At 61.4% G+C, this 226,150-nt stretch carries 219 protein-coding genes, 3 tRNA genes and 1 riboswitch; of the genes, 90 read left to right on the top strand and 132 right to left on the bottom strand.

Annotation, left to right across the window (positions count from 1 at the left end; translation table 11 throughout):
* Positions 1–75: 75 nt before the first annotated feature.
* From ACSQ8R_RS01110 to ACSQ8R_RS00975, 28 genes are all read right to left on the bottom strand, one after another.
* On the bottom strand, positions 76–1,437 hold the full coding sequence (locus tag ACSQ8R_RS01110; RefSeq protein ID WP_436251685.1) for an ABC transporter substrate-binding protein: 1,362 nt from the start codon (positions 1,435–1,437) through the stop codon (positions 76–78).
* 138 nt (positions 1,438–1,575) lie between these two features.
* Entirely contained in the window at positions 1,576–2,475 is a 900-nt protein-coding gene (gene folD / locus ACSQ8R_RS01105) for a bifunctional methylenetetrahydrofolate dehydrogenase/methenyltetrahydrofolate cyclohydrolase FolD (protein WP_436251684.1), read from the bottom strand.
* 120 nt (positions 2,476–2,595) lie between these two features.
* Positions 2,596–4,335: a hypothetical protein gene (locus ACSQ8R_RS01100; protein WP_436251683.1), complete on the bottom strand. Its 1,740-nt coding sequence runs from the start codon at positions 4,333–4,335 to the stop codon at positions 2,596–2,598.
* A 107-nt stretch (positions 4,336–4,442) separates the two neighbouring features.
* A complete protein-coding gene (locus ACSQ8R_RS01095; protein WP_436251682.1) occupies positions 4,443–5,087 on the bottom strand; it encodes a hypothetical protein in 645 nt (214 codons plus the stop codon).
* A 174-nt stretch (positions 5,088–5,261) separates the two neighbouring features.
* On the bottom strand, positions 5,262–5,810 hold the full coding sequence (locus ACSQ8R_RS01090) for a hypothetical protein (protein WP_436251681.1): 549 nt from the start codon (positions 5,808–5,810) through the stop codon (positions 5,262–5,264).
* Positions 5,810–6,175 (bottom strand): hypothetical protein, encoded by a 366-nt coding sequence (locus ACSQ8R_RS01085; protein WP_113129854.1) that lies wholly within the window; start codon positions 6,173–6,175, stop codon positions 5,810–5,812. The genes ACSQ8R_RS01090 and ACSQ8R_RS01085 overlap by 1 nt, the downstream gene beginning before the upstream one ends.
* 25 nt (positions 6,176–6,200) lie before the next feature.
* Complete coding sequence (locus ACSQ8R_RS01080; RefSeq protein WP_436251680.1) at positions 6,201–6,752, bottom strand: rod-binding protein; 552 nt, start codon at positions 6,750–6,752, stop codon at positions 6,201–6,203.
* Positions 6,753–6,910: 158 nt separating this feature from the next.
* A complete protein-coding gene (locus ACSQ8R_RS01075) occupies positions 6,911–7,312 on the bottom strand; it encodes a hypothetical protein (protein WP_436251679.1) in 402 nt (133 codons plus the stop codon).
* A 9-nt stretch (positions 7,313–7,321) separates the two neighbouring features.
* On the bottom strand, positions 7,322–8,074 hold the full coding sequence (fliR, locus tag ACSQ8R_RS01070) for a flagellar biosynthetic protein FliR (RefSeq protein ID WP_436251678.1): 753 nt from the start codon (positions 8,072–8,074) through the stop codon (positions 7,322–7,324).
* A 28-nt stretch (positions 8,075–8,102) separates the two neighbouring features.
* Positions 8,103–10,190: a flagellar biosynthesis protein FlhA gene (gene flhA / locus ACSQ8R_RS01065; protein WP_210010661.1), complete on the bottom strand. Its 2,088-nt coding sequence runs from the start codon at positions 10,188–10,190 to the stop codon at positions 8,103–8,105.
* 121 nt (positions 10,191–10,311) lie between these two features.
* Entirely contained in the window at positions 10,312–10,578 is a 267-nt protein-coding gene (gene fliQ, locus ACSQ8R_RS01060) for a flagellar biosynthesis protein FliQ (RefSeq protein WP_037085216.1), read from the bottom strand.
* A 33-nt stretch (positions 10,579–10,611) separates the two neighbouring features.
* Positions 10,612–11,064 carry a flagellar hook assembly protein FlgD gene (gene flgD / locus ACSQ8R_RS01055; protein ID WP_436251677.1) on the bottom strand — a complete coding sequence of 151 codons (453 nt, stop codon included), beginning with the start codon at positions 11,062–11,064 and terminating at the stop codon, positions 10,612–10,614.
* Positions 11,055–11,504 carry a flagellar biosynthesis repressor FlbT gene (gene flbT, locus ACSQ8R_RS01050; protein ID WP_436251676.1) on the bottom strand — a complete coding sequence of 150 codons (450 nt, stop codon included), beginning with the start codon at positions 11,502–11,504 and terminating at the stop codon, positions 11,055–11,057. Before flbT ends, flgD begins: the two co-directional genes overlap by 10 nt.
* Complete coding sequence (gene flaF / locus ACSQ8R_RS01045) at positions 11,501–11,848, bottom strand: flagellar biosynthesis regulator FlaF (protein ID WP_037085209.1); 348 nt, start codon at positions 11,846–11,848, stop codon at positions 11,501–11,503. Before flaF ends, flbT begins: the two co-directional genes overlap by 4 nt.
* A 35-nt stretch (positions 11,849–11,883) precedes the next feature.
* Entirely contained in the window at positions 11,884–12,987 is a 1,104-nt protein-coding gene (locus ACSQ8R_RS01040; protein ID WP_436251675.1) for a flagellar hook-associated family protein, read from the bottom strand.
* Between the two features lie 2 nt (positions 12,988–12,989).
* Entirely contained in the window at positions 12,990–14,459 is a 1,470-nt protein-coding gene (gene flgK, locus ACSQ8R_RS01035; protein WP_436251674.1) for a flagellar hook-associated protein FlgK, read from the bottom strand.
* A gap of 45 nt (positions 14,460–14,504) precedes the next feature.
* The gene (locus tag ACSQ8R_RS01030; protein WP_436251673.1) at positions 14,505–15,791 is read right to left on the bottom strand and encodes a flagellar hook protein FlgE; all 1,287 of its coding nucleotides are present in this window, start codon (positions 15,789–15,791) and stop codon (positions 14,505–14,507) included.
* Between the two features lie 106 nt (positions 15,792–15,897).
* Positions 15,898–16,569, bottom strand: a complete 672-nt coding sequence (gene rem, locus ACSQ8R_RS01025) for a transcriptional activator Rem (RefSeq protein WP_037085198.1) — start codon at positions 16,567–16,569, stop codon at positions 15,898–15,900.
* Between the two features lie 280 nt (positions 16,570–16,849).
* Positions 16,850–17,347: a transglycosylase SLT domain-containing protein gene (locus ACSQ8R_RS01020; RefSeq protein ID WP_436251672.1), complete on the bottom strand. Its 498-nt coding sequence runs from the start codon at positions 17,345–17,347 to the stop codon at positions 16,850–16,852.
* Between the two features lie 148 nt (positions 17,348–17,495).
* Complete coding sequence (fliK, locus tag ACSQ8R_RS01015; protein ID WP_436251671.1) at positions 17,496–18,959, bottom strand: flagellar hook-length control protein FliK; 1,464 nt, start codon at positions 18,957–18,959, stop codon at positions 17,496–17,498.
* The gene (motC, locus tag ACSQ8R_RS01010; protein ID WP_436251670.1) at positions 18,956–20,227 is read right to left on the bottom strand and encodes a chemotaxis protein MotC; all 1,272 of its coding nucleotides are present in this window, start codon (positions 20,225–20,227) and stop codon (positions 18,956–18,958) included. Before motC ends, fliK begins: the two co-directional genes overlap by 4 nt.
* Before the next feature lie 2 nt (positions 20,228–20,229).
* Entirely contained in the window at positions 20,230–21,552 is a 1,323-nt protein-coding gene (locus tag ACSQ8R_RS01005) for a MotB family protein (protein WP_436251669.1), read from the bottom strand.
* Entirely contained in the window at positions 21,549–22,190 is a 642-nt protein-coding gene (locus ACSQ8R_RS01000; protein WP_436251668.1) for a hypothetical protein, read from the bottom strand. Before ACSQ8R_RS01000 ends, ACSQ8R_RS01005 begins: the two co-directional genes overlap by 4 nt.
* 268 nt (positions 22,191–22,458) lie before the next feature.
* Complete coding sequence (locus tag ACSQ8R_RS00995; protein ID WP_436251667.1) at positions 22,459–23,748, bottom strand: flagellin; 1,290 nt, start codon at positions 23,746–23,748, stop codon at positions 22,459–22,461.
* 328 nt (positions 23,749–24,076) lie between these two features.
* Complete coding sequence (locus ACSQ8R_RS00990; protein WP_436251666.1) at positions 24,077–25,345, bottom strand: flagellin; 1,269 nt, start codon at positions 25,343–25,345, stop codon at positions 24,077–24,079.
* Between the two features lie 251 nt (positions 25,346–25,596).
* Positions 25,597–26,862 carry a flagellin gene (locus ACSQ8R_RS00985; RefSeq protein WP_436251665.1) on the bottom strand — a complete coding sequence of 422 codons (1,266 nt, stop codon included), beginning with the start codon at positions 26,860–26,862 and terminating at the stop codon, positions 25,597–25,599.
* A 278-nt stretch (positions 26,863–27,140) separates the two neighbouring features.
* Positions 27,141–28,406 carry a flagellin gene (locus tag ACSQ8R_RS00980; protein WP_436251664.1) on the bottom strand — a complete coding sequence of 422 codons (1,266 nt, stop codon included), beginning with the start codon at positions 28,404–28,406 and terminating at the stop codon, positions 27,141–27,143.
* A gap of 255 nt (positions 28,407–28,661) precedes the next feature.
* Positions 28,662–29,927 carry a flagellin gene (locus tag ACSQ8R_RS00975; protein ID WP_436251663.1) on the bottom strand — a complete coding sequence of 422 codons (1,266 nt, stop codon included), beginning with the start codon at positions 29,925–29,927 and terminating at the stop codon, positions 28,662–28,664.
* A gap of 405 nt (positions 29,928–30,332) precedes the next feature.
* On the opposite strand from ACSQ8R_RS00975, the gene ACSQ8R_RS00970 reads away from it, so the two are divergent.
* Positions 30,333–32,198, top strand: a complete 1,866-nt coding sequence (locus tag ACSQ8R_RS00970; RefSeq protein ID WP_436251662.1) for an O-linked N-acetylglucosamine transferase family protein — start codon at positions 30,333–30,335, stop codon at positions 32,196–32,198.
* A gap of 57 nt (positions 32,199–32,255) precedes the next feature.
* Here the strand turns inward: ACSQ8R_RS00970 and fliP are convergent, their stop codons facing one another.
* Positions 32,256–32,993 (bottom strand): flagellar type III secretion system pore protein FliP, encoded by a 738-nt coding sequence (gene fliP, locus ACSQ8R_RS00965; protein ID WP_046603247.1) that lies wholly within the window; start codon positions 32,991–32,993, stop codon positions 32,256–32,258.
* A 334-nt stretch (positions 32,994–33,327) separates the two neighbouring features.
* On the opposite strand from fliP, the gene ACSQ8R_RS00960 reads away from it, so the two are divergent.
* The 8 genes from ACSQ8R_RS00960 to ACSQ8R_RS00925 all read left to right on the top strand — a co-directional run bounded on the left by ACSQ8R_RS00960 (position 33,328) and on the right by ACSQ8R_RS00925 (position 40,947).
* Positions 33,328–34,575: a glycosyltransferase family 2 protein gene (locus ACSQ8R_RS00960; RefSeq protein ID WP_436251661.1), complete on the top strand. Its 1,248-nt coding sequence runs from the start codon at positions 33,328–33,330 to the stop codon at positions 34,573–34,575.
* A 98-nt stretch (positions 34,576–34,673) separates the two neighbouring features.
* Positions 34,674–35,447, top strand: coding sequence for a glucose-1-phosphate cytidylyltransferase (gene rfbF / locus ACSQ8R_RS00955; protein ID WP_037087070.1), 774 nt, complete (start codon positions 34,674–34,676; stop codon positions 35,445–35,447).
* Positions 35,429–36,511 (top strand): CDP-glucose 4,6-dehydratase, encoded by a 1,083-nt coding sequence (gene rfbG, locus ACSQ8R_RS00950; protein ID WP_436251660.1) that lies wholly within the window; start codon positions 35,429–35,431, stop codon positions 36,509–36,511. The genes rfbF and rfbG overlap by 19 nt, the downstream gene beginning before the upstream one ends.
* On the top strand, positions 36,508–37,068 hold the full coding sequence (locus ACSQ8R_RS00945) for a dTDP-4-dehydrorhamnose 3,5-epimerase family protein (protein WP_436251659.1): 561 nt from the start codon (positions 36,508–36,510) through the stop codon (positions 37,066–37,068). Before rfbG ends, ACSQ8R_RS00945 begins: the two co-directional genes overlap by 4 nt.
* Positions 37,065–38,288 carry a class I SAM-dependent methyltransferase gene (locus ACSQ8R_RS00940; RefSeq protein WP_436251658.1) on the top strand — a complete coding sequence of 408 codons (1,224 nt, stop codon included), beginning with the start codon at positions 37,065–37,067 and terminating at the stop codon, positions 38,286–38,288. The genes ACSQ8R_RS00945 and ACSQ8R_RS00940 overlap by 4 nt, the downstream gene beginning before the upstream one ends.
* On the top strand, positions 38,285–39,118 hold the full coding sequence (locus tag ACSQ8R_RS00935; RefSeq protein WP_436251657.1) for an NAD-dependent epimerase/dehydratase family protein: 834 nt from the start codon (positions 38,285–38,287) through the stop codon (positions 39,116–39,118). Before ACSQ8R_RS00940 ends, ACSQ8R_RS00935 begins: the two co-directional genes overlap by 4 nt.
* A 4-nt stretch (positions 39,119–39,122) precedes the next feature.
* The gene (locus tag ACSQ8R_RS00930) at positions 39,123–40,184 is read left to right on the top strand and encodes a methyltransferase domain-containing protein (RefSeq protein WP_436251656.1); all 1,062 of its coding nucleotides are present in this window, start codon (positions 39,123–39,125) and stop codon (positions 40,182–40,184) included.
* Positions 40,177–40,947 carry a cephalosporin hydroxylase family protein gene (locus ACSQ8R_RS00925; RefSeq protein ID WP_436251655.1) on the top strand — a complete coding sequence of 257 codons (771 nt, stop codon included), beginning with the start codon at positions 40,177–40,179 and terminating at the stop codon, positions 40,945–40,947. The genes ACSQ8R_RS00930 and ACSQ8R_RS00925 overlap by 8 nt, the downstream gene beginning before the upstream one ends.
* Positions 40,948–41,068: 121 nt before the next feature.
* Here the strand turns inward: ACSQ8R_RS00925 and ACSQ8R_RS00920 are convergent, their stop codons facing one another.
* The 13 genes from ACSQ8R_RS00920 to ACSQ8R_RS00860 are packed head-to-tail and all read right to left on the bottom strand — an operon-like array spanning position 41,069 to position 50,059.
* The gene (locus tag ACSQ8R_RS00920) at positions 41,069–41,590 is read right to left on the bottom strand and encodes a flagellar basal body-associated FliL family protein (protein ID WP_436251654.1); all 522 of its coding nucleotides are present in this window, start codon (positions 41,588–41,590) and stop codon (positions 41,069–41,071) included.
* A gap of 42 nt (positions 41,591–41,632) precedes the next feature.
* Positions 41,633–42,352 carry a flagellar basal body L-ring protein FlgH gene (flgH, locus tag ACSQ8R_RS00915; protein ID WP_436251653.1) on the bottom strand — a complete coding sequence of 240 codons (720 nt, stop codon included), beginning with the start codon at positions 42,350–42,352 and terminating at the stop codon, positions 41,633–41,635.
* Positions 42,349–42,909 (bottom strand): MotE family protein, encoded by a 561-nt coding sequence (locus ACSQ8R_RS00910; RefSeq protein ID WP_436251652.1) that lies wholly within the window; start codon positions 42,907–42,909, stop codon positions 42,349–42,351. Before ACSQ8R_RS00910 ends, flgH begins: the two co-directional genes overlap by 4 nt.
* Complete coding sequence (locus ACSQ8R_RS00905; protein WP_436251651.1) at positions 42,906–44,036, bottom strand: flagellar basal body P-ring protein FlgI; 1,131 nt, start codon at positions 44,034–44,036, stop codon at positions 42,906–42,908. The genes ACSQ8R_RS00910 and ACSQ8R_RS00905 overlap by 4 nt, the downstream gene beginning before the upstream one ends.
* Complete coding sequence (flgA, locus tag ACSQ8R_RS00900; protein ID WP_436251650.1) at positions 44,033–44,515, bottom strand: flagellar basal body P-ring formation chaperone FlgA; 483 nt, start codon at positions 44,513–44,515, stop codon at positions 44,033–44,035. Before flgA ends, ACSQ8R_RS00905 begins: the two co-directional genes overlap by 4 nt.
* A gap of 20 nt (positions 44,516–44,535) precedes the next feature.
* A complete protein-coding gene (gene flgG, locus ACSQ8R_RS00895) occupies positions 44,536–45,324 on the bottom strand; it encodes a flagellar basal-body rod protein FlgG (protein ID WP_037087082.1) in 789 nt (262 codons plus the stop codon).
* 17 nt (positions 45,325–45,341) lie between these two features.
* On the bottom strand, positions 45,342–45,680 hold the full coding sequence (locus tag ACSQ8R_RS00890; RefSeq protein ID WP_037087084.1) for a flagellar hook-basal body complex protein FliE: 339 nt from the start codon (positions 45,678–45,680) through the stop codon (positions 45,342–45,344).
* Entirely contained in the window at positions 45,677–46,096 is a 420-nt protein-coding gene (gene flgC / locus ACSQ8R_RS00885; protein ID WP_436251649.1) for a flagellar basal body rod protein FlgC, read from the bottom strand. The genes ACSQ8R_RS00890 and flgC overlap by 4 nt, the downstream gene beginning before the upstream one ends.
* Before the next feature lie 4 nt (positions 46,097–46,100).
* The gene (gene flgB / locus ACSQ8R_RS00880) at positions 46,101–46,487 is read right to left on the bottom strand and encodes a flagellar basal body rod protein FlgB (RefSeq protein WP_105404079.1); all 387 of its coding nucleotides are present in this window, start codon (positions 46,485–46,487) and stop codon (positions 46,101–46,103) included.
* A 53-nt stretch (positions 46,488–46,540) separates the two neighbouring features.
* On the bottom strand, positions 46,541–47,113 hold the full coding sequence (locus ACSQ8R_RS00875) for a flagellar protein (protein WP_436251648.1): 573 nt from the start codon (positions 47,111–47,113) through the stop codon (positions 46,541–46,543).
* A gap of 7 nt (positions 47,114–47,120) precedes the next feature.
* On the bottom strand, positions 47,121–48,518 hold the full coding sequence (fliI, locus tag ACSQ8R_RS00870; protein ID WP_436251647.1) for a flagellar protein export ATPase FliI: 1,398 nt from the start codon (positions 48,516–48,518) through the stop codon (positions 47,121–47,123).
* 22 nt (positions 48,519–48,540) lie between these two features.
* Positions 48,541–49,278 (bottom strand): flagellar basal-body rod protein FlgF, encoded by a 738-nt coding sequence (gene flgF / locus ACSQ8R_RS00865; protein WP_046628180.1) that lies wholly within the window; start codon positions 49,276–49,278, stop codon positions 48,541–48,543.
* A 1-nt stretch (position 49,279) separates the two neighbouring features.
* A complete protein-coding gene (locus tag ACSQ8R_RS00860; RefSeq protein WP_436251646.1) occupies positions 49,280–50,059 on the bottom strand; it encodes a DUF1217 domain-containing protein in 780 nt (259 codons plus the stop codon).
* Between the two features lie 201 nt (positions 50,060–50,260).
* On the opposite strand from ACSQ8R_RS00860, the gene motA reads away from it, so the two are divergent.
* The 6 genes from motA to ACSQ8R_RS00830 all read left to right on the top strand — a co-directional run bounded on the left by motA (position 50,261) and on the right by ACSQ8R_RS00830 (position 55,564).
* Positions 50,261–51,130, top strand: a complete 870-nt coding sequence (gene motA, locus ACSQ8R_RS00855) for a flagellar motor stator protein MotA (RefSeq protein WP_436251645.1) — start codon at positions 50,261–50,263, stop codon at positions 51,128–51,130.
* A complete protein-coding gene (locus ACSQ8R_RS00850) occupies positions 51,130–52,083 on the top strand; it encodes a FliM/FliN family flagellar motor switch protein (RefSeq protein ID WP_436255341.1) in 954 nt (317 codons plus the stop codon). The genes motA and ACSQ8R_RS00850 overlap by 1 nt, the downstream gene beginning before the upstream one ends.
* 74 nt (positions 52,084–52,157) lie before the next feature.
* Positions 52,158–52,754, top strand: coding sequence for a flagellar motor switch protein FliN (fliN, locus tag ACSQ8R_RS00845; RefSeq protein ID WP_436251644.1), 597 nt, complete (start codon positions 52,158–52,160; stop codon positions 52,752–52,754).
* A gap of 28 nt (positions 52,755–52,782) precedes the next feature.
* The gene (gene fliG, locus ACSQ8R_RS00840) at positions 52,783–53,835 is read left to right on the top strand and encodes a flagellar motor switch protein FliG (RefSeq protein ID WP_436251643.1); all 1,053 of its coding nucleotides are present in this window, start codon (positions 52,783–52,785) and stop codon (positions 53,833–53,835) included.
* A 209-nt stretch (positions 53,836–54,044) separates the two neighbouring features.
* Entirely contained in the window at positions 54,045–55,124 is a 1,080-nt protein-coding gene (gene flhB / locus ACSQ8R_RS00835) for a flagellar biosynthesis protein FlhB (protein WP_436251642.1), read from the top strand.
* A 5-nt stretch (positions 55,125–55,129) separates the two neighbouring features.
* Entirely contained in the window at positions 55,130–55,564 is a 435-nt protein-coding gene (locus tag ACSQ8R_RS00830) for a hypothetical protein (RefSeq protein WP_436251641.1), read from the top strand.
* Between the two features lie 49 nt (positions 55,565–55,613).
* Here ACSQ8R_RS00830 and visR read toward each other — a convergent pair whose 3' ends face one another.
* The 14 genes from visR to ACSQ8R_RS00760 form a co-directional block, all read right to left on the bottom strand.
* Positions 55,614–56,360, bottom strand: coding sequence for a transcriptional regulator VisR (gene visR / locus ACSQ8R_RS00825; RefSeq protein WP_436251640.1), 747 nt, complete (start codon positions 56,358–56,360; stop codon positions 55,614–55,616).
* Positions 56,361–56,373: 13 nt separating this feature from the next.
* Complete coding sequence (gene visN / locus ACSQ8R_RS00820) at positions 56,374–57,090, bottom strand: transcriptional regulator VisN (RefSeq protein ID WP_436255340.1); 717 nt, start codon at positions 57,088–57,090, stop codon at positions 56,374–56,376.
* A 411-nt stretch (positions 57,091–57,501) separates the two neighbouring features.
* Positions 57,502–59,172: a flagellar basal-body MS-ring/collar protein FliF gene (fliF, locus tag ACSQ8R_RS00815; protein WP_436251639.1), complete on the bottom strand. Its 1,671-nt coding sequence runs from the start codon at positions 59,170–59,172 to the stop codon at positions 57,502–57,504.
* 157 nt (positions 59,173–59,329) lie between these two features.
* Positions 59,330–59,719, bottom strand: a complete 390-nt coding sequence (gene cheT, locus ACSQ8R_RS00810; protein ID WP_046628163.1) for a chemotaxis protein CheT — start codon at positions 59,717–59,719, stop codon at positions 59,330–59,332.
* Between the two features lie 29 nt (positions 59,720–59,748).
* Complete coding sequence (gene cheD / locus ACSQ8R_RS00805) at positions 59,749–60,306, bottom strand: chemoreceptor glutamine deamidase CheD (protein WP_046603224.1); 558 nt, start codon at positions 60,304–60,306, stop codon at positions 59,749–59,751.
* Complete coding sequence (locus ACSQ8R_RS00800; protein ID WP_037087108.1) at positions 60,303–60,692, bottom strand: response regulator; 390 nt, start codon at positions 60,690–60,692, stop codon at positions 60,303–60,305. The genes cheD and ACSQ8R_RS00800 overlap by 4 nt, the downstream gene beginning before the upstream one ends.
* On the bottom strand, positions 60,693–61,733 hold the full coding sequence (cheB, locus tag ACSQ8R_RS00795; protein ID WP_436251638.1) for a protein-glutamate O-methylesterase CheB: 1,041 nt from the start codon (positions 61,731–61,733) through the stop codon (positions 60,693–60,695). It lies immediately after the preceding gene.
* On the bottom strand, positions 61,730–62,638 hold the full coding sequence (gene cheR / locus ACSQ8R_RS00790; RefSeq protein WP_436251637.1) for a protein-glutamate O-methyltransferase CheR: 909 nt from the start codon (positions 62,636–62,638) through the stop codon (positions 61,730–61,732). Before cheR ends, cheB begins: the two co-directional genes overlap by 4 nt.
* Entirely contained in the window at positions 62,635–63,102 is a 468-nt protein-coding gene (locus ACSQ8R_RS00785) for a chemotaxis protein CheW (RefSeq protein ID WP_210010618.1), read from the bottom strand. Before ACSQ8R_RS00785 ends, cheR begins: the two co-directional genes overlap by 4 nt.
* Before the next feature lie 6 nt (positions 63,103–63,108).
* Positions 63,109–65,385, bottom strand: coding sequence for a chemotaxis protein CheA (locus ACSQ8R_RS00780; RefSeq protein WP_436251636.1), 2,277 nt, complete (start codon positions 65,383–65,385; stop codon positions 63,109–63,111).
* Positions 65,386–65,401: 16 nt separating this feature from the next.
* The gene (cheY1, locus tag ACSQ8R_RS00775; RefSeq protein WP_037087114.1) at positions 65,402–65,767 is read right to left on the bottom strand and encodes a chemotaxis response regulator CheY1; all 366 of its coding nucleotides are present in this window, start codon (positions 65,765–65,767) and stop codon (positions 65,402–65,404) included.
* A 2-nt stretch (positions 65,768–65,769) separates the two neighbouring features.
* Positions 65,770–66,063 (bottom strand): STAS domain-containing protein, encoded by a 294-nt coding sequence (locus tag ACSQ8R_RS00770; RefSeq protein WP_436251635.1) that lies wholly within the window; start codon positions 66,061–66,063, stop codon positions 65,770–65,772.
* Complete coding sequence (locus tag ACSQ8R_RS00765; protein WP_436251634.1) at positions 66,063–67,670, bottom strand: globin-coupled sensor protein; 1,608 nt, start codon at positions 67,668–67,670, stop codon at positions 66,063–66,065. Before ACSQ8R_RS00765 ends, ACSQ8R_RS00770 begins: the two co-directional genes overlap by 1 nt.
* A 389-nt stretch (positions 67,671–68,059) precedes the next feature.
* A complete protein-coding gene (locus tag ACSQ8R_RS00760) occupies positions 68,060–70,255 on the bottom strand; it encodes a cellulose synthase (RefSeq protein WP_436251633.1) in 2,196 nt (731 codons plus the stop codon).
* A gap of 331 nt (positions 70,256–70,586) precedes the next feature.
* Here ACSQ8R_RS00760 and bcsN point away from each other — a divergent pair, with 331 nt between their 5' ends.
* Genes bcsN through ACSQ8R_RS00745 form a run of 3 tightly spaced genes read left to right on the top strand, consistent with a single transcriptional unit; the run spans position 70,587 to position 76,362 of the window.
* Entirely contained in the window at positions 70,587–71,645 is a 1,059-nt protein-coding gene (gene bcsN / locus ACSQ8R_RS00755) for a cellulose biosynthesis protein BcsN (RefSeq protein ID WP_436251632.1), read from the top strand.
* A 55-nt stretch (positions 71,646–71,700) separates the two neighbouring features.
* A complete protein-coding gene (gene bcsA, locus ACSQ8R_RS00750; RefSeq protein ID WP_436251631.1) occupies positions 71,701–73,875 on the top strand; it encodes a UDP-forming cellulose synthase catalytic subunit in 2,175 nt (724 codons plus the stop codon).
* 6 nt (positions 73,876–73,881) lie between these two features.
* Positions 73,882–76,362, top strand: a complete 2,481-nt coding sequence (locus ACSQ8R_RS00745; protein WP_436251630.1) for a cellulose biosynthesis cyclic di-GMP-binding regulatory protein BcsB — start codon at positions 73,882–73,884, stop codon at positions 76,360–76,362.
* 24 nt (positions 76,363–76,386) lie between these two features.
* Here the strand turns inward: ACSQ8R_RS00745 and ACSQ8R_RS00740 are convergent, their stop codons facing one another.
* Positions 76,387–76,953: a DNA-3-methyladenine glycosylase gene (locus ACSQ8R_RS00740; RefSeq protein WP_436251629.1), complete on the bottom strand. Its 567-nt coding sequence runs from the start codon at positions 76,951–76,953 to the stop codon at positions 76,387–76,389.
* A gap of 312 nt (positions 76,954–77,265) precedes the next feature.
* Between ACSQ8R_RS00740 and ACSQ8R_RS00735 the strand changes: the two genes are divergently transcribed.
* From ACSQ8R_RS00735 to ACSQ8R_RS00710, 6 genes are all read left to right on the top strand, one after another.
* Positions 77,266–79,209: a PrkA family serine protein kinase gene (locus ACSQ8R_RS00735; protein ID WP_436251628.1), complete on the top strand. Its 1,944-nt coding sequence runs from the start codon at positions 77,266–77,268 to the stop codon at positions 79,207–79,209.
* 186 nt (positions 79,210–79,395) lie between these two features.
* Positions 79,396–80,673: a YeaH/YhbH family protein gene (locus ACSQ8R_RS00730; RefSeq protein WP_436251627.1), complete on the top strand. Its 1,278-nt coding sequence runs from the start codon at positions 79,396–79,398 to the stop codon at positions 80,671–80,673.
* Positions 80,670–82,238 (top strand): SpoVR family protein, encoded by a 1,569-nt coding sequence (locus tag ACSQ8R_RS00725; RefSeq protein ID WP_436251626.1) that lies wholly within the window; start codon positions 80,670–80,672, stop codon positions 82,236–82,238. The genes ACSQ8R_RS00730 and ACSQ8R_RS00725 overlap by 4 nt, the downstream gene beginning before the upstream one ends.
* Before the next feature lie 170 nt (positions 82,239–82,408).
* On the top strand, positions 82,409–82,846 hold the full coding sequence (locus tag ACSQ8R_RS00720) for a hypothetical protein (RefSeq protein WP_436251625.1): 438 nt from the start codon (positions 82,409–82,411) through the stop codon (positions 82,844–82,846).
* 302 nt (positions 82,847–83,148) lie between these two features.
* Positions 83,149–83,889 carry a hypothetical protein gene (locus tag ACSQ8R_RS00715; protein WP_436251624.1) on the top strand — a complete coding sequence of 247 codons (741 nt, stop codon included), beginning with the start codon at positions 83,149–83,151 and terminating at the stop codon, positions 83,887–83,889.
* 225 nt (positions 83,890–84,114) lie between these two features.
* Entirely contained in the window at positions 84,115–85,737 is a 1,623-nt protein-coding gene (locus ACSQ8R_RS00710; protein WP_436251623.1) for a PAS domain-containing sensor histidine kinase, read from the top strand.
* 24 nt (positions 85,738–85,761) lie between these two features.
* Here ACSQ8R_RS00710 and ACSQ8R_RS00705 read toward each other — a convergent pair whose 3' ends face one another.
* On the bottom strand, positions 85,762–87,885 hold the full coding sequence (locus ACSQ8R_RS00705) for a bifunctional diguanylate cyclase/phosphodiesterase (RefSeq protein WP_436251622.1): 2,124 nt from the start codon (positions 87,883–87,885) through the stop codon (positions 85,762–85,764).
* Positions 87,886–88,200: 315 nt separating this feature from the next.
* Complete coding sequence (locus ACSQ8R_RS00700) at positions 88,201–89,106, bottom strand: LysR substrate-binding domain-containing protein (RefSeq protein ID WP_436251621.1); 906 nt, start codon at positions 89,104–89,106, stop codon at positions 88,201–88,203.
* A gap of 95 nt (positions 89,107–89,201) precedes the next feature.
* Between ACSQ8R_RS00700 and ACSQ8R_RS00695 the strand changes: the two genes are divergently transcribed.
* From ACSQ8R_RS00695 to ACSQ8R_RS00655, 9 genes are all read left to right on the top strand, one after another.
* Positions 89,202–90,077, top strand: a complete 876-nt coding sequence (locus ACSQ8R_RS00695; protein WP_436251620.1) for an aldo/keto reductase family oxidoreductase — start codon at positions 89,202–89,204, stop codon at positions 90,075–90,077.
* A 105-nt stretch (positions 90,078–90,182) separates the two neighbouring features.
* Positions 90,183–90,965: a DeoR/GlpR family DNA-binding transcription regulator gene (locus ACSQ8R_RS00690; RefSeq protein ID WP_436251619.1), complete on the top strand. Its 783-nt coding sequence runs from the start codon at positions 90,183–90,185 to the stop codon at positions 90,963–90,965.
* A gap of 101 nt (positions 90,966–91,066) precedes the next feature.
* Entirely contained in the window at positions 91,067–92,581 is a 1,515-nt protein-coding gene (gene glpD / locus ACSQ8R_RS00685) for a glycerol-3-phosphate dehydrogenase (protein WP_436255339.1), read from the top strand.
* Positions 92,582–92,621: 40 nt separating this feature from the next.
* Entirely contained in the window at positions 92,622–93,692 is a 1,071-nt protein-coding gene (locus ACSQ8R_RS00680) for an ABC transporter ATP-binding protein (RefSeq protein WP_436251618.1), read from the top strand.
* A 10-nt stretch (positions 93,693–93,702) separates the two neighbouring features.
* The gene (locus tag ACSQ8R_RS00675; protein ID WP_436251617.1) at positions 93,703–94,773 is read left to right on the top strand and encodes an ABC transporter ATP-binding protein; all 1,071 of its coding nucleotides are present in this window, start codon (positions 93,703–93,705) and stop codon (positions 94,771–94,773) included.
* Positions 94,774–94,776: 3 nt separating this feature from the next.
* Positions 94,777–95,643 carry a carbohydrate ABC transporter permease gene (locus tag ACSQ8R_RS00670; RefSeq protein WP_436251616.1) on the top strand — a complete coding sequence of 289 codons (867 nt, stop codon included), beginning with the start codon at positions 94,777–94,779 and terminating at the stop codon, positions 95,641–95,643.
* A gap of 16 nt (positions 95,644–95,659) precedes the next feature.
* Positions 95,660–96,487: a carbohydrate ABC transporter permease gene (locus tag ACSQ8R_RS00665; RefSeq protein WP_436251615.1), complete on the top strand. Its 828-nt coding sequence runs from the start codon at positions 95,660–95,662 to the stop codon at positions 96,485–96,487.
* Between the two features lie 16 nt (positions 96,488–96,503).
* Positions 96,504–96,785 carry a DUF2160 domain-containing protein gene (locus ACSQ8R_RS00660; protein WP_436251614.1) on the top strand — a complete coding sequence of 94 codons (282 nt, stop codon included), beginning with the start codon at positions 96,504–96,506 and terminating at the stop codon, positions 96,783–96,785.
* Between the two features lie 76 nt (positions 96,786–96,861).
* Entirely contained in the window at positions 96,862–98,592 is a 1,731-nt protein-coding gene (locus ACSQ8R_RS00655; protein ID WP_436251613.1) for an ABC transporter substrate-binding protein, read from the top strand.
* 97 nt (positions 98,593–98,689) lie between these two features.
* Here ACSQ8R_RS00655 and ACSQ8R_RS00650 read toward each other — a convergent pair whose 3' ends face one another.
* The 3 genes from ACSQ8R_RS00650 to ACSQ8R_RS00640 form a co-directional block, all read right to left on the bottom strand.
* Positions 98,690–100,099 carry a pyridoxal phosphate-dependent decarboxylase family protein gene (locus ACSQ8R_RS00650; RefSeq protein WP_436251612.1) on the bottom strand — a complete coding sequence of 470 codons (1,410 nt, stop codon included), beginning with the start codon at positions 100,097–100,099 and terminating at the stop codon, positions 98,690–98,692.
* 183 nt (positions 100,100–100,282) lie between these two features.
* Positions 100,283–100,358 (bottom strand) — tRNA-Thr (locus tag ACSQ8R_RS00645).
* A gap of 130 nt (positions 100,359–100,488) precedes the next feature.
* Positions 100,489–101,445, bottom strand: coding sequence for an NAD(P)H-dependent flavin oxidoreductase (locus tag ACSQ8R_RS00640; RefSeq protein ID WP_436251611.1), 957 nt, complete (start codon positions 101,443–101,445; stop codon positions 100,489–100,491).
* Positions 101,446–101,694: 249 nt separating this feature from the next.
* Here ACSQ8R_RS00640 and ACSQ8R_RS00635 point away from each other — a divergent pair, with 249 nt between their 5' ends.
* Positions 101,695–102,921 carry a hypothetical protein gene (locus tag ACSQ8R_RS00635; RefSeq protein ID WP_436251610.1) on the top strand — a complete coding sequence of 409 codons (1,227 nt, stop codon included), beginning with the start codon at positions 101,695–101,697 and terminating at the stop codon, positions 102,919–102,921.
* 3 nt (positions 102,922–102,924) lie between these two features.
* On the opposite strand, the gene ppk2 is transcribed toward ACSQ8R_RS00635, so the two are convergent.
* A complete protein-coding gene (gene ppk2 / locus ACSQ8R_RS00630; protein WP_436251609.1) occupies positions 102,925–103,806 on the bottom strand; it encodes a polyphosphate kinase 2 in 882 nt (293 codons plus the stop codon).
* Positions 103,807–104,025: 219 nt separating this feature from the next.
* Between ppk2 and phoR the strand changes: the two genes are divergently transcribed.
* The 7 genes from phoR (at position 104,026) to phoB (ending at position 111,789) form a co-directional block, all read left to right on the top strand.
* A complete protein-coding gene (phoR, locus tag ACSQ8R_RS00625) occupies positions 104,026–105,270 on the top strand; it encodes a phosphate regulon sensor histidine kinase PhoR (protein WP_436255338.1) in 1,245 nt (414 codons plus the stop codon).
* A 194-nt stretch (positions 105,271–105,464) separates the two neighbouring features.
* Positions 105,465–106,499 carry a substrate-binding domain-containing protein gene (locus ACSQ8R_RS00620; RefSeq protein WP_436251608.1) on the top strand — a complete coding sequence of 345 codons (1,035 nt, stop codon included), beginning with the start codon at positions 105,465–105,467 and terminating at the stop codon, positions 106,497–106,499.
* 187 nt (positions 106,500–106,686) lie between these two features.
* Positions 106,687–108,171 (top strand): phosphate ABC transporter permease subunit PstC, encoded by a 1,485-nt coding sequence (gene pstC, locus ACSQ8R_RS00615; protein WP_436251607.1) that lies wholly within the window; start codon positions 106,687–106,689, stop codon positions 108,169–108,171.
* Positions 108,168–109,487, top strand: a complete 1,320-nt coding sequence (gene pstA / locus ACSQ8R_RS00610) for a phosphate ABC transporter permease PstA (RefSeq protein WP_436251606.1) — start codon at positions 108,168–108,170, stop codon at positions 109,485–109,487. The genes pstC and pstA overlap by 4 nt, the downstream gene beginning before the upstream one ends.
* Before the next feature lie 13 nt (positions 109,488–109,500).
* Complete coding sequence (pstB, locus tag ACSQ8R_RS00605; protein WP_436251605.1) at positions 109,501–110,316, top strand: phosphate ABC transporter ATP-binding protein PstB; 816 nt, start codon at positions 109,501–109,503, stop codon at positions 110,314–110,316.
* 45 nt (positions 110,317–110,361) lie between these two features.
* Positions 110,362–111,075, top strand: coding sequence for a phosphate signaling complex protein PhoU (phoU, locus tag ACSQ8R_RS00600; protein WP_113125637.1), 714 nt, complete (start codon positions 110,362–110,364; stop codon positions 111,073–111,075).
* 30 nt (positions 111,076–111,105) lie between these two features.
* Positions 111,106–111,789, top strand: a complete 684-nt coding sequence (gene phoB, locus ACSQ8R_RS00595; RefSeq protein WP_024163495.1) for a phosphate regulon transcriptional regulator PhoB — start codon at positions 111,106–111,108, stop codon at positions 111,787–111,789.
* Between the two features lie 10 nt (positions 111,790–111,799).
* Here phoB and ACSQ8R_RS00590 read toward each other — a convergent pair whose 3' ends face one another.
* Both ACSQ8R_RS00590 and ACSQ8R_RS00585 read right to left on the bottom strand, forming a co-directional pair.
* Positions 111,800–112,237, bottom strand: coding sequence for a PACE efflux transporter (locus ACSQ8R_RS00590; protein ID WP_436251604.1), 438 nt, complete (start codon positions 112,235–112,237; stop codon positions 111,800–111,802).
* Positions 112,238–112,425: 188 nt separating this feature from the next.
* Positions 112,426–112,962 (bottom strand): GcrA family cell cycle regulator, encoded by a 537-nt coding sequence (locus ACSQ8R_RS00585; protein WP_436251603.1) that lies wholly within the window; start codon positions 112,960–112,962, stop codon positions 112,426–112,428.
* Positions 112,963–113,370: 408 nt separating this feature from the next.
* On the opposite strand from ACSQ8R_RS00585, the gene ACSQ8R_RS00580 reads away from it, so the two are divergent.
* The 3 genes from ACSQ8R_RS00580 (at position 113,371) to ACSQ8R_RS00570 (ending at position 116,741) form a co-directional block, all read left to right on the top strand.
* Positions 113,371–114,567: an aspartate aminotransferase family protein gene (locus ACSQ8R_RS00580; RefSeq protein ID WP_436251602.1), complete on the top strand. Its 1,197-nt coding sequence runs from the start codon at positions 113,371–113,373 to the stop codon at positions 114,565–114,567.
* Positions 114,568–114,619: 52 nt separating this feature from the next.
* Positions 114,620–115,537, top strand: a complete 918-nt coding sequence (gene argF, locus ACSQ8R_RS00575; protein WP_436251601.1) for an ornithine carbamoyltransferase — start codon at positions 114,620–114,622, stop codon at positions 115,535–115,537.
* Positions 115,538–115,751: 214 nt separating this feature from the next.
* On the top strand, positions 115,752–116,741 hold the full coding sequence (locus ACSQ8R_RS00570; RefSeq protein ID WP_436251600.1) for an Hsp33 family molecular chaperone: 990 nt from the start codon (positions 115,752–115,754) through the stop codon (positions 116,739–116,741).
* Between the two features lie 38 nt (positions 116,742–116,779).
* Here the strand turns inward: ACSQ8R_RS00570 and ACSQ8R_RS00565 are convergent, their stop codons facing one another.
* The 3 genes from ACSQ8R_RS00565 to ACSQ8R_RS00555 all read right to left on the bottom strand — a co-directional run bounded on the left by ACSQ8R_RS00565 (position 116,780) and on the right by ACSQ8R_RS00555 (position 120,207).
* On the bottom strand, positions 116,780–118,354 hold the full coding sequence (locus ACSQ8R_RS00565) for a tannase/feruloyl esterase family alpha/beta hydrolase (protein WP_436251599.1): 1,575 nt from the start codon (positions 118,352–118,354) through the stop codon (positions 116,780–116,782).
* A gap of 114 nt (positions 118,355–118,468) precedes the next feature.
* On the bottom strand, positions 118,469–118,861 hold the full coding sequence (apaG, locus tag ACSQ8R_RS00560) for a Co2+/Mg2+ efflux protein ApaG (RefSeq protein WP_310213825.1): 393 nt from the start codon (positions 118,859–118,861) through the stop codon (positions 118,469–118,471).
* Between the two features lie 161 nt (positions 118,862–119,022).
* Positions 119,023–120,207 carry an O-succinylhomoserine sulfhydrylase gene (locus ACSQ8R_RS00555; RefSeq protein WP_436251598.1) on the bottom strand — a complete coding sequence of 395 codons (1,185 nt, stop codon included), beginning with the start codon at positions 120,205–120,207 and terminating at the stop codon, positions 119,023–119,025.
* A gap of 43 nt (positions 120,208–120,250) precedes the next feature.
* Positions 120,251–120,329: riboswitch (SAM riboswitch) on the bottom strand.
* Between the two features lie 74 nt (positions 120,330–120,403).
* Between ACSQ8R_RS00555 and ACSQ8R_RS00550 the strand changes: the two genes are divergently transcribed.
* Positions 120,404–121,498: a 2'-deoxycytidine 5'-triphosphate deaminase gene (locus tag ACSQ8R_RS00550; RefSeq protein ID WP_436251597.1), complete on the top strand. Its 1,095-nt coding sequence runs from the start codon at positions 120,404–120,406 to the stop codon at positions 121,496–121,498.
* Between the two features lie 53 nt (positions 121,499–121,551).
* Positions 121,552–121,625: transfer RNA gene (locus ACSQ8R_RS00545), tRNA-Gly, on the top strand.
* A gap of 64 nt (positions 121,626–121,689) precedes the next feature.
* Here the strand turns inward: ACSQ8R_RS00545 and ACSQ8R_RS00540 are convergent.
* From ACSQ8R_RS00540 to ACSQ8R_RS00510, 7 genes are all read right to left on the bottom strand, one after another.
* The gene (locus tag ACSQ8R_RS00540) at positions 121,690–121,944 is read right to left on the bottom strand and encodes a DUF6074 family protein (RefSeq protein WP_436251596.1); all 255 of its coding nucleotides are present in this window, start codon (positions 121,942–121,944) and stop codon (positions 121,690–121,692) included.
* Positions 121,941–122,105: a hypothetical protein gene (locus ACSQ8R_RS00535; RefSeq protein ID WP_436251595.1), complete on the bottom strand. Its 165-nt coding sequence runs from the start codon at positions 122,103–122,105 to the stop codon at positions 121,941–121,943. Before ACSQ8R_RS00535 ends, ACSQ8R_RS00540 begins: the two co-directional genes overlap by 4 nt.
* Positions 122,106–122,129: 24 nt before the next feature.
* On the bottom strand, positions 122,130–122,471 hold the full coding sequence (locus ACSQ8R_RS00530; protein WP_436251594.1) for a YciI family protein: 342 nt from the start codon (positions 122,469–122,471) through the stop codon (positions 122,130–122,132).
* Positions 122,461–123,303 carry a class III extradiol dioxygenase family protein gene (locus ACSQ8R_RS00525; protein ID WP_436251593.1) on the bottom strand — a complete coding sequence of 281 codons (843 nt, stop codon included), beginning with the start codon at positions 123,301–123,303 and terminating at the stop codon, positions 122,461–122,463. Before ACSQ8R_RS00525 ends, ACSQ8R_RS00530 begins: the two co-directional genes overlap by 11 nt.
* Positions 123,296–123,649, bottom strand: coding sequence for an extradiol ring-cleavage dioxygenase (locus ACSQ8R_RS00520; protein ID WP_436251592.1), 354 nt, complete (start codon positions 123,647–123,649; stop codon positions 123,296–123,298). The genes ACSQ8R_RS00525 and ACSQ8R_RS00520 overlap by 8 nt, the downstream gene beginning before the upstream one ends.
* Positions 123,646–124,353, bottom strand: coding sequence for an alpha/beta fold hydrolase (locus ACSQ8R_RS00515; RefSeq protein WP_436251591.1), 708 nt, complete (start codon positions 124,351–124,353; stop codon positions 123,646–123,648). Before ACSQ8R_RS00515 ends, ACSQ8R_RS00520 begins: the two co-directional genes overlap by 4 nt.
* Before the next feature lie 306 nt (positions 124,354–124,659).
* Positions 124,660–125,691, bottom strand: a complete 1,032-nt coding sequence (locus tag ACSQ8R_RS00510; protein WP_436251590.1) for a uroporphyrinogen decarboxylase family protein — start codon at positions 125,689–125,691, stop codon at positions 124,660–124,662.
* Between the two features lie 162 nt (positions 125,692–125,853).
* Between ACSQ8R_RS00510 and ACSQ8R_RS00505 the strand changes: the two genes are divergently transcribed.
* Together ACSQ8R_RS00505 and ACSQ8R_RS00500 are read left to right on the top strand one after the other, a co-directional pair.
* On the top strand, positions 125,854–126,558 hold the full coding sequence (locus tag ACSQ8R_RS00505; RefSeq protein ID WP_436251589.1) for a ribonuclease activity regulator RraA: 705 nt from the start codon (positions 125,854–125,856) through the stop codon (positions 126,556–126,558).
* A complete protein-coding gene (locus ACSQ8R_RS00500; RefSeq protein WP_436251588.1) occupies positions 126,558–127,484 on the top strand; it encodes a dihydrodipicolinate synthase family protein in 927 nt (308 codons plus the stop codon). The genes ACSQ8R_RS00505 and ACSQ8R_RS00500 overlap by 1 nt, the downstream gene beginning before the upstream one ends.
* Positions 127,485–127,497: 13 nt before the next feature.
* Here the strand turns inward: ACSQ8R_RS00500 and ACSQ8R_RS00495 are convergent, their stop codons facing one another.
* A complete protein-coding gene (locus ACSQ8R_RS00495; protein WP_436251587.1) occupies positions 127,498–128,610 on the bottom strand; it encodes an NAD(P)/FAD-dependent oxidoreductase in 1,113 nt (370 codons plus the stop codon).
* Between the two features lie 126 nt (positions 128,611–128,736).
* Here ACSQ8R_RS00495 and ACSQ8R_RS00490 point away from each other — a divergent pair, with 126 nt between their 5' ends.
* Entirely contained in the window at positions 128,737–129,687 is a 951-nt protein-coding gene (locus ACSQ8R_RS00490) for a D-2-hydroxyacid dehydrogenase (protein WP_436251586.1), read from the top strand.
* Between the two features lie 24 nt (positions 129,688–129,711).
* Positions 129,712–130,551, top strand: coding sequence for a GNAT family N-acetyltransferase (locus ACSQ8R_RS00485; protein ID WP_436251585.1), 840 nt, complete (start codon positions 129,712–129,714; stop codon positions 130,549–130,551).
* On the opposite strand, the gene xth is transcribed toward ACSQ8R_RS00485, so the two are convergent.
* A complete protein-coding gene (gene xth / locus ACSQ8R_RS00480) occupies positions 130,548–131,321 on the bottom strand; it encodes an exodeoxyribonuclease III (protein WP_436251584.1) in 774 nt (257 codons plus the stop codon). The two genes, ACSQ8R_RS00485 and xth, sit on opposite strands and share 4 nt — an antisense overlap.
* A 159-nt stretch (positions 131,322–131,480) precedes the next feature.
* Here xth and ACSQ8R_RS00475 point away from each other — a divergent pair, with 159 nt between their 5' ends.
* The 3 genes from ACSQ8R_RS00475 to nadE are packed head-to-tail and all read left to right on the top strand — an operon-like array spanning position 131,481 to position 134,294.
* Positions 131,481–131,735 carry an acyl carrier protein gene (locus ACSQ8R_RS00475; RefSeq protein WP_210010572.1) on the top strand — a complete coding sequence of 85 codons (255 nt, stop codon included), beginning with the start codon at positions 131,481–131,483 and terminating at the stop codon, positions 131,733–131,735.
* A 10-nt stretch (positions 131,736–131,745) separates the two neighbouring features.
* Entirely contained in the window at positions 131,746–133,299 is a 1,554-nt protein-coding gene (locus ACSQ8R_RS00470) for a class I adenylate-forming enzyme family protein (RefSeq protein ID WP_436251583.1), read from the top strand.
* Entirely contained in the window at positions 133,296–134,294 is a 999-nt protein-coding gene (gene nadE, locus ACSQ8R_RS00465; RefSeq protein ID WP_436251582.1) for an NAD(+) synthase, read from the top strand. Before ACSQ8R_RS00470 ends, nadE begins: the two co-directional genes overlap by 4 nt.
* 35 nt (positions 134,295–134,329) lie before the next feature.
* Here nadE and ACSQ8R_RS00460 read toward each other — a convergent pair whose 3' ends face one another.
* On the bottom strand, positions 134,330–135,442 hold the full coding sequence (locus ACSQ8R_RS00460; protein ID WP_436251581.1) for a hypothetical protein: 1,113 nt from the start codon (positions 135,440–135,442) through the stop codon (positions 134,330–134,332).
* 97 nt (positions 135,443–135,539) lie between these two features.
* Positions 135,540–135,932: a PRC-barrel domain-containing protein gene (locus tag ACSQ8R_RS00455; RefSeq protein WP_436251580.1), complete on the bottom strand. Its 393-nt coding sequence runs from the start codon at positions 135,930–135,932 to the stop codon at positions 135,540–135,542.
* Between the two features lie 275 nt (positions 135,933–136,207).
* Between ACSQ8R_RS00455 and ACSQ8R_RS00450 the strand changes: the two genes are divergently transcribed.
* From ACSQ8R_RS00450 to pgi, 3 genes are all read left to right on the top strand, one after another.
* A complete protein-coding gene (locus ACSQ8R_RS00450; RefSeq protein ID WP_436251579.1) occupies positions 136,208–137,905 on the top strand; it encodes a long-chain fatty acid--CoA ligase in 1,698 nt (565 codons plus the stop codon).
* 137 nt (positions 137,906–138,042) lie between these two features.
* Positions 138,043–139,287 carry an alpha/beta hydrolase gene (locus ACSQ8R_RS00445; RefSeq protein WP_436251578.1) on the top strand — a complete coding sequence of 415 codons (1,245 nt, stop codon included), beginning with the start codon at positions 138,043–138,045 and terminating at the stop codon, positions 139,285–139,287.
* A gap of 87 nt (positions 139,288–139,374) precedes the next feature.
* Positions 139,375–141,000 carry a glucose-6-phosphate isomerase gene (pgi, locus tag ACSQ8R_RS00440; protein WP_436251577.1) on the top strand — a complete coding sequence of 542 codons (1,626 nt, stop codon included), beginning with the start codon at positions 139,375–139,377 and terminating at the stop codon, positions 140,998–141,000.
* 58 nt (positions 141,001–141,058) lie between these two features.
* On the opposite strand, the gene ACSQ8R_RS00435 is transcribed toward pgi, so the two are convergent.
* From ACSQ8R_RS00435 to pyrC, 4 genes are all read right to left on the bottom strand, one after another.
* Positions 141,059–141,985: a carbohydrate kinase family protein gene (locus tag ACSQ8R_RS00435; RefSeq protein WP_436251576.1), complete on the bottom strand. Its 927-nt coding sequence runs from the start codon at positions 141,983–141,985 to the stop codon at positions 141,059–141,061.
* Between the two features lie 74 nt (positions 141,986–142,059).
* The gene (locus ACSQ8R_RS00430) at positions 142,060–142,755 is read right to left on the bottom strand and encodes an orotate phosphoribosyltransferase (protein ID WP_436251575.1); all 696 of its coding nucleotides are present in this window, start codon (positions 142,753–142,755) and stop codon (positions 142,060–142,062) included.
* A gap of 85 nt (positions 142,756–142,840) precedes the next feature.
* On the bottom strand, positions 142,841–144,019 hold the full coding sequence (locus ACSQ8R_RS00425; protein WP_436251574.1) for a diguanylate cyclase: 1,179 nt from the start codon (positions 144,017–144,019) through the stop codon (positions 142,841–142,843).
* Positions 144,020–144,140: 121 nt separating this feature from the next.
* Complete coding sequence (gene pyrC / locus ACSQ8R_RS00420; RefSeq protein WP_436251573.1) at positions 144,141–145,184, bottom strand: dihydroorotase; 1,044 nt, start codon at positions 145,182–145,184, stop codon at positions 144,141–144,143.
* 232 nt (positions 145,185–145,416) lie between these two features.
* On the opposite strand from pyrC, the gene ACSQ8R_RS00415 reads away from it, so the two are divergent.
* A complete protein-coding gene (locus ACSQ8R_RS00415; protein ID WP_436251572.1) occupies positions 145,417–146,343 on the top strand; it encodes a tetratricopeptide repeat protein in 927 nt (308 codons plus the stop codon).
* Position 146,344: 1 nt separating this feature from the next.
* Here ACSQ8R_RS00415 and ACSQ8R_RS00410 read toward each other — a convergent pair whose 3' ends face one another.
* The 4 genes from ACSQ8R_RS00410 to ACSQ8R_RS00395 all read right to left on the bottom strand — a co-directional run bounded on the left by ACSQ8R_RS00410 (position 146,345) and on the right by ACSQ8R_RS00395 (position 150,599).
* Positions 146,345–147,382: a 4-hydroxyproline epimerase gene (locus ACSQ8R_RS00410; protein ID WP_436251571.1), complete on the bottom strand. Its 1,038-nt coding sequence runs from the start codon at positions 147,380–147,382 to the stop codon at positions 146,345–146,347.
* Positions 147,383–147,396: 14 nt separating this feature from the next.
* The gene (locus ACSQ8R_RS00405) at positions 147,397–148,104 is read right to left on the bottom strand and encodes an SDR family oxidoreductase (protein ID WP_436251570.1); all 708 of its coding nucleotides are present in this window, start codon (positions 148,102–148,104) and stop codon (positions 147,397–147,399) included.
* An 82-nt stretch (positions 148,105–148,186) separates the two neighbouring features.
* Positions 148,187–149,599 carry a glycosyltransferase family 39 protein gene (locus tag ACSQ8R_RS00400; protein ID WP_436251569.1) on the bottom strand — a complete coding sequence of 471 codons (1,413 nt, stop codon included), beginning with the start codon at positions 149,597–149,599 and terminating at the stop codon, positions 148,187–148,189.
* Positions 149,600–149,966: 367 nt separating this feature from the next.
* Positions 149,967–150,599, bottom strand: a complete 633-nt coding sequence (locus ACSQ8R_RS00395) for a pyridoxamine 5'-phosphate oxidase family protein (protein WP_436251568.1) — start codon at positions 150,597–150,599, stop codon at positions 149,967–149,969.
* Between the two features lie 121 nt (positions 150,600–150,720).
* Between ACSQ8R_RS00395 and ACSQ8R_RS00390 the strand changes: the two genes are divergently transcribed.
* Both ACSQ8R_RS00390 and ACSQ8R_RS00385 read left to right on the top strand, forming a co-directional pair.
* Positions 150,721–151,638, top strand: coding sequence for a LysR family transcriptional regulator (locus tag ACSQ8R_RS00390; protein ID WP_436251567.1), 918 nt, complete (start codon positions 150,721–150,723; stop codon positions 151,636–151,638).
* 136 nt (positions 151,639–151,774) lie between these two features.
* Complete coding sequence (locus ACSQ8R_RS00385; protein ID WP_436251566.1) at positions 151,775–151,987, top strand: hypothetical protein; 213 nt, start codon at positions 151,775–151,777, stop codon at positions 151,985–151,987.
* A gap of 65 nt (positions 151,988–152,052) precedes the next feature.
* Here ACSQ8R_RS00385 and ACSQ8R_RS00380 read toward each other — a convergent pair.
* The 3 genes from ACSQ8R_RS00380 to ACSQ8R_RS00370 form a co-directional block, all read right to left on the bottom strand.
* Positions 152,053–152,129: transfer RNA gene (locus tag ACSQ8R_RS00380), tRNA-Arg, on the bottom strand.
* A gap of 138 nt (positions 152,130–152,267) precedes the next feature.
* The gene (locus ACSQ8R_RS00375) at positions 152,268–153,698 is read right to left on the bottom strand and encodes a sensor histidine kinase (RefSeq protein ID WP_436255337.1); all 1,431 of its coding nucleotides are present in this window, start codon (positions 153,696–153,698) and stop codon (positions 152,268–152,270) included.
* A gap of 239 nt (positions 153,699–153,937) precedes the next feature.
* Positions 153,938–155,977 carry a methyl-accepting chemotaxis protein gene (locus ACSQ8R_RS00370; protein WP_436251565.1) on the bottom strand — a complete coding sequence of 680 codons (2,040 nt, stop codon included), beginning with the start codon at positions 155,975–155,977 and terminating at the stop codon, positions 153,938–153,940.
* A gap of 491 nt (positions 155,978–156,468) precedes the next feature.
* Here ACSQ8R_RS00370 and rpmH point away from each other — a divergent pair, with 491 nt between their 5' ends.
* From rpmH to yihA, 4 genes are all read left to right on the top strand, one after another.
* Positions 156,469–156,603 carry a 50S ribosomal protein L34 gene (gene rpmH, locus ACSQ8R_RS00365; RefSeq protein ID WP_080719113.1) on the top strand — a complete coding sequence of 45 codons (135 nt, stop codon included), beginning with the start codon at positions 156,469–156,471 and terminating at the stop codon, positions 156,601–156,603.
* A 28-nt stretch (positions 156,604–156,631) separates the two neighbouring features.
* Positions 156,632–157,024, top strand: coding sequence for a ribonuclease P protein component (gene rnpA / locus ACSQ8R_RS00360; RefSeq protein ID WP_210010551.1), 393 nt, complete (start codon positions 156,632–156,634; stop codon positions 157,022–157,024).
* Positions 157,024–158,829, top strand: a complete 1,806-nt coding sequence (yidC, locus tag ACSQ8R_RS00355) for a membrane protein insertase YidC (protein ID WP_436255336.1) — start codon at positions 157,024–157,026, stop codon at positions 158,827–158,829. Before rnpA ends, yidC begins: the two co-directional genes overlap by 1 nt.
* Before the next feature lie 152 nt (positions 158,830–158,981).
* Positions 158,982–159,629: a ribosome biogenesis GTP-binding protein YihA/YsxC gene (gene yihA / locus ACSQ8R_RS00350; protein ID WP_436251564.1), complete on the top strand. Its 648-nt coding sequence runs from the start codon at positions 158,982–158,984 to the stop codon at positions 159,627–159,629.
* An 81-nt stretch (positions 159,630–159,710) separates the two neighbouring features.
* Here the strand turns inward: yihA and ACSQ8R_RS00345 are convergent, their stop codons facing one another.
* A complete protein-coding gene (locus ACSQ8R_RS00345) occupies positions 159,711–160,268 on the bottom strand; it encodes a fasciclin domain-containing protein (protein ID WP_436251563.1) in 558 nt (185 codons plus the stop codon).
* 352 nt (positions 160,269–160,620) lie between these two features.
* Between ACSQ8R_RS00345 and argB the strand changes: the two genes are divergently transcribed.
* Positions 160,621–161,508, top strand: a complete 888-nt coding sequence (gene argB / locus ACSQ8R_RS00340) for an acetylglutamate kinase (protein ID WP_436251562.1) — start codon at positions 160,621–160,623, stop codon at positions 161,506–161,508.
* 19 nt (positions 161,509–161,527) lie between these two features.
* Here argB and ACSQ8R_RS00335 read toward each other — a convergent pair whose 3' ends face one another.
* Both ACSQ8R_RS00335 and ACSQ8R_RS00330 read right to left on the bottom strand, forming a co-directional pair.
* The gene (locus ACSQ8R_RS00335) at positions 161,528–162,301 is read right to left on the bottom strand and encodes an isocitrate lyase/PEP mutase family protein (RefSeq protein ID WP_436251561.1); all 774 of its coding nucleotides are present in this window, start codon (positions 162,299–162,301) and stop codon (positions 161,528–161,530) included.
* A gap of 71 nt (positions 162,302–162,372) precedes the next feature.
* Positions 162,373–163,275: a DMT family transporter gene (locus tag ACSQ8R_RS00330; protein WP_436251560.1), complete on the bottom strand. Its 903-nt coding sequence runs from the start codon at positions 163,273–163,275 to the stop codon at positions 162,373–162,375.
* 105 nt (positions 163,276–163,380) lie between these two features.
* Between ACSQ8R_RS00330 and ACSQ8R_RS00325 the strand changes: the two genes are divergently transcribed.
* The gene (locus tag ACSQ8R_RS00325) at positions 163,381–164,094 is read left to right on the top strand and encodes a pyrimidine 5'-nucleotidase (protein ID WP_436251559.1); all 714 of its coding nucleotides are present in this window, start codon (positions 163,381–163,383) and stop codon (positions 164,092–164,094) included.
* Between the two features lie 110 nt (positions 164,095–164,204).
* Positions 164,205–164,861, top strand: coding sequence for an EF-hand domain-containing protein (locus ACSQ8R_RS00320; protein ID WP_436251558.1), 657 nt, complete (start codon positions 164,205–164,207; stop codon positions 164,859–164,861).
* 90 nt (positions 164,862–164,951) lie between these two features.
* Here the strand turns inward: ACSQ8R_RS00320 and ACSQ8R_RS00315 are convergent, their stop codons facing one another.
* Together ACSQ8R_RS00315 and ACSQ8R_RS00310 are read right to left on the bottom strand one after the other, a co-directional pair.
* Positions 164,952–165,179, bottom strand: a complete 228-nt coding sequence (locus ACSQ8R_RS00315) for a hypothetical protein (RefSeq protein WP_436251557.1) — start codon at positions 165,177–165,179, stop codon at positions 164,952–164,954.
* An 8-nt stretch (positions 165,180–165,187) separates the two neighbouring features.
* Positions 165,188–166,048, bottom strand: a complete 861-nt coding sequence (locus ACSQ8R_RS00310) for an LOG family protein (RefSeq protein WP_436251556.1) — start codon at positions 166,046–166,048, stop codon at positions 165,188–165,190.
* A 136-nt stretch (positions 166,049–166,184) separates the two neighbouring features.
* Here ACSQ8R_RS00310 and dapD point away from each other — a divergent pair, with 136 nt between their 5' ends.
* From dapD to ACSQ8R_RS00290, 4 genes are read left to right on the top strand one after another with little or no spacing between them, the layout of a single operon-like run.
* Positions 166,185–167,039, top strand: coding sequence for a 2,3,4,5-tetrahydropyridine-2,6-dicarboxylate N-succinyltransferase (dapD, locus tag ACSQ8R_RS00305; protein ID WP_436251555.1), 855 nt, complete (start codon positions 166,185–166,187; stop codon positions 167,037–167,039).
* Positions 167,040–167,048: 9 nt separating this feature from the next.
* Positions 167,049–168,245, top strand: a complete 1,197-nt coding sequence (gene dapE / locus ACSQ8R_RS00300; RefSeq protein WP_436251554.1) for a succinyl-diaminopimelate desuccinylase — start codon at positions 167,049–167,051, stop codon at positions 168,243–168,245.
* A complete protein-coding gene (locus ACSQ8R_RS00295; protein ID WP_436251553.1) occupies positions 168,229–168,840 on the top strand; it encodes a hypothetical protein in 612 nt (203 codons plus the stop codon). Before dapE ends, ACSQ8R_RS00295 begins: the two co-directional genes overlap by 17 nt.
* Before the next feature lie 33 nt (positions 168,841–168,873).
* The gene (locus ACSQ8R_RS00290) at positions 168,874–169,470 is read left to right on the top strand and encodes a hypothetical protein (RefSeq protein ID WP_436251552.1); all 597 of its coding nucleotides are present in this window, start codon (positions 168,874–168,876) and stop codon (positions 169,468–169,470) included.
* Between the two features lie 25 nt (positions 169,471–169,495).
* Here the strand turns inward: ACSQ8R_RS00290 and truA are convergent, their stop codons facing one another.
* Genes truA through def form a run of 3 tightly spaced genes read right to left on the bottom strand, consistent with a single transcriptional unit; the run spans position 169,496 to position 171,760 of the window.
* Positions 169,496–170,251 carry a tRNA pseudouridine(38-40) synthase TruA gene (gene truA, locus ACSQ8R_RS00285; protein ID WP_436251551.1) on the bottom strand — a complete coding sequence of 252 codons (756 nt, stop codon included), beginning with the start codon at positions 170,249–170,251 and terminating at the stop codon, positions 169,496–169,498.
* Positions 170,251–171,186 carry a methionyl-tRNA formyltransferase gene (gene fmt, locus ACSQ8R_RS00280; protein WP_436251550.1) on the bottom strand — a complete coding sequence of 312 codons (936 nt, stop codon included), beginning with the start codon at positions 171,184–171,186 and terminating at the stop codon, positions 170,251–170,253. The genes truA and fmt overlap by 1 nt, the downstream gene beginning before the upstream one ends.
* Positions 171,187–171,244: 58 nt before the next feature.
* Positions 171,245–171,760, bottom strand: a complete 516-nt coding sequence (gene def / locus ACSQ8R_RS00275; protein WP_345923210.1) for a peptide deformylase — start codon at positions 171,758–171,760, stop codon at positions 171,245–171,247.
* Positions 171,761–171,871: 111 nt separating this feature from the next.
* Here def and ACSQ8R_RS00270 point away from each other — a divergent pair, with 111 nt between their 5' ends.
* The 3 genes from ACSQ8R_RS00270 (at position 171,872) to ACSQ8R_RS00260 (ending at position 176,577) form a co-directional block, all read left to right on the top strand.
* A complete protein-coding gene (locus tag ACSQ8R_RS00270; RefSeq protein WP_436251549.1) occupies positions 171,872–173,077 on the top strand; it encodes a DNA recombination protein RmuC in 1,206 nt (401 codons plus the stop codon).
* A gap of 49 nt (positions 173,078–173,126) precedes the next feature.
* On the top strand, positions 173,127–174,026 hold the full coding sequence (locus ACSQ8R_RS00265; protein WP_436251548.1) for a ribokinase: 900 nt from the start codon (positions 173,127–173,129) through the stop codon (positions 174,024–174,026).
* 190 nt (positions 174,027–174,216) lie between these two features.
* Positions 174,217–176,577: a methyl-accepting chemotaxis protein gene (locus ACSQ8R_RS00260; protein WP_436251547.1), complete on the top strand. Its 2,361-nt coding sequence runs from the start codon at positions 174,217–174,219 to the stop codon at positions 176,575–176,577.
* A gap of 67 nt (positions 176,578–176,644) precedes the next feature.
* Here the strand turns inward: ACSQ8R_RS00260 and ACSQ8R_RS00255 are convergent, their stop codons facing one another.
* Entirely contained in the window at positions 176,645–177,586 is a 942-nt protein-coding gene (locus ACSQ8R_RS00255; RefSeq protein WP_436251546.1) for a nucleoside hydrolase, read from the bottom strand.
* A gap of 194 nt (positions 177,587–177,780) precedes the next feature.
* Here ACSQ8R_RS00255 and ACSQ8R_RS00250 point away from each other — a divergent pair, with 194 nt between their 5' ends.
* The gene (locus ACSQ8R_RS00250) at positions 177,781–178,209 is read left to right on the top strand and encodes an Hsp20 family protein (protein WP_436255335.1); all 429 of its coding nucleotides are present in this window, start codon (positions 177,781–177,783) and stop codon (positions 178,207–178,209) included.
* 44 nt (positions 178,210–178,253) lie between these two features.
* On the top strand, positions 178,254–178,511 hold the full coding sequence (locus tag ACSQ8R_RS00245) for a DUF1150 family protein (RefSeq protein ID WP_037079396.1): 258 nt from the start codon (positions 178,254–178,256) through the stop codon (positions 178,509–178,511).
* A gap of 4 nt (positions 178,512–178,515) precedes the next feature.
* On the opposite strand, the gene trmB is transcribed toward ACSQ8R_RS00245, so the two are convergent.
* The 16 genes from trmB to ACSQ8R_RS00165 all read right to left on the bottom strand — a co-directional run bounded on the left by trmB (position 178,516) and on the right by ACSQ8R_RS00165 (position 192,592).
* Complete coding sequence (gene trmB, locus ACSQ8R_RS00240; protein WP_436251545.1) at positions 178,516–179,217, bottom strand: tRNA (guanosine(46)-N7)-methyltransferase TrmB; 702 nt, start codon at positions 179,215–179,217, stop codon at positions 178,516–178,518.
* A gap of 83 nt (positions 179,218–179,300) precedes the next feature.
* Positions 179,301–180,560, bottom strand: a complete 1,260-nt coding sequence (metK, locus tag ACSQ8R_RS00235) for a methionine adenosyltransferase (protein ID WP_436251544.1) — start codon at positions 180,558–180,560, stop codon at positions 179,301–179,303.
* Positions 180,561–180,745: 185 nt separating this feature from the next.
* A complete protein-coding gene (locus ACSQ8R_RS00230) occupies positions 180,746–181,162 on the bottom strand; it encodes a helix-turn-helix domain-containing protein (RefSeq protein ID WP_037079404.1) in 417 nt (138 codons plus the stop codon).
* Positions 181,163–181,313: 151 nt separating this feature from the next.
* Positions 181,314–182,915 carry an apolipoprotein N-acyltransferase gene (gene lnt / locus ACSQ8R_RS00225; protein ID WP_436251543.1) on the bottom strand — a complete coding sequence of 534 codons (1,602 nt, stop codon included), beginning with the start codon at positions 182,913–182,915 and terminating at the stop codon, positions 181,314–181,316.
* Positions 182,916–183,011: 96 nt separating this feature from the next.
* Entirely contained in the window at positions 183,012–184,196 is a 1,185-nt protein-coding gene (locus ACSQ8R_RS00220; RefSeq protein ID WP_436251542.1) for a hemolysin family protein, read from the bottom strand.
* Positions 184,197–184,205: 9 nt separating this feature from the next.
* Positions 184,206–184,715, bottom strand: a complete 510-nt coding sequence (gene ybeY / locus ACSQ8R_RS00215; RefSeq protein WP_436251541.1) for an rRNA maturation RNase YbeY — start codon at positions 184,713–184,715, stop codon at positions 184,206–184,208.
* An 18-nt stretch (positions 184,716–184,733) separates the two neighbouring features.
* Entirely contained in the window at positions 184,734–185,789 is a 1,056-nt protein-coding gene (locus ACSQ8R_RS00210) for a PhoH family protein (protein WP_038539202.1), read from the bottom strand.
* A 23-nt stretch (positions 185,790–185,812) separates the two neighbouring features.
* The gene (miaB, locus tag ACSQ8R_RS00205; protein WP_436251540.1) at positions 185,813–187,225 is read right to left on the bottom strand and encodes a tRNA (N6-isopentenyl adenosine(37)-C2)-methylthiotransferase MiaB; all 1,413 of its coding nucleotides are present in this window, start codon (positions 187,223–187,225) and stop codon (positions 185,813–185,815) included.
* Positions 187,226–187,268: 43 nt separating this feature from the next.
* The gene (locus ACSQ8R_RS00200; RefSeq protein WP_436251539.1) at positions 187,269–188,072 is read right to left on the bottom strand and encodes a lysophospholipid acyltransferase family protein; all 804 of its coding nucleotides are present in this window, start codon (positions 188,070–188,072) and stop codon (positions 187,269–187,271) included.
* Positions 188,069–188,497, bottom strand: coding sequence for a Fur family transcriptional regulator (locus tag ACSQ8R_RS00195; protein WP_436251538.1), 429 nt, complete (start codon positions 188,495–188,497; stop codon positions 188,069–188,071). The genes ACSQ8R_RS00200 and ACSQ8R_RS00195 overlap by 4 nt, the downstream gene beginning before the upstream one ends.
* A 41-nt stretch (positions 188,498–188,538) precedes the next feature.
* Positions 188,539–189,033, bottom strand: coding sequence for a GNAT family N-acetyltransferase (locus ACSQ8R_RS00190; protein ID WP_436255334.1), 495 nt, complete (start codon positions 189,031–189,033; stop codon positions 188,539–188,541).
* A 17-nt stretch (positions 189,034–189,050) separates the two neighbouring features.
* The gene (gene tsaB, locus ACSQ8R_RS00185; RefSeq protein ID WP_436251537.1) at positions 189,051–189,716 is read right to left on the bottom strand and encodes a tRNA (adenosine(37)-N6)-threonylcarbamoyltransferase complex dimerization subunit type 1 TsaB; all 666 of its coding nucleotides are present in this window, start codon (positions 189,714–189,716) and stop codon (positions 189,051–189,053) included.
* 18 nt (positions 189,717–189,734) lie between these two features.
* A complete protein-coding gene (locus ACSQ8R_RS00180; protein WP_436251536.1) occupies positions 189,735–190,301 on the bottom strand; it encodes a NifU family protein in 567 nt (188 codons plus the stop codon).
* A gap of 115 nt (positions 190,302–190,416) precedes the next feature.
* Positions 190,417–190,896 carry a universal stress protein gene (locus ACSQ8R_RS00175; protein WP_436251535.1) on the bottom strand — a complete coding sequence of 160 codons (480 nt, stop codon included), beginning with the start codon at positions 190,894–190,896 and terminating at the stop codon, positions 190,417–190,419.
* A 135-nt stretch (positions 190,897–191,031) separates the two neighbouring features.
* Positions 191,032–192,096 carry a tryptophan--tRNA ligase gene (trpS, locus tag ACSQ8R_RS00170; RefSeq protein ID WP_436251534.1) on the bottom strand — a complete coding sequence of 355 codons (1,065 nt, stop codon included), beginning with the start codon at positions 192,094–192,096 and terminating at the stop codon, positions 191,032–191,034.
* A gap of 88 nt (positions 192,097–192,184) precedes the next feature.
* A complete protein-coding gene (locus tag ACSQ8R_RS00165) occupies positions 192,185–192,592 on the bottom strand; it encodes a VOC family protein (protein WP_436251533.1) in 408 nt (135 codons plus the stop codon).
* Positions 192,593–192,965: 373 nt separating this feature from the next.
* On the opposite strand from ACSQ8R_RS00165, the gene ACSQ8R_RS00160 reads away from it, so the two are divergent.
* Positions 192,966–193,406, top strand: coding sequence for a DUF882 domain-containing protein (locus ACSQ8R_RS00160; protein WP_345923252.1), 441 nt, complete (start codon positions 192,966–192,968; stop codon positions 193,404–193,406).
* Here the strand turns inward: ACSQ8R_RS00160 and murJ are convergent.
* The 4 genes from murJ to mutS form a co-directional block, all read right to left on the bottom strand.
* Positions 193,403–194,971, bottom strand: coding sequence for a murein biosynthesis integral membrane protein MurJ (gene murJ / locus ACSQ8R_RS00155; protein ID WP_436251532.1), 1,569 nt, complete (start codon positions 194,969–194,971; stop codon positions 193,403–193,405). The two genes, ACSQ8R_RS00160 and murJ, sit on opposite strands and share 4 nt — an antisense overlap.
* Before the next feature lie 252 nt (positions 194,972–195,223).
* Positions 195,224–198,061, bottom strand: coding sequence for a [protein-PII] uridylyltransferase (locus ACSQ8R_RS00150; protein ID WP_436251531.1), 2,838 nt, complete (start codon positions 198,059–198,061; stop codon positions 195,224–195,226).
* Positions 198,062–198,173: 112 nt separating this feature from the next.
* Positions 198,174–199,205 (bottom strand): helix-turn-helix domain-containing protein, encoded by a 1,032-nt coding sequence (locus ACSQ8R_RS00145; protein WP_436251530.1) that lies wholly within the window; start codon positions 199,203–199,205, stop codon positions 198,174–198,176.
* A 163-nt stretch (positions 199,206–199,368) separates the two neighbouring features.
* Complete coding sequence (mutS, locus tag ACSQ8R_RS00140) at positions 199,369–202,017, bottom strand: DNA mismatch repair protein MutS (RefSeq protein ID WP_436255333.1); 2,649 nt, start codon at positions 202,015–202,017, stop codon at positions 199,369–199,371.
* 197 nt (positions 202,018–202,214) lie between these two features.
* On the opposite strand from mutS, the gene ACSQ8R_RS00135 reads away from it, so the two are divergent.
* The 3 genes from ACSQ8R_RS00135 to ACSQ8R_RS00125 all read left to right on the top strand — a co-directional run bounded on the left by ACSQ8R_RS00135 (position 202,215) and on the right by ACSQ8R_RS00125 (position 205,214).
* Entirely contained in the window at positions 202,215–204,512 is a 2,298-nt protein-coding gene (locus ACSQ8R_RS00135; protein WP_436251529.1) for an NADP-dependent malic enzyme, read from the top strand.
* A 70-nt stretch (positions 204,513–204,582) separates the two neighbouring features.
* Entirely contained in the window at positions 204,583–204,828 is a 246-nt protein-coding gene (locus tag ACSQ8R_RS00130) for a type II toxin-antitoxin system Phd/YefM family antitoxin (RefSeq protein ID WP_436251528.1), read from the top strand.
* Positions 204,825–205,214, top strand: a complete 390-nt coding sequence (locus ACSQ8R_RS00125; RefSeq protein ID WP_436251527.1) for a type II toxin-antitoxin system VapC family toxin — start codon at positions 204,825–204,827, stop codon at positions 205,212–205,214. Before ACSQ8R_RS00130 ends, ACSQ8R_RS00125 begins: the two co-directional genes overlap by 4 nt.
* Here ACSQ8R_RS00125 and ACSQ8R_RS00120 read toward each other — a convergent pair.
* The 5 genes from ACSQ8R_RS00120 to ACSQ8R_RS00100 form a co-directional block, all read right to left on the bottom strand.
* Positions 205,211–206,083: a GNAT family N-acetyltransferase gene (locus tag ACSQ8R_RS00120; RefSeq protein WP_436251526.1), complete on the bottom strand. Its 873-nt coding sequence runs from the start codon at positions 206,081–206,083 to the stop codon at positions 205,211–205,213. The genes ACSQ8R_RS00125 and ACSQ8R_RS00120 overlap by 4 nt on opposite strands.
* Before the next feature lie 99 nt (positions 206,084–206,182).
* A complete protein-coding gene (locus tag ACSQ8R_RS00115) occupies positions 206,183–207,964 on the bottom strand; it encodes an ATP-binding response regulator (protein ID WP_436251525.1) in 1,782 nt (593 codons plus the stop codon).
* 54 nt (positions 207,965–208,018) lie between these two features.
* Entirely contained in the window at positions 208,019–208,510 is a 492-nt protein-coding gene (lspA, locus tag ACSQ8R_RS00110; protein WP_436251524.1) for a signal peptidase II, read from the bottom strand.
* Complete coding sequence (locus ACSQ8R_RS00105) at positions 208,507–209,367, bottom strand: TrmH family RNA methyltransferase (protein WP_436251523.1); 861 nt, start codon at positions 209,365–209,367, stop codon at positions 208,507–208,509. Before ACSQ8R_RS00105 ends, lspA begins: the two co-directional genes overlap by 4 nt.
* A complete protein-coding gene (locus ACSQ8R_RS00100) occupies positions 209,364–210,473 on the bottom strand; it encodes a class I SAM-dependent methyltransferase (protein WP_436255332.1) in 1,110 nt (369 codons plus the stop codon). Before ACSQ8R_RS00100 ends, ACSQ8R_RS00105 begins: the two co-directional genes overlap by 4 nt.
* 175 nt (positions 210,474–210,648) lie before the next feature.
* Between ACSQ8R_RS00100 and ACSQ8R_RS00095 the strand changes: the two genes are divergently transcribed.
* Positions 210,649–211,104 (top strand): SRPBCC family protein, encoded by a 456-nt coding sequence (locus ACSQ8R_RS00095; protein ID WP_436251522.1) that lies wholly within the window; start codon positions 210,649–210,651, stop codon positions 211,102–211,104.
* A 15-nt stretch (positions 211,105–211,119) separates the two neighbouring features.
* Here the strand turns inward: ACSQ8R_RS00095 and ACSQ8R_RS00090 are convergent, their stop codons facing one another.
* The 3 genes from ACSQ8R_RS00090 to sppA all read right to left on the bottom strand — a co-directional run bounded on the left by ACSQ8R_RS00090 (position 211,120) and on the right by sppA (position 212,840).
* Positions 211,120–211,455, bottom strand: coding sequence for a lipopolysaccharide assembly protein LapA domain-containing protein (locus ACSQ8R_RS00090; protein ID WP_436251521.1), 336 nt, complete (start codon positions 211,453–211,455; stop codon positions 211,120–211,122).
* A gap of 102 nt (positions 211,456–211,557) precedes the next feature.
* Positions 211,558–211,857 (bottom strand): integration host factor subunit beta, encoded by a 300-nt coding sequence (locus ACSQ8R_RS00085; protein ID WP_007759833.1) that lies wholly within the window; start codon positions 211,855–211,857, stop codon positions 211,558–211,560.
* 26 nt (positions 211,858–211,883) lie between these two features.
* Complete coding sequence (gene sppA, locus ACSQ8R_RS00080; protein WP_436251520.1) at positions 211,884–212,840, bottom strand: signal peptide peptidase SppA; 957 nt, start codon at positions 212,838–212,840, stop codon at positions 211,884–211,886.
* Between the two features lie 208 nt (positions 212,841–213,048).
* Here sppA and lptC point away from each other — a divergent pair, with 208 nt between their 5' ends.
* The 6 genes from lptC (at position 213,049) to ptsN (ending at position 218,216) form a co-directional block, all read left to right on the top strand.
* Complete coding sequence (lptC, locus tag ACSQ8R_RS00075) at positions 213,049–213,717, top strand: LPS export ABC transporter periplasmic protein LptC (protein WP_436251519.1); 669 nt, start codon at positions 213,049–213,051, stop codon at positions 213,715–213,717.
* A gap of 13 nt (positions 213,718–213,730) precedes the next feature.
* The gene (locus ACSQ8R_RS00070; protein WP_436251518.1) at positions 213,731–214,285 is read left to right on the top strand and encodes an LptA/OstA family protein; all 555 of its coding nucleotides are present in this window, start codon (positions 213,731–213,733) and stop codon (positions 214,283–214,285) included.
* 36 nt (positions 214,286–214,321) lie between these two features.
* Positions 214,322–215,104, top strand: coding sequence for an LPS export ABC transporter ATP-binding protein (gene lptB, locus ACSQ8R_RS00065; protein ID WP_210011660.1), 783 nt, complete (start codon positions 214,322–214,324; stop codon positions 215,102–215,104).
* Positions 215,105–215,295: 191 nt separating this feature from the next.
* Positions 215,296–216,852 carry an RNA polymerase factor sigma-54 gene (gene rpoN, locus ACSQ8R_RS00060; RefSeq protein WP_436251517.1) on the top strand — a complete coding sequence of 519 codons (1,557 nt, stop codon included), beginning with the start codon at positions 215,296–215,298 and terminating at the stop codon, positions 216,850–216,852.
* A gap of 246 nt (positions 216,853–217,098) precedes the next feature.
* Positions 217,099–217,674, top strand: coding sequence for a ribosome hibernation-promoting factor, HPF/YfiA family (hpf, locus tag ACSQ8R_RS00055; RefSeq protein ID WP_037079483.1), 576 nt, complete (start codon positions 217,099–217,101; stop codon positions 217,672–217,674).
* 77 nt (positions 217,675–217,751) lie between these two features.
* Positions 217,752–218,216 carry a PTS IIA-like nitrogen regulatory protein PtsN gene (ptsN, locus tag ACSQ8R_RS00050; RefSeq protein ID WP_436251516.1) on the top strand — a complete coding sequence of 155 codons (465 nt, stop codon included), beginning with the start codon at positions 217,752–217,754 and terminating at the stop codon, positions 218,214–218,216.
* A 213-nt stretch (positions 218,217–218,429) separates the two neighbouring features.
* Here ptsN and grpE read toward each other — a convergent pair whose 3' ends face one another.
* Together grpE and hrcA are read right to left on the bottom strand one after the other, a co-directional pair.
* Positions 218,430–219,071: a nucleotide exchange factor GrpE gene (grpE, locus tag ACSQ8R_RS00045; protein WP_436251515.1), complete on the bottom strand. Its 642-nt coding sequence runs from the start codon at positions 219,069–219,071 to the stop codon at positions 218,430–218,432.
* 117 nt (positions 219,072–219,188) lie between these two features.
* Positions 219,189–220,268 carry a heat-inducible transcriptional repressor HrcA gene (gene hrcA / locus ACSQ8R_RS00040; protein ID WP_007763362.1) on the bottom strand — a complete coding sequence of 360 codons (1,080 nt, stop codon included), beginning with the start codon at positions 220,266–220,268 and terminating at the stop codon, positions 219,189–219,191.
* Positions 220,269–220,445: 177 nt separating this feature from the next.
* Here hrcA and rph point away from each other — a divergent pair, with 177 nt between their 5' ends.
* Genes rph through hemW form a run of 4 tightly spaced genes read left to right on the top strand, consistent with a single transcriptional unit; the run spans position 220,446 to position 223,446 of the window.
* Positions 220,446–221,162: a ribonuclease PH gene (rph, locus tag ACSQ8R_RS00035; protein WP_436251514.1), complete on the top strand. Its 717-nt coding sequence runs from the start codon at positions 220,446–220,448 to the stop codon at positions 221,160–221,162.
* Between the two features lie 23 nt (positions 221,163–221,185).
* A complete protein-coding gene (locus tag ACSQ8R_RS00030) occupies positions 221,186–221,602 on the top strand; it encodes a VOC family protein (RefSeq protein WP_436251513.1) in 417 nt (138 codons plus the stop codon).
* Positions 221,602–222,246 carry an RdgB/HAM1 family non-canonical purine NTP pyrophosphatase gene (gene rdgB, locus ACSQ8R_RS00025; RefSeq protein WP_436251512.1) on the top strand — a complete coding sequence of 215 codons (645 nt, stop codon included), beginning with the start codon at positions 221,602–221,604 and terminating at the stop codon, positions 222,244–222,246. The genes ACSQ8R_RS00030 and rdgB overlap by 1 nt, the downstream gene beginning before the upstream one ends.
* Before the next feature lie 6 nt (positions 222,247–222,252).
* Complete coding sequence (gene hemW / locus ACSQ8R_RS00020) at positions 222,253–223,446, top strand: radical SAM family heme chaperone HemW (RefSeq protein ID WP_436251511.1); 1,194 nt, start codon at positions 222,253–222,255, stop codon at positions 223,444–223,446.
* An 11-nt stretch (positions 223,447–223,457) separates the two neighbouring features.
* Here hemW and ACSQ8R_RS00015 read toward each other — a convergent pair whose 3' ends face one another.
* From ACSQ8R_RS00015 to dnaA, 3 genes are all read right to left on the bottom strand, one after another.
* Positions 223,458–224,051, bottom strand: coding sequence for a class I SAM-dependent methyltransferase (locus ACSQ8R_RS00015; RefSeq protein WP_436251510.1), 594 nt, complete (start codon positions 224,049–224,051; stop codon positions 223,458–223,460).
* Between the two features lie 9 nt (positions 224,052–224,060).
* Positions 224,061–224,678 carry a LysE family translocator gene (locus ACSQ8R_RS00010; RefSeq protein WP_436251509.1) on the bottom strand — a complete coding sequence of 206 codons (618 nt, stop codon included), beginning with the start codon at positions 224,676–224,678 and terminating at the stop codon, positions 224,061–224,063.
* A 5-nt stretch (positions 224,679–224,683) separates the two neighbouring features.
* Positions 224,684–226,150: chromosomal replication initiator protein DnaA (gene dnaA / locus ACSQ8R_RS00005; protein ID WP_436251508.1), on the bottom strand; the 1,467-nt coding region annotated here is incomplete at its 5' end.

Here is a 226,150-nt window from a genome sequence, read left to right as displayed (position 1 = left end):
GAGACGGAGACTTTGCCGCTTGTTTCCCTCCCCCTTGTGGGGAGGGTGGCCGGCAGGCCGGGAGGGGTCTAGCGCTTACTTCAAGCCGTCCCATGCCTTCTGGATCTCGGTCCCCACCGTCTTTGCATCCTTGCCGCCGACATAATCGACCATGCCGGTCCAGAACGCTCCGGCGCCGATCTTGCCCGGCATCAGGTCGGAGGCGTCGAAGCGGAAGGTCGTGGCGGTGGTCAGGAGTTCGCCCTGCTTCTTCATTACGTCATTGGCATAGGCATTCGAATTGGCCCCCTTGAAGGGCGTCAGGAACGATGACTGCGCCATCCAGACCTCGTGGGCGATCGGCGTCTTCAGGAATTCGATGAACGCCTTGGCGGCAGGCGAATCCTTGGTGATGGCGAACATCGTGCCGGCGCCGAGGACCGGCGTTCCGAGCTCCGGTTTAGAGGCATAGGTGGGCAGGTAGAAGAAGTCGGCATCGGTACCGAGCTTCGTACCCGGGGGGAAGAAGGACGGCACGAAGGATGCCTGGTGATGCAGGTAGCATTTCGGCGGAATGCCGAAGAGTCCCTTCGGACTGTCGCGGAAGTCGGTGGAGGAAACGGCCGCAACGCCGCCGCTGACATATTTGGGATTCTTGGCGAACTTGCCGAATTCCTCGATAGCACCGACAACCGCCGGATCGTTGAACTTGACCTCGTTGCTCACCCACTTGTCGTAGACATCCGGCTTCTGGGTGCGCAGCATCATGTCCTCGACCCAGTCGGTCGCCGGCCAGCCCGTCGCGCCGCCGGAGCCGAGACCGATGCACCACGGAACGCCACCATCCTTGACGATCTGGTCGCTGAGCTTGATCAGGTCCTCCATGGTCTTCGGAACCTTGTAACCCGCTTCCTCGAAATTCTCGGGCACATACCAGACCATGGATTTGAAATCGGCCTTGAACGGGAAGCCGAAATAGCCTTGCTTGCCATCCTTGCCCTTGTAGGTGCCATAACGGAGCCAGTCTTCGCCCGAGCCGTAGTTGGTCTTGACCCAGTCGGAGTTCTCCTGGCCGAGTGGCGTCAGGAAACCCTTGGCGGCAAGATCGGCGAGAAGGCCGGGCTGCGGAATGATGGCGATGTTCGGCGGCGAACCGGCCTGCGTGTCGATGACGATCTGCTGCTCGTAGTTTTCCGAAGAGGAATAACGGCCGTTGATGCCGGTGGCTGCATTGAAATAGGCCAGAACGCTGTTGAAGAGCACTTCATCTTCGCCGCGCCAGGGGCCGAAAAGCGTCAGGCTCTGTCCCTTGAGATCGGCGTGGGCAGCCTTGTAATCCTCGTAGCTCTTCCAGTTGAATTTCGAATCCTGGCCGGGCGCGAATTTCAGCTCCTGGGCGACTGCGCCACCGGCTACGAGCGCTGCCAGCGCCGTACCGATCCAAAATGATACCTTCATGAAATAGTCCTCCCGTTGTCCCGACTTTTGCTACCTTGCCGGGAGTTCACAACATGGGAGAGATTTAACGCTCTCGCGAAGGAGTCAACCCCTCCGCAAGCGACTTGGAACAAATGAAAAAAATCCGTTCCCGCAAGCTCAGAATCGGGGTGCGGTTTTGCCCGCCCTGCGATAGGCGGCGATCACGGTGTTGGCCATCAGCATGGCGATGGTCATCGGACCGACACCGCCCGGAACCGGCGTGATGGCGCCGGCGACTTCGGCGGCTCCCGCATAGGCCACATCGCCGACCAGCCGGGTCTTACCCTCGCCCTTGTCGGGAGCGGCCACGCGGTTGATGCCGACGTCGATCACGGTCGCGCCGGGCTTTACCCAATCGGCCTTGACCATCTGCGGACGGCCGACGGCGGCGACCAGGATATCGGCATTGCGGCAGACGGACGCGAGGTCCTTCGTCTTGGAATGCGCCATGGTAACGGTCGCATTGGCTGCCAGAAGCAGCAGGCCCATCGGCTTGCCGAACAGGTTGGAACGGCCGATGACGACGGCGTTGAGACCCGAAAGATCACGGCCATGTATACGGTTGACCAGCAGCATGGCGCCGGCCGGAGTGCAGGAAATGAGGCCGGTCTCCAGGTCGCCGGTGGCGATCTTGCCGGCATTGACGACATGCAGGCCGTCAACGTCCTTTTCAGGCGAGACCGACAGGATGACCGGCTCGGCGTTCAGGTGCTTCGGCAGCGGAAGCTGCACGAGGATGCCGTGGATGGACGGATCGGCGTTGAGCTCGGCCACCAGCTTTTCAAGCGTTTCCTGGCTGGTGTCCTCGGGCAGGCTATGCTGGATCGATTTGAAACCGCACTGCTTGGCCATCTTGCTCTTGGAATTGACATAGGCGTGGCTGGCCGGATCGTCACCGACGATGACCACCGCAAGGCCCGGTTTCACGCCGGTTTCGTTTTCGAGCAAAGCCGATGCCTCGGTCACCGCGGCGATTACAGATGCTGCCGCCTCCTTACCATCGATCACCACAGCCATGCGCACCTCCCGCTTGAAACCGCCACCAATGTATACATTGAGCATGTTCTCAATTTGCCCACCAACGCCCTATGCTGGTCGCAGACCGCAAATGCAAGCGGATTCGATGTCGCAGGCTTCTTATCCTCGGGAGGCGTTCCGGCGGTCGGAATAGACCTGAACCCGTTCGCGCAACTCCGCCATGTTGCGGCGAAGCTCGCGAAGTTCCTCCGCCTTTCGGACCTCTTCCGGCGACGGGGCCAAGGCTGGAGCTGGGCGACGAGGTGCACCATAGGACGGCGCATCGGCAAGACGGCCGGCCATGACGGCGGCGACCAGGGAAGGAAGCTCCGCCTGCGGGGCCGGACGGCGATTGATCATCAGCATTTCGCGGATGTGATCGGCAAGCGGACTGTCATTGGCCGGCGCCGGATGGCGCGGATGCCGGGAAGGCTCCGGCTCATCGGCCGGCCAATCGTAGGCCGGTTCCCCGGGGAAGAAATCCTGCTCGTCCAGATGCTCCGCCAGCAGGTCCCGATCGACAATCAGCGCGGGCTCATCGGCCGGATCCACCTCATCGGCGGAGATCGCCGACTGCGGCATGCGGCGCCTCAGAAAGACCAGCGCGACGCCCAGGGAGAACCCGATCACGGCGCCTACGCCGGAAAGTTCGGCGGATGAGGGACCCATCACGGCTGCGGATGCCGCCACGGCCGGAACGACGACCGACACTTTGGCCGTCGATGCCTTGGCTTCGGAGCCGTGCAGTGCTTCGAGGTAATTCCGCCGCGCCTCGTCCACGGCAGCTTCGAGAGCCGCAAGCGTTGTTGCGGAGTCGGCTATTTCCTTGTCATCGGGTTTCTTTGCCTGCCGCGCCTTGAGCTCAGCCAGATGTTTGGCTGCGGCGGCCTCTTGCTGACGTAGCGAGCTTCCGAGCTGTTTCAGCGCGTCCTGAATGTCGTTTTTCACATCCGCCAGCGCCGCCTGAGCCGCAGCAAGCCGTGGATGACGCGGGCCGAGATCGCTCGAAAGCTGGTCAACGGCAAGCTTTGCCTCGACATGCCGCTGCCGCTGATAATCGAGGCCGGTATATTCGAGACTGTCCGGCAGGGGCTTGTTCAGCACGTCCGAGAGCTTCATGGCGGACGCCTGTGCCGCCTTCTGCTTCAGCTCGCCGAGCTGCGCCGTCGCCTCGTCTATCTCTGCCGCGAGCTGCTGTCCCTCGCCCTCGGTCCGGCGCAATTCGGCGAGCTTCTGCGCGTCGGTCTCGGCGATGAAGCCGGAAAGAGCGGCTTGCGCATGCTCGAGTGTCCGGCGCAGCTTATCCACCCCCGGGCCGGACGATCTTGCGCCGGAGAAGGCGATCTCGTCGTGGAATGTGTCGCCGAGCATGTTGGCGATGCGGGCCGCCTCGTCCGGCTCTCCCGCCGTGACGGAGATCGCAAGCTGCCCGGCGCGACGATCGTAACTCGTTGTGATCGCCTGGGAAAGTCGCTCGCGCAGCCGGTTCTCGGCCTCGGACACGGTCATCGCCTCACCGGAGACGATATCGGAGACGATCCTGACGACCGTCGGACGATCGACGGAAAAATCGCTGCCGCGACCAAGGTTGAGCGCGCGTATGACATTGTCGAGGTTGGCCTTGGAGCGAAGCGCGGCTGCAGCCGTGTTGATCGTGCCTTCGCTCGCCGCTTCGACCTTCAACCGCGTCTCGGCGCTGAACTGATACGGAACCGTCTCGACGAACAGCAGGGGCAGGAGAGCGCCGATCACCGTGAAGGCGACAACCTTGAGAGCGGCGGATCGCGATCCGGCGAACACGGAACCGGTGCCGGCGCGCAGCGCTGCCGGGTCGGGATTTCGGTCGTCTTCGATTTTCACCGACTGATACATGGGATGACCACGCTAATCTGAGACCGCCGGCATCCCGCGGGCAGCCCTCTGATTAAGGCAGTCTAAAATTTCATGGCAAAGAAAAGGTTAACTCGTCAGGCGAAAGACGGAAGCTGCGACGATACGACCGCCGTGGGCAGCATGCGCGCCGATCTGCCTTCGATGAAGCCGGACAGCCCGGCCCCGGTCATAACCACCAGCCCGGTACGAACCGATGCAAGCCGGCGTTCGATTCGCCGTTCCTGGGCAAGGCTCGCCGCATCGACAAGGATAAGGTCGAAACGCTGCGAAATATCCTGGTCGAGCGCGACCACAGTCACCTCATGCCAAGGGGCGTGACGGGCAAAATGCTCGCGCAGCGCCTCGGTGCGACCGCTGTCTTCGCCGGCTATGCCGATGCGGTGGCCCTTTTCCAGAAAACTCAAAAGGGCCGGCACGAAGGTCTTGGCCGAGAAGCGCACCGGCGCGGGTTTTTCACGACGCGCTCTGGCGAGGATGCCGAAAGCGCGTCCGCCACCCGGCAGAAGCACCCTGCGGCCCAACTGATTGTGATAGGCAGGATCGACCATCTGGCGCAAGGCCGTCCGCCCGTCCAGGAAACCAAGCGTGGTACGGTTGCCGCGCAGCGCGATAAGGCTCTCCACGAGGCCGAGCGCGGCATTCCATCCGAGATCGCAGACACGCTGGCCGAACAGGGTCCGGGTTGACGCGGATGCCAGGAAGTCTCCGGATGCGTTCATCGATGCACTTCCATGGGCAAGACCAACTCGTCCCCAAGGTCTAACAGCGCGCTCTGAAATCGCCTTTAAATCGATTGGTAAAATGCGAGCCATCGCCAGATTTCCGAGGCTCCCGCAATAAAAAGGCCGGCCAAGCAGGCCGGCCGGTATTCGCTGAACTACGCCGCAGGGTCGTCAGTGGCCGGCCGCAGGCGACGCTTTCGGATCTTCGATCTTCACGCCCTCGACGATCTTCTTGCCCGGGTTCGGGTTCTTGTTGCCGCGCGAGGCGTTGTTGCGGATGTCCTCCTTGGAGAGGTAGTCGAGCTGTTCGACCAGGACCTCCGCCACCAGCCCGTCACCGAGCTTCTTGTTGAAGTCGTCCTTGATGCTGGTGCGGAATTTTTCCAGGTTGAAGGCGCCGGGCTTGCTGAGATCGACCATCTGGTTGCCGATCAGCAGCGTGAAAAGCTGGTCCGTCGTCAGTTCGGTGATCGGAAGCTTGGTATTCTTGATCTTTTCCTTATCCATCATGAACGAGACGCGGCTCAGGAAATAACCTGTAATGGCACCGTCCGCGATCATCGGAATGGTGATCGATTCCCCGCGCACCAGTTCGAGAAGCTCCTTCCGCCTGGCCTCTTCGTCGACCGGCGCAGGTGCTGCGGACATCTGCACGGAGAAATACACCGCCCCAAGCGTGACGATGCAAACCCATAGACCAGTGAGAAGGAGCTTGACCATCAGGCCTCGCCGTAGGTGAACTGTTCCTGGGTATAGGTACCGTCGTCATCGGCATCCCGCGCGGCGTTCTTCAAAAGATCGGCGACGGCGCGGACGGCGTGAAGATGCGCTTCGACCCGGCGGGCATTGAGGGCCAGCTTGCCCTTCAAGCCGTGCATCTGATCGATATGACCGGTGGCAAGCTGTTTCGGATCGGTGCCGCGGAACAGCATGGTCAATTCGTAGAGGCAGCGGCTTTTGTGCGCGTTCGACACTTTCAGGTCGAATTCCGGATCGCGGCCGATCCGCTGATTTTCGTTGTCGATTATCATCTCCAACCGGCCAAGCACGGTCTTGATGCGATAATCATTCGAAACAACTTCCATGTTTTCTGCCCCAGTCTGATGCATGTCAGGCCTCACTCTTCTTTCCGACGCCGAGAACCTGTCGCTCGAAGTCGGTGATCATGCTGATTGCGCGGCTGCGATCAGTCTCATCGGTGGTCGGATTGACCGTGGCCTGGCGCTCCGCACGGGCGAGCGCCTGCGAATACATCTGCTCGGCAATGCCGACACCGCCCTTTTTCGACATTTCGTCGGCGATCTTCTCGGCCATCATGCCCTTCCAGAACTCACCGGCGGAGCCCTTGCCGTAAACTTCCTCGGTCTCCTTCGGGAGCATGGAATTCACGAATGTCGAGAGAACCGATGCTTCGAACTTGCGGTATTCCTCCGGCATTTCGGCGACCTTCTTCGGTGCCTCCGGATTGCCGAGACCTGCCGCGGTGCCGGGCGTGTCGATGAATTTCATGGCCGCACCAAAACCCTTGCCAACTTCGGCAAGGCTGGTCGCGGCAAAGGCCGCCTTGTTCGCCTTCAGCTTGGCCTGCGCTTCTTGGACGGCAGTCGGGTCCGCAGCGCGGACGACGTCCATGACCAGATCGCTCGGGAGTGAAATCGCCACGTCAACTCCTTTCATGATTGCCGCGAGCCGCATCCCTGGAGGTGCAAGAGCGCAGCAACAGATTGAAATGGCACATGATCCCGCCCGACCTCGTTCGAACCGGCAATCAGTGCAATGACGAGACTATGAAGGTCGAAGCTTGCTGGAGGCTGGCCAGTCTATTTGACCTGCTCGAGGGCGAGCGTGATATCGATGAGCTCGTAGATGGCATCGTCGGCCACCTCGCGGTCTTCGTGATCACGGGCATCCTTCATGTTCTCTTCCAGGCGGTCGGCCTTGGTCCGCTCCTTGAGCACCTTCATTTCCTGGATCTGCTGAACGCCGGCAAGCTGGCGCTCCTTGGTGGTCAGGCGGCCGAAGCGTTCCGAATAATGCTGGGAGAACTGCCGGTGGACCGGGTTCATCGAGCCGATCGCATCGATGACCTCTTCCATCGACTGATTGACCTCGGCACGGTATCGGGTCGTCGCAGCAAGCTCGTGTTCGGCCATCGTCTCGATATGCCGCTGGACCGCCACGAGGCGCTTGAGCTTATCCGACCGCTTGACTGGACCTGCCATTGCGATCTCCTAGAAGGACCTGAAGATCGGCGCGAAACCATCCACGTACTGGCGGATGAAGGCGGCGATCGACAGATAGAGAAGGAAAAGTCCTCCCATCAGCAGGAAGGGCGTCGAGATGAAGAAGATCGGGATCTGCGGCGCCATCTTGTTGATGAGGCCGATCGCGACGTTGAACATCAGCCCGAAGATCAAGAACGGACTTGCAAGCCGCAACATGATGATGGTCGATGCACGCAACGTATCCGTCAGGGTGATCAGGATCTTCTGCGGATCGATCAGCGCGCCGACCGGCGTCGCCGCATAGGAATCAACCAGCGCGCGGAATACGATGTGATGGAAGTCCATCATGAACAGCAGCAGCAGGCCGCTCAGCGTCAGCAAAATGGTCAGCTGGTTTTCCTGCGAGTCTTCGAAAACGTCATGACCGCCCGGCGCGGTGAAACCGATCGACATGGTCAGGATCGTGCCGGCGAATTGCATGCCGAGCGTATAGAGCCGGGCTATCAGTCCGTAGACCGCGCCGATCAAGGCCTCGGTGAAGATCAGGCCAAGATAGGTGGCAGTCGGCTCGGAGGCTTTTGGATAGATCTGATCCCAGAGAACCGGCAATACCGCCATGGAAAGGGCGACCGCCACGAACAATCGTACCTGAACCGGCACGCGGCCACTTCCCAGCCCCGGAAGAACCATCACGCACGTACCCATGCGGCAAAACGCAAGGAAAAGTGCGAGAATGGTCCCCTGCGGGTCTGTGATCATGCGAGAATCGTCCTTTGCGGACAGTCTATCACGAAATGGCGCCCAGTATCTTGATTTCGAGGCCCTTGGCGAGTTCCACATGGGAAAGAACCGGCAGGGTCGCGAACAGCCGCTCGATGATCATGCGGACGTAGGAACGGGTTTCCGGCGAGGTGACGAGCACGAACGGCAGGCCGCGATCCATGAATTCGCGGATGACCTTGGTCGCCTGTTCGCTGAATTCTTCAAGCGTGCGCGGGTCGATGTCGAATTCGACCACTTCGCCCTTGCCGTCGCGCTTGAGCGCCTGGTGGAACAGCATGTCCCACTTGTTGCCGAGACGGAGCACGCGCAGCACGCCGTTGTCGGCGAGGTCGCCGCAGAGCTGCTGCGACATGCGGACGCGGACATGCTCGACGATCTGCTCCGTCTTGCGCACATGCGGAGCAAGCTCGGCCACCGCTTCCAGGATGAGATGCAGGTTGCGGATCGAAACGCGCTCGGCGAGCAGAAGCTTCAGCACCGCCTGCAGGCCGGAATAGGACATGTGCGACGAGCAGATCTCGTCCGCGAGCTTCTTGTATTCCGGATCGAGACGCTCGATCAGGATCTTCACGTCCTTGTAGGAGAGAAGCTGCGGCAGGTTGTTGCGGATGACTTCCGACAGGTGGGTCAGCACGACCGAGACGTTGTCGATCGGGTGGAAACCTTCACGTTTCAAGTCTTCGGCGAAGGTTTCCAGGATCGATACCGCCGGCATGCCGAATGCGGGTTCGCGGATCTCGTCACCCGGGATGCTCGGCTTGCGGCCGGATCCGGTGACCACGAGGACGTCGCCGACCCGCAGGGCATTCGACGCGATGGTCGTGCCATGGATACGGATCTGATAGGATTTTTCCTGGATCGAGATGTCGTCGGTGACCTTGATTTCCGGCACCACGAAACCGTACTGGGTCGCGAACTTCTTGCGCATCTTGCCGACGCGGAAGGCGAGCTCCTGGTGGGCGCCAAGCAGACGGGTGGACACCTGCTTGCCGAGAGCGAGCTCGATTTCGGACGTCTTGAGAACCGACTTGACCGAGTCCTTCTCCATCTCCTTGGTCTGGACGACCTTCTGCTCCTCGTCTTCGCGACGAGCCTTGTTCTCCGCCTCGATACGGCGCGGAACAAGCCAGGCGCCGAACCCCATCAGGCCGCCGAGCGCCATGAAGGGCAGGAAGGGCAGTCCGGGGATGATCGCCAGAAGCGCCATCAGGCCGGCCGACATCGAAAGGGCGCGCGGATAGCCGCTCAGCTGATCGACGACGGCCTTGTCGGTGGAGCCCGCCGTACCGCCGCGGGTGACCAGGAGGCCGGCTGCGAGCGAAACGATGAGGGCCGGGATCTGCGTGACGATACCGTCACCGACCGACAGCTTGACGAAGACATCAGCGGCTTCGCCGATCTGCATGTCGTGGCGGAAGTAGCCGATGATGATACCGCCGAAGATGTTGATGGCGGTGATGATGAGGCCGGCGATCGCATCGCCGCGAACGAATTTCGACGCACCGTCCATGGCACCGAAGAAGGAGCTTTCCTCCTCCAGCTCGGAGCGGCGGCGCTGGGCTTCCTTCTCGTCGATGATGCCGGCGGAAAGATCCGCGTCGATCGACATCTGTTTGCCTGGGATGGCATCGAGAGTGAATCGGGCGCCGACTTCCGCGATACGGGTGGCGCCCTTGGTGATGACGATAAAGTTCACGGTGACGAGGATCATGAAGACGATCACACCGATCACGAAGTCGCCGGACATGACCAGGCCCGCAAAGCCCTGGATCACGTTACCGGCAGCGCCATGGCCCTCATTGCCATGCGACAGGATCACTCGCGTCGTCGCGATGTTGAGCGACAACCGCACCATGGTGGCGATGAGCAGGATGGTCGGGAAGGACGAGAAGTCCAGCGGCCTCTGGATCCACAGCGCCACCATCAGGATCAGCACCGAAAAGGCGATCGAGAAGGCAAGGCCAAGGTCGATCAGGAACGGCGGGATCGGCAGGAAGAGGATGCAGAGGATGGCGACGATGCCGCCCGCAAATCCGAGGTCGCGACCGTTCGGGGCTACTTTCGGAATGGATAGTGAAGGTGGTTGCGCCATGACTTTCCCGTCTCTTCATGAGATGGCGGCAGGAAATACTCCTACCAGTTCATGTCCTGACTAAAGGGCGAAGCTTGCGCGAAGGTGGGTAGACGAAAAAGATGGGCGGGCAGCAACCGGGTCAGAACCCCGATTGCACCCGCGAGAATACCAGATTGGCAAAAAGATTGATCTGGCCACCGATAAACGGCGCGGTAATGCCGATCGTGATCATGATCGCGACGATTTTCGGCACGAAAGTCAGCGTCATCTCCTGGATCTGCGTCAGAGCCTGGAGAAATGCGATCAGGACGCCCACGACCATCGCCACAAGGACCGCGGGACCGGAGGCGATCAGGATCGTCCAGATCGCCGCCTGCATGATATCAAGGGCATCGGCTTCATTCATTGCGCCGGTTCCGTCTGCTTTAAGGTTTCGGCATCATGCCGCGTCGTCCTGGTCGTCAGTGGCCGCCGGAGGTTGATTCGAAAGAATGATTCCGGGCTGTATGAGAACCTTATCACCCTTATCGGTGATCGCCACCAGACCGTCGGAGTAGATTTCCACCTGTTTGATCATACCGGTGGTCTTATCGTCGGCGCTGGTAATATACTTGCCGATCATATCGGCGGCCTGCGAGAACGAGTTCGCCTGGATAAGCGACTGCAGGTTGGAGTTCATCTTCACCGACTGCTCGACCTGCGAGAAAGTGGCGAGCTGGGCGATCTGCTCGCTCGCATCCATCGGATCGGTCGGATCCTGATACTTCATCTGGGCGATGAGGAGCTGCAGGAAGTTGTCGTAGTTCAGGCCTGCGGCCGACGCGTCGGACGACGCTGCCTTGCCGTTGCCGGAGGCATAGGGGTTGTTGGTGTTGATCGGGTCTACCGCCATGGTGCGATCTCCTTGCGAATCCGCTCGACAGTTGCCGGTGCGATTTCCCGATTGTTGAGGATGCGGTCCTCGATTGAGTAGAGCGCGCGGATTGCCTTCAGAGCGTCGAAGGCGCGGCCCGATGCGACCATGCCGTCGATGCGCTTGAGTTCCGCCAGCATCTCGTCGTCGGTAAAGCAGGTCAGCAGCATTGCCACCGACTTGCGGAACAATGTCGTCGACTGTTCCTTGCCATCCGGGTTGATGAGCATCATCTGGGCAATAAAGTAGAGCTGCCGAAGCGGCGTCGTCGCATCTTCCGGCTGAAGAACATGGTTCTCCAGGAGGAACGTGACGTCATTGAGAAATTCCAGCGCGACCTTGCGATCAACGCGCAGGACCGCGCCGTTGATAAATATCCGCTCGCCGGATTTCAAAGAGATGCGAAGCGTACTTTTCATTTAAGTCCATCCCTGATGATGGTGGTCACATCGATAATGCCCTGGAAATTCGTCGATTCGCGGTTTCTGATCTTTTCGCATTCCTTCAATATCCAGATTGCGATCGAGATCAGGTCCGCACGAAGTTCATTGGCCAACTCGTTATCCGGATGCTTCAGATCCTCGACAAAGCGGATCCAGACACGCCGGGTGTAGAACAAGGCCTCAACCGTGGTGCGCGTATAGTTCTTCTCATCGCGGGCCGCGATCAGAAGATCGATAGAGCGATCCAGGGCCTGCCGCTCGCGATCCTTGGCGTTGGCAACGCCGTCCTCCATGATCTCGGCATATGAAAATTGGTACATTCATGTATCCTTCGTCACGAGCCTTCCTTTATTCATCAAAGGAAGTTGGCCAGGCTCAGCTGCTGTATCTTTGCCGTTACTGTATATGCGGTTTCAAGAAGCGTCTTCATCGTGTTGAGACGAGTTGCCGCCTCTTCCGGATCGACGTTTTCCATGCTTCCAAGGCTGGTCGTCAGAATATCCTTCTGCGCCCGCAACCTTTCCTCAGCCTTGGAGACGCGTTCGGTATAGATACCGATCGAGGTCCGCTGCTGGTTGATGCTGCCTTCGCTGTTCATCGCCTTGTTGATGACGCTCGTGGTACGCGTGGCCACGGCAGCTCGGGCATCCTTGTCCATCCCGGTCTGCAGGTATTCCATCGAGATGATCGATGCGAAGGCGAAGTTTCGCATGCCCTGGCTGTTGGCATTGGTCGAGCTTTCGACCACTTCCGTCGGGCTGATACGGCTCTTCATGTTCTCGTCGCTGGCATCCGAGAAAAAGGTCTTCCAGAAGTCCTGACCGGCAACCGCCGCCGGATGCGGGGGGCTCGTCAGCGGCGAGGAACCATTGAACTTGGCTTCCAGGTCATCCAGGAAGTCGTTCATCTGAGCCGCCGTCATCTGCTCCTTGCTCGGGATTGCATTGTCCGAAAGGTACTGAGTGAGCTCGGCGTCCACAGCGGCCTTGGCAGGCGATCCCGTCGCGAAATAATCATCGAGCGGCTTCACATCGGAATTGATGCCGGAGAAGATATATTCGCCCTGAACGGCGGTGTTGGCAAAGTTGGTGAATGCGTCCAGCGCGTCGGACATGGCCATGCGGGCCGTCGCGAGGCTCGTTTCGTCGGCCGAGCTTCCAAGCGTCAGGATCGCGCTCTGAATCTTCAGGCCCTGCTCGTTCATGCTCTTGAGCGAAAGTTCGGCGGTTTCGAGACGCTGCGTCGCGAGCGCGGCCGTGGTCAGAAGCGAGTCGGTACGGGTAATGTCGCGGGAAAGATCGATAGCGCGCGAGGTGTTGGCGCCGAGGGCGACGCCGAGATCGGCGTGCTTCTGGCTCACCGCCTCCTGGTTTGCCTTCACCATCTCGCGCTGAACGTTCGAGATGGAGTTTCGCATCGTGGTCTGGATCGACAATGTGGAAATGAAAGAGGTCTTCATGATCAGCTCGCAATATCCAAAAGGGCTTTCATCATATCATCGACCGTCGACATAAGCTTGGCGCCGGCCTTGTAGGACTGCTCGATATCGAGAAGCAGCGACAATTCTTCGTCGAGGCTGACGCCCGTGTTGCTGGAAAACGCTTCCAGACTGCGCGACAGCATGGCCGTCTTCGTCTCGTCGGCGGCCGTCGCCGTGCTGCGAAGCTGCTCGAGCCAGCCCATGGAGTCGGCGGCAAACGAGAGGACATCCGGCGCATCGGCGATTTCGGTGTCCGTATCGAAGACCATCGGGCCGGTCAGGTTCTGGTTATACTTGTCGAGGAGGTCCCCGTAGCTGCTGCCGCCCGTATTCACGACGTAGGCAATGCCGTTGATGCCACCGTCGCGCACCTTGTCGGGCGTGCCTGCCGGAGGGACGACCACCGGATTGACGAAGATCTTGGAGGCGAGGCCCGGAACGATCGTGCCAGCGGCGGGAATAGCCGTCTGCTGTACGCCGGCGCCGTCCTTGTATGTGAAGAGACCGGTCATCGGGGTCAGCGCGCCGGTCGGTCCGGTTTCAGCGAACGAGGTGATGAGGCCTCGGGCGATTTCGTCGAGCTGGCTCTGGAAGGTCGGCGCGATCTTGTCGCGGATCTGCATATGGGCCTGGATCGAGCCCTTGGCGGTCGTGTTGCCCGAATCCCCGGCCTTGAGCGCCACGCCGTCGATATAGACGCCGTTGCCGGTCGTCGATGCGTCGAAGGCCGTGGTCTGCTGGAATGTCACCTTGCGCGGTACCGCCTCGAACAGCGTCGTGCCGTCCGTGGTGTAGAGCACCATGTCGTTGCCGCCGCGGGTATAGGACGTTACCCCGACGATTTCTGAAATCTTCTTGACGAGGCCGTCGCGCTCATCAAGCGAGTCATTCGGATCGGTGCCGCTGGAGACGGCGTTCTTGACCTGGTTGTTGACGGTCTCGAACTTCGCAAGCAGCGCATTCAGATCGGTGACGTTCTGCTTGATCTGGTCGTCAGCATCCTTGCGGATCTGCTGGAGTTTGTCGGAGGCGATGTTCAGGCCTGCCGCAACGTCCCGGGCGCTGGAAATGAATGCGATACCGATACCGGTATCGTTCGCCTTTCCGGCGAAGGCATCGAGGTTGTTGCGGAAGGAGGCGATCAGCTTGGCGGGGGAGAGCTCGTTGTCGTTCCCCCCCATCAGGTTCTTGATCTCGGTGAGGCCGTCCAGCACCGTCCGCTGGCCGCTTGCGATCGACGAGCTTGCGATCGTCTGGCGCAGCAGCGGCTCGTTCTGGGATCGTGTAATGTCGCCGATGATGGCCCCGTTGCCGCCGGTCACGACTATTGCGGATCGGCGAGTGTAATCGGGGTTCTGTGCATTAGCGATGTTCTTCGCCGTGACCGCCGACTGGGTGCCGGAGTTGGTGAAGATCGACTGTGCCGTAGACAATGCTGATGCGAGCGACATTTTTTACTAACCTCTTGAGACTTATTCTCTCGATCGTCGGTCCGATTATCTCTTCAGATTGATCAGGACGTCCATCAGGTCCGAACCGGTCTGGAAGACCTTGGAATTCGCGGTGTAGACGCGCTGCGATTCGATCATTTCCGTCAGCTCGCTGGCGATATCGACGTTGGAGCTTTCAAGCGCACCGGAGTAGATCTGGCCGAAGGCGCCGGCCTGCGGGAAGCCGATGGTGACGACGCCCGAGTCGTTGGTCGGCAGGTAGACGTTGCCGTTCTGCGGAAGCAGCTTGTCGATGCTCGGAACGGTTGCCAGGGCTACCTGGTAGATCGGACGACGGCCGCCATCCTGATAGACCGCCGTGACCACGCCGTCGCCACCGATTTCGACGTCGGTGATCGGGCTCGGCGCGTTACCGTCGATGATGCCCTTGCCCGGCGTGAAGGCCGCTGCGAACTGCGTCATATCCGAGAGGTCGATCTCGATCGACTGCGCCGGGGTTGCGCCATCGTTCGGGTCGACGAAGGTGATTGACTTTGGCGAGGCTGTCGTCAGTTTGTTCGTGTTCGGGTCGAAGACCAGATCCACCTTCTGTTGTACGAGGACGTCGGGCGCAGTTACCGCATAGGGGAAGCCGCCATTGGTGGCCTGATCCTGGCGATAGACCGCGACTTCCCATGTGTTCGTACCGGTCTTGGTGTAGTAGAAGTCGTAAAGCACCTTGGCGCCGGCATGGTCATAAGCGGTCAGCGAGCTCTTGTTGGTGATGACGCTTCCTGCGACGTTGTCGCTCGGGAGAGAGCCGCCGGGAACGATAGCCGCTCCCTTGTCCAGGTTAGCCGGGAAGCTGCCTGCGGTGGACGGCGAGGACACCATGCCGAAGTCGTTGATGTTGATTTCCTCGAGGCCGTTGAAGCCGTTGACGACGGCGGCCGGCGGGTTTGTGCCGTAGGGATAACCCATCAGGTTGAAGCCGGCGGTGTTCTTGAGGAAGCCCGTCGCGTCCTTCACGAAGGCACCGGCGCGGGTCAGGTAAGGCGTACCGTTCGGGTCGCTGACGATGAAGAAGCCTTCGCCCTGGATGGCAAGGTCGGTCGACGACGTGGTGTACTGGATGCCGCCCTGTTCCGCGATGCTGTAGCGGACGTTGGTTTCGACACCACCGGAGGAATACGAACCCTGAGTCGAGGGCAGGACCAGTGTGGAGAATGCCGTGGAAGAGCGCTTGTAACCGACGGTGCTCGAATTGGCGATGTTATCGCCGACGGTACCGAGACGGTTTGCCTGAGCGTTCATGCCCGAGACGGCCGTTTTCATCGTGCCGAAAATACTCATAGGAAATCTCCTTTTTGTCTGATGGAGAGAGTAAGTGGCGGGCCTTGCGTGAAGCTGTCTGCTTACGATTCCCGCCGAAAATTTGCGGCAAGGCCCTCTAGAAAAATCAGTTCCAGTCGATGCAATAGCCAAGGAAACGCTTGGAATCGACCGGATCGAAGCCGAGCTTCTTGCGCAGCTTCTTGCGCAGCTTGCTGATATGGCTTTCGACGACGTTCTCTTCGACTTCCTCGTCGAAGATGCCGTAGATGGCGTTGAAGATCTGGGTCTTGGAAACACGGCGACCGCGATTGGAGACCAGGTATTCGAGGATACGGCGCTCGCGGCGCGGCAACGCGAAGACGTCGCCGTCGATTTCCGGATCGCGACCGTCGGAGAATACCCGGATCGAACCGATGTCGGTGAAATTCGAGATCGCCTTCAGCCGGCGACGGATCGCGGCGGCACGCGCCAGGATCTCCCGGGGATGGATGGGCTTGCGCACCACGTCGTCCACGCCGCTGTCGAAGAAGGCGAGGGTCGCCTCCAGGGACGGCTGATCGCTGACTGCGATCACCGGCGCCATGGACCGGTCCCGGATGGCCCGCGGCAGTTCGAGCGTACGCTCGCCCTGGCCGATCAGGAAGGCTTCGACCGCGGCAATATCCGAGTCCGCCGCCGTACTCACCCATTCGCCGAATTCTTTTGGATCGAACCCCTGGGAAGGAATTCCTTCACGTCCAAAAAGAGATGTGTAACCGTCTTTCACGAGCTCACGCTCATCAACCACTACGATCATTCGTCCGCCTCCGAATCACTTGTGGTGTTTCAATATGTCTATGGGTACGAATCGGCGGAATCCGAGACAAGCTGTGTGAAGTTAACCAAACAAATTAATAGTTGATTAATAACTGCACCGCGATTTGCACTAGATCTAGTGGGTGCCCCAATTTCGGACACAAATTTCCGGTGGAAAAATTAACGCATCGTAAAAGAAGACTTGCATGGCCATTTTTGCCATAAATGCAAATCGCTGCAATTTTGCGATTCTTTATTTCGGCGATTCAACTGGAGATTGCCTATCCCGTGCAGAACCGGGAAGCGTTGGAAGTCCACTCTCCGTAGCCTGTGGCGACGAGATTGCTGATCACCCGGCAGACATATTGCTTCTGAGCGGGATTGTTATTCGGTCCGGCGTGGTAGCGTGCCACCGCCATCGTCCAGGTCTCGTGTTTGTCGTGCAGGTTCCGGAGGAACTTTGCCGCGTATTCCACATTGCGTTTCGGATCGAACATCTCTTCCGGCGAGGAGAAATTTTCGCCGTGGAAATAGTGATTGATCTGCATGCAGCCTATGTCGATGAGCTTCCTGCCCTGCCGCTTGGCGTCGTAAAATGTTGTCATCGCGGCCTGCTGCGAAGGAGGGAAATAAGCCTTGCCCTCGACGTTCATTGCATAGGCGCTGAGGCTGCCCTTGCGGCCGGTCTCGGTAAGACCGACCGAATAGAGAATGCCTTCCGGTACGCCATATTTCGCTGCAGCGGCCTGTATTTCCCGCTCGCAAACGCCGGAACTCAAAGGCGCTGTGGCCTTCGGTGCGCTGTATGCGGGCGCTCTGACAGGCGTGCGCGGTGTCGCTGGAGCCCTGCTGGGAGGCGTGGCCTGCGCAGCAGAGCCCTGCTGCGCTCCCCAACCTCCGGAACTGAAGAGCGATCCGGCGCCGACGTCAGAGGTAGAGCTGACCAGGACGAGAGCCGCCAGGAGCGGTGCCAGCAACATTGTCCGATGCCGCGTCATTTGCGTTCCTCGTTCCCTGATCTGCGGCCTGTCGCTCCCCGTTCTGCTGCTGGCCGCGGCCGGCGGCCTGGCCCTGGCGCCCGCCTTCAGCCAAGGCCTGCTGGCCGGCCTGGCCGGACTGTCCCTGCTGGCTGCTGGTACCGTCGGAATCGGCCGTCGGCGCGATGCTGATGGTTACCTGGTCGACGGCGAAGCCCTGGGCACGAAGCGCATCCAGGATGCCACCGCTGTCTTCGCTGAGCTGACGATAGGCCGCGCGGGTTTCGACGGTCAGATGAACATTGAGTTCTTCGCCGTGAAGCCGCAGCGTGGCCGTCACCGCGCCCAGATCGTGTGGGTTCAACTGCAGCTTCAGCGTATTCACCACTGTGCCGGTGCTGCTCTGCGCCGCTGCATTCGAAAGCGCCGAACTCGGGCTCATTGCGCCCGCCCAATCGGCATCTCCCGACAGCATCGCCGTGAGATTGGCACCGTTCGAATTCGGTGCGAGCCCGAGGAAACGGCGCGCATCGAGCACGGTGACGTTCTCGGCGGCTCCACTCGACGACGATCTGAATTCCGCCGTGCTGCGCTCACCCCGACCGCCGACAGCCATGTCGACATGCTGGTCGTTACGCGCATTGCTGAAACGGAAGACACGCGTACCGGGAGCGTTCCTGTCCGCATCCACCGGCGTCGAAAGCGGGTCCGCTTCCACGCCGCCGGCGCCCGCATGCTTGGCGCTCTTGAGGTCGAGGGCATCGACTTCGCGCCCACTGTCATCCTGGCCCTTGGTTCGCTTGTTCTGCTGCCCGGACGCATTCTTCGATGCCATCGCATTGATGGCGCCGGTCGCTTCGCCGCTCGTCAAGAGCGACAGCATGTCGGTGATCTTGGCGTCGTCAGCGGCAAGCATGGAGACATCAATCCCGTCGCCGCCCTCCGTCTCGACCTCCGCGTCCTTTTCGGATCTGGCAGCGCGCTTGCCATGAACCTCGTCCGACTTCCTTGCGACAGCCTTCGCGGCTTCCAAGGCGTCGCGAAGCTTCTTTTCAGACGCGGTCATCTGCTTTTCTTTGGGTTCCTTCGCCAGCGCCTGGTTCAGTACGCCGGCGGCATCTTCCGTCTCCTCGAGCGAGCGGCGGAGGGATTGCGGCTTGATGTCGATGATCGGCTTCGGCTTGCCCTGCTTCACGTCGCCAGCCATGCGCTCTTCCGCAGAAGACGCACGGGCGTTCTCATCCGGCAGGTCGTCGGCATTGTTTTGAGACGCATCGCGGTCAAAACCGGAAAGAGCGTCGGAGAAGCCGCCAGCGGAACCGTCAGCGCCTTTGCGACCGGCAACGCCCTGCTTCGTGGACGAAGCCGCGTCGGCTGCGCCAGCCTTACCACCACCAAGAATGTCAGTAATCATTTGGAAGCGTTCTCCTCCTTCAGCATTTCGTCGATAGCACTCAATTTCGAACGACCGCTATCGACGAATGTCTGGAAGGCCGGATCGAATTTGGCAGCGGTGCCGGCCATCGGACGTTCCGTGGCGGAGGCAGGCCCAGCGATCTCATTCCTGGGCAACGCGACTGGAGATTTCGCGTCTTCTGTATTGGTCACTTTGATAGCTTTATCTTGTGCGAGGCTGTCGGCCTTAGGCCGGCTAACAACTTGCTCCGCCACCACTTTTGCGGCCTGCCTCAAAGCACGGTCACGCGGCGAAAGCGCCTCCTCGGGAACGTCGGCTATCGCCTGGATAGCCTCGCCGATGTCCTTCGTCGGGATATTGGCAAACCCGCCATAAAGCTTCGCCAGCGCCTCGGGCGTCGGACTTTTGGCGAGCGCTTCGGCCTTTGCGGAGGCGAGACGCGCCAGATCGTTCTTGCCGGCGATCGCGGCCGAACGGGCGATGCGCAGGAAAATCTCACGGCGCCGGTCGGCATCCATGAATTCCAGCGCTCCGTCGATATCGTCCTCCGTGATCTCACCGAAATGGCCGACGACCAGCTGCACGAAGAAATCGGCGAACTGGCTGGCATAGGGCGAATGGATGAAACGCCGCGCATATTTCCGCGAATAGGAGAGCGCCGGCGCCACCATGTTCGCATCGACGGTGATCGCCACCGAGCGGCGCAATGCGGCTTCCTCGATGATCGTGCCGGGCGCCGTCAAACGCGCCCAGTCATAAAAAACCAAGGCGCCCTTCGGATCCTTGGCGACCATCACGTTTCCGCTGACGAGCGAAAGGTAGGGACCGATTTTCTCGTCCCGATATTCCTTGGCCATTTCGCTGAGGCTTTTTTCGATCAGAGTTCCGCGCCCGCCAAGGTATTTTCTCAACCCGTCGGCAACACGGTTATCGAAATTGCCCGCGACATCGCGCGAAGCGAGGTATTCGAGCGTAGCGGGATTGCCGCCGCTCATGGCGTAGATCAGCGCCGCATCGACATTGCGCGGATCTTCGAAGATGGACGCAGGGGCCGTCCGCAGGCGCTGGTCGATCGTCCCCAGCATGAAGCGTTGCATTTCCGCGGCCGAATGATCGCCGAGCACGACGGAATCCTGCACGAATTGCAAGGACCGAAGCATCGCATAGGGCGCAAGGTCCGTACGATCCTGAGCCCATGCCGCAGGCGCGAATGCGACCCCGAAAACCAGGCCAGCCGCAACTAGGGACTTTATGCCCAGAGCCATCACTATCCCTCGTCCGCCTCGAGCAGGATTTCGATACGCCGGTTTGCGGCTGCGAGCGGATCGGCCGGCACCTGGAGGCGCCTGTCGGCGAAACCGGAAACCTGCTTGATGCGATCCTCCGCCAGGCCGCCATGAACCAGCATGTAATAGGCGCTGTGGGCGCGAGACATGGAAAGACGCCAGTTGTCGTTCTCGGTGCCCTTGAACTGACGGCCGTCGGTATGCCCGCGCAGGACGATGCTGCCCTTTCGATCCTTGAGGATCTGGCCGATCTTCTCCATTGCCAGCACCATTTCGCGGCGCGGCACGGCCGAACCGATGTTAAACATCGGATCATCCGCCTGGTCGGAGATCGACACGAGCAGCCCGCCTTCCGCAGGCGTCACGACGAGACCTTCCGCCAGCTTGCCGGCGACGCCGGAAATCTGCTGCTGGATTTCCTTCTTCAGTTCCTCCGCAGCCTTCCGCTCCGCCTGCTCTTCCGCTTTCGCGCCATCTTCCGGCTTCTGTCCGTTGAGGTTTGCAGGCTTCGCCGCCTGTGCGCCCGTCGCCGTCTGCGGCTTGTCCATCTGTGTCGGGTCGGGACGCGGGATGGGAATGGCAACAGCCATCTGGGTCTGCTGCAGCTGTGTGGCGGCTTCAGTGGACTGCGGCACCTGCTGGTATTGCGGCGCCTGCCCCATCTGGGCGAGCGGATCATCACTCGCCGTAGTCTTTACAGCCTGCTCGGGACCCTCGGCACGCGACATCTGCATCTGCTTGGTCCAGAAGTCCGGATCGAAGGGGTCGCGGTAGGCCTGACCGCCGTCGGCGCCGGTCGCGGGGCCTGAATCGCTGGCACCGCCCTCGCCCTTGGCGCTGACATTGGCCTGCTGGCCCACTTGTTGCGCGATCTCGGCCAGAACGGAGTAGGGGTTTTCGAAGAAATCTGCCTCGGAATAATTGGGTTCATCGCCGGACGTCGAGGTCATGTCTTCCCCGGTCGCCGCCGCAGAACCCTGGACATTGCCCTCCGCCTTGACCTTCGACTTCTCGCCGTTTTCCTGGCCCTCGGCCGCATCGACCGGCTTTTCCAGTCCCTTCGAGGCCGGGGTCTCGTCGGAAAGCTTGATCGGATTGAAATAGCTCGCCATGGAGGCCTTCGTCTCCTCATTTGCGGCGTTGACCAGCCACATGACGAGGAAAAACGCCATCATCGCGGTCATGAAGTCGGCATAGGCAATCTTCCAGGCGCCGCCATGGGCGCCGTCGTCGTGTCCGCCGCCATGTCGCTTGACGATGACGACCTCATTCTTGCCGTGGTGATGGTTTTCGCCTTCGCTCATCCCAATACCTTCTTCAGGCTCGCCAGCCACGCAGACATGCGGGTGACGAGAGCTGCTTCGCCGATGTCGACCGCGATATCGAGGTCAGGCGCTTCGATGTGGCGCAGGAGCGGAGCAGGCTCTCCAAGCGCAGTTTTCAATTTTTCGAACAGATGCAGCGGGCCGCGGACGGTCAGCGTTCCAACGTCGCCCTCGAGCATCGCGGCGCGGATGATATCCGCCATGTCGGATATCGCCTTTGCGACAAGCGCTTCGTCCACGAGAGGCGACAGGATCCTTGCCGTCTGATCGCTGACTGCCTGTGCCGTCAAGCGCGCAATGTCCTGAAGTCCGGCCGCGATCATCGCAGCCGCTTCGGTTTCATATTTTTCGCGCAGCGCCGCCATCTCTTCCGCATGCGCCGTCACAAGCGCCTGACGCTCTTCATCAAAATGCTGTCGAAGCTCCTCGGACGCCGCGTCATGCCCCTTCGCATAGGCCTCCGCGCGTTCTGCCTCGATATCGACAGGCTCCTCAACCACAATGGGAAATGCCATATCGTCTTCGAGGCCGTCGCCGAAACCATCGGCCAGCAGGGGCGACGGCGGGGTCTGCGGCTCGCTGAAATCCTTCAGGTAGAGGACGAGCGAAGCACTCATCGCGCGACCCCCTGCCCTGCCGTCGCCATTCGATCGAGGCTCGTCATAAGCCTCCCGAAGGCGCAAATCGTCACCGCTGCAATCATCGTATCATCCCGACAAGGTTGCCATTCGTTTGTCCCCGGCGACACAAGACACTTCGCCGGACTTTAACGGAACGGTAGGAAGTTAAACTTGCGCGAGGATGAAGATACCGCATCGCATCGAACCTCGCGGACAGGTTCGACCGAGCATCAGGCGGCGACCGGGCGACCGGCGCCGCGCACTCTTAGCCCTGCCGGAACAACTGCAGGATGTTTTCGGCGTTGGTATTGGCGATCTGGAGCGATTGGATACCGAGCTGCTGCTGGGTCTGCAACGCTTTCAACCGCGTCGACTCTTCGTTCATGTCCGCATCGACCAGTCGGCCGACACCCTTGTCGATCACGTCGGTCAGCGAGGCGACGAAGCTTTCCTGCAGATCGATGCGCTTCTGGATCGAGCCAAGGCTCGAAGCAGCGCTGGTCATCGCCAGAAGCTGTTTGTCGAGAAAACGCTCCATCATATCGAGCACCGCGTCGGTGTTTGGCGCCGAACCCGGGACCATCGTGTTCATCTTCACGGCTAGGTCATTCAGTTTGTTGATGTCGACCGTGGTGACGGATATGCCAAGTTTTCTGTTGTTGAGATTGTTTCCGGCGGTCACAACGAAATAGTATTTCGTGGTGCCGTCGTCGTGGGCGGGGGTCGTTACCGCCGGCGCGGTAGCAGGATCGGTCGTTGTCACCTCGGCCCACTTGCCTTCCCCAACCTTCAGATAGAAATCCCCGCCGACAGCATATATGCTCGCGTCAGTTGTGTTTGTATCTGCGCCCAGAGCCATAAGCTGGCTTTCGGCGAGAACCGACACGGCGTAGGATGCGTTCGTCGTGCCCATCGTGCCGTTGGAGGTGCTCATGTCGACGGCGACTTCGCTCTCGGCGACGAACTTGACGGACGAATCCAATATGCCGAGATTGCCGCCGTTGAGGTCGAAAAGGACCGTCTTGGAATCGAGCGTATAGTCGACGGTCTTGACCGCGACATCGCCGGAGGCCGTGCGGGTGAACGACGCAACCACCTGTTTGACGACCGGCTTTTCCTGGGCGTTGGTGCCGCCGTCGCTGATATAGTCCTGAAGCCAGTTCTCACCGGAGAAGGTCGCCGAGTCCGAGATGCTCTTCAGCTGTTCCTGGAGCTGAGCGATTTCTTCCTGGATCTTGCCGCGATTGGAACCGACGCCATAGGCCGCAACGATCTTGGACTTGATTTCGACGACGGTGTCGATCGCGCTTTCCATCGCCGTGTAGGCGGTGTCCACCTTGGCCGCGCCGAGGCCGAGCGCGTCCTGGATGGTCGATAACGCATGGTTGTCGGAGCGCATCGTGGTTGCGATCGACCAGTAGGCGGCATTGTCCGCGGCTGTCTGGACCCGCATGCCCGAGGAAACCCGCGCCTGAGTGATTTCCATGTTGCGGTCGATCGAGCGCAACGTCTGCAGGGCAGCCATAGCGGCGGGATTGGTCAGGATGCTGGTCATCGGCCGTGCCTCGGTCAAATGGTCTGGAAATCCGGAGTAGTTCACCGGAAACGACGAGAGGCATCATGCGTACCGCCACTCAGCATCACAGATGCGGGCGGTCTGTCGTTCTTAACAAATCGTTAAATCGACAGTTATCAAACCCGGCTGAGGATTGGCAAGAAGTTAATGAAGTCTTAACGGCTTATCCGACAACCGTGCAGGTTTCGCGCAAGCCACGCGCCAAACGCGAAAAACCGCGCCTCTTTCGAGACGCGGTCTTCTCTCCGGAATATTTGCTATCACGCCAGCAGAGCAGGACGAAACCGCTCCTAGCCTAGAGCGCCGCTTACTGACGGAAGAGCGACAGAATATTCTCGGAACTGGTGTTGGCGATCGAAAGCGACTGGATCGCGAGTTGCTGCTGGGTCTGGAGTGCCTTGAGCCTGGTCGACTCTTCGCTCATGTCCGCATCCACCAGTCGGCCGATGCCGCTGTCGATGGAGTCGGTGAGCTTGGAGACGAAAGCTTCCTGCATGTCGATGCGCTTATTGATCGACCCGAGTTTTGCCGTCGCGCTGATGAGCTTTTCGAGCTGCCCATCGACGAAGGAGTTGAGAGCGGCCATGAGATCGGCGTCGTTGGCCTTGGTTCCCATCCCCAGATAGCTGGCACCGTTCGAATTGCGATAGTCATCGAGCTTGGTGATGTCCAGTTCGGAGATGGAGAGGTTGGCGGCGTACTTGATGCCGGCGGTTGCCGTTGCACCAGCCGAGAAATCGTACCCCTTGGTGGTGTAGATGGCGTCGATATAGGCGCCGCCAACCTTGATGAGGTAGGTTCCGCTGGTGCCGGACGTGTAGATGCCGTTGGTGTCGCCCTTCATGTAGACGCCGCCGCCAACATCCTTCCAGAGCGCGTCCGTTGCGTAATAGGCCGCCGTGTTGATCTTGCCGAAGTAATCCTTGTGGTTCGTCGTGCCGTCATCGAAGTTGATGGCACGGAAACCGTTGTAGGAATTGCCGTCGAGCAGGCCGCCGTGACCGCCGCTCAAGTCGAACAGGACGTTCGTTTCGTTCAGAATGACATCCACCGATTTGACGGCAACGTTGCCATCGGGATCACGGATGAACGAGCTTACAACCTGCTTGACGACCGGGCTGGCCGCGTAGATCACGCCCGTAGTGGGGTTGGAGGCGCCGCCGACTTCGGCCTGCAGCCAGTTTTCACCGGAGAACGAAGCAGAGGAAGTGATGCTCTTCAACTGATCCTGCAGCTGCGAGATTTCAGCCTGGATCTTTGCCTTATCGACACCGGCTTCCGAGGCGGTAACGAGCTTGTTCTTGATTTCCTTGACGACATCGACAACGCTTTCCATTGCGGAATAGGCGGTATCGACCTTTGCAGCGCCGAGACCGAGGGCGTCTTGAACTGCGGAGAGAGCGCCGTTGTCGGAGCGCATGGTGGTCGCGATCGACCAGTAGGCGGCGTTGTCGGAAGCGGTGCCGACGCGCAGGCCGGAGGAAACCCGGCTCTGGGTGGTCTGCATCTGGCTGTCGATGTTACGCAGGGTCTGGAGAGCAGCCATAGCTGCGATATTGGTAAGAATGCTGGTCATTTTGGTTTGCCCCTTGATTGGCTAGATGGAAGGGACATTTCCGGGATTACACCGGTGAACGTTGGCTTGGCCTGATGCCTGTTAACCTTTTCTTCGTCTTGGTTAACCCATCGTTTCGATGAGCTCAGTTAAGGTGGAAATGGTTAACAAAGGTTAAATGGAATTTAGGAAAGTTAACGAAATCTACCGGAGCACAAAAAAACCGCGCCCGGGAGGGGGCGCGGCTTCCAGAGTTGATTTGGTGTTGCTTACTAGCGGAACAGCGACAGGACGTTCTCGGAGTCCGAGTTGGCGATCGAGAGCGACTGGATCGCCAGCTGCTGCTGGGTCTGCAGTGCCTTGAGCCTGGTCGACTCTTCGTTCATGTCGGCATCAACCAGTCGGCCAACACCCTTGTCGATCGAGTCTGTCAGACTGGAGACGAAGTCGGACTGCATCTCAAGGCGCTTCGAGACCGCGCCGAGCTTGGCCGCCGCGCTGTTCATCGATTCCAGCTGGCCATCGACGAACGAGGTCAGTGCCGCCATGAGATCTTCATCGGTGGCCTTGGTGCCGAGGCCGAGGTAGCTGACGCCGCTGGAGTCGCGGTAGTCTTCGAGCCTGGTGATGTCGAGGTCGGAAATGGAGATATCCGAGGCGTACTTGATGCCACCCGTCGCCGTCGCACCAGCCGAGAAGTCGTAGCCCTTGGTGGTGTAGATCGCGTCGATATAAGCGCCGCCGACCTTGATCATGTAGGTGCCGTTGGAGCCCGAAGAGTAGACGCCGTTGGTATCGCCGCGCATGAAGACGCCGCCGCCGATGTCCTTCCAGACGGAGTTGGTGGCATAATACGACGACGTGTTGATCTTGCCGAAGTATTCCTTCTGGTTCGTCGTGCCGTCGTCGTACTTGATGGCGCGGAAACCGTTGAGGGCGTTGCTGTCGAGAAGACCGCCATGACCGCCGCTCAAGTCGAACAGCACGTTCTGCTCGTCGAGGACGACGTTGATGGTCTTGACCGAGACATTGCCGTCGGCATCACGGATGAACGAACCGACGAGCTGCTTGCTGACTTCGCTGGCCGCGTAGATGACGCCGGTGGTCGCGCTCTGCGAACCGCCGATTTCGGCCTGGAGCCAGTTTTCGCCGGAGAACGAAGCGGAGGAAGCGATGCTCTTCAGCTGGCTCTGCAGCTGGGTGATTTCTTCCTGGACCTTGGACTTATCGACGCCCGGCTCGGAAGCGGCAACCAGCTTGTTCTTGATTTCGGTAACGACGTCGATGGCCGATTCCATGGCGGAATAGGCGGTATCGACCTTGGCGGCGCCGAGGCCGAGAGCGTCCTGAACTGCAGAAAGCGCGCCGTTGTCGGAACGCATGGTGGTCGCGATCGACCAGTAGGCGGCGTTGTCGGACGCCGTGCCGACGCGCAGGCCCGACGAAACGCGGCTCTGCGTGGATTCCATATCGGACGCGATGCCGCGCAGTGTCTGCAGAGCAGACATGGCTGCAATGTTGGTGAGAATGCTTGTCATTTTAGGTGCCCCTTGAGTGGCTGATTACGAAAAGGGACATTCCGGATTTCACCGGGAACAGCGGGCAGCATCATGCTTGTTAACCATTTAATTTTCTTGGTTAACTCACTGTTTCGATGCTGTTAGGTAACCGCAATATGGTTAATGAATATTGAAGCCGATCGGGAAATTGAGAAAACTGATTAGGAAATCGAAAAAGGCCGCGTCCGAGTTCGAACGCGGCCCTCTTTTTGAGGTCAATGGCGCGGTCAGCCTCCGCGCCATTGACCCTATTTCGATTAACGGAACAGCGACAGGATGTTCTGCGAGTCGGAGTTGGCAATCGAGAGCGACTGGATCGCCAGCTGCTGCTGGGTCTGCAGTGCCTTGAGCTTGGTCGACTCTTCGTTCATGTCGGCATCAACCAGTCGGCCAACACCCTTGTCGATCGAGTCGGTCAGGTTGGAAACGAAGTCCGACTGCATCTCAAGGCGCTTCGAGACGGCGCCGAGCTTGGAAGCCGCGCTGTTCATCGTTTCCAGCTGGCCATCGACGAACGAGGTCAATGCCGCCATGAGGTCTTCATCGCTGGCTCTGGTACCGAGGCCCAGGTAGCTGACGCCGCTGGAGTCGCGGTAGTCTTCGAGCCTGGTGATGTCGAGGTCGGAAACCGAGATGTCCGTACCATACTTGATGCCTGCGGTTGCCGTCGCACCAGCCGAGAAGTCGTAGCCCTTGGTGGTGTAGACTGCGTCGATGTAAGCGCCGCCGACCTTCATCATGTAGGTGCCGTTGGAGCCCGAAGAGTAGACGCCGTTGGTGTCGCCCTTCATGAACACGCCGCCGCCGATATCTTTCCAGACAGCGTTGGTTGCGTAGTAGGCAGACGTGTTGATCTTGCCGAAGTATTCCTTCTGGTTCGTCGTGCCGTCATCGAACTTGATGGCGCGGAAACCGTTGAGGGCGTTGCTGTCGAGAAGACCGCCGTGACCGCCGCTCAAGTCGAACAGCACGTTCTGCTCGTCGAGGAGAACGTTGATGGTCTTGACCGAGACGTTGCCGTCGGCGTCGCGGATGAACGAACCTACGAGCTGCTTGTTGATCTCGCTGGAGGCATAGATGATGCCGGTGGTCGCGCTCTGCGAACCGCCGATTTCGGCCTGGAGCCAGTTTTCGCCGGAGAACGAAGCGGAGGAAGCGATGCTCTTCAGCTGGCTCTGCAGCTGGGTGATTTCTTCCTGGACCTTGGACTTGTCAACGCCCGGCTCGGAAGCGGCAACCAGCTTGTTCTTGATTTCGGTAACGACGTCGATGGCCGATTCCATGGCGGAATAGGCGGTATCGACCTTGGCAGCGCCGAGGCCGAGGGCGTCCTGAACCGTGGAGAGTGCGCCCTTGTCGGAACGCATCGTGGTCGCGATCGACCAATAAGCGGCGTTGTCGGACGCCGTGCCGACGCGCAGGCCCGACGAAACGCGGCTCTGCGTGGATTCCATTTCGTTGCCGATGCCGCGCAGCGTCTGGAGAGCAGCCATAGCTGCAACGTTGGTGAGAATGCTAGTCATATTGATTGCCCCTTGAATGGCTTATTGTAGGAAGGGACATTCCGGATTCACCGGGAACAGCGGGCAGCGTCATGCTTGTTAACCATTTAATTTTCTTGGTTAACTCACCGTTTCGATGCCTCAAGATAACAGCAATATGATTAAGGAACATTGAAGCGAAGCAGAGAATAAAAAAGGCCGCGTCCGAATTCGGACGCGGCCTTCTTTTTGAGGTCAATGGCGCGGTCAGCCTCCGCGCCATCGAGCCTGTTTCGATTAACGGAACAGCGACAGGATGTTCTGCGAGTCGGAGTTGGCAATCGAGAGCGACTGGATCGCCAGCTGCTGCTGGGTCTGCAGTGCCTTGAGCTTGGTCGACTCTTCGTTCATGTCGGCATCCACGAGACGACCGACGCCCTTGTCGATCGAGTCCGTCAGCTTGGAGACGAAGTCGGACTGCATGTCGATGCGCTTCGAGACGGCACCGAGCTTGGCAGCCGCACTGCCCATCGATTCCAGCTGGCCATCGACGAACGAGGTCAATGCCGCCATGAGGTCTTCATCGCTGGCTTTGGTACCGAGGCCGAGGTAGCTGACGCCGCTGGAGTCGCGGTAGTCTTCGAGCTTGGTGATGTCGAGGTCGGAAACCGAGATGTCGGCACCGTACTTGATGCCGGACGTTGCGGTCGCACCAGCCGAGAAGTCGTAACCCTTGGTGGTGTAGACTGCGTCGATGTAAGCGCCGCCGACCTTGATCATGTAGGTGCCGTTGGAGCCCGAAGAGTAGACGCCGTTGGTGTCGCCCTTCATGAACACGCCGCCGCCGATGTCCTTCCAGACAGCGTTGGTTGCGTAGATCGCCGAAGTGTTGATCTTGCCGAAGTATTCCTTCTGGTTCGTCGTGCCGTCATCGAACTTGATGGCGCGGAAACCGTTGAGGGCGTTCTGGTCGAGAAGACCGCCGCGGCCGCCGGAAAGGTCGAACAGGACGTTGGTTTCGTCGAGAACAACGTTGACGGACTTGACCGAAACGTTGCCGTCGCTGTCACGAACGAACGAACCGACGAGCTGCTTGGTGATCTCGGTGTTGGCATAGATGATGCCGGTGGTCGCGCTCTGCGAACCGCCGATTTCGGCCTGGAGCCAGTTTTCGCCGGAGAACGAAGCGGAGGAAGCGATGCTCTTCAGCTGGCTCTGCAGCTGGGTGATTTCTTCCTGGACCTTGGACTTATCGACGCCCGGCTCGGAAGCGGCAACCAGCTTGTTCTTGATTTCGGTAACGACGTCGATGGCCGATTCCATGGCGGAATAGGCGGTATCGACCTTGGCAGCGCCGAGGCCGAGGGCGTCCTGAACCGTCGAGAGCGAGCCCTTGTCGGAACGCATGGTGGTCGCGATCGACCAGTAAGCGGCGTTGTCGGACGCCGTGCCGACGCGCAGGCCCGACGAAACGCGGTTCTGCGTGGATTCCATGTCGTTGCTGATGCCGCGCAGCGTCTGAAGCGCGGCCATCGCCGACACGTTGGTGAGAATGCTAGCCATAGTTGATTGTCCCTTTGAACTAAATACTTTGGGGGGGACATACCGGACTGAATATATTACCGGCACTTCGGTCCGGCATCATGCCAACTCGGTACCTTCGCTCCGAAGGAACACCAAACCCGTCGTGTAAGGCAAATCTCGCAGCAATTCCTTGCTAAGTTCTTTAAACAGAACGAGGACCCGGAAACCGTTTGACCAGCATAATTAACGAATGGTGTACGGGGCGCCCGCCTTCAGGGTGGTCGGCTTCATGCAAGCTTGGCTTGTCACGATGCGCGGTGAAGCCGATTTGCCGGGACGCCGGCACCAACTTTACTGGAGCGGGAAGCCTTGAAACCCCTGAAGATACAACGGCAATACGTCGCAGCACAAAATCACTTCGACAAAAAAGAATATCACGATGTATTGGGCATCCTGAACAAGCTGCTGGATGTTCACAAGGATCCGAGGCACTACGCACTCCTGGGCGCAACGCTGTTGAAGCTCAAGATGAAGACCGAGGCCGCCCAGGCTTTCCAAATTGCCGGCGAGATGGAATCTCCGCACAAGTTCAAGTACACGCGCGAAGCCATGCGGCTTCATTTCTCCAATAACGACGACATCAACGTCCTGCGCCTCGGCGCGCGCAACCTGAAAGAGGCGATTGCCGATCCGGATATGGCGGTGCTCATGTCCGGCGCCCTGATGCGTCAGGAACTGGAGGGCGCCGAAGCCTTCCGCAATACGCTTGCAAGAAGCGACGAGCCGACGCACCGGCAGCTTGCAGCCCGCTCGATCCGGCTCCAGGACCGCAGCGACGAAGAGAACAAGTGCATTCTCGAGATCTTTGAGAAAGACCCCGAGGACCGGATCGTGCGAAATTTCTATCTCTCAGCCATGAGAGACGCGCTCGATTACGATGTCATCCGGAAGTACGAGCCTATCCAGCTGGAAGAAATCGCCAGGGGTGAATTCGAGGCGGTTGCCGACGAAGTATCGCTCTTTAACCTGCGCTGGTGCGACGACGAAAAAACCAACGCCGTTGCCGGCTCCCGAATGGGCGAGCGGAAACCCAAGAACGCCGCCTCGAAAAGGCATAACATGCCGCATCGCTGGGGCCATAAATTGCGCATCGGTTATCTCTCTGCCGACCTTTGGACGGAACACGCCGTCATGAAGGCGCTTCGCGGCATACTGGAATCGCACGACAGGAGCCGTTTCGACATCACGCTCTTCTGCAACGCCCCTGCCGAGCGGCTGCGCAACGACAACAACGCCATCCGCGAGGAATGGGGCAGGGTCGTGCGGATCCGCGGCATGACGGATGACGAGGCGGCCGAGGCTATCAAGGCCGAGAATATCGACATCCTGGTCGACCTGCAGGGTCATACGGCTGAAAACCGGGTATTCGTCATGAACCGGCAGACCGCGCCGGTGCACGCGACCTGGCTCGGCTATCCTGGCACGGTGGTCAACGTCGACATCGACTACCTCATCGCGGACAGCACTGTGGTGCCGGAGAGCTCCTTCCCGCATTACTACGAGAAGATCTGCTGGATGCCGGAGACGTTCTTCCCCAACGAAGCGGTCCACCGCCCCATGCCGCAGCCGATCGACCGGTCGCTCTGCGACATGCCCCAGGACGCATTCATCTTCTCGTGCTTCCACAGTCACTGGAAATTCACGCCTGGAACCATCGACCTTTGGGTCCGCGTCCTCAAGGAAACACCGGAAAGTTATCTGTTCCTGATCTGCCGCGAGAGATTTGGCGCTCGAAAGAACCTGATCAAAGCCTTTGTGGAAGCGGGAATCCCGGAAAGCCGGCTGATCTTCGGTGATCGCGTCAACAACTACGCGGCCTATATCAACCGTATCGGCCTCACCGACCTCGGTCTCGATACCTATCCGTATAACGGCCACACCACGACCTCCGAAAAGCTCTGGGCCGGACTTCCTATGCTCACCCACAAGGGCAAGAACTTTGCGTCGCGCGTGAGCGAAAGCCTGCTGAATGCGCTGGGACTGCCGGAAATGGTCGCCGAGGATCAGGACGATTTCGTTCGACGGGCGGTCCATTACTACAACAACCGCGAAGAGCTCAAAGAAGTCCGCACGCGGCTGGAGGCAAATCGCTTCACCCATCCGCTGTTCGATGCCGAGCGGTATACCCGGCATCTGGAGACCGCCTACACGATGATGGCGGACCGCGCGAAGGCGAAGATCAAGCCCGACCACTTCAGCGTCCCGGCCCTTCCACCGCGGGAAGGCCCCTTCAGTTTCCGCAAAGGCTGATATCCAAACAGAAACGGCGGGAAACTCCCCGCCGTTTCCATTTCAAGAGGTCTGCCTTTAGTTGAAGGAACGAACCAGGCTGCCGACCAGCAGGTTCCAGCCGTCGATCAGGACAAAGAAGAGGATCTTGAAGGGCAGCGAGATCGACGTCGGCGGCAGCATCATCATACCCATGGCCATGGTGATGGCGGCGACGATCATGTCGATGACCAGGAACGGCAGGATGATCAGGAAGCCGATTTCGAAACCGCGCCGTATTTCCGAGAGCATGAAGGCGGGGACCAGGACGCGGTAATCGACGGCCTGCGGGGTGCCGACGGACTGGTTTCGCTCACGGGCGATTTCGACAAAGAGCTCCAGATCCTTGTCGCGCGTATTGGCCGACATGAACACCCTGAACGGTTCCGCGATCCGCTGAACCGCCTCCGCCTCGGTGACCCGGTTCTGAAGAAGCGGCTGGACGCCCTCGTTCCACGCCCTGTCGAAGGTGGGCGACATGACGTAAAACGTCATGAACAGCGCCATCGAGACCAATATCATGTTCGACGGCGCGGTCGACAGGCCCATGCCTGAGCGCAGGATCGAAAAGGCGATCACGATCCGTGGAAAGCTTGTGACCATGATCAGGATGCCGGGGGCGACGGAGAGAACCGTCAACAGCCCGAAAGTCCGGATGATCCACGCGGCTGCGGAACCATCGACCGGCAGATTGAGAAGATCCGCAGGCGATTGCTGGGCGAGCGCGAGCCCGGGTGCCGCCATCAGAGCGACGAACAGGTAGATCAGCCGAATCATGCGATCACGAAGGTCCTTTGCGTCATCTTCGATAGTCACCCTGACCAATGCAGGTCAACACCTGTGGGGCGCGTGCGGGAACTCGTACACAGAAAGCCACGCAAGGCCTGGCCAAACCATAATGCCCGGGCTGCCGCCGCGATCTTCATTCAGCTTGGCGCAAGTCTGGTCGAATAGCCTCAATCCAGGAAAAGCTAATGGACGTACAGAGCCTGGAAAAGCCCCATGCTGGCTCTCACGTCGATCGGAAGCGCCTCGGAACAACCGCCGCTGAGCGTCCCTTGCTTGCGGCGAGCCCGCTGCGTTTTCGAGCAAATCAGGTCGAGGAAATTCGGTGACTTCCATCAAGCTCAGCATATGCATCCCCACCTACAACCGTGAGAAACACCTGCACGATTGCCTGGAACGGTGCCATCGCGATTTCCGCTTCGATTTCCCCTACGAGATCGTCATTTCCGACAACGCCTCGACGGACAATACCGGCGCGGTCGCCAAGGAATTCCTCGAGCGGGGCATGCCGATCCGATACATCAGGGGCGCGGAGAATGTGGGGATGATCCCCAACATGAGCAGCGCCCTGCGACTGGGACGCGGCGAATACATCCTCTACCTCGCCGACGACGATCGCCTGATCCCGCAGGAAGTCGCCAATATCGTCGCTTACCTCGATGAGAACCCGAACATCACGGTCTGCCATGCGCCGTGGGCGATGTACGATGGCATCAACGAAGTCGAGGGCGGGCTGTTCTACACGGTCAACGAAGACAAGGTCTTTCCGCAGAAAAGCTTCGCCGAAGTTTTCAACTATATGTTCCGGGGCCACATCTTCCCTGAAATCGGCATCTACCGCAGCAGCGCCTTCCGGGCCTCCTGGGTTCCGAGGGATATCTGCTTCTACCCGTTCCCCATGCTTGCCCACTTCCTGGACCAGGGCGACATCGCTTTTCGCAGAACACCCTTCTATCGCCAGGTCATCGCGTCCGGCGTCGAACGTGACCGCGTTCAAGGCGGCGCCCAGATCGCGGCAACCGGATGGGACCAGTACCGCGGCGGCCTGGAATACTTCCTTTATTTCGCATCCAAACGCGGCAAGGTCGGCACCTCGCCCGACGAACGCGCGACCCAGGAACACCTCTGCAGAAACTTCACGCTGCAGCGAATGGCCGTCTCGATGCGCCTGCTTGTCGGCATGCGCGAATATGTGAAGGCCTACGAAGTCTATACGAGAATGGTCTTCGGAGGCTTCGAAGAGCATCCGGAAGTCATGTCCTTCAAGGAAGGCGGATTGCTTGCAACGGCGCTGCAGACCCTTTCCTGGCAGCTGGGGGTAACTGCGGGCATCGAGAACCTCGTCATCTCCGGATACCCAGATATCGTAACCCTCAAGGAACGGCTCCAAAGGGTACGGCTGCCTTCTCGACTGGAGATCATCGACGAGCCGGCGGAACCTACACCCGCGCAACTCGAGAATACGGCGATCCTGGTACACTTGCCGGAAGAGCGCACCCGTTTCGTGGAAATGGGTTATTTGCCGAACCTCGTGTTCGCCCAGGACGACCTGATCAAGACCATTTTGCTTTAGCGCATGAAGGCGTTCGACCGATCGCCAGAGAAGCCTATCGCGTGGTTTGCCGGCGGTGGTCGTCCAATGGATAAGCCGTCAGTTACGGAGAGACGGAATTGAAAGCTGTAATTCTCGCCGGTGGGTTGGGCACCCGCATCTCGGAGGAGACGCATCTCAAGCCCAAGCCGATGATCGAAATCGGCGGACGGCCGATCCTGTGGCACATCATGAAGCTCTACTCCGCCCATGGCGTGAACGAGTTCATCATCTGCTGCGGATACAAGGGCTATGTCATCAAGGAGTATTTCGCAAACTACTTCCTGCACATGTCGGACGTCACCTTCGACATGGCCTATAACGAAAAGCAGGTTCATCGCCGCAGCGCCGAGCCCTGGAAAGTCACGCTGATCGATACCGGCGAAGCGACGATGACCGGCGGGCGTCTGAAGCGCGTTTCCGAGTACCTGCGCAACGAGGAAAGCTTCTGCTTCACCTATGGCGACGGCTTGAGCGACGTGAACATCACCGAGCTCGTCAAGTTCCATCGTTCGCACGGCAGGAATGCGACGGTTACCGCCGTGCATCCGCCGGGCCGCTACGGCGCGCTCGAACGCTCCGGCAACCAGGTCACCGGCTTCGTCGAAAAGCCGCGCGGCGATGGCGGCATGATCAATGGCGGTTTCTTCGTGCTTTCGCCGAAATGCATCGACCTCATCGAGGGCGACAATATTCCGTGGGAGTCCGCGCCGATGGCGAACCTCGCCACGATGGGCGAACTGATGGCCTACGAGCATGAAGGTTTCTGGCAGCCGATGGACACGCTGCGCGAAAAGAACCTTCTCGAAGACCTCTGGGCCTCCGGAAAAGCACCATGGAAAATCTGGCCGTGAGCGGCGGGGCTCGCCCGGACCGCGGTTTCTGGGCGGGTAAACGCGTTGTTCTAACGGGGCATACGGGTTTCAAGGGTGCCTGGCTTTCGTTCTGGCTCGGGCATCTCGGCGCCGAGGTCACCGGCATTGCCTTGCCGCCCGAGACGCAGCCCAGCCTTTTTGCACTCGCAAGGCCCGATCTCAGGGAAAGCCATTTCCAGGATATTCGCGACGCGGCCAGACTTGCCGAGCTCGTGCAGGCCGCCTCCCCCGAGATCGTGCTGCATCTCGGCGCCCAGGCGCTGGTGCGCCCGAGCTACCAGGATCCGCTCGGCACCTTCGCGACCAACGTGCTCGGGACTGCCAACCTGCTCGAAGCGGTCCGTTCGGTTCCGGCGGCGCGCGTCGTCGTCGCGATCACCACCGACAAGGTCTACCGCAACCTCGAACATGCCTTCCCCTACCGGGAGACGGACCACCTCGGCGGGCACGACCCCTATAGCGCCAGCAAGGCGGCATCCGAGATCGTCATTGCGAGCTACCGCGATTCGTTTCTGCGCGAAAAAGGCGTGGCGGTTGCCAGCGCCCGGGCCGGCAACGTGATCGGCGGCGGCGACTGGTCGGCCGACCGGCTGCTGCCGGATGCGGTGCGCGCCTGGCAGTCCGGCAATACCCTCAGCGTCCGGCGGCCGGAGGCGAAGCGTCCCTGGCAGCACGTGCTCGAACCGCTTTCGGCCTATCTCGTGCTTGCCGAGCGGCTGTGGGCCGAGCCGGCGATCGGCGACGCCTTCAATTTCGGCCCGATCAGCCATGAGGCCGCGCCGGTGCGCCAGGTGATCGAGATCGCCCGCACCTCCTACGGTCGCGGCGAAGTCGAATATGGCGACGGCACCGAAGGACCGCACGAAGCGGGCTGGCTTGCCTTGGAAACTGCCAAGGCGCGGCATATGCTGGGCATCGAACCGCGCTGGTCGCTGGCAGAAGCCGTCGACCGGACCATGAAATGGTATCGGGCGCAGCATGACGGCGCCGATGCCCGCGCGCTTTGCGAAGCCGAAATCGCCGAATACGAGGCACGCCCTTGAGCCGCTTCACCGTGACCGACCTGCCGCTTGCCGGCCTGAAACTCGTCGAACGCCAGAATCTCGGTGATTCGCGCGGTTTCCTGTCGCGGATGTTCTGCGCAGACGAGCTGGCGCCGGCGGGCTGGGCAAAGCCGATCGCGCAGGTCAACCTGACGATGACGGCGCGCAGGGGCACGGTGCGCGGCATGCATTTCCAGCACCCGCCGCATGCGGAGATGAAGCTCGTCAACTGCCTGCGCGGCGCAGTCTGGGACGTCGCCGTGGATCTCAGGCACGATTCCCCGACCTTCCTGAAAGGGCATGCACAAGAGCTTTCCGCCGAGAACCGCCGCTCGCTGCTGATCCCGGAAGGCTTCGCGCACGGCTTTCAAACGCTGATCGACGACTGCGAACTCCTTTATTTCCACTCGATGCCTTATGCATCGGGTTCGGAAGGTGCGCTGAACGCGCAGGATCCCGCACTCGACATCGCCTGGCCGCTGGAGATCACCGAGATGTCGGATCGGGATCGCAGCCATCCATACCTGACATCACAATTCACGGGACTGACGCCATGAACTGCCGCCACTGCGGTACCGCACTTCGCTGCGATTTCCTGGACCTCGGCTTCGCGCCGCCGTCCAACGCCTATCTGACCGCCGAGGACCTCTCCCGGCCGGAAGTCTATTTTCCGCTGAGGCTGCAGGTCTGCGAGGAATGCTGGCTGGTCCAGACGGAAGATTATGCGTCGGCCGAATCACTCTTCAGCGCCGAATACGCCTATTTCTCCAGCGCCTCGACGAGCTGGCTCGCCCACGCTGCCCGCTATGTGGAGATGATCACCACCCGTCTTGGCCTCGGCCGGGACAGCATGGTCATCGAAGTCGCCTCGAACGACGGTTATTTGCTCAAGAATTTCGTCAAGGCCGGCATTCCCTGCCTCGGCGTCGAGCCGACGGCGAGCACCGCCGAAGCCGCCGAGGCGCTTGGCATTCCGGTCCGCCGGGAGTTCTTTGGCGAGGCGCTCGGCCGACAGCTTGCCGGCGAAGGAAAGAGCGCCGACCTCATCCTCGGCAACAACGTCTATGCGCATGTCCCCGACATCAACGACTTTACCCGTGGCATCAAGGCCGCGCTGAAGGCCGGCGGGACGGTGACGCTCGAGTTTCCGCATGTGATGCGGCTCATCGAGCACAACCAGTTCGACACGGTCTATCACGAGCATTTTTCCTATCTTTCCCTCTTCACCGTCGGGAAGATATTCGAAGCAGCCGGTCTGCGCGTCTTCGACGTAGAGGAATTGCCGACTCACGGCGGCAGTCTGCGCGTTTACGGTTGCCATGCGGGTGATTCGCGACGGACGACCGAAGCGGTGACCGCGCTGCTCGGCGAAGAGGCTCGCCGCGGTCTTCAGACTTCGGCGACCTATGCCGATTTCCAGGCCAAGGCCGAAAAGGTCAAGAACGATGCGCTCGCCTTCCTGCTGCAGGCAAAGCGCGAGGGCAAGACGGTGGCGGCTTATGGCGCCGCAGCCAAGGGCAATACGCTTCTGAACTTCGCCGGCGTCAAGCCGGACCTGCTGCCCTATGTCTGCGATGCCGCCGCCGCCAAGCAGAACAAGTTCATGCCCGGCAGCCACATCCCGATCCTGCATCCGGACGAGATCGTCGCGCGCCGGCCGGACTATGTGATGATCCTGCCCTGGAACATCGCGGCCGAAGTCCGCCAGCAACTGGCTTCGCTCGCCGAGCAGGGCACGAAGTTCGTGACGGCCGTGCCGGAGTTGCAGATCGTATGACGCCACTGGTTCTGCTCACCGGAGGAACAGGTTTTGTCGGCCGGCAGGTGCTGCGGTCGCTGACCGAATCCGGTGCGCGAGTTCGTGTTGTCCTACGGGAAGGATCAGCAGAGAGCCGGCTCGGCGATCTCTCCGCCGTCGAGAGCATCGTGCGGACGCCGGACCTGTTCCGCGAGCCGGTCGAGTGGTGGGCGAAGGCGCTTGAAGGCGTCGATACCGTCGAGCATGTCGCGTGGTATGCCGAGCCTGGCCAATACCTGCAGTCGCCGGAAAACATCGTCTGCCTCGAAGGCACGTTGCGTATGGCGCAGGGCGCCGCACTTGCCGGGGTCAAACGGTTCGTCGGCGTCGGCACCTGTTTCGAATACGATGTATCCGCCGGCATGCTGGCAACCGATACGCCTTTGCGCCCGATCAGCCCCTATGCCGGAGCCAAGGCCGCGGTGTTCCTGGCCCTGTCGCAATGGCTGCCGCTGCATCAGATCAGCTTTGCCTGGTGCCGGCTTTTTTATCTGTTTGGCGAGGGAGAGGACGAGCGACGTCTCTTCCCCTATCTTCGCGCCCAGCTCGCCGCCGGCAAACCCGTCGATCTGACGAGCGGCAACCAGATCCGCGACTTCCTGGACGTTCATGAAGCGGGAAGGCAGATCGCCGATATCGGACTTGGCGACAGAACGGGAGCCGCCAACATCTGCTCCGGAATTCCGGTCACCGTGCGGCAGATAGCCGAGCGGTTGGCCGACGAGTATGGTCGCCGCGATCTTTTACGATTCGGCGCCCGTCCCGACAATCTGGTGGATCCTCCCTGCGTTGTGGGATTAACGAGGTGATGACATGACGACGAAAGATACCCTGCTGCTTTACGCGCAGGAGCAGCTGCCGACCTTCCAGAACCGGGTATATGCCACGGCGGCGGAAGCGAAAGCCTGCGCCAAGGGCGATATCCGCCTGGTCCAGGACATGAAGACGGGCCTCGTCTACAACGACGCGTTCGACCCGAAGCTCATGGACTACGACGGCAACTACAATAACGAACAGGGCGTCAGCCGGCATTTCCACCAGCATCTGGAAATGGTGTCCGGGATCGTCGAGCGGACGATGGACCGCGAGAACCTCGTCGAGGTCGGCTGCGGCAAGGGCCTCTTCCTCGAAATGCTGCTCGAAAAGGGTTTCGACCTCACGGGCTTCGATCCCACCTACGAGGGCACCAACCCGCGCGTGAAGCGGCATTATTTCGAGGCCGGCGTCGATGTGCAGGGCGATGGGCTGATCCTGCGCCACGTGCTGGAGCACATTCAGGACCCGTATGACTTCCTCGTCGAGCTCTGCAAGGCGAACGGCGGCAAGGGCCGCATCTATATCGAAGTGCCCTGCTTCGACTGGATCATGGAACACCGCGCCTGGTTCGACGTGTTCTACGAGCACGTCAACTATTTCCGCCTCTCCGATTTCCACCGGATCTTCGGCACCGTCATCGAAAGCGGCCGGGTTTTCGGCGGTCAGTACCTTTATGTAGTGGCCGAGCTGGATTCGTTGCGGCCGCCGCTGCGCGAGGAAACCGATCGCGTCGCATTTCCCGCCGATTTCACCCGCACCCTGGGCGACCGGATCGCCCCCGGCCACAGTTCGGCGATCTGGGGCGGCGCATCGAAGGGCGTGACCTTCTCCCTGCTGAAATCCCGTCAAGGTCAGCCGGTCGACATGGTGATCGATATCAATCCCGCCAAGCAGGGCAAATTCCTGCCGGCGACGGGCCTGATGGTGCAATCGCCGGAACAAGCCCTGGCGAAACTCCCGCACGGCTCGACCATCTACGTCATGAACTCCAATTATCTCGAGGAAATTCGAATGCTGTCTCACAACGCCTATACCTATGTGGGGATCGACAATGAGTGATTTCACCAAGGAAGTTGAAGCCCGCGTCGCGGCAGTGCCTGGAAACAGCGAGCTGAACGACAGCGCCGCGCAGTTCATGCGCACGTCGATCGCCTCGCAATATTCCTACAACTACTTCTGGCTCGGCCGGCCGATCATCCAGTATCCGCAGGATATGGTCGCCATGCAGGAACTGATCTGGACGGTGAAGCCCGACCTGATCATCGAGACCGGCATCGCCCATGGCGGATCCCTCATCCTCAGCGCCTCGATGCTGGCCCTGCTGGAACTGTCGGAAGCCGCCGAAAAGGGCGAAGTCGTCGATCCGGCCAAGCCGAAGCGCAAGGTTCTCGGCATCGACATCGACATCCGCCCCCACAACAAGGCTGCGATCGAGGCTCACCCGATGGCGTCGCGGATCGAGATGATCCAGGGCTCCAGCATCGCGCCCGAGATCATGGACCAGGTCCGCAAGGTCGCTGCCGGCTACTCGCGCATCCTGATCAGCCTCGACAGCAACCATACCCACGACCACGTGCTCGAGGAACTCAAGCTTTATGCCCCGCTCACCAGCGTCGGCAGCTATTGCGTCGTGTTCGACACCGTCGTCGAGGACCTTCCGAAGGAACTGGCGGGCGATCGTCCGTGGGGACCGGGCGATAACCCGAAAACCGCCGTCTTCGAATACCTGAAGACCCATCCGGAATTCGAGATCGACAAGTCGGTCGAGAACAAGCTGCTGATCACCGTCGCCCCGGACGGCTTCCTCAAGCGAGTGAGCTGACCAATTCAACGCTCCTTCGGGTAAAACCGAAGGAGCGGCCACGACCGGACAGAGATCCGACCCAAACGAAAAAAGCGGCCGCTTACGGCCGCTTTTTTCGTACTTGTCGTTGGGACCGCCTCTATTCGATCACGAAGGAACGGAACATCACCTTGGCGACCTTGCCCTGCGAGCGAAGATCGATGCGTTCCTTGAGATCGTCCTTGAGATACTGGAAGCCCCGAGGGCCCTCGATCTGCTGCAGCGAAACGGTGCGCATGTAGGCGAGGATATCCTGGTGGATATTTTCCGCGAGCACCAGTTCAGGCGGCCCCTTGAAGGCAAGCGCCACTTCGAGCCGGATCCAGTTCTCGGACGGATAGGCGAGATTGGTGGTGATCGGCTCGAGGAGGACGACGCCGTTGGCCTCGGTCGAGATATGGGGAAGCCCCTCTTCCTTCTTGCCGGCCTCGCCGTGCTCGCCGCCCGCAGCCGCCGCCTCATGGGCCTTCGGCGGGTTCGGATCCTTAGGCGCGATCATACCGCCGACGACCCAGCCGCCGCCGGCGCCGACCACGGTCAGGATCGCCACGCCCGCGACGACCATGATGGTGCCGTTCTTCTTTTTCTTACCGGCGTCGCCCGCCTGTGCTTCATCCGCCATGGTCTTCAAACCTTCACATCAAGAGACCTTCGCCCAGGTCCGTCAGAAGGGCGAGAACATATCGACGACCTGCTGACCGACCGGCGGCTGCTGGACTTCCGTCAGGCGGCCACGGCCACCGTAGGAGATGCGGGCCTCGGCGATCTTGTCATAGGAGATCATATTGGTGGAATCGACGTCCTGCGGCCGGACGATACCGGCGACGTTCAGAATGCGGATTTCGTGGTTGACGCGCACTTCCTGCGAGCCGCTGATCAAGAGGTTGCCGTTTTCGAGAATGCCGGTCACGACGGCAGCCACGAGCAATTTCAAGCTTTCGGCACGCTTGGTCGTTCCCTTGCCCTGCGAATCCGTGCTCGAATCGGTACCGAGATCGCCGGTCGTGCCCGCCTTCGGAGTCCAGCCGAACAGGTTGCTGAGGTTGGCACCCCAGGTCAGGCTGGTCGAGTTGGTGCGGTTGCGTTCCGTCTCATTGTCGAACGACGCCTTGTCGTTGATCTTGATATCGACGGTCAGGATGTCACCGACATTGAGGGCGCGCGAATCCTTGAAGAGCGCGGCCTGATTGTCGCTCCAGAGCGAATAGCCGCTCGCCATCTGCCGCGGCTGCTTCGGATAGGACGACATCTGCGGCGCCTGCGCATATTGCAGGCCGCTGCCGATCGGGCTCATCGCCGGCGCATTACCGATCTCCTTGATCGTCTGGCTGGAACAACCGGCCAGGAGAAGAACGGAAAGGATTGCGGGAATGCGTTTCGTCATGATGGCACTTTCGGAACATTGGGAGCGCGTGCTTTCGACGTGTTCGGGTCGGAAGCGCTTGAGATGATCGTGGAGATCATGCCGGCCTTCTGCGGGTCCATTTCCGCGAGGAAAAGGGCCGACTGGCGGGCCGGAAGCTGCATGATGATCGCGGCTGCGACCTCCATGTTCATTTCTCCCAGCTGCGGCGCCGCCGCATCGGGTTTCATCGTCTTGAAGATATCGACCAGGCCGGCCTGGGCGCGCGCCAGGAAGTCGTTGCGACGCTTCAGCCAGTCCTGGTATTCGGCCGTACGATCCTGGAGGGCCTTGATGCGGTCGTCGACATCGGCCTGCAGCTTTTCAAGCTCCTGCTTCTGCAGGAGATAACGCTGATCGCGCGCGGCATCGGCGATGTTGGTGCAGAATTTCTGGATCTCGTCGCTGGTCGATGCTTCGGTGACCTGCGCTGGCTGCTGCGCTCCGACCTGGGAGACCAGGGTCAGGACAGCGGCAGCGGCGAGAACCCGGCGCGCCAGCGTCTTCGATACGGAAATGGTGAATAGCGTCTCGGTCATTGCAGGACGAGCTCCGCTTGAAGGGCACCGGCGGATTTGATGCCTTGCAGGATGGCGATGATGCCGTCCGGCTTGACGCCGATGCTGTTGAGACCGGCGACCAGGGTCCGCAGATCCGGACCGTTGAGGAGCGCGACCTGGCCGCCGTCCTTCATCGCCATGATATCCGTCTGGGGCTGAACCTCCGTCTCGCCACGCGAGAAAGGTTCGGGCTGGATTACCTGCGGGCTCTCCGTGACCTGCACCGTCAGTGTCCCGTAGCTTACGGCAACGCGCGAGATCTTCACGTCCGCGCCGATGACGATCGTGCCTGTCCGCTCATTGACGACGACCTTGGCCGGCGTATCGGTCTCGACCACGAGGTTCTCGATCTCGGCCATCAGGCGTGTCAGATCGGCGGACTTCGGCTTTTGAACGATCACTTCCTGGCTGTCGCGGGGTTCTGCGATCGGGCCGCCGTACCGGCGGGCCGCGAAGCTGTTGACGATGTCGGAGACGCGCACCGCGGTCGAGAAGTCCGGATTGCGGAGCTGCAGGACGAGGTTCACCGAGTCCTTGAACTTGGACGGCAATTCGCGCTCGACGATGGCGCCGTTCGGAACGCGGGCCGCCGTCGTCACGCCTTCGGTCAATGTCGCTGCCTGACCCTGGGCCGAGAAACCGGACACGACCAGCGCGCCCTGGGCCACGGCGTAGATCTGGCCGTCGGCACCGGAAAGCGAGGTCATGACCAGCGTGCCGCCGCGCAGCGAGGTCGCGTCGCCGAGCGAGCTGACCGTGACGTCGATGCGGCTGCCGGGGCTGGCGAAGGGAGGCAGGTTGGCCGTGACCATGACGGCCGCGACGTTCTTGGCGTTGGACTGGCTGCCCTGGGTGGAGATGCCGAGGTTCTGCAGCATCGCCTTCATCGACTGGTCGGTGAAGGGAGACGAGCGAAGGCTGTCGCCCGAGCCCTGAAGGCCGACGACAAGACCGTAGCCGATCAGCTGGTTGTCGCGGCCGGCCTGCAGGGACGCGATGTCCTTGATGCGGGCGGTGACGACATAGGGACCGTCGGCGGACGCTGGCGCGCCGCCCAGGAGGGTGGCAATCACGGCAAGCGTGGTGAGGAAGAGACGGGTTCTCATTTCGCCATCACCTGGATCGTCCCATCAGCCATGACGGTACCGCTGACCGTGACACCCGAATCGATGTTGCGCACACGAATGACATCCCCGACAGCCGCATTCTCAAGCGGCGCGCCGGAGGCCGAAATCGTCATCGCGCCGATGGTGAAGGTCAGGCGAACCGATTTGCCGCGGGTGACCGCGAAGGCTTCGCGGAGCGCCGAAACCGGAACGGTGCGCCCGGCCAACAGCGTGCGCTTTGCCACCATGCCCACGACTTCCTCGGTCCTGCGGGCATAGTCGCCGCCCAGATTCGGATTGGTGACCTGCACCTCCTCGACCCTGCCCTCGGTGATCTCTTCGCCGGGATAAATGGTCTGGACCGGCACAACGGCCGTCCCCATGCCGGCGAGGGCCGGCGAGCCCGTTACGGCGAGAAGAGCTGCCAGGAGCCGCAAGGCCAGCCTGGCGCCAGTCGCATTTTTCCGGCGAAACTTCATGTCTGCCCGTCTCCTGTTTATTATTTCAGGTTCTTGCTGACGATCGTAGCCATCTCATCGGCTGTGGTGATGACCTTGGAGTTCATCTCGTAGGCGCGCTGGGCGGAGATCAGATCGGTGATCTCCCGGACGGCGTCGACGTTCGAACTCTCCAGATAACCCTGCTTCAGATAACCGAAGCCCGGATCCTCGGGGGCTGCCACGATCGGTTCGCCGGATGCGGCGGTCTGCGCGAACAGGTTGTCGCCAAGCGGCTGCAGGCCGGCCTCGTTGACGAAGTTGGCGGTGGTGAGCTGGCCGATCTCGGTGAAATCCGGGGAATTGCCGATGCGGACCATGACCTGGCCGGTGCGAGTGATCTTGGTTTCGCTGACATCTGCCGGGAACGTGATGTTCGGAACGACCGCATAACCGTCGATCGTGACCAGCTGGCCGTCGGCGTTCTTGTTGAAGGCACCGGCGCGGCTGTAGAGCGTCTGGCCGTCGGGGGTCTGGATCTGATACCAGCCGCGGCCGACGATCGCCACGTCGAGATCGTTCTCGGTGTGGGTCAGTTCGCCCTGGGTGTGGATGTTGCGGACAGCGGAGGTCTGCACGCCGAGACCGATGTTCGCACCTTCCGGCACGATCGCCTGGTTGGCGCGGTTCGGCACGCCCTGGGCACGCTCGCTTTGATAGAGAAGATCGGAAAACTCGGCGCGGGCGCGCTTGTAACCGGTCGTGTTGATGTTCGCGATATTGTTCGCGATGACTTCGAGATTGGTCTGCTGGGCATCCATGCCCGTTGCTGCGACGGAAAGCGCTCTCATGTCTTCGTCCTCAAACTCTAGATCTGCATTTTCGTGACTTCGAGATAGGCGGAGACGATCTTGTCGCGCAGCGCCATGGCGGTCTGGAGCGACTGCTGCGCTTCAAGAACCGCATCTACGACTTCACGGGTGTTGGCCTTGCCCTGGATGGCCTTGAACGACATCGATTCGGCGCCCTTCAGGCTGTTCATCGTGTCCGTCGCCATGTTGGCCATGATGCTGCCGAAATCCATGCCGGTGTTCTGGCCGGGCGTCGTCGCGATGCCGCCGGCGAGCGTGGAGCTGCTTGCGGAACCGACCTCGTCGAGGCCGTTGGTCAGCGAGAGAGAGCTAAGGTTTTGAATCTTGTCGATCATTGTCCGGCCTTCAGAAGGTCAATCGTCGCAGCGATAAGTTCGCGCGTCTGCTTGATGGTCTGGATGTTTGCGTCATAGGAGCGATTGGCTTCGCGCATGTCGGCCATTTCGATCAGCATGTTGACGTTGGGCAGCTTGACCATGCCCTTGGCATCGGCGGCCGGGTGGTCCGGATCATATTCCTCGATGAACTTGGAGCTGTCGTTGCCGAGCTTCTTGATCTCGACCATGTCCACGCCGCTTGCCCTGTCCAACTCGGAGCCGAAGGTAATCGTCTTGCGGCGGTAGGGGTCGGCACCGGGCGTGTCGCCGGTGGAGCGGGCGTTGGCGATGTTTTCGGAAACGATGCGCAGACGTGTCGACTGCGCCTCCATTCCCGATCCAGCGATCTTCAGGGAGGCTGAAAGCGGATCCATTTGCTTACCTCTTAACTAACGTCAGCATCATGCTGTGAAACGATTTCACTAGTCCTGTGCTCAATTCGTATTGGCGTTTGATTTCACCCGTCTTCGTCAGCTCGTCGGCCAGCGAGACGGTATTCCCGGATTCCTGGACGCCGATTTCCTCGTTCAGTTCCGATGCCTTGATGTCGATCTCATCGCTGAGGTCGTTGCTGGCGAAGTGGCCCGGATTGGTGCGGGCCATCGGAACATGCGTGCGGTCCAGCACCGAATCGAAAGGCGTGATGTCCTTCGCCTTGAACTTCGGCGTGTTGGCATTGGCGATGTTGCCCGCAACAACTTCCTGACGCACCGAAAGCCAATCGGCCTGACGGGATGCCATTTCGAACAATTGAATCGGCTGCATAGGCTTGTCTCCATCTTCTGTCTGGAAACTATGCCAGTAACCTTGCGTCGGACTTACGGGCGAGCACTCCCGCCCATGTCCTGATAAACTTCTCCGCTGGAAGTAATGATCACCCACTTGCCGCCACGTTGTTCGAGCGTTGCGAGCTTGCTGTTGTCGGGCAGAACCGAGCCGACCCGGACCATGTACATGCCGGAGCCGTCCTCGATGAGCGCGCGGCCGTTGGCGACGTGAAGCAGCCGGAAATTGCCCCGGCCCGGAAAGGGCTGTTCTTCCTGCAGATTGCGGTCGTTGCGCGTCTCGCCGAGCGACGAGGTAGTGGCCGTGGTCAAGGCATCCATCGGTTCGACGGGCTTCGGCCAGTCGTCCTTCGAGCTGTCGGTCATGGCGAGAGGCGATACGGTGACGACCGAGCGGGCGGCGCCCGGCGGCAGATCGCGCGTGCGGCCGAGCGCTTCCGTCCGGATGCCGAACTTGTCGGCATTCAGGAAGACGTACCAGGGAAAGAAGGCCGAGGCCGCGGCCAGGGTGATGCCCGTCGCGACAAGGATCTTGTCGCCCAATCGCGACCGAGCCTCTTTCGACTGCGATTGAGCCGCCGCTTCCTGGTTGTTCGTGTCGCTCATCGAATAATCACCTTCTTGCTATGGCCGACTGCGGATTGCCCTGCCCTGCCGCCGCCCGCAGCGCATTGGCCAGATCCGCGTAGGCATCGAGGGTCGGCTTTTCCCCCGGCGTCTGCTTCAGGACTTCATAGATGACCGGCACCTGCTTGATCGCCATGTCGAGATCGGGATCGCTGCCGGCGCGGTAGCCGCCGATCAGGCGCAGGTCGCGGGTCTCCTCGTAGCGGTGCACCAGCGATTTCAGGCGCGATACCAGCTTTTCCTGATCCTCGGTCCAGGCCTTGCGGGCAAGACGCGAGATCGAGGAGAGCGGGTTGATCGGTGGATAGCGGCCCTCCTCGGCAAGCGAACGCTCGAGGACGATGTGACCGTCGAGAATGCCGCGGGTCGAGTCGGCGATCGGGTCGTTGTGGTTGTCGCCATCGACCAGGATCGAGATGATCGCGGTGATCGTGCCAGTCCCTTCGATACCCGGACCGGCGCGCTCAAGCAGGCGCGGCAGCTCGGTGAAGACGGATGCCGGATAACCGCGGGCGATCGGCGGCTCGCCGGCCGCGACCGCGACCTCGCGGATCGCATGGGCAAAACGGGTGACGCTGTCGGCGATGAACAGGACGTTGTCTCCCTGGTCGCGGAAGTGTTCGGCGATGGTGATCGCCACCAGCGGCGCCATCTTGCGCAGCATCGGGCTTTCGTCGCTGGTCGCAACGACGGCGATCGATTTCGACATGTGCTCGCCGAGCGTGTCCTCGATGAATTCGCGCACTTCGCGGCCGCGCTCGCCGACCAGCGCGATCACCACCTTGTCGAAGGAGTCGGCTCTGGCGAGCATCGAAAGCAGCGTCGACTTGCCGACGCCGGAGCCGGCGAAAATGCCGAGACGCTGACCGAGGCAGAGCGGCGAGAAGATGTCGATTGCCCGGACGCCGGTCCTGAAACCCTTCTCAACGCGGCTGCGCGTCATCGACGGCGGAGCGGTATTGGCGATCGACCGCGGATGAAGACCGCGCCCGACCGGACCCTTGCCGTCGATCGGCTCTCCGAGCGAATTGATCGTACGGCCGCACCAGCTGTCGTCCGGTGCGACACGGAAGGCGCCCTTGCGGATGACCGTGTCGCCGATGCCGATCGGCTCTCCGGGCTCGATGGGGCAGACGTAGATGATGTCGGGCTCCACGCGAACCACTTCGCCGAGGTGGATGCCGGTCGCGCTGCGATGGGCGACAAATTCGCCAAGCCGCACGTGTTTCGACAAGCCCGCAACCGTATAATGTCCCGCAGCGATGGTCCTGACATGACCGCCATGGGCGACCGAGAAGGCCGGGTCGGAGTAACGCGCCGAAAGGCCGGCAAGCTGGGCCAGCTTGCCGCCGTTGACTGCATCGAGGATAGCCGCTTCCATCATGGTGGGCCCTCTTTCCTATCGTTTAAGCGTTGGAACCGCCGAGTGTCTTGATCGCATCGTCCAGCGAGGTCTCGCTGTCGCGCATCAGCGAAGAGATGCTTTCAAAAGCGCGATTGACCTGGATGAGCTGGGTCATTTCGCGGATGCCGTTGACATTGGCCCCTTCGAGGTAGCCCTGAACGACGGAGTTATCGATGCCCTCGAGCACCGGCTGCGGGGTATCGACGGTGATGACGCCGGAGTTGTCGTGGCGGACGAAGCCCTTGGTGACGTCCGCCGTGAACAGACCGAGGCTGGCGACCGGCTGTTCGTTCTGCCGGATGATGCCGTCGGAGCCGACAGTCGGAGGGCCTCCGTCGCGGTTGAGCTGGATCGGCGCACCACCGGCATCGAGAACCGCATAACCGCGGATCGAGCGGAGCTGGCCGAGCTCATCCATCGTGAAACGGCCGTCGCGGGTCAGTACCTGGCCGGCCGGCGTATCGATTGCGAACCAGGCATTGCCCTTGATCGCGAAGTCCAGCGGATTGCCCGTGCGCTGCATTTCACCGGTACGGGTCGACAGATAGTCGTTGCCCTGGGTGACGAACGCGACCTTTGCACCGATATCGTTCTGGGTCTTGCTCAGGACCTCGTCGAACTTGACCTCCGTGGAACGGAAGCCGACGGTGTTCATGTTGGCCATGTTGTCGGCGATCGTGTTCAAGCGGCGCTCGAGCGCGATCTGGGAAGAGATGCCGACGTAAAGTCCGGACTGCATATCATTTGCCTCCGAGTTTCAGGTTATTGATCGAGATCAGAAGATCCGTAGAAATTCCGCTCGAGGACGGGGAGTTGAAGACGGCAAGCGGGTCGTAGCCGTCGGTAGGGTTGTTGACCTCCCAGTTGGCCGTGAACCGTTCGAGGAACTTGTTGACCTTGGCCGGATCCTGGAAATCCTGGATCTTGATCGTGTCTTCGATATATTTGGCCTGGCGATCGAGGTCGGCGCCGATCATCTCGTCGGACATGCCAAGCGCGGTGCGCACGACCTGCGAAAGCGCATCATCGGCGAGAACTTCCATGCCGGACTTGATCGTCGGCGCCGTGCGCTCGAAATAGAGCGCCAGCCGGACGCCCATGTTGTCGGCGCCCGCATCCTCTTCCAGTGTCTGGCGCTGGAACTTGGCGACGACGCCCTTCTGGGCCTTGTCGAAGGAGGTTGCGGTGGTGCCGAAGGCGGCGAAATTCAGGGATTCGGCGAGCTGCGCATAACGGCTGTCGGAGAGCTGGTTGGCGAAATCCGCCTTGTTGTCGGTGCCTTCCGTCAGGACCTTACGGATGAATGCCTTGGCATAAGCCATGTCCTCGAGACCGTGAGCCTTCAGCGCGTAATTGTAGACGCGCGTATCGGCCATGAAGTCGTCGATCGTCTTGATGCTGCCGATCCTGGAAAGGTAATATTCGGTCTCGCGCGCAACTTCCGGCTTTTCGGCGACGCGCTCCAGCGACTTCGACATGTCGCGGCTGATCATTGCGTAGCTGGTATAGGTCGTGATCACGGTAGCTCTACCTAAGGTCCACGGAAGCGGCGGACGTCGCTGCGGAGCGGGCAATCCGGTCCGATCATGGGCAGAACTAGGCTCGAAGACTTGTGCGAAGCTGTTCGGGGCCTGCTTTCATCAGCGTCTTCACAGCCAGCCTCACGCAAGCCAGACGCCTTATCCCCAAGACAAACGAAAACGATCGGGCACAGGTACGCGATGAATATTATTATCGGCTTTGTCATCACCGTTGGCTGTATTCTCGGCGGCTTCATGGCCATGGGTGGCCACATCGATGTCCTCATTCAGCCCTACGAGCTCATGATCATCGGCGGCGCCGGCCTTGGTGGCTTCATCATGGCCAACCCGATGAAGGTCGTGAAGGATAGCGGCAAAGCTCTCGGAGAGGCCTTCAAGAACGCCGTGCCGAAAGAGCGCAACTATCTCGACGTTCTCGGCGTGCTTTATTCGCTGATGCGCGACCTCAGAACCAAGTCGCGCAATGAAATCGAAGCGCATATCGACAATCCGGACGATTCGCCGATCTTCCAGACCGCTCCGACAGTCCTGAAGAACAAGGAACTGACGGCCTTCATCTGCGACTACGTGCGCCTCATCATCATCGGCAATGCCCGCTCTCACGAGATCGAGGCGCTGATGGACGAAGAAATCAACACGATGTTCGCCGACAAGATGAAGCCCTACCACGCGATCACGGCGATGGGCGACTCGTTCCCGGCCATCGGTATCGTCGCCGCCGTTCTCGGGGTTATCAAGGCGATGGGCAAGATCAACGAATCGCCGGAAGTTCTCGGCGGTCTCATCGGTGCGGCTCTTGTCGGCACCATGCTCGGCATCTTCCTGTCCTATTCGGTCTGCAACCCGCTGACCTCGCAGATCAAGATCGTCCGTACCAAGCAGCATCGCCTGTACATCATCGTCAAGCAGACCCTGCTTGCCTACATGAACGGCTCCGTGCCGCAGGTCGCGCTCGAATACGGACGTAAGACGATTTCCAACAAAGAACGGCCCTCGATCGACTCGGTCGAGCAGGAAATGATGAATCCTGGTGGAGAAAAGGCGGCATGATGACGTCGAACCAAGCAAACCAATCACCGGCGCCGGGCATGGACCTGGCGCTCCTGGCAAAACTGACCGGAGGTCTCGGCGACAAGAAGACCGTCGAGAAGATCAGCAGCGAATTCGCGCAACTCTATACCGAATTCCTGCCGGACGTCTTTCACAGCGAAACGGGCATCCGGATCGGCGTCTCCTATGTGAGCTGTACGTCCGGCCTCATGACCGACCTCATCGCCGACCTCGGCGATGGCTTTGCCCTTTCCGACGGGTCCCTGCGCAACTGGTCGCCGAACTTCGTGCTCGGTTGCGGCAACGGTTTCGTGATTGCGCTCATGGAACTGATGCTGGGTTCCGCGCTCGAGACGATCATGCAGCCGATCGAACGTCCCCTTTCGGATATCGAACTCGACCTCGCCGTGATGGTCTTCGAGCGGATCGCCGATGTGCTGCGCTCCGGCGTCAACGCCCAGGGGAGCTTCGAAGCAAGCCTTGAGCGGCCCCATAACGCCGAAGACCGCCCGAAGCCGGACGATCTGGTGCGCCCGGAATTCGGCGTCTCCATCCGCATGGCGTTCGAGCTCGGTTCGGTCACCTCCGAATTCGCCCTCGTCATCCCTCAACGTGCCTTCCTGAAGACCAAAGTCACCATGCCGAAGGCGAAGGCTCAGGCCTCCAAGGCCAAGCAGGATTGGACGGACCGCATGAACGATCAGGTCCGCCGCTCGCATGTCACGCTTGAGGCCCGTATCCGTCTGCAGAAGCTGACGCTCGGTACGATCTCGCGGCTCGCGGCCGGCGACGTGATCGCTTTCCAAGACAAGCGAGATGTCCAGGTTCAGGTCAGTGCCAACGGTCGCGACATGTATTCCTGCGAATTCGGGCGGTCCGGCGAGCGGTATACAGTCCGCGTAAAGGATAACATCAGCACGGACGACGAGATTCTCCAACACCTGATAGGCTAGATCCGCGGCCAGCCTGTCGCCGGCATTTTTCGCCAAGGCAGGCTGACGCAAGTTTCAACAGGAATAATCACCGCATGGCTACGAAGAAGACACCTCTCACCGATGACGACTCGCTGATGCCGCTCGGCAATGATGCCGATCTGGATCAGGCCATCGACGATTTGCGCGGCGTCTTGAAGACGGATGCCGATGGCGGCGCGCCTGATTTCGATGCCGATTTCGGCTCGTCCGCAACCTCCGATTTTTCGGCCGACGCCCCGTCCTTCGGCGGCGGCTTCGAAGCACAGACTGATACATTCGGCAGCGGCTTCGGCGGCAGTGCCTCGGGTCTCGGCGGCGCAAAAAGCTTCGGCGGCAACGATTTCGGCGGCTCGACAGCCAGCAGCGCTGCCTATCAGGAGCCGGGCAGCGCACTCAACGCCAATCTCGACCTGATCATGGATATCCCGATCGACGTCGAGATCGTGCTCGGTACGAGCCGCATGCAGGTGTCTGGCCTGATGACCCTCGAGGAGGGTGCGACGATCGCACTCGACAAGAAGATCGGTGAGCCGGTTGAAATCGTGGTCAATGGACGCCGCATCGGCAAGGGTGAAATCACCGTGCTGGAAAACGACGACACGCGTTTCGGTGTGCGACTGACGGAAGTACTGAGCACGAGAAGAACCTGATCCCTGTTTGGGACAGAGAAGGAAGACCATGATGGACTTTGAGGATTTCGGTGGCAGCGCCCTCTCTACGAAACCGTTGTCCAAGGCCGAAAAGGCCGCGGCAGTGCTCTTGGCCATGGGCAAGGGCGTCGCTGGCAAGCTTCTCAAGTATTTCACCCAGGCCGAACTGCAGAATATCATCGCCTGTGCCCAGAGCCTGCGCGCCATCCCCCCGGACGAACTCCTCGAACTCGTCAACGAGTTTGAGGATCTGTTCACCGAGGGCACCGGCCTCATGGACAATGCCGCGGCGATCGAGGGCATTCTCGAAGCGGGCCTGACGCCGGAGGAAGTCGACGGGCTGCTCGGCCGCCGAGCCGCGTTCGACGACTATCAGGCCAATATCTGGGACCGCCTTCAGGACGCCGATCCGGCATTCGTCGGCAAGTTCCTGTCGCGCGAACATCCCCAGACGGTCGCCTACATTCTTTCGCAGATGCCGTCGATGTTTGGCGCCAAGGTGCTGCTCCAGCTTCCCGACAGCCGCCGTGCCGATATCATGAACCGCGCCGTCAACATGAAGGAAGTCAGCCCCAAGGCGGCCCAGATCATCGAGAACCGGGTGATGGAACTGATCGCGGCAATCGAGGCAGAACGCAACTCGAACGGCTCGAACAAGGTCGCCGAACTGATGAACGAGCTCGACAAGAGCCAGGTCGATACCCTACTCAACTCGCTCGAGACGATCAGCAAGGAGTCCGTCAACAAGGTCCGCCCGAAGATCTTCCTCTTCGAAGACCTGCTCTACATGCCGCAGCGCAGCCGCGTCATGCTGCTCAACGACGTCGCCGGGGACATTCTCACGATGGCGCTGCGTGGTGCGACCAACGAGATCAAGGAATGTGTTCTCGCGGCGATCAGCCCGCGCCAGCGCCGCATGATCGAAAGCGATCTCGCGGTCCAGAACATGAACCTCAATCCGCGCGAAGTGGCGATCGCCCGCCGCGCGATCGCCCAGGAGGCGATCCGGCTCGCCAATTCGGGCCAGATCATGCTCAAGGAAGAAAAGAAGGAAGGCGACAAGCCGGCCGAAGCCGCCTGACCTGCCGATCGAGGCCACGAGGAAGCGGAGCGGGAGACATCTCGCTCCGTTTTCGTTTCAGGCCGGCTTTCGCCGCTATTTTCGACCACCCACAGTCTTTTTATCGACTCGATTAGCGCCTAGCACGCGATGCGATAACATCGCTGGCGGCGGCGGCCGATTCGTTTGAGCCACGTCCTCGCAACCGGAAGACCGATTGGTTCAAAGCCGTGTCCGACGACGATAAAGACAGTAAAACAGAAAACCCGACCGCCAAACGAATGTCGGAGGCGGCAGACAAGGGTAACGTCCCGGTCTCCCGAGAGGTGCCGCTTTTCGCCTCCATCCTGGCTTTCTATGTCTTTCTCGTCTTCTTCCTGCCCTCCAACATCGCAAAGATGGCCGAGACGCTGAAGGACCTTTTCGAGCAACCGGATCAATGGCGGCTCGAAAACTCCACCGACGTCGTCTCGCTGAGCGTCCATCTCGGCTGGGCGATCGCGGCGTTCCTCGTTCCGGTGATGCTGCTCTTCATCATTTTCGGGCTTGGCTCGTCGTTCGCGCAGAATATGCCGTCGCTGGTCCTCGAGCGCGTGCGCCCGCAGATTTCTCGCGTTTCACCCTCCAAAGGTTTCGGACGGATCTACAGCGTCCCGGGTTTCGTCGAATTCGGAAAGTCGATCTTCAAGATCCTGATCGTGGCGGTGATCATGTATTTCGCCTTGCGCGGCGAATATCTTGCTTCCCTGGACGCGATGTTCTCGGATCCGCAGGTCATCCTCGTAAAACTGGACACAATCATCCGCCGAATGGTGATTGTTGTCGTCTTTTCGGCGGGGATGCTTGCCGTGGTCGACGTCCTGTGGACGCGCTATCACTGGTACAACGAACTCAAGATGACCAAGCAGGAGGTCAAGGACGAATACAAGCAGGCGCAGGGCGACCCGATCGTCAAGCAGCGCCAGAAATCGGTAGCGCGCGACCGCGCCCGCCGGCGGATGATCAACAACGTGCCGCGTGCCACGCTCGTGATCGCCAACCCGACTCACTTTGCGGTAGCGCTGCGTTACGTGCGCGAGGAAAACGACGCACCGGTCGTCGTCGCCAAGGGCCAGGACCTGATTGCCCTCAAGATTCGCGAAATCGCCGAGCAAAACGACATCCCCGTTTTCGAAGATCCGCCCCTGGCGCGCTCCATGTTTGCGCAAGTCTCGACGGATAGTGTCATTCCGCCAGTCTTTTACAAGGCTGTGGCAGAACTCGTGCACCGGGTCTACGCTTCCCGGTCGCTCAAAAAACGGACACGCTGAGCGTCATGAAGAAATGCACCTACTCCACCGAACGGGAAGAAATCGTTGCACAAGCAATCAGCCCGGTGGCTTCGGAACTTCGCCTGCTCGATGCCGGCGATCTCATCTCACTTCTACGTCTAGAGTGCCACAGCAGCCTCGCCGATCTCGTGTCTTCAGCAGCCGAACTCTATTTTCATCCAGGAACCGTCAGTTTCGGCGCCGGCGGCGACTACAGGCTCGAATGGAACGGCAAGCCGGAAGTCGTCCTCGACCTCGAAATCAAGCCGCGCGGCGTTTCAGTCTATGCGCGCCTGACGCTGGCCGACCAGCTGGCAGCCCTCGAGATCGATCACATCGCATTCCAGGCCCCTTTCGAGGACCCTCACGACAACACCGCCTTCCTGGCAAAGAGCCTCCAGGAAGCCAAGTTCGTGAAGACCAGCAACTCACAGATGTGAGCCCGGCCGGCCCCAAGGCGAAAAAGACGGTCTTCGTCCCGCGAACGACTCAGTGGATGTAACCGAGCCTGATCGCCTTGGCGATCGCCTGGATGCGGTTGACCGAATCGAGCTTGATGGTCGCCGAGCCCAGATAGGCGTTGACAGTGTGGACCGAAAGCCCGAGCTTCTCGGCAATCTCTTCGCTGATGCGACCGTCCCCGGCCAGCTGAAGGCAGGCAATTTCGCGTTCGCTCAGCGATTCTGCCGGAACGCTGCGGCGTTCGTCAAGCGCCAGCAGGTCCATGACCACCTGGCAGCTCCTGACATGCTGGTCGATGATGAGATCGCTCACGAGCTCCATCGATGTCCCGAAGAAGGCGACGTAACCGTTGCCGAGGGCGCCGAGACGCACGGGAAAGGCGATTCCCGAAAAGGGAACGACACCGGCAGGCAGGCGATGCGTCAAGGGCGAAAACTCGCCCGCATCGGCAAAGCTGGTATTCTCCGATCCGTTCCAGATCAGCGGCAGGAGGGACGTCTCGATATGGTCCAGCAGCGCCTCGCCGTAGACACCGACGAGCTGGTTGCTGCTCTCCAGCGCGCCGGCTCCCCAGTTTTCGAGCTCGCATACGAGCTTGCGCTTGTTGGGCAGACCGGCGCCGGCAATGCGGAAGACCGCAAAATTCCGCGCCTTCAGGTTCTTCTGCATGGCGACGAGCTTCGGAAAGATGTCCGACCGGCTCGAAGCGCGCTGGAGGCGCAGATACTGGATGCTTCCAGGTCCGTCCGCCGTGCCGCTGCGCGAATAACCCATTGAAATTATTTTCCTAAACTAAGTTGTTGCGAACCGCATAGGCAATCGCCTCGGAGCGCGTCTTGGTTGCCGTCTTGCGCATCACGCTGGTAATGTAGTTATTGATCGTGTTGCGGGAGATCCCGAGGATTACGGCGATCTCGTCACTGGTCTTGCCCTCCGCAATCCAGAAGAGACATTCCAGCTCGCGTTCCGTAAGTTCGAAGTCACGTTCAGTCCTGGCGTCGGCATTCTCTCCAAAACTGGCGCCGTAGGCGGCGAACAAGCCCACCTCCCTCAGTCGTTCCTGCGACAGGATGATACCGTCCAGGAACAGCAGCATCAGCGAGAACCGCGTTCTGCCGACGCAGAAGGTCAGTGCGCAATACTGCCGGCTGATGTCGTCCGGCGGAACAATGTCGTCAGGCAGCAAGGCAAAGCTGGGGGTGAGCAGCGAGAGGCATTTTTCCAGTTCGGTGGAACGCGCGTAACCGCTTGCGAGCTCCGAGCCCAGGCGTCGTACGAGATCGAAGGGCCAGTTGGAGGTAACGATGAAATCGAGGCCCTGTTCCTGGATGAGGTCGTAGCGGGCCAGCAGAAAATGAGAAGCGCCGACGTAGTCTGCGAGCAGGCGCATGACCGCCTGAATGTTGTTGGAGCCCGCCAAAACCGAAAGACGGCGAACCAACTGCTCACGCGAGAGTCCTCTGGAGCCGGCAGACTCCGCATAGGAGCGCCCCTCCGCCATCATTTCTACCCCCGACAACTCCATTCGGTACCTGCTCCCCGCCACGTGGCGCATTCCTCATGAATGCCCGCATCGCGGCATGTTGCGATTCCCATACAACCCCTCCAGTGCCGAAACGATCCCGGATCAAGCAAATACATCAAGAACAATGGCGGTAGCCGCTTTCCCTCGTCGTAGACACCGGGAGTTTCAGCAGTTCCACCTCTTTGGGACCTCTGGAAGTGGTTGTACGAATCAAGGCCATTGTAGGAGACGCGTTACGAATTACCATCGCCTCGACACCGGATTTCCCCAGTTGCGCCATATTCGTGCTGATTCGCCATATAGATAAATTAGTCAAGTGTGCGGCGGGGCTGAAAAGAAATGGGCCGGACAAGGTCCGGCCCATAGCGATCATATTTTCGTGATACCCTGTCAGGCTGCCTTTTCGAGTGCCCACTTGCGGAGAATCTTGGCGGCGCGCTCTTCGGAGATTTCGACCATCCGGGCCAGGCGCTTTTCGGGGCCTTCCTTGACGCGGCGGTTGAAGCCCTCGTCGTCGCCACCGCCCAGCATGTCGTTCGAGCTGTCGAAACCGAAGTCGGAGCCGAAACCATCCATGAGTGCCGGGCTGCCGGTCGTCGGCGAGAAGTCCGGAAGTTCGAGACCTGCACCGTCCGCTGCTTCGCCGGCGACGCTGGTACCGCTGACGGTGCGGATGAGCGGGCGGAGGCCGAGCCAGACCACAAGGAAGGCAACCAGGACGAAGGCGAGCGAGTTGATGATGCCTGCGACATTCCGGCTCAGCATGTCCATCAGGCCCGGGCCGCTGGAGGCTTCGCTGAGCAGCTGGTTCTCCAGGAAGTCCATCGCCGTCAACGTGACTATGTCGCCGCGGTTTGCATTGATCCCGGCCGCGGATGCCACGATCTTCTGCATCTCGGCCAGATAGGCATCGACCTTGGCCTGATCGGCCGGCTCGCCGACCATTTTGGCGATCCGACCCTTGTTGACGACGACTGCAACCGAAACCTTCTCGATCTGGTAGCTGTTGCGGGTCGTGGCGACGGTCTTCTGGTTGATTTCGTAGTTGGTCTGCTCTTCCTTCTTGTCGGACTGATCAGACGATTTCGGACCATTCGCGCCACCCGGAGGCGGAGCGGCCTGCGGCACGTTCTGCTCGACGGTGGTGGCGTTGTCGTCCTGGGTCTGCTGCGATTTCGACGCTTCCTTGGTGGTACGGACCGAGCGTTCGACGCGGGAGTTCGGATCGAACACCGTCTCGTTGATCTGCTGGCTGTCCGTATTCAGAGCGGCCGTGACGCTGGAACGGAAATTGTCCATGCCGAGGAAAGGCGCCAGCGCCTTGTCGATATTATTCTCGATTTCCTGCTGGACGTTCTGGACGATGCTCAGCGACTTGTTCATCTCGCTGCCGCCGTATTCGTCGCCGGATGCGAGCAACTGGCCGGCGGAGTCGAGAATGGTCACGTCATCGACGTCGAGGCCGGGGACTGCGGAGGCGACAAGGTGGCGAATGGACGAGGCAGCCTTGCGCCCCGTCGTCGAACTGGCCCGGATCATCACCGATGCCGTCGGTTTTTGCTCACCCCTGCGGAAGTTGCCGACATCCGGCATGACGATATGAACGCGGGCGGCATTGACGCCGTTGATCTGCTGGATCGACCGGCCGATCTCACCTTCAAGGGCGCGAACGCGGGTGACTTCCTGCATGAAGGAGGTCAGGCCGAGCGAACCAACGTTGTCGAAGAGTTCATAACCGGCATTGGTACTGTTCGGCAGGCCCCGCTCGGCCAGCAGAAGCCGCGCCTTGCTTGTCGAGCCGGCAGGAACCTGAAGGCTCGAACCGTCCGTACCGATCTGGAAGGACATGTTGGCTTCGGCCAGCGCGATGCTTACCTGGTTGAGGTCGGCCGTATCGAGGCCGACATAGAGCGTCTCGTAAGCCGGCTTGTTAACGAAGAGGGCCGCAGCAATAACGATCGCAATTGAAATGACACCGACGGCGCCTAACGCAATAAGTCGCGTCTGGCCTAAACCGGCCAGATTTTTAAAGACTTGTGAAAATTGAGCCAACAGATTCATTCTGTTCCCACATCGCCAACTAGGTATTCGAGCCTATGCTCAATCGCACCTTAGGAAGCGAAGCTTGTGCGAGCGTTTCGCTGGCACAAGGTTTTGGCGATTGTGGATGGGATCGTGAGACTGGCGGGCGCCGGGCCGTCATGGCCGACGCATGCGATCAGAAAAAGTCGAAATCGCCGGCTGCCTTGCTCAAAGGCTGGGAATGGCCGTGGCGCATGCCATTGGCGAGCGCCTTCTGCATGTCGGCAAGCTTGACGAGATTGAGGGCGGTCGAGACATCGACCATCCATTCGTTCGGAATGCCGCCGGTGATCGTGTCGATGAATTCCGCAAGGCCGCGGGTCTTCTGAACGGCAAGGTCGATACCCTGCAGGACTTTCAGGCTGTCCGGCGACTGCAGGATGGTTTCGCCGCCGAGTTCCAGAAGCTGCGGCTCGACCCGTTCGATCAGGTAGGCGACGTCATGAAGCTCCGAAACCAGACGCATCAGGACTTCTGGAAGAGATTCCTCAAAGGGAGCGATTGGCGTCTTGACGATGTCGTTCATGGCTTCTTTCGCCCCGAGAAATGACTTCTTTAAAAGAACTCGATTGAGCTCTCGACCGGCTTCGGCGGCGTGCGTACCGGACGCTCCTCCATAGCCACCGTCCGTTGAGTTTCGGCGCCGGTCAGCGGATACTGACGAGCCCGGCCACTCACGGGCCAGAACTCCAGCTTGCGCCCGTGTTCCCCGCCCGTTGAGGAACCGACCACCGGAATGCCTTCGTCCTTCAGAAATTGCATCGCGAATGCGGCATTCTGTTCGCCGACATTCGAAAAGCTGGCAATCGTCTTGGCGCCGCCGAAAATCTTCGCCTCCAACCGGTCTCGCCGGGCACCCTGCTTCAAAAGTCCGTTGATCAGCAGTTCCATCAGATGCACGCCATAACGCGTTGCATCGCCGCCCGAGGTCATGGAACCGCCGGAGCCCGGAAGCAGGAAGTGGTTCATGCCGCCGATACCGGCGACAGGATCGCGAAGACAAGCAGCCACGCATGAGCCCAGAATCGTCGAGAGAACAGCATTCGGGTCGTTCAGGACCTTAAACTCCCCCTGGATGATATGGACACGCCTGACTGCAGCGGCGTCATTCATTTCAGCGCTCCAAACACCGCTTCGATAGCGGCCTTCATCTTTTCGATCGTAAACGGCTTGGCGAGGACGTTGTTGGCGCCGAGCTGGGCCGCCTTCTGAACGAGGGCGCGGTCGCCCTGAGCAGTCAGGATGATGAATGCGGCCTTCTTGGTGTTCGGATTGGCGCGGACGGCCTGCAGGAACCCGATACCATCCATCTTCGGCATGTTGAAATCCGAGATGACGAGATGGTGGGGCTGTTCCGCCATGATCTTCATGCCCTGCTCGCCGTCGCCGGCCGCAGTGATCTGTTTGAATCCGAGCTGTGTCAGGGCGTCGCTGAGCAGCAGGCGGCTGGTGACCTGATCGTCAACGATCAGAACTTTGATTTTTTCAGCGATAGACATTTATTCGGTACCTTCTTTTCGGGCGGCAGTTAATTTCAACACTTCTTCTCCAATGGAGCCTAGCGGCAATTGCTGCTCGACGGCTCCTATTTCATGGGCGACCCGCGGCATGCCGTAGACCACACACGTCTTTTCGTTTTGCCCGATCGTGCGTGCGCCCGCACTACGCATTCTGAGCAAACCTGCAGCTCCGTCGCGGCCCATGCCCGTCAGGATGACCCCGACCGCATTGCGACCCGCCAGATCGGCGACCGAGTCGAAAAGGACGTCCACAGAGGGCCTGTGACCGTTTACCGGCTCCTTTTCGATCAGCCGGCAACATGGCGCCGACGGATTGACCACCTGCAAGTGCCGTTCGCCACCGGGCGCGAGGTAGATCTTGCCGATCTCCAGCCGCGCGCCGTCGGTCGCTTCCTGCACCACAGGGGCGCAGATACGATTAAGGCGTTCAGCAAAACTTTTGGTAAACGTGGAAGGCATATGTTGAGTAATTACGGTCGGCGGGCAGTTTTGCGGGAACTTTTGCAGCACTGCGATGAGGGCTTCAACGCCTCCGGTTGACGACCCTATGGCTACAACCTTCCTGCCGACGCGGTATTCTGCGGCGGGAGAGGCGGCGATGACCGGCGCCGGTCCGTTCCGGCGTGGCCCCGACCGGGCTGCTGCCTTCACCTTTTCAGCGAGATCCATGAAGGGGCGAACGTCGCCGGGAGCCGGCTTGCCGACGCAATCGAAGGCGCCGATCTCGAGAGCAGCCAGCGTCGCATTGGCACCCTGATGGGTCATGGCCGAAACCATGATGACCGGCATCGGGCGCAAGCGCATGATCTTTTCGAGGAATTCCAGCCCGTTCATATTGGGCATTTCGATATCGAGGGTAACGACATCGGGATTGAGCTGCTTGATCGCGACCCGCGCTTCCAGCGCATCGCCAGCCTGGCCAACGACGTTGACTTCCGGATCGGAGTTCAGGATGGCCGTAATGAGGCCGCGCATGGTCGGGGAATCATCGACGACCAGGACCCGTGCCGGAGCGCTCATGCCTTCCTCCCTGCATTCTTGCTTGTATAACGATAGGTCGTGATGCCTATGTTATCGAACAGGTTTTTCGCATCGCCGGAGACGCGTTCGGAATGGCCGATATAAAGATGTCCACCTTCGGGCAGAAGTGAAGCGAAACGGGACCAGATCTTCATCTGGGTCGGCTCATCGAAATAGATGACGACGTTGCGGCAGAAGATGACGTCGAAATTGCCCTTGAAGGGCCATTGCGCCATCAGGTTCAGCTCGTTGAAGGTGATCAGCTTCTTGACGCGTTCATCGATCTGGAACCTGCGGCGTCCGCCGGCATCGACCTCACGGAACCACTGCTTGCGCATGGCGGGCGCCATGGTTTCCAGCGCATTCTCATCGTAGATGCCGGCGCGGGCCGCAGCCAGGATCTTCGGGTCGATATCGGTCGCCAGGATGCGGAAGTCGAGATCGGCAGCGTTGGGAAGCAGCGACAGGACGGTCAGCGCAATCGAATACGGTTCCTGTCCGTCCGAACAGGCGGCCGACCAGATGCGAACACGACCGCCGCTCTTGGCGCGGTTGATCAACCCCGGCAAAACTTCGTCGCGCAGGTGCTCGAAATGATGGTTCTCGCGGAAGAAACGGGTGAAGTTGGTCGTCAGATGCGAGAGCATCTCGCGGCGGGCGGCGGCACCTTCGGGCGAGGCCACCAGGACGCAATAGTCCTTGAAGCCGCGCAGCCCCAAAGCCCGGATATGCTTCGAAAGACGGGAATAGACGAGAGAGGCCTTGGAATCGTTGAGATAGATCCCGGCGTCCGAGTAGATCATCGCCGAAATGTCGGTGAGGTCGCGACGCGTCAGCGGGTATTCTCCGCTTGCGAGGACTTCATCCGGTGACTGTCGGCTTTCGATGGCGCCCAAGGGCTTCATGCAACTTCGCTTTCCTTGTCGGGGAAGAGGGCGTCCAACTCGATCATGCAGATCATCCGCTTATCGATGGCGAGAATCCCCCGGGCGTATAGTCTCTCCAGATCGGAGGAGACTTCCGGTACTGGCTGGATATTCTCGTCGGTAATCGTAAGGATATCGGAAACGGCTTCGACGAGGAGACCAACAACTTTGGTCTTCATCTGCGCCACGATGATCACATGGCGCGCCGTCGGCTCGGCATCCTTCATGCCAAGCCGGGCCGAAAGGTCGATGATCGGCAGAACCGCGCCACGAAGATTGATGACGCCCATGACGTAGGCGGGCGCATGCGGCAGCGGTGTTGCCTGTGTCCATCCGCGAATTTCGCGGACGGACATGATGTTCACGCAAAATTCCTGATCGCTGATGCGAAAAGCGATCAGCTCCTTGCTTCCCTGGACCAGATTCTTCACGGCATACGACATATCAACTCAACCCGTGGCGGCTAACGACATTTCAGGTTTCATGGACTGCCCTCGCGACGCTGCGACGACCGCATCGACGTCGAGGATGAGCGCGACGCGGCCATCACCGAGAATGGTGGCTGCGGCGATGCCCGGGACGTGTGTGTAGTTCGCCTCGAGCGACTTGATGACGACCTGGCGCTGGCCCTGGATGGCATCGACCATCAGGGCACGCTGGCCGCCGCCTTCCGATTCCACCAGCAGCGCGACACCTTCGACCGGATTGGCCTGGGTGGAGCGGTAGTTGAGGACCCGGCCGACATCGACCAGCGGGCAGAACGAGTTGCGGATCGAGATCAGCCGCTGATTGGCGCCGAAGGAATGGATGGCGGAGGCCTCGGGCTGCAGCGTTTCGACGATCGCGGTGAGCGGCACCACCAGCGTCTGGCCGGCGACCGTGACCACCATGCCGTCGAGAACGGCAAGCGTCAGCGGAAGGCTCATGGTGAAGGTCGAGCCGTAGCCTGGCCGCGAGGAGATCGAGATACGGCCGCCAAGCGCCTGGATCGACCGCTTGACCACGTCCATGCCAACGCCGCGGCCGGAAATGTCGGAGATCTTGTCGGCGGTGGAGAAGCCCGCCATGAAGATCAGGTTGTCGATTTCATCATCCGACAGGTTGGCGTCGGCGGCGATGATGTCGTTGTCGATCGCCTTCTGGCGGACGCGCTCGCGGTTGATGCCGGCGCCGTCGTCGGCAAGCTCGATCAGGATGCGGCCCGAACGGTGCTTTGCGGTCAGCTTGATCGTGCCTTCCGGGTCCTTGCCGGCGGCTTCGCGCTTTTCGGGCGATTCGATGCCGTGGTCGACGGCATTGCGGATCATGTGGGTCAGCGGCTCGGCGATCTTGTCGATGACCGTCTTGTCGACTTCGGTGTTTTCACCCTCGGTGACGAGGCGGATCGACTTGCCGACCATGTCGGCCACTTCGCGAACGATACGCGACATGCGCTGGAAGACCGGCTTCACCGGCTGCGCGCGGATCGCCATGACCGAATCCTGGATCTCGCGGGTGAGCTGCTGAAGCTCTTCGAGGCCCATGTTGACGGCGGACGTGCCGGTCGCATCGTTTTCGATGACGCTCTGGGAAAGCATCGCCTGGTTGATGACGAGCTCGCCCACGAGGTTGATGAGACGGTCGACGCGATCGAGATCGACGCGGATCGTCTGACCTGCTGCTGCTGCAGCCGCTGCGGCATTGTTCTGGGCGGCTGCCGCAGCGGCGGCGGCGGCGGATTCCTTCTTTTCCGAAGCGCGGGACGCAGCCTTGGTGACGCTCGTTGCGGTTTCAGCCGCGGATACGGCGGCAGCAACGGTCTCGGCCGCGGAGGATTGGGCGGCCTTTTCTTCCTCGTCAGAAGCCGAGCTGTCGTCGAGGATCGAAAGATCGAACGGAACCGGGACCATCGGCAGCTCTTCGCCGGGAGATGTCTCTTCGGCAAGCTTCACTTCGAGGTCGCAATCCCATTCCGCGAATTCGAAGACGGCGCGGATATCGTCTTCGCTCTTGGTGGTGCGGATCGAGATCTTCCAGCTGAAATAGGAAGCTTCCGGGTCCATCTTGTCGAGGGCCGGCAGGGCGTCCGTGTCGCAATTGATGCTCATCTCGCCGAGGCGGGACAGATCACGCAGCAGCAGCGCTGCCTCGTTGCCCTTGGAGTAGAGTTCGCGGCGAGGCTTGAAGATTACCTCATAGGCCGAGCCTTCCTCTTCCTCGCCAAAACCGTCGAACGAGAAGGGGATCGGCTGGAAGCCGCTGTCGTCGGTCGGCTTGGGGGTCTCGGCCTTCGCCACGGGAGCCGGAGCTGGGGCGGCCTTGGGAGCCGGCTTTGGAGCTTCATGGGCGGAGGACGACGGCATCTCGCCATGGGCAAGCGCTTCGAGCTCCTTGACGAGGCCGCGGCTTCTCGACTCTTCGATGCTGCTGCCGTCGCGCGATGCGCTGACGAGGTCGGCGAGCACGTCGGCCGATTTCAGCATCACCTTCAGGACGTCCTGCGTCGGCTCCAGCTTGTTGGAACGCACGCAATCGAGCGTCGTCTCGAAGACGTGGGCGAAGGAGACCAGGTCGTCCAGACCGAAGGCGCCAGCGCCCCCCTTGATGGAATGAACGGCACGGAAAACGGCGTTCACCGTCTCGGGGTCGCGATCCCCGTCGTTCAGCTTGAGAAGACCCGACTCCAGTTCAGCGAGCTGCTCTTCGCATTCCTGAAAGAAGATCTCTTTGATTTCGTTCATATCCATCGGGGGAATTCCTGGCTCAGGCGGTTACACGCTCGATCGCATCAATCAGTTTGGCAGGATCGAAAGGCTTGACGATCCAGCCCGTCGCGCCGGCCTGCCGGGCTCGGTTCTTCTTTTCGGCATCGCTTTCCGTCGTCAGGACGAGGATCGGGACGGCGCGAAATTTTTCGTTGCGGCGAACGCCTTCGATGAAACCGAAGCCGTCGAGGCGCGGCATGTTGATATCCGTGACGATGACGTCCGGATTGCAGCCCTCGAGGACTTCGAGGCCTTCAACGCCGTCTTCCGCCTGAATTGTTTCAAAACCTGCGTTATTCAGGGTCACCAGAAGCATGTTCCGGATTGTCCGTGAGTCATCCACAGTCAGTACTTTCTTCTTCATTGCTAGATCTCCTTAGCAACCAAATTTTCGTGATTGATGCCGATGAGTTGCATCGTCTTCTGAAATGCATCCGAAGCCTTCTCGACGAGAAAGGACTTCTTGTCGTCTTCCCAAGCCTTGACGCCGGCGACCAGAACCTGGGCGCACTGGACACCGACCCGCTCGACAGCCGACGCATCGATCTTGAGATCGCTGCCGCGCATGGAGACCAGCTTGCCATGCAGGCTCGAGGCCTCGTTGAGGTCCAGCACCGCGGCCAGCTTCAAACTTCCAGGTCCAGCCTTCTTTGCTGCCATCAGCTTATTCCTTGTCGTTTCTGAAAGAGGTATTCGCCGTCATCCTCCCGGCCGGCCGTCACGGGCGCGATCGAGACGAGGGCCGGCTGAGGTCTGGGCGCTGCCGGGCGGCGCGCATCCGAATAGCGGCTCTGCCGTTCGATCCGGAACTCACGGACCGTGCGGCCGAGTTCCAGGATGACGGTGTGGAGTTCGTCGGCGCCCTCGCCCGCGCGGGACGCAAGGCTTGCATTCGAGGCGACGTGTTCGCTGACCGACCCGATTTCCGCGCTCAGCCGGTCGAGGCCGACGGCCTGCTCGCCGGCGTCGCGGGCAATGCCGGCGATCGCGTCATTGATGTCGGAGACCTGGCGGACGATGCCGCCGATCGCGTCCTGGGTGCGGTGAACCATCTCGACACCCGCATCCACCTGAGATTTGGTGCCATTGACGAGCGTCTTGATCTCGCGGGCCGCATCGGCGGAGCGCTGGGCAAGCGCGCGCACTTCCTGGGCGACGACTGCAAAGCCGCGGCCCGTCTCCCCGGCGCGGGCCGCCTCGATGCCGGCGTTGAGAGCCAGCAGATTGGTCTGGAAGGCGATGTCGTCGATGACGCCGATGATCTCGCCGATCTTTTCGGCCGAGGATTCGATATCTGCCATGGCATTGATCGCCCGGCCGACGACCTCGCCGCTTGCCTCGACCGAACGGCGCGTCTCGGCAGCTGCTTTTTCGGCAGCCGCCGTCTCGGCGGCACTTCCCTTGACCCTGGCGGTGACGTCGAGCAGTACGCGGGCCGCCTCCCTGAGCCGGGCCGACTGTTCTTCGGAAGCAGAGGCGAACGAGCGGGCACCTTCGGCGAGCGATTGGGTGAGCGCGCCGGCCTTCTGGCCGTGTCCATCGGCGGTCTCGACCGAGGAGCGCATGCCGGCGACTGCCTGGTTGAGAAGGTCGGCAAGCTCGCGATAGACATCCGGCACATCGGCCGGCAGAGAGGCCGTCAGATCGCGATCGGCAAGGGCCGCGATGACGTCCGTGAAGGTCTCGATCGCCTGCGCATGATCGGCTTCGCGCTGCTCGGCAAGGGCGCGCTGATGCTTCTGGCGCTGTTCGTTGAAGCGGAGCGAGACGGCAATCTCGACATCGACCATCACCAGGCGGGTAATCGCGCCGACCAGGTCGAGCAGTTCCTGCTCACGCTTGCGGCCGCCCGGCAACAGCGATTTCGGAGCGAGGTCGACGATCGCGCCGGCGATCAGATGTTCGAGCATTACGGCGTGACCGGCGACATGCCAGCGCGGATCGAGACCCATGCGGCTCTCGGCGTCGGAAAGGACCTTCACCCGCTCGGCATAGAGCGCGTCGAAGCGGGCATCGGTCAGCACGCCCCAATGGGAGGCCTGCAGGTCGTGCAGCCGTTCGATCTGCTGCTCGCTCTCGAAATTGCGGGCGGCTTCCGGAAAGGATTGAAAGCGGTGGAAGAGATCGCGCAGGCCGGTCTTCAGGTGCCGGTCGAGCTGCGGGCGACAGCGGCGCAGCAGATCGCGCAGTTCGCCGTCGAGACCGGCAAATGCCAGTCTCTCGCCCAGGCTGCCTGCCTGGCCACGTCGCGCCTGATCCGATGGCATTTCCTGCACCAAAACCCCGTCCCCAAAATAATCGAGCCAAACCTCCCCGGAGGATTGGCGGCATGCAAGCTGCTGTCTGCCAGCGCCTGGGATGAACGGGGTATGCTCGCCAGACCGGATCAATATCCGTCGGGCATGGGCAACGCGGTCACCACGGGCTTTCCTGGATTTTCATGAGAGGATACCGGATTGGACCGGTACGGCTTTGCGGCTTCATGCCTGGTGGGGGACCGCAGTCATCCCATTTCGCCGTGGTCTCTAATATGTATGGTTAATTCCTTGCCTGAAGGTTAATGGAAGGTGCAAGGATGCCTGTTTTGCTTCAACCGGGCACATATTACCCGCTATGGGCGCATTGCTTCGGCTTTACGCGGGGCGGCGGTTTTTTCTCAGTTCATCGCCTGAACGTCGGCCAGCCCGCGCAAGCCGGCCTTGTCGCCCATATCGGCGAGCGCCTGGAAAATGCGCGTGGCATCGGCAAGCCGGCCGAGGTTGAGATGCGCATAGCCGCGCAGCGACATGAGATCGGATTGTTCGGGCGCGATCTGCGCCCGCTGGTCGAGCGCCAGCAACGTCTCCCGATAGCGTCCGGCCTTGAAGGCGTTGACCGCGCGGTCCGAGAGGATCGCGGCCTGCAACTCCACCGCACGCTGGTTGGTCTGGGCGGAGTCGGCCGCGGCGACGGATGCCTTGTCGGTCAAGCCGGCGCGGAGATAGGCGAGGCTCTTGCCGTAGGCAGCATCGGAACGAGCAGCAGCCGAGCTACTTGCATAAGCCGCATCAAAGGATTGTGCAGCTTCCAAGGGGCGGTTGAGATCCATCAGGCACCAGCCCCTCGCCAGCGCCGCTTCCGGCGGGATTCGGCGAGGATCGAGCGTGGTTGAGCATTGCCCGGGGCGGGCGGTTGTTGCCTGCGCAGGTAATCTTCCGGCCCTTTGGGTGGGCTGCGGCGCGATCCGCGTCACCGGTGCTTCGGTCCGGGCGGTCGGATAGGCCTCTTGCGCGGGCGGTTCGGCAGCAAGGGCGTTCGTCCTCGCGCCATCGACATTCGGTCTCGACGCGATCGCGGGCTGCCGGCGCGGCGCGCCCCGCTCGGTCACCGGTTCGCCGAGCCTTGTTATACGCTCCGACCGGCCGTTCCAGGCTCTCTGGATCTGGGTGACGCCCGCCTTGTCGCCGAGGTCGTCGAACGTCAGCGCCAGACCATAGGCCGAAGGTTCGTCATCGCGCTTCCAGGAGAGCGCCGCCTGAAACCATTCGGCTGCCGTTTGCGGCTGCTGCATGGCGCGTGCATACCAGCCGAACTGCTGGGCGGCATCCGCGTTGCGGGCGGTTATCACCACCGGCGCCATGCGGCGGAGCACGTCGTCCTGCAGGACAGGCGGAGGCTCAAGCGCCAGCAGATTGGCGACGGCAGCGAGATAGGCCTCTTTCGAACCGTCGGAGGTGTCACGCCAGCGATAGAGCACGGCTTCCGCTTCCACCGGCGATTTCTGCGCGACCAGCGTCAGTGCCAGCCCTTCGGCGGCCGACGCGGTCTCCTCCTTGTTGAAGGCGCGGCGGAACCAGCGCTCGGCACCGCCGAGATTGTCGCGGCGGTAATGATACCAGCCGAGCAGCAGCGCATCGGAGGGCAGGCCGTTCGCTTCAGCGAGCCGCTCCAGCCGGGTCAGGTATTTCTCCGGCACCACGATCTTTGCATCGGTATTGCCGCTGGCCACCAGCCGTCGCGCGATGTCGTCGCGAAGCGGCTCGAATTCCGGTGGGCCGCCCGCCGGCGTCCGCTCCCTGGCAAGCAGGTCCTCCAGCATATCGGGCGGCAACAGCTCGCTCGCCTTCTGCGCGGTGGCGAAACGCTCCGAGGAATCGCCGCAGTTGTCGAGGATATAGGTATAGGCGTCGCGGGCGCGGCCCTGCCTGTCGGTCCTGGCGAAGGCTTCCGCCACCCGCCACAGGATATCGACCTCGCTGCACGTGAGCAGGCCCGGATTGTCTGCCGCCATCCGAATCACTGCGTCGTGGTTATCAGCGTCGGAAGACGCAACGAGACCGGCGCGCGCCTCGGCCAGCTTCAGACGGTCGAGAAGATCCGCCGGCGGCTGCCAGCCGGGTTCCGTCGCCTGGCGGTCGGCGATCGCCTTGCGGACATCCGCATAACGGGATTGGGCATAGAGAGACCACATATTTTCGAGCTGGCGGTCGGTATTGATCTGGACCGCCAACGGATCGGCCGGCGGGATCCAGTTCGGATAAAGCGTCCTGAGGCGGGAAATCTCAGCCTGCAGGCGGGCGGTATCTCCCCTCGCCGCGAAATAGCGCAACGCGCTTTCATCGACCGCCGGCTGCTGGCCCGGCGGCACGGCGGCGGCTGAATTGGGCTGTTGCGGGTTTGCAGGAGGGGCGGGCTGGGCTGCTTCCGGCGCCTGGGCGATCACCAACGGGGAAGAGCCGGTTTTGGCAGGCGGGGTCGTATTCTGGTTCGGATAGAGGAGCTGGGCGACGACGCGCTCGGCCTTTTCGGTTGGCGGCGCCGGGGGACGCGATCCCTTGGGCGACGACGGAAGCGCATTGACGGAGCTCGTCATCAGGCCAAGGTCCACCGTCGGCTGACGGCTCAAACCATACAACCCCACGGCGCCAATGCCCAAAACCGTCAATGAGATCAGCGAGAACCGCATACTCACTCCGCTATCGTCCTTACTCCCCGTCTACGCCTCATGCTGCGGGCTTCGGCTCGTCGCGCCTTCTGTTTCCAAGGAATGAACCGATATGGTTAACGAACAATTTAGATTTACCTAATCAAATGGACGAGTCGAACCCGGCAAGCGATTCCGTTGCAGCTCACTCCGCAACGAAGCCGATTACCGGGGACTTCCGACGGGCAATGAATGTCCGCGACCATCGGTAATGCTCAGCATGGCGGAAAAGCATCTGGTTCGAAAACAGAAAATGAGCGGCCTCGGCCATCTGGGTGCAGCGGTTCTGGTTTGCGGACTGCCGCTTCTGGCTGCCGGCTGCGCCGGCCAACCCGTCCAGACGGGTACGTTTGCCAAGAACCTGCCGGCCGAACAGGCCATGGTCCTGCCACCGCCGGCCGGCCCCGGGATCGTCAGCGTCATCGAACGGCGCTACGACAACGCCGTCGATCAGGACATCTTTCTCTATACTTCGGCCCTTACGCCGGGGCAGAACGTGCTGAAAGCCCAGTTCTTCGGCACCGCCAGCCCCTTCAGGCTCAGCGACAACAAGCTTACCTCCACACCGGTCACCGAAGCCGGGATCGCCTCGGAGATACGGCAGGCGCTGCCCGGCGTGCGGATGGTGCGTTCGTCCTTCTTCGTCCAGAACAATTACGGCCCGTTCGGCTACGCCTTCGGGCACGGCGCCGGCAACGACCTCTGCATGTATGGCTGGCAGCAGGTCCGTAGCCCTTCCGGCACCATCTCGCCGCTCGCGAACCACGGCTCGATCCAGATCCGCGCAAGAATCTGCGAGGCGAACGCCACGGAACAGAAGCTGCTGGCCTTCATGTACAATTACACGATCACCGGTGCGGTGGACGACGGTGGCTGGAACCCCTATGGGGAACCGCAGCCGGTCTCCCCGAGCCTCGGCGGAGTCGGGGCGCCGATCTATCCGCGGCCCACTTCAGCCGAGCGGATCGTCCCGGTATTGCCGCAGCGAGCCGGTACAGTCTACACCCGCTCGGCGCCTGCCCCCATCGCCCAATCGGCGCCACCGGCTGCCGCTGCGGCGGCGGCAAGCGTGTCCTCGGCAGCGGTGCCCGCGGTTTCGGTGCCGAGACCGGTCATGACGCCGACCGCAACGAATGCGTCACCGGTCGCGGCGGAGCCGACCGTCTCCCGCGCACCGCTCGTTCCCTCGCCGTCGGGCCTTGCGCAGGCAGGGCGGGCGAATGTCCCTTCGCCCTCCTGCACGAATGTGACCAGCGGGGCCGCCAATGCGTGCCGATAAGCCGAACAATTCTCGATCGATGCCCGGATCTTCCGGCTGCTGGAGATAGCCCAGGATGCGGACATTCCTTTCTGCGGTCATCTGGGCGCTCGCGAGCGCATTGATCATCGCGCTCGTGACGCTGCCGATCAACACGCGCACCCAGCTCATCGCCAGCATCCTCGTCGTCGGCGTGATGGGCATCATCCGGCTGCTCAAGGCGGGCGGGAAATGGCGTCTCGTGGCGCTCGCCTTCGGCACTGCCATGGTGATGCGCTACGTCTACTGGCGCACGACAAGCACGCTGCCGCCGGTCAACCAGCTCGAAAACTTCATTCCCGGCCTGCTGGTCTACCTCGCTGAGATGTACAGCGTGCTGATGCTGGCGCTCAGCCTGTTCGTGGTTTCCATGCCCCTGCCGTCGCGCCCGCCCTATGGACGACGCGATCGGGAGCTGCCAACCGTCGATGTCTTCGTACCGAGCTACAACGAGGACGAGGTGCTGCTTGCCAATACGCTCGCCGCCGCCCGCAACATGGACTATCCGCCGGAAAAGCTGACGGTCTGGCTGCTCGACGACGGCGGCACGCTTCAGAAGCGCAAATCCGCCAATGTCGCCGACGCCCGCGCCGCCGAGTCGCGCCACAAGCTACTGCAGCAACTCTGCCAGGACCTCGACGTGCGCTACCTTACCCGCGAGCGCAACGAGCATGCCAAGGCCGGCAACCTCAACAACGGGCTCAAGCATTCGACCGGATCACTGATCGCCGTCTTCGACGCGGACCATGCGCCGGCCCGGGATTTCCTGCTCGAGACGGTCGGCTATTTCGACGAGGATCCGAAACTGTTTCTCGTCCAGACGCCGCATTTCTTCCTGAACCCGGACCCGGTGGAGCGTAACCTGCGAACCTTCGAGAAGATGCCGAGCGAGAACGAAATGTTCTACGGCATCATCCAGCGCGGGCTCGACAAATGGGACGCGGCCTTCTTCTGCGGATCGGCAGCGGTTCTGAACCGCAAGGCGCTCGAGGTGTCGAACGGCTTCTCGGGCGTCAGCATCACCGAGGACTGCGAGACCGCACTCGATCTGCATGCCCGCGGCTGGCACAGCCTCTATCTCGACCGGCCGCTGATCGCCGGCCTGCAGCCTGCCACGTTCGCAAGCTTCATCGGGCAACGCAGCCGCTGGGCGCAGGGCATGATGCAGATCCTGCGCTTCCGCTTTCCGCCGCTCAAACGCGGCCTCTCGCTGCCGCAGCGATTCTGCTACATGTCGTCGACGCTGTTCTGGCTGTTTCCCTTCCCGCGCACGATCTTTCTGTTCGCGCCGCTCTTCTACCTGTTCTTCGATTTGGAAATCTTCACCTCGTCCGGCGGCGAGTTCATGGTCTATTCGCTCGCCTACATGGTGGTGAACCTGATGATGCAGAACTATCTCTACGGGGCGTTCCGCTGGCCCTGGATTTCCGAACTCTACGAATATGTGCAGACGGTTCACCTTCTGCCCGCCGTCGTCTCGGTGATGCTCAATCCGCGCAAACCGACCTTCAAGGTGACCGCCAAAGACGAATCCGTTTCCGTCAGCCGGCTTTCGGAAATCAGCCGGCCATTCTTCGTGATCTTCTTCGTGCTGCTCGTCGCATTCGCGATCAGCGTCTACCGGGTGTACGCCGAGCCCTATAAGGCCGACGTGACCTTGGTGGTCGGCGGCTGGAACCTGCTCAACATCATCCTTGCCGGCTGCGCCCTCGGGGTTGTGTCTGAACGGGGCGAACGGCAGGCTTCGCGGCGCGTCAAGGTCAGCCGCCGTTGTGAATTCGGCGCGGGCGACCGCTGGTTCACCGCCACGATCGAGGACGTCTCCGTGCATGGCGCCGGCGTGCAGATCTATACGGAAGGCTTCAAGGATATCGCGGTCGGGAAGAGATGCATCCTTCGATTCCAGCCCTATAGCGACATGCCTGTCAGCGATTTGCCGATCGAGGTCCGCAACGTGGAGACGATCGGCGACGTCTCCACGATCGGTTGCCGCTATATGCCCGAGCGGGCCACCGACCACCGGCTGATCGCCGACCTGATCTTTGCGAACTCGGCTCAATGGACACAGTTCCAGGTCTCCCGCCGGCGCAATCCCGGCCTCGTTGCCGGTACCTTGTGGTTTCTCGGCCTCGCGATCTACCAGACGGCCCGCGGACTTTCCTATCTCGTCCGCAACACCGGGCGCGATAACGCCGCAGGCGGACAGAAATAGGAGGGCATGATGAAAAAGGCTCTCGCAATCGCAGTTCTTCTCTTCTCCGCAGGCATCGCGCCGGCCCAAACACCCGCGCCGTTCAACATGGGGCCGGAGCGGCCCCAGAACATGCCGTCCCTGGCCCCTCCGGGCCAGCAGCCGCCCCCACCCCGGCCGGCATCGCCTGCTCCCGGCCCGGTGCAGACGCAGATCCCGCTTTCGCCACCGCGCGCTTCTGGCCAGACCACCCCGAGCCCTGCCCCGCCAAGGGCAACGGCACCCTCTTCGGCGACGCCCGCGCCTGCCGGGCAGGCAGCAACATCGCCACGGCAGCCCGCCGGCCTTCCCGCAGAGCTTGCCGGGCGGCATTTTCTGGTGCCTGAGAAGAGCCTGCGGCTGAACGGCGAAGCCGATCAGCGCTCGTGGTCGATTTACCTGACGCCCGAACAGGCGGCGGCACCGGCAAAGCTCAACCTCGGCTACCAGAATTCCATCGTCGTCGCGCCGGAGGTCTCCGAGCTGGCGGTCACCATCAACGACGTGCCGGTCTACGCCAATCCGATCACCTCGCCCGATCAGATCAGCGACCGCGTCCTCGATATTCCGGCGGGCGTTCTCAAAGCCGGCATCAATTTCGTCCGCTTTCGCGCCGACCAGCGGCACCGTACCGACTGCACGATCGAGTCGACCTTCGAGCTGTGGACGGATATCGACCCACAGCGGACGTTCCTGACGTTCGGCGCGAGCGGAACGAACCGGCTTTCGCGGCTCGACGACATCCGCGCCGTCGGCGTCGATGAAGAGGGGAATACCCGCTTCCGGCTGATCGTGCCGGCTCTCGACCAGCTCGGCGCAACCGATATGCTGATGCGGCTGACCCAGGGGTTGGCGCTGATGGGTGGCATGCCCAACCAGTCCTTCACGTTCGAGAAGACGCCCAGCCGGTTGCCGAAGCCCGGCGAGCTTGCGATCTTCGTCGGCACCCGCGACGAACTGCGGCCATTGCTGCCGGCTCTTCCGGCCGCCGCCGCCAATGCCGCCGTGGCGAGTTTTCTCGACTACCCTGGCTCCGACGGCGCCTCGGCCCTCGTTCTGTCCGGCCCGAGTTGGCCGGCTCTGGAAGGGCTCATCGAAAGCTTCGTCGCTGCCACCGACGGTTCGGCCACGCAAAGGCGTGAGACGCTGTCTACTCAGGCCTGGCACGGGCGCGATACGCCGTTCCTGTTTTCGAATGCGGCGATCGATTTCGCGCAGCTCGGCATCGACAGCCAGGAATTCGCCGGCCGCTTGTTCCGCACCCGCTTCACGATCGGCGTGCCGGCAGACTTTTATGCCAATGCCTACGGGGAAGCGCGCATCCTGCTCGATGCCGCCTATACGGCCGACGTTCAACCCGGCAGTCATATCGACATCTTCGTCAACGGCGATATAGCCTCGACCGTACCGATCACCTCCTCAGGCGGCGCGATCCTGCGTCATCTGCCGATCAAGCTGACGCTGCAGCATTTCAAGCCGGGCGTGAACACAATCACCGTGGAAGCAGCGCTCCTGACGCGCCAGGATATCGCCTGCGCCCCGGGCAGTACCGCCGACAGCAAGCCAAGGTTTGCGCTCTTCGGCAGCTCGCAGTTCCAGATGCCCGATTTTGCCCGCATCGCCCAGGTGCCCAATCTCGCCGCCACGGCCGGGACCGGCTTCCCCTACCGGATAGGCGCCGAGCCCGTTTCAATGTTCCTCGGCCGGATCGACGAACAAACCCTGTCTGCGGCGGCGACCTTCCTCGGAAAGATGTCGATCGCCTCCCACCACGTGGTGCCGGTCGACGTCACCATATCGGCGGCGCGTGTCGCCGGAACGAACGCGCTCTTTATCGGCTCCATATCGGAATTCCCGGCCAACATCCTCACGCAGCTGAAGATCGACCAGGAGAGCCGCAATAGCTGGAACCCGGCGGGTGTGTCGTCGAACACCTCGGCCAGACCCTCCCTGACCCTGCAGGACTGGCAGCAGCGCGCCGGCAACAACTTCTTTTCACAGCAGTTCAGGGCGCTCGGCGACTGGGCGAAAGACAATTTCGACCTCAGCATGGCGATGCTGCGTTTTGCGCCAGCGACCGACGAACTCTACAAGCCTCCGCAGACAGCGAAACTGATCATCGCCCAGGAAAGCGACCCGACGGAGCTCGGCACCTGGACCGCGATCATTTCCCCCGATTCCGCCTCGCTCGCAGAAGGCATGCAGGCGTTTTCGGCGCGGGAGGAATGGGACCGGCTGAAAGGCCGCATCATGGTCTACGAAGGCGACGGCAAGGAACTGCACGACGTGCCGGTGAGCTGGTTCCGGTTCATGCCGACACAGCCTTTTTCGCCGGGTAATGCGCGGCTGATCGCGGCCAACTGGCTGTCGGACAATATCATGTCCTACGCGCTGCTGCTGGCCGCCGGCGGTGTCCTGCTCGGGCTTGCGACCGGAGGGCTGCTGTCACTGCTCGGCCGCAACAAATAATCCTTAGGCTCAAGGCGCCGGGACTTACGGCGCGAGACCGCCCTTGCCGGTGAATTTCCTGCTGATGTGCAGCGAGCCGGAAAGACCGAAACGCCAGGGCAGATCGACGGCCTGCGAGATGCCGATCCGCCGCCCGGTGAGGATCAACGGCGAGGTCTCCGGAAGGGTCAGTTCGAATGGCGGCGCAAACAGCGGCAGACCGTTGTGCTCGATGGTGATGCCAAGTGCCTGGCAAAGGCGGCCCGGGCCGGAACAGAGGAGCAGCGGATCGGACAGCCCGCGCCTTTTTTCCATGTCCTCAAGGCCTCTGACCGGCTGCAACGCCCTGATCAGGACGGCGCTGCCGGGCCGGCAGACAAAATTCAGGCACCAGTGAATGCCGTAGGAACGGTAGACATAGGCATGCCCGGGCGGGCCGAACATGACCGCATTCCTCTGCGTCACCCCGCGAAAACTGTGGGAGGCCGGTTCGTCCGGCTCATAGGCTTCGGTCTCGACGATTACGCCGCCCGCGCCGGAGACATCGAGCGCGACGCCGATCAGGTCACGTGCCACCTCCACGGAGCCTCTGTCAAAAAACTGCTGGTCCATAAGAAACGTCCGCGTCGCTGCCTGTCGGCTGCATCCATAGACGGCGAAGTACGGCTTGTCTTCCCGCCGACGACGCGATGTGCAGGAAGACCCGAAGCACCCGCGCAGACACTGTCGCCGGGATGCAACAGGTCCTCACTTGCTGTTTGCCAAGTCGTCACTGATTTGTGGACGCACATTTTTGTGCATTGCCATGAAAACGCTCCGGGTGTCGTATTAGGTTTAGAAACATCTTGATTCTCAATGGATTGCCGCAGCGATTTCAATCTTTGCGGCAGTCGAGCAGTAGCGCAACCCTGACTGGAGATGCCTATGCCGAGTGAATCCTTGTTCGATGCCTTCACCAGGAACTACGAAGCCCGGCGCGAGACGGATATGTCCATCGCCGAGTATCTGGCGCTGTGCAAGAAAGATCCGATGGCCTATGCCAACGCGGCCGAGCGGCTGCTGGCGGCGATCGGCGAGCCGCAGATGGTCGATACGGCCAGGGATGCCAGGCTCGGCCGGATCTTCATGAACCGTACCATCCGGGCCTATCCGGCGTTTACCGGTTTCTTCGGCATGGAAGAGACGATCGAGCGGATCGTTTCCTTTTTCCGGCACGCGGCGCAGGGCCTTGAGGAGCGAAAGCAGATCCTCTACCTGCTCGGCCCGGTCGGTGGCGGCAAGTCGTCTCTCGCCGAGCGGCTGAAGCAGCTTATGGAGGCCAATCCGATCTACGTGCTGAAGGCCGGCGACGAAATCAGCCCTGTCTTCGAAAGCCCGCTCAATCTCTTCGATCCGGTCGCGATGGGGCCGATGCTGCTCGCGCAGTACGGCGTTCCAACCCGGCGCCTCAGCGGGCTGATGAGCCCCTGGTGCCTCAAGCGGCTCGATGAATTCGGAGGCGACATAACCCGCTTCCGGGTGGTGAGGCTTCAGCCCTCGCGGCTGCGCCAGATCGGTATCGCCAAGACCGAGCCGGGCGACGAGAACAACCAGGACGTCTCGTCGCTGGTCGGCAAGGTCGACATCCGCAAGCTCGAAAACTATTCCCAGAACGACTCGGATGCCTACAGCTATTCCGGCGGGCTCAACCGGGCCAACCAGGGCGTGCTCGAATTTGTCGAGATGTTCAAGGCCCCGATCAAGATGCTGCATCCGCTTTTGACGGCGACGCAGGAAGGCAATTACATGGGCACCGAGAATATCGGCGCCATTCCCTTCTCCGGCGTCATCCTGGCCCACTCGAACGAAGCCGAATGGCAGAGTTTCAAGGCCAACAAGAACAACGAGGCCTTCATCGACCGCATCTGCGTCATCAAGGTTCCCTATTGCCTGCGGGTGACCGAAGAACAGCATATCTATGAGAAGCTGATCGAAGGTTCGGAGCTCGCGGATGCCTCCTGCGCACCGGCGACGCTCGAGATGCTGGCCCGGTTTTCCGTGCTCTCGCGGCTGCGCAAGCACGAGAACTCGACCTTCTTCTCCAAGATGCGCGCCTACGACGGCGAAAGCCTCAAGGAGACCGATCCGCGCGCCCGCAGTGTCCAGGAATACCGGGATGCGGCCGGTGTCGATGAAGGCATGGACGGAATATCGACACGTTTTGCCTTCAAGGTACTGGCCTCGACCTTCAACCACGACACCACGGACATCGGCGCGGACCCGGTCCACCTGATGTACGTGCTGGAACAGGCCATTCGCCGCGAACAGTTTCAGGAGGAAACCGAAAAACGGTATATCGAGTTCATCAAGGCAGACCTTGCGCCGCGGTATGCGGAGTTCATCGGCAACGAGATCCAGAAGGCCTATCTGGAATCCTATTCGGATTATGGCCAGAATCTTTTCGATCGCTACGTCGATTATGCCGACGCCTGGATCGAGGACGTCGATTTCAAGGATCCGGACACCGGGCAGCTTCTCGATCGCGAACTCCTGAACCAGGAACTGACCAAGATCGAAAAGCCGGCGGGTATCGCCAATCCGAAGGACTTCCGCAACGAGATCGTCAAATTCTGCCTGCGCTCGCGCGCCAATAACGGCGGCAAGAACCCGTCCTGGGCGAGCTACGAGAAGATCCGGGAAGTGATCGAGAAGAGAATGTTCTCCCAGGTGGAGGATCTTCTGCCGGTCATCTCCTTCGGATCGAAGAAGGACGGCGAGACCGAAAAGAAACACAGCGAGTTCGTGTCGCGCATGACGGCGCGCGGCTACACCGAAAGACAGGTTCGCCGTCTGGTGGAGTGGTACATGCGGGTTAAACAGGCAGGTTAGCGTCTGTACTCAATTAGGATTTGGAACGCACCATGCAAGAAAGCCGTTCAGTTCCTTAAACACACAAAGGTAGATTTGATGTCCATCATTGTGTGTGACGACAGGACGTAGGATTGTGGCATACTGGGGCGTGCGGCGTCCGAAACCTAGTTGAGTACAGACCCTAATGCTCACGCAGGAGCCAACATGCACATCATCGACCGGCGGCTGAACCCGCGCGGTAAAAGTTTGGAAAATCGGCAGCGGTTTCTGCGGCGCGCAAAGGACGCCGTGCAGCAAGCAGTCAGGCGATCCCTGCAAAGCCGCAGTATCCGTGATGTACTGGATGGCGGCGAAGTCAGCCTTCCGATCGGCGGCATGGGCGAGCCGAGTTTTCGCCGGGCCGAAGGCGGGATCACGGACCATGTCCTGCCCGGCAACCGGGCCTTCGTCGAAGGCGATATCATTCCCCGCCCCCCGGGCCAGGGTGCCGGCAGGCCCAAGGAGGCCGGCCAGGGCGATGGTGAAGACGGCTTCCGCTTCGTGTTGACGCGCGAAGAGTTCCTATCGGTCTTTCTGGATGACCTCGAATTACCTGAACTCGCCAAACGGAGGCTCAGCGAAACCGAGGAGATGAGCCCGGTTCGAGCCGGCTACTCCATTTCCGGTTCCCCTTCCAACCTTTCCATCGACCGGACGACGCGGCTCGCCATGATGCGGCGCATCGCTCTCAAGCGCCCCAAGCCTGCCGAAATCGAGGCGCTTCAACGCCAGATCGAGGAAAGCGAGGACGAAGAGACCCGGCTTGCGCTGACGGCGGAACTCAAGGCGCTGACGGACAGGATCCGGCGCATTCCATACGTCGATCCGCTCGACGTGCGCTATCGTCGTTTCGACAACGAACCGAAGCCGGTTGCGAAGGCGGTTATGTTCTGCCTGATGGACGTCTCCGGATCGATGTCGGAGCATATGAAGGATCTGGCCAAGCGCTTCTACCTGCTGCTCTACCTGTTTCTCTCCCAGCGCTACGAGAAGGTGGAGATCGTCTTCATCCGCCACACGGAAAAGGCCGAGGAGGTCGATGAGGAGACCTTCTTCTACGGCCAGGCGACCGGCGGCACGCTGGTATCGAGCGCGCTTGCGGCCATGCGCACCATCATCGCCGCGCGCTTCGATCCCACGGAATGGAACATCTACGCCGCGCAGGCCTCGGATGGCGACAACTCCTACCGGGACGAAGGTCCGGCCGGCCATCTCTTGAAACACGAGATCCTGCCGCTCTGCCAGTATTTCGCCTATATCGAAGTCGATGAGGAGGGAGGCGATTCCCTGGCCTCCAATTCGCCCCTCTGGCGCCTTTATGAGAGCATCCGATCCAGCGCAGCAACTCTTGCGATGCGCAAGGTCTGCCGCAAGAACGAGATCTTCCCGGTCTTCCACGATCTCTTCCAGAAACGCTCGACACCAACGAAGGCGGCGCCATGACCCAAGCGGCTATGCAGAAGGATCGCCTGCTCTTCGAGGGCGCCGACTGGGACTTCACCACCCTGCAGCGCATCCACGATGCCTGCGAGGAGATCGCGATCGGGGAACTCGGGCTCGATGTCTACCCGAACCAGATCGAGGTGATCACGGCCGAGCAGATGTTGGACGCCTATTCATCGACGGGAATGCCGCTGTTTTACCGGCACTGGTCTTTCGGCAAACATTTCGCCCATCATGAGGCCTTCTACCGCCGCGGAATGCGGGATCTCGCCTATGAGATCGTCATTAACTCGTCGCCCTGTATCTCCTATCTGATGGAGGAGAACACCGCGACAATGCAGACCCTGGTGATCGCCCACGCGGCCTTCGGTCATAACCATTTCTTCAAGAACAACTATCTCTTCAAGCTGTGGACGGATGCCGAGGGCATTCTCGACTATCTCGATTTCGCCAAGAGCTATATCGCCCGCTGCGAGGAGCGCTACGGCGAAACGGCGGTCGAACGAACCCTTGACGCCGCCCATGCGCTGATGTCGCATGGCGTGCACCGTTATGCGGGCAAGACGCGGCTCGACCTGCGTCAGGAAGAAAAACGACTGCAGGAACGGCGCGCCCACGAAGAACAGATGTTCAACGACCTCTGGCGCACGGTGCCGACAGGCCGTAAACGGAATGCGGCCGACGTCGATTTCGAAAGACGGCGTGCGGCGCTCGGCCTGCCGCAGGACAACCTGCTCTATTTCCTCGAAAAGTCGTCGCCCCGGCTGCAGCCTTGGCAAAGGGAAATCCTGCGCATCGTCCGTCATGTGGCGCAATATTTCCATCCGCAGCGCCAGACCAAGGTGATGAACGAGGGGACGGCGACCTATGTCCACTACCAGATCATGGACAGGTTGCACGACCGTGGGCAGATCAGTGACGGCAACTATTTCGAATTCCTGAAATCCCACACCAATGTCGTGTTCCAGCCGACCTTCGACGACCGACGCTTCTCCGGCTTCAACCCCTATGCCCTCGGCTTTGCGATGATGCAGGATATCGAGCGGATCGTGACGAAGCCGACCGATGAGGACCGCGAATGGTTCCCGGATATCGCCGGTCGCGGAGATCCCATGCAGGTTCTGCGGGGCATCTGGGCGGACTACCGCGATGAAAGCTTCATCAGCCAGTTCCTGAGCCCGCACCTGATCCGCAAGTGGCGCCTTTTCCAGCTCTACGACGATCCGCAGGTGAGCGAGGGGATATTGGTTTCGGCGATCCACGACGAGCGAGGCTACAAACGGGTCCGCCGCCAGCTGGCGCGCGAATACGATATCGGCTGGACCGACCCGAGGATCGATATCGTCGATGTCGATCTCGCCGGCGACCGTCGCCTTCTGCTGCAGCACCGGGCGCCGAACGACTGGGTTCTCGAGGACAGCGAGACCAAGCAGGTCCTCCAGCATCTGGCCGATCTCTGGGGCTACGACGTCATGCTGCAGGAAATCGACAGCGCCGAGAAGGTGGTGAAAGAGCATTCCGCACATCCCCGCGAGATCCTTCATAAGGGCGACCTTTTCTCCTGACGAGCGGACGCGCTGGTCTCTGCGATCCGGCGGCCCCGGGCTCATCAATTTGGCTGAAGCTGAGACCGCAGCTCATGCCGGTGCCCAATCGTGATTGGACATCAAAAGCAGTCTGGATCAAATTACAGGTGGGCGACGGGCATCTATTTCGTTTCAAATAGGAGGCCGTAATGGAGCAACGTGCAGTCGATCAGCTCAGGACTATCGCCAGGATAAACCGTAGCTATCCCGCCTTCCAGATGTCCAGCAGCGAGCGGCTCGAACGGTGGGCCGAAATTCTGGAGCTCAACCCCGACCGATCCCTCTCGACATTTCGGGAAACCGAATATCAGCCGGATGAAATAAGGGCAGCGATGCGCGGCGACGGAACGGCGATTGCCGTCGCCTTCGGCGATCCGGTTCTACGTGCGGCGGGGATGCGAGACGACTCCTATGGGGAAGCCAGACGGTTTTTTGAATTGTCCGACCGACAACTCCATAAACTGGTCTGCTTCTGCCACTTCGGAGCGCATGTGAGCGCAAGTACCGTCGCCCATCAGGTCCGTTCGATCGCCACCCGCAGATCCAGTGGCACCCTCGCCTACCTGGCTTCTTTCTTCAAAAGATAGCCCGTATCGGCTTATGCAGCACAATCGGCGTGTCCGTTGCCGGAGCACTTGCCCGATGCCTCGGCTTTGTCGCCTGCAATGCGGGAACGGGCCGTGAACTGCGTTGCGTTCTGAAGATCGGGGCGTCCGGACGCCTCCGTCGCCGGAGCGCGCACGGTTGATTTCGGATGCTCCCGATCAAGCGTCTTTATGCACGGTCGCGAGGCGGTATGCCTCGACGCCGGTGGCGACCTTGCGGGCACTATGGTATCTGGGCGAAAGGATCTCTATACGGAGTTCCGGATTTTCCGGGGATATGCCGCGTGGCGAATTTTAGTGTGGATTTGTGTATAGTTGCCGGCAGAAGGCCGGGTCTGCTTGAACAGACGTTGGCAAGTTTCTGCGAGCGTAGCTTTGCTCATTTTTCCTTCTCGAACGTCCTCGTGAACATAGATCCGATATTCGGAACCGAAGAGGATGAAACCGAGTGCCTGCGCGTGGTCGGCGATCGCCTGCCCTCGGCCTCATTCTTCAGACCGAGCGAGCCGGGGTTCGGCGCCGCCGTCAAGCGCCTCTGGGCCAATACCCGTTCCGACTATGTGTTCCATCTCGAGGATGACTGGATCGCGCTGACCGACCTCGGCGAAGAGATTTTTGCCCCGTTTGCAGATCCGGCGGTAATGCAGGTTTCCTTTCACACGGCCGATCAGAATTGGAATATCGCAAAGGACGGTCATCTTCACGAGAGAAACGAGTATGCCCGGTTCCTCGGCATAAAAATCCCGCTTTTCAAGACTTTTCCGAAATTTACCACGTCCCCTTCCATCCTTCGCGGATCGTTCGCCCGGCAGGCTTCGAGCCTGATGGATCCTTCTCGGGATCCGGAAAAACAATTCTATTCCGGCGTCAACGCGGAGCTTGAACGGTTGGCTGCGCCGAACAAGAACTACATTTTCTCTCCCCAGCAGAGACCGGTCATCCGCGACACCGGACGAGAATGGAGAGACAATCGCAAGATTAAAAAAGTCATCGAAAATACGACTTCCTATTGGGTCGAGGAATAGCCGGCCAGCCTGCCCGCAACGTGCGCCGGGGCGCATTGTCATGCGGACTCATCCCATAAAGCAGCCACGCAACTCCCTCGGGGCCATTGGAAGAGTGTCCCGAGCCGGCCTGCTGGCAAAGCGTACTTGCCGCTTAATTTACCACCTCCGGTTTCAGCATTCGGTAACGCTCTGAATGTATATTAGGCGTCGATCAATTTGCGCGAGTATACTGGACGCCTCCGAATGAACCAATGCTCCGCCATCGGACCTGATCTGCAAACATCCTATCGCGAGCTTCTGGAAGACCTGTTCGAGGGCGCCCCGGGACCGACGATCATCAAGGATGCCGCGTCGCGTTTCCTGTTCCTCAACAGCAAGGCATGCGAGATGTTCAACGTGAACCTCGATGACGTGCTCGGCCACACGGACCATGACTTCCTACCTGCGGACGAAGCCGACCGAATCCAGAAGGTGGATGCAGGAGTGCTGGCAACCGGCGAGGAGCGGCGGTTCGAGGAGGAGGTCACCGGCCCGGATGGTTCGACCCGGACGCTTTTCACGCACAAGCGACGGTCTTTCCTGCCGGTGGCCGGCGGAAAGAAACCGGTCGTCGTAGTCGTCATTTCGGACATCACCAAACTTCGGCATGCCGAGCAGGTGCTGCGGGCCAGTGAGGAACACTATCGCTCCCTCGTTGAACTGCATCCCCAAACGCCGTGGTTGGCCGACGCGCAGGGAAACCTCATCGAAGTCGGCCCAGGGTGGCAGAACGCTTCCGGGCGGGAGGTCGGCGAAGCGCTGGGACGGGGATGGGAGAAGACCTTGCACCCGACGGACCGGCCCGAAGTGATTGCCAAATGGGAGTCCGCGGTCAAGACCGGCGCGCCGTTCGACATGATCTACAGGATCGGGACGGCGAAGGGGCGGTATCGGTGGTATCGGAACCGGGCGGCACCCCGGCTCGACGATAGCGGTGGGGTTGTCCGCTGGTACGGTTTGCTGGAGGATGTCCACGACCGCCAGCTTGCCCTCAAAGCCCTCCAGTCCAGCGAGCGCAGACTGCGCCAGCATCGGGACGAGCTTGAAAAGATCGTTCTGGCGAGGACGGCGGAAGTGCAGGAAAAGAACGTCGAGCTGGATCGCCTTCTCCAGCACGAACGGGGCATCAATGCGCTGCAGCGCCGCTTCGTAGGGATGATCTCGCACGAGTTCAGGACGCCGCTGGCCGTCATCGACGGAGCGGCTCAGCGGCTCACGCGCACGAAGGCGGCTGCGACTCCGCAGTTCCTGGAGGGAAAGGCCCTGCAGATCAAGAGCGCAGTCGCCCGCATGGTCGAGCTGATGGAAAGCATCCTCGCCGCCGGGCGGCTGGAGACAGGCACCATCGCGATCAACAAGAAGGCCGGTTCGCTCAGCGCGATTCTTCGCCAATGCATCACAAACCGAGCGGAGATCAGCAAGGGCCACATGATCAGCCACGATCTCGAAGCGCTTCCAGCCCTGCAGATGTTCGACGAGGCCGCGATAGAGCGGGTCTTTTCCAATCTGTTGTCAAACGCGGTGAAATATTCGCCCGCCGGCTCCAAAATCCGGGTCAGCGGATGGAAGGACGGTCGGCGGGTTCTGGTCAGCGTCAGCGATTCCGGCATCGGCATGGATGCTGACGACCTGCCGAAGCTGTTCGAGCCCTACTTCCGCGCCCGTAGCGCCACCGGCATCGCCGGAACGGGGATCGGTCTCAACATCGTCAAGGAAATTGTGGAGTTGCATGGCGGCTCGATCTCGGTCCAGAGCCTTCTGGGAAAGGGTACGACCTTCACGGTGGAGCTGCCGTTCGACGAAGTCAGACAGCAGCATTCGGCTTAGGCCGGCGCTGTCGCAGGAAGAACCTCACGCGGCAATCGATGAAGCCAGCCAGGATGTAAGTTCGTCTCGACCCATTGGCCTGCCCACCAGGTAGCCTTGCAGCTGATCGCAACCGGCAATTCGAAGAGCGTCCGCCTGGTCGGCGGATTCAATGCCTTCGGCGGTGACCGGTATCCCGAGGGCCTGAGCCAAGGAGATCGTAGCCGTCAGGACGTTCCGGCCGGTGCTGCCGTCATCCATGGCTTGAACCAGAGAGCGATCGATCTTCATCCGGTCGAAGCCGAACTCACGCAGCGTGCCGATACTGGCATAACCGGCGCCGAAATCATCAAGAGCAAAACAGATTCCGGCCGATTTCAGGGCGGTGATGGAGCGCCGTGCCTGCTCAGGATTCGACATCAGCACCGCTTCGGTGATCTCCAGTGTCAATCGCGAAGGATCAAACCCTTCCTCTTTCAGGACAGCAAGCACATCCCCGGCGAAGTTGGGGTTACATAGCTGGACCGGAGAAACATTGACCGACAGCGAGAGCGGCGACCATGCCCGGGACGCCACGATCGACTTCCGAAGCATCTGGAGCCCCAGGATATCGATCAATCCACATTTTTCCGCCAGAGGTATGAACGCATCCGGGCCGATGGCTCCTTCGGCACGACCCCATCTTGCCAGCGCCTCCACGCCCGTGATGTCGCCCGAGGCCGCCAAAGCCAGAGGCTGAAAGACCGGCTGGATCTCGTCATTCTGGAGGGCGCGCCGAAGGTCGCTTTCCAAACCGGCAATCTCTTCGCGCTGGCGATCAAGATCCGGGCGATAGGTGACCGCGCATCCCCTGCCCAATTCCTTCGCTTCATAAAGGGCCATATCCGCACGGCGAAGAAGTTCATGCGCATTTTCTGCGTCGTCGCGGGACGCAACGCCGATGCTTGCACCAATTTCGATCGTGCGGCCTTCGATGAGAAACGGTTTTTTGAGACGTTCAAGAACCTGATCGTCAAATTCGGCACGGTTTCCGGAGCCACGCTGGACCAGAGCGAATTCGTCGCCGCCCAACCGGGCGACACCGAATGCGTCTGCATGAACGTCGCGCAGAGCTTCCGCCACCAGCCTGATCAACTGATCCCCGATCGCATGCCCCCATGCATCGTTGACCGCCTTGAAGCCGTCGAGATCGATAAGGTGCAAAACCAGCACCTGGCTCTTGTCAGCCTGCATCAGCCGGTCCAGCCCTTCGATCAGACCGAGCCTGTTCAAGAGACCGCTGAGGCTGTCATGGGTGGCTTCATGTCGGGCGCGATCTGCCAGGCTCTTCAAGCGCCGCATTTCCGACCAGCCTGCAAACAGGACACCAACCAGATAAACGCCGAGGATGGCAATCGCCGCGGCAATAAAGGGGCGCGCCTCGTCAAAAATCGTGTTTCCAGGAGCGGCACTTGGCCAGGCCAGACGCGCGACTTGAATTCCATCCACATCCGCAAGCGGCGAATTCAGAAGATCGCCCGCCGCACGGTCGGTTATGTGGAGTTCCGGGAGCTGATGTTCCCTGGCCATTTGGGCCACGACTTCAGACGTCAGAGCTTTGAAGAAGCTGAGGACATAGTAGGTTGGATCCTCTGCCTGTGCCCCAAACGGCTGGATCGCTTCCGACGCCACCGCGATGATATCGTCGCCGTTTCTGAAAAAATTGACGATCGGGTCGATGCCAGGCCGAGCGGCGGCTTCCGTTTGCCCAGTAAATTTTGTGCCGAGATATTCGGTCGGGTCTATTATATCGCCCTTGAGATAGGCGATGCTCTTGCCGCCTGCTGGCGCCGTCAGCACTACTCCGTCATAAAGCGCGTAGTCCGCACTGGTCTTGCCCCAGTTCTCATAAACCCAGCCATCGAGATCCCCTTGCGTTATCGCCTTGTAGGCGTCATCCCAAACGGCATTGTCCCGCACGGTTGCGGCAAGTTTTTCCTTGAATGAGGAGACAGCCGCCTCTGCTGCCATAACAGCTCTGTTGTCGTCGAGCGCGTTCGCGGAATCGCGCATGCGGTCAACCACATGGGCTCCTATCCCACCCAGAAGCATGGCGACAAGAAGCAGCAGTGAAGTGGCAATGAACACGGAGTAGCCTTCACGGCTCTCCTTCGGGCGGCGTGCGAGCATGACGGATTCCAGCTTTATTGTTTGCCCAAGGCTGCAGAAGACGTCATGTCCGCATTGCGCTGCACGGTTCCACTAGCATATGCGAATATTAAAAATCACTAAATTACTTAGTCAACGACTCGTTAATATGTGGCCAGGCCAACTCTCACCTAGCCAGGCATTTCAACGCGGACGGGCTTTCTAGATGCTCCGCGCTCGCCTGAACGCCTCATCGGAGACCTGGTTCCGGCCAAGACCGACAGGTAACGGATACAACGAACCGGCATCCGGCCTGTGGGCACGCCGTCGATCGAACAGAAAGCCGGCCGCACGCTCTCACGGCTGGTTGGACGCCTTGACGAAATCGATGAAGGCCCGCAGGGGCGCTGGTACGAGCCGCCGGCCGGGATAATAGAGAAATGGTCCGGAAAATTGCTGCCACCATGGCTCGAGCACAGGTTCGAGAGAGCCATTGTCAAGATGGGGCCGCAACCAGTCCTCGAACAGCAACATAATGCCGGAGCCGGCAATCGCCGCTTCGACGGCAAGATCGGTTGCAGCACCTATCTGTACGATCAGCGGCCCCGTCGGATCGATCCGCACCACCTCGCCGTCCCGCTCGAATTCCCAAAGCAGCATTGCTCCGCTTGTAAAACGCCCGCGAATGCAGGCGTGGCCAAGCAGGTCGCGCGGATGATCGGGGCGACCGTGGCGATCGAGGTATGCCGGGGATGCTGCGGCCGCGAAGCGCTGCAGACGCGGGCCGATCGGCACCGCGATCATGTCCTGCTCCAATCGCTCGTCATAGCGGATGCCGGCATCGCATCCGGCAGCCAGGACATCGACGAAGCTGTCATCGGCGACGATCTCAAGCCGGATGTCCGGGTAGGCCGCGAGGAACCGCGGGACGATGGCCGGCAGCACCAGCCGGGCGGCGCTGACCGGTACATTGAGACGCAGCACGCCCGCAGGCTTGTCGCGAAACCTGTTGACCACATCGAGGGCAGCGTCGACCTCGGTGAGCGCCGGGGTCAGCCGAGCCAGAAGGCCTGCGCCTGCCTCCGTCGGCACCACGCTGCGTGTGGTGCGGTTGAGGAGCCTCACCCCGAGTTGCGCCTCGACACGCCGCACCGCCTCGCTCAATCCGGAGGCGCTGCTGCCAGAGGCCCGCGCGCCCTCGCGAAACCCGCCAGCGCGGGCCACTGCCACAAAAGCATTCAGATCACCCAGATCGATTTTCATCGTTCGAAATTCCGCACGGCCTGTACCAATTGTACCGGATTTTCGTGCAGGCTCTCAAGGTCTATGTCTATGTCGTTATGAAAAGGAGAGATCCCATGTCGAATATAGACCAGGCCGGCACATTTATCCTCGGCGACCGCAGTGTGAAACGTCTCGGTTACGGCGCCATGCAGCTTGCCGGCAAGGGTGTCTTCGGCCCACCGAAAGATCGCGACGCAGCTGTGACGGTCCTGCGCCAGGCAATTGCGGCCGGGGTCGATCATATAGACACAAGCGATTTTTATGGGCCGCACGTCACCAACCAGATCATCCGCGAGGCGCTTCATCCGTATCCCGACGATCTGGTGATCGTGACCAAGATCGGCGCCATGCGCGGGACCGACGGTTCATGGAACCCGGCATTTTCCGTCGAACAACTGACCCAGGCTGTCCACGACAACCTGCGCAACCTTGGTCGCGACGTCCTGGACGTCGTCAATCTGCGTGTGATGTTCGATGTCCACGGCCCCGCCGAAGGCTCGATCGAAGAGCCCCTGACGGTTCTCGCCGAGCTGCAGCGCAAGGGCCTTGTCCGCCATATCGGGCTCAGCAACGTCACGCCGGCACAGGTTGCGGAGGGCAGCAGGATCGCCAGGATCGTCTGCGTGCAGAACCAGTATAATCTCGCTCACCGGCAGGACGATGCCATGATCGACGATCTCGCCCGTGATGGCATCGCCTATGTGCCATTCTTCCCGCTTGGCGGCTTCAGCCCCCTTCAATCGTCGATCCTGTCGGACGTTGCCCAGCGCCTCGACGCCACGCCGATGCAGGTCGCGCTTGCCTGGCTGTTGCGTCGTGCGCCAAATATTCTGCTCATTCCGGGAACCTCGTCCGTGGCCCACCTGCGTGAAAACCTCGCCGCAACGGAACTTCAGCTGTCAGACGCCGTGATGACCGAGCTGGAAGGCGTCGCCGGCATCCGCGCCTGAGCACGCCGGTATGGCTCCATCCCGGGGTCGGAAAAATCGACGCACGGCATTTGCCTTTACGCGCGCTTTCGCTAAAAATGAAAGAAAAGCGAACGGAGGGGTGAGATGTTCATCACGGACCGCCAGGGAAAGATTGTCGAACTTGCGAAGTCGGCGGGGCGAGTCCTCGTCGACGACCTGGCGGCCAAGTTCTCGGTAACCTCGCAAACAATCCGCAAAGATCTGAATGATCTGTGCGACAAGCAAATCCTCACGCGGATCCATGGCGGCGCCACTCTTCCTCGCAGCAACGAGAATGTCCGCTATGACGCTCGCCGGCAGATCGCCGCCGCGGAAAAGCAGGCGATCGGCGTCGCCGCTGCCAACCTCATCCCGGACAACGCCTCTCTCCTCATCAATATCGGCACCACCACGGAAGCCGTCAGCGAGGCGTTGGTCAACCACCGGGAACTCATGGTAATTACCAACAATATCAATGTAGCCAACAGGTTACGTCTTCTCGACGAAATCGAGGTCGTCATCGCCGGCGGCGTCGTTCGACAGTCGGACGGCGGGATTGTCGGCGAAGCCGCGGTCGATTTCATCCGCCAGTTCAAGGTCGATTACGCGATTATCGGCGTTTCGGCGATCGACCCGGATGGAGCTCTTCTCGACTATGATTTTCGCGAAGTGAAAGTTGCCCAGGCGATCATCGCCAACGCCAGACACGTGATCCTGGTTGCCGACTCGACAAAATTCGAGCGCACCGCCCCCGTCCGTATCGGCCAGATCTCGCAGGTTCAAACCTTTATCACGGATCACTGCGCCTCTCCTTCCATCCGGGAAATCTGCCTGCAGAACGGCGTTGCCCTCGTGGAGACTTTAAAGATGAATGCTGAGGTTCATTAGCCTTTCGGTTTCGTTTGACATTCGGAATATTTTCGATTTAATCCTTTAAAAGTTCACAATGCCTAGTGGCTTGCTGCCGTTCCGGACCAGCGAGGGAAATGATGGGTCAAAAAATCCACGATATCTTCGTGATCGGCGGCGGCATAAACGGCTGCGGCATCGCACGCGATGCAGCCGGGCGCGGCTATTCGGTCGCGCTGGCGGAGATGGATGATTTTGCCTCGGGTACCTCCTCCGGCGCCACCAAACTCATCCACGGCGGCCTGCGCTATCTCGAACATTACGAATTCAGGCTCGTGCGGGAATCGCTGATGGAGCGCGAAACCCTCTGGGCCATGGCGCCGCACATCATCTGGCCGATGCGCTTCGTCCTGCCCTATCACAAGGGCGGGGTTCGTCCCGCATGGCTGATCCGCCTCGGCCTGTTTCTCTACGATCATCTCGGCGGCCGAAAGCTGCTGCCGCCGACCGCGGTGCTCGACATGCGCACCGATCCGGCTGGAAAGCCGCTGAAGCCGCTTTTTACCAAGGCATTCGAATATTCCGACGGCTGGGTGGACGATGCCCGCATGGTCGTGCTGAACGCCCGGGATGCGGCCGACCGCGGCGCCTTGATCCTGCCGCGCACCCGGGTGGTCGCCGCTCGCCGGGAAGACGGCCTCTGGACAATCGAGACCGTCGGCGCCAGTACCGGCAGGACCGAGACCTATCAGGCCCGCATGCTGGTGAATGCCGCCGGCCCCTGGGTGGATCAGGTGATCCGCGAGGCGCTCGGCAACAACGACGCCCGCCATGTGCGCCTTGTCCAGGGCAGCCATATCGTCGTGAAAAAGAAATTCGAGGGATCCCGCGCCTATTTCTTTCAGAACCGGGACAATCGCATCATTTTCGCGATCCCCTACGAGAACGACTTCACCCTTATCGGCACCACCGACCGGGATTATTCCGGCAATCCGAAGGATGTGAAGATCACCGACGAGGAGACAAGCTATCTCTGCAACGCGGCGAGTGAGTATTTCCGGGAGCCGGTGCTGCCGGCCGACATCGTCTGGACCTACTCCGCCGTTCGGCCGCTTTTTGACGACGGCGCCTCGAAGGCGCAGGAAGCAACGCGCGATTATGTGCTGAAGGTCGATGTCACTCAGGGCGCGCCTCTGCTCAACGTCTTCGGCGGCAAGCTGACCACCTATCGCCGCCTTTCGGAACATGCGCTGGAGAAAATCGGCGAAGCGATCGGGGCAAAGGGACATTCCTGGACGGCGAAAAGCCATCTGCCCGGCGGCGATTTTGCGGCACAGGGCTACGAGGCCGAAGTGGCAGGGCTCAAGGCCCGCTATCCGTTTCTGGAAGAAAGGCAGGCGCGGCGCCTGGTGCGCCGGTACGGAACCCGCGCGGCGGTGATCCTCGGCGGCGCGGCCAAGATGCAGGATCTCGGTCACCACTTCGGGGGAGATCTCTACGAGGCTGAAGTGAAATATCTTGTCGATCGTGAATGGGCCATGAGCGCGGAAGACGTGCTCTGGAGGAGAACCAAGGACGGTCTGCGGTTGAGTGAACCGGAAAAAGAATATCTGGAGGAGTACATGGCCGCTATACCGGCAAAAATGGCCGGATAAGCGGCATGTGTTCCCAGTGTGAGGAGGCACGGGAACCCGAATGCTGGAAATGCGCAACGTCGCCAAGATGGTGGGGGGTGAGTACCATATTCATCCGACCAATCTTGCACTGGATCGCGGCACGCTGAATGTTCTGTTAGGCCCGACGCTCTCGGGCAAGACGTCGCTCATGCGATTGATGGCCGGGCTCGACCGTCCCACCAGCGGCTCGGTATACTTCGACGGTGCCGACGTCACCGGCGTCGCGGTGCAAAAACGCAACGTCGCGATGGTCTACCAGCAGTTCATCAACTATCCGGCCCTGACCGTCTACGAAAACATCGCCTCGCCGATGCGGATCGCCGGAAAGGACACCACGACAATCGACCGGGAAGTCCGCAAGGCTGCGGAATTGCTGCGATTGACGCCCTATCTCGATCGCACGCCGCTCAACCTTTCCGGGGGACAGCAGCAGCGTACGGCGCTCGCCCGCGCACTCGTCAAGAATGCGAGCCTGGTGCTGATGGACGAGCCGCTCGCCAATCTGGACTACAAGCTTCGCGAGGAACTGCGCGAGGAACTGCCGAAAATCTTCGCGCAATCCGGCGCCATCTTCGTTTATGCGACGACCGAACCGTCCGAAGCCCTGCTGCTCGGCGGCAATACGGCGACGCTCTCGGAAGGACGGATCACGCAGTTCGGGCCGACAATCGAGGTCTACCGGCGCCCTGCGGACCTGGTGACGGCCAAGACATTCGCCGATCCGCCGCTCAACTTCATCGATGTGGTCAAGTCCGGCGGATCGTTCCGATATCAGGAGGCAGACAGTCTCGCGGTGCCCCCGCATCTGTCCGGTGTGCCGGACGGGCCCGTGACGATCGCCTTTCATCCGCATCACCTAGGGCTCGTGGCCCAGACCGCGAATGCGGCGAGGCTGAAGGCCCAGACGCAGATCTCGGAAATCACGGGCTCCGAAAGCTTCGTGCACATGCACTACAACGGCGTGCGCTGGGTCATGCTGGCACCCGGCATCCACGAAATCGATCCGGATACGGAAATCGAGCTCTTCCTCGATACCCGTCATCTGATGGCTTTCGGAACAGACGGCCGCGCCATCGCGGCGGCGGCTTGAGGAGGCGAACATGGCACGCATCACGCTCGATCACATCCGCCACGCCTACGGTCCCAACCCGAAATCCGACGCCGCCTACGCATTGCGCGAGGTGGACCACGAATGGGCCGACGGCGGCGCCTATGCCCTGCTCGGCCCCTCCGGCTGCGGCAAGACCACCCTCCTGAATATCATTTCCGGCCTGCTGCAGCCGTCCCACGGACGTATTCTCTTCGATGGAAACGACGTCACCAATCTTTCCACGCAGGAACGCAACATTGCCCAGGTTTTCCAGTTTCCGGTGATCTACGATACGATGACGGTTTACGACAATCTGGCGTTTCCCCTGCGCAACAGAGGGATCGCCGAACCGGATGTCGATCGTCGCGTCCGCGAGATGCTTGAAATCATCGACCTCTCGGACTGGTCGAACCGCAAGGCCCAGCGGCTTACGGCCGACCAGAAGCAGAAGATCTCGCTCGGGCGGGGTCTCGTCCGCAACGACGTCAACGCTATCCTGTTCGATGAACCTCTAACGGTCATCGATCCGCATATGAAATGGGTGCTCCGGTCCCAGCTGAAGCGCTTCCACAAGCAATTCGGCTTCACCATGGTCTATGTCACCCATGACCAGACGGAAGCGCTCACCTTCGCCGACAAGGTGGTCGTCATGTACGACGGGCAGATCGTCCAGATCGGAACCCCGGCTGAGCTCTTCGAAAGGCCCAGCCATACATTCGTCGGTTATTTCATCGGCTCTCCCGGCATGAATGTGATGCCCGCCGAGATCCATGGCAGCACGATCACGCTCGGGAGCGAAACGATCGTCCTCGACCATGCACCGAAGATTGCCGCGGGAGACAAGGTCGAGCTCGGCATTCGGCCGGAATTCATCCGCATCGGCCGCGAAGGCATGCCGGTGACGGTGACGCGTGTCGAGGATATCGGCCGGCGGAAGATCGTTCGCGCCAACCTTGCGGGGCAGCCGATCGCGATCGTCGCTTCCGAGGATATCGAATTCCCGGCGGAACCCCGCGTCACGTTCGATCCCGGGGCGCTGAATATCTATGCCAATTCATGGCGCGTCGGCAGGGAGGCCTGAACCATGGAAAAGACGTGGAACAACAAGGCCTGGTTTCTGGTGCTTCCGGTGCTGCTTCTCGTCGCCTTCTCGGCGGCCATTCCGCTGATGACCGTCGTGAACTACTCGGTCCAGGATACGTTCGGCAACAATGCGTTCTTCTGGGCCGGCACCGACTGGTTCGACGATATCCTGCATTCGGCCCGTTTCTGGGAAGCCCTGCAGCGCAATCTGCTTTTCTCCTTCATCATCCTTGCGCTTGAAATTCCGCTCGGCATCTTCATTGCGCTGAACATGCCGAAGAAGGGTCTCGGCGTGCCTGTCTGCCTGGTGCTGATGGCCCTGCCGCTTCTCATCCCGTGGAATGTCGTCGGCACGATCTGGCAGGTCTTCGGGCGGGTCGATATCGGCCTCCTGGGACATACGCTGGCGGCACTCGGCATCGACTACAACTACGTGCGCGATCCAGTGGATGCCTGGATCACCGTCATCATCATGGATGTCTGGCATTGGACGAGCCTCGTCGTGCTCTTGTGCTACGCCGGTCTCGTCTCCATTCCGGATGCCTATTATCAGGCGGCCAAGATCGATGGCGCTTCGCGGTGGTCGGTCTTCCGCTACATCCAGCTGCCGAAGATGAAACGGGTGCTGCTGATTGCCGTCCTCTTGCGCTTCATGGACAGTTTCATGATCTACACGGAGCCTTTCGTGGTCACGGGCGGGGGCCCGGGAAACTCCACGACCTTCCTGTCGATCGATCTCGTCAAGACGGCCGTCGGTCAGTTCGACCTCGGGCCGGCCGCCGCCATGTCGATCGTCTACTTCCTGATCATCCTGCTGCTGTCATGGATATTCTACACCGTGATGACCAGCAGCGATGCAGACGCTTGAAGGGAGGAGAAGAACGATGGCAAGGACAATCAAATACAAGCCTGCAGGCAATTTCTCCTGGCTGGTCTCGACGATCTACATCATCTTCCTGTTGCTGCCGATCTACTGGCTCGTCAACATGAGCTTCAAGGAGAACGCCGAGATCACCGGCGCCTTCTCGCTCTGGCCGCAGAACCCGACGATCCGGAACTACATGGTGATCTTCACGGACCCTTCCTGGTACAACGGCTATATCAACTCCATCATCTATGTGGGGCTGAACACCGCGATCTCGGTCCTGGCGGCATTGCCGGCAGCCTATGCCTTTTCCCGCTACCGGTTCCTCGGCGACAAACATCTGTTCTTCTGGCTGCTCACCAACCGGATGGCGCCGCCCGCCGTCTTCGCCCTGCCCTTCTTCCAGCTCTACTCGGCCTTCGGTCTCATCGATACGCATATCGCGGTGGCGCTTGCCCACTGCCTGTTCAACGTGCCGCTTGCCGTCTGGATCCTGGAAGGTTTCATGTCGGGCGTGCCGAAGGAAATCGACGAGACCGCCTATATCGACGGGTACTCGTTCCCAAGGTTCTTCGTGAAGATCTTCATGCCGCTGATCGCCTCGGGCATCGGCGTCGCGGCCTTCTTCTGCTTCATGTTTTCCTGGGTGGAACTGCTGCTCGCCCGCACGCTGACGACGACGGCCGCCAAGCCGATTTCCGCCATCATGACGCGCACCGTTTCCGCCTCGGGCATGGACTGGGGCGTGCTGGCGGCCGCCGGCGTGCTGACCATCGTTCCCGGCGCGCTCGTCATCTACTTCGTTCGAAACTACATCGCCAAGGGCTTTGCCCTCGGCCGGGTCTGACAAGGAGGAACCACGCATGAACCTTTCATGGATGGCCTGGACGCTGCCGACGGCCCTGTTCTTTCTGACGATCCTCGCCCTGCTCATCGGCATGAGCATCTGGGAATATTTCGCGCCCGGGGGTGCACCCAGGGTCGGCATTCTGCGTTTCGAGACGACGCGGGGAGACCGGCTCTTCATCTCGCTGCTCGGCGCGGCATTCATTCATCTCGCATGGTTGGGGCTCATCGGTCCCAACCTGTGGTGGGCTCTTGCCCTGGCAGTGGTCTACGCAATCGGCGTCTTCCGCTTCGTCTGAAAGGCAAGCTGAAAAGGTGGCGGGAGGACCGCCACTCGGTACGAAAATTGCAATCGCAAAACTCTGGGAGGATAAAATGCGACGGCATCTTATGACAACGACGGCAGCGGTACTGCTTGCTCTGACCGGTTCCGCCTATGCCGGTATGGATGAGGCAAAGCAATTCCTGGACAAGGAGGTGGGTGACCTCTCGACGCTTTCCCGCGCCGAACAGGAAAAGGAGATGCAATGGTTCATCGACGCGGCAAAACCGCTTGCCGGCCTCGATATCAAGGTCGTCTCCGAAACGATCACCACGCATGAATACGAATCGAAGGTGCTGGCACCCGCCTTCACAGCAATCACCGGCATCAAGGTCACCCATGACCTGATCGGCGAAGGCGACGTGGTCGAAAAGCTCCAGACCCAGATGCAATCGGGCGAAAATATCTACGACGGTTATGTCAACGACTCCGATCTGATCGGCACGCATTGGCGTTACCAGCAGGCCCGCCCGCTCACAGACTGGATGGCTGGCGAAGGCAAGGACGTCACCAACCCCGGCCTCGATCTTGAGGACTTCATCGGCCTCAAGTTCACGACGGCACCGGACAAGAAGCTCTACCAGCTGCCGGACCAGCAGTTCGCCAACCTCTACTGGTTCCGCTACGACTGGTTCAACGACGCCAAGAACAAGGCCGACTTCAAGGCCAAGTATGGCTACGAGCTTGGCGTGCCAGTCAACTGGTCGGCCTATGAGGACATCGCCGAGTTCTTCACCGGTCGCGACGTGGGCGGCAAGAAGGTCTATGGCCACATGGACTACGGCAAGAAGGACCCGTCGCTCGGCTGGCGCTTCACCGACGCCTGGCTGTCCATGGCCGGCAACGGCGACAAGGGCCTCCCGAACGGCCTGCCGGTCGACGAATGGGGCATCAAGGTCAACGAAAAGTCGCAGCCGGTCGGCTCCTGCGTCGCGCGCGGCGGCGACACGAACGGCCCGGCAGCCGTCTACTCGATCCAGAAATACCTCGACTGGATGAAGGCCTATGCGCCGGCCGCCGCCCAGGGCATGACCTTCTCGGAATCCGGACCCGTGCCGGCTCAGGGCGAGATCGCCCAGCAGATGTTCATGTACACGGCCTTCACCGCCGACATGGTGAAGGCAGGCCTGCCCGTCATGAACCAGGACGGCACGCCGAAATGGCGTTTCGCACCGTCTCCGCATGGCGTCTACTGGAAGGACGGCATGAAGCTCGGCTATCAGGACGTCGGCTCCTGGACGCTGATGAAGTCCACGCCCACCAACCGCGCCAAGGCGGCCTGGCTCTATGCCCAGTTCGTCACCTCGAAGACGGTGGACGTCAAGAAGAGCCATGTCGGCCTGACCTTGATCCGCGAAAGCACCATCCGGCACAAGAGCTTCACGGACCGCGCGCCGAAACTCGGCGGCCTGATCGAGTTCTATCGTTCCCCGGCCCGCGTCCAGTGGTCGCCGACCGGCACCAACGTGCCTGACTATCCGAAGCTGGCGCAGCTCTGGTGGCAGGCGATCGGCGATGCGTCATCGGGCGCCAAGACCGCCCAGGCGGCCATGGACTCGCTTTGCTCCGAGCAGGAAAAGGTCCTGCAGCGCCTGGAGCGTGCCAAGGTCCAGGGAGACATGGGACCGGCGCTCGCCGAGGAACACGATCTTGCATACTGGAACAAGGATGCAGTCGCGAAAGGCAATCTCGCTCCGCAGCTCAAGGTCGCCAACGAGAAGGAAAAGCCCGTTACCGTCAACTACGACGAGCTCGTCAAGAGCTGGGCCGACGCCAAGAAGTAAGCCGGTTTCGCCGGGCGCTCAACGCGCCCGGCGGCCACCTTGTGCAAAGTCATCGTCGCCGGCGCCGCTTGAGCCTGGATGGATTGCCTGAGGAAGCTCAGCTGCCCAGCCGCTCCTTGCGGAACGCTGCCGACACCGTCTCTGCGGCAAGCAACGCCGTGTTTGCGTCGGTCTGGTAGTTGCTTACGGAAATCCGCATGACGTCCATCCCTCTCCACTTGGCTCCGGTCACGAAGATCGTCCCCTCGCGCTGCAACCGCGCAATGGTTCTTCTCGTCACCTCGTCGGCATCGTTCGTCGAAAGATCCCTGCCAAAGCGGCAGATGACCTGATTTAGGTCGACGTCGTTCAGGATCTCGATCCCCGGCTCGCGCGACAGATGATCCGCGATGATCCGCGCCGAGGAGCAACAACCTTCGACGAGACGGGCGATGCCGTTGCGGCCGAGGTGCTTCATCATTGCCCAGGTCGCGAACCCGCGCGCTCGTCTTGAAAGCTCCGGCACATAATGTGAAGGATCCCGCTCCCCTTCCGCCGCAATGGGGAGGTAACTGGCAGCGATCGTCATGGCGCGCCGGTGGGCGACTTCGTCCCTTACGATCGCATAACCGCTATCGTAGGGGGTCTGGAGCCACTTATGGCCATCGGTGGCCCAGCTATCCGCCAACTCCACCCCAGGACAAAGATGTCGCGTCGAAGGAGAAGCCTTGGCCCACAGACCGAATGCGCCATCCACATGCACCCAGGCACCCCCGTTCCTGGCGATCGGGACAAGCTCGGCGAACGGATCGAAAGCTCCCGTGTTGATCTGACCTGCCTGAAGGATGGCAATCTTGGGGCCAGCCGCTTTGCTGACCGCTTCCTCGAAACGCCCTGCAAGAATACGCCCCTGCGCATCCGTGGCTATCCTGATCACGCGGTCATGCCCAAGCCCCAGGAACTGCAAGGCTGAAAAAACCGTCGTATGGGCATCGTCACCCATGAGAACGGTGATCGGCGGCGCACCGAAAAGGCCATCTGCATCGACATCCCAGCCGGCTCGGCGAAGCACCTCGCCTCTTGCGGCAGCCAGACAGCTGAAATTGGCTACGGTCGCTCCGGTCACAAAGCCCACGGAAGATTGCGCAGGCAGGCCGAGAACGTCCAGCAGCCAGGTGGCTGCGACCTTCTCGAAGGACGCGGCGGCAGGGGACGCGGTGTGATTACCTGCATTTTGCCCCCAGGCGCTCGTGAGGAAGTCCGCCGCCACGCCCATCGGATGTGAGCCGCCGATCACCCATCCGAAGAAACACGGCCCGGTCATCCGGTGAAGGCCCGGTTCGGCCTTTTCCACGAGATCCAGAAGGACGTCCTCCATCGCGAGAGTTTCCGGCTGGAGGTCTTCGACGAGCGTCGCCAGGCATTCCTGGTATTGCAGCTGCGGCCGGTGGAGCCGGGGCTCGGCCTGTCGGAAGCCGGCGGCCAGGTGCGCCGCCTGCGCGAAAAGTGCGTCTATGCCCTCAGCCATGGACCGTACCTCCGTGTCGTCGCGACTGGACGGCTACGCGCGCCAAGCTACCATACGGCGCGCAATATATCGACCTGGGGCAGAGAACTTTGCAAACCTTCGACAACCCGTTCGGCACGAGGTTGTTACCTATGTCTTAGGTACGGATTGTTACCTATGTGTCCGGGCCGGACAGAAATGAAGTGGTGCCGCTTGCAGGACTCGAACCTGCGACCCCATCATTACGAATGATGTGCTCTACCACCTGAGCTAAAGCGGCACGGGCAGCGACCGGTTTTGCCGGGGCTGCGAGTGATGCGGCTGATACAGGCAATGACCTGCGATTTCAAGCCGGGTTTTTGGCTTCTCGACGATTTTCCTGAAAAGACGGTTCTTCTCCAGCCGCTGGTTCAAACTGCGAGGCGCTCGCGCGCTGCACGGTATTCGCTTTCCAGCCGGTCGACGAGTTCGGCGACCGGGACTATCGCCTTGACCGCGCCGACCCCCTGACCCGCGCCCCAGATCTCCTTCCAGGCCTTCGGCCCGCTGACCGCCTGGTCGAAATCCATCTTGGACGGATCGGCGACCGGAAGTGCGTCCGGGTCCATGCCTGTGGCGGTGATCGAACCCTTCAGGTAGTTGCCGTGTATGCCGGTAAAATAGTTGGAGTAGACGACGTCGGCAGCGTTCGAATCGACGATCATCTGCTTGTAGCCCTCGACGGCGCGTGCCTCCTTCGTGGCGATGAAAGGCGAGCCGATATAGGCCATGTCGGCGCCCATGGCCTGGGCCGCGAGGATGCCGCCGCCGGTGGCGATCGCGCCGGCGAGCAACAATGGCCCATCGAACCATTCCCGGATTTCCTGTACCAGCGCGAAAGGCGAAAGCGTGCCGGCATGCCCGCCGGCGCCGGCGGCGACCGCGATCAGCCCGTCGGCGCCCTTGCGGATCGCCGAATTGGCGTGGCGGTTGTTGATGATGTCGTGCAGCACGATGCCGCCATAGGAATGCACGGCTGCATTCACCTCCGGCACCGCCCCGAGCGAGGAGATGACGATCGGCACCTTGTATTTCACGCACATCATCAGGTCGTGCTCCAGGCGTTTGTTGGAGGTATGGACGATCTGGTTGACGGCAAAGGGTGCAGCGGGCCGCTCCGGATTGGCGGCGTCGTAGGTGGCAAGATCCTCGGTGATCATGGCCAGCCACTCGTCGAGCTGGCTTTCCGGCCGCGCATTGAGGGCCGGGAAGGCGCCGACGACGCCGGCCTTGCATTGCGCCAGCGTCAGTTCCGGATGGGAAATGATGAACAATGGCGACGCGATCACGGGCAGGCGGAGCCTGTCCCTGAGGACTGCTGGAAGCATGGATCAAAAACCTCCCGATTGACCTTTACGCAAACGTAAATCCGTCTACCAGATCGCAGGCAATGCGAAAAGCCGGTGGAAAGATTTTTAAAGGGGACTTCACGACGCACCGGCACATGGCCGCCGACATATCCTGTCCTTATTTTTGGCCATGGTGCAGTCGAAGGCGGTGCTTGCAGTTCCGCGGCGGAGAGGTTACCGAAACGTAAACTCCCGCGCAGTGGGAACGAATATGAAGAAGGACCGGCAGTGAGCGGTTTGGAAACGGCCATCAGGAACGCACTGGATCGCTCGAACCGGGCGGACCGGGAGATCAGGGCGCGTATTTATCAGTCGGCGCGCCAGGCGCTGGACGCCGGCCTTCGCAAGCAGGGCGTTACCGACCGGTTGATCATCATGCAGCAGCATGAACTCCTGGAGCGGAAGATCCACGAGATCGAAATGGCGGAAGTCGAGCGCCTGGCCGAACCGGCATCCGAGCCCGTCGTTGAGCTCGAACCGCAGCTCCCATATGCCGCAGAACCGATCGCGGTGGAGTCTCCGGTCATGCCGGCCAGTCCGCGGCCGGAAGCGCCGCAACGGTCTGTGGCACCACCGCCTGTAGCGCCGTCCATCGATACCGCTTCGGGTGAGAAGCGCGCGCCAGCCGCTGCGGCCATGTCCCCGGGGGATCTCGGCGGTGTCAGCCCCGCGCGCGGCCAGCGGATCGAAGCCCAGCAATTCCAACCGGAACCTACCGCGAATACGGCAAAGCCTGGCAAGCCGAACAAGAGCGCCCGCCCGTCATCCGACAGCGGCCTGGACATTCCCCCGGAACGGGCCGCCCAACCGCGAAAGCGTCGAGGTTTCCTGTCGCATCTCCTGACCTGGGTCATCACGCTTGGCGTGGTCGGCGGTGCCTGCTGGTGGTTCTACCAGTCCGGACTGGTGCAATCGATCATCGAGGAAGCGATGAAATCGGCCGATCGCTCCGTGGCCGGCCAGGGAGCGGGTGGCCCCGTCGCCTTCGATCCGCGCCGCGGTTTCTCGGATGAATGGGTGGAGATCTTCGTACCCGCAAAGGCGGCTGAACTGAAAGCCGGCGGCCAGGCGAAAGTCGAAGCGGTGGCCGCCTCGGAAGGGCAGGCTGTCCGAATCGCATCGGCGACGTCAGGCGACGGCGGCGACGTCTCGGTCGAAGTGCCACCGGAAGTGCTGCGCGAAATGGCCGGCAAGAGTTCGACGGTGGCGCTGACCCTGCAGTCGGGGCAGAACAGTTCCGTGCAGCTGTCTGTCCGCTGCGATTTCGGGAGCCTCGGCAACTGCAGCCGTCATCGCTTCACGGCAACGCAGGAGAAGCTGGAGGCGCTCTTCCGGGTGACCTTCGAGCGGTCGCTGGCGCCCAATCGGCCCGGCCGCCTGGTCTTCAACAGTGGTATCGACGGCGCGGACCGGGCGGTGCTGCTCTATTCGGTGCGCATCCTGCCCGGCCAATGAACTTCACTTGAGGAATTTCGGGCCAAACCCGAAGATTTTTTCGTCGATCCCGCCGATGGCGTCCTTGTCCTTGCCCTCGTAGTCGAGCGAGAGCAGCATATGGCGGATGACGTTGAGGCGGGCGCGGCGCTTGTCGTTGGCCCGCACGACCGCCCATGGCGTCTCCTTGTTATGGGTCCTTTCGAGCATAGCGTCGCGCTTCTCGGTGTAATCGTCCCATTTGTTGAACGCGGCGATATCCATCGGCGACAGTTTCCAGATTTTCAGCGGATCATGCCGCCGGTCATGGAAACGCTTGAGCTGCATCTCGCGGCCGATATCGAGCCAGAACTTGAAGAATATGATGCCTTCGTCGGAAATCGTGTCTTCGAAGCGCGGAACAGCCTTCATGAAATCCTTGTATTGTTCCGGCGTGCAGAAGCCCATCACCGGCTCCACCCCGGCCCGGTTGTACCAGGAGCGGTCGAACAGCACGATCTCTCCCGATGTCGGGAAATGCGAGATGTAACGCTGGAAATACCACTGGCCGGCCTCGGTCTCCGTCGGTTTGTTGAGCGCCACAACCCGGGCCGAACGTGGATTGAGATAGGCATTGATCGAAAAGATCGTGCCGCCCTTCCCGGCCGCATCGCGGCCCTCGAACAGCGCCATCATCCGCTTGCCGGTCGCCTTCAGCCAGAACTGCACCTTGACGAGTTCGACCTGCAGCTTTTCGAGCTGCTTTGCGTATTTGTCCTTGTCCAGCTTGTCGTCATAGGGATATCCACCGGAGCCTAGGGCATGTTCTTCGATCCAGGCCGGCAGAACCGGGTCGTCGATATCGAACCGCTTGAGCTTGCCGTTGATGTCAATGTTGACTGCCCGGCTTTCGGTTTCATCCGCCATGATACTGCTTCCTCCGATCGATCCCCGTACGGGGCGGTAGCCGATATGTAACGCAAGTTCGAAATTCTGCTACCGTCCGGATAGCGCCATTTTTCCGATATCCCACGGGAGGCGATGTATATCTGTCATGCAAGGGATATATGAGCGCGTGTTCAACCTGTGAAAGCTGCGAGTCTATCTGTGGAGTCGGTACTGGAGAAATGGCGTCGGGGTCCGGGCCTGCTCGTTGCGAGGGCTCGCCGGGAACGGCCTCTGTTGCTGCTTCTGACCCTTCTGGCGGTGATCGCCTTTCTGATCGGAATGGATTGGGTGGGTGTCCTCGTGGGCTGGCTGCTGCTGGTGATGGTGGTTGTCGGCCGCAAGCCTGTCATTCTTCCGCCGCCGGTGCTCAAGGTCGTCGAGAAGGAGGAGCCGGGCGTTCATCAGCCATTACCTCAGGTGGCGGCAACGCTCGGTGCCTTGGATATCCCGGCTTTCGTGCTCGGCGGGGACGTCACGGTTCTCTATCAGAACAAGGCCGCCGAAAGGGCCTTTGGAGCTCTTTCGCCCGGGTCGCATCTTTCGGCACGGCTGCGGTCCCCCGGCATTCTCGACATGGTGCGGGAAACCATTGCCACCGACGAGCCGAACCAGATCGAGCATTCCGAGCGGCTGCCCTCCGAGCGCGTCTACACCCTGCGCATCGCGCCCATCGATCTCGGCCAGCCGATGCTGCAAAGCTCCGAAGTAGCGACGCAGAAGCTCTATCTGCTGTCTTTCAGGGACATTTCGGAATTGCGCCGTATCGATCGGATGCGCTCGGATTTCGTCGCCAATGCCAGCCATGAGCTGCGTACACCGCTTGCCTCACTGCGAGGCTTCATCGAAACCCTGCAGGGCCCGGCACGCTCTGACCCCGCCGCGCATGAGCGGTTCCTCGCCATCATGTTCGATCAGGCGACCCGCATGAGTCGTCTTGTCGATGACCTCATGTCGTTGTCGCGCCTCGAGCTCAAGTCCCATATCGCACCGGACCAGACGATCGACCTGAAGCCGCTGATCGGTCATGTGCGGGATGCGCTGGTTCCGCTCGCCGACGATCTCGGGGTTGAAATCCGCACGCATCTGCCGGAAGGCAAGGTGGAAGTTCTCGGCGACCGCGACGAACTGGTCCAGGTTTTCGAGAACCTGATCGAGAACGCCTGCAAATACGGCCAGGAAGGCAAGTTCGTGGACGTCTATCTGCGCAACGGCGCCTCCGATCCGGTGGAAGTGACCGTCGTCGACCAGGGGCCGGGCATTCCGGCCGAGCACGTTCCGAGGCTGACCGAGCGCTTCTACCGGGTCAGCGTGGCCGACAGCCGCTCCAAGAAAGGGACGGGTCTCGGCCTTGCAATTGTCAAGCACATCCTAACCCGCCACCGAGCGCGCCTGATCGTCAAGTCGGAAGTGGGCAAGGGAAGCCAGTTCACTGTCAGGTTCTGACATAAAACCTTCTCACTGCAAGGCTGTGCATTAATTTTATATATGAATATCAATATCTTGATATGTCACAAATGTTTCATCGAACTGACATAAAAGGAAGAGGCTACAGCGGCTAAGACAAGCGGGCCGAGCGTTGGCGAGAGCGAGAGCCAGCGCCGTCCGCATTCACACAAGCCCATGACGGGAGATTCCTCATGAACATCCTTAAACTTTCAGCAGCCGCCTTGGTGGCCTCCGTTGCGTTTGCCGGCGCTGCCGCTGCACGCGACCAGGTCCAGGTTGCCGGTTCCTCCACGGTTCTTCCCTATGCGAAGATCGTTGCCGAAACCTTCGGGGAAACCTTCCCGAACTTCAAGACGCCGATCGTCGAGTCGGGCGGCACCGGCGCTGGCCTCAAGGAGTTCTGCAAGGGCGTCGGCGAAGCCACGATCGACATTGCAAATGCTTCCCGCGCGATCAACAAGTCTGAAGCCGAAGCCTGCAAGGCCGCCGGCGTGACCGACATCCAGGAAATTCGCATCGGTTACGACGGCATCGTCTTCGCCACTGCCAGCAGCAACGGCGAGATGAAGCTCGAGCCGAAGGATATCTACAAGGCTCTTGCCGCTCAGGTCGTCGTTGACGGCAAGCTCGTCGCCAACCCCTACAAGAACTGGTCGGAGATCAACCCCACGCTTCCGAAGGGTCCGATCGCAGCCTACATCCCGGGCGAAAAGCACGGCACCCGCGAAGTTTTCGAACTGAACGTTCTTGCCGCAGGCTGCAAGGATTCCGGCGCGACCGACGTCATCTCCAAGGAAATCGCTGACAAGGCTGCCCAGGGCAAGGCTTGCGTCGCTGTCCGCAAGGACGGCGTTGCTGTGGACATCGACGGCGACTACACCGAGACTCTCGCTCGTATCGCCGCCAACAAGACCGGCGTTGGCGTATTCGGCCTCGCTTTCTATGAAAACAACGCCGACAAGCTGAAGGTCGCGACCGTGCGCGGCATCAAGCCGACCGCGGCCACAATCGCTGACGGCACCTACCCCGTTTCCCGTCCGCTGTTCTTCTACGTGAAGAAGGCTCATCTGGGCGTCGTCCCCGGCCTCAAGGAATACGTCGAGTTCTTCCTCTCCGACGATATGGTCGGCCCTGACTCGCCGCTCGTCGAGTATGGCCTGGTTGCCGCCCCGGACGCACAGCGCGAACAGGCCCGCAAGGACTTCACCGCCGGCAAGACGATGTAATCGAAAGACCGGCGCCGCTTTTGGCGGCGCCGTTTTCTCTTCCCGCCGAAAGCTCTTGCATCGGTGTGGATCGTCGGCTTTGCGGCGATGGTATTGCTCAAGGCGCGACGGCGAATGCGATCGGTTCCGATGAACGGAGCTGGGCGGTGATGGGTTGCCGCCGCAGGCGGTACGCCGGGGGATTATGATGAACACATCACTAATATTATTGATTTTGGCAATAATCGGCCTAGCCGGTTACGTCACCGGTGCCCGGCACGCGATGGCACTGGTCGGAGGAATTTCCTCCAGACTTCATTCGCGGCCTGGATATTACGGTTCTTTTGTCGCTGTCTGGGCGATCTTGCCGGCCGCTGTCATTCTCTTTGTCTGGCTGATCGCCAGCCCCATGTATATCAGCTCGTCGGTGCGCGGTGCGTTTCCCGAAGAGGTGAAAACCCAATCGCAGGCCGAGCAAGGCCTGAGCTACGGCATGATTACCTCGATCGCCCGAGGAATGAATGCATTGACCGGCGACGAGATTGCCCGCGTCGAGAACAATCCGGTGGAGCTGCGTACCGCGCTTGGTGCCAAGGGCGTTCCGCTTGCGGGCGATCCGCAGCCTTTCATGGTCAAGGCCGCTGCCGATCTGAACAGGATGACCTTCGTCAGCCGTATCCTCATGACGATCGTCGTCCTGGGGGCATCCTTTGGCGGCGCCTTCCTAGCCCATCGCCAGATCGCGCCGCGCTTCCGCGCTCGCAATCGGGTGGAAAAAGTCGTTCTCGGAAGTCTCGTCGTGGCCTCCTCGATCGCCATACTGACCACGGTCGGAATCGTCGCATCGATGCTGACCGAAGCGGCCCACTTCTTCACCGCCATTCCGGCCTGGGAATTCTTCTTCGGCACGGTATGGGATCCGCGTTTTGCGGCTGCCGGTTCGGGTGGCTCCGAAGGTCAGTTCGGGCTTATTCCGCTGCTGCTCGGCACGCTCTATATCGGTTTCGTCGCGATGCTCTTCGCGGTTCCGATCGGCCTTTTCTCGGCAATCTACATGGCCGAATATGCCTCGCCGAAAGTCCGCTCGGTCGCCAAGCCGCTGCTCGAAGTGCTCGCCGGCATTCCGACCATCGTCTACGGCTTCTTCGCATTGACCACCGTCGGCCCGTTCCTTCGCGACATTTCTTCGCAACTGAACGGTCTCGTCACCGGCGACTATGCCAACTTCATCCAGGCACAGAGCGTTCTGACGGCCGGTTTCGTCATGGGCATCATGCTGATCCCCTACGTCTCCTCGCTGTCGGACGACATCATCACCGCAGTGCCGCGTGCCCTGCGTGACGGTTCGCTCGGCCTCGGCGCCACCCGTTCGGAAACCATCAAGAAGGTCGTGCTGCCGGCTGCTCTTCCAGGCATCGTCGGCGCGCTTCTGATGACAGCATCGCGCGCCGTCGGCGAAACCATGATCGTCGTGCTTGCGGCCGGTGTCGCCGCCCGGCTGCAGATCAACCCCTTCGAGCCGATGACGACCGTGACCGTCAAGATCGTCAACCAGCTGACGGGCGACCTTGAGTTCACCTCGCCGCAGACCCTGGTTGCCTTCGCGCTGGGCATCACGCTTTTCGCCATCACGCTTTGCCTCAACATCTACGCGCTCTACATCGTGCGCAAATACCGGGAGCAGTACGAATGACCGATGTGGTTTCTCCCGCCGCCGGCATCCCCAAGGCCAAGTCCGTCCGTCGCGATATCGGCATCAAGCGCCGTTACGCCGCCGAGCGCCGCTTCCGTGCCTACGGCATCGCCGCGCTTTCCTTCGGCATCATCTTCCTGATGCTTCTGCTGTGGTCGGTTGTCTCCAAGGGTTACACCGCCTTCCAGCAGACCATGATCACCATGCCGGTCGAGTTCTCGCAGCAGATCATCGATCCGCAGAACGAACGTGCCACCAATCCACAGAAGCTGATGACGGCGAACTATCCGATCGTCGCCCGCAACGCTCTCGCCAAGCTGCTCAACGTCAGCGTCGACGACCGTGTCGCGGCCCGCGCCATCGGCCAGATGCTGTCGGACGGCGTCCGCGTCCAGCTGCGCGACCTGGTGGTCGCCAATCCGGCGATCATCGGCACGACGCATACGGTGACACTGCTTGCCTCCGGCGACATCGACTCGGCCTACAAGGGCCAGATCGACCTCGACGTCGGCCAGGAGAACCGCAAGGTCAACGACCAGCAGCTCGGCTGGATGAAGCAGCTCTCCGACAGCGGGGCGCTTGCCAAGCACTTCAACGGCGGCATTTTCGTCAACGGCGCATCGAGCCGTCCGGAAGCGGCCGGCGTCGGCGTCGCGCTGATCGGCTCGTTCTACATGATGCTGATCGTGCTCGTCCTGTCGCTGCCGATCGGCGTCGCCGCCTCGATCTATCTTGAGGAATTCGCCCCGAAGAACAAGTTCACCGACCTGATCGAGGTGAACATCAACAATCTCGCGGCCGTTCCCTCGATCGTTTACGGTCTGCTTGGCTTGGCGGTCTTCGTCAACTTCGTGGGCCTGCCGCGCTCGGCCTCCTTCGTCGGTGGCCTGGTACTTACCCTCATGACGCTGCCGACGATCATCATCGCCACCCGCGCGGCGCTGAAGGCCGTGCCGCCGTCGATCCGTGCGGCCGCCCTCGGCCTCGGCGCTTCGAAGATGCAGACGATCTTCCACCATGTCCTGCCGCTCGCGATGCCCGGCATCCTGACCGGCACGATCATCGGCCTCGCACACGCACTCGGCGAAACCGCACCGCTGCTCCTGATCGGCATGGTGGCCTTCGTCGCCAACTATCCGACGACGCCGCTCGATCCTTCGACGGCGCTGCCGGTACAGATCTATATGTGGGCGAACGAAGCGGAACGCGCGTTCGTCGAACGCACCTCGGGAGCAATCATCATCCTGCTCCTGTTCCTCATCCTAATGAATGTTGGCGCAATTCTCTTGCGGCGTCGCTTCGAGCGGCGCTGGTAGAAGGAGTATGACAATGAACATGATGTCAGAATCGGCAGTTGAAAAGGCGCTGGACCAAAAGATGAGTGATGCTTCTCACAAGATGATCGGCAAGGACGTTTCCGTCTATTACGGCGAAAAGCGTGCGCTTTTCGACGTGAACCTCAACGTTCGCGAAAACACGGTGACAGCTCTCATCGGCCCTTCCGGCTGCGGCAAGTCCACTTTCCTGCGCTGCCTCAACCGGATGAACGACACGATCGAGAATTGCCGCGTTACCGGCAAGATCACCCTCGACTCGGACGATATCTACGACCAGAACATCGACGTCGTGGAACTTCGCGCTCGCGTCGGCATGGTTTTCCAGAAACCGAACCCGTTCCCGAAGACCATCTACGAGAACATCTCCTACGGTCCGCGCATCCACGGCCTTTCCAAGAACAAGGCCGACATGGACCAGATCGTCGAGGCGAGCCTGCAGCGCGCCGGCCTCTGGGGCGAAGTCAAGGATCGACTGCATGAATCCGGCACCGGCCTTTCCGGCGGCCAGCAGCAACGTCTGTGCATCGCCCGCGCGATCGCCGTGTCGCCGGAAGTCATCCTCATGGACGAACCGTGCTCGGCTCTCGACCCGATCGCGACCGCCAAGGTTGAAGAACTCATCCATGAACTGCGCGCCAACTACACGATCGTCATCGTGACGCATTCGATGCAGCAGGCTGCCCGCGTTTCGCAGCGCACCGCCATGTTCCACCTCGGCCAGCTCGTCGAGGAGAACGACACCGACAAGATGTTCACCAATCCCGACGACCAGCGCACGCAGGATTACATCATGGGCCGTTTCGGCTGATCCAGCCGACCGCGCCGCCTGAAAATCAATTTTGAGGACGAGAAGATGGCATCGACCCATATCCTGTCGGCTTATGACGACGAACTGAAATACCTGAGCCGCCGCATCTCCGAAATGGGCGGCCTCGCCGAGCAGATGTGCTCGGACGCCGTGCGCGCGCTGGTCAATTCCGACGCTGCCCTGGCCCAGAAGGTCATCTCCGACGACGTGATCCTCGATCACGCCGAACGCGAGATCGGCGACAAGGCGATCGTCACGATCGCACGCCGCCAGCCCGTGGCAGCCGACCTTCGCGAGATCGTCGGTTCGCTGCGCATCGCGTCCGATCTGGAGCGCGTCGGCGACCTTGGCAAGAACACCGCCAAGCGCGTCATCGCGGTTCAGGGCACCGGCGTTCCGCGCAAGCTCGCCCGCGGCCTCGAACATCTCTCCGATCTCGCCCTCGTGCAGCTCAAGGACGTCCTCGACGTCTACGCGACGCGCTCGGCGGAAAAGGCCGAGGCGATCCGCATCCGCGACGAGGAAATCGACGCGATGTACACGTCGCTGTTCCGCGAACTCCTCACCTACATGATGGAGGATCCGCGCAACATCACCACCTGCACGCACCTGCTGTTCTGCGCCAAGAACATCGAGCGTATCGGCGACCACGCCACCAACATCGCCGAAACCATCTACTACATGACCACCGGCGCCCAGCCGGAAGGCGATCGCCCGAAGGACGACTCGTCGAACACGCTCGGCGCGATTACCGAATAAATGATGGAATGCTGACGGAGCAGAGCCGAAATGCTGCCTAAAATCGCTGTGGTGGAGGATGAAGAAGCACTCAGCGTGCTTCTTCGCTACAATCTCGAAGCGGAAGGTTATGAGGTCGAGACGATCCTGCGGGGGGATGAAGCCGAGATCCGGCTTCAGGAGCGTACGCCGGATCTTCTGATACTCGACTGGATGCTGCCCGGCGTTTCCGGCATCGAACTCTGCCGCCGGCTGCGCATGCGCTCGGAAACGGAGCGCCTGCCGATCATCATGCTGACGGCCCGCGGCGAGGAGAGCGAACGTGTTCGCGGCCTCGCCACCGGCGCCGACGACTATGTGGTGAAGCCTTTCTCGACGCCGGAACTGATGGCCCGCGTCAAGGCGATGCTGCGCCGCGCCCGTCCCGAAGTGCTCTCCAGCGTGCTCCGCTGCGGCGATATCGAACTCGATCGGGAAACCCATCGCGTTCACCGCAAGAGCCGTGAAGTGCGCCTCGGCCCGACCGAATTCCGCCTTCTGGAATTCCTGATGGCCTCGCCCGGCCGTGTGTTCTCACGGTCGCAGCTCCTGGACGGCGTCTGGGGGCATGACATCTATGTCGACGAGCGTACCGTCGACGTCCATGTCGGGCGCCTCAGGAAGGCGCTCAACTTCTCCAACATGCAGGATGTCATCCGCACCGTCCGCGGCGCGGGTTACTCGATGGAATCCTGAGAGGCGGCTTTCAGGCCGCCCGGGTCTGCCGCTGCCATTCCGGCAGCGGAAAGATCCGGTCATAGGCCCAGTTGAAGACGAAGGCGTAGACCACGTAGAAGACCGCGAAAGACACATCCATCATCAGCGCATGGAGGATGCTGACGCCGAGATACCAGGCGATCAGCGGCAGAAGCGCGATCAGCAGACCAAGTTCGAACAGCACCGCATGCGCCACGCGTATCGCGGTGTTTTTCTGCGTGGTGCCGGTGAAGCGCTGCATCAGATGGTCGAAGCCGAGATTGTAAAGATAGTTCCAGCCGGTGGCGATCGTCGCGCTGCCGATGCCGACCACGCCGATGTCGGCAGCCGGCATGCCGAAGGCGATAGCGCCGAGCGGCGTGATGAGAGCGAGCCCGATCAGTTCGAAGCTGATGGCATGGCGGATACGGTCGCGTGTCGAGCGCATGATGACCTCCTGGGTGCGTTCCGGGTCGTCCCGGAGTTTTTGCCCGAATGGGGGAGGTCGTCCTCGCTGCTCCGTCAAATAGGCGCAATGCCGATCCGGAGCAAGGCCTGGCCGACATGTCTGCCATGCGCAACAAAAAAGCGGGCCTCGCGCCCGCTTTCGATCTTGTCCTCGTGTCGCGCCGCCGCTCAGACCCGAGCGGCAACCTTGCGGCGCTCGTTGACCGGCTGGTAGGCGAGTTTTGCGTGATAGCCGCAATAAGGCGACGCATCCGGGGATTCACAGCCGCAGAAGTGGAAGTCTTCCTTGAGCGGATCGCCGACCGGCCACTTGCAGGTGCGCTCGGTCAGTTCCGTCAATGCGAGACGACGGGAAATCGGCACCACCACGTTGGAGGCGGGACGATACTCCATCTCCTGATAGGGTTCGATTTCGACCTCTTCCTTGACCATCGTCGCACCGACGGCGCGGGTAACGGTCCGGGTCGCGACGCGCGATGCGTAGTTTGGAGCCCGCGGCGCCGACGTCGTGCGCTTGGCCGTCGATGAACGGCTGGTCGCAACCGTGCCGCCGGCTTTCGCCCGGCCCGGCAGGCTGAGACGATGCACCTTGCCGATCACGGCATTTCGGCTCACGCCTCCAAGTTGCGCTGCGATCTGGCTGGCGCTGAGGCCCTCCGACCATAATCTTTTGAGCTTCTCGACACGCTCGTCTGTCCAGTTCATGCCCGTTCTCCGCCTTTGAACGTTGCTGGCATGCAGAATCCTTCCACCTTTGCTGCGAAATTCATTTCGCAGCACCCACTATATCTATGCTTGAGGTGACTAGTTCCGCCGCATGCAGTCTAGTAATTGATCTTTAACCTAGTGTGAGGCTGACTCCGTGGCAAGAGTCGGGGGAATCTGCGGGAATCGATTTCGTGGTTTTCCCCAACTTGCTGTCCGGGAGAGTCATTTTTGTCACATAGGCCGACGCCTGTCGCTTTCCCGCCTTGGCTTGCCCAAAACGCCGAGCTTTGTTGACATTGACGGCCTAAACCCCGATAGTGCCCCCGCCGCCCAGTGGGCGGCATTTTTGATTTTTTCGGCCCGTTCCATGGGCCTTTCTGGACTGCCTAGAGGAGTGATGTCGCCATGGCTGAAGCCGCGCTTTTCGACACGTTTGCCCGGACTCCGCTGCGTTTCGAGCGCGGCGAGGGCGTATGGCTTGTGACGGAAAGTGGGGAGCGATATCTCGATTTTGGTTCCGGCGTCGCGGTCAATTCGCTCGGTCACGGCCATCCGCATCTCGTTGGTGCGCTGAAGGCGCAAGCCGACAAGGTGTGGCATACGTCCAACCTCTTCGAACAGCCCGGCCAGGAGAAGCTGGCGCGTCGTCTCGCCGACAATTCTTTCGCGGACAAGGTGTTCTTCACCAATTCCGGCGCCGAGGCCCTGGAATGCGCCATCAAGACGGCGCGCCGCTATCAGTTCGTGAAGGGGCATCCGGAGCGCTTCCACATCATTACCTTCGAAGGCGCCTTCCACGGCCGTACGTTGGCGACCATCGCTGCCGGCGGCCAGGCGAAATATCTCGAAGGCTTCGGCCCGAAGGTCCAAGGCTTCGATCAGGTGCCGTTCGGCGATATCGATGCCCTGAAGGCTGCGATCACCGATGCAACCGCGGCCATACTGATCGAGCCGATCCAGGGAGAGGGAGGCGTGCGGCCGGTTCCGAAGGAATTCCTCCAGGCGCTGCGCCAGATCTGCGACGACAACGGCCTGCTGCTGGTCTTCGACGAAGTCCAGACCGGCGTCGGCCGTTCCGGCAGGCTGTTTGCCTATGAATGGGCGGGCGTGACGCCCGACATCATGGCGCTTGCCAAGGGCATCGGCGGCGGTTTCCCGCTCGGTGCCTGCCTTGCCACGGCGGACGCCGCGTCCGGCATGACCGCTGGCACCCATGGCACGACCTACGGAGGCAATCCGCTCGCCACGGCGGCCGGCAATGCGGTGCTCGACGTGATCCTGGGCGATGGCTTCCTGGAAAACGTCCGTGACGTCGCCTTGGTCTTGCGCCAGGGGCTCGCGAGCCTGAAGGACCGCTTCCCCAATGTCATCGAGGACGTTCGCGGCGAAGGCCTGCTGCTCGGCGTGAAGGCGAAGGTGCCCGCGGGCGACTTGGTTGCTGCCATACGCGGCGAACACATGCTGGCCATTCCGGCCGGCGACAACGTGGTGCGTCTCCTGCCACCGCTCACAGTCACGGCGGAGGAAGCCCGCGAAGGGCTTGCCCGCATCGAGAGGGCGGCGGAAAAGCTTTCCGCTTCCGAGATGAAGAAATCGGCCTGAGCGGGCAAAGCGGGACGCCGTTGCAGGTTTCCCGCTTCACAGGGAACATCACATGGCATCTCCCAAGCATTTTCTCGATCTTTCCGCTGTTTCCGCGGCTGATCTCAGGGTCATCCTCGACGACGCGAAGATCCGCAAGCAGGCGACCAAGGCCGGCACGGCGGAAAAGCCGCTCGCCGGCAAGATGCTGGCGATGATCTTCGAAAAGCCCTCCACCCGCACCCGCGTATCCTTCGATGTCGGCATGCGCCAACTCGGCGGCGAAACGTTGTTTCTGTCAGGCACCGAAATGCAGCTCGGTCGTGCCGAGACGATCGGCGATACCGCCAAGGTTCTGTCGCGGTATGTCGATGCCATCATGATCCGTACCACGGATCACGCCCGCATGCTGGAATTGGCCGAACACGCCACCGTGCCGGTCATCAACGCCCTGACGGACGACACGCATCCCTGCCAGATCATGGCCGACATCATGACATTCGAGGAACATCGCGGGCCGATCGCCGGCAAGACGATCGCCTGGACCGGCGACGGCAACAACGTGCTGCATTCCTTCGTGGAAGGTGCCGCCCGTTTCGGCTATCGCATGAACATGGCGGTGCCGATGGGTTCGGAGCCCGCCGACAAGTTCCTGAACTGGGCGCGCAACAACGGCGGCAACATCATGCTTTGCCACGACGCCGAAAAGGCGGTTGCCGGCGCCGATTGCATCGTCACCGACACCTGGGTGTCGATGAACCAGGAGCACAAGGCGCGCGGCCACAACGTCTTCCAGCCGTTCCAGGTCAATGCCGACCTGATGAAGCGGGCCGACAAGGATGCACTGTTCATGCACTGCCTGCCGGCCCATCGCGGCGAGGAGGTCACCGACGAGGTGATCGACGGCCCGCAGTCGGTGGTCTTCGACGAGGCCGAAAACCGCCTGCACGCGCAGAAATCCATTCTCGCCTGGTGCTTCGGCGCGGTCTGAGCGCAAACTTCCCCGCGCGGGTGCGGAGAGCCGGCGGCAGTAGTCGAACCTTGATTTCCGCCCCGCGATCCCCCATCTGTCGGCTTTCAACAATACGCCGTCTTCTGGACTGGCGTTTCAACACACATCGTCGACGTCTTTTCCTCCGGCCAGCGGTTCCGCTCGGGCTGGCGCTTGTGTAAAGGTTTTTGGGTCGGCGCGAAGGAGTGAAGTCATGGCGGAAGCGACTGTAGAACTCAACGAACTCGACTTTGCCGGAGACGATCGGGTCGTTCCCTTCCAGGTGGACGGTCTTGACGTGCGTGGCCGTGCGGTCCAGCTCGGGCCGCTGCTCAACTCCATCCTCAGCCGCCACGAATATCCCGGCCCGGTCGCACGGCTGCTTGCCGAGGCGATCGTGCTGACGGCCCTGCTCGGCACCTCGCTGAAATTCGATGGCAAATTCACGGTGCAGACCAAGGGCGACGGCCCGGTCGATCTGCTGGTCGCGGATTTCTCGACGCCCGACAGTCTTCGTGCCTATGCCCGTTATGACGAAGAAGCGCTGGCTGAAGCGGTCAAGGAAGGCCGAACCTCGCCGCCCGACCTTCTGGGACGCGGAGTGCTTGCCTTCACCATCGACCAGGGCCGCGGCATGCAACCGTATCAAGGCATCGTGCCGATGGACGGCTCATCCCTCGAGGAGATCGCCGGCGTCTATTTCCGTCAGTCGGAGCAGATCCCGACCAAGGTCCGCCTGGGCGTCGCCGAGCTCTTCGACCGCGATGGCGATGGCAAGCCGCGTCACAACTGGCGGGCGGGCGGGCTTGTCGCGCAGTTCCTGCCGCAGGCGCCTGAGCGGATGCGCCAGCCGGACCTGCACGGCGGCGACGGTGACGAACGCGACTTCGAATTCGCCGAGGACGATTCCTGGGCCGAAGCCCGCACGCTGGTGGAAACGATCGACACCGACGAGCTGACGGACCCGCGGGTCGCGATCGAACGGCTGCTGTTTCGCCTGTTCCATGAGCGGGGCGTGCGGGTCTATGCGCCGCACACGGTGTTCGACCGCTGCAGCTGCTCGCGCGACAAGATCAAGGGCGTTCTCTCGGGCTTCTCCGCCGAGGAGATCGAGGCGAGCGAGGAAGACGGCGAGATCGCCGTCACCTGCGAATTCTGCTCGACCACCTATCGCTACAAGGCGGACGAATTCGCTGCAGCCTGATTGACGAACGGCGGGAGTCACCTCCCGCCGTTTTCAATTCAAGGCATCTTGCATTCGAAGTTCGCGCCGTCCTTCAGATCGCCGCTGCCGGAGTATTTCGCCGATTGCGGATAGGGGCAGAGCGGGCGCGTCATAACCGGCTTGCCTTCCCTGATCTGCCTCGCCTGGATCACCGTCGGCGCCTTGCCGTTCTCCACCCAGTCCATCAGTGGCGTGAAGGCGTCGAAGACGTCCGTGCCGTAACCCGCAGTGCAGTGGAACATGCCGGGCACCATGAACAGACGGTAAAATTCAGCCGTCCGGTCGGCGCCCATCTGCTTGCGGACGGCCTCGTAGTAGTTGACGCCCATCATCGGGTTGAGCGCCGGGTCGGACCAGCCGAAATAGGTGATCATCCGCCCGCCGCGCTTTTGGAACTCGCTGAGATCGGGGTTGGTGGCATCGACGATCTCGCGGATCGCGCCGATCTTGGGATATTCGCCATCGAAGTCGAACGTCTTCCAGTCGATCGCCTTCCCGGGGGCGGGCAGCATCGCCATGTTCTTGACGAAAGTCTCGCCATAGGCCAGTTGCCGGCTCGGCCCCTGATCGGATACCATCCACATGTCCCAGCCGCTGACGCCCGAGGGGTCCACACCCTCGGTGCCGAACTGCACGCCGGGGAAAACCCCCTCGCCCTTGATCTTCACGCCGCCGGCGAGCGTCTTCAGTGTCTCCACCTGCGCCCGCGTGAAGCAATCGGAACCGCCCCCCTCGCAGATCTTCAGGTCTTTTTCCGGATCGAAATTGCACTGGCGCGGATCGGCGATCAGCCCGTCCCCGGCGCCGTCGATGCGATCGCATTTGTCCATCACCGCCTTGGCGAGCACCGGAAGCTGCGCCCGGCTGATCGGAGCCTTCAAGAGCGCTCGTGCATTCCAGACGCCCCAGATCTGCGTATTGGTGAGATCGAGGACCGGTGCTCCGGCGAGAATGCCATCGAAATCGCCCGGATAACGTTGTGCCGCCATCAGGCCTTGGCGTCCGCCGGTCGAGCAGCCGTCCCAGTAGGAGAAGGAGGGATGCCGGTCATAATAACGCGCGGCAATCGCCTTGGCGGTATCGACCGTCACATGCACTGCGCGTGAGCCATAGTCGATCAGCAGGCCGAGATCTTCCGCGAAGTCTCCAAGTTTATAGGTTACCGCATCATGGCCGGTATTCTGCTGGACGGTGAGAAAACCTTTCGAAAGCGCCGCATTGCGGGTCGCTATCCTGGAAGCCGCGGCGAGGTCCTCGCCGGCATAGCCACCATTGCCGAACATGTAGAGCCGCCGGTTCCAGTTGTCAGGCAGGGTGATCTCGAAGCGAACCTGCGGGCGGATATAGCCGGTTACCTGGCAATGGCCCGGCACGTTCCCGACGCCTGCCACATGCTGGGCCTTCAGCGTCGTGACCTCCGCAAATGACTGGCTGTTCAGCATGCCGCAGGCGATCTGCGGCGAGACGGTGGCGGATGCGAAATCCGGCCTCTCCTTCTGGTCGATGAAGCTGCTTTTGTTTTGTGCAAGGGCGGGGGTGAAGGTGGCAAGCGTCAGCAATGCGCAGGACACGAGCAGAATGGGTCTTGTCATCAAGTTCTCCTCCCAAAGACCGTTTGACGGAGCCAAGATGCCGCAGGAGGGAGAGGGCAACAAATAGAAAACCGACGCAACCCATAAGCTGAGGGCCGTCGTCGGTGGCGCGGCCTAGTTGAGCACGCGCATCAGGCCGGGCGAATCCAGCGAAAAGGCCGGGATCGTCACCTCGAAGGTCTCGCCTTCATCTGTCTGCATGTCGTAATGGCCGAACATCAGCCCCGATGGTGTGTCGAGCGGACAGCCCGAGGAATATTCGTAGCTGTCGCCCGGCTTCAGCCGCGGCTGCTCGCCGACGACCCCCGGCCCGTCCACCTCGTCGACAATGCCGTTCTGGTCGGTAATGTGCCAGTAGCGATGCACGAGCTGCACCGTGAGCGCCGAATGGTTTTCGATGACGATGCGATAGCCCCAGACATAGCGGCTCTCTTCCGGATTGGATTGCTCCTCCAGATAGTAGGGTTCGACGGCGACATCTATATCTCTTGTCCGGGCGCGATACATGCGACACCTCAACAATTCTCACTGCTTCGATATTGTACAGAGGGACCGCAACGTCAAGAATTCTCGCGGTTTGAACAACCGAGCGTGAGGATTTGTTGAAGTTAAGGATAATCGGGATGGTGAATTTGTTGTCTCCTCCACCATCCCGGAAAACCCAAGACTTATACGCCCGCCTTGGAAAGCGCGCGGGCGAAATCCTCGATCAGATCTTCGGTATCCTCGATGCCGGCCGACAGGCGCACCGTGCCCGCCGAAATGCCGAGTTCAGCACGGGCCTCGTCCGTCAAGTTCTTGTGCGTCGTCGTCGCCGGATGGGTGATCAGGCTCTTGGAATCGCCAAGATTGTTGGAAATCCTGACGATCTCCAGCGCGTTCTGCAGCTTGAAGGCAGCTTCCTTGCCGCCCTTCAGCTCGAAGCACACCAGCGTCGAACCGCCCGTCATCTGCCTGGCGATGATATCGGCCTGCGGATGGTCCTTGCGGCCCGGATAGATGACCTTTGCGACCTGTTTCTGGTCGGCGAGGAAATCGGCGATCTTCGAAGCGCTCTCCGTCTGCTGCCTGACGCGCAGCGGCAGGGTCTCGATACCCTTCAGCAGCGTCCAGGCGTTGAACGGCGACATGGCCGGGCCGGTGTGGCGGAAATAGTCGTGCAGGTTCTCGTTGATCCATTCCTTGTCGGACAGCACGACGCCGCCGAGGCAGCGACCCTGGCCATCGATATGCTTGGTCGCCGAATAGACAACGATATGCGCGCCGAGTTCCAGCGGCTTCTGGAAGAGCGGCGTCGCAAACACGTTGTCGACGACGACCTTGGCGCCGACCTGGTTGGCGAGCCTGGCAACGCCGGCGATGTCGACCACTTCGAGCGTCGGGTTGGTCGGGCTTTCCAGGAAGAACACCTTGGTCTTCGGCGTGATCGCCTTTTCCCAGTTTTCCAGGAAGCGGCCGTCGATCAGCGTGCATTCGATGCCGTATTTCGGAGCGAGCGTCTCGACCACCCAGCGGCAGGAGCCGAACAGCGCGCGGGCCGCGACGATGTGGTCGCCGGCCTTCAGCTGGCAGAGGATCGCGGCGGTGACGGCGGCCATGCCCGAGGCGGTGGCGCGTGCGTCTTCGGCGCCTTCCAGCATGCACATGCGCTTTTCGAACATGTCATTGGTGGGGCTGCCGTAACGGGCGTAGATGAAACCGTCGGTCTCGCCCTTGAAGCGGGCTTCGGCCGCTTCCGAGGTGTCATAGACAAAACCCTGGGTGAGGAAGATCGCTTCCGAGGTTTCGCCATATTGCGAGCGCAACGTGCCGCCGTGTACGAGCTGGGTTGCCGGGCGCCATTTGTTAGTCATGCGTGTCCTCTTTCAGAACAAAAAAACCGGTCGCATAAGCAGACCGGTTTCGCACCCGGTCTTTTTAGCCACTTATTTAACGTGGCTGCAAGCCGACCGGCCAAATCACCACGGGATAAGAGTGGCATAGCGCCGCGTCCCGCTTGCGTCAATGGCTCGCATTTGGTTTTGTCGCCTCGAAAACTTTAAGAGAGACATGATGGCTCGCGAAACAGGAATTCTGGCGGACCGCGCGATCGCGGCACTTTTCGACAGTGGACGGCTGATCTCGGAGCGCGAGCTCGATCTGGACCAGGTCCAACCGGCGAGCCTCGACCTGCGCCTTGGCGCCAAGGCTTTTCGCGTCCGCGCGAGTTTCATGCCCGGCCCGACGAGCCTGGTGGCCGACAAGCTGGACCGCCTCAAGCTTCATGTCATCGACCTTTCCGAGGGTGCCGTGCTGGAAACCGGCTGCGTCTACATCGTGCCGCTGATGGAGCGGCTCGACCTGCCGGCCAACATGTCGGCCTCGGCCAATCCGAAAAGCTCCACCGGCCGGCTCGACATCTTCACCCGCGTCATCACCGACTACGCCCAGGAATTCGACAAGATCCCCGCCGGATACTCCGGTCCGCTCTATCTCGAAATCTCGCCGCGCACGTTCCCGATCGTGGTGCGCCGCGGTTCGCGCCTGTCGCAGATCCGCTTCCGGGTCGGCAATGCCCTGCTCGGCGAACCGGATCTCCTCCAGCTCCACAATGACGAAATCCTGGTGGCGTCCGCCAAGCCGAATGTCTCGGGCGGCGGCATTGCCCTGTCGATCGATCTTGCAGGCGACGGCGTCGGGCTGATCGGCTACCGCGGCAAACACCACACCGCCGTGGTCGACGTCGATAAGAAGGCCCAGCACGATATCTTCGATTTCTGGGAGCCGCTTTACAGCCGCGGCCGCAACGAGCTGATCCTCGATCCGGACGAGTTCTACATCCTCGTATCGCGCGAGGCGGTGCACGTGCCGCCGCTCTATGCGGCCGAGATGACGCCCTTCGATCCGCTGGTCGGAGAATTCCGCGTCCATTATGCCGGTTTCTTCGATCCGGGCTTCGGCCACGAGGCGGCGGGCGGGCGCGGCAGCCGCGCGGTGCTCGAAGTGCGCAGCCACGAAGTACCCTTCATCCTCGAAGACGGCCAGATCGTCGGCCGCCTGGTCTACGAGCACATGCTGGAAAAGCCGGAAGGCATCTACGGTTCCGGCCTTGGCTCGAACTACCAGGCACAGGGCCTGAAGCTGTCGAAGCATTTTCGCGCCTGACACCACCTGCGGCTTGACAGGCGAAGCCGTCTGTTGGAAATCTGCGAACCGACGCGGGTGTAGCTCAATGGTAGAGCAGCAGCTTCCCAAGCTGAATACGAGGGTTCGATTCCCTTCACCCGCTCCAGCTTTTCAAATTCTTCCGCAGCGTCCGGGTCGCCGATATCGGTCGGCGCGAAGGCCGGTGCGGGTTAGCCTGCCACAAGGCTCGTGTCGTCGTCGAGGCAATCGCTCTGGAGCTGCATCTGGACGGCGTGCATGAACAGGCCGGCCTGGCGAGAGATTTCCTCGTCTGCCACGCCTTGGGCTCTGAGAGCTGCCGCAAAACCAGCCATTTCCGATCGCCAGAAACGGTTCGCCTGTTCGCCGTGAAGGCGCAGAAGCGCCTCGGCGCAGCGTTTGACGTCCGCGGTGCGCCGATCGGCGGGGAATTGCAACAGTGTCATGCCATCTCCGTACTGTCGGACGAATCGCCCAGGAATTGCAACACATTGGCTGCCAGTCCTTCACAAATACTGAACGGCTGAAGCTGTCCCTTTTCCGGCGTCGAGCCGAATAACAAAAGGCGGCGCCATCCCGGCATGGACGGCGCCGCATTTTTTTTCAATCTGCCGTTTCGTTCAAGACGGCGCTAGTCGTTCTTCCGCGGGGTCATCGGGTTGCTGATGCGGGCCGCCTGGAACGTATCAGGCAGCTCCGTCAGTTCGATCACCGAGACGATCCCAGCGCGATTGAAAGGATCGCCTTCGGCGAAGGCCTGCGCCTCTTCGCGGCTTGCTGCCTCCAAAACCCCGAAATTGCCGATCGATGAACCGGCTTCATCGACGAGGGCGGAGCCGATCAGGACCGCGACAAGGCCTTCCCCACCCGACTGGACCCAGGCCCGGTGCGACGGGCGGTGGGTATCGCGGGCGGCGTCCTGGCCTTTGTGGTGCAGGCAGCGCATCAGGAAAAACATCGGATCAGGCCGCATTTTCCAAGACGACCATGCCGGCGCCGGTCATCGATGCCGGGGCGTGGTAGTGCTTGTGGATGAGGTTGACGTCGCTGTTCATCGCGGCGCGCATGACGAGCCACATGATCAGCTCGGCGCCTTCGGAGCCGAACTGTTCCACATAGTCCTCGCGGCTCATGGCGCGGTAGGGTTCCGGATTGCTGGCGATGCCGTCGAGCCAGGCACGGTCGGCCGCCTGGTTGATGTAGCCTGCGCGGGCCCCCTGCAGCTGGTGCGACAGGCCGCCGGTGCCGAGGATGACGACACGTTCGTCGCCCGGCCAGCTTTCGATCGCCTCGCGCAGGACCTTGCCCATTTCCCAGCAACGCTGCGGGGTCGGGATCGGGTACTGGATGGTGTTGACCCAGATCGGCAGAACCTTCACCGGCCAGGCGTCCGGCCGACCGAAGAACAACTCCATCGGCACCTGCAGGCCGTGATCGACCTCGATCTCGCGGCAGACCATCGGGTCGAAATGGCGCTCTACCAGCTTGTCGACGAAATGCCAGGAGAAATCCACGGCTCCCTCGAATGCCGGGATAGCGCGGGGACCCCAGCCTTCGTCGACCGGATTGTAGGTTTCGGCGACGCCGACGGCGAAGGTCGGCACGCGATCCAGGAAGAAGGTATTGCCGTGATCGTTGAAAACGACGACGGCGATATCGGGCCTGGCGTCCCGCATCCACTGCTTGCCGGCTTCATAACCGTCGAAGAACGGCTTCCAGTCCGGCGTATCGCGCAACCCCTTGTCGAGTGCCGCACCGATCGAGGGAACGTGGCTCGTTCCGAGCCCACCGATGATCTTAGCCATTGCGTTTTTTTCCCAGTCTCAGATGCAGAAAGTCTTCGTGTTCCATGCTCGCCTGGGCCGCGCCGATCCTGGTGATCGGGGTGGGATCGACGGCGGAAATCTTCAGGATGAAGAAGAGATTGCCGCCGAGGCGGACCATTTCATGCCAGTCACGGGCCATGACCGCGGACTTTTCGTGGGCGCTCAGCCCGAAGCTGTCGAGATAGGCTTCTTCATCGGACTTGAAGGCGGCGCGGTTGGCGGGCTGGCCGAGCGCCATCGCCATCTTGTTGATCCGGTAGCCGCGGATCGAGCCCGCCCGGTCGAAGAGCGGGGTATCCGGGATTGTCGCTGCTGCTTCACTCATTGGGTTTCTCCAAATCTGCGCGCCAGCCATTCGGTGATGGCGGCGGCGGTTTCCACGGGTCGTTCGACAGGAGCGAAGTGCCCGGCATTTTCGATGATGACGAGTTCGGTATCCGGCGCGGCCTCGGCAATTTCCCGGTGCTGCGCGATCGGGCTCCAGCCATCCTGGCGAGCTGCGACAAGCAGGACGGGACAGCCAAGATCGGCGATATAGGCGCTGGCGTCGGGGCGGCCGATGAGGGCGCGAATGTGGCGCTCATGAACCTGCGAACCCGCCTTGACGACCATGGCGTGGAGGCGTGCGATCAGTTGCCTGTCACCAACCCGGGCTGGGTCGAGCATCGGCGGCAGCCATTGCTGCGCCAGTTCATCGATGCTGCGGTTGCCGAGATCGATCATCTGCTGCCGCTTGATCTCCTCGCCTTCGCGCTTCGGATGATGCCCGGTGTTGGCCAGCACCAGGCCACTGATCCGCTCCGGCGCGATATGCGCCATCTCCATGGCGACACGGCCGCCCATCGAGTGGCCGACAGCAACGATGTCGCCATCCGTCTCGTCGAGAAGCGTTCGAGCCATGCCGGTGATCGATGTGCCGCCGGAGATATCGGCGTGGCGAACTGCCATGAGGCCCGAGGCGGCCTCGGCCAGCGGCGCCCAGACTACCGTGTCCGACACCAGGCCAGGAATGAGAACGAGGGTCGTCATGATCTTCCCATCGGCAGCCTGCGGTGCAGGGCAGATCGCCCGAACCACAAGCCGACGCCGTCATTGAAATTGCCGGGAGATCATCGGCCCGTTCCGCCGGAGACATCCTCGCCGTCATGTATACATGGAATTCATTTGGGACACAATGGGTATATTATTAAGCCGATTGTGGCGCAATATTGCAATTTTGGGATACAAAATTGAAACCTAGGCATACGGTAGCGAGAAACAAACGCCGGAAAGATGCAGAACAAAAAAGGCGATTGCCGCGGCAATCGCCTTTTACTCCAGGCATTGACGCAGAGATCAGGCGGCCTCGCCGAGCTCCCGGCGCATGATCCTGGCGCCTTCGACCATGGCCTTCATCTTGCCGAAGGCCACCTCGCGGGGCAGGTATTTCATGCCGCAATCCGGTGCGACGATGATGTTCCTGGCCTCGACATAGGGCAGCGCCCGGCGGATCCGGTCGGCGACGGTTTCCGGGGTCTCGATATTCATGTCCGACAGGTCGATGACGCCGAGCATCAGCGTCTTGCCGGAAAGGCCTGTCAGCGTCGAGCAATCGAGGTTCGATTGCGCGGTTTCGAGCGACACCTGGTGGCAAGAGCAACCCGAAAGCTGGGTCAGGAAGGAATAGCCCGACGGCCGCTCGTGGATGATGGCCGCATAACCGAAGCAGATATGCACGGCCGTCGTGCCCTGGACGCCGTCAAGCGCCCGGTTGAGCGCGGCAAGTCCGTATTGCTCGGCCTTCTGCGGCCGCGCCTGCATGTAGGGCTCGTCAATCTGCACCACGTCGGCGCCGGCGGCGAAGAGGTCCCGGATTTCGGCGTTCACCGCGTCGGCGTAATCGTAGGCGGCTTCTTCTTCCGATTTGTAGAAGTCGTTCTGGGCCTGCTGCGACATGGTGAAGGGGCCGGGAACGGTGATCTTGATCTTGCGGTCCGTGTGGCTGCGCAGGAATTTCACGTCCTCGGCCTCCACCGCGTGCTTGCGGCGGATCTTGCCGGTAATACGCGGCACGGGGTTCGGATGGCCGGAACGATCGAGCGCCGATCCAGGATTGTCGAGATCGACCCCTTCGAGCGCGGTCGCGAAGCGGTTCGAATAGCTCTCGCGGCGGATCTCGCCATCGGTGATGATATCGAGGCCCGCCTCCTCCTGAGCCTTGATCGCCATGATCGTCGCGTCATTCTGCGCTTCGGCGAGGTATTCCTGGGGGATGCGCCAGAGCTCCCTGGCACGGACGCGTGGCGGGAAACGGCCCGCAAGCTTGGCGCGATCGATCAGCCATTCCGGCTGCGGATAACTGCCGACGAGTGTCGTTGGAAAAAGCACTGTCTCATCCTCCCATGTGTCAGTGTTGAAAGACGTTATACCTCGACAGACGGCTATCGTGTCAATGACGAGAGGGCGTTAGTTCCTTGACGAACGAGAAGTCGCGACCGAATATCGCCCGCCGTCTGCGAAGGCGGCATTCAATATTCCCAAGGAGAATACATGCCGCTGGATCCCAAGATCATCGAGACGCTGAAGGGCGTCTCCACCGCCACGCTGACCACGGTGCTTTTGAAGAAGGGCCTGCGCAATGTCTGGATGCGCGGTACCAAGCCGCTGAGGCCGGGCCAGGGCCGCGTGGTCGGGCCAGCCTTCACGCTGCGTTTCGTGCCCGCCCGTGAAGATCTCGCGACACCGGAGAGCTGGGCCTCGCCGATTTCCACCCGCGCGGCGATCGAGGCGATGCCGGAAGGCTGCGTCGCGGTCGCGGATGCGCTCGGCGTCACCGATGCCGGTATTTTCGGCGACATTCTCTGCTCCCGGATGGCGAAGCGCGGCGTGGCGGCTCTCGTGACCGACGGCGTGATGCGCGACGCGGAAGGCGTGCTCGGCAGCGGCATGAAGGTCTGGTGCGACGGTATCGCCGCCCCGCCTTCCGTCGCCGGCCTCACCTTCGTCGGCTGGCAGGAGCCGATCTCCTGCGGCGGTGTCGCGGTTTTCCCGGATGATATCGTCGTCGTGGACGAGGACGGCGCGGTGCTGATCCCCGCAAAACTGCTTGACGCGGTCGTCGCCGAGGCGCCGGAACAGGAGCGCATGGAAGGCTGGATCATGACCGAGGTGGACCGCGGCGTGCCGCTGCCGGGCCTCTACCCGATGAATGCGGAAACGAAAGCCCGTTACCAGGCCTGGAAGGACGCGCAATAATGACTTTCGGGATTGAGTCCAAGGGCGTTTACGCCATCGCCACAACGCCATTCTTCGAGGATGGATCGATCGATTTCAATTCGATCGACCGGCTGACGGATTTTTATGAGCAGAGCGGCTGCACCGGCATCACCATTCTCGGCATCATGGGCGAAGCCCCGAAGATGGAGCCGGACGAAAGCCGTGCCATCATCAAGAGGGTCGTTTCTCGCGCCAAAGTGCCGATCATCGTCGGCGTCTCGGCGCCCGGCTTTGCCGGCATGCGCTCGCTGGCGCGCGATGCAATGGACATGGGTGCGGCCGGCGTGATGATCGCGCCCACGCCGGCGCTGCGCACGGACGACCAGATCGTCAACTATTTCGCCGGCGCCGTCGAAGCGGTCGGCGAGGATGTGCCGTGGGTGCTGCAGGATTATCCGCTGACGCTCACCGTGGTGATGTCGCCGGGCGTGATTGCCAGGATCATCACCAACCACCCTTCATGCCTGATGCTGAAGCATGAGGACTGGCCGGGGCTTGAGAAGGTTTCGAAACTGCGCGCCATGCAGAAGGCCGGCGAACTGCGCCAATTCTCCATCCTTTGCGGCAATGGCGGCTTGTTCCTTGATTTCGAACCGGAGCGCGGCGCCGACGGCGCGATGACCGGTTACGGTTTCCCGGACATGCTGACGGAACTGGTCAATCTCTTCGCCGCCGGCAAGCGCGACGAGGCGCATGACCTGTTCGACGCGCATCTGCCGCTGATGCGCTACGAGCAGCAGGCAGGCATTGGCCTTGCGATCCGCAAACACGTGCTGAAACGGCGTGGCGTCATCACCTCGGATGCGCAGCGCAAGCCGGCCCAGATGCTGAGCCCCACCGCCAAGACCGAGGTGGACTACCTGCTCACGCGTCTCGCCAGGCACGACAAGCGCGCGGCGCTTTAAAACCGGCGGCGCCTCACAATGTGAGGCGCGCCACCCTTTCGGCAATCGCCATTGAAGCCGTGAGACCCGGCGACTCGATCCCGTAGAGCGCGGCGTAAGCCGGGTGGCCGGTCGTTTCAGGCCCCTGAATGATAAAATCGCCAGCCCCTCCCCCACTCGGACCGACTACTTTCGGCCGCACGCCCGAATAGGCCGGCTGCAGGGCGCCGTCCGGCAGACCTGGCCAATAGCGGCGGATCGCTCCATAGAACTTGTCGGCGCGGCCTGGATCGATGTCGTAGTCGACTGCCTCCACCCATTCGACATCCGGGCCAAACCGCGCCTGGCCGGCGAGATCGAGCGTCAGGTGGACGCCGAGCCCGCCGGGCTCCGGCACCGGATAGATGAGCCGCTCCGCCGGCGCACGGCCGGTCAGCGAAAAATAGCAGCCTTTTGCGTAATGACGCTCGGGAACGGTTTCGCGGTCGAAGCCGGCGATGCTCTCCGAGACCGCCCAGGCGCTCAAACCGCCGGCATTGACCACCAGTCTCGCCTCGATTTTCACGGGATCGCGGCCACCTACCGAAAGCATTATCGCATCGGCCAGAGCCTCGCCGCCGAGGACGGGCGAATTCAGCACGATGCTGCCGCCATGCGCTTCGATATCGGCGATATAAGCCTCCATCAGCCGGTGGCTGTCGATGATGCCGGTCGAAGGGGAGACGAGCGCCGCAAAGCCGATGATCTGGGGCTCCAGGCGGGCAAGCTCGGCACCGTCGATCAGCCGGCAGTCATCGACGCTGTTGGCTTGCGCCTGTTTCAGCAGCTTTTCGAGATAGGCGACCTCGGCCTCGTTCGAGGCGACGACCAGCTTGCCGCATCGCTTGTGCGGGATATGGCGGTCGCGGCAATACGCATAGAGCTTTCGTTTGCCGGCGACGCAGAGCTCGGCCTTCAGGCTGCCAGTCGGGTAGTAAAGACCGGCATGGATGACCTCGCTGTTGCGGGAAGACGTGATGCTGCCGGTCAGCGGTTCGGCTTCCAGAAGCACGACCTCGCGACCGGCCATCGCCAGTTCGCGAGCCACCGCAAGCCCCACCACGCCGCCGCCGATGACAACGCAATCGAGGCCCAAGACTTCACCCATGCCATTCTCCGCCACTTTTGCCTTCCGGTTGGCAGGCAGGATGATATACGAGAAATCCATTGCGGCCAGCGCTTTGGCCGGCCGGATTCGATTGGGAGGAATTTGAATCATGCAGGAATTTTCGCGATGAAGGTTGTATTTCTGGACCGCGACACGATCGGCCCTTCGGTGACGATCACCCGGCCGGCCTTTGCGCATGAATGGGTGGAATACGGCAAGACGGCGCCGGAGGATGTCGCCGCCCGCATCGCGGATGCCGATATCGTCATCACCAACAAGGCGCCGGTGCGCGAACAATCGATCGCCGATGCGCCGAACCTGAAGATGATCGCGGTTGCCGCCACCGGTTATGACGTGATCGACCTCGCCTTCGCCAAGGAGCGAGGCATCACCGTCTCCAACGTGCGCGGTTATGCGGTCAACACCGTGCCGGAGCATACGTTCGGGCTGATCTTCGCGCTGCGCCGCTCGATCGTCGGGTTCCGTGAGGATGTGATCGCCGGCGAATGGCAGCGCGCCAACCAGTTCTGCTTCTTCAACCATCCGATCAAGGATCTGGCCGGCTCGACGCTTGGCATTTTCGGCCGCGGCACGCTCGGCAGGTCGGTGGCGAAGATCGCCGAAGCCTTCGGGATGAGGGTTATCTTCGCGGCCCGCAGACAAGCGGAAAAGGTCGAGCCAGGCTACACCGCCTTCGACGAGGTGCTGGAAACGTCGGACATCATCACCTTCCACATGCCACTGACGCCGGCGACCCGCAACCTCATCGGCCTCGCCGAATTCGCCAAGATGAAGCGGCATCCGCTGATCATCAACACCGCCCGGGGCGGGCTGGTGAACGAGGCGGACCTGGTGACCGCGCTCAACGAAGGCCTGATCAGCGGCGCCGGTTTCGACGTGCTGACCAAGGAACCGCCGGCGCCGGACAATCCGCTGCTGACGATCCTGGACCGGCCGAACTTCATCCTCACCCCGCACGTGGCCTGGGCAAGCGACGAGGCGATGCAGACGCTCTGGGCACAGGTCATCACCCATGTCGAGAATTTCGAAAAAGGCTCGCCGTCCAACGTGCTCTGAAGCCGCAACAGTGGGAGAGAGGTCATGACATCCGCCGTTTCCCATCGCCGCCTCTCGGAATGCAGCCTGGGGGATGCGGCCGAAGGTTTTGCCACCGGCTTTTCGGGCTATGTGGTGCCGATGAATGTGACAGTCCCATCGCTGCAGTTGCGCATCGAGCGCGATCATGTCGATCTCGATGAGAGCTTCGTCTATTTCGACGGCGAGAAGCCGGCGGGCATTCTGCTGATCGGCCGGCGAGGTGATCTTTCACGGATCGGCGCAATCGGCATCGGCCCGACGATCCGCGGTCGCGGGTTCGGGCGTAGCGTCATGCTGGATGCGCTCAAAGCGGCGAAGGCGCGCGGCGACCGCAAGCTCATCCTTGAGGTGATCAACACCAATGAGCGGGCGCGCGATCTTTATCTATCGCTCGGCTTTGTGATTTCCCGCAAACTTGTAGGCTTCGGCCGCAGCCGCAAGCTTGCCGCGCCGGAGGTGACCCCGGCTGAGGAATGTGACTTGAAGACGGCCGCAGCGATGTTCGCAAAATTCGCCGATGCCGATCCCTCCTGGCAGACGGACCCCCGCAGTTTCCAAATGGCCGGCCCGCCGCTGAAAGGTTTCGTGCTCGATGACAAGGCAGCCGTACTTCTGGATGACTCGGGCAAGGATATCCGGCTTTTCGGCCTCGGGGTCGATCCCGCTCATCGCCGGCAGGGGTTTGGCAGGTCGCTGACCGATGCCCTCGCCGCCCGTTATCCGGGCCGCAGGCTCTTCGTTATCGAAAACGTGCCGGAGGGCCTGCTCGACCGGTTCATGCGGCGGATCGGCTGGCGGAAGAGCAAGCTGACCCAGTCCGAAATGACGATCGACCTTACCTAGTCGGCAAGTTCGATCCAGGCCGGCGCATGGTCGCTTGTATGTTCGCGGCCGCGGACGTGGCGATCGACGCCGGCCGCTTCCAGCCGGTCGGCGATCGAAGGGCTGAGCAACAGGTGGTCGAGCCGCAGGCCGGCGTCCCGGCCCCAGGCGTTTCGAAAATAATCCCAGAACGTGTAGATGCGTTCGCCCGGGTGCAGCGTGCGGATTGCGTCTACCCAGCCTTGCCCCTGCAACCGGGAAAAGGCCTCTCGTACCTCCGGCCGGAACAATGCGTCGTCCCGCCAGCGTTCCGGCTTGTAGACATCGAGATCGGTCGGCATGACGTTGTAGTCGCCGGCAAGAACGACGGGTGCGCCGGTGTCCAGCAGCGACCGGGCATGCATCAGGAAGCGCTCGTACCAGGCAAGCTTGTAGGCGAATTTCGGGCCCGGGGCGGGATTGCCGTTCGGAGCATAGAGGCACGCGATCAGCACACCCTGCACCGCGGCTTCGATATAGCGGCTGTGAAGGTCCTCCGGATCGCCCGGCAGGCCTCGGCGCGTTTCGACCGGATCGGCGTCGCGGGCAAGGATGGCGACGCCGTTCCAGCTTTTCTGGCCGTGCCAGACTGCGCCATATCCCGCTCTTTCGATCGGGCCGGCCGGAAACTTCTCCTGCGGGGCTTTCAACTCCTGCAGGCAGACGACATCGGGCCTCGCCTCCCCAAGCCATTCGAGGAGCAGGCCGAGGCGACCGTTGACGCCGTTCACATTGAAGGTCGCGATCTTCATGGATGCATCAACGTCGAGGCCGGCATTTGGATGCGGTTAAGCTTGTGAACAAAAGCGTTTTACAAATTAGCAAAACATTCAGGGATAGTCCGGAAGATGCCCTCTCAATCGACCGCGCCTCATCCGCGCGGCAAAAACTGTTTGTGGAGAGGGCCGTCGATGGCGGAAGCAATCGAAAATAGCGTGCGCGAGTTCATTGCGGAGAATTTTCTTTTCCGGGCCGACGCGCAGGTTTCCAACAATCAGTCGCTGCTCGAAAGCGGCGTGATCGATTCCACCGGCGTTCTCGAACTGATCGCCTTCCTGGAGCAGACCTACGGCATCACCGTCGCCGACGATGAAATCGTTCCGGAAAACCTCGACAGTATCGACAACATGACGAGCTACCTGTCGACCAAGCTGGCCGCGGCCTGAGGCTGCGCCGGTGCGGATAGAGGCCAGGCTCCGCGATAGTGCCAGACGTGTCGGGACCAAGCCCGCGCTCATCGCGGGCAATGTCCAGATGAGCTATGCGGAGCTCGATGCGCTGTCCGATCGCCTGGCGGCAAGCCTTGCCAGCGGCGGCATCAAACCCGGTGACCGGGTGCTGATGGTGCTGGACAACGGACATCAGGCGGTGGTCAGCTTCTTCGGCATCTGGAAGGCGGGCGCCGTGCCCTGCCCGCTTTATCCTTCGATCAAGGCGGAAAAGCTCTCTGTCATTCTAAACAGCACCGAGGCCTCCGCAGTAATCACCCATGCCCGTCAGCGGGCAACCGTGGATACGGCTGTCGCCATGACGAGGATGCAGCCGCTGACGATCGTCGCGCAGGCGGATGCCGGCGAAGATCTCGGTCATAGCTTGCGGTTCGAAAATCTGGTCCACGGTGAAGTCCCTGTCCCGCTGGAGGAGCTCGAGGATATCGAAGCGCTGGCGCTGCTGCTCCATACTTCGGGCTCCACCGGCCAGCCGAAGGGCGTGATGCTGACCCACGCCAATGTCAACGCCGCCTGCGAAGCGATCGTCGCCTATCTCGGCAACACGGCCGACGACGTCGTGCTCAGCGTCCTGCCTCTGTCCTTCGGCTACGGCATCACCCAGATGGTGACGATGGCGATGGTCGGCGGCACGCTGGTTCTCGAAAAGAGCTTCGCCTTCCCGCGCAAGATCCTCGAACGGCTGGCGGAGGTGAAGGCTACCGGTTTCCCGCTCGTGCCGCCGATGGCCGCCCTGATGACCGGCATCAAGGACCTGGAGCCGGGCTTCCTGCCGCATCTGCGCAGCATCACCAGCGCCGCGGCCGCCATGCCGCCGGCTCTTGCCGGGCGGCTGCAGCAGCTTTTCCCCACCACGAACCTCTTCCTGATGTACGGCCAGACGGAATGCCTGCGCGCCACCTACCTGCCGCCCGAGGAAGTGTCCCGCCGGCCGCTTTCCGTCGGCCGCGCCATTCCAGGCACCAAGGCTTTCGTGATCGACGAGGACGGACGTCCCGCTCCTCCGGGAACTATCGGTGAACTTGTGGTCGAAGGACCGCATGTGATGTCCGGTTACTGGGGCAACGGCCTCAACTCGGTACGTGCGCTTTCGCCGGCTGCCGGCGGCAGGCGGCTGCATACCGGCGACCTCTTCCGGGCGGATGCGGACGGCTTTCTCTATTTCATCAGCCGGCGCGACGACATCATCAAGACGCGCGGCGAAAAAGTCAGTCCGCAGGAAGTCGAGCGCGCACTCTATGCGCTGCCGGGCATCAAGGAAGCGGCGGTCGGCGGCATCGACGACCCGATCTTCGGCCAGGTCGTCCGTGCCTATGTGGTGCTGGAGGACGGCGTGACGCTTACCGAGCGGGACATCATCCGACACTGCGCTCAGTCGCTTGAAGACTACATGGTGCCGAAAAGCGTCGAATTCCGCGACGCGCTGCCACGCACGACGACCGGCAAGATCCGGCTCGGCGCGGACGAAACAAACACTGCCACACGGGGGAATGTCGCATGATCCAGAGCCTGAAGCAGGCCCAAAGCGCGGGGAAATTCTCGGCCGAAACACTTAAGCTGGATACGGAGGCGGAGATCGAACGTATCTGCGGCTGGCTTCGCGAGACGGTGCTCAAGGATTTGCGCAAGCGTGGCGCAGTCCTCGGCCTTTCCGGGGGCATCGATTCCAGCGTCACCGCCGCCCTCTGCGCCCGGGCGCTCGGGCCGGGCAAGGTGACCGGCATCTTCATGCCCGAACATGATTCCGATCCGGACAGCCTGAAACTCGGCCGGGCGCTGGCGGATGCGGTCGGCGTCGAGACCGTGCTCGAAGACATCGGGCCGGCGCTAGCCGCCGCCGGCTGCTATACCCGCCGCGACGGCTTCATCCGCCAGATCGTGCCGGAGTTCGGCGAAGGCTGGGGCTGCAAGGTGGTGCTGGAAAATGCGCTGACCGGCCGCGGCTACAATATTTCCTGGCTGGTGGTCGCCAATCCGGCAGGCGAACAAAGCCGGCACCGCATGCCGCTCGAGGTCTATCTCGGCATGATCGCGGCTGCCAACATGAAACAGCGCACCCGCAAGCAGATCGAATATTATCACGCCGACCGGCTGAACTTTGCCGTCGCCGGCACGCCGAACCGGCTCGAATACGACCAGGGCTTCTTCGTGAAGAACGGCGACGGCGCCGCGGACTTCAAGCCGATCGCGCATCTCTACAAGAGCCAGGTCTACCAGCTTGCCGAAGCGCTCGGCGTGCCCGCCGACATTCGCCGCCGGCCGCCGACGACGGACACGTGGTCCTTGCCCCAGGGTCAGGACGAATATTATTTCTCGCTTCCCTATGATCGCATGGATCTCTGCCTCTACGGGCTCGACAATGACCTAACGCGGGAAGAGGTCGGCGAGGCTGCGGGGCTGACACCGGACGAGGTGGACGCCGTCTGGCGCAATATCGCCTCGAAGCGCAAGGTGGCCGAATATCTACATGCCGAACCGGTGACGATGCTAGGTTAAGGGGGCTCGGCTAAGTGAGGCTCGGCTGAGAAGTCTCAGTCGAACCGGTCGCCGATCAGTCGCGTCCAGCTTTCGCCGGCAAGTCCGCAGATCAGCGCCTGGCCGGATCTGATCGGCTCCAGCAGGCTCTTCTCCCGCGCCTGTGCGACAAAGAACGAGCGGCCGTAGAAAATCGTCTTGCGGCTCATCAGCGTCGGGATCAGCCATGGATGCGCGCCGCCGCGCATGCCGGAGCATCCCATTTCGTAAGCGTGGGCAAACAGGTCGTCGATCATTTCCGCCGCCGCGTTCGGCGCCGACAGCGCCTGCAGGAGCCAGCCGATCTCACCGGGGCCGGCGAAATAAACGTAAGCCGCAACCGGTCGTCCGTCGGCGGCAAAGCCCACGCGCCATTCCGGATAGCCGAAATTCCGCTTGTTTTCCGCTTGCTCCAGGAACCACCCCAACGAACGATCATCCCAGCGGGGGTGAAGGGGATAGTTTGAGGCTAGCGTCAGAAGCGCCGTGGCGAACGCCTCGCGCGTGACATCGCGGAACGTTACCTTCGAAGCGCCACGCTCGGCCGGCCGAAGAGGCGTCATACGGATCAACGCCGCGCCGCGGTCGGCGATCCGGCCGAAGGGGCGCAGGAGGGTCACGGGACGCAACCGCCTGGCCAGGACCTCGACCGCTGCGGAAGCGGGACGCAGGATGCGCAACCAGTTCATGCTGTAGCCGGGATCGAGCGGATGCCCGGCCTTCTGCCACATGCCGAGCGCCGTGGAATTGGCGGTCTCCGTCATTGATATATCCTGCGGGCCGGCGAGGAAGGAGCGCAGCAGCCGCGCGCCGGCGAGCGGATTTTCCTTCGGGTTCCGGACCATCATCGAGCCGGCAAAGGCGGCGCGGAGCGGCCGGCCATCGAGTTCCAGCCGCGACGGAAAGACGCCGATGAAACCGGAGACTGTTCCATCGGCGTCCGCAAAGACCTTTGAACGGAGGTCGGGATCCGCCCAGGGATGATCGAAAAAGGCTTCCTCCAGATAGGCGATCAACGAGGGCGACGGCCCATTCGACTTGCGGAACGTCTCCTGGAAAAGCCGCGCTACAGCCTCGATATCACCACGCTCGAAATCGCGGACCGTGCCCGCTTCCGTCTTTCCCGTCATCGCCATCCCCTTGTCGCGAGGACCTTGCATCAGGAGAATTAAATAAACGAAAAGAGGCCCCGCACGCGGAGCCTCCGGAATTCCTTTGGGGGAACGCTTACATCCAGTACGGCGGAACGCCGTAATAGTCGTAGATCGTTCGGCCCTTGTCGTTGTACCAGGTATCGTCATCCAGATCTCGGTAGCGGGGGGCGCCGGTGATCTGGTCCTTGGTCAGGTCGATGCGATAGCCATCAAGCTGTTCGTCGTAGCGGAGCTTTTCCCAAGGCAGCGGGTAGTAATCGTCGCCGATACCAAGAAAGCCGCCGAAACTCAGGACCGCATAACCGACGCGGCCGCCGCGCTTTTCGAGAAGCACCCGGGCGATGGAGCCGATATGCTTGCCGTCGGCGCCATAAACCTTTGTCCCTTCGACCTTGTCGCTGGCGATCAGCGACGGGGTGTCCTTGACATAGGGATCCTGTCCGGCTCGTGGTTCTTGATGCAACATTGCGCACCTCCTGTCTTTGATTCATCGTGCATTTTGCAACACAGGGAAAACGCCTGATCCTTACGGATGTTCCGCTGTCGATCCCATTACACTCGGGTCCGACGCAGGCCCCTCGTTGACGTTTACGTCAAAGTTAGATAGCTGTTTAAATCTGTGCCGATGGCTTGATGCTGGCGCGGCATGGCATAATCTGTTGTTCGCGGGAAGGTGGAGGAGCCGACCTGCACGCGCCGGGAAAGCGCGGGGCAACAACAAAAACGATAGAGGAGGTCGTCATGAATGAAGTCACCGCACGTACCGGTGCCAATCCACCCAAGATCTGGCTTGCCTCCTATCCGCCGACAGTGCCGGCCGAGATCCCTCCCCTGCAGCATCCGTCACTCGGAGACCTCTTCGAGGACAGTTGCGCGCGGTATGCGGACCGCCCTGCCTTTTCGAGCATGGGCAAGGCACTGACCTTCCGTCAGCTCGAACAGGAAAGCCGCAAGATCGGCGCCTGGCTGCAGGCACAGGGCCTGGTCAAGGGCGACCGCGTGGCGGTGATGCTGCCGAACATCTTGCAGAACCCGGTGATCGTGTACGGCATCCTTCGGGTCGGCATGGTGGTCGTCAACGTCAACCCGCTCTACACCCCGCGCGAACTGGCCTACCAGCTCAAGGATGCCGGGGCCAAGGCGATCTTCGTTCTCGAGAACTTTGCCCATACCGTGCAGCAGGCCTTGCCCCAGACCGAGATCAAGCATGTGGTCGTCGCCACGATGGGCGACATGCTGGGGCTGAAGGGCCATATCGTCAACCTGGTCGTGCGCAAGGTGAAGAAGCTGGTGCCGGAATGGTCGCTGCCATCGGCCCGAAGCTTCAAGCAGGTGATCGCAGAGGGCGCCCGGCAGACGATGAATGCGGTCGAGGTCTCGCCTCGCGACATCGCCTTCCTGCAATATACCGGCGGTACGACCGGCGTTTCCAAGGGCGCTATCCTTACCCATGCCAACCTGCTCGCCAACAAGGAGCAGATGGGCCTGTGGCTGGAAACCGCCTTCCTCAACAAACCGCGCCCCGAACAGATCCAGTTCCTCTGCGCCCTGCCGCTCTATCATATCTTCGCGCTGACGGTGAATTCGCTGATGGGCGTCGCGACCGGCAGCCATAACATCCTGATCGCCAATCCCCGCGATATCCCCGCCTTCGTCAAGGAATTGCAGAAATACAAGGTCCACGTCTTCCCGGGGCTCAACACGCTGTTCAACGCGCTGATGAACAATGCGGATTTCCAGAAGCTGGATTTCTCCTCGATGATCCTCGTTTTCGGCGGCGGCATGTCGGTGCAGCGGCCGGTCGCCGAACGCTGGCTGAAGATGACCCATTGCCAGATCACCGAGGGTTACGGCCTGTCGGAGACCTCGCCGGTCGCCACCGCCAACCGGCTCGATGCCACCGAATTCAGCGGCATGATCGGGCTTCCCATCTCGTCCACGGAGATCTCGATCCGTAACGACGACGATTCCGAGGTGGAGCTCGGCGATGTCGGCGAGATCTGCATTCGCGGCCCGCAGGTGATGGCCGGTTACTGGAACCGCCCGGACGAAACCGCCAAGGTCATGACGACGGACGGTTATTTCCGGACCGGCGACATGGGCTACATGGACCGCCAGGGCTACACCAAGATCGTCGATCGCAAAAAGGACATGATCCTCGTCTCCGGCTTCAACGTCTATCCGAACGAGGTCGAGGAGGTCGTCGCGACCCATCCGGGCGTTCTGGAATGTGCGGCGATCGGCGTGCCTGACGAACATTCGGGGGAAGCTGTGAAGCTTTTCGTGGTCAAGAAGGATCCGAACCTGACGGAAGCGGACCTCAAGGCCCATTGCGTGGCCAATCTGACCGGCTACAAGCGCCCGCGTTTCATCGAATTCCGCACCGAGCTGCCGAAATCCAATGTCGGCAAGATCCTGCGGCGGGAGCTGCGCGGCTAACCTACCGTTGCAACGCTGCGACAGACGACGACCAAGCGTGTGTCACAAAGCCGGAATCCTTCCGTTAGCGGTAGACGATGCGGCAGTCCTTGATTAGCGCTCTCTGCGGGGGCTGGGCAAAGCATGTTGGAGTTCGCTTGGAGAGCCGCACCGGATTTTCGTTTCGAGTGATAGCCGTCGCCACGGTGATAGGCGTCCTTGCAGGCTGCGCGGGGCGCCCCGAAGGCGTGCTTATTCCGACCCGGGCGCAGGCCGCCGGGACCTCGAAGATCGATGTGCTGGTGGCAACCACGCGCCGCCCGACCGAGACGCCCGGCGTGCTGTTTTCCGGCGAACGCGGCAAGGAGCCTGTCGTCACCGAGATTGCCGTCTCCATTCCGCCGGACAAGGCCCGCGAGATCGGGCAGGTACAGTGGCCGTCGAAGCTGCCCGCCAATCCTGCAAAGGAGTTCGCGACGGTTTCGGTGACGCCGCTTGCCACCCCGGCGGCTCAATCCTGGCTCAAGGGCCACCTGGGCAAGAGCCGGCGCGTGTTTGTCTTCGTGCACGGCTTCAACAATCGCTACGAGGACGCCGTCTACCGCTTTGCGCAAATCGTCCACGATTCGAATGCGGACGTGGCCCCGGTCCTGTTCACCTGGCCGTCGCGCGGCAGCATATTCGCCTACAACTATGACAAGGAAAGCACCAACTATTCCCGCGATGCGCTGGAGGAGATGCTGCGCCGGCTGGCGAAGGAGCCGAATGTCGGGGAAATCACCGTCATGGCCCATTCGATGGGATCGTGGCTGACCGTCGAAGCGCTCCGCCAGATGGCAATTCGCGACGGGCGCGTGGCGCCGAAGATCCAGAACGTCATCCTCGCCTCCCCCGACCTCGATGTCGACGTGTTCGGCCAGCAGCTTGCCGAGATCGGCGAGAAGCGGCCGCATTTCACGCTGTTCGTTTCCCGCGACGACCGGGCGCTCAGCCTGTCGCGACGGATTTCCGGCAATATCGACCGACTTGGCCAGGTGGATCCGACCGTCGAGCCCTATCGCAGCGAATTCGAGAAAGCGGGCATCGTGGTTCTCGACCTCACCGCGCTGAAAACCGGCGACCGGCTGAACCACGGCAAGTTCGCCGAAAGCCCGGAAGTGGTGAAGCTGATCGGCAACCGGCTGATCGAGGGCCAGACGGTGACCGATTCAGACGTCGGGCTCGGCGAGACGCTCGGCGCTGTGGCCCTCGGGACGGCTCAGACCGTGGGAAGCGCCGCGAGCGTGGCCGTCAGCACGCCAATCGCCATCTTCGATCCAACCACCCGCCGGAACTACAGGGACCAGGTCGACCGCTTCGGCAACTCGATCGGCAACGCCGTAGAGACGGCGGTTGGACAATAAGCGCATCGTTGTCACGGCCGTGCTTGATTTGACATGGAAACGGAATAGGTTCCCGATCATCCTATTCCGAGTGCCGAGGAATCACCCATGCAGGCCATCGTCCAAGACCTGAAATCCACTGTCGCGAAAACCAATGCCACGGATATCCGCGCCGCCTTCGCGGCCGATTCCGGCCGTTTTGCCAAGTTCAGCGCCGTTTTCGATGATCTCCTGATGGACTATTCCAAGACGGCCGTGAACGACGAGATCATGGTGCTGCTCGAAAAGCTGGCTGAGGCCGGCGGCGTCGCGGCCAAGCGCGAGGACATGTTCTCGGGCGTCCCGATCAACTTCACCGAAGGCCGCGCCGTCCTGCACACGGCGCTGCGCAACCGCGCCAACACACCTGTCATGGTCGACGGCAAGGATGTCATGCCGGATGTCAACGGCGTGCTCGCCGCAATGGGCAAGTTCGCCGACGGCATCCGCTCGGGCGCGCTGAAGGGCGCGACCGGCAAGAAGATCACCGATATCGTCAATATCGGCATCGGCGGCTCCGATCTCGGCCCGGTTATGGTCACGCTGGCGCTGGCGCCTTTCCATGACGGCCCGCGGGCGCATTTCGTTTCCAACGTCGATGGCGCCCATATCGCCGACACGCTGAAGCTGCTCGATGCGGAAACGACGCTGTTCATCGTCGCTTCCAAGACATTCACCACCATCGAGACGATGACCAATGCGGCATCGGCGCGTGCCTTCATCGCCGGCAAGCTCGGGGAAGCAGCCGTCGGGCATCACTTCTGCGCCGTCTCCACCGCGCTCGACAAGGTCGCCGCCTTTGGCATCGAGAGCGACCGCATCTTCGGATTCTGGGACTGGGTCGGCGGACGTTATTCGATCTGGTCGGCAATCGGCCTGCCGCTGATGATCGCCGTCGGGCCTGAGAATTTCGGCAAGTTCCTGGATGGCGCGCATGCGATGGACACCCATTTCCGCACCGCGCCAGTGCGCCGGAACCTGCCGATGCTGCTCGGCCTGATCGGCTTCTATCACCGCAACGTTCTCGGCTATCCGTCTCGCGCCATCCTGCCCTACGACCAGCGGCTGCTGCGCTTCCCGGCCTATCTGCAGCAACTCGATATGGAATCGAACGGCAAGGGCGTGACGATCGACGGCACGCCGGTCGAGGGCAATTCCGGCCCGGTCGTATGGGGCGAACCCGGCACCAACGGCCAGCACGCCTTCTACCAGCTCATTCACCAGGGCACGACGGTCATCCCGGCCGAGTTCATGATCGCCGCCAACAGTTTCGAGTCGCATCTGCGCCACCAGCACGAGCTGCTGATCGCCAACTGCCTGGCGCAGTCGGAAGCGTTGATGAAGGGCCGCACGGTTGCCGAGGCCAAGGCACAGCTGACCTCGAAGGGCATGGACGACAAACAGGCCGATTTCATCGCGCCGCATCGCGTCTTCACCGGCAACCGCCCCTCGATCACCTTCGTCTACGACACGCTGACGCCGTTCGCCCTCGGCAGACTGATCGCGCTCTACGAACACCGCGTCTTCGTCGAAGGCGTGCTGTTCCGCATCAACTCGTTCGACCAGTGGGGCGTCGAGCTCGGCAAGGAACTGGCGACCGGCCTGCTGCCCGTCGTGGAGGGCAAGGAAAGCGCCGCCAGCCATGACGCTTCGACGCAGGGGCTGGTGAAGGCTCTGCTCGCCGCCCGGAAATGACATTTCGGCCCTTCCTCAAGAGCCGAGTTATTTCCGCTTGCAGACGAAGGGCCGGACCTCAGAGTCCGATTTCATGGGCGAACGGCGGGTTGGCGCCGGCCCGCGATACCGTGACGGCAGCGGCCTTTGCACCGAGTGCGAGGGCTTTGCTCACGGCTTCCTCGGACAGACCTGCGACCTTTTCCTTGGTCAGCAGGTTCTGCATCTTCAGCGACGCCAAAATGCCCGCATCGAAAGTGTCGCCGGCGCCGACGGTATCCACCACCGTGACGCGCTCGCTCGGCACCGAAGCCTTGAAATTCCTGGTGTAACCGGTCGCCCCATCCGCGCCACGGGTCAGGACCACCAGCTTGGCTCCCTGATCCAGCCAATGCGCAGCAAGCGTGTCGTGGTCGCCCTGCATCCCGAACCACTCCAGGTCCTCGTCGGAGAACTTGATGATGTCGGACATGGCAGCCATCCGGCGGACACGGTCCATGTGCTTCGGCTTGTCCTTGATGAAGCCCGGGCGGATATTCGGATCGAAGGAGATGACCCGCTTCTGGTATTCGCGGGCCATCAGTGCCTCGTAGGTGCCGCCGCAGGGTTCGGGGATCAGGCTGATCGCGCCAAAATGCATGGCCTCGCAGTCATCACCGAGCACCGGCAGGTCGGCCTCGGTGATCATCCGGCCGGCAGTGCCTTCGTCGTAGAAGGCATAGGTCGCCTGACCGTTGACGAGTTTCACGAAAGCGATCGTCGTTGGTCGCGAGGAAACCGCGGCGAGACTGTAATCCACGCCGCTCTTTGCCAACGTGTCCCGCAGGACGTCCCCCATCAGGTCGTCGGAGATGCCGGTGAAGAACGCGGTCGGCTGGCCAAGCCGCCCGAGCGCAATCGCCGTGTTGAAGATGGCGCCGCCGGCGTAAGGCGCAAAGCCTTTTTCGCCGAGCGTGGTGTCACGCGGAAGCATATCGATCAGGGCTTCGCCGCAGCACAAAATCATAAAATCCTCCCGCGCGCTTCTCAACAGTTTTCAATCGATTAAGCGAGCTTTTGCCAAAAGGCCAGAGCAAAAAATCAGAGTGCTATCTCGCTGACGCCGCCATTGCGTCCTGACCAGGCCAGTGGCGCGTCGAGAAAGGCCTCGACTTCCGACAGCGTGTTTTCATCGAAAAGCTTGCCCTCCCTGGCTGCCGCAAGCACATTGCGCCAGGTGGCGATGTGATGAAGCTTCACCTGGCCGTTCGAGAACCGCTCGTAGGCTTCCGGGAAGATATCGTAGAAGAAGAGCGCGACGCCGTGATCGACAGTGGCGCCGACTGCGCGGATTGCATCGATGAATTTGAACATGCTGCCGCCGGCGGTCGTCAGGTCCTCGATGACCAGCACGCGCGCACCGTCCGGGAGATGGCCCTCGATCTGTGCATTGCGCCCGTGGCCCTTCGGCGCCTTCCGGACATAGATCATCGGCAGGCCCAAACGTTCGGCAAGGAAAGCCGCAAAGGGAATGCCCGCCGTCTCGCCGCCGGCAACGCAGTCGAATTTTTCGAAACCGGCGTCGCGCATGACGGTCGCGGCCGCGAAGTCCATGATCGCCGAGCGAATGCGCGGATAGGAAATCAGCTTGCGGCAGTCGATATAGACCGGGCTCATCAGCCCCGAGGCGAATTTGTAGGGCTTGTCGGCGCTGAAGTGGACCGCTCCGATCTCCCAGAGCATCTTCGCCATCAGTTCGGCCATTACGCCGCGGTCCGGAAATGTGGTTTGAATCATGCGCCCGCTCCTTTTGTCAAAACCACGCGCCGCAATAGCAGCATGCGACAGAGTACGCCAGACGATGCAGAAAATAAGGACGGAATCAGGCGGTGGTGCGCGTTTCGTTCAAATCCACCGGGCGCAGATAACCTGCGACATGCACGCGATCACGGCCGGAACGCTTTGCTTCGTAGAGGGCGTTGTCGGCGAGACTGAGCACGGTTTCGAAAGACTGGCCAGTCGGGGCGCCGACAGCGACACCGGCGCTGACCGTGCACTTGAGCACCGCATCGCCGATGATGATCTCGCGAGCGGCAAAGCGGCGGGAGATGTCGTTGGCGATCCGCTCGGCCCGTCCGGGAAGCACGTTGACGAGGATCACCACGAACTCCTCGCCTCCCAGTCGCGCCACGGTGGCCCGGGTTTTCGTGCCGCTCCTGAGATCGTCGGCAAACAGCCTCAGCACTTCATCGCCGGCGGCATGGCCATGCTGGTCGTTGATGGCCTTGAACCGATCGATATCGAAAACGACGACGGCGGTCGACGAACCGAGAATGCGATGGCCATGCTGCTCGAAGAGAGCACGGCGATTGAGAAGTCCCGTCAGCGCATCGGTCATCGCCTCGTGGCGATGGTGGGCTGCCATGCGCCACTGATGGAGCGCCAGCGACAGCGCACCAATGCCGGTCATTCCGGCTATGCAGACAGCGATATTGAGGTTTTCGGCCCAGTTGTCGGGCGCGTGGCCCAGCACCCATTGCCGCCCGTCGATCAGGACCAGAGCACACAAGGCAAACGAGACGGAGGTGGCCCCGTAAAGCACCGCCATTCCGATCAGCGGGCCCGGCGCCTCCCGGCGTGCGCACCAATATTGCCTGGCGGTTCCGAGGAGCAGCGCAGCTGTCGCAAGGTTCATGACGATGAACCCGAGGCCGTCGAGGCCGGCAATCATCAGCGGCAGGCCGAAAATCGCGGCTACGGCGGTAATGGCACCGGCCATTATCCAGGGCCTCGCGCCTCTGCGAAACTGCACGGATGCCGCATAGATCGTGCCGAACCCCGCCATCAGGAAGGTATAGGCAATCGAGGCACCCACAACGTCGGCTTCGACGGTATAGGAACTGTAGGCGAAAATGCCTGAAACGGTCAGGCAGAGCGCGATGACAAGGGTGAGCAGGAAAGAATCGGTGCGACGCGAATACCATGTGCCAAACAGCGTCACCATCAGGCACGCCGCTGAGACGCCCAGCGCGAGCAGAAGAGAATGGTAGTCGAGCATCATGCCTAGCTTTCTCTCCGGGTACATCCCCGCGGGAAAATCCTGGGCGTCAAGCTAAGCTCGGATTCTATCCAAAAGGTTACCGGATCGATCCAAATACCAGCAAACCCCACATCATTAGCATTTACTTATCAAGTACTTGCCAATGAAGCGGAAACATCGGATCGAAGACTGTGATCGGCCCGGCACCACTCTCGCGTTTGTCGGGAAACCTTGCCGGCTCGTCGCGCTTTTCAAGCGTGATCGTCTCTTCGTTCGGCGCCAAGCCATACCAGGCCGGGCCGTTCAGCGAGGTAAACGCCTCCAGCTTGTCGAGCGCGTTGTCGTCCTCGAACACATGCGCAAGGCAGCTCATGGTATTGATGGACGTATAGATGCCGGCACAACCGCAGCCGCATTCCTTGAGCGGATCGACATGGGGGGCGGAATCCGTGCCGAGGAAGAAACGCGGATCGCCCGATGTCGCCGCCGCCCTGAGCGCCAGTCGGTGGTTCTCGCGCTTGGCGACCGGCAGGCAGTAATAGTGCGGGCGGATGCCGCCGACCAGGATCGCGTTACGATTGATGATCAGGTGGTGGGTGGTGATCGAGCCGGCGAGATTGCCCTGCGACGACTTGATGTAGTCGATGCCGTCGGCGGTCGTGACGTGCTCCATCGTGACCTTCAATTCCGGCAGGCGTTTGCGCAACGGGTCGAGCACGGTCTCGATGAAGACCGCCTCGCGGTCGAAGATATCGACCTCCGGAGTGGTCACCTCGCCATGCACGCAGAGCGGCAGGCCGATCTTGGCCATGCGTTCCAGAACCGGCATCGCCTTGTTGAAATCGCGCACGCCGCCATGGGAATTGGTTGTGGCACCGGCGGGGTATAGCTTCACCGCCGAGATCAGGCCGCTCCTCTTGCCCTCTTCCACATCCTCCGGATCGGAATGTTCCGTCAGGTAGAGCGTCATGAGCGGCTCGAAGCGATCACCCGCAGGAAGGGCGGCGAGAATACGCTCCCGATAGGCCCTGGCATCCGAGGTCGTCACCACCGGCGGCACCAGATTGGGCATGATGATTGCGCGTGCGAAATGCCGGCTCGTATCGCCGATCACCGCTCGTAGGACGTCGCCGTCGCGCAGGTGCAGGTGCCAGTCGTCAGGGCGGCGGAGCGTGAGCGTCTTCATGGGAGAACTTCCGGAGGTGGTCGATCCATCCGCCATAACATCAATGGTTCGGGCAAAACAATCCGATGATGCGAGGAACCTGCAATCCAGCAGACCGGATGTAGGTTACTTCTCACGCAGATGTGCGAAAGCCGAGGGCTTTTCGCGCACGAAACATGAAAGGCACACGGAACCGGTGCCTGCTTCCGGCGTTCGTTAAGCAATCTGAAGAATCAGTGAATCGGAGCGCAAAATGAAATCCCGCCTCTCGAAAGTCAACAGGGGTTTTGCAATTGCCACAGGTACCGCCGCCGCGCTCTACGCCCTGACGGTTTCCCTTGGCGCGGAGGAACGCGCCAACCTGCAGCTCACCTCTGCGATTCAGACGGAATGTGACCGCCTCGCCGGCAGCCCCTACGATCAGCAGCGCAACGGAGAGTTTGCCCCTGTCGGCATTTCGGATATCGACGGCACCGCGGTAGACGCATGCCGCATGGCCTATGACGCGACCGGTAATCCGCGTTTCGCCTATCAGCTGGGCCGGGCTCTGAACAAGACCCAGCAGGCCGACCAGGCGATGAACGCCTACGATGTCGCCGTCCAGGCGGGGTATGCTGCCGCCAAGGTGAATTTCGGCATGCTGATGGGTCGGCTCGGCGACGAGCGGTCGGAATTCCAGCTCTATACGGAGGCTGCCAATGGCGGCAACGTGCTCGCCGCCTACAATCTCGGCGTCGCCTATCGCGATGGCCTCGGCACCCAACCGGATGTCCAGCGGGCATTGAGCTGGTTCCAAAAGGCTGCGGCGGAAGGCGACGATACCGCCGCCTTCAATATCGGCGCGATCTATGACGAAGGCCATCTCGTGGAGCAGGACGACCAGACGGCGATCGCCTGGTACGACCTTGCGGCCCAGCGCGGCAATGCCGATGCGATGATCAATCTCGGGCTGATGTACGAAGCGGGCGAAGGCATCGAAGCGAATGCCCTCAAGGCCGCTGAAATGTACGGCAAAGCTGCCGAGAAAGGCGACGTTTTCGGGGCATACAAGTTCCTGCAGATGCAGGAACTTGGTATTGTCCCGGGGCCGAGCGACCCGGCGACGACCGAAGGCGTCAACTCGCTGGTACTGAAGCCGGGCGACATGGAACAGTCGGCCGGCAGCAGCAAGGAAATCTAGATCAGATTTCCCCCGCCGATGGCCCCCAGACGTCGGTCATTGCAAATCCGTCCGACAGCGGGTCGAAAGGATCAAGGGCTATCTGATGCAGACCGAAGGTAAAACCACGGCCGGTGATCGTCGGGATGATCGCCGGCTTTCCCGCGACCTCCGTCTCGGACGCCAGTCCTACCTCGAACTGAGAACCGATGATCGAGCGCGACCTGAAGACATCCCCGACCCTCACCTTGCCGCGCGCATGGAGCGCCGCCAGATTGGCGGAATTGCCGGTACCGCAGGGTGAACGGTCTGCCCTTCCGGGCCACATCGTGGTGCAGGTCCGCACCGTGCCGTCGGCTTCCGTATCCCGGAACATCACGTAGGCGACGCCGGAGATCGCCGGTATTTCCGGGTGCACGACCTCGATCTGCCTGTTGATGAGGTCCTTCAGCACCATGCCGGCCTGCACGAGTGCTGCCGCGTTGCCCTTCTCGATGGTCAGGCCGATCTGGCCGACATCCACCAGTCCGTAAAAGATCCCGCCGTAACAAAGGTCGAGCGCGATCTCGCCCCATGACGGGGTCTGAACCTTGACGTCGAGCTGATGCACGAAGGACGGCACCATGGTGAGCTTCACCTTTTCGCAGCGCCCGTCGCGGCAGGTGGCCGTCGCACGCACAAGGCCGGCCGCGGTTTCAAGCGTCACAACGGTTTCAGGCTCCGTCATCTCGACGATCCCGGACTCCAGAAGCGCGGTGGTGACGCAGATGGAGTTCGAACCGGAACTCGCATGCGCCTGGTCCGGCTGCAGGATGATGAAGGCGGCATCCGCGTCGGGATGTTTCGGCGGCAGCAGCAGATTGACCGAGCCGATCGGCGCCCCGCGCGGCTCGAGGCAGAGGAAGCGGCGAAGCTCGTTGCCTTTCGGATCAGTGTTCAGCCAGTGAAGCTGGGCCGCAACCGTTTCGCCCGGGATCTTCGGCACGCCGCCGATCGCGACCTTGCCGATCTCACCCTCGCAATGAACGTCCAGCAGCTGGATCGTGCGTTTCCATCTCATCCCAGATACTCCGATCAAACGTGACGGGTGACGCCGCCATCGACGCGGATGTTCTGGCCGGTGATGTAGCCGGCGCCATCCGACAAGAGGAAGGAGGCAGTCTTTGCGATTTCTTCTACCTGGCCGACACGCTTCATCGGCACCTTTTCCGCCGTCCCCGGCTTGTGATCGAGACTGTCGATGAACCCCGGCAGGATGCAGTTCATGCGGATATTGTCGGCCGCATAGCGGTCCGAATAGAGTTTTGTGAAGGCACCGGCAGCCGCCCGGAAGGTGCACGAGACCGGGAAGACCAATGACGGCTCGTAAGCCGCAAACGTTGTGATGTTGACGAAGGCTCCCTTGCCCTGTTTCAGCATAACGGGCGTCACCAGACGCGCCATCCGCACCAGCGACAGGATCATCATGTCCGAACCGAGCGTCCAGTCCTCGTCGCTGATGTCGAGCAGGTCGCCCTTCGGCGGATGGCCGGTATGATTGACCACCGCATCGATGCGGCCGTAGGTCTTCATGGCGAGGTCGAAGATCGCCTGGATGTCTTCGGCCTTTTCCGCGACGCCGCGGGAGGCGACGCCGCCGAGTTCGGCCGCCAGTTTCTCGCAGCTTGTGGAGGGCGACATCAGCGCGAGCTTGTAACCCTGGGCGTGCAGCTCGCGGGCAATCGCCTCACCCATGCCACGTCCGCCGCCGGTAATCAGCGCGACCTTTTCCGTCTCAGCCATCGGAATCTCCTTGGGTCCTTGTCCGCCTGCGGGCAGGCTTTCCCGAACAGATATATCAGCCTCAAGGGTTTGCCTACCGTCTTCAACGAAGCCAGAGATAACCGAGGTTGAGCCGCACCTTGCCGTCGCCGTAATAATAGGGCCGCGAGAGGGATTTTGCAGGCGATGCGGTCAATCTGAGCGTATCGACGGAGGAAAGATCGATCGGCGGCGAGCCCGTGCCGCCCCCGCCTTCGGTCCAGATCGCCAAAACCGGCCCCTTCAGGGCGCCTGGAGCCGGGAAACCGGCGATCGGCTGCTCGGAATTGATGACCGGCACATCGGGAAACTGCAGTCGCATATTGCCAGCCAGATTCATGCCGGCTGCAATGATTACCGCCGGTCGGCCTTCGGTTTTCAGAACTTCGGCGACGGAGCTGAACGGGTAGTTGATCCGGGTGTAACCGCCGGTGAGCCCGCCCGTCAGCGTCTTGCCCGCCAGCGGGAGCAGCGTCACGAGCATGATGACGACGAAGACGGGGACGAAGCGCCTGAGATGGGAGGTGGTATCGATACCGGCTCGCTCCAGCTTCAAAAGCAGATAGAGCGGCAAGGGAAGAAGGTAGGGATCGAGCCAGCGCTCCGTAATCTTGGTCGTGCCGGTGAAAAGGATCACGAATACGACCCCGAGCAGGCCGACCACCATCATCAGCCCCAGGAGGCGCGTCCAGCGGTCGCCTGTCTTCAGCGAGCGCGTGAACCCCCTTTTGAAAGCCACCGCAAAGATGACGACCGTCAGCGCGCCGAACGCGATGCAGGCAAGCATCAGCGAGCCGAGAGCGCGTGCAATACGGACAATGCCATGCGGCGCGTTCGCTTCAACCATCTTGCCGATCGTGCCTGATGTCGCGAGATCGAGATTGCCATGAAGCCAGAGGGCGTGCGGGACGACGATTGCAAGGCCGACGATCGCGGTCAGCAGGATGCGCGAATCAAGAAGGCGGGTACGCCATTCCCTGTCGCAAGACACGGCAATGAAGGCGGAGGCAGGCAGCAGCCCAAAATTGTATTTCGAAATCATCCCGATGCCGATCGCGACCCCGGCGATCAGGTAACCCTGCCAATCCGCCCGGACAAGGGTTCGGAAGAGCCCGTAGAGGAACAGCGACGTCGCCATCAGCACCGCGACGGTGTGGGTCAGATCCTGCTGCGGCATGTAGGAGAGTTGCGGCAGGGTGAGCAGACTCAGCATCGCCATAGCCGTAAAGCCGGGCCGGGCGTCGATCTCGCGTGCCGCCATGCCGAAGAATACGTAGCACAACAGCAGCATCAGGAATTTCGGCAGGGTCAGTGAAAAGAGCGAGATCCCGATGACGCTGACAACGGCATTCTGGACCCAGTTGTAGAAAGGCGGCTGCGGCCCGTAGCCGGCAAGCCAATATTGCGAAAACAGCGCCTGCTCGGCCTCGTCAAGCGTCAGCCCGTTGGGCAGCATCAGACGAACAGCGATGCTCAACAGGAAATAAGCGCCTAGAAAAAACGCCGCGGGCCAAAGGCCGCCTGCCAGAAACCCTGCCAGCCGACCGGGCGTGTCCAACTTTTCGGAACGCACTGCGTCCACGCTCTCACGATTCATTTTCGCCTTATGAGAAAATTGTCATGTGACGCAGGTGGCACAGCCTGCGACCCGGATCAATAGAGATCGTGCCCGCCGTTTGGCTAGTTCAGGGAAATTGAACGCGTATTTCTCCCGGGGCTCTTTCAGGTCAGAAACCCAAATCGCTGAGACCTTGGTGGCCGTCAGACCACCGTCCCCGTGCAAAGGCAGACTTTCTCGACCGCCGTTCCCAACGTGAAACGCGGCAGCGGCGGACGTCGATCGCTCATTGGGTATCGCCATGGGCGGCGAGGCGGGCGCGCAGTTCGGCGTTTTCGGTCTCGAGTTCGGCAAGGCGGCCCCGAAGCGGACCGATCGCCTCGGCGACCTGCACCTCGGTGAAGCGGGGAGTGATGTGCTGCGGACAGTTCCAGTCGAAGCTCGCGAGGCGCAGCCGGAAAATGCGTTCGAGCTTCGCCCGGTAGTCCTGATCGACGACAAGCGCGGCCAAGGCAGGATCCGCATCGAGCGCCACCTCCTCGACATGCGCATAGATCTTAAGCCGGGCACGACGGGCATAATCCATCAGGAAGAGGCATGTCCGGTCGTTCGCCGCAACATTGCCGGTGCTGATATACTGGCGATTGCCGCGATAGTCCGCGAAAGCCAATGTCCGGTCGTCGATCACCTTCAGGAAGCCGCGCGGGCCGCCCCGGTGCTGGACATAGGGCCAACCCGTCTCCGACACCGTCGCCATGTAGAAGCTGTCGCGGTCGGCGATGAAGGCCGCTTCATTTTCCGTCAAGCGATCGAACTCCCGATCGCCGACGAAGTTTTCCCAGATGTGGTCGGCGCCCATCGCCTTCTGTGCGGCCCGGACGCTGGGTGTGATGGCGATGTCTAGAAAACCATAGGACATGAAGGAACTCCTTCCCGGCAGGACCGCTATCGGCGCGGTGAAGAAGGATACATAGCCTTTTCCACTATTCGGAGTAATATGGCTCTTTTGAAACTCAGCTTATCAAAAAATGGAAAAGCGGATGGATCGATTCGAAGCCATGTCGATGCTGCTGGAGGTGGTGGAGAAAGGTAGCCTGTCTGCAGCGGGACGGTCGCTTCGGGTTCCCGTCCCGACGCTCAGCCGGAAGATTTCGGAGCTCGAGGCGTCGCTCGGCACGCGTCTGCTGATCCGCACCACCCGCAAACTCACCCTCACCGACGCGGGCGCCACCTATGTGGCGGCGGCCCGGCGCATTCTCGAACAGGTCGAGGATGCGGAGCGCGAGGCAGCCGGCGAATTTACGGCGCCAAAGGGTGAACTGGTCATCACGGCACCGGTCATGTTCGGCCGGCTCCATGTCCTGCCGATCGTCATCGACTTCCTTGCGTTGTTTCCCGAGATCAACATCCGGCTGCTGCTTGCGGACCGCAACGTTCATCTTGTCGACGATCATGTCGATATGGCCGTCAGGATCGGGCAGCTGCCGGACAGCACGATGGTTGCGACACGGATCGGCTCGATGCGGATGGTGACCTGCGCCAGCCCGGCCCTGCTTGCAGTTCACGGCGTTCCGCAGACACCCGAGGACCTCCGACGGATGCCTTGGGTGACGTTCGAAGGGCCGACGCCATCGCCCGCCCGGCACATGCTGCCGGCAGGATCGAGTACGGCCACCGAAGTCATCACCGCATCGCGCCTTTCGGTTTCGACCGCCGAGGCCGCTGCGGAGGCAGCGATACACAATGTCGGGGCAACGCGGCTGCTCCACTACCAGGTGGCGGAAGCCGTCAAAGCTGGAGCGCTGCGGATCGTCCTGGAGAACTTCGAGCCGGAGCCGCCGCCCATCCACCTCATCCACGCCGCGCGTGGCCAGATGCCGCTCAAGATGCGCAGCTTCCTGGATTTTGCCGCGCCGAGGCTGCGCCAGGCACTCGGCAGGATCGGCTCCGCCGCCTGACCTCGCTCTGGCGGCGGCGGCGTCAGGCGAAGTTTTGGCGCTGGAAGAGACGAAACCGGGACTGCTTGTTATTGTGACATCCACCCTATCTTAGGATGGATGTTCTGCCGCCGTACATTGGCACGGGAGCTTCAAGATGACCGTTATTCAGGAAGAACCGCCGACCGCACTTCCCTCACATCCTGAGGAAATCAAATCCACCTTTGATCTGCGCGTGGGGAAGAACATTACCTTGCAAGGCAGCGCCAGAATAACGCCTGCGGGCGTGATCAGCACCGGAATCGCGGTTGCCGCAATGACGTTTGCACTGGGGTATCTCATATCATCAATACGGCGTCGCGGGAGTTAGGCGGCGCGAATTGCCGCCGTAAGCCGACCAGCTCTCGAGAATGTTCAGAGATAGTTGGAAAGAAATGGCGCACCCGAAGAGATTCGAACTCCTGACCCCCAGATTCGTAGTCTGGTGCTCTATCCAGCTGAGCTACGGGTGCGTCTGCAAGCAGTGCGTCACCGCTTGCGTGGCGATCCTCTAAAACGTCCGCATTCCGATTGCAAGCGATTTTACCGAGGGCAACGTCATTTTGCTGTCACTTCTCGCTCAAACCGTTGAGAAGCAACAATTATTTGCATCAGGCCCGAACCCGGTAGTCCTCCAGCGAGACCGGACGGTCGGGAATTTCTATCCTAAACTGCGTGCCAGGCCCCGGTTTTTCCACAAGTGCGATTGTGCCGCCATGGGCCAGCACAAGCTCGCGGGCGATGACCAGGCCAAGGCCGGTACCGCCCGACCGCGCCGAGCCGCGGAAAGCGGAGAACAGGTTCTCCCGGGCCTTTCGCGGCATGCCGGGACCGGTGTCGTCAATGGTGATGCTGACGACGCTGCCCACCCGATGTGCTGAGACCGTGACCCGGCGAACCATGGACGCATCCTGCGGATCGAAATTCAGCAGCGCCTGCACGGCATTCCGGCAGAGATTGTGGATGACACGGAAAATCTGCTCGCTGTCGCAATCGACTTCGAGATCGGCGGCGATCTGATCCAGGAATTCGATGCCTATTTCGGGATCGATCGCCAGCATGTCGCGCACGTCCTGGGCCAGCGCCGCGAAGCGGATGCGGCGGCGGCGCGGCGCTGCCTCGGAGGCCTGGCCGTAAGCCAGCACCTCGTTGGTGTAACCCACCGCACGGTCGATCGTGCGCAACAGTTTCGGTGCGAAACTCCTCACCATCGGATCGTCGACATCCGTCAGCCGGTCCGACATCAGCTGCGCCGATGCGAGGATGTTGCGCATGTCGTGGTTGATCTTCGAAACGGCAAGGCCAAGATCGACTAGGTTCTTCTGCTGCTTCAGCGTTCGCTGCAATTGTGCCTGCATGGCCGTGAGGTGCCGGCCCGCCACTGCAAGCTCGCCCCGGGAGCGATCGGCGCTAAACACGCGGCCCGGATCGTCCGGCTGCTCCGAGAAATGCTGCATGCTATGGGTGAGCCGCCGGATCGGCATGATCATCATCCGGTTGATGGCGAGGAAAATCAGCACGGCGGTAATCAGGGAGATCAGCAGCGACAGGAGAAACATCGTCTTCGAATATTTCAACATGTCCTTGCGCAACGCGTCATCGGTCATGACCAGTTCGATGGTCATGTCGCTGTCGCCGATCGGGCCATAAACGCGCATGACGCGACCGCCGCCAAACACGAGGGTGTCGAGCGCGTCGCGCATCGAGGACGCTATCGGGACATTGGCGAGATCGAATACCTGATCGATCTGCGGCTGCGTGTCCGTTGCGGCCAGCAGCCGCGAGGTGCCGTCCTTGCGCAGCGCGATCACCTTGGTGCCCGTCGCAAGCAGCGTATCGTCCTGCACCGCACGGGGAAGCTCGGCGGGCTGCAGTCCGTCGATGACGATGCCGGCGGCGGCGGCGGTATCCAACCGGTCGCGCAGCCAGTTCATCCGCATGGTGGCGACGGAAGGGACGAAGATCAGTATTTCGGCCATCATCACGAAAATGACGGTGAGCCAGAGAAGCCTGCCGGAAAGGCCGCGGAAAAGGCGCGGCATGGTTTCCGGGCCTACGCCTTCCGGCGAGGACCCCGAGCGCCGCGAGGTATGAACCTCGTCGTCCATGCGGATCTCCATTTCCGAATACCCGGCTCGCCGGGTTGGTGCGAGCCTACGGATGATCGCCCATTTTAGAGGTTCAGCATTTTTTTACCAGTCCCCTTTGCCGCAGTGCAAAAGAGAAAGCGGAGAGGGCTGCCCCTCTCCGCTTCCTTATTCGATCGATAGACGAAATTGGATCAGAATTCTTCCCATTCTCCGGCAACCGCTGCCGTCGCGACGGCTGCTCCGCCAAAGGCCCGGGAGAGCGCGCCGGTCATCGCCTTGACCGGAGAGGCCCGTGGCCGATGAATGGCAGCCGCGGCAACCGGCCGCGCGGTCCGCACCGGCTCGGCGACGTGCTTGGCGACCTGCTCGCCCTCCTGGCCGATGTCGAAATTGGAGACAAGGGCAAAAAGGCTGTCGGCCTCCGAGGACAATGTCTGCGTCGCCGCGGACGTCTCCTCGACCATGGCGGCATTCTGCTGCGTCACCTGGTCCATCTGGTTGACGGCGGTATTGACCTCGGCGAGCCCCGTCGACTGCTCGCGGGAGGCGACGGCGATCGAATGGATATGGTCGTTGATGCGCAACACGCGGGTTTCGATTTCCGACAATGCCTCGCCGGTCTTCTGGACCAGCATCACGCCTCCGGCCACTTCCTCGCCGGACTTGCTGATCAAGGCCTTGATGCCCTTTGCGGCACTTGCCGAGCGCTGGGCGAGTTCGCGGACCTCCTGAGCGACGACGGCAAAACCCTTGCCGGCTTCGCCCGCACGGGCGGCCTCGACACCGGCATTCAGAGCCAGAAGATTGGTCTGGAAGGCGATCTCGTCGATGACATTGGTGATCTGCGCGATCTCGCGGGAGGCCTGCTCGATTCTGCCCATCGCATCGACGGCGCTACGCACCACCTCGCCCGACTGGACCGCGCTCTGCTTGGCCTCGCCGACCATCACTGTTGCCTCATGCGCCCGCTCGGTCGACGTCTTGACGACGGCGGTGATCTCTTCGAGCGCGGCGGACGTTTCTTCCAGCGCCGCAGCCTGCTGTTCAGTGCGGCGGGACAGATCATTGGTCGCCCGGCTCAGCTCGGCGGCGCTACCGTTGATGGAGCCGGTGGCGGTGCGGACATTCCGCATCGTGCCCCGCAGCGTGTCCATGGTACCGTTGACATTGTGCTGCAGCTCGGCGAAGGCGCCCTTGAAATTGCCCCGCATGCTGTCGGTGAGGTCGCCCTCGGCAAGGCTCTTCACGACGCGGCGCGTTTCGGAAATGCCGGCATCGACGCTGGCGACGAGCAGATCCACCTCGCGGGCAAAACGGTCGAGGCTTTCCTCGCCCCACTGCTTGTCGATGCGGCGATTGAAGTCGCCTTCCGAAGCGGCGGCGACCACGACCGCCATGCGGGCCTGGAGATCGTCGCTCTTGGCACGCAGTGCCGCTTCGGACGCATTCATGCGGGCGACTTCGATACCGTTCTTCTTGAAGACTTCGACGGCGGCAGCCATGTCGCCGATCTCGTCCCGGCGTCCGGCGAAAGATACGGCGGCATCATAGTCGCCGTCGGCAATCAGCTTCATCGAGGACGTCAGGCCAAGGATGGGCTGGCTCAGTTCCTTGCGGCCGAGATAAAGGCCGAAGGCCATGCCGCCGGCAACACCGATCAGCGTTGCGGCCAAGACGGAATAGAAGACCATGTTGCCGAACGCGTCCATGCCGGCACTCAGCTTGTCGAGTTCGGTCTGGTCCATCTTGACGACCGAGTCGATTTCCGCCTGATAGGCCTTGCGGTTGGCGCGGTTCGCCTCGTTATTGCCCTGAACGTTGGCTGCCTGAGGGCCTTCCGTCTGGCTGAGCCGGACAGTCTCGGCGCGGAATGTCTTGAATTCAGCGGACCGCGCGATCAGCTTGTCGAACGCCTCCCTCTGCGCGGCGGGAACCATCGGCCGCCAGGTGGCGATCAGCTTTTCCATGTCACCGAGGGACTTCAGAACCCCATCGCCGAACTGCTTGGCCGTTGCGCTGTCCTTCGACGCGTAGATGCCCCGCGCGTCCATCACCACAGCGGTGACCAGGCGGTTGAGATGTTCGCCCTTGTAGGCACGATCCGCGACGTCGGCATATTGCTGCGTCTGGGCGCGATACTCTTCAACCGCGAAGAGCGACAGGCCGCCGATAATGCAGGCAACGAGGCTCATGAGGCCGACGAGGAGGTTGATTTTCCCTCGAATTTTCATTTCTTACCCTTCCAGACGGGACTTCTCGTGGGGAGGAAGACAGGCCCGTAACCCGGTTTCTCTTCCATTCAGTGCTAAAATTAGCCATTAGAAATTAAAGAAAAGCTTAGAGAAAAACGGGGCGCGCAGCCCCGGCGAGCGCGCACTTTCCGGTTGCTCGCCTCGGTTGAGATATTTGACGTTTGACAGGGGGAGAGCCTTGCACCTACTATTTCTCACCCCTAAATTCATGGGGAAATATCGATGCGACCGCGACTGCAGATGTTGCCAGAAGGCGGCGTTGATCAAGATTGGCCAACTTTCGGCCCACAGCCCAAAAATCCCGGCAGCGATTGACTTTTGCGGCGGAGTCCTCTTATAAGCCGCCCACGTTCAGCTCCGGCGGGCTTGCACGCATGCAGCCGCTTGCGCAGATCGTTTTTCCGAAGCGCTCTTGCCGTCGTGATGACGGCAAACTCCAAGAAGGGCCGCACACCGCGGTATTAAAATAAATGAAGCGTACCTATCAACCGTCCAAGCTTGTTCGCAAGCGCCGCCACGGATTCCGTACCCGCATGGCCACCAAAGGTGGTCGCCTGGTTCTTTCCGCTCGCCGCGCCCGTGGCCGCAAGCGTCTCTCGGCCTAAGGCCTGAGATGCCCGAGACAACCGGGCGATGACGACTGAGACAAAGAACAAGAAGACTGTCGGGCGGCTTCAAAGCCGGCCGCAGTTCCTTGCCGTGCGCGAGGGCGAAGCTCGCAGAGGCCGGAACTTCCTTCTGGAAGTCCTTGATCGGAACCAGCCGGACGAAGCGCCGCGCGTCGGTTTTACCGTTACGAAGAAGCATGGCAACGCGGTCGAACGCAATCGCATGCGCCGCCGCCTCCGTGAGGCGGTGAGGCAATCTGCCGGATTTGCAATGAAGAACGGACACGACTATGTGATTGTCGCGCGGCGGGAGGTGCTCAATGCCCCCTTTGCGGATATGACGGCTCAGCTTATCGAGCGTATCGAAAGCAAGCCGAGACCAAAGCGGTCCGAGGAGACCCGTTCCAGGAAAGCATGATGGAAAAGAACCGCAATTACTTCATCGCGATCGCGCTCTCGGTGCTGATCGTTCTTGCCTGGCAGTTCCTCTATATGAACCCGAGGATGGAAGCCCAGCGGCGCGCCGAAGAAGCCAGCCGTGCGCTTCAGGGCGAAACCGCCCAGCCTGTTTCTCCGGAAAGCCCCGGCGCCCAGAGCGGATCCGGCGTATTGGGCAATCTGCCCGGCGCCAGCCCGGCAGCTGCCGGGCTCTCCCGCGACCAGGCACTTTCGCGGTCGCAGCGCGTACAGATCGAAACGCCTGCCCTGATCGGCTCCATCAACCTGACCGGCGCCCGTTTCGACGACCTCAAGCTGCGCGAGTATCACGAGACCGTCGACGACAAGAGCCCGATCATCACGCTGTTCTCGCCGTCCGATACGGCCGACGGTTATTTCGCGGAAATCGGCTATATCCCGAATGAATCGATCGGCACCGCTCCCGGCACCGGCACGCAATGGACGGTCGCAAGCGGCGACAAGCTGACCCAGCAGACGCCGGTGACGCTGACCTTCACCAACGAGAAGGGCGTAACCTTCGCGCGCACGATTTCGATCGACGACCACTACATGCTGACCGTTGCCGACAAGATCGACAACAAGACGGCCGGCCCGGTGACGCTGACGCCTTACGGCCGCGTGCTGCGCAACAACAAGCCGGCGACGCCGTCCGTCTGGGTCATCCACGAAGGCTTTATCGGCGTGATGGGCGAGAGCGGCAGCCTCAACGAACACACCTACGCCAATATCGAAAAAGAGCAGTTCACCAACGAGAAGGCCAAGACCGGCTGGCTGGGCATCACCGACAAGTACTGGGCTGCCACCATCGTGCCGCCGCAGACGCTGCCCTATGTTGCACGTTTCTCGCATTTCGCCGGTGCTCAGGCGAGCTATCAGGCGGACTACAAGGGCGACGACCTGACTGTTCAGCCGGGTCAATCCACCGAACTCAAGAACCTCGTCTTCGCCGGCGCCAAGGAAGTGCCCTTGATCTCGCGCTACGAGACGGAATTCGGCGTTCCGCAGTTCAACCGCCTGATCGACTGGGGATGGTTCTACTTCATCACCAAGCCGATGTTCCAGCTGATGGACTTCTTCTTCCGTCACGTGGGCAATTTCGGCGTGGCGATCCTGCTCACCACCATCGTCGTCAAGGCCCTGTTCTTCCCGCTCGCCAGCAAGCAATACGCTTCCATGGCCAACATGAAGCGCATGCAGCCGAAGATGGAAGAGCTGAAGGCCAAGTTCGGCGACGACCGGATGGGCCTGCAGCAGGCAATGATGGCGCTCTACAAGGAAGAAAAGATCAATCCGATTGCCGGCTGCTGGCCGGTGCTGTTGCAGATCCCGGTCTTCTTCGCTCTCTACAAGGTCATCTATGTCACCATCGAAATGCGGCACGCGCCGTTCTTCGGCTGGATCCAGGACCTGTCTGCTCCCGACCCGACGTCGCTCTTCAACCTCTTCGGCCTGCTGCCCTACGACGTGCCGCATGCGCTGATGATCGGCGTCTGGCCGCTGGTGATGGGCGTCACGATGTTCCTGCAGATGCGCATGAACCCGACGCCGCCGGACCCGACCCAGGCGATGATCTTCACCTGGATGCCGCTCGTGTTCACCTTCATGCTGGCGTCCTTCCCGGCCGGTCTCGTCATCTACTGGGCCTGGAACAACACCCTGTCGGTAACGCAACAGGCGATCATCATGAAGCGTCATGGCGCCAAGGTCGAACTTTTCGCCAATCTGAAGGGCCTCTTCCGACGAAAAGAAGCGCCGACAAAATAGCGCTCGCCAAGATATCGACGAGGAACCCCGGCTGGTCCGGGGTTTTTCTTTTGCAATAAGGCTTGGAGGCCGGAAAGCTTGACATTGCTGGCCAAAACCTTGAAGCCGTGCCCTTCGACAGAACAGGACGACCAGAACCGATGCCCGCAGACATGAGCACGGACGACAAACCGCTTTTCGGCCACCCCTGGATTTTTATCCGCGGCGTGCCCTCGATGAAGTTCCTGCCACCGGAAGGCCCGCTCGAAGTCGCCTTTGCCGGCCGCTCGAACGTCGGCAAGTCGTCGCTGATCAACGCGCTCGTCGGCCAGAAGGCCCTGGCGCGAACTTCGAATACGCCTGGCCGTACCCAGGAACTCAATTATTTCGTGCCGGACGGCTATTCGGGCGCAGGCACCGACCTGCCACCGATGGCGCTGGTCGACATGCCGGGCTACGGTTACGCCAAGGCGCCGAAGGAAACCGTCGATGCCTGGACCAAGCTCGTCTTTGACTATCTGCGCGGCCGGGCGACACTGAAACGCGTCTATGTGCTGATCGATAGCCGCCACGGCATCAAGAAAAATGACGAGGAAGTACTCGACCTGCTCGACAAGGCCGCGGTCTCCTATCAGATCGTGCTGACCAAGACCGACAAGATCAAGGAACCGGCCGTGGTGAAGCTACTGGCCGAGACGCAGGAAAAGATCCGCAAGCATCCCGCCGCCTTCCCGTTCGTGCTTTCCACCTCGTCCGAAAAGGGCAAGGGGATCGAGGAACTGCGCCAGGCGATCGCGGAAACCGTCGGCCGGTCGAGCTGACGCTGGCCCATAGAAACGGCAAATCCGGCCGCCCCAAGAGAGGCGACCGGATCCTGATGTAAAAGCGAGGGCGGTCGGCTTTTACATTTTCGGCAACAGAACCTTGTCGACCACGTGGATCACGCCGTTCGACTGCTTGACGTCGGCGATCGTGACGGTGGCTACGCCGCCCGTCTCGTCGGTGAGCGTGATCTTGCCCATGCTTTCCTTGGCCTTCAGCACGCAGCCGCCGACCGTCTTCACGTCATGGGTGCCCTTGTCGTCCTTGATCATCTTTTCGATGGCGGTGGACATGGCGCTGGCGGCGACCACATGGCAGGTCAGCACCTTGGTAAGCTGGGCCTTGTTTTCCGGCTTCAGCAGCGTTTCGACCGTGCCCTTGGGCAGGGCAGCGAAGGCTTCATTGGTCGGCGCGAAGACCGTGAACGGACCCTTGCCCTGAAGCGTCTCGACCAGGCCGGCAGCCTTGACGGCAGCGACGAGCGTCGTGTGATCCTTGGAGTTCACGGCATTTTCGACAATGTTCTTGTCTTCGTACATCGCCGCACCGCCGACCTTCGGATTGGCGGCAAAGGCGGTCACGGCGGTAGCGGACAGAACGGTCGCGATAGCGAGCGTGCGGAATGCGGTCTTCAACATTGTGGTATCCTCTCAACGAAACTAATTGCCCCGGCGCGGATGCGCGCCTCCCAAGGCATGGCGTCCCGACATCGGCGGAGACCTCGCAAGAGACGGAAGGCAGAGAAGAAGAGTTTCAACGCGGACGAAAAAACCCTCGTCTGCCCCTCAAGCCGCTGCTTTCGCTTGAGGATACTTTATGGCGCCGTTTACCGGCCGCCGTGTCCGAGCCTCCCTTTCGCGGGTTTCGCCGCGATACGGCCGCCATTTAACCGACGATGGCACGCCGATTGGGCGATAATCTCGCGGGTGATTATTTCCTCTGTCAGAAACATGCGCTAAAAGCGCCCCACTTGATATTCAGGGGTATCCGATGACGGCTTCCGAAAGCGAACTTCAGGCCAAGCTTCTGGCGCAGGCGCTGCCCTATATGCAGCGTTACGAAAACAAGACGATCGTCGTGAAATACGGCGGTCACGCCATGGGCGATACGGAACTCGGCAAGGCGTTCGCGGCCGATATCGCGCTGCTGAAGCAGTCCGGCGTCAACCCGATCGTCGTGCATGGTGGCGGTCCGCAGATCGGCGCGATGCTGACAAAGATGGGCATCGAATCCAAGTTCGAAGCCGGCCTGCGCGTCACCGACCAGAAGACGGTCGAGATCGTCGAAATGGTTCTCGCCGGCTCGATCAACAAGGAGATCGTCGCGCTGATCAACCAGACCGGCGAATGGGCGATCGGCCTTTGCGGCAAGGACGGCAACATGGTTTTTGCCGAAAAGGCGAAGAAGACCATCGTCGATCCGGACAGCAATATCGAGCGGGTCCTCGATCTCGGCTTCGTCGGCGAAGTGGTGGAAGTCGATCGCACGCTGCTCGACCTGCTCGCCAAGTCGGAAATGATCCCCGTCATCGCCCCGGTTGCCCCGGGGCGCGACGGCGCGACCTACAACATCAATGCCGACACGTTTGCCGGCGCGATCGCCGGGGCGCTCAGCGCCACCCGCCTTCTCTTCCTCACCGACGTTCCGGGCGTGCTCGACAAGGACAAGCAGCTGATCAAGGAGCTGACTGTCGCCCAGGCCCAGGCCCTCATCAAGGACGGCACGATCTCCGGCGGCATGATCCCCAAGGTCGAGACCTGCATCGAGGCGATCAAGGCCGGCGTGCAGGGTGTCGTCATCCTGAACGGCAAGACGGCCCACTCGGTGCTGCTCGAGATTTTCACCGAACACGGCGCCGGCACGCTGATCGTTCCCTGACAGTAGAAGACTTCGAGGCTCAGCCGGCGGCGGTGAAAACCGCCGCGGCGTCTTCCTTCAGCTTCGCCATCATCGCCCGGTAAGGCCCCGGTCCGTAACTGACACGGGCAACCCCGAGTTCGCCGAGGCGTTTCGGGGACGGAACGCTGCTGAACATCATGATGTTGACCGGAAGCGGCGAGGCCTTGCACAGCGTCTCGATCAATCCTTCATCGGCCAGGCCGGGCGCGAAGAAGCCGTCGGCACCGGCCTCGGCATAGGCATTGGCGCGGCGGATCGCTTCATCGAGAAGTGCCGCATGTTTGCCCGCATCACTTTCCTGCAGGAAGAGATCGGTACGGGAATTGACGAAGAGCGGCATGTCACGAGCGTCCGCCGCTGCTCGGATGGTACGAATGCGTCCGGCCTGCTGCTCCACCGGATAGATGCCGCTGCCGCCGACCACCTGATCCTCGAAATTGATACCGATCGCGCCGGTGTCCATGACCTTGCCGACATTCGCCGTGAGCTGGCCGGATTCCTCGGCATAACCACCTTCAAAATCGACGGTGAGCGGCAGATCGACGGCGGTCGCGATCGACTTTGCCGTGGCAAGCAGTGCTTCGAGCGGCAGGTTCTCGCCGTCGGCATACCCTTGTGCGGCCGCGACCGACCAGCTTCCGGTGCCGAGCGCCTTCGCCCCGGCTTCCGCAACCGCCTTGGCGGTGCCGGCATCCCAGATGTTGTAGATGATGACCGGATTGCCCTTCCGGTGAAGCGCTGCGAACGCGGCCGCCTTGTCGTTTTGAGGCATGGATGATCCTCCTGTTGACCGAGCCACCCTAACCGGATTCGCAACGGATGCCGCCGCAAATCGGGCGTCGATCAGGAAAAGATCAACCCAAGGATGCCGCAGACGATCAGCAGGCAGCCGAAAACTTCCATGCGGTTCACCCGTTCATGGAAAAGAAAATAGGATGCCATGAAGGTGAAGACGAGTTCGATCTGCCCGAGCGCCCGGACATAGGCCACCTGCTGCAGGGTCATGGCGGTAAACCAGCCGGCCGAACCGACGACACCAGCCAGGCCCACCAGCGAGGACGAACGCCAACTGAGAATGACCTGGACAATCTCGTTCCTGTCCTTCCAGAACATCCAGACCAGCATGAAGGCCGTCTGGAAAGTCGTGACGCAGGCGAGTGTCACCGCGGCCTCCATGACCGGTCCGGGACCGCCAAGCGACAGCGAAGCGCTGCGGTAGGACACCGCCGAGATGCCGAAGACGGCACCCGAGGCGATACCGATGAGGGCGGTGCGGCTGGTCAGTGCGACCAGCATGTTGCGCCAGGACAGCGGCATACGCGCCATCGAGATGGTCATCACGCCGACGACGCCGACGATGATCGCCGCGACCGAGCCCGGCGTCAGCTTTTCACCGAGCAGGATAAAGCCGAAGATGGCGGCCTGGACCGGCTCGGTCTTGGAATAGGCCGTCCCGACCGCAAAATTCCTGAGCGAAAAGAGATGCACCAGCATCATGGTCGCAAAGATCTGCGCAAGGCCGCCGATCACCGCCCATAGGGCGAAGGTCCAGTTCAATGCCGGGAACGGATAGCCGGCGAAATAATGCAGGCAGAGGACGTATAGGATCGCGATCGGAAAACCGTAGCCGAAGCGCACGAAGCTCGCTCCGCGCGTGCCCAGCGACCCCTGCAGGTGCTTCTGCAGGGCAGACCGCAAATTCTGCAGAAACGCGGCGGCGATGGTGATGGGGATCCAGAGTTCCATATGCTGGCGGTATCACGCGTTCCGGCGGATCGCCAAGGCCGTCTTGGGCCGAAAGCGTTCGTCTTTTTCGTTTTCTTTGGGGTCGAACCGGTGCATAAAGCGGCCATGGAAAAAAAGCCGCAGACCTCGCCCGACCCCTCTGATTTCACCCATGTCCGCGACTGGGTATTCGATCTCGACAACACGCTTTATCCGCATCACATCAATCTGTTTGCGCAGATCGACAAGAACATGACGGCCTATGTGCAGGAACTGCTGCAGCTCGAACCGGCGGAAGCGAAAGCGCTGCAGAAGCAATATTACCATGAGCACGGCACGACGCTGCAGGGCCTGATGCTGAACCACGGCATCGATCCGGACGGGTTTCTCGAACAGGCGCATGCGATCGACTATTCGGCGCTCCTGCCGCATCCGGAGCTCGGCGCGGCGATCAAGGCGCTTCCCGGCCGCAAGTTCATCTTCACCAATGGCAGCGTGCCGCATGCGGAGGCGGCGGCGCGGGCGCTCGGCATTCTCGACAATTTCGACGACATATTCGACATCGTCGCCGCCGACTACGTGCCGAAGCCGGCCGGCGCGACTTACGACAAGTTCGCCAGCCTGCACCGGGTCGATACGAACAGTGCCGCCATGTTCGAGGACCTGCCGCGCAATCTGCGGGTGCCGAAGGCGCTCGGCATGCGCACTATCCTGCTCGTACCGCGCAATCTCGATGCGGTGCTCATGGAGCGTTGGGAGAAGCTTACCGATGAGGACGATCACATCGACTACGTGACCGACGATCTGACGGGGTTCCTGACCAGCCTCAATATCGGCTAATGTTTTATCGGCATTACGAAACATTCATCCACATTACGGATGTTTAAGTGGTTTTGACCGCTGTGGGCTTTATCTTCAGGCTATCGAAAACAACCTGAAGGACCACCACGATGACCGCAAAGAAGATCGTTCTGGCGACCCTTGGAGCAGCGCTGATCGCCGGCGCAGCTATTCCCGCCCTTGCAGCCCCAGGGCGTGACGGTCCCGGTCGCCATGGTGGCCCCGGCCGCGCCATGATGCAGGACGTGACGTTCGTTCGCCTCCTGAAGAATGCCGATGCCGACAAGGACGGCAAGATCTCCAAGGACGAGATGACCGCGTTCCAGGACAAGCTCTTCACGGCCATCGACGCCAACAAGGATGGTTCGCTGACACGCGGCGAGATGCTCGACTATCGCCAGGCGAAGATGGAAGAGTTCCGCAAGAACAACCAGCCGGAAGTCGCCGATACCGCGGACAAGAAGGACGAACCGTCCGATCGTAACATGGCGGACCGACGTGACGAGCATCGCCGCGACCGCGATCATTCCGCATGGAACCGGGATGGCCAGGGCCGTCATGGCTGGGGTCGGGAGCATGAGGATGCCCGCTGGGAGCGACCGCATGGACGCCAGGGTCAGGGCATGTTCCGAATGATCGACGAAGACAAGGATGGCAAGATCACCAAGACGGAAGCTTCCGCCGCATCCGACAAGCTGTTCGCCCGCATGGACACCAACAAGGATGGAACCATCTCCATCGACGACCTGCCGGACCGCCCCCTCTAGTTCCCCGCCCCCTTGGAACTAGTTCCGACAGTCGTCCAAAGGACCCGCCCCTTACCACAGGGGGCGGGTTCTTTTTTTGGAGACCTATATCTAGGAGGGCCTGTGCTCGACCGCGGTCACCCGGTCGGCAATCTCTTCCACCTTGTCCTCGATACGGACAAGGGACTGTTCGATCGTCGACTGCATGTGGGACAAAGCCCCGCCAAGTTCGATTTTGATCGAAAGCTCCAGATCGTCCCGAATCTCCGCCTGGCGTCGTTCAAGGCGCTCGGCATAATCCTCTCCCGACAATCTAAACGCGAACTTCCCGACTTTCAATCAAGCCTTCAATGCTCGTAGAAATCCGAGATGATCTTCCACGCCTCCTCGGCGGTCTCGACGAAATTGATGAGGCTGAGATCGTCCGGGGCAATGGTGCCGAATTCCGCGAGCGCGCCAAAATTGATGATCCCGCGCCAGAAGGATTCGCTGAACAGGATCAGCGGCATGCGTTCCATGCGCTTGGTCTGGATGAGGGTGAGCGCCTCGAACATTTCGTCCAGGGTGCCGAACCCGCCGGGGAAAACGACGACTGCCTTCGCCCGCATCATGAAATGCATCTTGCGGATCGCGAAATAGTGGAAGTTGAAGCTGAGCTCCGGCGTCACGAAGCGATTGGGAGCCTGCTCGTGCGGCAGCATGATGTTGAGCCCGATGCTCGGGGCGCCGGCTTCAGCCGCGCCGCGATTGCCGGCCTCCATGACGCCGGGGCCGCCGCCGGTGACCACCACGTATTCCTGATGATTGTAGCCCGCGGAGTGTTTGCCGCAGAGGGCCGCGAACTTGCGCGCCTCGTCGTAATAAACCGAAGCTGCTTCAAGGTTCTGGCGCTGGGTGTCGTTGCGGGCGGCCCAGGCGCTCTGGCCTGGGGCCGGGATACGCGCGCCGCCGAACAGCACGACGGTCGATTTGATGCCCCGTTCGGCCAATGCCATTTCCGTCTTCATCAGCTCGAGCTGAAGCCGAACGGGACGAAGCTCCTCACGGCTCAGGAATTCGTCATCCGCAAAGGCGAGGCGATAGGAATGCGATTCCGTCTGCGGCGTCCTGGGCTGGACGGCGGCGGCGGTCTTGTCCGCCTTGTTGTCCTTCAGCGGATCCCAGACCCCGTCCTTGCGCCGCGGCCCGTCCTTCTTCGCCTTTGCCATTCGCATGATCCTTCCGGCGTCAAATGCATTGACGCCAATTCACATTGACGCTTGAGTGGCGGTCGCTTAGATCAAATGACACCAAATGGCCACCTCTCCCACCATCACGATACCGAGTGACGTTTAAGGATTTCCCATGAGCAGCCCCGACTTCTCTTCCCTTGAAAAGACCATCGAGACCGCCTTCGACAATCGCGACAGCGTCACGGTGTCGACCAAAGGGGAAATCCGCGATGCGGTCGAGGAAGCCCTCAGCCTGCTCGACGACGGCAAGGCACGCGTTGCGAGCCGCGGCGAAGACGGAACCTGGACGGTGCACCAGTGGCTGAAGAAGGCCGTGCTCCTGTCCTTCCGCCTCAACGACATGGAAGTGGTCAAGAACGGCCCCGGCGCCTCCACCTGGTGGGACAAGGTGCCGTCCAAGTTCGAGAACTGGGGTGAAAACCAGTTTCGCGCCGCCGGCTTCCGCGCCGTGCCGAACGCGGTGGTGCGTCGTTCGGCCCATATTGGCAAGAACGTCGTCCTGATGCCGTCCTTCGTCAACCTCGGCGCCTATGTCGATGAAGGCACGATGGTCGATACCTGGGCGACGGTCGGCTCGTGCGCGCAGATCGGCAAGCACGTGCACCTTTCCGGCGGCGTCGGCATCGGCGGCGTGCTGGAGCCGATGCAGGCGGGGCCGACGATCATCGAGGACAATTGCTTCATCGGCGCCCGCTCGGAAGTCGTCGAAGGCTGCATCGTGCGCGAAGGCTCAGTGCTCGGCATGGGCGTGTTCATCGGCAAGTCCACCAAGATCGTCGACCGCGCCACCGGCGAAATCAGCTATGGCGAAGTGCCGCCCTATTCGGTCGTCGTTGCCGGTACCTTGCCGGGCAAGCCGTTCCCGAACGGCGAGCCGGGCCCCGGCCTCTATTGCGCCGTGATCGTCAAGCGCGTCGATGAAAAGACCCGTTCCAAGACCGGCATCAACGAACTGCTGCGCGACTGAACCCATCAAATGTCCAATGCCGATCCCATCGCCAATCTCCAGACGCTGATCCGCTGCCCTTCGGTGACACCTGCCGAGGGCGGTGCGCTGGCAGCACTCGAGGCCATGCTGCTTCCGCTCGGTTTCAAGGTGGAGCGCATGGTGGCGACTGAGCCCGGCATGCCGGACATCGAGAACCTCTATGCCCGGCTCGGTACCGACAGCCCGCATCTGATGTTTGCAGGCCATACCGACGTGGTGCCGCCGGGGGATGAAACGTCGTGGAGCCGCCCGCCTTTTGCCGCCGAGATCGTCGGCGATGAGTTGTTCGGCCGCGGCGCGGTGGACATGAAGGGCGGCATCGCCTGTTTCGTCGCTGCCGTCGCCCGCCATATCGAGCAGCATGGCGCGCCAAAAGGCTCGATCTCCTTCCTGATCACCGGCGACGAGGAAGGCCCGGCGGTCAACGGCACCGAGAAGCTGCTGAAATGGGCCGCGGAAAAAGGCGAGGCCTGGGATGCCTGCCTGGTCGGCGAGCCGACCAATCCGGACGTGCTTGGCGACATGATCAAGATCGGCCGCCGGGGTTCGGTCTCCGGCAAGGTCACTGTCTTCGGTGTCCAGGGCCATGCGGCCTATCCGCATCTTGCCGACAACCCGGTGCGTGGCCTGCTGCCGCTTGCATCAGCGCTGATGGACCCGCCTTTCGACACAGGCACCCCGGAGTTCCCGGCCTCCAATCTGGAAGTGACTTCGGTCGATGTCGGCAATCCGGCGACCAACGTCATTCCGGCAAAGGCCACTTTCGCTTTCAACATCCGTTTCAACGACACCTGGACGGCCGATAGCGTCAAGGCCGAGATCATCAGGCGGCTCGACGCGGCGGCAGCCGAAAATCCGCTTCGCCCGGGCCGCGATCCGGCACGCTATGAGATTACCTGGGCGGAGCGCCCGAGCCACGTGTTCCTGACCCGCAACAATGCCCTGATCGCGTCGCTGTCCGGCGCCGTTGAAAGCGTGACCGGCAAGATCCCGAAACTTTCCACCACCGGCGGCACATCGGATGCCCGTTTCATCAAGGATTATTGCCCCGTTGTCGAATTCGGCCTGGTTGGCCAGACCATACACATGATCGACGAGCGCGTGGCCCTTGCCGATCTGGAGACGCTTACCCAAATCTATGGGACCTTCATCTCCCGCTGGTTCGATAATGCCCTCCTATCATGAAGTCAGGCTCTACCTCGGCGGCCTCTGGCTGCTGATCCGCGGCGATGCGCGCGGTTTGCGGCCGTTCGACATTTCGGACGAGGGGGTGTTGCGTTCGTTCTGGGCAATCGCCTGGTGCGCGCCGGCACTAATCATCGGCTGGATCTTTCGGCGACTGGAATACCTTCGCCATTTCCCTCAACGAGAGGACTATTCCTTCATCTTTTTCCTGAAGATGCTGGTCCTCGAAGCGGCCCAATGGATCGTGCCGACTGTCGCGCTCGTCGCCCTCGGCCTCATTCTGCGCTTCATGCCGCTCGTGCGGATCCTGATCGTGCTGCGCAACTGGTTTACCGTACCGCTCGCCTATGCGGCCTATGTCATCCTGGCGCCTCTCGCCTTCCTTTCCGATCAACATGCCGGCCTTGCCGGCTACGGCTCGATGGCGCTGGCGGCAACCCTTCTGATCGCGGCGCTTTTTCTCATGTGGTGCATTCTGAGAACGGTCATGGGCGGCCCGGTAATGATACGAGTTGCGACCCTGGGGCTCGTGGTTCTGGCGGAAATTATCGTTGCGCGCGAACTGGAGAATATCATGGGGGTCTCGCTAACCTGATGCGTGATTTCGCCGTTTTGCGGGGAGGCCGCCTTGCCCTCCTATCCTGAAGTCAGACTATATCTCAGCGGTCTCTGGCTGCTGATCCGGGGCGATGCGCAGGGTTTCCGCCTGCTCGACATTTCCGATCGCGGCATGATGCGCTCGTTCTGGGCATTCCTCTGGTGCCTGCCTGGAGCTTTCATATCCTGGCTGTGGTGGCGCGACTATCTGCTCGACGGCATGCCGCCCGGCGCCCGGATCGGAGGGGTTTTCTTCGTTCGCATGGCGATGCTGGAAATCTTCAACTGGCTGGTGCCGTTGATCCTTGCCGGCGTACTCTGCTCGCTTCTCGGCATTGCCCGAAAGTTTCCGGCGGTCGTCGTCACCGTCAACTGGCTCTCGGTTCCGTTTTCCTATCTCTACGGCCTGTTGAGCCTGCGCTTCCTGTTGCCGTCCAGCCTCGATACCGCCCTGGCGCTTGTCCATTTCACACTGCTGATCGTCATGATCGTCTCAGTCTCACGGGTGATGCGGATGATCTGCGGGCCGCAGCCGCTGATGATCACCACGCTGGTGCTGGTGCTGATCGTGCCGGGCATGCTGCTGACCGAAGCGCTGCAGCGTTTCCTCGGCATCTATCCGCTCTGACGGGACCCGGGAGCCTTTCGCGGCTCTATGCGTCGCCGGGATAATCCACCTTCATGAAGTAGAGCCCGTCCGGCGGCGCAACCGGTCCGCAGGCGGAGCGATCCCTGGCATCGAGGGCCGCCCGCACATCCGCAGGCGTCATCTTGCCGTCGCCGGCCAGTTTCAGTGTTCCCGCGAAAGAGCGTATCTGATTGTGCAGGAAACTCTGGGCACTGGCGCGGATTTCGATCAGATCACCGGTACGGGTCACATCCAGCCGATCGAGCGTCCGCACCGGGCTCGTAGCCTGGCAATTTGCCGAGCGGAAGGTCGTGAAATCATGATGCCCGACCAGCGTCTGCGCCGCCGCATGCATGGCTTCATGGTCGAGCTCGCGGGTGACCCACCAGGCCCGCCTGGCTTCGAGCGCCAGCGGCGACGGCCGATTGAGGATGCGGTAGAGATAATGGCGCCGCAGTGCCGAAAAGCGGGCGTCGAAACCGTCATCGACCGCCCGGACATCGATGATCGACACCCTCTCGCCCGCCGTCATCAGATAGGCATTGACCGCATTGCGCAGCTTGTCCGGCTGCCAATTGCGGGAAAGATCCACATGGGTGACCTGGCCCATGGCATGCACGCCGGAATCGGTGCGCCCTGCGCCGCGGATGAGCACCGTCTCGCCGGTCAGCGACAGGACCGCATTCTGCAGCGCCGATTGGACGGAATGACCGTTTTTCTGCTGCTGCCAGCCGACATAGGGCGTGCCGTCATATTCGACGGTCATGCGGAATCGCGGCATCAGGAAAGCCTCGTGCCGGGGCCAAGCGGCGTACCGCGCAGGAATTCCGCCGCAGCCAAAGGTTTAGCCCCGGCCTTCTGCAGCTTGAGAAGCCGTATGGTTCCCTCACCGCAGGCAACAGTCAGCGCGTCATCCAGAACCGTTCCGGGCTCGCCCCTCCCCTCGCCGACTTCCGACAGAAGAACCTTCACACGCTCCGGCTTGCCGTTGATCTCCGCCTCGAACCATGCGCCCGGGAAAGGCGACAGACCACGGATATGGTTATGCAGATTGCGCGCGGGCTTCGAAAAATCGATACGGGTCTCGCCCTTGTCGATCTTGGCGGCATAGAGGACGCCTTCGGGCGGTTGCGGCGTCAACGGCAGGTCGCCGGCTTCGAGCTTCCCCATCGCCTCGACCATGGCACGGGCTCCGACCAGCATCAGCTTGTCGTGCAGCTCGCCGGCGGTCGTGTTCTCGCCGATTTCCACTTCGCTCGTCAGCGCGACGGGACCGGTATCGAGGCCCTTCTCCATCTGCATGATCATCATGCCGGTCTTCCTGTCACCCGCCATGATCGCCCGCTGGATCGGCGCTGCACCGCGCCACCGGGGCAGAAGCGAAGCGTGGCCGTTGTAGCAACCGAGCCTGGCACCCGTCAGGATCGCTTCCGGAAGCAGCAGGCCATAGGCGACGACGACGGCAACATCCGCGCCGAACGCGCGGAATTTCTCGCGTTCCTCGGAATCCTTGAAATTCACCGGCGTGAAGACGGGGATGCCGAGCAGTTCTGCGGCCTGATGCACCGGTGACTTGACGAGATCGAGCCCACGCCTGCCGCCCGGACGCGGCGGCTGGGTATAAACCGCGACGATCTCATGGCCCGCATGCTTGAGGTTCTGGAGCGTCGGCACGGAAAATTCCGGGGTTCCCATGAAAATGATGCGAAGAGACATGGACGTTCCGCGTCTCAAGAGACCGCGCCTTCTTAACTCGGATCGCCCGAGCGACGGTTCAGACCGCCTTGGACTTGGCAGCCTTGGTGAATTTCTTGATCACCATCTCGCGCTTCAGGCGGGAGATATGGTCGATGAAAAGCACGCCATTCAGGTGATCGATCTCATGCTGCAGGCAGGTGGCCAGCAGGCCATCGGCCTCCACCACATATTCCTTGCCGTCGCGGCCGAGATGCTTGACGCTGACGGTCGCGGGACGTTCCACCTCGGCATAATATTCCGGGATGGAAAGGCAGCCCTCTTCATAGACCGCAATTTCGTCGGAGGATCTGACGATCTCCGGGTTGATGAAGACCTGCGGCTGTTTTTCCTCGCCCTCACGAGCAATGTCCACGACAAGGAGGCGGCGCGGCACGCCGATCTGGATCGCGGCAAGGCCGATGCCCGGAGCATCATACATGGTCTCAAGCATGTCGTCCGCGAGCTTCAGAAGCTCGGCGTCAACACGCTCGATCGGCTTGGAAACCTGGCGCAGGATCGGGTCAGGCAGAATAATCAGAGGCTTGATCGTCATGGCTTCCCATAACCCATCTTTTTTTCCGAAGAAATAGAAATTACATCTCCAGGAAGCACAATGTTCACGTTTTGATCTTTTCAAGCGGCAAATTTCTGTTAGCTTCCGGTCATGAATAATCTTCTCGCAAGCCTTTACCGTTTTTTCGACGATCCGCGCGCTGCCGTCCTGGCGGTGATGTGTGGAGCGGCATTGCTGCTGTTATGGCTCTTTCTGGCGCGCCGGGCATCGCTTCAGCGACAGGAGGATGCGGCATTGCGAGCGATGGAGGGCGAGGCCCGGCTTGCCGAGCTTCTGCGGGCGCAGAGCGAGATGCAAGGCAGGCTTTCGGCGATGGCGGAGACGCTTTCGACGCGACAGTCGGAACTTAACCAGTCGGTCAGCCAGCGGCTCGACGGCATGACGCACCGGATCGGCGCGACGATCACCGAACAGACCAAATCGACGCACGAGAACCTGCGGCGGCTGCAGGAACGGCTGGCGGTGATCGACGCCGCGCAGAACAATATCCAGACCCTGGCAAAGGACGTCGTCGGCCTGCAGGCGATCCTGTCGAACAAGCAGACGCGTGGTGCCTTCGGCCAGGGCCGCATGGAAGCGATCATCGCCGACGGATTGCCGATGGGCGCCTATGGCTTTCAGACCGCCCTTTCGAACGGCACCCGACCCGACTGCACGATCAGAATGCCGAACGGCGCTCCGCCTTTGGTGATCGACGCCAAATTTCCGCTCGAAGCCTGGAACGCCTTTCGCGAGGCCGCGGCACCCGAGGCCAGAAGGGCGGCCGCCCAGGCCTTCAAGCGCGACCTCGAGGTCCACATCCGCGACGTCGCGGAAAAATACCTGATCCCGGGCGAAACGCAGGAAATGGCTTTCCTCTTCGTGCCGTCGGAATCGATCTTTGCCGAGATCCACGAACATTTCGAAAGCGCTGTGCAGAAGGCGCAACGGTCCCGCATCGTCATCGTCTCCCCCTCTCTGCTGATGCTGTCCATCCAGGTCATCCAGGCCGTCCTGAAGGACCAGCGGATGCGCGAGCAGGCGCATCTCATCCAGGGTGAGGTGGCGCTGTTGATCGAGGATCTCTCACGTCTCGACGAGCGCACCCGCAAGCTCCAGGCGCATTTCTTCGCGGCGCAGAAGGATGTCGAGCAAATCATGACCTCCACCGACAAACTTAACCGCCGCGGCGCCAAGATCGAGGCTCTCGAACTGGAAGCTCCCGCGGAGGCGGAAACTGCTCGCGGCCTGCCACAGGCAAAAGTGGCCGAAAGTCGTACCGGCCTTCTCAAACTGCGGGTGGTTGACGAGGAGTAACCCTCTCGGGCAGTGTCGCGCGACTTCAAATCAAGCGAGCAGGCCCGCCATGATCACCGTCCTCGGCTCCATCAACATGGATCTCATCGCCACGACCGAACGGCTGCCCCAGCCGGGCGAGACGGTTGCCGGATCGAGCTTTGCGACGGCCGCCGGCGGCAAGGGCGCCAACCAGGCACTCGCGGCGCGCCGTGCCGGAAGCATCGTACATATGACCGGAGCCGTCGGCGAAGATGGTTTTGCCGCGACGGCATTGGCGCTTCTTGATGACGCCAAGGTCGATCTTTCCGCAGTCGCACGCGTGGGCGAACCAACGGGCACCGCCCTGATCCTGGTCGGCGGTACCGGCGAGAACATGATCGCGGTCGTGGCTGGTGCCAACGCGACGGTAAGCACGGCGCAGGCCAAGGCGGCAGTCGACGCGATGAAGACCGGCGACGTCCTGATGCTTCAGCTCGAAATCCCGGCCGGGACAGTGGAAACGGCGCTCGATGCGGCGCGCGCCAAAGGCGTCCTGACGATGATCAACACCGCACCCCTGACCGGCGATGCGACCCGGCTTGCCCGGCTCGCGAATATTGTCGTCGCCAATGAGACGGAATTCGAGCTGCTGACGGGAGCGCCTATCCCGGACGCCGCGGCGCGCGAGGAGATGTTGAAGAAACTGCATGCGGAAACCGGCCAGACATTCGTCGTCACCCTCGGCGGCGACGGCGTGATCGCGATCCGCGATGGAGCGATTGTGACGGCGGAGGGATTGAAAATCGAACCGGTCGATACCGTGGGGGCCGGCGACACGTTTTGCGGTTATCTCGCCGCCAGCCTCGAACAGGGGCTCGATTTTGCGAAGGCGCTTCGCCGGGCTGCGGTGGCCGGTTCGCTCGCCTGCCTCACGCGCGGTGCCCAGCCGTCGATCCCGCCGGCCGAGGCCGTCGACGCCCGGGTCTGAACTGCTCCGATCAAACATCGTCCGCCATTTTGGCGGCGGTGCGAGGGCATGCGTTACAATTTTAGTTAAAGTTAAGATATCCCTTTTAGGGTCCCGACAGATATCTCTTCGGAGGCGGGATTCGATCAAGATCCGCCTCGCGACAGCTCCATGAAGGAGCCTCACCTCTGTCCGCAATGCGAGGCAATCGATGTTTTCGCTCAAGATCACGTCACTCTCCACGAAACTCATACTGGTAACGAGCCTGGTCATCGCCGTCGTTCTGGTTCTCTCCAACTTCTTCCTGATTTCCCAAACCCGTAGCCGCGTCTCGACGCTGACCATGGCACAGGCGCAGGCCGAGGCGCGCTCGATCGCCAACGAAGTCGCCGTCGACATGGGCCAGCTTGCCGGTGCGGCACGCTCGATGGCCGGCGTGATCGGCCGCGGCCATGCCGCGGGTTATCTCGACCGCAAGGGCGTCACCGACGCTCTCAAGGCCAATCTGGAGCAGAATGTCTTTGCCTATGGCAGCTGGTTCGCCGAAGTTCCCGGCGCATTCGACGGGAAGAACGCGGAGCTCGTCGGCAACAAGGAGATGGGCGCCAACAAGAAGGGGGAGCTTGCCCCCTACTGGACCAAGAGCCGCACCGGCGATATCGCCTATAGCGTCTTCGACATCGATACGCAGGCGGAATGGTACTCACTCGCGGCAAGCTCGAAAAAAGGTTCGCTCACCCAGCCCTATATCGAAAGCACGACGGGCGACGCCGTCGCCATGAGCTCCGTCGCCTACCCCGTCATGTCCGGCTCCAAGCTTCTCGGTGTTGCCGGCCTCGACGTTTCGATGGCCACTTTGACAAAGAAGCTCCAGGCGATGCGGCCGTTCGGCTCCGGCCGGGTTCTCCTTGTGTCGCAAGGCGGCAAATGGATCGTGCCCGTCAATCCCGACAGGCTGATGAAGCCGGTCGAAGGCGAGAAGGCAAGCGAGCTGCTGGCCGCGCTGAAGTCGAGCCAGCCGGTCCAGCTCGACAACCTGACCGCCGATGCGGCGGAACCCTTTGAACGCGTCGTCTATCCGTTCACGGTTCCGGACCTCAACGCCACCTGGGCGATTGTCCTCGACGTGCCGCAGAGCGTGATCGCCGCACCGGTTCAGGACCAGACCCTGCTGATGGTGCTCGGCGGGATCGTCATCATGGCGACCTGCATCGCGACGCTTTATTTCGGCAGCACCGTCTTCGTGCGGCGGCCTCTCGGGGCACTGCTCGGCAGCGTCGATACCTTAAGCAAGGGCCGGTTCGAGCAGCCGGTCGAGGGCCAGGACCGCAGCGACGAGATCGGCTCGCTGGCCGGAGCGCTCGAAGGCTTCCGCCACACGCTGGCCGACGGCCGCCGGCTCGAAACGGAGGCCGAAGTGCAGCGTCGCGCGGCCGAAAGCGAACGCCACCGCTCTGAAGACGAACGGGAAGCGAATGCCCAGCAGCAGCAGCGCATCGTCAGCTCGCTTGCCAATGGCCTCGCAGAACTCTCCAACGGCAATCTAGGCTACCGCATCCAGGACGAGTTCCCCGGCGAATATGCCAAGCTGAAGGTCGATTTCAACAAGGCGCTGGAAAGCCTCGAAGACACGATCGCGACGGTGAGCTCCACCGTCTACAGTATCGGCAATGGCAGCCGGGAAATCACCACAGGCGCGCAAGACCTGTCGCGCCGGACGGAGCAGCAGGCAGCCAGCCTCGAGGAAACCGCGGCCGCGCTCAACCAGCTCACCGCGCAGGTGAATTCAAGCGCAGAGAACGCCAGCTCCGCCGCCGCCACGGTGAACCTCGCCTGCGACGATGCGGAAAAGTCCGGTGAAGTCGTACAGAAGGCTGTCGCCTCGATGCAGGGCATTGCCCAGTCCTCGCAGGAAATCTCGCGCATCATCGGGGTCATCGACGAGATCGCCTTCCAGACCAACCTCCTGGCGCTGAATGCCGGCGTCGAGGCGGCCCGCGCCGGCGAGGCAGGCAAGGGTTTTGCGGTTGTCGCCCAGGAAGTCCGTGAACTCGCCCAGCGCTCGGCAAATGCTGCCAAGGAGATCAAGGCGCTCATCAACGCATCGACCAGCCAGGTCAGCGATGGCGTGGACCTGGTCGGCAAGGCCGGCGACACGCTGCAGAAGATCGCGGTGCAGGTGATGCAGATCAACGGGTTGATCCGCCAGATCTCCGCGTCGGCGAGCGAACAGGCCGTCGGCCTCAAGGAGGTCAACTCGGCCGTGAACCAGATGGACCAGGTGACCCAGCAGAATGCCGCAATGGTGGAACAGACCACAGCCGCAAGCACGGTGCTGAGCACGGAAGCGGAAACGCTGAAGTCGCTGGTCGCCCGGTTCCGCGTCTCCGCGCATGCTGCGGGCCACACCCAAAATGCTCCGCAAGCACTGCGTCAGGTGGCCCAGACCATGCGGGCGCCGAGGCCGGGCCAGCCAGCACCGGCTCCGGCTCCGCGTGCCAAGCCCGCGCCGAGGGCTGCGATCTCCCACGGTTCAGCCGCCGTCGCATCCGACGACTGGCAGGAATTCTGATCGCACCTGCAGGAGAAAACGCAAAGCCGCCGTACAACCGGCGGCTTTTCCTTGTCCGCCGTTCCGTTCAGAGACGCGAAACGCGTTCGGTCAGCAATTCAAAAAAGCCGTCGGCATCTACGTGGCGCATCACCTTGGCGTTCGGCTTGCGGCCGGAGACGCGCCACCAGTCGACCACCGTCATGCCGACCGTCAGTTCCGATTGTGTCTCGATCTCGACATTGCAGTCACGGCCCGAGAAAAGCTCCGGCTTGAGAAGGTAGGCGATAACCGTCGGGTCATGCAGCGGCCCACCATCCGAGCCGTATTTCTCGATGTCGAAGCGCTCGAAGAAGGTGATCCACGCGACCAGCACCTCTGCAGGGCGGGTACCGAGCGCGGCGATCTTCTCGACGCGGGCTTTGGTCGTCAGCAATTGATGCGTGACGTCGAGCGGCATCATGACGATCGGCATGCCCGAGGCGAACACGATCTTCGCCGCTTCCGGATCGACATAGATATTGAATTCGGCAGCCGGCGTGATGTTGCCGCCCTCGAAAAAGCCGCCGCCCATCATCACCAGTTCCTTCGCACGGGCCGCGATGTCCGGCGCTTTCTCAAGAGCGAGCGCGATATTGGTGAGTGGCCCGAGCGTGCAGAGCGTTACGGTTCCGGCGGGCTCGGTGCGCAATGTCTCGATGATGAAATCGACGGCATGGGTATCTTTGACCGACATTGTCGGTTCGGGCAGTTCGATGCCGTCGAGGCCGGTCCTGCCGTGCACGTGCTCTGCGGTCACCTGAGGTCGCATGGTCGGCTTCAGCGCCCCTTCGTACACGGGGGCGTCCGGCCGGCCGCAGAGTTCGCAGATGATCCGGAGGTTGCGGCTGGTGTAGGAAAGCGGCACGTTTCCGGCAACGGCGCAGAGGCCAAGCACCTCGATCTCGCCGGGACTCGCAAAGGCAAGCATGATTGCGGCGGCATCGTCCTGACCCGGGTCGGTATCGATGATAATCTTCCTGCGCTGCATGGAAACTCCCGTTTTCCGCGGTAGTGGTCCACAACCCTGCATCCTGTCAAGTGTCGCATGATCGGCATGGAGTAGCCGTGACATCAGTCCCGGCGCTCATCCTTGCGGTTGCCGCCGTAACCTCCCATATAACAGGCGAGTTGGCGGGCCGCATGGCGGGCGTCGACATGGTCGCTTGTTGCAAGGACTGGACTATGAGCCGAATGACGCCGTTTGCGAGCCCCTTGCTTCTGGGCTTCGACGCCATGGAAAAGACCCTCGAACGCCTTGCCAAGGCGAATGACGGTTATCCCCCCTATAATATCGAACGCATCCACGCTGATGCTTCCGGGGTCCCCGAGCGGCTGCGAATCACGCTGGCCGTCGCCGGCTTTTCCGAAGCCGAACTGGATGTGACGACGGAAGAGAACCAGCTCGTCATCCGCGGACGCCAGACGGAGCAGGGTGATCGCGACTATCTTTACCGCGGAATTGCTGCGCGGCAGTTCCAGCGTATGTTCGTGCTGGCTGACGGAATGCAGGTTTCCGGTGCCTCTCTCAAGAACGGTTTGCTGTCGGTTGACCTTATCCGCCCCGAGCCCGCACGCATGGTGCGAAAAATTAACATTTCCGTCTCAGAGTAGGGCAATGGCGCTAATGCCGTTGCCCCTCAATGCTGGAGGCTGGAATGCTCCTGAAAGAAGCGAATACGCGTTTGACGCAGTCCGAACTTGCTCATCTGGGCGCTGGAGAGGTCGGGTATATTCGCAAGATGCGGTCAGACGAAGTGTCCCGCTGTTTCCCTGAAGCTCCTGATATCGACCCCAGTCTCGATCTTTGGGCCCTGTTCGGCGCAGATGGTACGCCGATTCTTCTGACCGACAATCGCTCCAGCACCTTCTTCAAGGCTGCTGAAGACGACCTGAAGACCGTCAGCCTGCACTGACCTTTCAGGTTTTGCTGAACGTCAGATAGGCCGACGAGCGGCCTTCCCGGCGCGCCTTGTTTTCGTATCGTGTACCTGGCCAGCCGGCGAACGGCGTCAGCCAATCGGAAGATTGCTTCGCCTGCCATTGAAAACCGCCATGGTCGCGGCAATGGATCAGCGTCCAGTTGACATAGGTGTCGATGTCGGATGCGAACAGGAACAGGCCGCCCGGCTTCAGCACGCGGTGGAAGCGGTCGAGATTGACCTCAGACACAAACCGCCTCTTCCAATGTTTCCGCTTCGGCCACGGGTCCGGATAGAGCAGGTCGATGCGATCGAGCGAGGCATCCGGCAGCCAGTCCAGCACCTGCGTGGCGTCGTCGTCATAGACCCGGATATTCTTCAGTCCCAGTTCGTCGACGCGCGACAGCAGCTTCGCCATGGAATTGACGAAGGGCTCGACGCCGATGAAGCCGGTCCTTGCGCTTTCCTGCGCCCGGTGGACCAGGTGTTCGCCGCCGCCGAAACCGATTTCCAGCCGCAGCTCGTCGACCGGTATCGGAAATATCTCCGAGAGCACCGCCGGCGCCGGCGCCTGAAGGTCGAGCTTCAGCGCCGGCAGCAATGTCGCAATCACATCCGCCTGGCGTTCGCGGAGCTGCTTGCCCTTGCGGCGCCCGAAGAAGGCTTCGGTGCTGCGGCTCGGGTGCTGCGGTTCGGTCATAGGCTGTCTCTCACGATAAAAGCGGGCGTCTCCGTCAGGAGGCACCCGCTTTACAGTCTTATGCAGCTATCCGTAAAGGCCGATCAGGCTGCCTTGAGGGTATCTTCCTTCAGCGCATCCTTGAGCGGCTTCACCAGATCGGTCTTCTCCCAGGAGAAGGAGCCGTCGCGGCCGGACTTGCGGCCGAAATGACCGTAAGCGGACGTCTTGGCATAGATCGGCTTGTTGAGGTCGAGATGGCGGCGGATGCCGGTCGGCGACAGATCCATGACCTTGCGGATGGCGCCTTCCACCTGGTCTTCCGTCGTGCCCTTACCCGTGCCGTGCAGGTCGACATAGATCGACAGCGGCTGAGCAATGCCGATTGCGTAGGAAATCTGGATCGTGCAGCGGTCGGCAATGCCGGCAGCGACGACGTTCTTCGCCAGATAACGGGCAGCATAGGCGGCCGAACGGTCGACCTTGGTCGTGTCCTTGCCGGAGAACGCGCCGCCGCCATGCGGAGCCGCGCCGCCGTAGGTATCGACGATGATCTTGCGGCCGGTCAGGCCAGCGTCACCATCCGGGCCGCCGATGACGAACTTGCCGGTCGGGTTGATGTACCACTTGCAATCCTTGTCGATCGGCAGGTCGCCGAGGGCTTCGCGGATATAGGGTTCAACGACCTGGCGGACCTTCTTGGAATCCCAGCTCTCGTCGAGGTGCTGGGTGGAAAGAACGATCGAGTCGACGGCGGCCGGCTTGCCGTTCTCGTAACGCACGGTCACCTGGCTCTTGGCGTCCGGGCCGAGCTTGCCGGCATCACCCTCGCCCTTCTTGCGGGCGGTTGCGAGCAGCTGCAGGATCTTGTGGGAATAATAGATCGGCGCCGGCATGAGGTCCGGCGTTTCCTTGCAGGCGTAACCGAACATGATGCCCTGGTCGCCGGCACCTTCGTCGCCCTGCTTGTCGGCGGCGCTGTCGACGCCCTGCGCGATGTCTGCGGACTGCGAGTGCAGCAGCACGTCGATCTTGGCGGTCTTCCAATGGAAGCCGTCCTGCTCGTAACCGATGTCGCGGATCGCCTTGCGGGCGGCGGACTTGAACTTCGAGGGATTGATGACGTCCTTGCCGTCCTTGTCCTTCTTCATCAGGCTCGGCGGCAGGCGGACCTCGCCGGCAATGACGACACGGTTCGTGGTCGCCAGCGTTTCGCAGGCAATGCGCACGGTCCAGGGATCGACGCCGGTCTTGGCCGCTTCGCGGTACACAAGATCTACAATTTCATCGGAGATACGGTCACAAACCTTGTCCGGATGGCCCTCGGCAACGGACTCGCTGGTGAACAGATAACTTGCGCGCATTACGGGATTCCCCTCAAAGAAACGAACGCCCCTGTGTTAGTGATTTCCATCGACAAACACAAGCGTACAACGACATAAATATATCTTTATGTGTGCAAGCCGGGTATTCCCGCAACACCCGTTGCCCCGTCACAGGCAACAAAAAAGCGGCCCGGAGGCCGCTTTTGCGCTGATATCAATAAGTCTTATTCGACCTCGGCATCCGCTGCCAGGGCCTTTACGAGATCTACCACGCGCCGGCGAACTTTCGGGTCCGAAATCTTCACGAAAGCCCGGTTCAGTTGCAGGCCCTCGGAGGAGGAGAGGAAATCGACCACGTAGTTGGAGCTCGAGGCTTCCGCCATGCCGCCCTGACCGCCCTGATCGCCCGGCGCATCCTCGAAGAAGAAAGAGACCGGCACGTTGAGAATGCTGGAAATATTCTGCAGGCGGCTGGCGCCAACGCGGTTGGTGCCCTTCTCGTATTTCTGAATCTGCTGGAACGTAATGCCAAGGCTTTCACCCAGCTTTTCCTGGCTCATTCCGAGCATGGTCCGGCGAAGGCGAATCCGGCTCCCGACGTGAATATCGATCGGGTTCGGCTTCTTTTTGTTTTCAATCATAACGATGTCCTGACGACGTTTGTGTTCAATCCTCACAACCCGGTCTGCGTGTGTAGATACACTTCGCGCGGCTGGTCACAACAGGCTCAACGTTTGAAGCATATGGCGAGACGAAAGGCTGAGACCACTATGCAATTTTAGGGGTTTTTGGTCAATTCGTCCGAAAATTAAAACCAGCGCGCGAGACGACTGCAATCAACAACATCATTGCAAGAACCAACCAGAAGTGCTGTTCCCGAGCATTCACATCCCAATGCGGGATTGAAATACCGCCCAAGGTTGCGTCCATCACGCCTTTTTGATTATAGGCCATACCCCGGATTATCCTTCCGAAGGGGTCTACAATTGCTGAAATGCCGGTATTTGCGCCGCGAATCAGCGGCAGGCCGTTTTCGACCGCGCGAATTCGGGCCTGCTGGAAGTGCTGATACGGGCCTGGTGTCGCACCGAACCAGCCGTCATTGGTGACATTCAGAAGCGCGCTCGCCCGCTCCACGCCCGGCCCGATCTCGTCGGGGAAGATCGCCTCGTAACAGATCAGCGGATAGAAGGTCCTCCCCCCCGGCAGGGTCAGCATGGCCCGCACCGGCGCGGCACTGAATCCGCCCGGCATGGCGATGGCCTCGGGAATTCCAAGATTGCGAAGCAGATCCTCGTAGGGGACATATTCCCCGAACGGGACGAGATGCACCTTGTCGGACGCCGAAACGATCTGGCCTTCGCTGTCGATCACATAGATGGAATTATAGAAGCGGGGGGCGAAGCCGGCGCCCGTATCTTCGGATCGGACCGCGCCGGTGATCAGAACCTGACCATCCTGCAGCACCTCGGCGATGCGGGTCAGCGCATCCGGGTTCTGGGTCAGAATGAAGGGCACCGAGGTTTCCGGCCAGACGATGATGTCCGGCCGCTTGCTGCCGTTCTCGGGCGGCAGGGCCGACAACGCCAGATGTTCCTCGAAGATCGCCGCCCGTTCGGCATCGTCCAGTTTTCGCGCCTGGTCGATTACCGGCTGAACGATGCGGACGACCGGCTGATTGTCCGCTGCCGGAACCGGCAGGGTGTCGGCGACGTGCAAACGATAGGCGCCATAACCCAGATGGGCGGCTGACAGCAGGACAGCGAGCGTCAGTCCGGTCCGCATGCCCTTTCTGGTGCCGATCAGGGCGGGTGCCGCAAACACGAAGACGGCGAGAACCGTCACGCCAAAAATGCCGAGCACGGCTGCAGACTGCATCATCACCGGCATGGGCATCGCGCCATATCCGACCGCATTCCAGGGGAAGCCGGTGGCGACGAAGCCGCGCAGCCATTCGGCAAGACCGAAGCCGAAGGCGAGCGAGGCCATCCGACCGAGGCCGTCCGACCAGAAGATGCGGGCAATCGCCGCCGCAAGACCGTAGAAGAGGGCGAGATAGGCAGGCAGGCCGAGAACCGCGAGCGGCAGCGCCCAAGCAAACTCATCCGCTTCCACCAGAAGTGCGTTTCCGAGCCACCAGAGACCGGCGACGAAATAGCCGAAACCGAAGACCCAGCCGATCCAGAAGGCCGAACGAAACCGGGCGAACCATCCGCCATCCGGATCGCCGGTGGAACCGTCCATCAGCCAGACAAGCAGCGTGAAGGAGATGAAAAGCGCCGCGAAGAAGCCGAAGGGCGGCAGGGCGAGCGCCCCGATCGCTCCTGCGAGAAAAGCAACGACGACGCGCGGGAAGCCCCAGAGAAGCATGATCCTGCCCGCCAGCCGCTCCATCTATGTTCCCTTCCGCCCCGAATCAGCGGCTGCAGTCTTTCAAAAAATGGCGGGCTTGTCGTGAGGTCAAAGAGGCGCTGGCGCCTCTGGGATCATTCAGGCCTGGTGATTGTGCCGGTCGGCGTCCTGAGCGGGTGGCGCCGGCAGCAGGGCAGTCGTCGGCGTCTGATCGGAGAGCAGCATTTCGCCCTCTCCTTTCTGGCGGCGGCGCGCGAGCGTCCGCTTGCGCAATATCCGAACGCGCTTGATGCGGCGAGGATCGGCCTCCAGGATCTGAAATTCGAAGCCGGGCACCGCCTGCACCACTTCGCCGCGCACCGGGATGCGGCCGAGGGCGGAGAAGATCAGGCCGCCCAGCGTATCGACGTCGTCGAGGCGGTCGCGAATGTCGAAATCGGACCCGATCGCCTTGGCAATCTCCTCGAGCTCGATACGCGCGTCGGCGACGAAGACATCCTCGCTGGTGCGGGAGAACATGGCTTCCTCGTTGTCATGCTCGTCCTCGACATCGCCGATCACCATTTCGACGATATCCTCGTGGGTGACGAGGCCGTCCGTCCCGCCGTATTCGTCGATGACGAGCGCAAGCTGGGTGCGCGCGGCCTGCATGCTCTGCATGAGGTCGGAGGCGAGCATCGAAGGCGGCACGAACAGGATCTTGCGGATCAGCCCGGCTTCGGCAACCGTCTGCTCAAGGTCGACGCGGCCGAGGTCGAAGGCAGGCCGCGGGGTGCGCACCGTCTTTTCCGCCTTTTCCGGCTTGTCAGTCGCAAGCGGCATCGGCTGGGCGGGTGCGGCGCGCGCGCTGGTGCGGCGTTTGTTGCGAGCCTGCTTGGCAAGATAGGAGAGGAGGTCGCGGATATGGACCATGCCGCGCGGATCATCCAGCGTGTCGTTATAGACCGGCATGCGCGAGCGGCCGGTTTCCTCGAAATGGATCATCAATTCGCCGATGGTCATGGTCATATCGACCGCCTCGATATCGGCGCGCGGCACCATGATGTCTTCGACTCGGATCTCACGGAAGCGGAGAATGTTGTGCAGCATCGCCCGTTCCTCGGGCGAAAAGGCATTGCTGATATTGGTGTCGGTCATCAGCGCGTCGGCAAGGTCCTCGCGGAGCTTTTCGCCCTGCGATGGCCTGAGCAGCCTCACGGCGCGCGACCAGAAAGAGCTTTGGTGTTTTTGGGCTTCCGCTCGAGACGGACTACTGCCCTCTTCCGAGGAACTTGAGTCGGCGTCCTTGCCCTCACGGGTCGGGTTTGTCGAAAAGTCGTTCATAGGTCCAGACTATACTATCGGGTCTTGCCCCGCATAGGGGTCAGATAGGCCAAGGGTGGCCAAAATGCGAGTCTCCAACGCTTCCATTCGTTCCGCTTCGTCCGTCTGCATATGGTCGTAGCCGAACAGATGCAGGAAACCGTGGACGAGCAGATGAGTCAGATGATCCTCGAAACTTTTATCGAGATCAACCGCTTCCCGCTCAACCGTCTCGCGTGCGATGACGATATCGCCGAGCATCGGGCCGGGCTTCTTGCCCGGTTCGAGCGGAAAAGCCGGAAAAGACAGCACGTTGGTCGGCTTGTCCTTGCCGCGCCATTCGGCGTTGATTTCCTTGATCGCCGCGTCGTCGGTGAAGACCAGCGACAATTCCGGGGCGACTTCCGGGAATGGCTGTTTTTCCTGGTCCACCAGGAATTCGGCCGCTGCGCCAAGCGTTTTTTCGCTCAGGGCTAAAAGGGCCGGCTCATCGGGCCAGCCCTCGTCTTCAATGCTGATCTGTATGTCGAGTTGGGGCATAAGGTTTGGATCCGACCGTTACCGGTCGACTTCCTCGCTCTCCTCGTGAACGGCATATTGCGCATCATAGGCCCTAACGATGCGGCCGACCAGCGGATGGCGGACCACGTCGGTATCCTTGAAGCGGATCACCGAAATCCCTTCGACGCCCTTCAGGATCTGCAGCGCTTCCACCAGACCGGATTTTACGCCACGCGGCAGATCGACCTGGCTCGGGTCGCCGGTGATGATCATCCGGGCATTTTCGCCGAGACGCGTCAGGAACATCTTCATCTGCATCGACGTGGTGTTCTGAGCCTCGTCGAGAATGACGGCGGCGTTCGCGAGCGTGCGGCCGCGCATGAAGGCGAGCGGCGCGATTTCGATGACGCCGGCGGTGATCGCCCGCTCCACCTTGTCGCCGGGCATCATGTCATAGAGTGCATCATAGAGCGGACGAAGATAGGGATCGACCTTGTCCTTCATGTCGCCGGGGAGAAAGCCCAGGCGCTCGCCGGCTTCGACGGCCGGGCGCGACAGGATGATGCGATCGACGGCGCCGCGTTCCAGAAGCTGGGCCGCGTGGGCGACGGCAAGATAGGTCTTGCCGGTACCGGCCGGGCCGACACCGAAAACCAGTTCAGACCGTTCCAGCGCCCGCATATAGGCGTCCTGGGTCGGGGTGCGCGCGACGACCGTCTTCTTCTTCGTGGAAATCTGGCTCATGGAGAGCTTGGCTTTTTTCTCAAGCGTCGGCAGCTGCAGCTGATCGTCTGCCGCCTGCGCCATGCGGATCGCCCCGTCGACATCGGAGGTCTCGACCGAGCCGCCCTTCTGGATACGCTCATAGAGGAAGTCCAGCGCCCGGCGCGCCTGGTTTGTCGCGGTCAGATCGCCGGAGATGGCCACCGAGTTGCCGCGTGCCCGGGCATCGATATGAAGCCGCTCTTCGAGAAGTTTGAGATTCTGATCGAACTGACCGAAAAGCTCGCTGGCGAACCTATTGTTCTCGAACGTCAGGACAAAGTGATTGGCGTCGGTAGCGGCGGTGCGGGGTTGGCGCGCGGATGAAGAAACCAATTCACGTCCGTTCAAGTAGGCAAGCTCCTCGATGTTGCTCAGGCTCCTATTAAACTCCCTGCCGGGTCGGCAAACAAGCTGTTCGGGCCGGTTCCACTGATTCGTACCTGGATAATGTCACCGATTTGCGATGTTTTTGCATCAACATTCACAGATTGAAGCCAGGGAGAGCGTCCGATCACCTGTCCTGGCATGCGACCGGGCTTTTCCAGCAACAGGTCGATGACCTTTCCAACGCAGGATTTGGCGAACTCGGCCTGCTGTTTCAAGAGCAGGGACTGCAATCTTTCCAGCCGCTCCGCCTTCACCTCTTCCGGCACCTGATCGCCGAGATCGGCACCGGGCGTGCCGGGGCGGGTCGAATATTTGAAAGAATAGGCCTGAGCGTAATTCACATCCTCGACGAGGCGGAGCGTGTCTTCGAAGTCCTTATCCGTCTCGCCGGGGAAACCGACGATGAAATCGCCGGCGATGGCGATATCCGGCCGGGCCTCACGGATGCGCTCGATCAGGCGAAGATATTCCGCGCCGGTGTGGCGGCGGTTCATGGCCTTCAGAATGCGGTCCGAACCCGCCTGGACCGGCAGATGCAGATAGGGCATCAGGGTGCGCAGGTTGCGGTGAGCCTCGATCAGGCGGTCATCCATGTCGCGCGGATGGCTGGTCGTGTAGCGCAGACGCGCGAGGCCCGGGATTTCCGCCAGGCGATAGAGAAGGTCGCCCAGGCTCCATTCCCCGCCGTTCGGGCCTTCCGCACGCCATGCATTGACGTTCTGGCCGAGCAGCGTGATTTCGCGCACGCCACCGTCGACCAGCCGCCATGCTTCGTCGACGATCTGCTGGACGGGGCGCGAGACTTCCGAACCGCGGGTATAGGGAACGACGCAGAAGGTGCAGAATTTGTCGCAGCCCTCCTGGACGGTGAGAAAGGCCGTGACGCCGCGCGAGCGGATTCTCGCCTTCTCAGCTGCCGGCAGGTGCTCGAACTTGTCCTCGACCGCATATTCGGTATCGACGACAGGCTTTCCGGCGCGTGCGCGCTTCAGCGCTTCCGGCAGGCGATGATAGGTCTGCGGGCCGATCACGACGTCGACGGCCGGCGCGCGGCGGATGATTTCCTCGCCTTCGGCCTGGGCGACGCAGCCGGCAACGCCGATCATCAACTCCCGGCCTTCAGCGGCACGCGCTTTTTTCATGTCGCGAAGACGTCCGAGCGCGGAATAGACCTTGTCGGCCGCCTTCTCGCGGATGTGACAGGTGTTGAGGAGGATGAGGTCGGCCTCGCCCATCTCCTCGGTCGGGACGTATCCTTCGCCCGCCAGGGCGTCGCTCATGCGGCCTGAATCATAGACATTCATCTGGCAGCCGTAGGTCTTGATGAAGACCTTGCGGGAATTCGAGCGCTGGACCGGCTCGTCGGCGGCCACGGAAAGGGAGACGTGTTCGTTCATGGCTCGCTCCATACCGCAAGAAGACCCGGAATTGAAGCGTTTCCTAGAGGTCTTCGTAGTCGCGGCCGCGCAGATGGCGGATCAGCATGCGGCGAAGCCGGCTCGTCACGGCCATGCTCAGATGCTTGCGGTTGTCACCGGCGCGAAAATCGATCGTCTCGCCGAACGCAACGTCCACGTCTAACGCCCCTTCCTTCAGGACGCCGAGCAGATGCGGCACAAGTTCGATATCGCCCGGCCATGCCGCGATCGGCCGATGATAGCGGCCCATGGCCATGCCGTGGACGCGGGTATAGGCGATCGCCACCGGCTGGACATGCACCACACCTTCCGGCGTGTGCTGGACCGCGGCGGCGGCGGCACCGAAAAGTGACGACTTCACCTCCAGAAGCCGGTTGCCGTCGGAGGTGGTGCCTTCGGGAAAGAGCACGACGATTTCGCTATCCGCCATGCGCTCGGCGATCTCGTTCACCTGGTCGCCGGTACGACGCTTCTGTTCGCGGACAACGAAAATGCTCTTCTGCAGCTTGGCGAGCGTGCCGAAGACCGGCCATTCCGACACTTCCATCTTGGCAATGAAGACGACGTCGGCGACCGCCCCGAGCACGAGAATATCCTTCCACGACGCATGATTGCAGGCAAGCATCAGAGGCCGGCGGGGCTCAAGCGCTCCATGAACATGAATACGGATGCCAAGCAGAAAACAGGCGGTCCTATGCCAGTAGCGCGGGATATAGCGGCGGATCTTGAGGTCGAAGGCGAGGCCGAGGAGCTGAAACGGCAACAGCACCAGCGTAACTGCGAAAAGAGCAACGAAAACGAAGCCGATCCGCGCCCAAGTAATCACTTATCGTTCCTATCCAGCGGGATGCCGTAGAGCTCCAGCCGGTGGCCGACGAGACGGAACCCGTGTTCCCGGGCAATGCGTTCCTGCAGCGCCTCGATTTCCGCCGAGCGGAACTCGATGACATTGCCGGTATTGAGATCGATCATATGGTCGTGATGTTCCTCAGGCACGGTCTCGTAACGCGAGCGGCCGTCGCGGAAATCGTGACGCTCGATGATGCCCTCGTCCTCGAACAGTTTCACCGTGCGGTAGACGGTCGAAATCGAGATGCGCGAATCGACCTTCGAGGAACGGCGATAGAGTTCCTCGACATCCGGATGGTCATCGGAATCCTGCAGGATACGCGCGATCACGCGGCGTTGATCCGTCATTCGCATGCCTTTCTCGGCACACAGCTCCTCCAGGGTCTTGGAAAGGTCTGTCATGTCGTTCTGGCCTTCGAAACGTTCCCGTAGAAGTTAACGGACTAGCGAAGAACGCGGCTCATGACAAGCGCAGAGGATCGCGTCCCGTCCGGCCCTGCATAATAGGCTGGCCGTTCGCCCACTTTCTGGAATCCGAGCTTGCGGTAAAGCTCGACGGCAGGGCGATTGGCTGCCTCCACTTCCAGGAACATGCTCTCTCCGCCTCGCGACGCCGCTTCGCGCAAGGCCGCCTGCATCAAACGCCAGCCAAGCCCGACCCGGCCGAATTTCTCATTGACGGCGACTGTCAGTATCTCCGCCTCGCCGGCCGCCTCACGCGACAGAACGAAACCGCCGAGCGGCTTCGAGAAAAACGCATTGGTCTGGCGCGCAACGAAACCGAAGACATTCTGCTGCAGGAGCAGGTTCTGGAATTCGCCATCACTCCACCGACGCGGAAATCGCTGGCCATGCAGCTCCGAGATTTCCAGGCAATCGCCAGCCTCCATCGGCACGACTTCGAAATAGGGCTTCCAGGTCAGGTAGTCGTCGAGCATCGGCGCAGTCTGTACATTCACGAACGGGCAAGGGCAAAACCGGTCTGCGGTTTCGCATCTGGCCCCCGAAGATACAATGGTTTGGGACGTTGCGCATCCACAGGTTTTTCGGCGGCTATGCGCGCCACAACGGCGATATCGAAGCGGTCCCGCCCGTCATAATCGGCCGTTCCCTTACCAAGGGAGTGCTCGACCCAGGAGCCGGTCGCTGCCGCCGAAAGAGATTTGGCCAGTTCCGAAGCGTCCTCCGGCGAAAGCGCGGCGGGTTGGCTCAACGCCTCGCCCGCAGCGGAAAACGCCTGCGTGTAGACTTCGTTGCGCTTGGCATCCATGGCGACCACGACCGGATGACCTGGATGTTCCTCAAGGAATTTGACCGCAAGAGCCTCAAGCGTGGTCACGCCGACCGATTCGACACCAAGGGCCAGCGCCAAACCACGGGCAGCCGCAACACCGACGCGAATGCCGGTGAACGAGCCGGGGCCGATGACGACCGCCACACGCTCGACTGACTTGAGGGGAAGATTGGCGGCGGCGAGCACTTCATCGATGACCGCCATCAGCCTCTCGGCATGGCCCTTGCCGATCGTCTCGGTCACTTCAGACAGCACTTTGCCCGCCGCGCTGTCATAGAGCGCTGCGGAGCAATCCACCCCGGCGGTATCGATGGCGAGAACGATCATTCAACGGTGCCGTCGGGCTTAGAGAGCTTCGACGGCCTGCACTTCCGGAACGAAATGCTTGAGCAGGTTCTGCACGCCGTGCTTCAGCGTCGCGGTGGAGGACGGGCAGCCGGAGCATGCGCCCTTCATGTTGAGATAGACCGTGCCGTCGCGGAAGCCCTTGAAGGTAATGTCGCCGCCATCCTGGGCGACGGCCGGGCGGACGCGGGTTTCGAGCAGTTCCTTGATCGTCGCGACGATCGTTTCGTCGTCCTCGTCGAAGAACTCACCTTCGACGTCAGAGGCTTCCGCAAGCGTGGAAGTACCGCCCATGACCGGCGCACCGGACATGAAATGCTCCATGATCGAACCGAGGATCGCCGGCTTCAGGTGCTGCCATTCGGCGCGTTCCTTGGTCACGGTGATAAAGTCGTAGCCGAAATAGACGCCGGTGACGCCCGAGATGCCAAACAGACGCTCGGCCAGCGGAGATGCTTCCGCCTCGCCGGCATTGCGGAAATCGGCGGTGCCTTTATCCATGACGACTTTGCCAGGCAGGAACTTCAGGGTCGCCGGGTTGGGGGTGGCTTCCGTCTGAATGAACATCTCGTCTCTCCTGGGGCACGGCGCCCCTCGCAAATTTAGAACTCTTCAAAAGAAGATAAGCCGTATCAGCTTTTCGTTCAAGTGCTCCTTTGCCTGCGCAAGATCAAGTCCGCAATCAGGCCAGCGCGTCGATTTCGTCGGCCGTCAGCGTGTCGGGCAGCACGGTGACGGGAATCGGGAAGGCTGCAACGGCGGACACCAGGGGTCCCGGCCCTTCCTTGGTGGAGCCGGCCGCCAGGACGAGGACGGCGATATCGCGGTCTTCCTCGACCAGCTGGATGATCTGTTCGCTGGCGTTGCCTTCGCGGATGACGATTTCCGGATCGATGCCGATCGTCTCGCGCACCTTCTGGGCGGCCTTGGCCATTACCGCATCCGCTTCCTCGCGGGCCTCGGCACGCATGATCTGCTCGACGCCCAGCCATTGCTGGAAATCGCCCTCGGGGATAACGAAAAGCAGCACGAGACCGCCGTTGGAATTCTTGGCGCGGCGCCCGGCGTAATGCACCGCCTTTTCGCATTCCGGCGTGCCGTCGATGACCGCCATGAACTTGCGCCGGTGCCCTTCAAGCCGCGATAGCCGTTTCGATACCATGCCGCCCCTCCTTCGCATGTAGACGACCCGAGCAGTCGTGATGCGGAACTTATACCAACCGAAGAAAATGAAAACCCGCCACGAATGTCGTGACGGGTATGCAATCTTTGCGTGACTCGAAAGGCGCCGACAATCTCAGCGCAGGAAGCCGACGATATCGAAGACGTCTCCCATGACCTTCTCGGCGCGGGCGCGGGCACGCTCGCCGCCATCCCTGAGGATGGCGTCGATATGGGTCGTGTCGTCCATCAGGCGGCGCATTTCCGACGTGATCGGCGCGAGCACGTGAACCGCGAGGTCGGCCAGGGCGGGCTTGAAGGCAGAGAACTGCTGGCCGCCATACTCGGCGAGAACGTCCGCCTTCGTCCTGTCGGCAAGGGCTGCATAGATGCCGACCAGATTGTCGGCTTCCGGGCGGCCCTTCAGACCTTCGAGTTCGCTCGGCAGGCCCTCCGGATCGGTCTTGGCCTTGCGGATCTTCTTGGCGATCTCTTCCGGGTCGTCCATCAGGTTGATGCGCGACAGATCCGACGGGTCGGATTTCGACATCTTCTTGGTGCCGTCGCGGAGTGACATGACGCGCGGCGCCGGCCCCTCGATCAACGGCTCGACCAGCGGAAAGAACCCATGGATCGGCTCCTCGCCGACGACCATGTCGACACCGGTGCCGGCGGCGCGGATCTTCTCCTGGAAGTCGATGTTGAACTTCTGGGCGATATCGCGGGCAAGCTCCAGATGCTGCTTCTGGTCGTCGCCGACCGGCACGTGGGTGGCGCGGTAGACGAGAATGTCGGCGGCCATCAGGCTCGGATAGGCGAGCAGGCCGAGAGAGGCGTTCTCGCGGTCCTTGCCAGCCTTGTCCTTGAACTGGGTCATGCGGTTCATCCAGCCGATGCGGGCGACGCAGTTGAAGACCCAGGCGAGCTCCGCATGCTGCGGCACGGCCGACTGGTTGAAGACGATATGTTTTTTCGGATCGATGCCCGAAGCAATGAAGGCGGCGGCGATCGAGCGGATCTGGCCCTTGAGGTCGTCATGGACGAGCTGGGCGGTGATCGCGTGCAGATCGACGACGCAATAGATGCAGTCGTTGTTTTCCTGCAGCGCCACGAACTTGCGGATCGCGCCGAGGTAATTGCCGAGATGGAGGTTGCCGGTCGGCTGGACGCCGGAAAAGACAAGCGGCTTGAAGGTGTTCATATCGTCCTCGATTAGGCTGGTGGAGGGCCCCAGACCCGAAGGGTCATGTTGCTAACGCGCGGGCTTATGCACGGCGAAGCCCGGAGGATCAAGAGGCTCGGGAAGCGGCGTGCTCAATCAGATCCCAGGTGTTGCCGTAAGGATCGGCAAAGACCGCCACCGAGCCGTAGACCTCATGCCGCGGCTCCTCGAGGAACCGGACGCCCCTGGCGGTCATGGCGGCGTGATCGCGAGCAAAATCGTCGGTCTTCAGGAAGAAGCCGACGCGGCCGCCGGTCTGGTTGCCGATCGCCGCCTTCTGCGTGTCGGTGGCAGCCTCAGCCAGCAGCAGTGCCGCCCCCTCGCCGCCCTTCGGCTTCACCACAAGCCAGCGTTTGCCTTCCGGCTGGGCGCTGTCCTCCAGGCAATCGAAGCCGAGCACGCCGCAATAGAAATCCTTTGCCCGGTCGTAGTCATCGACGATCAGGGCCACGAGAAACAGCGATTGGATGGGCATGCAAAACTCCGGATTCGAGTGATTTTTACCCTTGAGAATTGCCCGCCGTGGCGGTCTTTGGCGTAGCGCGGAACTCCGTTCAGGAGGTCTGGCGAAACGCCAACAGCAACAAAAGAGCAACCCACATGTCATTCGAGGTAGGGCCACGAAACGACTACCTCATTGGACGTACAACTCCTAAGTCAATACGCCTAAAGGCAAAATTTTTCTCCACACGTCTCCGAAAAGATTAATGAATGTTAGCCTTTTAGGCAGACAAAATCCCATTTCTGAGCAAAAGCCTCCTTATTCGCGCCCATTTTGGAAAGGAAATACCCAGGCGTACCACGGTTAACCGGTCATGAACGACACGGTCTGTTCTCGGGGATGTCCCATGCGCATCATATTTCGCGTCGCGCTTTCCTGCCTATTGGCGCTAGGCCTGAATGTCACAGCAGAAGCTGGCGAAAGCCAAAAGCGAAGAAGCACTTCCTTCAAGCACGATTATTCAGCCTTTTTCACCGTGCAGCGGATCAGCGTCCGAACGAGTTGCTTCCCGGAAAAACTGGGGGCCATCCTGGCCCATATCGCACGCGAGACCGGGCGCAAGCCGATGGTCACGTCGGGCCACCGGCCGCATTCGGGCAGATCGCAGCACAGTCACTGTTATGCGGCCGACATCCGGGTACCGGGCGTGTCGGAACGCGCTATCCTCGCCGCCGCGGCCAGCGCACCCGGCATCGGCGGCATCGGCCGTTATTGCAACGGCATCGTGCATGTGGATGTCGGGCCGAAACGTCGCTGGGCCTATTGCGGTCGGCGCAAGCGGGGTTAGGCCTTCGGTTTCCGCTTGATGTTCCGGCGTATCATGCCGATGTCGGCGCCGCCGATCAGGAACGCGCAGGCGAAATAGACAACCATCGCCAGGACCAGCAGGCAGGCGAGCGCTGCGACCTGATGGATCAGCAGGGCATCCGGGACCAGCCATGGGCTGGCATAACGGAGCGCATAGATCAGCGTTGCGGACATGATGGCCGTCGAGACGAGCAGCATGGCGGTGCGCCTTGCGAGTGCCCATTCCCATGTGAGATGACCGCGCCAGACGAGCGTCGTGAACAGCAGAACGGTATTGGTCCAGCCGGCCGCAGCTTCTGCCGTCGCAATGCCGCGCTCGGCGATCAGGGGGAAAAGCGAGATCGCCAGGCCTGAATTGATGACGACCGATAGCAGGGTGAACCGCATCGGCGTCCTGGTGTCCTCACGGGCATAGAAACCGGGCTGCAGCGCCTTGATCAGCACGAAGCCCGGCAGGCCTATACCATAGATGGCGAGGATCGAGGCGACGACCGAGGTGTTCTCGACGGAGAAGGCGCCACGCTCGTAGAGCACGCGGATGATCGCGTCCGACAGGATCCAGAGGCCGGCGGCGGCCGGAAGCGTCAGGAACAGCACGAATTCGATCGAACGGTTCTGGGTATTGGCGGCTTCCTTGAGATGGCCGCCCTTCAAGGCACGGGCAAGTTCCGGCAGGAGCACGACGCCGACGGCGACGCCGACCACGCCGAGCGGAAGCTGGTAGATGCGGTCGGCATACTGAAGGGCGGCGATCGCGCCTTCCTTGCCCGAGGCGATCGCCTGGCCGATGATCTGGTTGATCTGGGTGATGCCGCCGGTGACGGCCGCCGGCACGGCCAGCACCAGAAGGCGCTTGACGTTCGGCGTCATCTTGGGGCGCCGGAAGCCGATATTGATGCCGGCATGGCGCACACCGGCATAGACCACCGCAAGCTGCAGAACGCCGGCCGCCAGCACGCTCCAGGAGAGATACCAGGCGATGGTCAGCGGATCGGCATGGATCCAGAGGCCGTAGAACAGCGCGCCGATCATCACCACGTTGAGGAAGACAGGGGCGATGGCCGCAGCGAAGAAGTGATGCAGCGAATTCAGCATGCCGCTCATCATCGCCGTCAGCGACATGCACATCAGATAGGGGAACATCACCGCAGCCAGGCGGATGGTGATGGAGGTCTTTTCGGGATCGTCGGCAAAGCCCGGCGCGATGATCCATTCCACCAGCCATGGCATCATCAGTTCCATGACGATGGTGATGATCATCAGCGCCGAGAAGAGAACGCCGAAAACCTCTTCCGAAAAGCGCTTGGCGCCCTCGACGCCGTTCGCCTCGATCTCCTTCGAAAACAGCGGCACGAAGGCCGCATTGAACGCGCCTTCGGCAAACAGCCGGCGGAAGAGGTTCGGGAAGCGGAAGGCCGCATAAAAGACATCGGCCATCGGGCCGGTGCCGAGCGCCGCCGCCATGAAGGTCTCGCGCGCAAAACCGAAAATCCGGCTGCCGAGGGTCGCGCCGCCGACTGTCGCAAATTTTTTGACGAGGCTCATCGGGCGGGTTCCAGGATGTGCGTTGTGCCGGACAAGCGAGGCTGTGGCCTGGGGCTACCCCCCTCTGGCCTGCCGGGCATCTCCCCCTCAAGGAGGGAGATCGACTTGTGGCGGCGTCTCGCCAATTTGCAACGTTGCATTTGAAGCGATGTGGGTACGTCTTGCCAATCTCCCCCCTTGAGGGGGAGATGCCCGGCAGGGCAGAGGGGGGTAAGCCGGTCGTATCCCAACAGGCCCGTCATCAAACCCGCCTCACACGCTTGCCTTGGACTTGCGCGGCTGCGGCGCCTGATCCGGATTGGGAGCCGGGGCGATGATGCCTGCCGGCATGCCGCTCCTCAGCTCATCCTCCTGCTCGGACATCACGGCCTTCAGCCGCGCCGCGATATTGCCCTGGCGGTTCTCGTTCACGACCTTCTGGCCGACGAGATCGGTGACATAGAAGGTATCGATGACCTTTTCGCCGAAGGTGGTGATGCGTGCCGAATGAATGTCGAGCGAAAGATCGGCGAGCACGGCGGTGATATCCGCAAGCAGGCCGGTGCGGTCGAGGCATTCCACCTCGATGACCGTGAACTTGTTCGACAGGCCGTTCGAGAGGATGACCGACGGCGGAATGGTGAAGGTCTTGTTGCGCTTGCGGGACTTGGCGCGCGTCGCGATGACTTCCGGCAGTCGCTTCTTGCCCGACAGCACGTCCTCGATCATCCGGCTGATCGTGCCGGCGCGGCGCAATTCATCCTCGTCCACCGGGAATTCCCGGTTGACCAGGATCGTGTCGAGCGCCCGCCCGTCCGAGGTCGTAAAAATCTGCGCGTCGGCAATGTTGGCACCCGCCGCAGCGCAGGCGCCGGCGATGATCGACAACAGGCGCGGATGGTCCGGCGCCAGGACCGTGATCTCGGTGATGGCGTGGAAACTGTCCGTCCTCACCATGGTGGCGAGCGCCTGGCCTGCCTTGTCCGTGTCACGGAGGAATTTCGTATGACGGACCTGGTCGTCCAGCGAGACCGACAGGAGATAGGGCTGGTAGTGCAGTTTGGAATAAGTACGGCGGTCCTTCGCGCTCCAGTCGGCCAGTGCCTTGACGAGTTCCTCCTCGGCGACCTTGGCGCGCTCCTTGCGCGAGACCTCGGAGAAACCGCCCGAGAGCAGCAGCTCGGTCTCGTAGTAGAGCGTGCGCAGGAGCTGGCCCTTCCAGCCGTTCCAGACCCCCGGGCCGACGGCGCGGATATCGCAGATGGTCAGGATCAGCAGCAGCTTCAGCCGGTCCATCGACTGCACCTTCTCGGCGAAGTCGGTGATCGTCTTGCGGTCGTGCAGGTCGCGGGTCTGGGCCGTCATCGACATCAGCAGATGCACTTCGATCAGCCAGACGACGAGCTCGGTCTGCTTGGCATTGAGGCCGAGACGCGGGCAAAGCTTGCGCGCGATGCGGGCGCCGGCGATCGAGTGATCCTCCTGGCGGCCCTTGGCGACGTCGTGCAGGAGCACGGCGACATAAAGCGCCTCCCGCTCTTCGACGCTCGGCATCACCTTGTTGGCGAGCGGGTGGATATCGGCAGCCTGGCCCTTGTCGACTTCCGACAGCGCTTCGACCGAGCGGATCAGGTGCTCGTCGACGGTATAGTGATGATACATGTTGAACTGCATCATCGCGACGACCTTGCCGAACTCCGGAATGAACCGGCCGAGCACGCCCGCCTCGTTCATCCGGCGCAGCATCAGGGCCGGGTCACGCCGCGAGGTCAGCATCGAAAGGAACAGCCGGTTGGCCTCCTCGTTCTCGCGCACATCGTTGTCGATCAGCGAAAGCGAGCGGGTCATGCGCTTCAGGGCATCGGGATGAAGCTCCAGCCCGTTGATATCGGCCACATGGAAAAAGCGGATGATATTGACCGGATCGCGCTTGAAGACGTTCGGATCGGCAAGCGTGATGCGGCCACGGTCCACGACGAATTCCACGGTGCCGGGGATCTTGTGGAGACGCTTGGTGAAGCGCGAAATGACGCGGTTGGTAAGTCCGGGGGCCGCCTTCGCCTGCTGCTCTTCCAGCGCCGCACAGAGAATGCGGGTCAGATCGCCGACATTCTTCGAGACGAGGAAATAGTGCTTCATGAAGCGTTCGACGGCGGAGAGGCCGGGACGCGAATGATAACCGAGGCTCTCGGCGATCTCGCGCTGGATGTCGAAGGAGAGACGCTCCTCGGCCTTGCCGGTCAGGAAATGCATCTGGCAGCGCACCGCCCAGAGGAAGTCGTCCGCCTTTTCGAACGAACGCGCCTCCTCGCGGGAGAGAACGCCGAGCTTCACCAGTTCGGTCGTCTCGCGGACCCGGTAGTAATATTTGGCGATCCAGAAGAGCGTATGGAGGTCGCGCAGGCCACCCTTGCCTTCCTTGACGTTCGGCTCGACCAGATAGCGCGTGTCGCCGGCCTTCTCGTGACGATTGTCGCGCTCGGCAAGCTTGGCGGCGATGAATTCCGGGCCGGTGTCGGCGACGATTTCGTTGTCGAAACGGCTCTCGAGGTCGGCCACCAGTGCCTCGCGGCCGCAAATGTAGCGGCTTTCGAGAATGGCGGTACGGATCGTCATGTCCGTCTTGGACAAACGGATGCATTCTTCAACGGTGCGGGTGGCATGGCCGACCTTGAAGCCCATGTCCCACAGAACATAGAGCAGGAACTCGACGGCCTTGCGCATGGTCTCGGTATTTCGGGGAGGCAGCAGGAACAGGAGGTCGATGTCCGAGCCGGGCGCCAGCGTATCGCGGCCGTAACCGCCGACGGCCGCCACGGCGATATCCGTACCCTCTGCATAGAGACCTTCGGCAATCGTCTCGTAGAGAACGCGGATCAGCTGGTCCTGGAGCCAGGAGATGCGGCGGGCGCAATTCAGCCCGCTGCCGTCCTTGGAGAGAAGCTGGCGCGCCTTTTCGCGGCCCTCGACGCTTGCCCGGCGCAGCAGCGGCAGAAGTGCCGCCCGCAATTCGAGCTGAGGGCGATCCTTGTCCTTGACGATCGCCCTGCAATCGGCCCGAAGACGGGCCACGTCGAGAAGTTCAGAAAAATCGATGTCGTGTCTGGCCATGTTATCCTGCCGGTGCCCGGCCTGCGGAGGGAGGCTATAATCGTTTTGAGGCACCTTGACCAACGATTATCATCATCGGACGTTTCAAAGTTGTTGCTTCCTGCGTCGAAGTTCAAGCCGGTGTTTTTCTGGCACCGTCGTCTTGCGCAGCCCTGGCCTCGGCTCTCCACTGCTTGGGGCTTGTCCCGGTCACCCGCCGGAATTCACGGTTGAAGTTCGATTTCGTTGAAAAACCGACGTCCAGCATGACCTGGATCACCGTCCTTTCGGTTTCCCGCAGAAGGCGGCAGGCTTCGGCGATGCGGCGGTCGTTGACGAATTGCGAGACATTCAGCCCCGTCACGCGGTTGATGGCGGCAGAGACCTCGCGGGCCGGAAGCCTCGCCTTGCGGGCAAGCTTGGCAAGGCTCAGGTCTTCGTTCCTGTAAAGCTCGCCATCCTCCAGGACCGCCTCGATGCGGGACAGCGCGACCCTGTCTTCCTCGGTCGGCTTGATTGCGAAGGAAGCGGGAAGTGGTTTGGCTGGAGAGAAATCGGGTGAAAAATAGTAGGCGATCACGGCAGCGATCGCCGCCAGGTTCATGATCGTAACGGCCAACGGCACATCACCGGGGCCATAGATATCGGTGTAGACCGCCAGTGCGGCGTCGCTGACGGCGAAAAACAGCATCAGGCCGGCGGTCAATCGGGCGGCACGCAACGCCGGTCTCATGCGCGGAAGCGACGCTTCCGCCATCACGTCCGCGCCACCCGAGAGCGTCAGACGCCAAAGCGCGATGCCATAACCGAAGAAGATCACCAGCAACAATGGATCGACGAGAGCACGCAGGAAACCGACAGCGATGGCGGCGGCCAGGGGTGGCAGGACATGCAGCCAGGGCTTTTCCAAGCGTTCGTCCATCAACGCACGGAAGGCCAGGAAGGCAAGCGGCGGCATGATCGCGGCGGTGATCGGCTGAACCGGCGCAAGCGCCTTGATGCCGTAGCCAAAATGCAGGCCGACGATCACGCCCTGCAGGGCATAGAGGATAAGGAAAGCGAAGAAGTAACGACGCGAGCCTGGCGTTTCGACGCCCTTCAGACTGCGGTACAGCGTCAGCGCGAAGACAAGGCCGGCAAGAAAGGGCAAGGGAACGGACAGCACGTGGAACCTTGGTAAAACCGGCCTGAATTATGATTGCGAAGCCCTTATCACGTTCGAGGTCGAAAGGCATGCGGAGCGAGGGTTGGAAGGCGCCGATCCCTCGGCACCCGTCCTTCGCCTCCGGGTAGCCCAGGATGGCCCTCCCTGAACCCTTGACGGAACTTTATGCCTTAAGCTCCTTCTTCAGCGCATAGAGCGCATCCAGAGCCTCGCGGGGCGTCATGTCGTCCGGATTGATGGCCTTCAGCGCGTCCTCGACCTTGGACGGCCCCGCGCGCTTGGCCTCCTCACGGCGAACGGCGACCTGGAAGAGCGGCAGGTCGTCGATCAGCTGGCTCGCCGGGTTCTTGCGATCGGAATCTTCCAGCTTGGTCAACACGTCGCGGGCGCGGGCGACCACGGAGTCGGGAAGGCCGGCAAGCCGCGCGACCTGAATTCCGTAGGATCGGTCGGCGGCACCCGGCCCGACTTCATGCAGGAAGATCACCTCGCCATCCCATTCCTTCACCCGCATCGTGGCGTTGGAAAGCCGGTTCAGCTTTTCCGACAGCACCGTCAGCTCGTGGAAATGGGTGGCGAAGAGACCACGGCACCTGTTCGCCTCGTGCAGGTGCTCGACGGCCGCCCAGGCGATCGACAGACCGTCGAAGGTCGCGGTGCCGCGGCCGATCTCGTCGAGGATGACCAGCGAACGGTCGCTCGCCTGGTTGAGGATGGCGGCGGTCTCAACCATCTCGACCATGAAGGTGGAGCGACCGCGGGCCAGATCGTCCGAGGCGCCGACGCGGGAGAACAGCCGATCGACGATGCCGATATGGGCGGAGGCCGCCGGCACGAAGGAACCCATCTGGGCGAGGATGGCGATCAGCGCGTTCTGGCGCAGGAAGGTCGATTTACCGCCCATGTTGGGGCCGGTGAGCAGCCAAAGCGCCCCGAACTCGCCGCCATTGTGGGGAGAGAGATCGCAATCGTTGGCGATGAACGGGCCGACGGATTGTCTGCGCAGCGCCTGCTCCACCACCGGATGGCGGCCGCCCTCGATCGCGAACATGCGCGAGGCATCGACGATCGGACGGCGATAGCTCCATTCGTCGGCAAGCATGGCAAGGCCCGCCGCGACGTCGATCACCGCCAGCGCCCGGGCGCCGGCCTTGATCGCCTCGGCTTCGGAGGTCACAGCCGCGACCATCCTGTCGAAGGCTTCGAGTTCGATGGTCAGCGCCTTGTCGGCGGCATTGGCGATGCGGCTTTCGAGATCTGCGAGTTCCGTCGTCGTGAAACGCATGGCGCTTGCCATGGTCTGGCGATGGATGAAACGCGCCTTGCCTTCCGGCGTATCGGTCATGGTGCCGGAATTGCCGGCCGTCACCTCGATGAAATAGCCAAGCACGTTGTTGTGCTTGATCTTCAGCGACTTGATGCCGGTCTCCTCGGCATATTGGAGCTGGAGCGCGGCAATGACCCGGCGCGACTGGTCACGCAGCGCCCGGACCTCGTCGAGGTCCGAATGAGCGCCTTCGGCGAGGAACCCGCCGTCGCGCTTGAGGAGCGGCAGTTCCTGCGCCAGCATGTTGCCGAGCATGGATTCCAGATGAAGCGGCAGAGCCTTCAGGTCGTCGAGGGCCTGTCCCAGTTCCTCGGGCAACATGGCCCTGTCGAGGAAAGCCGCGACGCCGCGGGCCGCTTCCAAACCCTGCTGGATACTGCCGAGATCGCGCGGGCCGCCACGGTCGAGCGCCAGGCGCGACAAGGCGCGCGGCATATCCGGCACGTGTTTCAGCCCAGACCGCAGTTCACTGCAAAGCGACGGCTCTTCGAGCAGGAAGGAGATGGAATCGAGACGCCGATTGATGCGGTCGGGATCCGTGAGCGGCGACATCAATCGTTCAGCGAGCAGGCGGGCTCCGCCGCCGGTCACCGTGCGGTCGATGGCCTTCAGGAGCGTGCCTTCACGCTCGCCCGACAAGGTCTTCGTCAGTTCCAGGTTGCCGCGGGTCGCCGGGTCGATGAAGAGGGTAGAGGCGCCGCTTTCGCGCTCCGGTCGGCCAAGCGGCGGGCGTTCGGCGATCTGGGTTTTTTCCACATAAGCGACGGCGGCTGCGGCGGCAGCCAGCTCCGCGCGCGAAAAATTACCGAAACCGTCGAGCGTGCCGACGCCGAAATAACGGGTGATGCGGCCCTCGGCGCTGGCGCTGTCGAAGAGCACCGACGGCTGCGGCACCGCGACCTTGCCGAGCACGTCGAAGACGGGCTTCAGCTCGGTGTCGTGAAACATCGTGTCCGGCAGGATCAGTTCACGCGGTTCGATGCGCAGGATATCGGCGAGCAACCGTGACTGATCGGTTTCGGCAAGCCGGAAGACGCCGGTCGAGATATCGATCCATGCCAGCGCCAGCAGCGGCTCGGCCGCGCCCTTGATGCGGGCGAGCGCCATCAGGTAGTTCGACTCGGAAGGAGAGAGCAGCTTTTCCTCGGTGATCGTGCCGGGCGTCACCAGCCGCACGACATCGCGTTTCACCACCGATTTCGAGCCACGCTTCCTGGCCTCCGCCGGATCTTCCACCTGTTCGCAGACGGCGACGCGGAAACCGAGGGAGATCAGCTTCTGCAGATAGTCGTCGGCGGCGTGCACCGGCACACCGCACATCGGGATTTCGCGCCCGAGATGCTGGCCGCGCTTGGTGAGCGTGATGCCGAGCGCACGTGACGCATCGACCGCATCCTCGAAGAAGAGCTCATAGAAATCGCCCATGCGGTAAAAGAGCAGCGAACCCGGATTGTTCGCCTTGATCTCGATATATTGCTCCATCATCGGCGTTGCCGAGGCGCGGCTTTCATCCGAGGCAAGCTCGGCAGCATTCAGGGCTTCGATGGAGAATCTTTCAAACTGTGTCACGGAACCGATTTTTTGTTGCGCGCTGGAATTTGCGACACTATCGATGAAGACACCTGAAAGACAACATCTGCCGCGGCCTAGAGGACGGCTGCCCACAAAAAGCTGGAGGAAACATGCCTGCCAAGGACAAGGCCACGGAGAAGGCTGCACGTGCGCGGGCTTCCGTGACCGAACAGGAAGCGCTCGATTTCCATTCGGAAGGCCGCCCGGGTAAACTCGAAATCAATCCCACCAAGCCGATGGCGACCCAGCGCGATCTGTCGCTCGCCTATTCGCCAGGCGTCGCAGTGCCGGTGAAGGCGATCGCAGCCGATCCTGCGACTGCCTACGATTACACGGCGCGCGGCAACATGGTGGCCGTCATCTCGAACGGCACGGCGATCCTCGGCCTCGGCAATCTCGGGGCGCTTGCCTCGAAGCCGGTGATGGAAGGCAAGGCCGTGCTCTTCAAGCGCTTTGCCGACGTCGATTCCATCGACCTGGAAGTCGATACCGAAAACGTCGACGAATTCATCAATTGCGTGCGCTATCTCGGCCCCTCCTTCGGTGGCATCAATCTCGAGGACATCAAGGCGCCTGAGTGCTTCATCATCGAAAGCCGTCTGCGCGAGCTGATGGACATTCCGGTCTTCCATGACGACCAGCACGGCACTGCGATCATCGCCGCCGCCGGCCTGATCAACGCGCTGGAACTGACCGGCCGGGATCTCAAGACCACCAAGCTCGTCTGCAACGGCGCCGGCGCCGCGGCAATCGCCTGCGTCGAACTCATCAAGGCGATGGGGTTCAATGCGGAAAACGTCATCCTCTGCGACACCAAGGGCGTCATCTACCAGGGCCGCACCGAAGGCATGAACCAGTGGAAATCCGCCCATGCGGTGAAAACCACCAAGCGGACCCTGGAAGAAGCCATGAAGGACGCGGATGTCGTGTTCGGCCTTTCCCAGAAGGGCGCCTTTACCGAAGAGATGATCCGTTCGATGGCCGACAAGCCGATCATCTTCGCGATGGCCAACCCCGATCCGGAAATCACCCCGGAAGAAGTCGCCCGCATCCGCGACGACGCGATCATGGCGACCGGCCGCTCGGACTATCCGAACCAGGTCAACAACGTGCTCGGCTTTCCCTATATCTTCCGTGGCGCACTCGACGTTCGCGCCAGCCAGATCAACGATGCGATGAAGATCGCCGCCGTCAACGCGCTCGCCAATCTTGCCCGCGAAGACGTGCCCGACGATGTTGCTGCCGCCTACCAGGGCAACCGCCCCCGCTTCGGCGCACAATACATCATCCCGGTCCCGTTCGATCCGCGCCTCATCTCGGCGATCCCCGTTGCCGTGGCGGAAGCCGCGATGGAAAGCGGCGTCGCCCGTAAGAACATCACCGATCTTGCCGCCTATGGCCGCGAGCTTTCCGCCCGCCGCGATCCGATCGCCGCGACGACCCAAGGCATCTACGAGCGCGTCCGTCGCTTCCCCAAGCGGGTCGTCTTCGCCGAGGCCGAAGAAGAACAGGTTATGCGCGCGGCGATTTCCTTCACCAACCAGAAGCTCGGCACCGCCATTCTTCTCGGCCGTGACGACGTCATTCGCGCGACGGCGGAAAAGGCCGGCATCGATCTCGATCGTCCCGGCATCGAGGTCGTCAATGCACGCCTCTCCAATCGTGTCGATGCCTATATCGACCACCTTTATGCGCGCCTGCAGCGCCAGGGCTTCCTCCATCGCGATGTCCAGCGCCTTATCCATAACGACCGAAACCATTTCGCCGCGACCATGGTCGCCATCGGCGATGCGGATGCGATGGTGACCGGCACGACCCGCAATTATGCGACGGCGCTCCAGGACGTCAGCCGCTGCATCGATCCGAAGCCAGGGCACAAGGTGATCGGCGTATCGCTGGTGATCGCGCGCGGCCGGACGATCTTCGTCGCCGACACGGCTGTCCACGACATGCCGAATGCCGAGGATCTGGCTGATATCGCCGTCGAAGCCGCCCGCGTTGCAAAGCGCATGGGATACGAACCGCGTGTCGCACTCGTTGCGTATTCGACATTCGGCCAGCCGATCGGAGAGCGGTCGGAGAGGGTTCGCGAGGCGGTCAAGATCCTCGACCAGCGTCGCGTCGATTTCGAATATGACGGCGAAATGGGCGCGGACGTGGCGCTCAACTCGCATCGGATGGAGCAGTATCCGTTCTGCCGGCTCTCAGGCACAGCCAACGTGCTGGTCATGCCGGCGATCCATTCCGCCTCGATCTCGACCCGCATGCTGCAGGAACTCGGCGCTTCGACCGTAATCGGCCCATTGCTGGTCGGCCTCGACAAGTCGGTGCAGATCACCTCGATGGGCGCCAAGGACTCGGATATCGTCAACATGGCGGCGATCGCGGCTTACAACGCGGGGACGTAGACTTCATTGAAAGCGAGCTCCAAGTGGACTAAGTTTAGTAAACTAAGTCCACTTGGAGGCTTTGCAGCTCATGAAGACTGTCAATATCCATGAAGCCAAGACGCATTTGTCGCGCCTCATCGAGGAGGCGGCGAACGGCGAAGCTTTCGTCATCGCCAAGGCGGGAAAGCCGCTGGTGAAAGTTGTACCGCTTGAGGAAGAACCGAAGAAGAAACGGCGTGTTGGCTTCCTGAAAGGGCAAATCTCGGTTCCGGACGACTTCGACACAATGTTCGCCAAGGAAATCGAGGAAATGTTCTACGGCGAGCATGAATGAGGATTCTGCTCGACTCCCACCTGCTAGTCTGGCTTTCAGAAGATTCCCCGAGACTACCGCAACAGGTAAGGGAGCTTCTGGAAGACCCAGAGCATCGATTTTTCTTTAGTGTCATCAGTCTTTGGGAACTCTCGATAAAGCGCTCTCTTGGGAAGAGGGGATATCAAGTCGATACAACTTTGCTTCATCAAGAACTGTTGAGCCACGAATACGACGAGCTTCCTTTAAAAGCGTCACACGCTTTTGCGGTTGAAACCTTACCTTGGCTTCATAAAGACCCGTTCGACCGGATACTCATTGCGCAGAGCATTTCCGAAGGCATGCTGCTGCTGACGTCGGACGAAACCGTGGCACAATACGACGGCCCAATCCGCCTCGTCCGTTAGCTCGCAAACCGTCCCGCGTCGGCGCCGAAGTGGGTGATGTAGCGGTCCGAGATCGAAGCGATCGGCAGGACGATCAGCACGTCGGTGGTGTTGAAGGCGTGGTCGATGACCGCGCCATCGCCCACCATCGCACCGAGGCGCAGATAACCCTTGATCAGCGGCGGCAACAGCGAGAGCGCCTTGCGGGCGTTGAGGCCTTCCATCGGCATCAGGTCCATCGAGCGGTAGAGTTCCGGCAGTGCCGAAACCGCCCACTCGTCCTTGGTGAGGACCGAATGGTGCAGGAAGGAGAGCGCCATGGCGTGCTCTTCCGGTAAAACGCCCGGGAATGACGCGCAACCGAACATGGCGTTCATGCCGTGTTTCAGTGAATAGGCCCAATTGCCCTGCCAGAGCAATTCGACGGTGCGCTTGGTGCGATAATCAGGCAGCACGCAGGAGCGGCCGAGTTCCATGAACTGCTTGTCGGGATGACGCGCAAGCAGCGGCTCGATGTCGAATTCCGACGCCGAATAGAAGCCGTTGTTGGCAAGCGCCACTTCCTGGCGCAGCAGGCGGTAGGTGCCGACGATCTGATCTTCGATATCGCCTTCGATTGCATTGTCGACGACCAGAAGATGGTCGCAGATCGCGTCGAAGGCATCGACATCGCGACGGCTGCGCATGGCTTCCGGATTGAGGGTTGCGTTCATCTCTTCGACGAAGACGCGATAACGGACAGCCTGCGCAGCATCGATCTCGCGCTCGCTGCGGGCAAGCCGCGTTTCGAGCGTGCCAATGCGGCCGAAGACATCGCCGCTTACCGGAGCAGAGGCCGGCGCCTGGGTTGTTTCAGGGTTCACTTCACGGTTCAGGAGTTCAATTGCCAAGGTGATTCTCCCCGTCCCGGTTTGATCACCGCCTTTAATCACTTCTCTGCGACAAGAACGTGACATCTCCTGTCACAATAGGTTCCACGGATGATCGCGTCAACGCGCCTGTTGGCGATCGGCAGAGAGTACTCCCAAAATTCGGACCTCCTCCAGAAGCGTCAGCGGATCGACCGGCTTTGCAAAGACGCGGCTCGCCCCGTTCAGAAGAACCTCGCGGTGCGTGGCCTCGCGGCTTTCGCCCGTCAGCACGATCACGGGGACCATAGGCCGGGCGCCGTTCTGCTCTTCGGCACGCAGCGCGGCCAGGAGATTGAAAACATCTCCTCCAGGCATGTACATGTCGGAAATGACAAGATCGAGCGGCGTGTCCCGGTCGAGGACCGTCTCGATCAGCGTCGGGAAATCATCGACGAGACGAACCCGATGTCCGGCCTTTGTCAGAACCGAGCGGATGATGAGCGCGTTGACGGGATCGTCCTCGCCGAGCAGCACATCGAGCCCTTCGCCATGTTTCTCGATAACCGGCGGCGGCGGCATGGCCTGATTGTCATTCAGCGCGTCGCGCGTGCCGAAGCCGCGCAGGCGGCCGCTCAGAACGTCGATCAGAGATTTTTCCCGGAGCGGCCGGATGAGCCAGGCGTCGAAGAAATCCTGCGGCTGGGAGGCGCGTTCCTCGGGGTTGACGAGCAGGATGCGGTGGAGCGGCGCATGCGCCTTTTCATTTGCATACTCGGATGCCAGCCGGTGATCGACGATCAGGTCGGTATAGGGCAACGGGCCCGTTTCGGCACGGTCGATCAGCATCTGCGCGTCGGCCGTATTGGCGACATGCCGGCAGCGGCCGCCAAGCGTTTCGATGGTCGCGACCGTCGCCCTGGCGGCAGGTCCTTCCGGCGCGAGAAGCAGAACCCGGGACATGGCCAGCAACTGGTTGCGTTCGCCGGTGCCGGATTGCGCCGTTTCCGCAAAATGCAGAGGGAAACGGATCGTGAACGTGCTGCCGGCGCCCCTTTGGCTGGCGACGGAAAGCGATCCGCCGAATTCCGTCAGGATGCGGGAGGCGATGCCGAGTCCAAGACCAGTGCCGCCGCTGCGTGCCTCGGCGGAGCCAACCTGCTCGAATTCACCGAAAACCCGCGTCAGTTCCTCCGGCGCCATGCCGGGACCGGTGTCGATGACGGCAATGGCGACGTTGCCCTCCTCCACCGCGGCCCGCACCAGCACGCCGCCATGGGCGGTGAATTTCACTGCGTTGCCGATGACGTTGAAAAGCACCTGGCGGATACGCCCCGGATCGAGATCGAGAAGATCGGGAAGATCAGCCGTCATTGTCGCGGCGATCTCGATCCGCTTCTCATGGGCGCGCGGAGCCAGCATCTCGACGACGTTTTCGATGAGGTGGCGGAGATTTTCCGCCCGGTTGTTGAGCCGGAAGCGTCCGGCTTCCAGCGTCGAGTAGTCAAGCAGGTCTTCGACGAGCTGTGCCAGTGCATAACCGGACTGGCGGATGCCGCTCAGATAGTTCTGCTGTTCCGCCGTCAGCTTGGTCTGACCGAGGAGATGGGTCATGCCGAGAATGCCATTGAGCGGCGTGCGGATTTCATGGACGACGGTGGCGATCTGCCGGGATTTCGCAGCGCTGGCCGCCTCGGCATTCTTCAGCGCATGCTGGAGCCGGGGAACCGTGCGCTGGCGGCGCCACTCGGATATCCGGGAAAGGAGCGAAGCAAAGGCGCTGCGCGGCGCCCTCCGTTCCCCATCCTGCGGCAGCCCCAGGGCGGGCACGACCTTTTCCGCCGCCGGGTCGGCCGTGTCGGCCGCGGCGGGAGACGCGAACGCCTTCGATATCCGTTCATGTATGTCGGCGATATCTCGCATCGGGAAAGACTAACCGGGTTTCTTTCCCAATCCTTAGAGCAATCAGGTAAAATTTTACTGATCGGCCTTTTTCGGCCCGAACAGCTCGTCGAGGATGACCAGGCCTGCCCCGATGGTGATGAAACTGTCCGCCAGATTGAAAACGGCAAAGGACCAAGTCTCGGTGTGAAACAGGATGTAGTCGATCACGTGGCCATAGGCGAAGCCGTCGATCAGGTTCCCGATCGCACCGGCTACAATCAGCGCGAAGCCGCTGTGGGCGAAGGGGCGCTCCTTCGGCGTGCGGCGCCAGAGCCACAGCACGAAGGCGACGATCAGCACCCGCATGCCGACGATGAATTCCCGCTCCATGCCGGACAGCAGCGAAAAGGCGACGCCGAGATTGTAGGTTCGGTAGAGCGCCAGCACCGGCAGAAGTGGCACCGCCTCCTGCATCGGAAGATATTTTTCGACGGCGATCTTCACCACCTGGTCGAGAATGACCGCAAAGACGATGACGACGAGAGCCACCAGAGGCCGTGAAAGAAGGGCTTTGTGTCCGGTCATTTCGTCTCGTCCAGGGTCAGCAGATGGCGGCGGGCCTCGAACAGCATCACCGCGGAAGCGACGGCGAGGTTGAGCGAGTCCGCCCTGCCCTGCTGGGGAATGCGAACGGTGCGATCGGCAGCCCTGGCGAGACTGTCCGGCAGCCCGGACTGCTCGTTGCCCATCAGCAGCACGACCGGCTTTTTCGAATAATCGACAGTGCGATAATCGACGGCGCCTGCGAGATGCGTCGCCACCACCTGGGTGCCGGATCGCTTCTGCCAGTTCAGGAATTCTTCCGCCGAACATTTGACGACCGGTACCGCGAAGACCGACCCCATGGTCGCACGCACGGTTTCCAGCGAAAACGGGTCGGTGCATTCGCCGACCAGGATGACGCCAGAAGCGCCAGCCGCGTCTGCCGTTCGGATGATGGTGCCGAGATTGCCGGGGTCGCGCACGCGGTCGAGCGCGATCAGCGTTTCGTCCCTGCCCGGCCTCAGGTCGTCGAGCTTTTTCCAGCGCTGCTCGAAAATGCCGACGACCATCTGAGGGTTGTCGCGGCGGGTGACCGACGAGAGCACCTTCTCGCTGACCTCCAGCACCAGCCCGCCATGGGCGACGGTCTTTGCCGCCACCTGCTCGACCAGCGGTTTGCCCTTGGCCGCCTTCGCATAGACGAGCGTGCGGATCGACCAGCCGAGCTCGAGCGCGTCGATGACCAGCTTCAGGCCTTCGGCCATGAAGGTGCCGCTCTCTTCGCGGTCCTTCTTGTTGGTGAGCGCCTTGATGTCCTTGATGATCGGATTGGAAAGCGAGGTGACTTCCTTCACCTGGCCGACCCGTCGTGGTCCGGACTTCTGAAAATCGTCGTTCATGCCGGCACCCAGCGACTGAAAAGGGAAGTGGAAAGTGCGCGGCCCGGCGTCTTGCCGTCCAGCCCCGCCTCGCGGATGACGAGTTCGCCCGATTCCACGGCGCCGCCGGCGCCGCGCATCGTCTCGCGCATCAACTCGTGGATCGAATAGAAGCTGGCACGGATCGAATAGGCGGTCAGCACCAGGCCGATCGCCTTGGGTGACAGCAGTTCGCGGCAGATATCGAGCATCAGCGGCAGATGATCGAAAAGCTGCCAGACTTCGCCATTCGGGCCGCGGCCGAATTTGGGCGGATCGGTGAGGATGATGTCGTAGCGATTGCCACGACGCTCCTCCCGCAGGATGAACTTCATCGCATCCTCGCAGATCCAGCGGATCGGAGCCTTATCCAGGCGGGCAAGCGACTGGTTTTCGCGCGCCCAGCCGATCGCCTTCTTGGAGGCGTCCACATGGGTGACTTCCGCGCCGGCAGCCGCCGCGACCAGCGAAGCGACGCCCGTGTAGCCGAACAGGTTCAGCACCTTCACCGGCCTTTTCGCTTCCTCGATGCGGTTCTTCATCCATTCCCAGTGAACGATCTGCTCCGGGAAGACCCCGACATGGCGGAAGGAGGTGAAGCGGCCGAGGAAATCGACGCCAAGCAGCGACAGCGGCCAGGTTTCGCCCAGCGCTTCCTTGGAGAACCGCCAGCGGCCCATGCCGTCCTCGTCCGTGTCTCCGGTAAACAGCGCGTCCGCCTTTTCCCATAGATGGGCGGGAAGAGACGGCTGCCAGAGCGCCTGGGCTTCCGGCCGGACGATGCGATAGGGTCCGTATTGCTCGAGTTTCAGCCCGTTGCCGCTGTCGATCAGGTGAAAATCACCGGCACCGGACGATTCGAGGATGATCGGCACGCGCTCGGGCGGCCGCTCGCCGCTGCGCGGCAAAAGCGGTCGGGTTTCCGCCGGCGCTGCTGCCGGCGCAGGTTTCGCGGTCCTTTCCTGTGGCCGCGAGGCCTGCTTGACTGCCGCTGGTTTTGCGGCGGCGTACCCGCGGGAGGACCGGTTGCCCGCCTCGCTCCGGGCTTTTTCACCCGGCCGCCTTTCCTTGTTCTTCAATACGTTCATCCGCTCGGATTTTGAGAGTTGCGGCAGCAGATAGCATTTGCTGGCCATTCTTCAAAGCCGGGGAGCCGATGGCTGGGCGTTTTATTGACGGCCCGGCCTGTCCGCCTTTTGTCCCCCTTGGCAAAGATCGCCGCCCTTGCAATAAGTCTGGCAACGGTGGACGGAGGATCATCACATGGATATGGGCGGCGAAGAGCGTATTGCGGCACCTCGCGAAGTGGTCTGGGCGGCGTTGAACGATCCGGAAATCCTTCGCCAGTGCATCCCCGGTTGCCAGACGCTCGAACAGAAGTCTCCAACCGAGCTTGCCGCAACCGTCAAGCTGAAGGTCGGCCCGGTTTCGGCCAGCTTCTCCGGCGAGGTGACGCTCTCAGACATCAACCCGCCGGAAAGCTACACGATATCGGGCGAAGGCAAGGGCGGCATCGCAGGTTTTGCCAAGGGTTCCGCGACCGTTACGCTGGTGGAAGACGGCAGCGATACGGTGCTTCGATACTCCACCAAGGCCCAGGTGGGTGGCAAGATCGCGCAGCTCGGCTCGCGGCTGATCGATTCCACTTCGCAAAAGCTCGCGGGCCAGTTCTTCGCGGACTTCAACAAGGCGGTGGTCGCCAAGGCCGCGCAAGCCTAATTACTGCGCCTGAATTCACTTGGAAGGAAGTTGAGCCGAGGCCGGCCGTCCAGCGACGGCGGCCTTGTGTTCGCTCTGCCACCGGACCGCTTCGCGCGCTTCGACGCGAGCCTGCTTGCGGTGCTTGCCCTGGCTCCACCAGGTCACGAACGAACCGATGAACATCCCGATCAGCAAGGCCAGGAACAGGAACAGGAAAAACGGCGCGCTCACCGCCAACATGCCGTCTTCGGGCCGGAAGGGATTGAGCGCGAGCGTGACCATCTGACGGTTCGCGACGGCGAGCACGATCAGCACGATGCCGAGCGGCACGAAAATCACGAGCGAAATGATCCGTTTGAACTTGTCCATGTGAATCTCCGGCAGCAGAACCTCTGCTGTTTAACAGCATCTGTTGCAGAATAGGCGCGCTTTATGGGGTTTCAAGGGCGGCGGAAGGGCGCGCCGGAGGAATCAATCTTCTTCGTCGTCGAGGCCCGGATTCAGGCGCTCGCGCAGTTCCTTGCCCGTCTTGAAGAAAGGAACCCATTTTTCTTCGACGAAGACGCTCTCGCCGGTGCGCGGATTGCGGCCCGACCGGGAAGGACGGTTCTTCACCGAAAACGCGCCGAAGCCGCGCAGTTCGACACGATTTCCGCCGGCCAGGGCATCGGTGATCTCGTCGAGCACGGCGTTCACGATGTTCTCGACGTCGCGGTGGTAGAGATGCGGATTGCGAGCCGCGACGATCTGCACCAGTTCTGACTTGATCACGGTTGCCCCCTGAAAAGTTTAGATTTTCAACCGCGCCCAACCTGCCAAACGGAGACAAGACCGTCAAGAAACAACTTGTCTGCGCCGAAGGTGCGAAGGGCGTCGGGAGTGATCGCCTGGCCGAAACCGGAGAGCTTGAACAACTCGCTGACGGCGCTCGCGAACCAGAAGGACGATGAGGAATTGCGCTCCTTCCAATCGACGACCGGCAGGTCCTTGGAGACGCCGCGCGATTCAAAGTAGTCGCGGATGTCCTCCTCACCGCCCAGTTTGTCGACAAGCTTGACGCTGAGCGCCTGGCGGCCGGTGAAGATCGTGCCGTCCGCGAGCTTCAGAACTTCGTCGCGCGGCAGCTTGCGGCGATCGGCAACGAGATCGACGAACCAGGCATAGCTGTCCATCACCATGTTGCGGATCATCGTCTTGGCTTCCTCGCTCGCCGGATGGAAGGGCGACGGCTCGGCCTTCAGAGGCGCCGACTTGATCTCCTCCAGAGAGACGCCGACCTTCTTCATCACCTCGTCGATCTGCGGGTATTGGAAGATCACCCCGATCGATCCGGTGATCGAGCTTTCACCCGCGACGATCTGGTCGCCGGCCGTGGCGATCATGTAGCCGGCGGAGGCGGCCAGCGTGCGGATATCGGAAACCACCGGCTTATTTTCGGAAACCTTCCGGATCGCCTTGAAGATGCGCTCGCCGCCATAGGTGGTCCCGCCCGGAGAAGAGATCGAGACGATCAACGCCTTGGCCTGGCTGCTTTTCGCGATCTTGTCGAGGCGCTCCAGCAAGTCCTTGTCATCGGTGATCATGCCGGAGATTTCGATGCGGGCGACGTGCGGCACGGCAGATCGGGCACCCTCGCCGGCAACGACCCGGTAAAGCGCGAATCCGATGCCGACCAGGAAAACAAGTGCGACGACCCGCCAGAAACTCAGCTTGCGGCGCAGGGAACGCCGGTCCGCAATTGCCATTTGATCCATAAAAATCACCCTTTGAGATGAACCGCCGTTGCTAAATAGGCTCTCTAGCGCGTTTTGCAGCAGGCCACATCACGTTTTTATGTTGTCCATTATTGTTTGTTGATTGAATCAAAACCATATTGGCGGACAACGCAAAGCTCGCAACCGCTCTATCCGGCACAACCGAGATGAGAACGGAGACGGGTTGGTAAGGAACTATCCGGCACTCATGCTTCAGCATATTCGAAAAACGGCAGGCTTTACGGCGGCGCTGGAGCCGCGCCCGGATGCCTATCAGGCGGCGCTGGCGCATTCCGCGATCGTGCGCAGGCTCAAGATATTGCTGCCGATCCTGGCCGGCGTGATTTCGGCCGCCTTCATCGGCGTCTCGATCATCCGCGCATATCTGCCGGAGAACCTCTCGATTGAAAACGCCCGGATCGAAAACGGCAAGATCGTCATGGAACGGCCGGCGATCTCCGGCCGCAACAAGGACGGCATCAGTTACTCGATGACCGCCAACCGCGCGCTGCAGGATATCCAGAACTCGAACATGATCACGCTCGAGGACGTAAAGGCTGCCGTGCCGGTCAATGACGACGTGATTGCGCGGGTGACCGCGACCGCCGCCGATTTCGACCGCGGCACCGACATGCTCGATCTCAGCTCCCCGTTCGACGTCAATCTGAGCAACGGGATCACCGCCCGCTTCAAGTCCGCGCATCTCGATATCAACGCAGGTGTGATGGAATCACCCGAGCACGTCGATATCTCCATGAAAGAAGGCTCTATTGTTGCAGAGTCTTTAAAGATAACGGATAAGGGACGTACCATCACCTTCAAGGGCCAGGTTCGCGTCCACCTCGATCCAGCCACCATCCGCAACCAAGGCAAGTAGAGCCCCGGCCGTCATGATCAATCGCCGCCTTCTTACACGCAATACCGCAGTTCTGATCGCGGCAGGATTCATCTCCTGTCTGGCAGCGACCGCGCAGGCCCAGACCACCACCAGCCAGATGGAAGGCCTGAAGCTTTCCGGCGACCAGCCGATCCAGATCCAGAGCGACCAGCTCGAGATCAAGGAACAGGAAAAGAAGGCCTATTTTACCGGCAACGTCCAGGTCGTGCAGGGCACGACCACGATGAAGGCCGGCAAGATGACGGTTCTGTATACGGGTGAGGGCGGTTCGGTGACCTCGGGCAGCGCCAATATCGACAAGATCTTCCTTGACGAGACGGTGTTCCTGACCTCCGGGACGCAGCAGGCGACCGCCGAGAAGGGCGAGTTCGACATGAAATCCCAGACCTTCGTGCTTTCCGGCAAGCAGGTCGTGCTCTCCGAAGGCCCCAACGTCTTCAAGGGTTGCAAACTCACCGTGCTGATGGAAACCGGCCAGGCCAAGCTCGACGCCTGTGGCGGGCGCGTCGAAATCCTGCTCGACCCGAAATCGCGACCGAAGCAATAATAGACATTTGACGTGAAAATACCGTTCCTCACCAGTCTGTCGGCAGGGAAGCCGTCCGCGCCCGAACCCTTCGTCGTACGCGATAAAGCGCGCTACGAGGGTACGCTGGTCGCGCACGGGCTTTCGAAGACCTACGATACCCGTCGCGTCGTCAACGGCGTGTCGCTGGTCGTGCGTCGTGGCGAAGCTGTCGGGTTGCTCGGGCCGAACGGCGCGGGCAAGACGACCTGCTTTTACATGATCACCGGCCTGGTGCCGGTGGACGAAGGCATGATCGCCATCAACGGCAACGAAGTCACCCATATGCCGATGTATCGCCGCGCCCGCCTGGGCGTGGGTTACCTGCCGCAGGAAGCCTCGATCTTCCGCGGCCTGACCGTCGAGGAAAACATCCGCGCGGTGCTGGAAGTGCATGAACCCGACAGGGACAAACGGGAAAGCAAGCTCGACGAACTGCTGGAAGAGTTTCATATCAGCCAGCTGCGGAAATCGGCGGCAGTCGCACTTTCCGGCGGCGAACGCCGGCGCCTCGAAATCGCCCGGGCGCTTGCCACCGATCCAGCCTTCATGCTGCTCGACGAACCTTTTGCCGGCGTCGATCCCATTTCCGTCTCCGACATCCAGAACCTCGTTCGCCACTTGACGGCGCGCGGGATCGGCGTTCTGATAACGGATCACAACGTCCGCGAGACACTGGGCCTGATCGACCGGGCCTATATCATCCACGCAGGCGAAGTACTGACGCATGGCCGGGCCGACGATATCGTCAACAACCCGGATGTTCGCCGTCTTTACCTCGGCGACAAGTTCAGCCTTTAGGCGCGAGTCCGGTCGCTGCAGCGCGACAAAGAAATTTACTTTCCCGCACTGCAGCGCTTGACCAAATCTTTCAAAAAAGCAATTCTTGTGCCAGATGCAAATTTGGCCTTGTGGAGGCTCGGTCAGGTCGAGCGTCCGCCACTCCATGATCGGGTGGTTCAAGGGGATTGCAGGGGAGTTTCGCGTCCGCCATGGGTCTATCCGCTAATCTTTTCCTACGCCAAACCCAATCGCTGGTGATGACACCGCAGCTGATGCAATCCATCCAGCTGCTGCAGATGACGCATTTCGAACTCAACCAGTTCATCGCCCAGGAAGTCGAAAAGAACCCGCTGCTCGAAATTACGTCAAGCGACAGCGAAAACGACGCGGAAACAGGCTTCGAAACGGCCGACGACTTTGCTCCGACCGAGGGCCACGGGAGCTCGGCAGCCGCCGAAGTCGATAGCGACTGGTATGAGGGCTCCTCCTCCATCAGCGCCGAGAGGCTCGGCGAAGGGCTCGATACGGGCTTTGAAAATGTCTTCCCGGACGACGGCCCGGTGCGGCGCGCCGATGCGCCGGAGTTGCTCAGCCAATGGAAGTCCATGCCGGGGGGAGAAACCGGCGAAGACTACGACCTGGATGATTTCGTCGCCGGCCAGGTGACGCTGCGTGATCATCTGAACCAGCAGATCCCCTTCCTGATCGTCGATGCGGCCAGCCGCCTGATTGCTCAGCATCTCGTCGATCAACTGGACGAGGCGGGTTACATGCTGGGCGACATCGAAGAGATCGCTGCCCGCCTCGGCAGAAGCGCCGGGAATGTGGAAGCCATCCTGCATTCGCTGCAGACGCTTGATCCGCCGGGCGTCTTCGCGCGGTCGCTCGGCGAATGTCTGGCAATCCAGCTTCGGGAAAAGGATCGGCTCGATCCGGCCATGGATGCACTGATCAGACATCTGGACCTGCTCGGCAAACGCGACTTCGCCTCGCTTCGAAAGATTTGCGGGGTTGACGACGAAGACCTGATCGACATGCTTGCGGAAATTCGCGGCCTCAACCCGAAGCCCGGCGCAGGTTTCGAGCGCGGCATGTCAGAGACGATTTCACCGGATATCGTCGTTCGCGCAGCACCCGACGGCGGCTGGATGGTGGAACTCAATCCGGACACCCTGCCGCGCGTTCTGGTGAACCATACCTATTTCCAGACGGTGTCGAAGCACTGCCCGAAAAACGGCGACGACCATAATTTCCTCTCCGATTGCATGCAGAACGCCAACTGGCTGACGCGCAGCCTCGACCAGCGGGCCAAGACGATCATGAAGGTGGCGACAGAAATCGTCCGCCAGCAGGATGCCTTCCTGATGCACGGCGTCGATCACCTGCGGCCGCTCAATCTCAAGACCGTTGCCGAAGCGATCAAGATGCATGAATCCACGGTCAGCCGCGTCACCTCCAACAAATACATGCTGACCCCGCGAGGCCTGTTCGAACTCAAATATTTCTTCACGGTGTCGATCGGCTCCGCAGAAGAAGGCGGCGACAGCCATTCGGCAGAGGCCGTGCGCCACCGGATTCGCCTGCTTATCGCCCAGGAGACGCCGGATGCGGTGCTTTCGGACGACGATATCGTGATCAGCCTGAAACGCGGCGGAGTGGAACTTGCGCGCCGCACCGTCGCTAAATACCGGGAGGCGATGAACATCCCCTCCTCCGTCCAGCGCCGCCGCGAAAAACGTGCGATCGCCGGGGTCGCGGCATACTGAGAAGCGACTGAAACAGGCGGTTCCACAGTCCTATGTAGAAATCCCGAGGCGGACCACCGTTGACATTCAAAACATCGGGCGCTAGAAGCCCGCCGCAACTGCACGGGACATGGCACGAAACGTATCGCATCATCCAGACAGGCATCGATTGCAGCAATTTAGCGCAGTGGCATGCGAACGGCTTGGATGAGGGGACGGCTTGGCGTAGACTGAAAAACGCAAGTCACGACAAGAAGGAAGAACTCCATGAGTGTGCGTGTATCCGGTAAGCATATGGAAATTGGCGATTCGTTCCGTCAAAGGATCGAGGACCAAATCGGAGAAGCGGTTACAAAATACTTCGACGGAGGCTATTCGAGCCAAGTCATCGTGGAAAAGGCTGGTTCGCGCTTTTCTGCCGACTGCAAGGTGCATCTCGATACCGGGATCGTCCTGCATGCGGCTGGCGAGGCGAATGATCCGCAGATCAGTTTCGACGCCGCGGCACAGCGGATTGAAAAGCGTCTGCGCCGCTACAAGCGGCGGCTCAAGGATCATCATGCCGGCAACCATGTGAATGGTTATGCGGAAGTTGCCTACACTGTTATGGACAGCGTACCGGATGAAGGGGAGGAAGTGCCCGAGGATTTCGCGCCGACTATCGTCGCGGAAAGCTCGAAGCAGTTGAAGACGATGACGGTCGCAAGCGCCGTCATGGCACTTGATATGACAGACGAGCCTGTTCTTCTGTTCCGCAGCCCCGGCAAGGAACATCTGAACATTGTGTACCGCCGCAATGACGGCAATATTGGCTGGATCGATTCCACCAATATCAAGAACTAAAACTTTGGGAGAGCGTCGGAAACGGCGCTCCCCTTCGCCTAGGGCAAAAAGCTCTTGCGGCACGAAGGATGACAAGAATGGCATTGGCAGATTTGCTGCAGCAAGATGCGATTATTCCTGCCCTAAAGGTAAATTCCAAAAAGCAGCTATTGCAGGAGCTGGCGTCCAAGGCTTCAAAGCTGACGGGCGTGAGCGAACGAGAAATCTTCGACATCATCCTGCAGCGCGAAAGGCTCGGTTCCACTGGCGTCGGCCACGGAATCGCCATCCCGCACGGCAAGCTCAACAGCATCTCGTCGATCAAGGGGATTTTCGCGCGCCTTGAAGCGCCGGTCGATTTCGAAGCGCTCGATGATGAGCCGGTCGATCTGGTGTTCCTGCTGCTCGCACCCGAAGGCGCCGGCGCCGACCACCTGAAGGCACTGTCGCGCATCGCCCGCGTCCTGCGTGACCAGGAGCTTGTCGCCAAGCTGCGCAAGACCGATTCCGCTTCGGCGATCTATGCCTTCCTCAACGAGGAGCAGGCAAACCACGCCGCCTGACCGCATATCCATTCGTGGGGACGAAACGAACCGCCCGGCCGCTGATTGAGCGCCGGGCGGTTTTGTCTTTGAGCTCCATGGGCGGGAAGACTTGCATCGACTTAGTCGAGCGGGCTTGCCGGGCCGAGCGGGCTTGCCCGCAGGGCTGCGAAACGCCGGGTGAGCATCCGGCGCAAAGCGAAAAGCGGGTTCGCCGCCCGCTTTTCAACGCTTTCAGGCATTCTTCTCGCCGGCGGTCTCTGCGGAGGCCTCCGCCTTCGGACCGCCCTTTGCGACACCGACCATAGCGGGGCGCAACACGCGTTCGCCGATCGTGAAGCCGGCCTGGACCACCTGGACCACCGTGTTGTTCGGAACGGCAGGGTTCGGGATCTCGAACATGGCCTGGTGGAAGTTCGGATCGAACTTCTGGCCTTCCGCATCGATCTTCTTTACGCCGTGGCGTTCCAGCGCCGACAGCATGGAACGCTCGGTCATCTCGACGCCCTCCAGGAGGGTGGTCAGCGAGGCGTCTGCTGTGGCGCGCATTTCGGTCGGCACGGCGTCCAGCGCCCGGCGCAGGTTGTCCGAAACGGCGAGCATGTCGCGCGCAAAGCCGGCTGCCGCGTAGGTCTTTGCGTCCTTGATCTCGCGTTCGGTGCGGCGGCGCAGGTTGTCCATCTCGGCGGCAAGCCGGAGGAAGCGGTCGCGCAGTTCGTTATTTTCGGCCTTCAGCAATTCCAGTGGATCCGGTTCGGCGACGGGCGCCTCGGCATTCTTCTGGTTGGCCGCGTCCTCAAGAGCAGAGGCGACAGCTTCCGCCGTGTTCTCGGCAGCAGCTGCGTCAGGTCCGTTCTTGTTGGTTTCGTCGGTCATGACGGTCTCCGGTTATTCTTGGCTTGGATTTACGGGCGTGGATTTGTGCCCGATATCGAGGTTTAAAGTGAAAAAATCAAGGCTTGGTGGGAAAGTTGGGCCGGCTCCGTCGCGAAATCAGCGCGATAGCCGGGCAAGCAGCTGCGCGGTGTAATCCACCATCGGAACGATACGGGAATAGTTGAGCCGCGTCGGCCCGATGACACCGACGGCGCCGACGATCCGGTCCTCGCCGTCACGATAGGGCGCCACGATGAGCGAGGAGCCCGAGAGGGAGAACAACTTGTTTTCCGAGCCGATGAAGATTCGAACGCCCGGTCCCTTTTCAGCCAGATCGAGTATCTCGATCAGGCTGTCCTTCTTTTCGAGATCGTCGAAAAGAAGCCGCAGACGATCGAGATCGGCAACATCCGCCAGGCCCTCGAGCAGGTTGGCCCGGCCGCGGACGATGAGCTGGGTCGGCTTGCCTTCCTCGCTGTCGCCGGACCACACCGCCAGACCGCGCTCCACCAGCTCCTGCGAGAGCGCATAAAGCTCGCCCTGCACCTGATCCTTGAGTGTCTTCAGCTGGCCGCGCAGCTCCGGCAGGGTCTGGCCGCTGAGATGCGCATTCAGGAAATTGGCGGCCTCGGTCAGCTGCGACGACGTCACGCCGGCCGGGAGTTCGATGATGCGGTTTTCCACCTGGTTATGATCACCGACCAGCACCGCGAGCGCCTTGGTCGGCTCCAGGCGAATGAACTCGACATGCTTGAGGACCGGGTCGCTCTTCGTGGTGATGACGATGCCGGCGCCGCGCGAGACCCCCGACAGCATCCGGGTTGCTTCAGCCATCAGGCTTTCGATCGGCTGATCGCGATCCGCAGGCCGGATCTGCCGGTCGATACTGGCGCGCTCCTCGGCTGAAAGGTCTCCGACCTGCATGAAGGCATCAACGAAAAAACGAAGCCCCGACTGGGTCGGCAGGCGGCCGGCGCTGATATGCGGGGAATAGATGAGACCGAGTTCCTCGAGATCGCTCATCACGTTGCGCACGGAGGCCGGCGAGAGCGATATGGGCAGAAGGCGGGAAAGATTGCGGGAGCCGAGCGGCTCCCCCGTTTCCAGGTAGCTTTCCACGATGCGGCGGAAAATTTCGCGCGAACGGTCATCGAGCACAGAGCCGCTGTCCCTACCCGTCGATGCCGAAAATCCCATCTAGACCTTCACCGTTCCGTTGATCTTTCGACAAAATATAGTCATTCGCCTCGCCTTCTCCAAAGGGAAAATCGCCACAGCCGAAATCAATGGCCCTCAGAGCTCCCAGGGCCTTTTTCTTTGCAAAAGCTTGGCCAGGGCCGTAGAAGGCGGAAACAGAAATCCAGGGAGTGAAGCATGCGGCCTTCAGGCAGACAGTTGAACCAGATGCGCAAGGTCTCATTCGAGCGCAATTTCTCCAAACATGCGGAAGGCTCCTGCCTTGTGAAGTTCGGCGACACGCATGTGCTCTGCACCGCGAGCCTGGAAGAAAAGACCCCGCCGTGGCTGCGCAACAGCGGCAAGGGCTGGGTGACCGCCGAATACGGCATGCTTCCGCGCGCCACGGGCGACCGCATGAAGCGCGAAGCCGCTGCCGGAAAGCAGGGCGGCCGCACCCAGGAGATCCAGCGCCTGATCGGCCGGTCCTTGCGCGCCGTCATCGATCTGGAAGCGCTCGGCGAAAAGCAGATCACCGTCGATTGCGACGTCATCCAGGCAGATGGCGGCACGCGCACGGCTTCGATCACCGGTGGCTGGATTGCGCTCTACGATTGTTTGAAGTGGATGGAAGCCCGCTCGATGACCAAGGTCGAGAAGGTACTGAAAGATCACGTCGCGGCGATCTCCTGCGGCATCTTTGCAGGTCAGCCGGTAATCGACCTCGACTATATCGAGGATTCGGCCGCGGAGACGGATGCGAATTTCGTAATGACCGGCACCGGCGGCATTGTCGAAGTGCAGGGCACGGCCGAGGGCAAGCCGTTCAGCCAGGAAGAATTCCTGAACCTCTTGGCACTGGCTCAGGACGGTACCCAGCAACTGGTGGCGATGCAGAAGCAGGCGATCGCCTGAAACTCGCAGAAAAGAGGTGCTGTTTGATCGAAGGCATTCTCGAAACCGCGCTTTACGCCGATGACCTGGATGCCGCCGAAGTCTTTTACGGCGGCATTCTCGACCTTGAAAAAGTTCTGCGAGCCGGCAACAGGCATGTATTCTTCCGCTGTGGGCCGGGCATCCTGCTGATCTTCAACCCCGCCGAGACGATCAAGCCGCCGCCGGCCGATGCGCTGCCCGTACCGCCCCATGGCGCGACGGGACCCGGGCATATCTGCTTTCGCATGACCGGCGAGGCGATTGACAGGATCAGGGAAAAGCTCAACAAGGCAGGCATTGCCATCGAAAGCGATTTCCGCTGGCCGAACGGTGCCCGCTCAATCTATTTCCGCGATCCGGCCGGCAACAGCGTGGAATGCGCGGAGCCAAGGCTCTGGAATATCGAACAGGAATCATAATGCGCAAGCTCGATACCAAGACGATCGTCGTGGCCAGCCACAATGCCGGAAAAATCCGCGAGATTGCAGAGCTGATCGGTCCCTTCGGTTTTTCCGCGAAATCCGCCGCCGAACTGAAATTCGGAGAGCCCGACGAAACGGGCACGACATTCGAAGAAAATGCCGCGATCAAGGCGCTCGCCTCCGCCAAAGCCTCCGGACTGCCGGCGTTGTCGGATGATTCCGGCATCGTCATCGACGCCCTCGACGGTGCGCCGGGCGTCTATACCGCCAACTGGGCGGAACGCGAGGACGGCAGCCGGGACTTTCAGATGGCGATGGAGAAGATCGAGAAGGCGCTTGAGGAGCGCGGTGCGACCAGGCCGGAGCAGCGCGGCTGCCGCTTTGTGAGCGTACTTTGTCTCGCCTGGCCGGATGGGCACACGGAAATGTTCCGTGGCGAGGTAGAAGGCACGGTGGTGTGGCCGCCGCGCGGCACCCAGGGTTTTGGTTATGACCCGGTCTTCCAACCGCAAGGCTATGATATTACATTCGGTGAAATGAGTAGTGATCAGAAACATGGCTGGAAACCCGGCGAGCCGGAAGCGCTTTCGCACCGTGCCCGCGCCTTCAAGCGTTTCGTCGAAACCTGCCTGGAGGCTTGAGGCGCTTTGAATTCTGCCGCCCCCCTTCTGTCCAATACCCTTCTGCCGGATACCGGCGAACCGGGCTTCGGCGTCTATGTGCATTGGCCGTTCTGCGCGGCCAAATGCCCCTATTGCGACTTCAACAGCCATGTGCGCCACCAGCCGGTGGACCAGCCGCGCTTCACCGCCGCCTTCCTCAAGGAAATGGAAGTGATGCGGCGCATGAGCGGGCCGAAGACCGTTACCAGCGTCTTCCTCGGCGGCGGTACGCCGTCGCTGATGGACCCGGCGACAGTCTCGGCGATCCTCGACGGCATCGCCAAGCACTGGCACGTGCCCGATGGTATCGAGATCACCATGGAGGCCAACCCTTCGAGCGTCGAGGCGACCCGCTTCCGTGGCTATCGCGCCGCCGGCGTCAACCGTGTTTCGCTCGGCGTGCAGGCGCTCAACGATCCGGACCTCAAATTCCTTGGACGGCTGCATGACGTCGCCGATGCCCTGAAGGCGATCAGGCTGGCGCGGGAGATCTTTCCGCGCATGTCCTTCGACCTCATCTATGCCCGGCCCAAACAGACGGTCGAGGCCTGGGAGGCGGAACTCAAGGAAGCGGTTTCCTACGCGGTCGACCATCTGTCGCTCTACCAGCTCACCATCGAGGAAGGCACGCCCTTCTATGGCCTGCACAAGGCCGGCAAGCTGATCGTGCCGGATGACGATCAGTCGGCGGCCCTTTACGAGGCAACGCAGCAGATTACCGAAGGGTTCGGCATGCCGGCCTACGAGGTCTCCAATCACGCTCGCCCCGGTGCTGAAAGCCGCCACAACCTGACCTATTGGCGGTATGGCGATTATGCCGGCATAGGCCCGGGTGCTCACGGCCGACTGATGCGCGGCCGAAACAAGATTGCGACCTCCACCGAGCGGCGTCCGGAAACCTGGCTGGAACAGGTGGAACGCATCGGTCACGGCATGCTGGACGAGGAGATCCTCGGCTACGAGGAACAGGCCGACGAATTGCTGCTGATGGGCCTACGCCTGCGGGAAGGCGTCGATCTGGCCCGCTGGCAACAGCTTTCCGGCCGGGACCCGGACCCGATCCGCGAGGAGCGGCTGCTGGAACACGGCTTCATCGAGCGCCTCGGCAATTCGCGGCTGCGCTGCACGCCGTCCGGAATGCTGATACTCGACGCGGTGGTCGCCGATCTGGCTTGCTGAAAATCCGGCGTTCAGGCCTTTACCGCCAGAACATGCAGCCAGTCGGTCGGCTTTCTGTCGTAGCCGCTGCCCTGCTCCTCGTCGATATCCACGGAAGCCCAGGCGAAATGCCCGTAAGCCGCGCTTAGCCAGGCTTTGGATGGATAGTTGTAGTAACGTCCCAGCCCATCATGGCCTTCGGCCTCGCCAGCCTTGAAGCTCGCGTAGAAGACGCCGCCCGGGCGCAAGGCCTTGTGGATGCGGCCGAGAATACCACTGAGTTCCGCTCGCGGCGCATGCAGGAGACATGCATTGGCCCATATGCCGTCAAACTCCGAGATCACGTCGATTTCCCCGAAACGGAGCACGTCAACCGGCCTGCCCAGGTATTTGGAAGCCTGCTCCGCCATCTCCGGCGTACCATCCGTGGGCGTGACGTCGAAACCCCGCCCGATCATGACCGCGCTATCCCGCCCGCTGCCACAGCCGAGTTCGAGGATGGCTGCGCCGGGCGCAAGTTTTGCCAGGAACCCATCGAGGCGGCGTGGGCTCGGCGCGGAATTCGCCGCGTAGGTCACCGCATTTTCGCTGTAGAAGCTGGCAGTCGGATCTTTTTCGACAGCCATTCGTGATCCTCAGCGCTGCGACATCAGCAGCTTGGTGCCGAAGCCGACGAAGACCGTGCCGACGCCGAGATCGATCTTCTTCTTGGCCCTGAGATAGGCCGCCGCCACCCTCCGGTGGGTTATCAGCGCCACCAGGAAGGTATAATAGACGGTCGAGACGGTGACCATGACCGCAATTGCCGCTAGGCCATACAGGAAGGGCGTGCCGGCCGGCATGGTCGCGGCGAAAAGACTGGCCACGAAGAGCGCCGATTTCGGGTTGGCGAGATTGGTCGCGAGACCCATCCGGTAGGCGGTCTTGAGCGGCACCTCGATACGCGCCGCCACGATCTCCGCCGACTGGCGCGACTTTCGTGCATCCAGGAATATCTTCAACCCGAGCCAGACGAGATACAGCCCGCCGACGATCTTGAGCGCCACATAGGCAAGGGGAGCCGCCTGAAACAGGGCATTGATCCCCAGCCAGCCGGCAAAACCCCAGCACAGCGTGCCGGTGATCGTCCCCATCGCCGCCATGATCGGCACGCGCCGTGGAGCGGTCAGCGCATAACGCATGACCAGAAGCGTATTGGGCCCTGGCGTTATGCACGCCACGGCCCAGATCGTTGCTACCGAAAGCAGAAACATGGATCTTAAGCGTTGTTCTCGTTGATCAGCCGTTTCAGCAGTTCTACCTCGTGGCTGAGCTTCGTGTCACCCGAAATCAGTTCCTCGATCTTGCGGACCGCATGCAGGACGGTCGTATGATCCCTGCCGCCGAAACGGCGACCGATTTCCGGGAAGGAGCGCGGCGTCAGCGTCTTCGACAGATACATGGCGATCTGGCGCGGCTTGACGATGACCCGGGTGCGCCGGTTCGAGACCAGTTCCTGGCGCGATACATTATAATGACGGGCGACGATGCGCTGGATGTCCTCGATGCGGACGCGCTTGGCCTCGCCTGCACCGACGAGATGGGCGAGCAGTTCATCGACGCGCTCGATCGAGAGGGAGGGCTCGAAGGAACGGCGGAACAGAAGCTGGTTGAACGCGCCTTCCAGCTCACGACCGCTGGCGGTCACATTGCGTGCGACATGACTGAGGATTTCCGCCGGGATATCGAGCGACGGGTCGTCCTGACGGGCAGTCGCCAGGCGGCCCTTGATCATCTCGAGACGCATTTCATAGTCCGGCGCCTCGACTTCGATCGCCACGCCACCCTGCAGACGCGAGCGGACGCGAGGATCGAGCGACTCCAGCTCCCAGGGCGCACGATCGGCGGCAACCACCACCTGCTTGGCGCTGTCGAGCAGCATGTTCAGGAGATGGCAGAATTCGTTCTGGATCATCTTGCCCTGCAGGAACTGCATGTCGTCGATGATCAGCAGATCGATATTGCGCAACGAGTCCTTGAGCGTCAGCGCGTCGTTGTCGCGGATCGCGGTCGCAAAGCGCCACATGAAATATTCGGCCGTCAGATAGACGACCCGCGGCATGCGCTCGCTGCCGACAGCCGCGTTGGCGATCGCCTGCAGAAGGTGCGTCTTGCCGAGGCCGACGCCCGAGTGAATGAAGAGCGGATTGAAACGGACCGCACTGGCGCCGGCTTCGGCGATGGTCTTGGCCGCGGCAAGCGCTACCCGGTTCGACGGGCCTTCTACAAAAGTGTCGAAGGTAAAGCGGCTGTCGAGCGGAGAGCCAAACAGCGGTCCGGGAGCCTGGGTGGAACGCGCTGGCGCAGCAGACGGCGACGGGAAAGCGGCGATCTTGCCGATTTCGCGAGGACCCTGAGCACGCGGAAACGACGCAACAACAGCAGGTTCCGGCGCCAAGCTGCGTTCTTCTCCCGAGATCGGTGCCTTGGCACTGCGGCTTGCGCTACGCACCAGGATTTCCACCTTCAGGATTTCAGCGTCTTCCGCCTGGAATATGGATGTAATGAGATCGAGGTAACGATTGTTGATCCAGGACTTCAGAAAGGTGGTCGGAACCGTGAGCCGAACAACACTCTTTGAAACGGAATGCAGCTTCAAACGCCCGAACCAGCTTGCATAAACATCCTGACCGACCTGTGCCTTCAGACGTGCACTAAACCGCTCAAAAAGAGCATCATGCTTCAT

This window comes from Neorhizobium sp. LjRoot104 (assembly GCF_964253725.1).
Taxonomy (GTDB): Bacteria; Pseudomonadota; Alphaproteobacteria; order Rhizobiales; family Rhizobiaceae; genus Neorhizobium.
This window is presented reverse-complemented; position numbering and strand designations above follow the sequence as displayed.

Excerpts from the sequence above, each read along its gene's own strand:
- ACSQ8R_RS01110 (WP_436251685.1), bottom strand. The coding sequence starts at position 1,437 with ATGAAGGTATCATTTTGGATCGGTACGGCGCTGGCAGCGCTCGTAGCC.
- folD (WP_436251684.1), bottom strand. The coding sequence starts at position 2,475 with ATGGCTGTGGTGATCGATGGTAAGGAGGCGGCAGCATCTGTAATCGCC.
- ACSQ8R_RS01095 (WP_436251682.1), bottom strand. The coding sequence starts at position 5,087 with ATGAACGCATCCGGAGACTTCCTGGCATCCGCGTCAACCCGGACCCTG.
- ACSQ8R_RS01090 (WP_436251681.1), bottom strand. The coding sequence starts at position 5,810 with ATGGTCAAGCTCCTTCTCACTGGTCTATGGGTTTGCATCGTCACGCTT.
- ACSQ8R_RS01085 (WP_113129854.1), bottom strand. The coding sequence starts at position 6,175 with ATGGAAGTTGTTTCGAATGATTATCGCATCAAGACCGTGCTTGGCCGG.
- ACSQ8R_RS01075 (WP_436251679.1), bottom strand. The coding sequence starts at position 7,312 with ATGGCAGGTCCAGTCAAGCGGTCGGATAAGCTCAAGCGCCTCGTGGCG.
- fliR (WP_436251678.1), bottom strand. The coding sequence starts at position 8,074 with ATGATCACAGACCCGCAGGGGACCATTCTCGCACTTTTCCTTGCGTTT.
- flhA (WP_210010661.1), bottom strand. The coding sequence starts at position 10,190 with ATGGCGCAACCACCTTCACTATCCATTCCGAAAGTAGCCCCGAACGGT.
- fliQ (WP_037085216.1), bottom strand. The coding sequence starts at position 10,578 with ATGAATGAAGCCGATGCCCTTGATATCATGCAGGCGGCGATCTGGACG.
- flgD (WP_436251677.1), bottom strand. The coding sequence starts at position 11,064 with ATGGCGGTAGACCCGATCAACACCAACAACCCCTATGCCTCCGGCAAC.
- flbT (WP_436251676.1), bottom strand. The coding sequence starts at position 11,504 with ATGAAAAGTACGCTTCGCATCTCTTTGAAATCCGGCGAGCGGATATTT.
- flaF (WP_037085209.1), bottom strand. The coding sequence starts at position 11,848 with ATGTACCAATTTTCATATGCCGAGATCATGGAGGACGGCGTTGCCAAC.
- ACSQ8R_RS01040 (WP_436251675.1), bottom strand. The coding sequence starts at position 12,987 with ATGAAGACCTCTTTCATTTCCACATTGTCGATCCAGACCACGATGCGA.
- flgK (WP_436251674.1), bottom strand. The coding sequence starts at position 14,459 with ATGTCGCTCGCATCAGCATTGTCTACGGCACAGTCGATCTTCACCAAC.
- ACSQ8R_RS01030 (WP_436251673.1), bottom strand. The coding sequence starts at position 15,791 with ATGAGTATTTTCGGCACGATGAAAACGGCCGTCTCGGGCATGAACGCT.
- rem (WP_037085198.1), bottom strand. The coding sequence starts at position 16,569 with ATGATCGTAGTGGTTGATGAGCGTGAGCTCGTGAAAGACGGTTACACA.
- fliK (WP_436251671.1), bottom strand. The coding sequence starts at position 18,959 with ATGATTACTGACATTCTTGGTGGTGGTAAGGCTGGCGCAGCCGACGCG.
- motC (WP_436251670.1), bottom strand. The coding sequence starts at position 20,227 with ATGGCTCTGGGCATAAAGTCCCTAGTTGCGGCTGGCCTGGTTTTCGGG.
- ACSQ8R_RS01005 (WP_436251669.1), bottom strand. The coding sequence starts at position 21,552 with ATGAGCGAAGGCGAAAACCATCACCACGGCAAGAATGAGGTCGTCATC.
- ACSQ8R_RS01000 (WP_436251668.1), bottom strand. The coding sequence starts at position 22,190 with ATGAGTGCTTCGCTCGTCCTCTACCTGAAGGATTTCAGCGAGCCGCAG.
- ACSQ8R_RS00995 (WP_436251667.1), bottom strand. The coding sequence starts at position 23,748 with ATGACCAGCATCCTGACCAATCCCGCCGCTATGGCTGCCCTGCAGACG.
- ACSQ8R_RS00990 (WP_436251666.1), bottom strand. The coding sequence starts at position 25,345 with ATGACCAGCATTCTTACCAATATCGCAGCTATGGCTGCTCTCCAGACC.
- ACSQ8R_RS00985 (WP_436251665.1), bottom strand. The coding sequence starts at position 26,862 with ATGACAAGCATTCTCACCAACATTGCAGCCATGTCTGCTCTGCAGACA.
- ACSQ8R_RS00980 (WP_436251664.1), bottom strand. The coding sequence starts at position 28,406 with ATGACTAGCATTCTCACCAACGTTGCAGCTATGGCTGCTCTCCAGACG.
- ACSQ8R_RS00975 (WP_436251663.1), bottom strand. The coding sequence starts at position 29,927 with ATGGCTAGCATTCTCACCAACGTGTCGGCGATGGCCGCGCTTCAGACG.
- fliP (WP_046603247.1), bottom strand. The coding sequence starts at position 32,993 with ATGATTCGGCTGATCTACCTGTTCGTCGCTCTGATGGCGGCACCCGGG.
- rfbG (WP_436251660.1), top strand. The coding sequence starts at position 35,429 with ATGGAAAATCTGGCCGTGAGCGGCGGGGCTCGCCCGGACCGCGGTTTC.
- ACSQ8R_RS00940 (WP_436251658.1), top strand. The coding sequence starts at position 37,065 with ATGAACTGCCGCCACTGCGGTACCGCACTTCGCTGCGATTTCCTGGAC.
- ACSQ8R_RS00935 (WP_436251657.1), top strand. The coding sequence starts at position 38,285 with ATGACGCCACTGGTTCTGCTCACCGGAGGAACAGGTTTTGTCGGCCGG.
- ACSQ8R_RS00930 (WP_436251656.1), top strand. The coding sequence starts at position 39,123 with ATGACGACGAAAGATACCCTGCTGCTTTACGCGCAGGAGCAGCTGCCG.
- ACSQ8R_RS00925 (WP_436251655.1), top strand. The coding sequence starts at position 40,177 with ATGAGTGATTTCACCAAGGAAGTTGAAGCCCGCGTCGCGGCAGTGCCT.
- ACSQ8R_RS00920 (WP_436251654.1), bottom strand. The coding sequence starts at position 41,590 with ATGGCGGATGAAGCACAGGCGGGCGACGCCGGTAAGAAAAAGAAGAAC.
- flgH (WP_436251653.1), bottom strand. The coding sequence starts at position 42,352 with ATGACGAAACGCATTCCCGCAATCCTTTCCGTTCTTCTCCTGGCCGGT.
- ACSQ8R_RS00910 (WP_436251652.1), bottom strand. The coding sequence starts at position 42,909 with ATGACCGAGACGCTATTCACCATTTCCGTATCGAAGACGCTGGCGCGC.
- ACSQ8R_RS00905 (WP_436251651.1), bottom strand. The coding sequence starts at position 44,036 with ATGAGAACCCGTCTCTTCCTCACCACGCTTGCCGTGATTGCCACCCTC.
- flgA (WP_436251650.1), bottom strand. The coding sequence starts at position 44,515 with ATGAAGTTTCGCCGGAAAAATGCGACTGGCGCCAGGCTGGCCTTGCGG.
- flgG (WP_037087082.1), bottom strand. The coding sequence starts at position 45,324 with ATGAGAGCGCTTTCCGTCGCAGCAACGGGCATGGATGCCCAGCAGACC.
- ACSQ8R_RS00890 (WP_037087084.1), bottom strand. The coding sequence starts at position 45,680 with ATGATCGACAAGATTCAAAACCTTAGCTCTCTCTCGCTGACCAACGGC.
- flgC (WP_436251649.1), bottom strand. The coding sequence starts at position 46,096 with ATGGATCCGCTTTCAGCCTCCCTGAAGATCGCTGGATCGGGAATGGAG.
- flgB (WP_105404079.1), bottom strand. The coding sequence starts at position 46,487 with ATGCAGCCGATTCAATTGTTCGAAATGGCATCCCGTCAGGCCGATTGG.
- ACSQ8R_RS00875 (WP_436251648.1), bottom strand. The coding sequence starts at position 47,113 with ATGAGCGACACGAACAACCAGGAAGCGGCGGCTCAATCGCAGTCGAAA.
- fliI (WP_436251647.1), bottom strand. The coding sequence starts at position 48,518 with ATGATGGAAGCGGCTATCCTCGATGCAGTCAACGGCGGCAAGCTGGCC.
- flgF (WP_046628180.1), bottom strand. The coding sequence starts at position 49,278 with ATGCAGTCCGGACTTTACGTCGGCATCTCTTCCCAGATCGCGCTCGAG.
- motA (WP_436251645.1), top strand. The coding sequence starts at position 50,261 with ATGAATATTATTATCGGCTTTGTCATCACCGTTGGCTGTATTCTCGGC.
- ACSQ8R_RS00850 (WP_436255341.1), top strand. The coding sequence starts at position 51,130 with ATGACGTCGAACCAAGCAAACCAATCACCGGCGCCGGGCATGGACCTG.
- fliN (WP_436251644.1), top strand. The coding sequence starts at position 52,158 with ATGGCTACGAAGAAGACACCTCTCACCGATGACGACTCGCTGATGCCG.
- fliG (WP_436251643.1), top strand. The coding sequence starts at position 52,783 with ATGATGGACTTTGAGGATTTCGGTGGCAGCGCCCTCTCTACGAAACCG.
- ACSQ8R_RS00830 (WP_436251641.1), top strand. The coding sequence starts at position 55,130 with ATGAAGAAATGCACCTACTCCACCGAACGGGAAGAAATCGTTGCACAA.
- visR (WP_436251640.1), bottom strand. The coding sequence starts at position 56,360 with ATGGGTTATTCGCGCAGCGGCACGGCGGACGGACCTGGAAGCATCCAG.
- visN (WP_436255340.1), bottom strand. The coding sequence starts at position 57,090 with ATGATGGCGGAGGGGCGCTCCTATGCGGAGTCTGCCGGCTCCAGAGGA.
- fliF (WP_436251639.1), bottom strand. The coding sequence starts at position 59,172 with ATGAATCTGTTGGCTCAATTTTCACAAGTCTTTAAAAATCTGGCCGGT.
- cheT (WP_046628163.1), bottom strand. The coding sequence starts at position 59,719 with ATGAACGACATCGTCAAGACGCCAATCGCTCCCTTTGAGGAATCTCTT.
- cheD (WP_046603224.1), bottom strand. The coding sequence starts at position 60,306 with ATGAATGACGCCGCTGCAGTCAGGCGTGTCCATATCATCCAGGGGGAG.
- ACSQ8R_RS00800 (WP_037087108.1), bottom strand. The coding sequence starts at position 60,692 with ATGTCTATCGCTGAAAAAATCAAAGTTCTGATCGTTGACGATCAGGTC.
- cheB (WP_436251638.1), bottom strand. The coding sequence starts at position 61,733 with ATGAGCGCTCCGGCACGGGTCCTGGTCGTCGATGATTCCCCGACCATG.
- cheR (WP_436251637.1), bottom strand. The coding sequence starts at position 62,638 with ATGAAGCCCTTGGGCGCCATCGAAAGCCGACAGTCACCGGATGAAGTC.
- ACSQ8R_RS00785 (WP_210010618.1), bottom strand. The coding sequence starts at position 63,102 with ATGTCGTATGCCGTGAAGAATCTGGTCCAGGGAAGCAAGGAGCTGATC.
- ACSQ8R_RS00780 (WP_436251636.1), bottom strand. The coding sequence starts at position 65,385 with ATGGATATGAACGAAATCAAAGAGATCTTCTTTCAGGAATGCGAAGAG.
- cheY1 (WP_037087114.1), bottom strand. The coding sequence starts at position 65,767 with ATGAAGAAGAAAGTACTGACTGTGGATGACTCACGGACAATCCGGAAC.
- ACSQ8R_RS00770 (WP_436251635.1), bottom strand. The coding sequence starts at position 66,063 with ATGGCAGCAAAGAAGGCTGGACCTGGAAGTTTGAAGCTGGCCGCGGTG.
- ACSQ8R_RS00765 (WP_436251634.1), bottom strand. The coding sequence starts at position 67,670 with ATGCCATCGGATCAGGCGCGACGTGGCCAGGCAGGCAGCCTGGGCGAG.
- ACSQ8R_RS00760 (WP_436251633.1), bottom strand. The coding sequence starts at position 70,255 with ATGACGAGCTCCGTCAATGCGCTTCCGTCGTCGCCCAAGGGATCGCGT.
- bcsN (WP_436251632.1), top strand. The coding sequence starts at position 70,587 with ATGGCGGAAAAGCATCTGGTTCGAAAACAGAAAATGAGCGGCCTCGGC.
- bcsA (WP_436251631.1), top strand. The coding sequence starts at position 71,701 with ATGCGGACATTCCTTTCTGCGGTCATCTGGGCGCTCGCGAGCGCATTG.
- ACSQ8R_RS00745 (WP_436251630.1), top strand. The coding sequence starts at position 73,882 with ATGATGAAAAAGGCTCTCGCAATCGCAGTTCTTCTCTTCTCCGCAGGC.
- ACSQ8R_RS00740 (WP_436251629.1), bottom strand. The coding sequence starts at position 76,953 with ATGGACCAGCAGTTTTTTGACAGAGGCTCCGTGGAGGTGGCACGTGAC.
- ACSQ8R_RS00735 (WP_436251628.1), top strand. The coding sequence starts at position 77,266 with ATGCCGAGTGAATCCTTGTTCGATGCCTTCACCAGGAACTACGAAGCC.
- ACSQ8R_RS00730 (WP_436251627.1), top strand. The coding sequence starts at position 79,396 with ATGCACATCATCGACCGGCGGCTGAACCCGCGCGGTAAAAGTTTGGAA.
- ACSQ8R_RS00725 (WP_436251626.1), top strand. The coding sequence starts at position 80,670 with ATGACCCAAGCGGCTATGCAGAAGGATCGCCTGCTCTTCGAGGGCGCC.
- ACSQ8R_RS00720 (WP_436251625.1), top strand. The coding sequence starts at position 82,409 with ATGGAGCAACGTGCAGTCGATCAGCTCAGGACTATCGCCAGGATAAAC.
- ACSQ8R_RS00710 (WP_436251623.1), top strand. The coding sequence starts at position 84,115 with ATGAACCAATGCTCCGCCATCGGACCTGATCTGCAAACATCCTATCGC.
- ACSQ8R_RS00705 (WP_436251622.1), bottom strand. The coding sequence starts at position 87,885 with ATGCTCGCACGCCGCCCGAAGGAGAGCCGTGAAGGCTACTCCGTGTTC.
- ACSQ8R_RS00700 (WP_436251621.1), bottom strand. The coding sequence starts at position 89,106 with ATGAAAATCGATCTGGGTGATCTGAATGCTTTTGTGGCAGTGGCCCGC.
- ACSQ8R_RS00695 (WP_436251620.1), top strand. The coding sequence starts at position 89,202 with ATGTCGAATATAGACCAGGCCGGCACATTTATCCTCGGCGACCGCAGT.
- ACSQ8R_RS00690 (WP_436251619.1), top strand. The coding sequence starts at position 90,183 with ATGTTCATCACGGACCGCCAGGGAAAGATTGTCGAACTTGCGAAGTCG.
- glpD (WP_436255339.1), top strand. The coding sequence starts at position 91,067 with ATGGGTCAAAAAATCCACGATATCTTCGTGATCGGCGGCGGCATAAAC.
- ACSQ8R_RS00680 (WP_436251618.1), top strand. The coding sequence starts at position 92,622 with ATGCTGGAAATGCGCAACGTCGCCAAGATGGTGGGGGGTGAGTACCAT.
- ACSQ8R_RS00675 (WP_436251617.1), top strand. The coding sequence starts at position 93,703 with ATGGCACGCATCACGCTCGATCACATCCGCCACGCCTACGGTCCCAAC.
- ACSQ8R_RS00670 (WP_436251616.1), top strand. The coding sequence starts at position 94,777 with ATGGAAAAGACGTGGAACAACAAGGCCTGGTTTCTGGTGCTTCCGGTG.
- ACSQ8R_RS00665 (WP_436251615.1), top strand. The coding sequence starts at position 95,660 with ATGGCAAGGACAATCAAATACAAGCCTGCAGGCAATTTCTCCTGGCTG.
- ACSQ8R_RS00660 (WP_436251614.1), top strand. The coding sequence starts at position 96,504 with ATGAACCTTTCATGGATGGCCTGGACGCTGCCGACGGCCCTGTTCTTT.
- ACSQ8R_RS00655 (WP_436251613.1), top strand. The coding sequence starts at position 96,862 with ATGCGACGGCATCTTATGACAACGACGGCAGCGGTACTGCTTGCTCTG.
- ACSQ8R_RS00650 (WP_436251612.1), bottom strand. The coding sequence starts at position 100,099 with ATGGCTGAGGGCATAGACGCACTTTTCGCGCAGGCGGCGCACCTGGCC.
- ACSQ8R_RS00640 (WP_436251611.1), bottom strand. The coding sequence starts at position 101,445 with ATGCTTCCAGCAGTCCTCAGGGACAGGCTCCGCCTGCCCGTGATCGCG.
- ppk2 (WP_436251609.1), bottom strand. The coding sequence starts at position 103,806 with ATGGCGGATGAAACCGAAAGCCGGGCAGTCAACATTGACATCAACGGC.
- ACSQ8R_RS00620 (WP_436251608.1), top strand. The coding sequence starts at position 105,465 with ATGAACATCCTTAAACTTTCAGCAGCCGCCTTGGTGGCCTCCGTTGCG.
- pstC (WP_436251607.1), top strand. The coding sequence starts at position 106,687 with ATGAACACATCACTAATATTATTGATTTTGGCAATAATCGGCCTAGCC.
- pstA (WP_436251606.1), top strand. The coding sequence starts at position 108,168 with ATGACCGATGTGGTTTCTCCCGCCGCCGGCATCCCCAAGGCCAAGTCC.
- pstB (WP_436251605.1), top strand. The coding sequence starts at position 109,501 with ATGAACATGATGTCAGAATCGGCAGTTGAAAAGGCGCTGGACCAAAAG.
- phoU (WP_113125637.1), top strand. The coding sequence starts at position 110,362 with ATGGCATCGACCCATATCCTGTCGGCTTATGACGACGAACTGAAATAC.
- phoB (WP_024163495.1), top strand. The coding sequence starts at position 111,106 with ATGCTGCCTAAAATCGCTGTGGTGGAGGATGAAGAAGCACTCAGCGTG.
- ACSQ8R_RS00590 (WP_436251604.1), bottom strand. The coding sequence starts at position 112,237 with ATGCGCTCGACACGCGACCGTATCCGCCATGCCATCAGCTTCGAACTG.
- ACSQ8R_RS00585 (WP_436251603.1), bottom strand. The coding sequence starts at position 112,962 with ATGAACTGGACAGACGAGCGTGTCGAGAAGCTCAAAAGATTATGGTCG.
- ACSQ8R_RS00580 (WP_436251602.1), top strand. The coding sequence starts at position 113,371 with ATGGCTGAAGCCGCGCTTTTCGACACGTTTGCCCGGACTCCGCTGCGT.
- argF (WP_436251601.1), top strand. The coding sequence starts at position 114,620 with ATGGCATCTCCCAAGCATTTTCTCGATCTTTCCGCTGTTTCCGCGGCT.
- ACSQ8R_RS00570 (WP_436251600.1), top strand. The coding sequence starts at position 115,752 with ATGGCGGAAGCGACTGTAGAACTCAACGAACTCGACTTTGCCGGAGAC.
- ACSQ8R_RS00565 (WP_436251599.1), bottom strand. The coding sequence starts at position 118,354 with ATGACAAGACCCATTCTGCTCGTGTCCTGCGCATTGCTGACGCTTGCC.
- apaG (WP_310213825.1), bottom strand. The coding sequence starts at position 118,861 with ATGTATCGCGCCCGGACAAGAGATATAGATGTCGCCGTCGAACCCTAC.
- ACSQ8R_RS00555 (WP_436251598.1), bottom strand. The coding sequence starts at position 120,207 with ATGACTAACAAATGGCGCCCGGCAACCCAGCTCGTACACGGCGGCACG.
- ACSQ8R_RS00550 (WP_436251597.1), top strand. The coding sequence starts at position 120,404 with ATGATGGCTCGCGAAACAGGAATTCTGGCGGACCGCGCGATCGCGGCA.
- ACSQ8R_RS00540 (WP_436251596.1), bottom strand. The coding sequence starts at position 121,944 with ATGACACTGTTGCAATTCCCCGCCGATCGGCGCACCGCGGACGTCAAA.
- ACSQ8R_RS00530 (WP_436251594.1), bottom strand. The coding sequence starts at position 122,471 with ATGCGGCCTGATCCGATGTTTTTCCTGATGCGCTGCCTGCACCACAAA.
- ACSQ8R_RS00525 (WP_436251593.1), bottom strand. The coding sequence starts at position 123,303 with ATGGCTAAGATCATCGGTGGGCTCGGAACGAGCCACGTTCCCTCGATC.
- ACSQ8R_RS00520 (WP_436251592.1), bottom strand. The coding sequence starts at position 123,649 with ATGAGTGAAGCAGCAGCGACAATCCCGGATACCCCGCTCTTCGACCGG.
- ACSQ8R_RS00515 (WP_436251591.1), bottom strand. The coding sequence starts at position 124,353 with ATGACGACCCTCGTTCTCATTCCTGGCCTGGTGTCGGACACGGTAGTC.
- ACSQ8R_RS00505 (WP_436251589.1), top strand. The coding sequence starts at position 125,854 with ATGCCGCTGGATCCCAAGATCATCGAGACGCTGAAGGGCGTCTCCACC.
- ACSQ8R_RS00500 (WP_436251588.1), top strand. The coding sequence starts at position 126,558 with ATGACTTTCGGGATTGAGTCCAAGGGCGTTTACGCCATCGCCACAACG.
- ACSQ8R_RS00495 (WP_436251587.1), bottom strand. The coding sequence starts at position 128,610 with ATGGGTGAAGTCTTGGGCCTCGATTGCGTTGTCATCGGCGGCGGCGTG.
- ACSQ8R_RS00490 (WP_436251586.1), top strand. The coding sequence starts at position 128,737 with ATGAAGGTTGTATTTCTGGACCGCGACACGATCGGCCCTTCGGTGACG.
- ACSQ8R_RS00485 (WP_436251585.1), top strand. The coding sequence starts at position 129,712 with ATGACATCCGCCGTTTCCCATCGCCGCCTCTCGGAATGCAGCCTGGGG.
- xth (WP_436251584.1), bottom strand. The coding sequence starts at position 131,321 with ATGAAGATCGCGACCTTCAATGTGAACGGCGTCAACGGTCGCCTCGGC.
- ACSQ8R_RS00475 (WP_210010572.1), top strand. The coding sequence starts at position 131,481 with ATGGCGGAAGCAATCGAAAATAGCGTGCGCGAGTTCATTGCGGAGAAT.
- nadE (WP_436251582.1), top strand. The coding sequence starts at position 133,296 with ATGATCCAGAGCCTGAAGCAGGCCCAAAGCGCGGGGAAATTCTCGGCC.
- ACSQ8R_RS00460 (WP_436251581.1), bottom strand. The coding sequence starts at position 135,442 with ATGACGGGAAAGACGGAAGCGGGCACGGTCCGCGATTTCGAGCGTGGT.
- ACSQ8R_RS00455 (WP_436251580.1), bottom strand. The coding sequence starts at position 135,932 with ATGTTGCATCAAGAACCACGAGCCGGACAGGATCCCTATGTCAAGGAC.
- ACSQ8R_RS00450 (WP_436251579.1), top strand. The coding sequence starts at position 136,208 with ATGAATGAAGTCACCGCACGTACCGGTGCCAATCCACCCAAGATCTGG.
- pgi (WP_436251577.1), top strand. The coding sequence starts at position 139,375 with ATGCAGGCCATCGTCCAAGACCTGAAATCCACTGTCGCGAAAACCAAT.
- ACSQ8R_RS00435 (WP_436251576.1), bottom strand. The coding sequence starts at position 141,985 with ATGATTTTGTGCTGCGGCGAAGCCCTGATCGATATGCTTCCGCGTGAC.
- ACSQ8R_RS00430 (WP_436251575.1), bottom strand. The coding sequence starts at position 142,755 with ATGATTCAAACCACATTTCCGGACCGCGGCGTAATGGCCGAACTGATG.
- ACSQ8R_RS00425 (WP_436251574.1), bottom strand. The coding sequence starts at position 144,019 with ATGATGCTCGACTACCATTCTCTTCTGCTCGCGCTGGGCGTCTCAGCG.
- pyrC (WP_436251573.1), bottom strand. The coding sequence starts at position 145,184 with ATGAAGACGCTCACGCTCCGCCGCCCTGACGACTGGCACCTGCACCTG.
- ACSQ8R_RS00415 (WP_436251572.1), top strand. The coding sequence starts at position 145,417 with ATGAAATCCCGCCTCTCGAAAGTCAACAGGGGTTTTGCAATTGCCACA.
- ACSQ8R_RS00410 (WP_436251571.1), bottom strand. The coding sequence starts at position 147,382 with ATGAGATGGAAACGCACGATCCAGCTGCTGGACGTTCATTGCGAGGGT.
- ACSQ8R_RS00405 (WP_436251570.1), bottom strand. The coding sequence starts at position 148,104 with ATGGCTGAGACGGAAAAGGTCGCGCTGATTACCGGCGGCGGACGTGGC.
- ACSQ8R_RS00395 (WP_436251568.1), bottom strand. The coding sequence starts at position 150,599 with ATGTCCTATGGTTTTCTAGACATCGCCATCACACCCAGCGTCCGGGCC.
- ACSQ8R_RS00390 (WP_436251567.1), top strand. The coding sequence starts at position 150,721 with ATGGATCGATTCGAAGCCATGTCGATGCTGCTGGAGGTGGTGGAGAAA.
- ACSQ8R_RS00385 (WP_436251566.1), top strand. The coding sequence starts at position 151,775 with ATGACCGTTATTCAGGAAGAACCGCCGACCGCACTTCCCTCACATCCT.
- ACSQ8R_RS00375 (WP_436255337.1), bottom strand. The coding sequence starts at position 153,698 with ATGCCGCGCCTTTTCCGCGGCCTTTCCGGCAGGCTTCTCTGGCTCACC.
- ACSQ8R_RS00370 (WP_436251565.1), bottom strand. The coding sequence starts at position 155,977 with ATGAAAATTCGAGGGAAAATCAACCTCCTCGTCGGCCTCATGAGCCTC.
- rpmH (WP_080719113.1), top strand. The coding sequence starts at position 156,469 with ATGAAGCGTACCTATCAACCGTCCAAGCTTGTTCGCAAGCGCCGCCAC.
- rnpA (WP_210010551.1), top strand. The coding sequence starts at position 156,632 with ATGACGACTGAGACAAAGAACAAGAAGACTGTCGGGCGGCTTCAAAGC.
- yidC (WP_436255336.1), top strand. The coding sequence starts at position 157,024 with ATGGAAAAGAACCGCAATTACTTCATCGCGATCGCGCTCTCGGTGCTG.
- yihA (WP_436251564.1), top strand. The coding sequence starts at position 158,982 with ATGAGCACGGACGACAAACCGCTTTTCGGCCACCCCTGGATTTTTATC.
- ACSQ8R_RS00345 (WP_436251563.1), bottom strand. The coding sequence starts at position 160,268 with ATGTTGAAGACCGCATTCCGCACGCTCGCTATCGCGACCGTTCTGTCC.
- argB (WP_436251562.1), top strand. The coding sequence starts at position 160,621 with ATGACGGCTTCCGAAAGCGAACTTCAGGCCAAGCTTCTGGCGCAGGCG.
- ACSQ8R_RS00335 (WP_436251561.1), bottom strand. The coding sequence starts at position 162,301 with ATGCCTCAAAACGACAAGGCGGCCGCGTTCGCAGCGCTTCACCGGAAG.
- ACSQ8R_RS00330 (WP_436251560.1), bottom strand. The coding sequence starts at position 163,275 with ATGGAACTCTGGATCCCCATCACCATCGCCGCCGCGTTTCTGCAGAAT.
- ACSQ8R_RS00325 (WP_436251559.1), top strand. The coding sequence starts at position 163,381 with ATGGAAAAAAAGCCGCAGACCTCGCCCGACCCCTCTGATTTCACCCAT.
- ACSQ8R_RS00320 (WP_436251558.1), top strand. The coding sequence starts at position 164,205 with ATGACCGCAAAGAAGATCGTTCTGGCGACCCTTGGAGCAGCGCTGATC.
- ACSQ8R_RS00310 (WP_436251556.1), bottom strand. The coding sequence starts at position 166,048 with ATGGCAAAGGCGAAGAAGGACGGGCCGCGGCGCAAGGACGGGGTCTGG.
- dapD (WP_436251555.1), top strand. The coding sequence starts at position 166,185 with ATGAGCAGCCCCGACTTCTCTTCCCTTGAAAAGACCATCGAGACCGCC.
- dapE (WP_436251554.1), top strand. The coding sequence starts at position 167,049 with ATGTCCAATGCCGATCCCATCGCCAATCTCCAGACGCTGATCCGCTGC.
- ACSQ8R_RS00295 (WP_436251553.1), top strand. The coding sequence starts at position 168,229 with ATGCCCTCCTATCATGAAGTCAGGCTCTACCTCGGCGGCCTCTGGCTG.
- truA (WP_436251551.1), bottom strand. The coding sequence starts at position 170,251 with ATGCCGCGATTCCGCATGACCGTCGAATATGACGGCACGCCCTATGTC.
- fmt (WP_436251550.1), bottom strand. The coding sequence starts at position 171,186 with ATGTCTCTTCGCATCATTTTCATGGGAACCCCGGAATTTTCCGTGCCG.
- def (WP_345923210.1), bottom strand. The coding sequence starts at position 171,760 with ATGACGATCAAGCCTCTGATTATTCTGCCTGACCCGATCCTGCGCCAG.
- ACSQ8R_RS00270 (WP_436251549.1), top strand. The coding sequence starts at position 171,872 with ATGAATAATCTTCTCGCAAGCCTTTACCGTTTTTTCGACGATCCGCGC.
- ACSQ8R_RS00265 (WP_436251548.1), top strand. The coding sequence starts at position 173,127 with ATGATCACCGTCCTCGGCTCCATCAACATGGATCTCATCGCCACGACC.
- ACSQ8R_RS00260 (WP_436251547.1), top strand. The coding sequence starts at position 174,217 with ATGTTTTCGCTCAAGATCACGTCACTCTCCACGAAACTCATACTGGTA.
- ACSQ8R_RS00255 (WP_436251546.1), bottom strand. The coding sequence starts at position 177,586 with ATGCAGCGCAGGAAGATTATCATCGATACCGACCCGGGTCAGGACGAT.
- ACSQ8R_RS00250 (WP_436255335.1), top strand. The coding sequence starts at position 177,781 with ATGAGCCGAATGACGCCGTTTGCGAGCCCCTTGCTTCTGGGCTTCGAC.
- ACSQ8R_RS00245 (WP_037079396.1), top strand. The coding sequence starts at position 178,254 with ATGCTCCTGAAAGAAGCGAATACGCGTTTGACGCAGTCCGAACTTGCT.
- trmB (WP_436251545.1), bottom strand. The coding sequence starts at position 179,217 with ATGACCGAACCGCAGCACCCGAGCCGCAGCACCGAAGCCTTCTTCGGG.
- metK (WP_436251544.1), bottom strand. The coding sequence starts at position 180,560 with ATGCGCGCAAGTTATCTGTTCACCAGCGAGTCCGTTGCCGAGGGCCAT.
- ACSQ8R_RS00230 (WP_037079404.1), bottom strand. The coding sequence starts at position 181,162 with ATGATTGAAAACAAAAAGAAGCCGAACCCGATCGATATTCACGTCGGG.
- lnt (WP_436251543.1), bottom strand. The coding sequence starts at position 182,915 with ATGGAGCGGCTGGCGGGCAGGATCATGCTTCTCTGGGGCTTCCCGCGC.
- ACSQ8R_RS00220 (WP_436251542.1), bottom strand. The coding sequence starts at position 184,196 with ATGAACGACTTTTCGACAAACCCGACCCGTGAGGGCAAGGACGCCGAC.
- ybeY (WP_436251541.1), bottom strand. The coding sequence starts at position 184,715 with ATGCCCCAACTCGACATACAGATCAGCATTGAAGACGAGGGCTGGCCC.
- miaB (WP_436251540.1), bottom strand. The coding sequence starts at position 187,225 with ATGAACGAACACGTCTCCCTTTCCGTGGCCGCCGACGAGCCGGTCCAG.
- ACSQ8R_RS00195 (WP_436251538.1), bottom strand. The coding sequence starts at position 188,497 with ATGACAGACCTTTCCAAGACCCTGGAGGAGCTGTGTGCCGAGAAAGGC.
- ACSQ8R_RS00190 (WP_436255334.1), bottom strand. The coding sequence starts at position 189,033 with ATGCTCGACGACTACCTGACCTGGAAGCCCTATTTCGAAGTCGTGCCG.
- tsaB (WP_436251537.1), bottom strand. The coding sequence starts at position 189,716 with ATGATCGTTCTCGCCATCGATACCGCCGGGGTGGATTGCTCCGCAGCG.
- ACSQ8R_RS00180 (WP_436251536.1), bottom strand. The coding sequence starts at position 190,301 with ATGTTCATTCAGACGGAAGCCACCCCCAACCCGGCGACCCTGAAGTTC.
- ACSQ8R_RS00175 (WP_436251535.1), bottom strand. The coding sequence starts at position 190,896 with ATGGTATCGAAACGGCTATCGCGGCTTGAAGGGCACCGGCGCAAGTTC.
- trpS (WP_436251534.1), bottom strand. The coding sequence starts at position 192,096 with ATGAACACCTTCAAGCCGCTTGTCTTTTCCGGCGTCCAGCCGACCGGC.
- ACSQ8R_RS00165 (WP_436251533.1), bottom strand. The coding sequence starts at position 192,592 with ATGCCCATCCAATCGCTGTTTCTCGTGGCCCTGATCGTCGATGACTAC.
- ACSQ8R_RS00160 (WP_345923252.1), top strand. The coding sequence starts at position 192,966 with ATGCGCATCATATTTCGCGTCGCGCTTTCCTGCCTATTGGCGCTAGGC.
- murJ (WP_436251532.1), bottom strand. The coding sequence starts at position 194,971 with ATGAGCCTCGTCAAAAAATTTGCGACAGTCGGCGGCGCGACCCTCGGC.
- ACSQ8R_RS00150 (WP_436251531.1), bottom strand. The coding sequence starts at position 198,061 with ATGGCCAGACACGACATCGATTTTTCTGAACTTCTCGACGTGGCCCGT.
- mutS (WP_436255333.1), bottom strand. The coding sequence starts at position 202,017 with ATGATGGAGCAATATATCGAGATCAAGGCGAACAATCCGGGTTCGCTG.
- ACSQ8R_RS00135 (WP_436251529.1), top strand. The coding sequence starts at position 202,215 with ATGCCTGCCAAGGACAAGGCCACGGAGAAGGCTGCACGTGCGCGGGCT.
- ACSQ8R_RS00130 (WP_436251528.1), top strand. The coding sequence starts at position 204,583 with ATGAAGACTGTCAATATCCATGAAGCCAAGACGCATTTGTCGCGCCTC.
- ACSQ8R_RS00125 (WP_436251527.1), top strand. The coding sequence starts at position 204,825 with ATGAGGATTCTGCTCGACTCCCACCTGCTAGTCTGGCTTTCAGAAGAT.
- ACSQ8R_RS00115 (WP_436251525.1), bottom strand. The coding sequence starts at position 207,964 with ATGCGAGATATCGCCGACATACATGAACGGATATCGAAGGCGTTCGCG.
- lspA (WP_436251524.1), bottom strand. The coding sequence starts at position 208,510 with ATGACCGGACACAAAGCCCTTCTTTCACGGCCTCTGGTGGCTCTCGTC.
- ACSQ8R_RS00105 (WP_436251523.1), bottom strand. The coding sequence starts at position 209,367 with ATGAACGACGATTTTCAGAAGTCCGGACCACGACGGGTCGGCCAGGTG.
- ACSQ8R_RS00100 (WP_436255332.1), bottom strand. The coding sequence starts at position 210,473 with ATGAACGTATTGAAGAACAAGGAAAGGCGGCCGGGTGAAAAAGCCCGG.
- ACSQ8R_RS00095 (WP_436251522.1), top strand. The coding sequence starts at position 210,649 with ATGGATATGGGCGGCGAAGAGCGTATTGCGGCACCTCGCGAAGTGGTC.
- ACSQ8R_RS00090 (WP_436251521.1), bottom strand. The coding sequence starts at position 211,455 with ATGGACAAGTTCAAACGGATCATTTCGCTCGTGATTTTCGTGCCGCTC.
- sppA (WP_436251520.1), bottom strand. The coding sequence starts at position 212,840 with ATGGATCAAATGGCAATTGCGGACCGGCGTTCCCTGCGCCGCAAGCTG.
- lptC (WP_436251519.1), top strand. The coding sequence starts at position 213,049 with ATGCTTCAGCATATTCGAAAAACGGCAGGCTTTACGGCGGCGCTGGAG.
- ACSQ8R_RS00070 (WP_436251518.1), top strand. The coding sequence starts at position 213,731 with ATGATCAATCGCCGCCTTCTTACACGCAATACCGCAGTTCTGATCGCG.
- rpoN (WP_436251517.1), top strand. The coding sequence starts at position 215,296 with ATGGGTCTATCCGCTAATCTTTTCCTACGCCAAACCCAATCGCTGGTG.
- hpf (WP_037079483.1), top strand. The coding sequence starts at position 217,099 with ATGAGTGTGCGTGTATCCGGTAAGCATATGGAAATTGGCGATTCGTTC.
- ptsN (WP_436251516.1), top strand. The coding sequence starts at position 217,752 with ATGGCATTGGCAGATTTGCTGCAGCAAGATGCGATTATTCCTGCCCTA.
- grpE (WP_436251515.1), bottom strand. The coding sequence starts at position 219,071 with ATGACCGACGAAACCAACAAGAACGGACCTGACGCAGCTGCTGCCGAG.
- hrcA (WP_007763362.1), bottom strand. The coding sequence starts at position 220,268 with ATGGGATTTTCGGCATCGACGGGTAGGGACAGCGGCTCTGTGCTCGAT.
- rph (WP_436251514.1), top strand. The coding sequence starts at position 220,446 with ATGCGGCCTTCAGGCAGACAGTTGAACCAGATGCGCAAGGTCTCATTC.
- rdgB (WP_436251512.1), top strand. The coding sequence starts at position 221,602 with ATGCGCAAGCTCGATACCAAGACGATCGTCGTGGCCAGCCACAATGCC.
- ACSQ8R_RS00015 (WP_436251510.1), bottom strand. The coding sequence starts at position 224,051 with ATGGCTGTCGAAAAAGATCCGACTGCCAGCTTCTACAGCGAAAATGCG.
- ACSQ8R_RS00010 (WP_436251509.1), bottom strand. The coding sequence starts at position 224,678 with ATGTTTCTGCTTTCGGTAGCAACGATCTGGGCCGTGGCGTGCATAACG.